Raw genomic sequence first — 162,640 nt, 5'->3', positions numbered from 1 at the left:
AACGATCAAAATGGACACACATCCATTTTTAAGATCCTACTTTTTAAAGTCTTGGTCAGCCTCTTTACAGAAGAAAGCCAATCGATTTCCACATCTTTATAGTTTTGGCCAACTCTCTTCTTTTACTACTGTTATGGATTTAACAAAGGAGATGGTATTGGGATATTCTGAATTCAAAAGTGTAGAGGATTACTTTTTAACTTATACTCTGGATTCAAAATTTTTTAGAAAAATCAAAACCCCAGTTACCATCTTAACGTCCTCTGATGATCCGGTGATCCCAGTCTCCGACTTTTATCAAGTACCAATCCTTCCATTTTTGGAAGTAATCGTAGAAAAAAAAGGAGGCCACTGTGGTTTCATTGAAACATGGGACAGAAAGAGCTATTTTATGCGCCTCATGAAACGAAAGTTATCATAGATATACACATTTTTGGTTGATCAATAGCAGAATTATCATTTTAGATGATAGGGATATGAAATCAAAGAAGTATCCATTTTCGTTTTGGGCAATCCATGTTTTGATTCTACTCTCCATTTGTTTGTATTGCTCCACAGAAAAAAGGGAAAAAGTAATAGGGACATCTGTAACAAGCCCAGATGCAAAGCCAGCATCCTTCAAAAAAATCGCTCCTTTGACAGCGAATGCTTTAGGTGCACGGAAAAACTTAAATGAAAATGGATGGTTCATTGTTCCTCCTGGTAGCAAAAGCGTAGATGTGGTATATGAAAGTGGAAGGCTCAGTGCAAAGGTAGCTCGAGCCATTGTGTTTTCAGATATGAAGGACAGAACTCTGAAATTGCCCGACAACATGAAAGAGACAGTCTCAGCCATACATACGATCTCGAAAACGTATCGCAATTTCGGGAAAGAATCCTCTGCAAAGATTTGGGAGGCCACTCTCCAATTGAGCAAACAAGAATACGACATCTCAAAAGATATTTTGAAAGAATCCGGTTCAAGGTTTGTGCTTGGATATTTGTATCTGGGTGAAAAAGAATCTGAGGACCGCAATCGTTTGCTTAAAGTTTGGTCAGAAACAAATGAGAGTAGAAAGGAATTCACAGGGAGTTTGAACCAACTGTTCGTGGATACTATCTGGAAAAATAAAAACCAGCTAACAAACGCTTGGACCAAGAGCTTCCAGACAGCCGTCAAAGAATTTTCTGAGGAATACGAAGAATCAGGGAATCGTGAGACGAGTGTGACGGCACTATTTGATATTTTCCAAGGTTACACAGTATTTTTAAAAGAGTTTTTAGTCACACCTATCTTCCAAACAGGTAAGTCCGTTGGCGAGACTATGCTTGTCAATGGTGTCTACGTACCAATTGCACAAACCGCTACTTTTTCAGGTGAGGCAGTGATGACAACTGGTCTTGTTGTGTATTATCCCTTTCAATTGGGGTATAGAGTTGTATCTCCGAGTTTAGAATCTGGTTTTTTAGCAAGTATAGGGCTTGCTACTTTGAGTAGTACAGCTCCCACTTTGGTTACGGGCACAAGCATTGCAGGGTTTAATCAAGTAACAACCGTTACTACAGGATATGCAGGAGAGGCCATTGGACAAACTGGTGCGATTGGATTCCAATCAACTGCCTATGTAACGGGTCTGGTGTATGATTTTTCTAAGGGAGTCGGCGAGTCTTCACTCTATGCATTAAAATCAGGTATCATTTTGAGTTACACTTCCCTGACAGTCATCCCTGCTCACTTACTTTTGACTGTTCCCGACGGTACCGTTTTTTTAACGTATGATGGTCCAAGATTGGTAATTGCAGCCGTGCGAGGGAACTATGCAGGTTACGATGATTTGCCCACGGGCACCATTGTAGACTTGGAAAGAGCAAAAAAAGAGGGGAAAGTACAAATACTCACAAGTGACCAAGCCATTGTTAAAAAAGTAATCGCGGCTGAAATCAAAGAACGTGAAGAAGAGTTGAAGCGAAAAACAAAGGATACAAACAAATGAAAAAAATAATCTCAAGCCTTACCATTCTCTCATTTTTCTTTTTGCAGGTTTGTTCTACCACAAAACAAGACAAAGATGACCCATTGCGCAATTCGAAAAAATTAATAGGGGAAGGCCATAAATCACTCTATTTCCAAGGGGCTGTTCCCATTGCTGGCACGAGTATAAAATTCATTCCTCCGATGGAAGAAGGAGAGATCTTTATTTTAGGAAGGCGAGTGGGATTTGCGAAAGCCGAGTTCTCAAAGGCGATTTTAAAAGCCAAAGAATCCGTCGTTGTGATCAAAGAAGGGACGAAGAAAAGTTGGTCTTTAGCAGATGATATTTCAGAAGGAGGAGATGATCTTACAAAATCAATTTATGAGCATACTACCAAGCCAGGATTGTACATTATGTACACTTCAAATGCGAAAGCTAAAAAGTTAATCGGAACATCTTTTAGCAGTGGGATCAAAACGCATGAGAAAGTTGTCAATGATTCCATCCAACTCAGAAAAGATTGGGAACTATGGGCAGAAAATGAATTCAAAGACCCAGTGGAACGAGATACATCACCCGATTTTAAAAAGAGAATGAGTGGATACTCTACAACCTTTCGAGATGGTTTCGATTCCTTTGTATATGGCTATGTAGACATCGACGAGATCTTTAAAACAGCCTGGGAAGGGTCTTATGAAGAACTAAAGGGCAACAAACTTGAGACACTCTTACAGGAATCAGAAAGTTTTCGGAGTGAACACTCTACATCCATTGCCTCCGCCTGGAAGGAGACCATTTTTAATTATACCTCTGATATTAAAGCAGAACTAAAAGAAGCAAGCCAAGACATTGAATCAATCGCAGAAGGTGCTGGTTTATCACTATCTCTACTCAAAGCATTTTCCAAAACCACCAAAGCTTTGTTTTTCGATGCTCTACTCAAACCAATCGGAAAGCTTTCTATCTTGTCGATCGGTTATATCGGTTTAAACTCAATTGTTTATCCTGCCGTTGTTGTTTCGTCCACAGCAACACTTGGAATTGTTTCAGGAGTCTATATATTAGTGGAAACATTGACAATTGCTGGCAAAGGAGTTGTCTATGTAATTGCTCCAACAGCTGAACTCGGACTCGGTGCGATTTTAGGTAGCACAGAGGTCTTGTTAGGTGAATCATACAATTCACTTAAACTAGGAGGAAAGTCTTCTGCCTACTTAGCTAGAAAAACAGCCAAGTATTCTACCAAAGGAGCTGCCATTTTGACAGAAACATCGGGACGTTACATTTTGGCGCCCATATCTCTTCTGGGCCAAACAAGCTCGCAAGCCTTGGTCGGTGGAGGTATTTCCATTACCGGCACTGCCACTGGGGCAAGCATCGCCACAACATCCCTTGGCCTCAGCTCTACCACCTATGTCGGAGGGAAAACCGCTGCCGTCGTAACAGGCACCACGGGAACCGTTGCAAGTTTTGGGACTGGTACTGGCTTTGGCATCTACTACCTAGGAAAATCAGCAGGTGTTCCCATAGGAGTTACCTTAGGATCTGGTGTCGTTTTAAGTTATGAGGTGATGGCCCAGCTATCAGCCCACTCCTTGCTTGCGGTTGCAGACTGTTCTTATTTAGTCCTATCTTTGGAAGGCGGGAAGTGGGTGCTCTATGGAGTCAAAGATACAAGCTCCAAAGCAAAAGGTCTGTTGGTTGGTGCAGTCGTAGACTTGAACCAGGTGAGGAAGGAAGGTGGAACTGTAGTAAAAGTTCCTATAGACGAAAAGGAAGCCGAATCAATTTTTTCTAGAAAAAAAAAGGAAAAGTGATCTTCTAAACCAGTGAAGGCCATGGCCCTAGCTCATATATTAATCATAGAAGACTCGGAAATCGAGGCCAGACTATTGGAGCGTTGGCTGCGTAAACATCGTTACGAAACCACCATAGCTTTGAATGTCAAAGAAGCACGAGACCAAATAGGAGAAAAGGAAATCGATGTGGTTTTGATGGATTGGTCTCTTCCCGATGGAGAAGGGATCGATCTCATAAAAGAACTCATGGATTCTTCTCCTTCTGGATGGCTTCCCATTATCATGATCACAAGCCACCAAGAATCAAGCAAAGTGAAGGAAGCATTCGAAGCTGGGGCAACAGATTTTATGCGTAAACCCGCCGATGAGATTGAACTCCTTGCCAGGATCTATGGTGCACTTCGCATCAAAGGCCTTCAAGAATTGTTATTAGAGACATCGATCCGTGATCCTTTGACAAATCTTTATAATAGACGTTATATGGATGACCGCGTCACCCAAGAATTTTTCCGCTGCAAAAGGCATGGGCATCCATTTTCTATTTGTTTATTAGACATCGATCATTTCAAACATGTGAACGATACGTACGGACATGATATGGGTGATTCTGTATTGAGATGTATTGCCACAATTCTTAAGAACCACCTTCGGCAAACAGATGTAGTCGCTCGGTATGGTGGGGAAGAATATTTAATCTTACTACCAGAAACCAACCTTCAAAACGCTCTTCTCGTAATGGAAAAAATAAGAAATTTAGTCGCAAGCCATAAGCAGGTAACAGAGGATAATCGAGAATTTTTTATTACCTTTAGCGGCGGAATCAGCGGTGGCCAAATCCAAACCAACGATTCAGTATTCCAGTATATGAGAGAAGCTGATCGATTGCTCTATGTTGCCAAAGAGTCTGGAAGAAATAAAGTTCTCGTACAAGATAAAAATTGAATCAATTCCATACTCTCTCCCCCGATCTTATTTTCTCCTCCTTAGAATCATTAGGATTTTCACCTACAGGACGACTCGTAGCCTTAAACAGTGTAGAAAATCGAGTCTACGATTTTGAAATAGAAGGCAAAGAACGATATGTTGTTAAATTCTATCGGCCCGGTAGATGGAAACGCGAAGCCATTTTAGAAGAACACCAATTTTTGTATGAATTGAGCGAGAATGATATACCAGTTCTCACTCCGATTCGCATAGAAAATCAATCTTTGTTTTCGAAACATGATTTAGTTTTTGCCATTTGGCCACTCCAAAAGGGGAGGATCGTAGAAGAAATCAAAGAAGATGATCTCTTTCGATTGGGAAGGCTTATGGGTCGTCTTCATACGGTGGGGAAAAGTACAAACTGTATCCATAGAAGTAAATTGAGGCTTGATACCTATGCTAAACCGGCATTAGATTTCATTGCCAATGGGTCCTTTATCCAAAATAAACAACTTAAAAAAAGATACATCCAAGCTGCGGAATCTGTTTTCCAAATGTATGAAAGTAAATTAGAAGAACTAAACGTACCTTTTCAGAGGATACATGGAGACTTCCATAAAGGAAATCTTTTACTTTCTGATTCTGGTTTTTCCGTTCTGGATTTTGATGATTTTATGGAGGGTCCTATCGTACAAGATTTTTGGATGCTTTTGCCTTTTGGAGGAAGGCGAGAAGAATATGAAAGAGAAGTTTTCTTTTCTGGTTACAAAGAATACTGCGAAATTAATCCACGTTGGTTAGAACTGATTGAACCTCTTCGTGGAATTCGTTATGTACACTATGCAGCTTGGATTGCTAAACGTTGGGAAGATCCCTCCTTCCCCAGTCTATTCCCTCATTTTGGTACGGAAGAGTATTGGATCCAAGAAACAATCGATTTAGAAACCTTAGAGAAAGGCATTCCCAACCAACTTACTGCAGAAACGCAAACAGAAAAGGCAGACACTGAACTGAGCAATAAAGATTTTTTCTGGGATTGGGAGAACTAAATATAAGATTGTTATTTGTTAGCACTTTATCAATCGCTAAAATACAAGAAAAAAGATAAAATAGGAGTGAAATTACACGAATTATGATTCATATTTTAGGATTTGTAACATAAAAGTATGATTTTTAGCATTTTTTTTAAAAAAACTTGCAATCCTCTTGGCTGGGACAGACTAAGACCTAAGGGAAAGATAGATGAAACTTTCGAAGCATCTAAAGTCGATGGTAATACTCCTAACTACAGTAGGAATAGTTTCCCTTAGCTTTCTTCAATCTCCAATATCACTATCAAAATCCGGTATTATTGAATCAAAAGTCCAATCACTGGTAGCTTACAACGATCTAGAAGAAAGAGAAGAAGAGCAAGTGTCTTCCTCTCTCTATTTTGTGAACTCAATCACAAAAGGGTCTTTGATAACTTCCGCTGAGAGGATTTCTGCATACGGAACATTTTCATTTACTCATTTTTCTTTAAATCCCCATTATACCAATCTTCCCCCCCCAATAGCTTAAGCAAATCTCTGTCAGCCTTTTTCTCTTTGGATAGGTTAACTTGTTTTATGTCCGTATAACGGGGGATATATGTCGAAAAAATACTTCAGATGGCTTACGATAACTTTACTCATGATTCTGAATGCATGTCTAAACAGTGCATTTGTTAATCTTGCACCAAAGTATGAGCCGCAAGAGTTTGTTGTGCCAGACAATTGGGAGGGGCAGGCGCCTTTTGTAAAAGCGAATCCAGGCGGAGCAGAAATTGTTAGCGAGTGGTGGAAACTCTTTGGGGATCCGACATTGGATCAATTGGAAGAGGAGGCACTAAGAGCAAATCCGGACTTACAAGCGAGCGCAGAGAGATTTCTCCAAGCACGGGATATTGTTATGAAAGCTCGGTCCAAACTATTGCCAAACTTTGGATTGGGACTTGGAGTTAGCAATAACCAGCAATCAGAAAATGCACTCTTTCGTGGACCACTGGACCCGACAAAAGATGGGAATGTGAATGTAGGGAGTACTGCTTCTTGGGAGCCAGACTTTTGGTCTAGCATTCGAAATGAAACTTGGGCAAAGCTGTACGAAGCAGAATCCATCGCCGCCCAATATGCGTCTGCTCGTTTAAGTTTACAATCAGAAATTGCAACCAACTATTTTACTCTTAGGGGACTTGATGCAAAGAAGGATACATTTGATTTATCCATCCAATACTATCAGAAGTTACTCGAGCTCGTAAACCAAAGGTTTAAAGGAGGACTCTCTCCAAAGCTCGATGTGTTTAGAGCAGAGTATTTACTAAGTACCGCAGAGGCGCGTAGGTTTGAAATTTTGAGCCAACGGCGAATCATCGAAACATCTATTGCAGTACTCATCAATCGAACTCCTACTCAATTTCATATCGCAGAAGATCCAAATTTACAATCCATACGATTTCAAATTCCAAACCATCTACCTTCACAGCTTCTTGAGAGAAGGCCAGATATAGCCGCAGCTGAGAGAAAGATGGCAAAGGCAAATAGAGAGATAGGAATCGCGAAAGCAGCCTTTTTTCCAAATATCTCATTCGGTGCGACAGGTGGCTGGGAGAGTGGTTCAAATATATTAAGCTCCTCAAATAGCTACTGGTCATATGGATCTCTAGGAAGTATCCCCATCTTTCAGGGTGGCTTTCGTCGGGCACAATTACAACAAGCCTGGTCAAGTTACAGAGAGACCGAACACATGTATCGATCAACAGTACTAAATGCATTTCGAGAAGTCGAAAATAGTTTAACCCAAACAAAATATCTCGCTTTGGAAACAGAAAAACTAGACCGAGCAGTAGAGATGGCATTTCAAACTCAAGAAATGACAACTCAGCTATACACCGCTGGTCTCAGCAATAGTATGGAAATTCTCTATGCACAATTATCAACTTTAGAATCAAAGTTAAGTGCTATCCAAGTAAAAGTAGATTATCTAAATACAAGTATCACTTTAATACGTGCATTAGGTGGTGGATGGAGCCGATCTCAGCTTCCTAAGGATGATGAAATCATTCCTTTCACAATCTACGATAGCCCTGATACAATCATAAAGACACAGGATGTCCCTATTCCAAATACGGAACGAACGCAAAGGATAGATCTCACAAAACCGATTCAAAATGGGAAGGAAAATACAAAATGAATGAGATAGTAAAAATTGCACTCAAACGACCATACACCTTCGTTGTAATGTCGATCTTAATCCTATTATTTGGAATCGAAACGATTCGAAAAGCACCTACGGATGTTTTTCCTGGAATTAAAATTCCGGTAATATCTGTTGTGTGGGTTTACCAAGGAATGTTACCGGAGGATGTTTCTGGAAGAATCACTTCTGTATTTGAAAGAGCTTTAACAACTACTGTGGAAGGGATAAAGAGCATCGATAGTCGATCCTTTTATGGAAGTAGTATCATCAATATAGAGTTACAACCTGAAACAAATCTGGCTGGAGCCGAAGCAGAAATTACCGCAATTTCGCAAACCGTTGTTAATTCACTTCCGCCTGATATCTCTCCTCCGATGATTATGAGATTGGAGGCATCCTCTGTACCTGTCGCAATGCTTCAGGTAACGTCCAATTCGATGACTCCTGCTGAACTATACAATTTGGCATTTATGAGAATTCGGTCTCTTCTGGTAACAATTCCTGGAGCCATCATTCCGCAACCCTATGGCGGAACTCCAATGCAACTTTTGGTTTCCTTAGACAAAGAGAAACTTATGGCTAGGAATCTTTCACCCTTAGATGTTTACCATGCCTTCAATGAACAAAGTTTGGTACTCCCTGCGGGTGACCAAAAAATTGGTAAAACCGATTGGATGGTCATGACGAATGCAATGCCTATGGCAGTTGATGACTTCAATCATATACCAATCAAATCAGATGGTTCGAGAACTATTTTTATGCGTGATGTAGGGAATGTTTCTCTATCAGGACCTCCACAGATGAATTCAGTTTTAGTAGATGGAAAACAATCGGTTGTGATCGTCGTGATGAAAAGTGGTGATGCCTCTACCCTAGAAGTAGTTGATGGAATCAAAGAAATGCTCCCACGAATCAAATCTATCTCACCTGCCGATGTAGAATTTAAAATTTTAAATGATGCATCAATATTCGTAGAAGATTCTATCGAAAATGTTGTCCATGAAATGGTACTTGCATCTGCATTGACAGGTATCGCAGTACTTTTGTTCCTTGGTTCATGGCGTTCCACAGCCATCATTGCTACTTCTATCCCATTATCATTACTCTGTTCCATCATATTACTCCATCTAACTGGTGAAACCATTAACATCATGACTTTAGGGGGGCTGGCTTTGGCAGTCGGGATATTAGTAGATGATGCTACTGTAATGATAGAAAATATTGATACACATCTGGAGATGCACAAACCTTTGGAAATTGCAATTGTTGATGCAGCAAATGAAATTGTCATCCCCACGTTCGTAGCCACGCTTGCCATTGTCATTGTCTGGCTTCCACTCTTTCAGCTAACGGGAGTATCTGGCTGGTTGTTTATGCCAATGGCAAAATCGGTAATGTTTGCCATGTTAGCCTCTTTTTTATTGTCGAGAACTTTGGTTCCAACAATGGCAAAATATATGCTACATGAACATGGGCATAGTGATAAAAAATTGCCAAAGGGAAATAAAAGTTACACAAAAACAGAAAGAATTAAAGGTGGAATTTTTTATCGAATTGGATTTATGTTATCAGAAATCATATCGATTTTTATTCGAATAACACGCGTATACGAAATTGTAGGCTTCTTGAAACGATTCCAGAAAAGCTTCGAAACTCAATTTAATCATATGAGAGAAGAGTATCACTTTCTTTTAAAAAGAGTAATAGATAATCGTAAACGATTTGTACAGATTTTCCTAATTATTGCAGTTTCTTCATTATCATTACTAATCTTTTTAGGAAGAGATTTTTTCCCAGAGATTAAATCCAATACGATTCAAATGCATATGCGGGCACCTTTGGGTACACGGCTTGAAGTCACAGGTAGAATCGCAACTCTTGTATCCGAAGATATCAAAAAAATACTAGCAGGAAAGGTGGAAAACATCCTCAGCAACTGCGGATTGCCTGTAGTAAGTCCTCACAATATGGCTTTCATCCCAACTCCTACCATTGGGTCTCAAGATTGTGATATCACCATCTCTCTCAAGGAGGAAGCGGCTCCCGTTTGGGACTATCGAAAAACACTTAGAAAAGAATTGGCGAAGTCGTATCCAGGAACTATCTTTACTTTTCAACCGGCAGACCTAACATCTGTGATACTCAATTTTGGCTCTCCGGCACCTATCGATGTACAGATCAATGGCTTAGATTTAGAGGCAAATTTTGAATTCGCAAGAAAACTTCAATCCAAACTTAAAGAAGTAACAGGTTCGGCTGATGTTGTAATTCACCAAACAATGAATACACCAACACTAATGGTAGAAGGAAATCGAAATTTAGGTCTTAATATAAGCCTTCCTTTAAAATCATTGGCAGAAAATATGTTACTCACAACTTCCGGGAGCCAACAGATAGACCAAAAGTACTGGCTCGATCGAAAAACTGGTATTTCTTACCAAGTAAATATATATGTACCTCAAATACAAATGAAGCAAACCCAAGATCTACTTACAGTTCCTGTAAATACGGGTGAGCTAAACCAAGACAAAGGCTCGATTCAACTTCTTGGAAATTTGGCCAAACTGACTGCGACAGGTACTCCTGGATTAATTACGCATCATAATCTACTTTCATTAGTTGATATCTATGTGTCTGCGGAAGGTAGAGATATAGGATCTGTTCTAAGTGATGTGGAAACAGTGGTTCATTCACTAAATTCTGAACTGCCGAAAGGAGCTGCATTAGAAATCCACGGGCAGGCAGAAACGATGAGAATAGCTTACGCGGAGTTAATGGCAGGTTTATCTTTAGCAATTCTTTTAGTATACCTTCTAATGGTTGTTAATTTTCAAAGCTGGACAGATCCATTTATCATCATTACAGCTCTTCCGGGCGCACTCGCGGGTATTGCTTGGATATTATTTCTTACTGATACAAATCTTTCGGTCCCGGCACTTACAGGTGCGATCATGTGCATGGGAACAGCAACAGCTAATTCCATATTAATTGTTTCATATGCGAGGGAAAGGTACGCGGAACATAAGAATGCACTAGAAGCTGCTGTTGAGTCTGGATACGCAAGGATACGACCTGTACTCATGACTGCATCTGCGATGATCATAGGAATGGTTCCTATGGCATTTAGCAACTCTCAGAATGCACCTCTAGGGATTGCGGTGATCGGTGGACTGAGTGTTGCGACTTTCGCCACACTATTTTTTGTTCCATGCATATATGCCATTATTTATCACAAGGATACGCAAATAGGAGTAAAGAAAAAATGAGTTCACTACAGAATTTGAATAAAATAAGAGTTACTTGTCTATTATTGATCATCATGTTTTTTTCATGTCATAAGACCGAAGATTTAAAACATGAAGACCATATCATTCTCATTCATCCGGAACCTTACATACCAGAAGAGTCTACAATTTTTGTTGGCCAGCTAAAACCGTGGTACGAAGCACCTCTTTATGCACAAGTTTCTGGTTATGTGAAACAGTGGTATAAAGATTATGGGGCTGTTGTCAAAAAAGGAGAGCTATTGGCAGAGATCCAAGCGCCTATACTAGATGCTGAGTTTGCGCAAGCAAAAGCAGAATGGGAAGCACAAAATGCAAGGTACCAATTAGCAGATATTACTGCAAATAGATACAATTCATTAAAATCATCGAATGCTGTTTCCGAACAATCAGTATCAGTTGCAAAGGCAACTCAGAATGCGGAAAAGTCTACACTTAAAGCTTCGAAAGAACAAGTCAATAAACAGCGAGTATATTTGAACTTTAAACAGATCCGAGCTCCCTTTGATGGGATCGTCACACAAAGGAACATCAATGTTGGGGAGTATGTTAACAAGGAAGGGAATTTGAGCGAAAGCCATGACCAGAAGAACCTTTTCACAATCGCAGATGTACGAAAATTAAGACTCTTTGTTCCAGTTCCAGAGAGATACGTAAACATGTTAAAGAAAGGCTTCCAAGTAGATGTAGAAATCTCCCAATTTCGCGATCGGGTCTGGAAGGCAGAATTTTATAACTTTTCAAGGGGATATGATCCTGACTCTCAAACCGTACTGGTACAGTTTTCGTTAATAAATGATGACCTGTTAGTCTGGCCGGGGTCAATTGCAAACGTTTTATGGCCTAAACCAACTCAAGGAAGTTCTTATTCTGTTCCGACAAGTGCTTTAGTCTTTGATGAAAGTGGGACTAGAGTAGCAACGATAACCAAGGATCATAAGATTCATTTTAAAAGTATTGTGGTTGGTAAACTAACAGATCGTTTTGTGGAAGTAAAATCTGGATTAGAATTGAATGATAAAGTGATCCAAAATCCAAAAGCTTCATTTTTAGAAAATGATATCATATATGATCGACTAGATGATCGAACCACAAAAAAAGATGAATCAAATCAAAAACAATTGGACCATTTATTGGGTGGTTCATTGAGGGCAATATGATTAAATATATTAGTAAAGATAATTTATTGGTTTATGCAAAGGTCGTCTTTGTAGTGTATTTTCTTTTTATCATCGGCTTTCGTATCCAAAGGTACGTTCAGTTGAAAAATGAGACATTAGAAAATTCGATTCCGACAGTATCGATTGTGAGTCCCAAATCCATGGACGAGATGGAGTATCTAAATCTTCCCGGGACTCTGAAAGCTTGGAATGAAGCACCATTGTATTCGCAAGTTTCTGGTTATGTGAAAGTTTGGCATAAAGATTATGGTGCTGAAGTAAAAAAGGGGACAGTCTTAGCCGAGATCCAAGTGCCTACTTTAGATGCAGAATACTCAAAAGCAAAAGCGGAGCTTGAGGCTCAAGAAGCAAAATATGAATTATCGCAGGTCACAGCCAAAAGATATCTCTCACTACAGAAAACAAACGCTGTCTCAGACCAAGCAATCTCGGAAGTATTAGCAGACCAACAAGCAGAAAAGGCAAAATGGTTAGCCATGCAGAAGAATTGGTTGAAATGGCAATCCATGATCAACTTTAAGAGAATCATTGCTCCCTTTGATGGAGTAATCACGCAAAGAAATGTGAATTTAGGTGACTACGTAAACCAGGAAGGAAATTTGAATGATAAAGGCAATACTTTTCCTCTTTATGTCGTTGCTGATATACGCAAATTAAGGTTATTTGTATCCGTACCAAGTAGTTTTAGTTTTATGCTTAAGAAAGGATTGAATTGCAGCGTTCATATCCCTGAATTCCCCGATGAAACGTTTCAAGCAAGGTTTTTAACGATTTCCAAAGGTTTTGAAAGTTCTACGCAAACTGTCCTTGCAGAGTTTGAACTTCAAAATCCAAATAAAAAAATCTTACCAGGTTCATATGCCTCTGTGAATCTTGGATCTAATGTATCCTCACCATACCTGGCCTTGCCAGCGAGCAGTGTATTTCTACAGGGTAAGACTCCTACTGTGGTAAAAGTTAATGCAAAGAATCAAATCTCATTTTCGGAGATAGAAATATCTCGTATTCTAGACCAAAATGTAGAAGTCAAGAAAGGAATCACATTAAACGATAAAATCATAAATTATCCTCGCACAACGTTTGTTAATGGAGATTTGGTAAAGATCGTTAAGGGAAGAGTAGGGTATTAAAAAAAGATTTACTAACTGGAGCATTGCTGTAATCTCAAGAAATGCCAAAGGTAAACTTCAAACAGAGTCTAGTTCTTTTCTTTCTTGTGCTAAGTGCCTCACTCTCCTCAGAACCTATTAACCAGTCTTTCTTTCGAAAAGTAGCGGTAGAAGGGACAGATGTAGTTGCTTATTTCACTGAAAAAAAGGCTATCCCTGGAAAAAGAGAATTTAGCTACGAATGGAAGGGTGCAAAGTGGTACTTCAGTTCTCAAAAACACTTGGACTTATTCAAAAAGAGTCCAGAAACATATACTCCAGCCTACGGCGGATTTTGTGCCTTTGCTATGTCCGAGGGAGAACGGTATGGAATCTCACCTGAGGCATGGCATATCGAAAATGGAAAATTATATCTCAATTACGACAAAGAAGTTCACGAAGAGTGGCTACAAAAACGTGCCGAGCTCATTAAAAAAGCAGACAAAGCATGGCAAGTAGAATCAAAGAAATAGTCAAAACTTTAACATTTTTTCTCACTTAGCAAAAATTTTGTAATGTTTCTTATGTTTGTAGTATAACTTCAATTAAAGATTTTTTTTCCCTCTGCAGAAAGATTAGGGCACTTTCCTAAATTCTGTCTTGAAAAAGTCCAAATTATTCCCATCTTTGGTAATTACGGGAAGGGCTTTCTTTGAATACAGCTGAGAGATATCTAGAGATTCCCAAAGTCATTGTCTTAGACAAGGCATACACTCGCGTTTATAACCAGGAAGATTCCTTTGTCTCTAATATGAGACGCGCTCTTCCTCGGGAAATCCCATTGGATGATTTCGAAATCAAATTAAAATCCTCTGTTAGTGATTTAGAATATAATTTCGTATTAAATTATTACGAAAAACGCTATAATCCGAAAGGAGATGCCTATTTTTTAAGAAGTGTTCCTCAAAGGATTCGCGTTGATATCGCTGAAAATTTTTTGTCTCAGGAGAATTTAAAACAAGAAGACAGAGATTATTTGTTAACTTACTACGACCTTGACACCGTCTCCAATCGATATATTTTAAAAAAAACAATCACTGAAGCAGATGAAATAAAAATGTTGAAGATGTTTCGACTGAAAAGTCTTCACATCAACAATGTCCAAAAGGCGATGATCTCCGAAATTTTAGAGAAAGTCCCCGAGATAGAAAAAAAATCTATCTTCTTCGCAAATCTTTATACTCATCCAAAACATGTATTTTTTTCTCCTCCAAACCTCAAACATATCTCTGGCATGCAAATTACCGAAGCAGCTCGACAATTCGCCATCGCGACTTGCCATAAGTATGGGAATGTTCCCTTTACAGGCGTTACATTTTTATTGCAACACCTTAAAAGTGAATTCTTCCAATATGCGAAAGTGAATATGCCGATCAAGATGCGAGCGATTACAAAAGAGCTAAAACTCGCAAAAGATAAAAGTTGGAATTATGTAGATATGGAAATAACTGTCTACCAAGAGAATATTGAAATTAGCCGAGTTTCAACTGTTGCTACGATTTTACCTCTTAAGTTATACAAACGTTTAAAGTCAGGACAAGAGGCTGTCTATGAAATAGACCCACGCTTTCGTCCGAGTGAAAAATTCAAAAATAATATCTCTATCCGTTACAGAGAAAATGGACAGATAAAAAAATGGGTCTGCCATATAGAAAATTTTTCCATGGGCGGTTTCCTTGTCAAATCGGGCGGAACATTGCCTCCCAAAGAGTGTATGGAAAACCAATCTCTAGAATTCTTTATGCACTTTGATATCGCAGGCTTTGTGCATGGTTTTTGTAAAAATACTTGGACTCGAGCGGAAGGTGAAGAGGAAGACACCTTCCTTGCAGGTTTTTCGATCACAGAAATGACAGAAGTAGATAGAGAAAATCTAAAAGAGGCAATCGGACGGTTTGGTCGTTTGATAGAGGAACGTGATATATATTGAAGTCCCAAGATGTACACTCAGTTCGGTATGCCTTCCTTCACTTTGACGGAGTCATATTAGAAAACATTCTGACCCCCATTACCCATGCAGTAGTCACTAAGCTAGGGGGAAAGTATACATCTGAAATTGAATACAACGTTTTTGCGCGCTCCCAAGTCCATGCCGCCAAATTTATAAAGGATACACTTAGACTAAAGGAGAGTGTGGATGAAATCATTGCTTATTACTACAAAGAAAGAGAAGAATTTGAAAAAAGTTACACTCCAAAAGTAAATCCAGGAGTTTTGGAGTTTCTTTCTTTGTTACAAAACAAGGGAATTCAGTGTATTTGCTATGGAGGTGCACCAAAAGAATACTTCTCAAAACACATTGGCTCCTTATCGTCTTTTCTTGGTGATTCAGATTACATCCAAACAAAAGAGTTTAGACCCGGTGTAAAGGAGCTAGCCTTTGATCGATTTGGCTTACAGCCAAAAGAGGCTTTATTTATTGATGAAGCCGCATTGGTTGGTGAAACCTGCAAACAGTATGGCATACCCTTTATTGGAATTTCTCTTCCTTACCACTACAGCCACCAAACAGCACAGATGAAACTTTTAGGAATCAAAATCATCATATCGTCATTGGTAGAAATCAATGAAGCTTTTTTTGACACAAAGCTAAAGTGCATAGACGAGGAAACTTTTTGGAATTATTGAGATAGGAGAGTCAAGTGGAAAGTTTTAAGGACAAAACAGTATTGGTTACAGGTGGTACGCAAGGTATGGGATTGGTTGTTGCACAGCATTTTTTACGTGCAGGGGCCATTGTTTTTATTACGGGTAGAGACAAAGAAAAAGGCAAACATGCTCTGGGCGAAATCATTGATCCAAAGCATAGACTACATTATCTTCCCTGTGATGTTACGAATGAAATCCAAGTAAAAGAAGTCGTGAACACAATCATTGAAACACATGGAAAGCTAGATATTGCTTTCAACAATGCTGGCATTACATCCAAATCTCATCTCCCTTTAGCAGAATTTACTGCCGAGGAATGGAAGCATATAATTGATGTTAACTTAACTGGTCTTTTTTATTCCATGAAATATGAAATTGAATCGATGCTTCTTAAAGGTAAGGGAGTGATCATAAACAATAGTTCCGTTGCTGGTCTAGTTTCACTTCCTAAACAAGGCGCCTATTGTGCAAGTAAATCTGCGGTCATTGCATTGACTGAATCTGCCTCGATAGATTATGCAGAATCAGGTATCAGAATCAACGCCATTGCCCCGGGTCCTATCCTAGGCGGAATGAATGACCTGGAAAAATTAAAGGCAAATCCGGAACGGACGGCCAAAAAATTAAGTCTGACAGCTATGAAACGTATGGGAACAGCCGAAGAGATTGCCGAGACCATCTTATGGATCGCTTCCGACAAAGCATCCTTTCTGACAGGAGCATGTATACCTGTTGATGGCGGATTTTCGGCAGGAAAGTGGTAAACAAATTTCAATTTTGTTTGCAGAAATGAAATTCAATCCAATGATTGAGATGAGATAGGGAGGGGCGATGCTTTCACTGGGCGGATGTGAACATTTAGAGTTGATCCATCGAAGTGATCGCCATACGATATATAGAGGGATCAAAAATTCTCTACCCGTAATCCTTAAAATTCTAAATAAGGAATACCCTTCCCAGAAAGAGCTCAACGATTTTGCTTCGGAATACCATATCCTCCAATCACTTGCTTCGCATCGTATCGTCAAAGCCATCTCTTTAGAAAAGATTGAAAACACTCTGGGCATCATATTTGCAGATATAGGAGGCAAGGCATTATATAAAACCTCCGTTTTACAATATTCCCTTAGCCAAAAGATCGAACTCTTTATCAAAGCAGTAGAAGGACTACAAACAATTCATGATGCAGAGTTGATGCACCGAGATATCAAAATCCACAATATCATTTTAAATGAGGAAACTGGCGATCTACAAATCATAGATTTTGGTAGTGCAAGCCGATTAACAAAACAAAATACATTCATCAGTTTACACCAGTCAGTTGAAGGAACACTTGCCTATATTTCTCCTGAACAAACAGGGAGGATGAATCGCACTGTAGACTATAGAACAGATTTTTATTCTCTCGGTATTACTTTTTATCAGATATTCACTGGCAAAGTTCCGTTTTTTTTCCCTGATCCTCTCGAATTGATCCATGCGCATATTGCAAAAACGCCAATTCCACCTGTAGATATATCTAATATTCCCAGTTCCATTTCCAATATCATATTGAAATTAATGGAAAAAGATCCAAATGATCGTTACCAAAGTGCCCAAGGAATCTTAAAGGATTTAATAAAGTGCAGAGTGTACTTCGAGAAATACGGATTAGATGGGCTCAATAAATTCCAACTAAAAGTTGCGGAAGAAGACTTTTCATCAAGATTTCAAATACCACAAAAATTGTATGGAAGGGAAAAAGAGATCCAATCAATCCAATCGATGTTTAAATCGATCACAAAAGGCGCATCAGGACTTTTATTTGTCTCGGGAGTGTCAGGGATAGGAAAAACTTCACTTGTAAGTGAAATCAGAAAGTCAGTTACGGAATCTCGAGGCTATTACCTCACGGGCAAATTTGACCTTTTGAAACGCTCCATACCATACCGTGCGATATCCCAGGCATTCCAAAGTTTAGTTCAACAAATTCTCACTGAAGGCGAAGCCTCCATTCAAAGGTGGAAGCTGTCTCTGCAAAATGCTCTGGGCCACAACGCAAAATTACTGGTAGATATGGTTCCAGATCTTGCCTCTCTGTTAGGTGAAATCCCAGAGATGGTATCCCTTTCTGCGGAAGAAGCAGAGAATCGATTTCACGAAGCCTTCCAAAATTTTTTGGATTGTCTTTGCAAAAATGAACATCCTCTCGTGATCTTTTTAGATGACCTACAGTGGGCAGATCTACCGAGTTTACAACTTATTGAGACAATTTTTTTACATTCTGATAGACAACATCTATTTTTGATCCTTGCTTATAGGAGTAGTGAAGTTGTCCAAGGAGATGCATTTTCACAAACTCTGGAAAGATTGAAACGGATCCAGAAAAACCATCAGGAGATCTTTCTCTTTCCGATAGAAAAACCAGATGTTTACAATCTTGTCAAAGAAACACTCAGTTGTGATCCAAACACGGCAGGTCAGTTGGCTGAGGATCTATTCCACAAAACAAAGGGAAATCCCTTTTTTATCAATGCTGTTTTCCAAGGCTATTATGATAAAGATCTCATAAAGTTTAGACAAAATGTTTGGCAACTAGACCTAAACAAAATCAAAGCAGAACAAATTGCAGAGAACGTAATCGACTTTATGGTGGATAAGGTAAAGGAGCTACCTGAAAACTTATCACAAGTTCTTAAGTTTGCTGCTTGTGTTGGCAACTGGTTTCGGACAGAAGTTTTTATTCACATTTATAACCAACCTCGTGATATTGTTACTGAGACTCTAATCCAACTTTCCAATGAAGGATTTCTCAACCAAACAGATTTTGAAGTTAACTTTATTCATGATAAAATACGAGAAGCAACCTATTCACTCATTCCAGAAAAGACAAGGTCTCTCTACCACTACCAAATCGCAAATGGCTATATCAGTCTTCTCCATCAATACAAGCTGGATGATTATATTTTCACAATTGTAAATCAGCTCAACCAAGGTATCGCCTACTTAAGGACAGAAGAAGAGTTCCAAAGGCACATCGACTACAATCTATTAGCTGGTAAAAAAGCTTTGAGTTCACTTGCGGCAGAGGCAGCGGCTGATTTTTTAAAGATGGCGATTCGAAGTCTCAGTCCCAATTCTTGGCAGTCCGATTATGAGCGTACCCTCAATATCTATTCTTATTTAGCACGAGCCGAGTATCTTTCCAAAAACTTTGAAGAAGCGGAAAGGATATTCAATCTCATCCTTGAAAATTCTAAGACCGCCGAAGACCAAAGTGTGGTATATGAGCTCAAATCAAGCATCTATGTGAGCCAAAATAAAATGGATGAGGCGCTTTCCATTTTGAAAAAAGCGGTTGGAAGATTAGGCATACGATTGCCTGCAAAACCAAGCGAAATTTCTCCCTTACCGGAAATCATCAAATTCAAAGTTAAATTTGGTAAACGGAAAATTGAAAGTTTGTATGATGCCCCTCTCTTGGAAGAAAAAAAATCAAACCTAATCTTACATCTATTAAATTCTGCGATAGCACCGTCCTTCATTGGGCAACCAGCTCTTTTCCCTGTGATCGTTTTAAAGATGGTAAATTTATCCATTCGAAAGGGAAATTCCCCATTGTCGGCTTTTGCTTACAGTTTGTTCGGAATCATACAAGGATCAGGCCTAGGTGATTTCAATGCAGGGTTTGCCTTTGGACAATTGGCACTACGGCTTCTCAATCGATTTAAAGAGGAGGCAAAGGCCGTTGAATGCAAGATTCGATTTATCTATGCCAATATGATATCTCCTTGGAAACGACATGCAAAAGAAGGGGAGAGTGAATTTCTAAAATCGATTTCAAGCGGACGAGAATCTGGAGATCTTCAGTATACTTCCTATGCCATCAACAACCTTCACTTCCAAAAGATTTTGATGCGCCAGAACCTTTTAGAAATAAAAGAGAGTTTTCAAAAGTACGATAAATTATTCCAGAATCTAAAGCAATACAATGCGTACCAACTGTACCAGCTCAACCAACAGTTCATTGAAAATCTTTCTGGCACTATCGAGGATAAAGTCAGTCTGATTGGAACGTATTTCGATGAGAGAGTAGTCCTTCCGGAATGGATAGAATCTAAAAATGCAAATGCTTTATTTGATTTCTATCTCACAAAATCAAGATTGGAATTTCTCTTTGGAGATGCCAGAAAGGCGTTAGAATATTCATGGTTAGCTGATCCCTATGAATCGGCCATGTTGGGTATGATGTTTGTACCTGAACATGTATTTTTCCAAACCTTAATCATAGCTGAATGCCATGAACAAAGTAGCATAAAGGATAAAAAAGCATTACTCAAACGAGTAGCCAAAAATATCAAACGACTGGCAAAATGGTCGGAGTCATGTAGCGAGAACTATGCACATAAATATTTCATTTCCTTAGCATTACAAAGTTGGCTTTTAGGGAAAAAAGAAGAAGCCATAGCTCGTTTCAAAAAAGCGATCTCACTTGCTAGACTCCACGGATATTTATTTGAAGAAGCCATTGCAAATGAATGGTTAGCAAAGTATTGGCTCTGGAAAGGTGAAGAACCATATGCAAAGTACCATTTGCAAGAGGCAAAGTATGCCTATGAAACTTGGGGAGCAGTGAACAAAGCAAGCCAGTTGGTTTCTGAGCATTCATTCTTAAAACAATCCTCTTATTTGCCCAAGGATCTTTCCCAGAAAATTGATCCCAAACATTCCATCTCACCCATTCATTCAACTAGTTCGCACCAATTTGATCTCATCAGTGTGATCAAAGCCTCACAAGCGATCTCAAGTGAAATCCAGTTAGATAAACTTTTAGAGACTATGATGCGTATACTATTGGAAAACGCAGGTGCGGAATCAGGACTTTTTATATTAAATCGAGCCGAAGGGTTCCGGATAGAAGCCATAGGAAATTTCAACCGAGATGAGATCCTTACCTCTCAGGGTATCCCTTTAACAGATGCGGACAAATATCCAATCCACCTTATCAATTATGTGATTCGATCTAAGTCCGTTCTTCTTTTAAACAATGCCCTTGCTGAGGGTGTTTTTGTGAATGACCCATATATCTTGTCTCACCAATCCAAGTCTATTCTATGTTATCCAATCATTAACCACGGCATCCTAACGGGTATCATCTATCTTGAAAACAACCTGTTAACCTCTGCCTTTACAGAAGACCAGATCGAAGTACTTAAAGTACTTTCTGCACAGATTGGAATGAGTGTGGAGAACTCACTTCTATTCTCAAACCTAGAGGAGAAAGTAGAAGAAAGAACCAAAAACTTAAATGATGCTCTGATCGCAGTGAGTTCACTCAAAGAGCAACAAGATATGGATTACTTCCTAAATACATTGCTCGTGGAGCCCTTAGGAGTCAATCATGCCCATAGCAAACTAGTAGAGGTAGAATTCTTTCTAAGGCAAAAAAAGACCTTCCAGTTTAGAGGGAAAGATTATGAATTGGGCGGAGATATCAATATTTCCGATAATTTAAAGTTAGCTGGCAAATCGTATACAGTGTTTCTAAATGGCGATGCAATGGGAAAATCGGTTCAGGGAGCAGGTGGAGTGCTCGTCATTGGAACCATATTCAAGTCAATCATCCAAAGGACAAACTCAACAGATTACGGTGCAGATTTGTATCCAGAAAGGTGGATTAAAAATGCATACTATGAGATGCAAAAAGCATTCGAAAGTTTTGATGGGACTATGTTGATGTCTACCATCTTCGGTCTATTAGACGAAGAAATGGGGACATTGTATTTCATGAATGTGAGCCACCCTGACCTAGTATTGTTTAGATCGGGAGCAGCCCATTATGTGCGAAGGTCAAATGAGCTCCCTAAATTAGGCCATGATGATCCAACTTTAAGTGTCTCTTTGAATGTGATATCATTGCAAAATGATGACATCATTCTAATTGGCTCAGATGGAAAGGATGATCTCATCATTGGAACCGATGATGCAGGATATGATATTTTCAATGACGATGAAACTCTTTTTTTGAACCACGTGGAAGCCTCAAAAGCTGATTTAGAGCAGATTTATGAGCTTGTTGGTAAGTCTGGAATGATCATTGATGATCTCTCACTCTTAAAGATCAAATGGCTCGGCAAAAAAGACACAATCCCGGAATCCATCCATTTAGAAACCTTGCAAGAGATCCAAGCTCTCAAAGTAAGAAAAGACTTTACGAGTGCACTTGAACTGGCCCGAGGTACGCACGAACTGTACCCAGATCGAAATGAGTATCTTTTAGAAATTTCCCAAATCTATGCAGAGGAAGGTGAGTACAAACTCGCCATCGACTTTGGAGAAAAACTAAGGTTACGTGAGCCAAAGGACACCACAAATATCCTGAACTTAGTTAAGTGTTATCTCCAGATTGGAAAGAAAAACAGAGCAAAAGAGATCCTCCACCTTGCCTTACAAGCATTAGGCCAAGATCCAAAACTCAAAGAAGCAAGCGAACTGCTTACCTAGTCAATCGCAAAACGAAGAGGATCGTGACTGCATTTCATTTTTTTAGTAATGCACCTTTTACAGATAACGACTATTATTCCTGCCATCCAAAATAATTACATTGAGATTCAATAAAAAACTCGTATAAGTTACAAGTGCTTATTTATTTTGTTAAAAAAGAATAGGGTGCTATTTATGAATTTTGAATTCGAGAATACCGATGACCAGGATGAAGAAATCCCTGAATTTTACGACGAGGATACTAGGCTTTATTGTGCCTTAACGTATATTTTATTTAACTTAGACGATTTAGAAATTGCGACTCAACTTGACGAGGCTTTTGAAAAATTAACTAAAAGTGACGGTGAATTCCGCAAAGAATATGATGATGTCATCGATTCTATTTTGGTTCATTTACGGAAGAGATTCGACTTCTTAGACGTTTTTAAACAAAAATTCCAAAATGATGATGTGAAAAGTATTCTCAGACGATTTGAAATACAATACTTCATCGACCAAATTGAACAAAACAGCGATTCGCCTTTTCCTAATTATGCCTTACAATTTTTAGAGTACGCATCGAAAGATTTTCATGAGGCCATCGATAAGGCAGATGCCTTGTTAATGGAAAAAGAAGACTATTTAATAGCCGCATTGAATAATTTAGAGAATGACAACGATTAGTTAAGGAGTTATTTCCATTGGAAATGCGATTTCCAATGCATGGAATGGGGTGAGAGATACCGTTGGTGGTTGGTTTGGTGGGGATCCAAACGAGCCATCGATTGGTGCACCGACTTACACAGAAAGGAAAACAATAAGAGAACTAAAAAGTGAGCTTGAGACTTTAAAAAAAGAATTAGCAGATTTAGAGAGGGAATCTGAAAATCAACCTCAAGGAAATTACGTTCATGATAGGGAAATGCTACCCGAAAATAAGGTGGTGGTGACTTAGCTGAAACCATAAATTCATTAAAAGAGAAAGTTCTAGATAAAATGAAGGAGTATAGAAGGGCAAAAATTGATGATTCTAAACAAAGAAATAATACAAAAAATTTGAATACGGATGCTTATTCCAGTATCGAATCACGTAACGATTATTATGGATGGGTTAACGCTCAACTCAAAGATAAAGGAATCCAATGGTTTGGAGCGGCGGATATTGTGACAGGAATGGACGGAGTAGGTGCCGCTGATGAAATGAACTTACTTTTTTTGAAAGATGCTACCGAAGACTACTTAAAAGCTGGAAATAAGTTCTTATTTGAACAAAATATAAAAAACGCTAAACAATTACTTGAGAATGGTAAACTGACTGGCTCGTTTGTAAATGCGGAAGGTAAAACGATAAAATTCGATGGACTTACTGGCGTTGATTTGGACTATGCGTTGGTCGAATTTGAACAATCTAAAATACAAAGTTTTATGGATGATTACCAAAAAAAGAATCCAGGAGTAGATATGAATAAAACATATGAGTACATTAATGCGTCGATGAACCTAGACTTAGCAAATAAAAACGTGAAAGCTGTTATGGAAGAATATTTTAATGTGTATAGAGGACAGAAATCATTCGATTTTAGAAATTACCAAGATCGAGTAAAGTTAGGTAAAAAAAAGATAGAAATTCTGCACGGAATAAATTCAAACTCGGCACCATAGCCGGCGCCAGGATAAAATTTATGAAATCTTTTTTAAAGCATATGTGGTTTGTTTTTTTACTTTTGATTGCTGAGGCAATCATGTATTATTTTATTTTGAATTGTAGAGATGTTTTTGAATACGGAAAGCTGTTTTACCACTCTCAAAAAATTTATTATGTGGATGTTACTGGAGTGGGAGGCTTGCGATTTATATATTATTATCTACCAAATGTAATTTTATTTTATTCACTAAATCGAATTTGGAAAACGAAAAGACAAACACTTAAAATAGTTACAATAAATTTTGGGATGTACCTTTTGTTATCGATTTTTTATACATTCTTGATGCCAAAATACATAACTATGTTTTTTAAACCTGGCTTTTATAGGATCATCTTGTCTACAATTCTTGGAGCAATTGCTTTGATGAGAATTCCTTATTGTAGAAAATTAATAGAGCCTTGAGTTACGATTTTGTTTACGACGATGGTCATGTAGAAACCGCAAAGATTAGGTTAGAGTGGTTTGTTTGAAATAATTTCTCAAAACGTTCCACGCAAAGCGATAATACCCTCACCACCTATCGACCGAGCGTTTCCGTAGAGAGACTTCGGGATCGCTTAATAAATAGGCTGTCCCTTAATATAATACCTGCGATGTGGCCAGGACCCCAGGCATCAGAGGCACAAGCTCATCCAAGCGTGGTAAATCGAGCCGATAGTGATAGCATGACGGCAGTTGGGGAGCAAGGCCACAAAATCATGTGTCTCATTACGCGAACAACGCATGGAATCAGATTACGGGATATTCCGATCCACAACGTCCGAGTAACAATGCAGGTGCTCCTAATACGCAACAAGCGGCTCAGAACAATACTTGGAAGGATTTGTTTGGTGGTTTGATCGGAAGGGCGACAGGGTTATGGAATGGTGATAGAAATGAAGAGTTGAATTTGAGCGGCAATTCTCTAGACAGTGAATCGAGCGGTTTGAATGCTAAAAACTTAAGTGAATCAGATAGAGAAATCCTTAAAACTATCATTGAAAAGCAAAGATCGGGAAATTTAAATGACCATGAAAAAATGTTTCTGCGATGGTATAAAGAATATCAAATCGAAAGCAAAGGAGGCTTTGTTGATAAGAACGGTGCACTTCACGTAATTGGAACTAGAAATAATCTAACATTGGGGGAAATGGTTATTGCTGCAAACTTAAAACCCGGACAAATCTATTTTGAACAGGCGACCTTTAGCTTTGTAGGTGCGGTGGGTATCTCAGCCTCGTATACGAAGTTTATCGACAGTGATGGTTTTATCTCACATAGAACTGATATACAACCAGCTTTCGGCTATGGAGTAGGAAGCACATTAACATTTGGCTTTGTGCAAGCAAATGGCTTAGGTGCTTCTGATGTAAACTTTGATGGAGGTCTCAGCTATGGTATTGGCCCGTTCGGTGGTACGAATAACTTTCAACAAGCTGCGAATCCTTCCTATGGACCAAACGTTGATTTGGTTGAAAAATTTATGCCGGCGTCTGCCTTTATTGGAATTACAGCCTCTGGTACTATCATTCCATGGAAAAAAGATGATCTTCCACGAAAAGATATAAAACCTTCAAAAAGAGATAGAATGTTTATAGAGCGTATGAGGACAGATAGAAAATGAAGACAATGAATAGAATCTTACTTTTTTGGCTTAGTTGCATTTTATTGAATTCTTGTAAGGTAGAGCGTTATGAAATTAACGAGACTGATATAAAGGCGATAGCATATATTGAAAGCAAATTTGTAAAGGGATTTTATAGATTTCAATCAGCATCTCGGATTGAGGGTGATGCTGACGATTTTGGAGAGATTACTTTTCTTGATAATAACTTTGGGCAAATTAATCTAAAAATTGAAAGTTGTTCTTTCTGGGAAAGATTTTCAACATCATTACGATATAATGAAATTGAACAAACAGATCAAATGTTAATCCTACTTTCAAAAAAGTTTTCATTTGCCTTGTTTAAAATTGGAGATCAATATGAGTTGAATAAGCTAAAGATAACTTTCCCCTCTTTAACACGTGCTGAAATTCATTTATCTGGATGTTATTATTATAGAGAAAATGAGATTGGATTTGGATATCTCGATAAAATTCGACTCGAGGGCAAAAAATTAAATTCGGAAATATTTTTCAAAAGATTTAGAAGATAAAATAAGGGAAGCCCGATTTCGAAAAATGGCTAACTTTATTTTGCATCAACCTGAGCGCGGAAACAAACCTTAGAACAGGTGCAAGCTCTGTGACGGGATCATTGCGGCTAAGAGCAGGAACTTCCCATATGGGCATTGGCTATACGCAAAACTCAAACGGATCAAATAGCTATAACTTAACATATGGTGGAGGAGGCACAACCTCAACCCTAACCTATGGTAGCCAATCAGGTTTCAACGCATCAAGCTCGTATAGTTTAGTAGAATTCAACCAAGCAACAGGTGCCGATAGACCCATCGCAACAGCTTCCGCCTGAACAAAGAGAAGCCAACGCGAACCACGCAAACAGTGTTTGGGATGGACTTGGCTATATCGTTGGGCGTAACTTCAAAAATGATTTATCAGAGTCCTGGGGGGAGATGGGAAGGGGGATTAGGGACGGAGTTAATTCCTTCGGGAATGCGATTTCCAATGCATGGAATGGGGTGAGAGATACCGTTGGTGGTTGGTTTGGTGGGGGAGAGGACGATTATCTATTTCTTCATTTTAAAGGCGGTACCAAAAAACCAATTGATCCTCCAAATGGTCCTGCCTCTCGGTCACCTATAGAGTCCGCGGAAGAATTACAAAGACTTGCGGATGCTAATGGCATACCGATTACAGAATTGAACAGACTTTTTGCAACCGATGTCCAAATAGGTCTTAAACTTGACGGAGAAAGGATCATTAGTGTTACTGGGGAAGGGACCCAACTTAACAAGACAAAAATGAATGGTTCTTATAATCATGAAATCCATGAATACGTTGGTCAAACTTCAGGAATCACGAATGTAAAAGATTTAAATGGCAAGGAAATCAAAGCGGTAAATGGACACTTCTATGTGTATGATGGTACATCCTGGCGAGATGTAACGGATTTGCAATTTGTGGCTCCTGATGGTAAGGAATTAACTGTTGGCGAGTATTTAGGGGGTGAAGGATCAAAACTTTTCGCACCAGAGACAACGGGTTGGAATATAAATGGAAGGAAATCAGAATCTACAGAAGAATGGAATGGAAATTACAAGCCTTGGAATCCTCTCGTGAATGAAAAGTATAAATTGTATCAGGAAACTATTCTTAACGAAATCAGGAGTGAAATATATGATCGTGCAACAGGATTGCCAAAAGCTAACCCTGATTTTATTTTTAATACATCACATGGGGGAGCGTTTAACTCGGAATATCCAGTAGTTATTACGTGGAATCGCACGAAAGAGAGGAGTTGGATTCGCATTGAGAGCTACTACCTAAGGGCTAACCCTCCAAAGCCTATCAATCAAGTCGAATTCGGAATTACGGGAGGTCGATGATGAAAGCATGTACGAGACCAATGCTGTGTATTGCTTTGTTTTTACAAATATTTATTTCTGGTCAAACGGAAGCTGTCTTTTACCCAGCGACGAGTAAGGATGAGGTAACTAGACTAATGCGTATTTTCGAAAGAGAATACAAGGAAAATCCAAGTAATTTCGCTAGGATAGATAATTTAAATGATTTAGAATATTATTATTATGTTCTTGGTTCTGATGAGCGATACGAGTTTTTACTCCGAAGAGCCTGCGGCTATTCTTTGGCAAAACTAGAAAAGATCGGAGACAAAGATTCCTTAATCCAGGTCTACTATGAATCAATTAGTGTTTGTTTTCAGTTGTTAAAGCAATATGACAAAGGATTAGAATACATTGAACTTGGTATCAAAGAAACCGAAAAGAAAATGGAGCGACACAGAAGAGAAAAAGTTAGCCCAGAGGAAGTATTCCCTCCAATGGTCGGACTTGAAAAAATGATTTTCGATCAGAAAATTCAAAAAGCAAAGTGTTTGTTTTTTCTTGGCTTTAAAGACGAAGCAAATGAAATAATAGAGAAACTTATTTCAAAGAGAATATTTGAAAAAAACAATGGTGCAGGGAGTGATAAAGAAGAAATTTTGTTCTATTATAGAATCACAGATCAAGATGAGAAATTTGTTGATTTATTAGAAAAAGTCAGCACAGAAAAAATGATCGCATGTCATTCGGTTTGGTGGACAATAAATGATTTTGAAGATTTTCTCAATAATATGCTTGTGAAAGACTTTATAAAAAGGCATGAAGATCGTATCCAGAAAATAAGAGAGAATCATGAAAATTGGGTAAAAGTTGATCCAGATTATGGTATGACGGCAGAGGATATGCGAAAGAAGAATAGGATACCACACCCTCAAGGAAATTGTAGATAAATCCCCGCCCGCACCACCGATAGTAGCGAAGAGCGGGTATCGTTTAAAAATTGAATTTGCCTCCTCTAACGGATGCGAGGTGCCTAAATCTGGTCTCTCAGTATGCCCTTTGCCCCTGAAGCTCACCGTCATAAAAGGTCATGACTTCGAATACATTTCCCTCGACATCTTTAAATTTGAAAAAGAATTTTCTAGGTTTGGCGTTTTTTGGAAAAGGATAATAGTAAACCTTTTTAAAATGCTCATTCGGTAGGATCTCCTTATGCATTTTTGCAAGATCAATTCCGAGGGCCTTACCTTGGAAAGTGACAGGATATTCCGCAATTTCAATACGCTGGCTAGTTTTGTTTGTAACCAAAGCTTTGATTCGGAAGTGATCATTGTTCGTTTTGTCTTCGGGGTAGAAATATCCCCTTCCAATGCGTATACCAGGGCTTCTAGAATATTCATAAATTTTAATATCAACAATCGCATTTGTTCCATGTGGAGGAATATCCTTCATCACCTCTTCTGTGGTCGCACAACTGATGAAAAGAAAAAGCAAGAGTAAGAAGATTAGCATAACCCGCATAACAGATTAGAATAAGATATTCAAGTATTTATTTCCGGAAATAATTTTCGGACCTGGAAGCAAAGATGGAATAATTCTTACGATTCAACTAGATTTCATTTGACAAACTATATGTGGTAAAGAGACTCGCATAACAAGTTTTACTTGTAAAAACAAACTTTAAGTATAAAAGTTGAAGGAAATTACTGTGAACAAGATTCTAAAATTTAGTATTGTAATCTCGCTAAGTTTGTTAGCGATGGTCTGCCAAAAAAAGAAAGAAACAAGCTGTGAAGATGATGTGGCATGTTCTTATTTACTTTTGGAACTGACGCGATCCGGAAGCGTTGCGGTATCGGCGAACACGGGTGCATTGAGCAACGCTGGAAGATACACTGTCAACGTGTTAAGATCAGCTGACTGTTCTGGGACCCCAGTGAAAACTGCTACATTTGTAGACAATACTGTTTCATCAAATGTAACTTCCACTACCTTTACCAACGTATCCTCTGGTACCTACACGGTACAGGCAACAAATGGAACAATTTCCCTTTGTTCGGGGACATTCACGATAGGCGCACTAAACTCATTGGGAATTTGCCGGATCGCAACATCTTCCATTACCTGTACTTAAAACTTAGAAAGCTAAGGAACTGACCTTTTTTTGGCAGCCCAGAGGATCACAGAAGCAAAAGCTCTCTGGCTCTGGGCTGTGTTACCGTTGTACGAGTACTCTCAAAAACGTAAAACTCCTAATATGACATAATATACATTATGGGAAGTAATAGACTGCATCGCTCAAATTACACTCTGCGGTAGACCTCTATCTTAGAAATCCGAAGTCCCAGCAACGAGAAGTTGACCAAGGAGTTTCTCCATGCGATCAATGTACTCTTTGCTTCCAGTGATCCGCCAATTCACCAAACAACCTTCATAGATATTGATGATATCCAAAGCAAGTGCTCTTGTATCCAATCCCGGGGCTAGTTTCCCCAAAGCCTTCCATCTTTCCAATTGGTCGATGATGGTCTTTTCCCATTTCGCTGCGATGGATCGAAATTCCTGAGAAAAAGGTTCTTTTCCAATGGGAAACTGACAGGAAAAAACAGCAATCGGGCAACCTTGGTAATACGAAATCTCAGACTGCGTCTGCATGTGGACAGCTCTACTAAAGGCCTTCACAAATCCCTCAGGGTCCCGAGACCTCCGCAGGATCTGCCGAAACCAAACCAAAATATCCCTTCCAAAAGAACGGACCACTTGGATGCCAAGGGCTTCCTTGGAAGGGAAATGGTCGTAGAAAGAGGCCTTTGCGGTATCTGCTTCTTTGATGAGTTGGTTGATGCCGGTATGGTGGAAACCCTCCTCATAAAACCGCTGTTTGGCTACTTGCAAAATCCTTTGCCTCGGACTTGTCTTCATGTGCCTACCCTAAGGTTTTCCCCGGGGACGTCAAGATTTAGCAGACAAACTTGTCTGTTTTTTGCTTTACAGACAGGTCGGTCTGTCTCTATTTGGACTCAGGAGGCAGAAATGATCACCCAAACCAAAGCCTTTCACAACACCGAAATTACCGTCTTATGGTCCCATATGGACGCCAATGGACATGTCAACAATGGAATCTACCAAAGTTATTTTGATGAGGCCAGGATGCAGGCATTGGAAAAGGCAGGCTTCTCCATTGCCCAAATGAGGAGTGAACAGATAGGTCCAGTCATCCTGGAGGCACATCTCACCTACCACAAACCTCTCTCCCACCCAGACTCGGTGCGCATAGAAACTAATTTCCGAGACGGTAGTAAGTTTAAGGGCAAAGTGGTACAGAGCATGTACCGCATCTCGGACGGAGAATTGGTTTGCAGAGCTGAGTTTTTAGCCCTTTTTTTTGATTTTAAGAAAAAACGACCGTATGCTTTGCCAGATGAGTTTCTCAATTTATTTCAAAACCTAGAATCTTAGTTTAAATCCTAACTCTTTGCTTTAAAACGAACGTACAAGCTGTACGATCCGCATACTTTGGATCAGAATTGAGTTTGGGTGAATCTAAACTCATTTTTTTCTCGATCTTGTAAGCTGTCATTTTGTTATACTCAAAACATCATATGCAAAAGAAGCTTAGACTCTACTTTCTGTTAAACTTCCTCGTCTTTGGAATCCTCTGTGCACTAGGTTCCCTTCTCACCATGCACTTCTTTCGTTCTGCGGAAGCGCAAATTCTTTCTCAGCTCCTATTTTTGCTTCTCTTCATTGTTCCCATGAGTCTGATCTTTGGATTGGTGCTCAGCGGATGGATTGCCCGTATTTTTTTGAAACTGGAAAAGGCATTCAGAGAAGTTGGGATGGGTAACTTTGAGGTCAAATTAGAATACAAAAAATCAGATCTACTCTCCGATTTTTTTAAGATCTTTGAAAGAATGATCCAAGCACAAAGCGAACTGATACAACACATCAAAACATCTACGAACACTCTGTCACAAGAATCCAAAGAGATGAAACAAATCACAATGGATTTCGCTTCCAATCTGCAATCACAATCTGCTGCAACAGAAGAAGTCTCGGCTTCGATAGAAGAAATCTCTGGCGTTGCTGTTTCGATCGCAAATATTGCAAATGAAAATACGGAAAGTATGTCTCACCTATCGGATGAAGTCAATTCACTTGCCAATGCCATTGACCAAACAGCTGTTTCGGTGCAAGGGACTCTCAAGTCTATCCAAAATATCATTGAACGAGCTGAGTCTGGTAAAAAATCTTTGCAATCTATGACTGATGCTATGGAGAATCTCTCTGTTAGTTCTGCTGAAATTTCAAAGACTGTTGAAATCATTGCAAAGATCAGTGAACAAGTCAACATGCTTGCCTTAAACGCATCCATTGAAGCTGCAAGGGCTGGAGATGCGGGAAGAGGATTTGCAGTCGTAGCTGATGAAGTTTCTAAACTTGCAGAACGTACGGCAAATGCGGTGAAAGGCATAGATGCCCTCATGAAAAAAAACCAAAGTGATGTGGATTTAGGGAAAACAAGGATCAATGCGACCACATCAGAAATACAGGAAATCATAGGATCCATCGAAGATATTTCAAAGAACATTGAGGGAGTCCACAATGCAGTCTCAACTCAAAAGGAATTAAAGGAAGTTTTATTAAAAGAAGCGGATTATGTTAAACAACGATCTGAAGAGATTAAAAATGCAATCGGAGAGCACAAGACCGCAACAAACGAAGTGATGGCGTCTGTATCTTCCATAAGCCAATTGTCGTACAACAGTTCGGAAAATAGTGAAACACTTTCTGAAAATCTCGCACATATTTTTGAAACCATTGATAAACTTATGGGAATGGTGAATCTTTTTAAGACAATCCATATTGAAGAGAAGAGCCAGTCCACAAACCGAGATCCCAAAACACACAGCCTAGTCTTTACTTCTAGCATTGGTGATATTTATTATGTACAGTCGAAAAGTATGATTGAGGTTGTATGGAAACCAGATTATTCTGATGACGCTTATCAGAACATACTCAACAAAGCTCTCGAGATTATCAAACAGCACAACGTATCCAAATGGCTGGCTGATACCAGAAAGATCGGTTTGGTATCCAAACAAGGCCAAGAATGGGTAAACCAAGAATGGTTCCCTATTGCAAGTAACTCGAGTCTTAGGAAAATGGCAGTCATCGTACCGGATTCAGCACTCTCTGCCATATCCATCGAAGACACAACACTTAGCACAGGAAATGTTACTCTAAAGTCTGTGCCCTCTATGGAAGCCGCCTTGCAATGGTTAGCCTAGATAGAGGATAAAGCTTATTTGCGGATTTCTTGGTCGGTGATTCTTTTTTGGATCACCTCGTTCAATACCTCTACCAACTCTTGGAACTCGTCTCCTTTACGGATACGAATCTTTTCTATCGGTTGACCCGATGCCATCCTCTGGAGTGATCGTTTGATACTGAAAACAGGGCCAGCCATTTTATGAGATTTGAATATGGAAAATACAGTAATGAGTGCCAAATAGAGCGCCGAGAGAGTAATGACTGCATTGAATTGTATCGTATACATATTCAGTTGGTGGTCATAATCTGGTAGGAAAAAATCCCTGGGCACATAACGGTATTTTTCCTCGCCAGGCTTTGCGTCTTCATTCTCGACTCGGTAATAGACAGTCATGGCGTCCTGTCTCAACCGAAAGACTGCTCCACCATCATATTTGCTTTGGTTCAACCAATATAGAAAACCGAGTGTTACGATAACACCTGAGAGAAACAATAGAGAAAAATGAAGTAGGAATTTGAATTGAAACTCTTTATCTATGATGTAACGGAAGCGATAATTTTTTTTGAAGTCCTTCTTCTCTGACATGAATGGGAAATCTCTCCTAGATGTTAGAAAACTCTAACAAAAAAAGAGGAAAAGTCAAAGAACTTCTTTGCTTATCTGATTTTTTCTGTTTCCAGGATTTTTTTGATCGGGATCTCCATAGTACCTTCCACAGTCTCCAGCAATAGATGGGTCTCAGTCTGTCCTTGGATAACACCTCTGTATTCCGTTCCATCCTCCAAGCGTACTAGTTCTAAGCGGGCGTATTGGTCAAAGAGTGCATTTTCTCTTTTTTGGAGGATTTGGCTTTCTAAGGCTTTTAGCTCCTTGTCGGAAGTAGCTGAAATAGACTGGATCTGGCCATTTTCAGCAGGCGTTTGGCGTATGAATTCCTTACCTGGCTCTAGATTGACATTGCCTTGTGGGCTCTGGATGGAAACGCTTCCCTCGCGGAGAGCCACTTTCTGCACAGACTTTCCATCATAACTCACGCTAAATGTTGTACCTCTAACTTGTGTTTCCAGATCCCCTGATGTTACACGGAACTCAGAATCTTTTTTCAGCTTACCAATGAGAAACAAAGCTTTGCCTTGGAGAATCCTGACTGTTTGTTTGGATGCTGAGTCTGATTTCCCCGACTCTTGGATCTCTACTTGGCTAGAGGAAAAAATGCGCAACCAAGTTTGGTTCTCGAACTCAATATCGATTTCAGAACCAGGACCTGAAACAATCAAATCTCCTGACTTCACTTGTTTTCCCTTGTTTGCTGGCAAGAGGCTCGTCTCTTCTCCTTTCAGACTCGCCTTGCCCTTCACTTGGACCAGGATACCAGACAAACTCTGGAGTGGAACATAAACTGGTGCCTTTGCCATGGCAAGGGATTGTTCTTCTGGATGAGATTGGTTTTTTGCATCACCTAACAAAAATACTATGGAGAGTGTGGCAGCTGCCAGCAAGGCGCCTGTGACAAAACTGGTCTTTTTCCAAGATCGGTCAAAGGAGACAACCGATCCCTGTTTTGGGTCAAAGTCTGGGTACTTGGCAACCCGCTTCTGAACCTCTTCCCAAGTGGGGAAAGATCTTGTTTGCGTGGCTTGGCTTGGTTTGCGAAGTGCCGCTTCTAGTCTTGCGATGAGTTTAGGATCTTGGTTCATTCGTCAGGTACCAATCCTTCTCGAATCGCAATGTTTTGTAATTTCTCTGTGGCACGGATCACCAAACGAGAGGCAGTCGAAATCGACACATCCAAAATCTCTGCAATTTGGGATAATTGAAACTCCTCTACATTTTTTAGGAGAATGGCACTTCTTTCATCCTCTTTCAGCTCACCCAAGAAACTATACAATCTCTCTTCTAAATCTCTGAGTTCAGCTGTTTTTTCGACTTTTGGGTTGTGGCTATGTAAATCGATATCTTCGGAATGAATCTCTCTTGTTGTGGAAAACTTTTTCGAGTAATTGATGGATAAGTTACGAGCAATGGTATAGAGAACCATCACGGATTTTTCTTCCGAGAGGCCAGCATTTCCATAGTGCTTGTGAAAGCTTAAAAAGCTATCTTGCATCAAATCCATTGCAGTATCCGCGTTTTGAGTATATTTATAGAGAAAGTCATAAATTCTCTTATGACTCCGTTCATAGATTTGAGCGATCGAAACAGCCTTCTCTGACACCTTAGCCAAGTATCTCCCAAGAAGGTTTGCTCTGACAAGTAAAATCTACTACGTCTCTCCCCGTCCATCCATCATAACAAATCAGACACATCATTTTTGCAATTTTGCCTTATTTTTCTTTCTGTAAAGCTTGGTTAGCTGCATTTTTATAGGCTCCGATCATCGTTGGGTAGTTGAAAATATGCTCGGTAAAGTACTCAATCGGTCCCTTGAGATTCACGATGCATTGTCCAAGGGCAATGAGCTCAGTCGCTTTGTCAGAAACGATATGAACTCCTAACACTCTGCGCGTAGGACGGTCATACAAAATTTTGACCAAACCATCGGTATCTCCACTGATCTCCGCTCTAGTTATCGTGTCAAACTTGGTCACTCCCACTCCGTAATCGACACCTCTCTCTCTTAGCATCTCTTCTGTAGGACCAATTGTTGCAACTTCTGGCAGAGTATAGATACCGATAGGAAACTCTTCTGCATCCACTGGGTGCGGCGCTCCACCAAAGATGTGTTTTGCGACATAAGCCCCTTGGTACATAGAGACGGATGCGAGAGAAGGAAAACCAATCACATCACCGCAGGCATAGATAGAGGGAACAGAGGTTTGGTAGTTTTCATTGACCACAATTTGCTTTCGGTCGTTGACTCCTATGCCCACCGTTTCTAGTCCAATGTTATCTACATTGCCAAGCCTACCTCGTGAAATTAAAACTTGGTCAACGGTTAAGGTTTCACCCTTATCGGTTGTTAGTTGGACAGCTTTTCCATCCGGTGTTTTCTGATACGAACGGATGGAGCGACTAGTGTGGATTTCTATACCCGCTTTTTTCATAGAATTGGTCATAGATTCTGAAATTTCTAGATCCAAAAATCCAAGGATACGTTCTTGCGAATCAAAGAGATGCACTTTGATCCCTATATGAGAAAAGATGGTTGCGTATTCGGATCCGATGATGCCCGCACCGATGACGGCCATCGAAGATGGCATATTTTTAATACTGAAAAGCCCATCACTATCATAAATGAGACCCTCTTCAAAAGGGATATTTTCATTGGCTGGCCTACGAGGTGAACTCCCAGTCGCAATGAGTATATAATCGGATTCGTAGACTTTTTTCCGACCAGCGGCATCTGTCACTTCCACTCGGTTTGGGTCAAGAATCCTCCCCCAGCCCGTAAACGTTGTCACACGGTTTTGGATCATTTGCTCTCGGGTCACATCTTCTTCTTTTTCGATGACTGTTGCCGCTCTATGCATCAACTCCTGTAAGGTGAGCATACTAGGTGTTGGAGTTTGTAAGCCATGGATGGAAGATAACTTCAAATTTCGGTAGAACCGGCTCGTCTCCTGAAGCGCTTTGGATGGGATGGTTCCATAGTGTACGCAGCCGCCGCCCAGATAGGGATCTTTTTCAATGAGCGCCGCCTTCTTTCCCATTTTGGTTGCCTGAATGGCACACTTTTGCGCTGCCGGACCTCCGCCAATGGCAATGATATCAAATCGGTTGATGGACATATAGTGATAAATACTCTTTCCCTGGTCTTTATCGGATTAGAAAGCATCTAAGACAAGCAGTTCTAGACTGACAAAGATTTAAAAAATAGATAGGAAAGACTTTACGCAAAAGCTGGATTCTATTCAAATCAAAAAAAATCTCCGATGACAATCTCCACTCTTCTGGAATCGATCAAAAAATGTGTCCGAATTTCCCAACAGATTTGGAATATTCTAAGCAGTGGAATCCGAGCAAAATTAGCTTGGTTTACTGGCTCATTGATTGCCCTAACCATTATTTTACTCTCCTTTTTAACTGTTCGCCAACAAACAGAAATCCTAACCGAAAGTTATGAAAAACAGGCAAGTATCTCCCGAAATTTTATCGCTGGTTTGGTATTGGAAATAGAAGGGATTTCCCAAAACTTGATTCGCATTGAAGAATTCAGAAATCGCATCAACAAACAAAGAGAAGAACTAAAAAAATACCGAACAAAAAGTGAGGTGATTGAAGAAAAGACTGTATCTTTGTTTGGATTTAAGACCAAATTGTTCGGTGTCTTAGGAAAAGAAAAGGTTACCAAACAAGAAGAAACATTTTTTTCTTCATATCTCACTGAAGGTGAGGTGCGTTATTTGGAACAAAAAACCAGAGAGCAAATCAACAAAGCAGGCAAACACCCCTTAGCTGAAAGCCAATGGTTAGAACTCCAGAATTTAGCAAAGCAGTATGTTTCATCCGAATCTGCCAGTATCCAAACACTGCAAAAAAAAGACCAAACCAAAGACAAACTCAATCCAACACAAATTTTGAAATTGGACGAAACTGCTCGACAATTCCAAAAACAAGCCAGGTTCGCCAAATCAAAATTAGATTTAAAAATCTCTCAAATTTTTGCCGCCAATAAAAAAAGAAAACTAGAAGAACTTGGTTTAGATACAAGACTATTTAGGATCCAAATCTTTCCCCTTTTGAAAGGTAGTTCGGATTCCGTTTGGGAGGTTTCCTTTGATACAAGGATCCTTGATCCAGAAGCACAACTTTCCCTCTGGAAACATGATCCAAAACTTGACAAACACCTAGAGACTTCTTCGCGAAAGATATTGAAATCACTCGGCGAGTGGGAAGAGGATGCGAGTATAGGATTCGAATGGAAGTCTAGAGAGATACAAGCCTTACATGCACCCTTGTTTCGAAATCCTGCTTCTACCAAAAGAGCAGAAAATCTGATCAAAAACAAATTCAAACTTTCAAAATTTGCAAGTCTTCGAAAGGAAGATGAAGAGATTACGGAAAAAATCAAAACTCTCATCCCGCAAATCCGAAATCGGATACAAAGCCTAAAAAAAGCAAAACCACCTATTCCTCCTTTTCAAGACAGAGCCTTTAATCAGCTCTACCAGAATTATGATGAATTGATTCAAAAGCGAAACCAGAATTTTGATCTAATTGCCTTGGAATCCAATATTTCTGAGGCCAATCTCGAAAACTTTGAATTTTTAAGAAGTTTACGAGATTCTACATTAGAGGATTGGGTAACGCTCAAATTTAAGGCAGAACAGACCGATTATGAATCCTACTATGCCAATGATGAAGAAAGAGATAAAATCCGATATCGATGGCAAGCCATTCGCAATTGGATCAAAGAAGCAAAGTCCGAAACACCCAAACCAGAATTAAAAAAATTATTTCCTGATAGTTCTATTGCTCATTCAAGAAGTGAAGCGGAAGAAATCATGTGGAAGATCGATAGTCTACATTTATACGGGAGCGACAGCAACTCTTTAGGACCTGTCATACTCAAAGAAAATATTTCTGGGATCATCAGAACTCTTGTAGACCGAACAGATGGTATTCATGCAATTAAGAGCAATAGAAACCAAGTCGTTCTCACAGCTGTTAGTATTTGTTTATTTGCCGTTCTCTTGGCAATTTTTATCTCTGGAGTTGTCGTACAAAAAATCAAACGTATCATCAAAAGTGCGGAAGATGTCGGGAAAGGAAACCTAAATGTTATCTTTACCCATGGTGGCAATGATGAATTTGGTAACCTAACAGTTGCTCTCAATGAGATGGTTTCAGGCCTGCGGGATCGCGAAAAAATGAGAGGTATCTTGGGAAGCATGATCGATCCTGTAGTTGTGGGGGAGGCAATGAAAGATCTATCTGCTTTAAAACGCGGAAGTGAAAAAAATATCACCGCCTTTTTTTCGGATATTGCGGGTTTCTCTTTTATCTCTGAAAAATTAAAAGCATATGAACTAGCAAATTTATTGAATGAATATTTATCTGCAATGACAGCCATTCTAAAGGAATATGATGGAGTTTTGGACAAATACATTGGAGATGCAATCGTTGGCATCTTCAATGCGCCTGTAGATGTAGAAGATCATTGCACAAAAGCCGTCCTCGCAAGTTTGGCAATGCAGAAGAAAATGGAAGAACTCAAAGCCCATTGGAAAGCAAAAAATCTATACATACCGGAAGTCTATCAGATGAGCTTTCGGATTGGCCTTAACACAGGATTGAGTAAAGTAGGTTTTATGGGAACGGATGCTATCTCCGCCTATACAATGATGGGGGATACTGTAAATCTTGCAGCTCGACTAGAGGCTGCAGCAAAAGATTATGGAGTCAAGATTCTCGCATCCGAAAGTGTTTACCAAATTGTAAACGATAGAATTTTTACAAGAAAGCTTGATTTGGTACGTGTAAAGGGTAAGGCAAATACAGTCGTGTTGTATGAAATCATTTGCCCATTGGGAGAAGAGAGCGAACAAGAGAGACAATTTGTACACCAATACGAGGAAGCACTTTTTTCTTACATCAACCAATACTTTGATGAAGCAATCAAAAGATTAGAAAAGGCAATGATAGATGCAAATAGAAAAGACATTGCTAGCATCCAACTCATCGGGCGTTGCAAAGAATACTTAGAAAATCCTCCAGGAAACAATTGGGATGGAGTATTTACAAGAACACATAAATAAAAAAGGTACGTAAGAGTATGAAGATAAGATTAGAAAGAAAAGAGAAACCATTTGTCCTCGAGGCAACAAATGAAACTGGAAATTCAATTCTATTGGATGCATCTCCAGAAATAGGTGGGAGAAATGCAGGGACAAGGCCGATGGAGCTTCTCATTATGGGACTTGCTGGTTGCACAAGCATTGATGTGTTGATGATTTTAGGAAAACAAAAAGTAGATCTCAAGGATTACCAAGTGGAAATCGATGCTTCTAGGGAAAAGGTAGGCCAGGCTTCTTTATTTAAAGAAATCCATATAAAGTTCAAAATGTTTGGTGAGGTTACAGAAGAACAAGCAAAGAATGCAATCAACTTAAGTCTTGAAAAGTATTGTTCGGTAGCTAAAACTTTAGAAAAAACTGCCACCATCACTTATGAGTTGACTATCCAAAACGACTGATTATTTTTTCTCGTTCAGTTTCCAGCTATATTCATTGAATTCGACCAAGGCATCAATTTTGATCTTTTCCTCAAAACCTTCTTGGATAAACTCAATGAGGGTTGATTGTTTTGTGAAATCTTCTTTAAACCAGTCGAAAATTTTGCTAAGGTAGAGAATATTTTTCTTACTGTCATAAGAATTTTTTTTTGGATCACGCAGAAAAGAAAGTTTTGCTGTTTTTAATTGTATTTCCATCTGTTTGCCAGTATATGCCTCCCCTTTTAAAAGGGGGCAACCTAGCGAGGCACAGACGATTGCAAAGTGAATTCTTGGCTCAGAAAAATCTTTTCTTAACTTTTGGTGTTCTATCCAATCCAAATTCCTAGTTTCACCCAACAAACTAAAAAAATTTTTTTTCCATGGTGCTCCTCTCGCTAAGTTAAGCAAAGGGAGAGGGCCACCGATATCCGAGATACTCTTTACAGGGTAGTGGTCTAAAATGAGTCTTATGGTAAAAGCATTGTATGCATTGATCAAAAAAGCCAATTTTTCAGATTTGGTGAACGATTTGTACTCTTCTTCACTTACCTGAGACAATGAACCCAGATATTGTTCCAAAAGTACATTGTCTTTCTGGAATTCTTTGTAAGCAACCAAACCTTCCGATGTAACATACTTTTTGAGAAGAGTATCCCAGATTTTGTGGCTCTGGTCAAAATCCTTTGCTTGAGCGGTTTGGATACAAAGTAGATAGACAAATACGAAGAATAGAACTCTCATTGAGATTCATATGACCACATACTCCGTGATTTTGCAAACAATCTTTTCTCCCCCAAATCTATTGACTCTGCTGAGGATTTTGTTCATTCCACTCACTTTGTATTTTTTTGAGGCACGGAGCTGGTCTTTTGCTTTTCCCCTACTCTTCTTTATTCTTTTGACAGACGCATTGGATGGTTGGATTGCACGTAAGTGGAATCTGATATCTACCTTTGGTTCTATTTTAGATCCCATTGCCGATAAACTTGTAGTTCTTGGATTTTTTCTATATTTGACTGGGAAAGGGCTTGTACCTTTCTACTATGTAATCCTCATCTGCCTACGGGATCTATCGCAACTTTCCGTCGTACCCGTCTTAGTTTTATGGAAGAAAATTAGCTTTCAGGTAAAACCGAAGTTCATCCCCAAATTAGGGACAGCACTTAACTTTGTCATATTAGCATACTACTTGTTATGCTACTCTTCTACCGAGATTGATTTTTTAGATCCTTACTTGGTAGGTTTCGGGTATGTGATTCTGCCCATCCTCATCCTAAGTAGTTGCATAGAAATGTACATCCTATTGACTTTTTGGCCTAGGTACCGTCTGATCTTTTTAGGAAAGCACGATACTTTCGAATGATCAAGAAAGACTATTGAGATACCGACTCATGGCTTGGATGACAACTTGCGGGATTTCGTGGCCACCAGGAAATCCTACGAACTCTCCTAGTAGTCCACTTTCTCTGAAGAGTCTCTCCAATTGTTTTGCGCTCGCATAACCAAGGACTTGGTCATACTCTCCATGAGATTGCAAAAACCTTAGATTTTGTTTTTTGGGTGCCAGTGTCTTCCAAAGGGATTCATTTACCAGGGCTCCTGAAAGCACCATCAGTCCTTTGGGACTAGTCTCAGAACGTAGACTGAGGTCCGTTGCTAACATGGCACCTTGAGAAAAGCCACCTAAAATAATTTGGTCAAACGGAACGCCTAATGTATGCAACATGAGTAGAGCAGCATCTCTTGCCACTGACATACCTTCTGGGTCTCTATCCGCAAAATTACGAAAATTTTTTGTGCGCATAGCTTCTTCTAAGGCAGCCATATCGATAGGAAACCAAGCTCTTCCATTATAACCCGGCATAATGGGTACTTTGAGATGCCCGTTTGCAAAAACCCAATTGAAATTCTGCTCTGTTGTTAAGACTTCATGGATCGGATACAGATCATAAGCACTGGCTCCATATCCGTGGAAGATAACGATAGTGGGGGCATCTGGGTCACCTTGCACACGGATGACCTCTAGAGGACCTAAGGTTTCTAATGGTTCTTCTTCTAACATAATGAATCCTTCATACAGAAAATAATTCTAACTGCCCATCCTCGTTTTTGGGCTTAGAGTTTAAATTGGAAATGGAAATCCCCAGTAATCTGATTTTTTGTAAATGTTCCGAGTCCTCATTCCAAAGATTTGTAAATAAAATAGAGGATTGTTCAAAGAGGTCATGTGCCAAGTACAAAAAGTTTGAGAAACTTTGGCTTTTGGAACGGACCATAAAATCAGAATATTTGACTTTGATAGTAATTGTTTTCCCTTGCCTTTGCTTTTTTTCCATGCGCAAAGCCAGCTCTTCCGAAAGTGCATTCAATTGAGATAAAAGAAATGGCAGATCAGAACTGTCTCGTAAAAAAGTAGTCTCAACACCGATTGATTTTGCCTCACGGTAAGGAACAACGGGTCTGTCATCAATCCCTCGCATCATTTGAAAAAAAGATTTTCCCATTTTTCCGAATAATTTAATGAGTTCTTCTTCCTTCACATTCAAAAGATCTCTTCCTCGCTCATAACCCAATTCTTTGAGTCGCAAAGCCGTCTTCTGCCCTATCCCATGAAATTGTGATAAACTCAGATCAGAGAGAAAGGATTCTGTTTCTTCTGGTAGAATCACACAGAGGCCGTTCGGTTTATTTTTTTCTGAGGCCATCTTTGCCAGAAATTTTGTAGAAGCCACTCCGGCTGAACAAGTGAGTGAAGTTTTTTCGAACACCTTCCTTCGGATTTCTTTTGCTATGGTACTAGCATGAGGAATGTGGCGTTTGTTGGTGGTGACATCTAGATAGGCTTCATCTAAAGATAGAGGCTCCACCAAATCTGTATATTCAAAGAATATTTCCCTAATCTCTTTTGAGATTTGTTTATAAACATCGAAACGTGGCGCGGTAAAAATTGCGGTTGGGCATAATTGGTAGGCTCGGTAACAAGGCATAGCCGATCGTATGCCAAAGGTCCTTGCTTCATAGCTCGCAGCACAAACAACTCCTCTGCTATGTGGAGATCCACCTACAACGACTGGTTTTCCTTTCCATTCAGGTCTATCCCTTTGTTCTACTGATGCGTAAAAAGCATCCATATCAATATGTATGATTTTACGGCTTGAAGTCATCTGTGGATTCTCTTTCCAATTTTAAGTTGCCAAAGCAATCCGCCAAGATAAGTTTTATGCGAGTGGGTACTATTTCTGCAAAAATCTTAGTGGTAGATGACAATGAAACCAATATTGAAATCATCACACACATTCTTCTATCTGCAGGATATGAAATTGCTGTCGCTTATGACGGCGAATATGCCCTTGAGCTTTTAGAGGCATTGGATTTTGATCTGATCCTCTTAGACATTCTTTTGCCAGGGATAAGTGGCCTAGAGGCAGCCAAACAAATCTTAAATCATAACCAAAAGAAGGATACACCGATCATCTTTCTTTCAGCCTTAAACGAAACATCGGATATAGTAAGAGGATTGAATGCAGGTGCAGTCGATTATATTTCCAAGCCATTCCAAGAAGAAGAAGTACTTGCACGAATCCGCAACCAACTGAGGATCCGAGACCTAGAAAAAGAAAAGAATAGGTTGATCCAAGCGATCAACAATGACCTAGACCTGGCAAAAGCAAACCAACAAAACTTGGTCAGTTACCACTTCCCACCTTCACCTGCCTATCAAATCTATTCCTCCTATACTCCTATGGATAAGATTGGAGGTGACCTGATCACATATGACTTGTTAGTAAACGGTGATCTGGATATTCTTTTTGGTGATGTCACGGGCCATGGAATTGCGGCGGCTATGGTATCGCTCATGGCCATCATAACTTTCAAGACGATGAATAAATCTTTCATGAGTCCGAGTGAATGTATGACTTGGATACACAATACACTTGGACCTATGATTTCCAGTCATTTCATTAGTGGAGTCTATTTGAGGTACAATCCAGAAAACAAATTGATATCTTACTCAATGGCGGGCCACCATCCGATTTTTTTAATCCGCAGAGACCAAATCCTTAAGCTTGGAACAAAAGGATTTTGTTTGATGATGTTCCCTCAATTGCAAATTGAAAATGAAGAAATGATCCTTGAAAGTGGGGATAAGCTATTTTTGTTCAGTGACGGCATGTTTGAAGTTCCGAACAAAGAAGACCATTATATGGGTGAATCCGCATTTGAAGGCATAGTAAAAAAATATTTGGAACTTGGAGGTGAATCCTTTCTAAAAAATGTACAATCCGAAGTTCTAGAATATGCAAATGGTATGATCGCAGATGATATGACTATGCTTCTTCTGGAGATCAACTAATGCCGATTACCTGGTCCATTATTTTTCTTTTGCTTTTGGTATCTTTTGTTTTTGGTGTGTCTATATCCATTTTATTCTTTTTCCTTCAGAAATCCTCTTCCGTCTTTTCCAAAAAAATCGACCAAGATATTTATGAAACTGCAAACTCTATTATCATCAGATGGAAGCCTGATTTTTCCGTTATCTCCATCAATCCATATGCTGAGGATTTTTTTTCTATACCGTCAAAGGATGCAATAGGTAAACATATCTTAAAATTCTTATTTTTGGTACCAGAAGAAAGAGCAGAAAGACTAAAACTCTTTTTGCTGAATATTCTCAATTTACCAGATCAATTCGTGCGACAAGAATACGAAGTGTACCTCAAAGATGGTACAAAAAAAACTATTACTTGGTCAAATCGAGTCTTTAGAGACAAAAATGGTAACCCGATAGAGATTTTATCCATTGGTAATGATATCACAAATAGAATTTTAGCCGAAGAAAAACTTAAGACTGCCGCAAAACAGGCAAAGAACGCAAACCAATCAAAATCTATTTTCTTTTCTAAGATTACCCATGAACTTCGAACACCTTTACATGCAGTGATTGGTTTCTCTCAAATTCTAGAAAAAGACCCAGGTCTTCCTAACCATTTGCGCGGATATGTGGAATCTATGTACAAAAATGGTCTACACCTTCTCAGTCTGATCAATGATCTTTTGGACCTCTCCAAAATTGAGGCAGGTAAAATGACAGAATCTTCAGATTTGTTCACTCTGGGAAAAATTTGGGAAAATCTCTTCTCGTTGTTTGCCTACCAGTTCGTTGAAAAGAAAATCCGTTTCTCTCTGGTCCAAAGAAAGATAGATTACGATAGAATATACATTGGTGATGAACAAAAAATCCTGCAAATATTGATCAATCTACTTGGCAATGCCTTAAAATTTACAAACCGAGGGGAGGTAACAGTTGATATTGATATTATCCCTTCCAAGGCAAAGGACCAATCGAGTTTTGAAGTCATTGTCTTTCGAGTCAAAGATACTGGCCAAGGCATCGCAAAAGACCAGTTAGAACGTATTTTTGAGGCCTTCCACCAAGGGGAAAATAGCTCCTCTTACCAAAAAGGAACTGGCTTAGGACTATCCATATCACATCAGTTAGTTGAATTTTTAGGAGGTACGATTTCTGTGCAAAGCGAAGTTTCTTTTGGTTCCCAGTTTGAATTCCAAATCCCACTAAAAATCTCCAACCAAGAAACAAATCCTATCATCAAAAGCCCTGTCATCCAGAGAATCAGTACAGATCATCTACGAACAGATGAAGAATCCCTTCAAGAAGAGATACTTCTCGTACAAACATTTCTGAAGGAAACCGAAGAGAACATTCAGAAGGAAATCTTAAAATCCATTCGTTTCCAAGATTTCACTCGATTAAAAGAACTGTTACGTAACCTTCCAGAAAGATCAGATGCGATTGAATTACTGAACCAAAAGATAGCGGAAAAAAAGTTTAAATTTTTCATTTCCTTGATCCAATCTATCTAAATGCTTAAGGGTTCTTTGTGAGTATCTGGACTTGGTTAACCCCTCTCTTTTTCAAAAACTCCGATACCTCTAGAAAAAGATAGAACGGGACTTTTTTTTCTAATTCGAGCACTACCATCATTTTATTATCTGCACTGATTTTAAGATTCAATTCTTTATAGAATAGATCTTTCTCTAGTTCAGTTTGATTCAAAAAAAAAGTTTCATTATTTTTGATACTAATTAAGATTCTGGATTTTTGGTCGCCTAAACTCTGTGATTCGACAGATGGCAAATCCAATTCTATAAACGAGTGCAAATCGGTAAAACGAACCGATAGCATCAGAAAAATTAGCAATATAAAAAGTATATCTAAAAGACTGCTTAGATCCAAATTGGACCTTCTCTTTCTACGAAGAGAGCTCATATCAGCTCTTTTTGCTCCTGATATGAGATTCCTTTAGTTTAAAGAAAAGGGATTCTAATATTTGTGAGTAGATCTGGAATGGGATCGCAACCAGTAAACCTACGATTGTCGTCAATAAGGCATCTTTGATACCACCAGCGAGTACATCCATAGTCGCCTTACCAGCTGCTTGCATCTCCGAAAATGAGGTATAAATTCCAAGTACCGTTCCCAAAAGCCCAAGTAGCATTGCAATCGAAGCAAAGGAAGGAAACCAATCGAGTGCCATCTCAATATTGGCAACTTCAAGATCAAAGTCTTCCTCTTCCCTTTGGCTGGAAACTCCTGTCGCTCTCTTGAGATTGGATTTTGCTTTTTGCATTTCTTTGATGAGGTAGAGAAAAGTTCCCAAACCCAAGATAGAAAATATTCCCAATACAACTAAAATGAAATTTGCACCCTGCGAAATTGTCCCATTCATGGAAGAAAAGCCTACTATGAGCCAGTATCAATTACCCAGCCCTGAAAAGAAACCTGAATATGTAAAATCCAATTTTGATGACATTGCAAAAGCCTATGACAGATTCAATGATTGGAATAGTTTTTTCTTACACCGAAATTGGAAAAATTGGCTCGTCGATCAAATCAAAACCAACACAGAAAAGCCGACAGTGGGTCTGGACTTATGCTGTGGGACTGGTGACATTACAAAAAGGCTCCGTGAGACATTCCCAAAGACAGTTCAAATAATAGGATTGGATTTTTCCGAAAATATGCTCTCGTACGCCAAGCATAAATTAAACGAAGATGATACCGTAAAACTCATCGTAGGTGATGCAATGAACTTGAAAGATTTTTCTGATGGTTCTGTCGACTTTGTCAGTATGGGTTTTGGTTTACGAAATGTCTCAGACCTACATAAGTGCTTAAAAGAAATACACCGCATTCTAAAGCCAGATGGCGTTTTCATAAATTTGGATGTAGGTAAGGTAAAGCCAAAATTCTTGAAGTTCTTTGCAGACTTTTATTTTTTCAAAATCGTTCCTATCTTTGGCTACTTAATCTTTGGTTCCCAACATGAAATGTTTGATTATCTACCTCATTCTTCCACGACCTACCCTGACCAAGATACCCTTCTCAAAATTCTTGTCGGTATGGGGTTTAAGGAAGTTCGCTACCGAAATTTTGTCTTTGGGAACGCCGTAGCACATATAGCGAAGAAATCTTGATAGATGATTGGGAATCTTTTCGTCTATGGAAGCTTAAAGGATGCTGTTCGGATCCGATCAGCTTTGCCAAAGGCTTTTGTCCTGCGAAAGAATGTGAGGATTTTTGGCTATGAAATGTATGAGTATGAGAGATATCCGATCCTTCTTCCCAAATGGGGGAGCTCGGTTTGGGGAGAGATCCACCTTCTGCCTGACTCAGACTGGGAAGTTTTGGATGCCTACGAAGAGACCCATCTCGGGGTATACGAAAGGATTTTCGACGAAACCTACTCTTTTTACCTATACATTGCAGGAGCCAATGCCAAAATCAAAACATCTGCCCTTCTCCCAGAAGGCCTTTGGCCCTCTGATGAGTTTGGGTAACTGTTCTCTTTTCGGGACATAGTTCCTAAATGAGAAAAAAAAATAGGCTTAGTACCGTACAAATGCTAGGATTTCCTATGAAAATCCCTCATTTTTTTGGAGAGAGGCTTGTCAAAATCCAATTTTTGTCGTAATATTTACTAGGTAGGAACCATTTATATGAAAAAGACGCTCATCATACTCGTGATTCCCTTTCTCTTTTTGGCTTGTTCCAACAAGAAAAAAGGATTACTTCTTCTCCCTCCAGGTTTGTTAGGCGGAGATAGCAATTCTTCTAGCACACAGGCGCCAACTTCGGCAGACTCGAACACCTTTTCGGTAGTAGGATTAGATGCCACTGCGACTACAGGCACTAGCTCTGGCAGCTCAAGTGGTAGTTCCACGGGAGGCACAGGCAGCACAACGGAGACCAGCCCTACTACCGTTACCTCTACCACAACCACTACCGTTGTGAACCAGACAACAGCCAATGGTGGCTTTAACTTTGAAACAAATGTTACCGTGCCCATCACAGTTAATTTGCAAAACGAAGCGGGCCCGATCGCAAACGCACCTGTCACGATCTCAGAAAATTCTACTGGAGAAACCAATGTTCTTGGCCAAGGAAATACCGATGCCAATGGTTCTGCTACGATCAATATTTCGGTTCCGCCGACTGTTGTAGAGGTTGCCATCAGTGTCGTTGGAGTGAACCCAAGCACAGGCCAAGTAGAGGAAATTACAGGTTCGGCTCCTATCCAATTGTCCAATAACAATGGAACCGTCATCGTTTCACCAACAGTCAATTTAGTTGCCGACCAGTTCCAACCAGTGAACGGCTGTGTTGCGGCAGTGGACACAGATTGTGATGGTGTTGCCAACCTTTACGATGAATTTCCGGAAGACCCAAATCTATCTTCTACCGCACGTTCGGGAAGATACACAATTGCCTTCGAAGATTTATTCCCAAATGCTGGGGATGCGGATCTTAACGACCACACCACTGTATTTAGCACTGAAATGGACAAAACTCCAGACAATAAAGTGAAAGAGATCCGAGGGATATTCACACACGTAGGAAAAGGAGCAGGTTATAACCACGAACTTCGATTGAAGTTGGATGTAAACTCTGCAGCTACTGTCCAAATCTCCTATGTAGATGGATCTGGTAACCCTTGGTCTGGATGTGCTGGCGCAACAAAATACGTGTCAGGCGCCTCGGGAGACTGTACGGGTGGGAACTTGAGTGCTCAAGCCCTCAAAACAGGTATTTTGATTTTACCTAGCTCAGACAAAACTTTGTTCGGAAAGCAAAACTCTCCAGCACCCAATGCAAGCTTCACAGCAAACGATTTTGTGAGAGGAGTGACGGCAAATATTACGATCACTTTCGACCAAGCTGTTGATTTAAATACTGCAAAGAATACTGTTGGGGGACACCTCAATTACTTCTTAGCCTTCAACCAAAAAACAAATGGCGTATACCGACAAATCTACCGCCCAGGCTTTGTGTTTGATGGCAGTGGTAAAGATGTTTATATAGACTCCAAAGGCTTCCCTTGGGCCATTATCGTTCCTGGTGTCTTCAACCACCCAACGGCTGGTTCTGATATCCGAAAAGCTTCTTCTACTGGCTATGCCTACTTCAATACTTGGGCGGAGTCTTTCGGTGTCCAACACAAAGATTGGTATACCCAAGTGACAAATCCAACCTACATAGTAAAGGTAAAGGATTTCTATACAGAGACTGGATTTTCAGCCTACCTAGTAAAGGCAGTGAAGTCCAATATCTTTGAAATCTCAGCAAGTTTGATTGTTCTCGGAGCTGCTATGGGCTTCCTTTTCAAAAAACGAGCTACGAAAAAATCCGCTTAGTTTCGGTTTTTCGCACGAAGCCATAGGAGAAACCCTTCCCAAGCACCTTGGGGGGGTTTTTCTTTGTACCATGCCTGAACTTATCTTTGCCAATACAGATTACTTCCTTTCGGGAGCATGGGAAACTGCATTGGCAATGGGAAAGACAAGCCCCATTCTCATAGATCCGAAATGGGAAGGAACCTCTCTCCATTCCCAACTCCAAACAAGTTTGCACAAACTTCCCTCAGCGGAAGACGGTCATTTCTGGATGGCGACTTCTGGTTCCACTGGCACCATCAAATTGGTGGAAAAATCCCTCGCGGAATTGAGAGCAGAAGTGGACTTTTGGATCGATGCCTCAGCCTTAGCATGGAAGCTATCGGAGATCGATAGATTCTTTGTTTCTGTGCCCCTCTGCCATTTGTACGGTCTTCTATGGGGCTATCTGATCCCCAAAACCTTAGGAAAGCCGATTTTTTTACATGCTTTTCGAGATCCAAAAGATGGCTTGCCATCTGAAAAATCCAAACATGATCTACTGGTCTCCATCCCCTATCTCATTGATCGGAACCTGCAAGAAAAGCAAAACCTACCCCAAAAAATTCTCAGTTCTGGAGCAAAGTTCCCCGTACCCTTGGCCAAACGAATACGAGAGATGGGTCACTATTCTGTGCAAGAAATCTATGGATCAACGGAAACAGGAGCTATGGGCGTTCGGGATCCATTGTTTGAAGCAAGATTTTATTTGTTAGCTAGTGTGGAACCAAAGAGCAAATGGATAGATGGCCAATCCATACTCCAAGTAAAGAGTCCATTTATCTCCAAAAGAGCTTTCAAAGATTCGGGAGACCATTGGATAGCAGAATCCCTCTTAGACGAAAATGGATTTTACGAGACAGGCGATGCAGGGGAACTGAATGAAGACCAATGGAATCTCCATGGACGAGTGGATCGTATCATCAAACGGAAAGGGAAAAGAGTATCTCTCGACCATATTGAAAATTTAATCCAAAGTCTAGACCATGAAATGAAGGAAATCTTCTGTGCATCAAAATCCGTTGGCGGCGAAGACAGAGTGTACTGTTTTTATGTGGGAGGTAAGATGAAAGGATCTTTTTTGGAGACCATGCAGGCTGAACTTCCAAAGAGTTTACTCCCAGACGAAATCATAGAAATGGAGAGCCTTCCAAAGTTACCCAATGGAAAAACAGACAACCGTGCCCTACTAAAAAGTTTACCTTAACAACTTACAGACGAATCTCACCAGACGGCAGGAAGTAATTGGGATGCAATGAAAAAAAATGACCACCCTTTCTAAGAATCTTAAGGTATTCACTGCCTCCGGGGATTTCTCCTTTCCATATGTAGACATTTTCCTTTTGCAATTCTGCCAATTGCTGTGACAAGAGTTCTTTCTTTTGGTTCAACCAAAACAATTCAAAGCTCTGTTGGTCCGATTCTCCAAGGATCTCTAAGGTCTTTTTTCCGCTTGCGAAGGATTTCGCCAATTTCCATTCCACACCTCTAGTATGGAATTGATGGAAGGGGAATGTATCGCTCGCATACACGGAAACAAAGGTCTGGTATGAACCTATTTCCTTCTTTCGAAAGTCCGAGCCCGTTCCCTTCCCGATCAAATCCTGGGTAAAAAATAAGAGATAGTGAAGTGGAAGACCGATTGAGAGTATGATCACCATATACCGAAACCAATTTGTATATCGCAATTGCCTAACTTTCTGGCTCACATCAGCTAGCGGGTAAAACAATAAACACAAGGCAACAAATGCGCCATCTGGATGTTGCACCATCATCCCAAATTGAAAGGGAACTACCAAAAATAGGAATGATAGATAGGCAGACCTTTCCCAGACAGTCAAGGCTACAAACAATAAGACCAAAATCGACCCGACCACTCCCAAGTCATGAAGAATCGCTAAACCAAAATTAGGTGGCACATCAACGAGGTCTGTCTTCAATTGTTTTCCTTTTCCTTCCCGTAAAAGAATGGGAAGAGAACCTAAGCCCTTCCCAAAAGTCGGAGATTCCTTAAAACTCGCCCATGAAACCTCAATCAAATCAAAACGAGTCTCATCTAAATCTTTTAGAGCCTCCCATCCTTTTTTCTGCATGAAGGCTGACTGAAAGTTTACATATCGAACACCAAATTCTTTTAGAACTGAATCTGTAGGTAGTTTTGAAAAACCATACAAAATAGCAACGAGAAGTAAAGGCAATACAATAATACATATAGCGCGCGTTATGTGTAAATATAAATTGACTTTGATTAGTTTTTTTGTCACAGAAAAAATCAAAAAAACAAACAAGCTAGGAAGCCAAATCGCCCAAAAAGTTTTTGCCTGTGATAGCCCAAGATCAGATACCAAGAGAACTAGAGGAAGGATCAAAAAGTAACCAAAGCGGTCTTTAGACTTTTTGTATTTCTCATATAAAAAGAAAAGGAAAAATAAAGCAAGAGTAGGAACAATCCAGGAAGAAGAACCTGAATCGATAAACATTCCAGGTGCCCGTTTTGCTCCAACGGATGTTCCAGATCCTTTGGTGAAAAAACCGAATGAATAGTGGGATTGCATGAAAATAACAAATAACTGAATTAAAAATCCTAATAGAATTCCGAATAACAAATGCTTTCTGATCGAATCCCTTTGGTGGCTGATATGAAATCTCTCTTCCGCAAAAAAGTAGAGTATAGGCAAAAATAATGCCAAGAAGATAGTTGTCGGCACGGACATAAAGGTTCTCGAAGAAATACCTGGCAGGTATTGGTATTCTGGTACCTGGAACTGTGTGATAGAGCTAAACCCATATCCTTGCAAATAAACACAAAACAAGAGAACAACTAACCACAATAATATGTAAGTGGGGGTATAGAAAAATAAACTAGGTTGTTGGATGCTCACAGGGTTTCGAATCTTCCATTGGGTTACAATTTGATCGGATTGTTTGGGCAGTTCAGACTCCCCTTGCCCGCTCATCACAAGTAAAATTTCCCTTAAAACGATGCCTAAAATGGACCCTAAAAAGAGTCCGACCAAATCATGTAAGTAAAAGCTAGCTGTGACCTCAAAAGCATCACCAACTCGCGTGAGAAGGATAGCTCCAATCGCAGTGAAAATACGTCCAAATTTTCTTCCATAGAGTTGAGGGAAAAAGGCAAAGGAAAATTGAAAGAGAAAACTAGGCACAAACCAATTGGTTTGGAGAGGGAAAACGAAACGATACAAGGAAAATGTGAAATAGGAAAGGAAACTGAAGAACAGTACGGCTTCCCAAGGAACTTTTTTAAAACGCTGAAGGTATACCACTATCCTTTGTGGATACAGGTTTTGGAGTAGAATGCAATTTAAATTTGAAGACTCCTTATTCTAAGGAGTCCATATCCATCGAGGTGCTTGGGTAAGAAGAGAGGGTATCCATTCTATGGTAGTTATTGCCAGACCTAGCTTTGCTTTTTGCAATCTGTTCAGCATATTCTACCGTGTATCGGGTCCACGGAATGGCCTTCAAACGGGCGACTGGGATCTTTTTGCCTGTGCCTTCGCAAATCCCATAAGAGCCATTTTCGATCTTTTCCAGAGCATATTCGATCTCTTTCAAAGTTTCGATTTCATTTTCTGTCAAAACAGAACTCAAGGCTTCAAAATTCAACTCAGACGCAATGTCAGCAATGTCGCCCATTTCCTTTAGGCCAGAAGGAGAGCTCGTGTCTTCCCATTGGTTCAATTTAATGAGGAGAGACTCCTTTTTCTCTTGGAGAAGCTCTTTCACTTCCTCAATGAACTTTTTGTCTACACCCTTCTCTACTGACTTTGCTGCTTGTTTTGCCATTTCTGATTAGACTTTGGATTCCTTATGGTCTGTATGCTTTTGGCAAAATTTACAGTATTTTTTCGTAACTAATTTTTCCGACTTTGTCTTCTTGTTTTTAGTTTGAAAATACGTGGATCGACCAGGAGTCTCGCAGGTAGTGCACGATAATTTTATGACTTCTCTCATAATGAATGCCATTACGGGAGAAGGTAGAAAATCGTCAAGAATCAATGCCTTCTTTTTCCGTCGAATTTCGCCATATGGCCGCAAGAAAGCTTCCAAGCAAGGAATGGGTCAAACTGGACAGAGCACTCGGGATCGCCGTTTGTGGATCCAAAAAATGTGCCTTTGCGAGAACCGCCCCCAAACCAGAGTTTTGCATTCCTACTTCGATAGAGACAGTCCTTAGGATGGATGCATCGCGATAGAAGAGTAAGGAGACGAGATACCCGAGTAAAAACCCTCCGGCATGCAGTATAAAAACAGCGAGAAAGATACTCATATCCGCATTTAGGATGTGGTTTTTCCCTTGGGAGATAATGGATGAGACGATCAGGGATACCAAGAGTACGGAAACCAAAGCAGATCCTTTGCTTAGGCTCTGTGAAAAAAGCGGGAAGTAACGCCTCAAAAGGATACCCAATAGTACGGGAACCAAGATTACCTGCAAAGTAGTCAAAAATAATGGATAAGGATCAACATCCAAACGACTTCCAATCAAAAGTGTTGCCAAAGTAGGTGTTATGACAATGGCAAGAAAGGTAGATATCGAAGTTAAAGTCACACTGAGTGGTAAATTTCCTTTTGCAAGAAAGGTGATCACATTCGATGCGGTTCCACCTGGACAAACCGAAACCAAAATTAAACCAATGGCAAATGGTTCTGGCAGAGAAAGGATTTGGCTCAAACAATAGCCTAACATAGGCATGATGGTAAATTGTAAAATAGTCCCGAGAAGAATTGGACCTGGCAAAGTTAATACTCGTTTAAAATCTTGGAATGTTAGACTGAGTCCCATCCCAAGCATGATGCCCCCTAAACTATATGTAATCCAAGCTCCTTGGAACCATTGAAAGGCTGTCGGGTATATAAACGCAAGCGCAGTAAAGGTCAAGAGCACAAAGGGAAATCCATTGACAATCTTTTCCAACATAGACCTTATCTAGCACCGTACTCGCGAAGTGCCCTTTCCAAGCGTTCAATGTGTTCCTCTGTTACTGGAATATGAGGTGCAATTCTCAATCTACCGAGACGAACAACAGTAAAAATCTTTTTTGTTTTTAGAAACAGTTGCAGTTCTTCTGGACGGAATTCTTCACCATTTTTTCTCCCTCGAATTGCGATGATACCAGTCGAGTGGTTTGGAAAAAAATCTGAATCCAAAAGATAACCCAATCCTCGCAACATGGTTTGGAGTTGATTGGAAATATCATAAATTCTTTCGTAAACCTTTGGGTAGGTAATTTGGTTTAGCATGTGTAAAGAAGCTAAAAAATATACCCAATCATTAAAATTGGCAGTACTATGTTCAAACTGATCTGCAGCAGCTTTTCTTTCTTTGCGATAAGGTAAATACTGCGAGTCATTTTTCACACTCCCTGCACCTTTAAAAATAAGTTCAAAATTTTCACTCAAGGAATCGGAAACATACACTATACCAAGACCCAAGGGACCCAATAACCATTTCCAGGCAGCAAACACGGCAAATTCTACATTCCACTCTGAAAGTTTGGAAACTTGGTGTCCTACACTTTGGGAGCCATCAATCACTAGACGAACATTGAATTTTTTACATAGCCTAGCAACGTCTTCCATCAAAATCGGCATACCAGTGCACCAGTGGACTGGGGAAATGGAAAGTAAGGAAACTCTACCCGATTTAAACTCAATTTCCAATAGATTTGAAAATTCTTCTGGCGTTGTCCCTAGCTGAACAAATGTTAAATCAACACCCTTGCTTTGCCAATGCTCCCAAGGATATACATTACTAGGATATTCATTTTCCAATACGAGAATGCGCGAGCCTTTCGGAAGGTTGATACTATGGGAGTAGAGATTCATCCCTTCAGAAGTATTGTGAACCAAGCCAATTTGGTGAGCCTCGCAACCCAAGATAGGTGCTAGTAGGGTTCTAATTTCTGCCTTTACCTTTGCCTCTGTGAAATTTGGAGCATAGATTCCGAATTTTGAATACTCTTCAAAAAAATCATCCATGACCTTTCTTGCATAAGAAGAAATGGGTGAAATCCCACAAAAATTAAACCAAATTGAATCTGACTGGATGGGATAGAGTGAGCGAACCTCTTCCCAACTGGGATTTTGCACAAATGGACGACGGAGGCTTTCTAAAAGGGACATTGATGTAGAGAAATATCTGAAGCGACAGATGGGAAAAGTAAAAAAAAATGGATGAGGTATGATATCGTCAGAGGTTCATCTTTCCCAAGAAGCCCTAAGCCATAACCTACGATTGTATCGGAAATTATTAGGACCAGAGACAAAGATCACAGCAGTGGTCAAATCAAACGCCTACGGGCATGGTCTTTTGCCCATAGCGGAAATGGCACTGGAGGCAGGTGCTGATTTATTGGGAGTGAATGCCCTAGAAGAAGCTATCCTACTACGAAACCATTTCCCGAATGCTATTGTCCTCATCATGGGGAGCATCCCGATGTTGACAGAACGATCTCATCTTTTAGCAGATGAACGGTATTGGGTGATGGTTTCAGAAATTGCAGAGATAGAAGCGCTCTGCCAGTTGAACCCTAGACCAAAAATTCATTTGAAGTTGAACACAGGCATGTCCCGTTTAGGACAGTCTGAACCCAATTGGGAATCCTTCGCCTCGGAACTGAAAAAGAGATCTCTCTTGTTAGATGGCATCGCGACCCATTTTGCAAGCACTGAAGATTTTACAGAACATTCTTTTTCCATGCGGCAGCTAACTAAATTCCAGAACGGAATCTCAATATTTGCAAAATACGGATATACAAATCTCCTGAGGCATTGTGCTTCTTCTGCCTCTGCTATGTTGTTTCCAGAGGCCAGGATGGACATGATCCGTTTGGGCATTTCTATGTATGGGCTATGGCCAAGCCTCGAAACAAAATTATCCCTGTCAATGATGGGGAAAGACATTGGAATGTTACAACCTGTACTGACTTGGAAAACTAGAATCCAACATATACAAGACTTAAAGGCAGGTGAGTTTGTAGGGTACGGCTCTACATTCAAAACCACCTATCCCACAAAACTTGCTGTTCTACCCGTTGGTTACTATGAAGGATTGGACCGAAAATTGTCGAACAATGGCTATGTACTCATCAAAGGTGAACGTGCTCGTATCCTAGGTAGAATCTGCATGAATATGACAATGGTCGAAATCACTCATATCCCAAATGTACATATTGGTGACGAAGTCATAGTCATAGGAAAATCACAGGATGAATCAGTCAGCGCAGATGACCATGCAACATGGTCGGGTACAATCAACTATGAAGTTGTTACGTCAATTTTAGACCAATTCCCTCGCATTAAAACCAAATGAGGTAACACAGGTGTCAGAGATTAGAAAAAGTTTCGAATGGAAAAACCACAGACTCACGTATTCGAGCTATCCAAGTTCAAATCCAAAATCAAAAGAAAAAATAGTTTTGATCGGTGGGTGGTGTTCTGCAGCAGGTTACTGGGGGCTCAACATCCCATTTTTCCAAAAATGGGGGGAGGTCATTGAACTAGACTTAGTTGGTCATTACCCAGCAGAAATCTTAGACCAATCGCAAAAATTAACTCTTATGGAATTTTTGGAAACCCAAGCCGAGGCAGTTTGGGCCGCCGCTGGAACGAGCCAGATTACTTTAGTAGGCCATTCTACAGGTGGGATGGCAGTTCTTGCGCTTTCTGCCTTGTATCCAACGAGGATCAAACAAAGCATTTCGATAGCACCTTACATACATGGACCTGTTCGTGGGCCTTTGAAATTAGGTGTTTTGGGTTTGAGAACAAACCTAGGAGGGATCTTTGATTTTGGCTTTAAAGTAGGTCGAAATTTTCCGAACGCCCTACAGATGGGATTCTCTTACGGAGTATATGACTCAAGTGAATTCCATGACCGTGAGGATATAAAGTCATTTCTGGAGATTTATCAAAAACAATTTGATAAAATAGAGCCGAGGAATATGCTTCTAGTCTTAGAAATGTTAGACCGAGCTGATATTCGTCCCTTGGTGTTCGGGAATGAAGTCCCCATTTTACTTCTTAGAGGAGATGAAGATCCAGTCGTGCCCGGGAAGGACATAGAGGAAGTTGAGCGTTCTACCCCCAATATCCAAGCGGTTCACTTTGCTGAATGCGGACACTTTGTCCACATGGAAAAAATCGAATTGGCTGAGAAGGTGATGTCTGATTTTTTAAGTGCCAAAAAACAGACAAAACGTACGAAAGGCTAAGACCTGTTCGTTTAGAATCGCCTGTGGTGTAAGGCTGGGAATTGTTTACGTTTCTCTCGGAGCATTTCCAAATTCAATTCTGCCAGAACTATTCCAGGTTCCTGGTTAGCCTTTGCCAAGAGATCTCCCCAAGGACCAATGATCAAAGAGTTGCCATAGGTTCGCCTTCTTCCCTGTGGATCGTGGACTCCAGTTTGGCCTGGTGCGATTACGTACATTAGATTTTCAATGGCACGTGCTCTGAGAAGTACCTCCCAATGAGCTTCGCCTGTAGGAACAGTGAAGGCAGCGGGTAAAAAACAAATCTCGCATCCCTCTTTGGACAGCTCGCGGAATAGTTCTGGGAACCGAATATCATAGCATATTCCCGATGAGATGTCTCCCAATTCTGTTTTTGCTATCTTTGGTATTTGTTTGCCACTTTCTGTGGAACGAGACTCTCCATAACGAATCCCATCTCCTACTTCGGCATCAAATAAGTGTGCTTTGTGGTAGGTAAAAAGAGGCTCACCATTTGGACCATAGAGGATGGCAGTGTTGAAAACCTTTCCATTGCCCGCATCGGTAGGAAATCCACCACCCAAGAGAAAGATGCCCAATTCTTTGGAAGTTTCCTCCAAAAACGATTTTGTTTGCTCCTCAATTTCTCCGATCATATTCTTCTTTTCGTCCTCATGGCCCATAAACGAAAAATTTTCAGGAAGACCAATGAGTTTGGCACCTTCCTTAACCGCTTTTTCGATCCAATTTCTACACGTAGTTAGGTTATTGGATATCCTTGCCGTACTCGTTACTTGTATTGCTGCAGCTTTAAATAGATTCGTCATAAAAAAAAAGTCCTATAATTCGAATGCTTGCCAACCATTGTCCCAAAAGAGGATTTCTATGGACCACAACTCTGAAAAAATTTCACATATCCTTGAGGCCTTGCCTTATTTAATCAAATACTCTGGAAAGACCATTGTCATCAAATATGGTGGTGCGGCAATGGTCCAAGAAGAGCTCCGTGGTTCTTTCGCTGAGGACATAGTTTTATTAAAATACTTAGGCATCAACCCTGTTGTTGTGCACGGTGGTGGTCCTGAAATCAACCAATTGATCCAATCCCTCAATCTTAACACCCAATTCATCCGAGGGCATAGGGTCACAGACGAACCAACCATGGAAGTCGTTGAAATGGTCCTTACTGGGAAAGTGAACAAACAGATTGTATCTTTGATCCAGGAGAAAGGCGGAAGGCCTGTTGGCCTATCTGGCAAGGACGGTGGTCTAGCCATAGCCGAGAAGTATCTAATGGAATTTGAGGATGATACAGGCCATAAACAAACTTTGGATTTAGGCCTCGTGGGCCAAGTCACAGAAGTGAACCCTCAAATCTTATATACCTTACAAGCGGAAGGATTCATACCCATCATATCGCCTGTAGCAGCTTCTAAAGATGGTAAAACCTTAAATATCAACGCAGACACAATGGCTGGTGCCATCGCTTCAGCCCTTAAGGCAGAGAAACTCATCTTACTTACTGACACTCCAGGCATACTCATCAAAGGCCAACTTGCCACAGGGCTCAACAAACAAATCATAGACGGCTATATCAAATCGGGCGATATCAGTGGCGGAATGATTCCCAAAGTGGAATGTTGCCTGGAAGCATTAAAAGGTGGAGTGAAAAGAACCCATATCATTGATGGCAGAGTAGCCCATTCTGTACTAATTGAGGTCTTGACAAACCAGGGAATTGGAAGTCTAATCGAATAATTCCCTATGCCCACAAAACAGCTCACTTTAAATCTAATATCGGACATCACCAGTCGGATCAATTCGACTGAAGATTTGGATACTCTGCTTAGCGAAATCATGGGTATCACACGAGATGTATTGGATACTGAGGGTTCTTCGCTTTTATTGTACGACAAAGAAAAGGACTTACTCGTTTTTAATACGACTAGCGGGCTTAAAGAAGACTCTCTTTCTCAACTTACTGTCCCAAGAGGCAAAGGCATAGCCGGTATGGTTCTCGACACATTGCAACCTGAAATTGTAAATGATGCGGAGAATGATTCACGCATTTACAAAGACATTGATAAAAAAGTTGGTTACCATACTCGAAATCTAATTTGTGTCCCGATGATCACGCAGAATGAAGTGCAAGGTGTTCTAGAAGCTGTAAACACAAACGACACGCGGAGTTTTAATCAGACTGACCTTAAAATTCTAAAGTATCTTTCCAATCTTGCTGCCATTGCCGTTCGAAATCGAATCCTTATCGACCAGCTAAACTTGAGAGCCAATGAATTGAATTGCCTCTACCAAATTTCGCAGGCACTCTCAAACATACAAAATTCGGAAGAATTTATGGATCTTGCCGTAAAAACTATTTCAGAAGTCTTACAAGTCGATCGCGTATCGTTGAACTTTGAAAGATTAGAACAGAAAGGTCTACCCAGATCAAAATCAAAAGGCTTCTCAGATGTCTTCTATGATGATGAGGTTCAGTCAATTCTCTATACGGATAAAGATGAGTGGATCTATAAAGGATATAAAATTGTCCATTCCAATTCAGCACATGGTCTTACACTCACTCATAAAGGGATATTCCAACATAGCCTAATCCTTTTGCCGATTTTAAAAAATAAACAATGGCTTGGTTCTCTTGTCGTTTCAGATAAAACTTCTCGTACAAAGTTTGATGAGATGGACATCAAAATTTTACGGACTTTATCAAATCAAGTCGGTGAGGCTTATAATGCACTCCAAGTTAAAATACAAAGTGAACGATTAAAAAACATAGACCGGGATATGCAAACGGCAGCAATGATCCAAAAACATTCTTTGCCTATTATCCCAAAACATTATTCTCTTCTTGAATTTGATACCTATTACCAGGCATCCAGAGAGATTGGTGGGGACTTTTATGATATGGTCATTCACGGAAAAGATGAGGTATCCGTCATCATTGCGGATGTATCAGGCAAAGGAACACCAGCTGCATTGTTTATGGAACTATCGAAAACTATCCTCTCCCAAGAGGTTGCGAAAACTACTTCTACAAGCGAAGCGCTACAAAAAACAAATGAAATCATCCAAGACAAATCTGGATTTTTAATGTTTGTTACAGCAATGCTTGCACGGATCAATATGTCCAAAAAAGAAATTACCTATTCGTCTGCCGGTCACAATATGCAGTTGATGTATAGAAAGAAACACCATAAAATCCAACACCTTTCGGGCAAAGGCCAACCGATGGGCATTAGCAATTGCGAATTTTCAGAACATATTGTTTCTTACCAACCAGGTGATCTTTTAGTGCTTTATACAGACGGGGTAACAGAAGCCATGAATACACGAGAAGAGTTATTTGGTGAAGAGCGTCTTGAATCCGCAGTGCTAGCCCACATCAATGACCCTCCCGAAGTGATCCGTAAGGCAATTTTACAAAAAGTTGGCGAGTTCATTGGTGATGCAGAACCGCACGATGATATCTCTCTTTTCATCGTACGTCTCAATTAATGTTCACGATTCAGCAATCATTCTGTTAGGTTGCCCTGTAGAAGCAAGCAATGCTCTCCAAAGTGTGCTTCTCTCTGGTTTTAAGACCTTACGCTCGGCAATGGCCAATTGGATTGGCATGACGGTGAATACATTGTTCCAAATTCCGACAACGCAGGAGGTCCTACCAGCAAACGCTGCATGAACAGCATTTTGCGCCAAAAAACCACAGAAAACAGAATCTTCTGCATTGGCAGGAACGGAACGGATGATATAACTTGGATCAATGTATTTGAGATTGATATTGAGATTCTCTTTTTTGAAATACTCGGAGATCCGATCTTTCATAAAGATTCCGATATCAGCCAAACGTTTGTTACCTGACTGATCTTTTTCTCCTTTGTCTTCGAAATACTTCTGACCTGCACCTTCCGCTACAATGATGACAGAATGGCCTCTTTTTTTGATTCTATCCTTTAAGACCTCCAAAAAAGCACCTTTCCCTTCTAGATCAAAATCAGACTCCGGAATCAAAACAAAGTTTACATTCTTTGAGGCAAGAGCGGCATTTACGGCAATAAATCCGGAGTGCCGGCCCATTAGTTTCACGAGACCTATTCCATTAGGAGCACCTTTTGCCTCTTCATGTGCACAATTGACCGCTTCTACCGCCTTACTAAACGCAGTCGAAAATCCAAAAGTTTTTTGTACATAGTTGATATCATTGTCTATCGTTTTCGGGATTCCAACGATTGCGATGTCTTCTTTTCTCCTTTTTACTTCTTCATGGATAGCCTGTGCGCCTCGAAGAGTCCCATCGCCTCCAATGCAAAAGAGCATCTTTACACCATACAAACAAAGTGTATCAACCATATCGTTAATGGCTTGGTTCCCTCGAGAGGAACCTAAAATCGATCCGCCAAAATTCATAATGTGTGCTACTTTATCAGGCGTTAACTCTATTGGACGGTGGCCGGATTTTTTTACAAGCCCCTCATATCCAAAAGGGAAACCCAATATACGGGGAACTTTATATCGATAGTGAAGTTCCATTACGAGTGCCCGAATTACGTCATTAATGCCTGGGCAAAGGCCCCCACAAGTCACAATCCCGGCTGTCACATCAGCGGGGTTAAAGTAAATGTTTTGGCGCGGGCCTGCCTGCTCAAAGAAGATAGGATTTTTCTGGATGGTGGCCAGAGCATCCTGAGAACCCGAAAAGATGGTTTGGAAGAGCACCACCGAGTTCTCTTCTGTCCAATTCTCATATCCTGCAGGGTTTTCAAACTGGCAGGTTCCAAAATTCTCTACAACTGTGTCTTGATGGTCCATTTCGGCGATTGAATCTAAAAAAATCCTTCCAGGAAAGCAAATTTCATTGCTTTTCTAGGAATTTTATAGAGATTCTCCGTAGGTATGTGGCTCAGGGTTCCCAGTTTTCTCTTACTTTTTCTATTTTCAACCCTAGCTATCTTTCCACAAGGTCTGCCCTACTTTTCTAGCTATTCTGTTGCAGATAGCAAAACAAGTCTCTATGAAGCAAGCCACCTTCAAACCAGTGGTTTAGGACCATCACTTTCCATTCCGTACACCTTCCCAAATCAATTCGACTTGAATCTGCCAAACAACTCAAGTGCCAAGTCGATCGCTCTTCCTTGGGACGCACAATCCCAGGTGCAAGTTTTTTCGCAAGTCGTGCCGTTCACTCAATCGTTTTTGCCTAGAAATCCAGAGGGTGAATTCGACCAAACCCGACCAGGACTCTTTCGAAATCTCTCAGTTCACAACACAAATGTAACATATGTTAACTATCGCAGAGGGGTCAGTTTTGACATGAGCCTAAGCGTGGGCCTCAGCTTGAACCATGGTGGTTTGACCTATATGGACGTAGCGGAGAGCAAGTTCCGTGTCAGCTATCGCTTAAATCGAAATATCTTCTCCTTTTTGAAAAATTCGAAATGGGAGATATTCTTACAATTATCTGAAATGCATCGTTTTGACAATGAAGCTATCTCACGGTCTTTGAACACTGCACTCAGGATGCAAGAACCTTCTAGGTCTAATTTCGTAGGCCGCCAAATCTATGTAAGTCCAGGAATCAGCATTTCAAATAGCAATTTGATCTTTGAAGGTATGGTAAAGGTACCGATCAATGCGCGGGAAGCAAATCGAACTCTAGATGATTTATGGTCTCCGGAAGTGCAAGGAAATCTTGGTTTAAAGTATCTTTTCCCAGTTCGCTCAAGCCGCTAAAGCTTAGCCTTGTTTCTGTTTGGCTTTCGCTAAGTAGACATCTTGTTTTAGGATTTTTTCCTTTCCTCTACCTACTTGTAAGCTTTCCTCACCATTACCAGTATCCCAGAGCAATTTCACTTCCTCGACAGGACAGTTATTCTCTCCACATTTGACCTCATATACCTTTATCAAAGTATTGCTAGGAAGTGAGAGGTATTCTTGGAGCCAGAGGGATAGTTTCGTATGGAAACTAAATCCCTCTTCGATTCGTTTGGCTTCTATGAATGCCCAATCATGCCCATGCATAGGCTATACGACGGCTGGCCTTCGGTTTGGATCGTAATTCAAATAGGGAGAGAGCCACTTTTCAACTTCTTCTTTTGCCATTTGTTTACGGCTTGAATAGGATATAACCTGATCCTCGTTGATCTTTCCTATCGCGAAGTATTTTGCCTCAGGATGGGAGAAATAATACCCGCTGACAGAACTCGCTGGCCACATCGCACAATTTTCTGTTAGTTGGATACCAGTTCGCTTCTCCACTTCCAATAGCTTCCATAAGATTCGTTTCTCAGTGTGGTCTGGACAAGCCGGGTAACCTGGTGCTGGTCGGATGCCTCTATACTTTTCTCTTATGAGATCCTCTGGAGTGAGATTTTCATCTTTCCCAAACCCCCACTCATCCCGAATCCATTTATGCATATATTCAGCAAAGGCCTCCGCTAAACGATCTGCCAATGCTTTGACCATAATTCCAGAATAATCGTCATTGTTTGCTTCATACTCTTTGGCTAAGGCTTCAATCCCATGTCCGGCTGTAACGGCAAAAAAGCCCATATAGTCGGTCTTTCTATATTCCTTGGGGGCTATGTAATCTGCTAAACTTACGTTTGGTTGCCCAGGGAGACGAGTGATCTGTTGTCGCAACATAGTAAATTGTGCTAATCGATTTTGTTTTGCTTCGTCTGCAAAGACTTCAATATCCTCACCAATAGAATGCGCAGGGAACATGCCCACGACTGCCCTTGGCTGTAAATCTGGACGATTCGCAAGCATATCCAATAGTCGGGTACCATCTTCGAAAAGTTTTTTTGCCTCTACCCCATACACTGGATCTTTAAAAATATTTGGATACCTGCCTTTCAATTCCCATGCCAGGAAAAATGGGGACCAATCGATAAATGGAATTAAATCCTTTATGGAAACATCGGTAATATCTTTGATCCCAGTGAAACTTGGTTTAGGTGGAGTGTATTCCTCCCAGTCGATCTTGGCTCTGTTATCAATTGCATCTTCTATATTGAGTAAATTTCTTTCGCGCTCTCTAGCATAAAACTCTTCTCGAATCCTTGCTTGGTCTTTTTTTATCTCCTCGATATAAGAAGTACTTTCTTGCGGATTTAAAACAGAATTCATTACGTTCACAACTCTAGATGCGTCCAAAACATGTATCACTGGTTGCGAATACTGCTCTGAAATTTTAACAGCTGTATGGGCAGGAGAGGTAGTAGCACCACCAATCAAGAGAGGGATTTGGAAGCCTTGTCTTTCCATCTCTTTGGCAACATGCACCATTTCGTCAAGAGAAGGTGTAATAAGACCAGAGAGACCGATTGCTTTGACATTCTCTCTTTTTGCTGTTTCTAGAATTTTCTCAGCTGGAACCATCACGCCCAAATCAATCACTTCATAATTGTTACAGGCAAGTACCACACCGACTATATTTTTACCAATGTCATGTACATCACCTTTTACGGTTGCGATGAGAAATTTATCTTGGCTGGACTGAACTTTGGATGCTTTTTTCTCTTCTTCCATAAAGGGAAGTAAATAGGCAACCGCCTTCTTCATCACTCTGGCACTCTTTACCACTTGCGGCAAAAACATCTTTCCGGCCCCGAACAATTCACCAACGACTTTCATTCCGTTCATAAGTGGACCCTCTATCACTTCTAAGGGTTTTGCATATTTGGTTCGCGCTTCCTCGGTATCCACATTTACAAATTCATCAATGCCTTTCACAAGTGCATGGGATAATCTCTCTTCGACAGGTAAAGATCTCCAAAGATCATCTTTCTTTTGTACTTTTGCCTCACCGTGAAAACTTGCAGCAGCATCAATCAATCTCTCCGTTGCATCTGGTCTACGGTTTAATAGAACATCCTCAATCAATTCTAAGAGGTCTTTTGGAATCTGTTCATAGACTTCCAACATCCCTGCATTGACGATCGCCATATCCATACCAGCTTTGATCGCATGGTACAAAAATGCAGAGTGCATTGCCTCCCTGACTGGATTATTTCCACGGAAAGAGAAAGAAATATTACTTAAACCACCTGAAACCTTTGCACCAGGACAAATCTTCTTGATTTCTGCAGTAGCTTCGATGAAATCCACAGCGTAATTGTTATGTTCTTCGATGCCCGTCGCGACAGTAAGTATGTTAGGATCAAAAATAATATCATGCGGATCAAAATCAAGTTTTGCAATCAGTAGATCATAGGCGCGTTTACAAATCCGCACTTTGTCCTCTTTGGTAGCTGCTTGCCCAGCTTCATCAAAGGCCATTACGATGACGGCCCCTCCAAATCTTTGAATGGTCCTTGCATGTTTTAGGAAAACCTCTTCACCTTCCTTCAAGGAAATCGAGTTTACAATGGGTTTTCCTTGTATGCACTTGAGTCCTGCTTCGAGAACAGACCATTTTGACGAGTCAATCATAAAAGGAACGCGAGCAATCTCGGGTTCACCGGCGATTAAATTTAGAAATTTTGTCATGGATCCTTCGCCATCTAACAAAGCTTCGTCAAAATTGATGTCTATTATATTCGCACCAGCCTGGACTTGTTGAAGTGCCACTTGTACCGCCTCTTCAAAATTTCCATCTAAGATCAACTTTTTGAACTTGGGAGATCCTGTTACATTGGTTCTCTCACCAACATTGATAAAACCTTGCGTAGGTGTTAGATGCAGTGGTTCTAGTCCCGCATAAGAGCTGAAGCGTGGTTTTTCAGTGAGTTTTCTCGGAGAAAGAGAACGAACGGCTTCGCTGGCCCTTTGGATATGATCTGGCGTTGTTCCACAACAACCGCCAACAATATTTAAAAAACCGGACTTTGCAAAGTCTTCAATCCAGTTCGCAAATTCAAGCGGTGTTTGGTCATAGCCTCCAAAGGCATTTGGCAAACCAGCATTTGGGTAACAGGAAACATAACAATCTGATACACGAGCAATTTCTGCAATGTAAGGGCGCATTTCTCCGGCACCCAAGGCACAGTTGATTCCTACTGCAAGTGGCTTTGCGTGTTTAATCGAGATATAGAATGCTTCTCCAGTTTGACCTGATAAAGTCCTTCCAGAAGAATCTGTGATCGTAACAGAGAGAATGACTGGAATGCGAATATTTCTCTCTTCAAACACTTGATCTATTGCATAGATACAAGCTTTCAAGTTGAGTGTATCGATGTTTGTTTCGGGGAGGAGAATATCAACTCCGCCATCAATGAGAGCAGAAACCTGCTCATAAAAACAAGCAACCAATTCGTCAAAAGTGACAGCTCGGAATGCTGGGTTGTTCACATCCGGCGAGAGAGAGGCAGTCTTTACAGTAGGACCGATGGAACCAGCTATAAAACAATCGGTTTTACCTGTTTTTTCTTTATACTTTTGAACTGCATTTTTTGCACAACGAACGGCCGCTAAATTGAGCTCCCGAACATAGGATTCCATTTTGTAATCGGCCTGAGAAATCGAATTAGAACTAAATGTATTGGTTTCAATGATATCCGCACCAGCTTCTAAATATTGCAGGTGCACAGATTCAATAATATCAGGCTGGGTTATCGCCAGCATGTCGTTATTTCCTTTCAAGGAAAGGGACCAATCCTTAAACTTTTCACCTCGAAAGTCATCTTCATCTAAAGAGTGGCGCTGGATCATAGTGCCCATCGCACCGTCCAGGATTAAGATTCTTTCTTCTATTAGCTTTAAGAGTTTCTTAGCGGAGGGATTGGTATATTCAAATTTCATAATTATCTTTTCAGTGAAAAGCCACAGCATTTATTCGCTGTGGCTGATTGTCTATTTACTTGAATCGGCGCACTTTGGTCCCTTTAGGGGTGCCTTCGTAGAGACGATTACTGGGTATTTGGTAGCTTCTTTTGCGTTGACTTCAATTGAAGCCTTGTGCTTTTCCGGGACATCATAGTCTGGGAAAATTGCATCAATTGGACATTCATATTGGCAAGCATTGCAATCGATACAAGTATCTGGATCAATGTACAAAGTGTCCTCTGCTTCATGGAATGCCTCAACTGGACAAACGGCTGCACAGCTTGTATATTTACAATCTACGCAAATTTCGGTAACTACATATGCCATTCAATTCTCCTTGCACAGGCCATACATGAGTATGGCCCATTTTTTAGTATCTGTAGTGTTCTGGTTTGAACGGGCCTTCAACTGGAACAGCAATGTAATCAGCTTGCTTTTGTGTGAGTTTAGTCAATCTGACACCCAACTGCTCCAAATGGAGAGCGGCTACCTTTTCATCTAGTTTTTTTGGTAAACGATAGACGCCGATTTCGTATTTGTTGTTAAACAATTCAATTTGCGCCAATACTTGGTTCGTAAAAGAGGCGGACATTACGAACGACGGGTGGCCAGTTGCACAACCTAAGTTTACCAAACGACCCTCTGCTAGAACAATAATGGACTTCCCGTTTGAGAAAGTATATTTATCCACTTGAGGTTTGATTTCTTTTTTAGTGATACCTTTTTCAGCATTCAATCGTGACATTTGAATTTCTGTATCAAAATGACCAATGTTACAAAGGATAGCACCATCTTTCATACTCTTCATATGCTCAAGAGTGATAATGTCATCATTTCCCGTCGCAGTTACAACAATATCAGCATTTTCGATGATATCTTCTACTCGAAGCACTTGGTAACCTTCCATCGCAGCTTGCAATGCACAAATCGGATCAATTTCAGTCACGATAACTCGTGCTCCGAAGTTTCTCAATGAGGCAGCTGAACCTTTTCCAACATCACCAAAACCGCAAACAAGTGCGACTTTACCTGCCAACATAACATCTGTTGCGCGTTTGATACCATCTGCAAGAGACTCACGACATCCATAAAGATTATCAAACTTTGATTTTGTGACTGAGTCGTTCACATTGATAGCTGGGATTTTAAGTTCACCATTTTTGAATTTCTTCAATAATCCGATCACGCCTGTAGTTGTTTCTTCCGATACTCCTCGAATGTCTTTCAACAAGTCTGGATATTTTTCATGTACGAAATGTGTCAGGTCATGACCATCGTCTAAAATCATATTTGGGCCTAAGCCGTTTTCAAAGAAAAGAGTTTGTTCAATACACCACCAGTACTCTTCCTCTGTTTCCCCTTTCCAAGCGAATACAGGGATACCTGCTTTTGCAATTGCCGCTGCTGCATGGTCTTGGGTTGAAAAGATATTGCAGGAAGACCAGCGGATTTCGGCTCCTAACTCAATCAAGGTTTCAATCAATACGGCAGTCTGGATTGTCATGTGGAGTGATCCGGCAATTCTTGCACCTTTCAAGGGCTTTGCCTTTCCAAATTCTGCACGAACCGCCATCAAACCTGGCATTTCTTTCTCAGCGAGGATGATTTCCTCTCTTCCCCATTCAGCAAGAGATATATCTTTTACTTTGTATGGAAGTCTTTCCGATTTTGTACTAGTTGCTTGGGACATTTTGTCCTCCCCTTTTCTTTGCTTTAATAGTTAAAATTTTAAAAATAGATTCTGTTTTGATACTCTCGGTAAATTCTACACTGAACCCGGAATTTGTGAGCCAAGATTCCAAAAGTTCTGGTTCAAAGCCGAGCCAAAGATCCGCAAAATTATCTCTCATCATTTCTTGGTTATGTTTTTCTAAATCGACAATACACAAAATTCCATCGGGTTTTAGGATACGGTGAACTTCATCTAAAACAGCTGGAGGATGTGAGATATGGTGTAAGACCATACTTGAGACCACAGCATCCACTGAGGCATCCGGCATAGGAATAGACTCCAATTGAGCTTGGACAAATTGCACATTTTGGTTATTTCCAATGAGAGATTGCGCTTCTTCTATCATATTGGCAGAAGAATCAACACCTAACAACTGCTTTGCTTTTGGTAAAAGATATGGTATGAGGCCACCTGGTCCACAACCCAAATCTACAATGGTAGACAGCTGATTGGGAAGTTGTTCCAAAATCCAAGATCTGTAGAGCTTAGGATGGAGAACCTCCCCCTGGAGGGATTCCCAATCCTTTGCGATGCGGTCAAAGAAACCCTTGGACTTACGCTCTCTTTGCTCTAAAATTTGGTGCACCATGCGCAAGTCCCTCTGCCAAAAAGGTAGGTCCTCGCGGTAAGAAAGGAGTAAGGAGGAAAGCTCTTGGTAGTACCGAAAGGATTCCTGCTCTAAGAGAGAGACGTCCGGGAGATAAGAATACACCAAGGATCCCTCTCGCCTGGAGCGGATCACTTTGGCCTCGGTGAGTATTTTGAGGTGGCGCGATACTCTAGATTGCCCCATTCCTAGGATTTCAACGACCTCATTCACGGAAAAGGCACCTAGACTCAAAATATGTAGGATCCGCAGGCGCGTTTCATCGGAGACGGCCTTTAATGCATCTAAAATCCCTTTGGAACGAGGGGAGACACTGATTTCGGAACCTACCACTGGATTCATCTAAATATCAAGATTTCTTGATATTTAGATCCCGCAAGCGATTTTTGGGTCAAATTTGAAAGAAATTGATCTTCTTGCGTAAATTTTCAGCCAAATACGCGATCCCAGTCGAGGAGGCAGTCATTTCTTCTAGACCAGCGGCATTGGATTGGGTGAGGTCATTGATATTAAAGATGGCCTGGGCCACCTCACCAATCGCCGATTTCTGCTCTTCTAAGGAAACTCGGATCATCCGCGAGATTTCATTCAATTCATCCACTTCCTGGACTACCTTTGTATTCCTTTCCAACTGTCTTTGAGAGCTCGCTTGTATGGATTCTGTGACTTGTTGAAAAGAAGACACTCCCTGGATAATATTCTGGATGAGTTGGATCGTTGACTCTATGATCTCTGTCCCTTTGTTGATCTCATCATTATTTGCATCGATGAGTTCACTAATGTCCTTGATCGATGCTGCCGTTTTGATCGCCAGTTTTCCAATCTCATCCGCAACTACGGCAAATCCTCTCCCGTATGTCCCAGCTCTTGCGGCTTCTATGGCGGCATTCAATGCAAGTAAATTGATCTGCTCGGATATGGTATTGATGATTTCGATCACACTGCCAATCTGCTCCGAACTCTCTCCTATCTTGGAGATGGAGTTCTGCATCCGATCCAATGATGTTTGTCCAGATTTTGCTTCCTCAGTGATTCGAGTGAATTCTACCGTGGCTTTGTCTACTTCCGTACCTGTCAGTTTGATTTCCGAAGAAAGGTCCTGCATTTGTGCCTTTAAGAAATCTGCTTTTTTGACTTGGGATTGGGCTTGTGAATCAACAGATTCAACGGCTGCGGATATCTCTTCTATGGAAGCCGATATCTCTTCCGCTGCCGCAGCCTGAGTTTGTGAATTCGCTGATAGACTATTTAGCGAAACTGACATCTGTTCTGCGGCGGCAGCCATATCGTCTGAAATTGATTGGTTGGAGGCAACCACTTCTTTCACTTGTCGCAGGGATTTATTCAATCCCATGGTCAGTTTTCCAAATTCATCGGAAGAGACCAACTTCGAATAATTTCTAAGGTCTCCATTCCCCATTTTCTGGAGCACAGTTTCCACTTCTTTGATGGAAGAAAATCGAATGTAAAACAATATAAAGACTACTAGTGCAACAAGCAGAGCGCCACCTAAACTGAGATACATGAGATCATCAAGGGAATCATAACTTGCCTCCTCTATCTCGGCTAAATTGATCGTTGTAAAGAAATGATACCCCGTTTTAGGATTGGTCTTTTTTCGGAGTAGAAAGGTTGAGCCTTCCCATTTATTTTCAAAGGCCTTGAGCTCACCTGCTTCTTCTAAAAGTTTTGCAAATTCAGTGCCTTCGAATTCTTTTAAGATGTAGGATTCATTCGGATGCCAGACCATTTGGAGTTTTTGGTCCAAGAGAAAGGAATAACCCGTTTTCCCGATTTTGATTTTTTTCAGGAGAGCAGATAAAGCATCCCCAATCCGAATGGGGAAACCAATGATACCAACGATCTTGCCATCTACTTTAAAAGGGCTAGTGACTAGGATGATGATCTTCCCGTTGGTAGGGTATTTTTCTGCAATACCAAAATAAGTCTCTCCTTTGAGAGCATGATCCAGATTCTCCTGAAAACTCGCATGGGTTTTCATTTTATAGCCCAATGCCTTACCGTCACCCTTTCCGGAAGCAACAATAGGATAACCTTCCTCCATAGAAGTTATAAAAGCATTTTCCAAAAAGAGGGAGCTATTATCGAATAACTTTTGCAAGATGGGCGTAAATTGACCGTATTGCTTCTTTGTAAAGGCTAGCTGTAAATCTTCTCGATCAGCAATTTCTTTCATAGCAGACTCTACACCTTCGAAAATCACTGACAAGGAGGCTTCATTGCTGATGCTGAAATTGTATAACTGATTTGAATAAGAATCTCGCAAAGAAGAAGAGTTGATGCGAAAGGATAACATCATAAAAACATCACACATCATTATGATAAGCATAATGATAGTGACAGGGATAGTGATACTCAACCTTCGATAAAAGGGTTTATGCGCTTCATCCAACTCAGATGGGAATGCATTTTCCTGAAGAAGTTTATGAATAACTCCTTCCATAAAAATATAGGAGAGTAGAGTATTTAGGAGAGCTAAAAAGATGAAGGTATTTTCTAGGTAAAAACTTTGTGTCCGCGAAGCATCCGGATGCATCCAAACAGGTATAATCACAATAAAAGATGCGATCAACCACTGTAAGGCGCCCATAACTGAGGTGAGGATAGGAAGTTTGGTTACATGGTTCCAAATCTTTGTGTAATCTTCTTTTGATATGGACTCTCCCTTTTCTTGGGCTAAGAGATAGTCTTTGATGGGTTTTGTGAGTCTCGGCATCACATAGAGGGGTAAAATTTGTACGAAGAGAGCACCGGAGCCAACTGCTAGAAAAAAAACTCTGAGTAAATCTCCAGTTGGTTTGATGAGAAAATAAATAAATACGATACCAATAGGAACCACAACCCCCATAGAAAACCCGATGGAGACTGACATCATCTGTCGAAAGAAACGATTGTAGAGATTCATTAATCTTGACCTACAGGTCAATTTAGACCAAGATCAAGAGAATAGCAAGATTAAAAGGAAGCTCTCACTCCTAGATTTGCTGAGTACAAATCTTTTCCACCATAGATTCCTTCAACGATGATTTTCAATAGATAGATATCAAATTCGAGACCTGCAATTCCATAGGCTAGATTCTTTTTGGACTGGCTAGAGCCTCCGAGTGTCAGGCCCAAAGTCCCAGAAGGACCTGATTGGAGGATAGCAGGATCTATCTGCGATTGGTATTCTCGAGGGATTTCGATTGCAGAGATAGCAGAAGTTTGGACAACAAGAGGACCTCTTCGGGATACACTTAGATCACTATCTCCAGTATTCCAACTGTACCCACCGCCAAGAATCACATTGATGACCCAAAAAACCCCTACACCAGTTCTGATGTCAACATTTGTGGTACGCACCTTAGTGTTGTAGTTAAAAACTGTATCACCACCCCACTTTGCCTTAACTCCATTTGATTCTATAGTAGCAGCTTTTCCTTCTAAATATTTGAAATCGAAATCCTGCTCCATCACATGGTGGCCAGCACCAATATTGAAACCATCCCAAGTGATCACATTCCCTAGAAAGCCATACTTTTCGATGACTTGGAAACGAATCATTCCACCATAATTTTTGATGGTAATCCTTCCCTCATAGTTTTTGTTATTTGAGGCACCTTGCAATTGTTTATTGGGAACTACTGCGTCCATACCATGTAAAAAAATGGCAAATCGTCGAGTCCAATGCCGGCTATCAAAGCCTAAGATCCAACCTGGGTTAAAATCGATATTGACATTCGGAACTACGGAACCTCCCACATTCGGAAGTTTAGGGAGCTTAAAACCAGGCTCTTCTATGATGATGTCATCCTTTTTGTAACCAGCGGCCGAAACACTTGCACCCACTTGGAGGCGACGAACGGTTCCCGTACCAATGTTATTTGAACCTAAATTTGCGAGAAAGCCAGCCTCTGTGTTGGTTTTGAGAACTTCATTCAAGTAGTCGGTTTGCAAACGAAGATAGGAAGAGTTCAAACTGCTCGTAATGTCTCTTGGCAAAAATCCACAAGCCGTGCCTTCGCAAGTGAATTGTGCGGAAAGGGCTCCCTGCATTGAGAGATACAAAACTGCTGAGAGAAGCCACTTGTACTGTTTGTTCATAGCCTTGCCTTAATGATCCTAATCATCCAACAAATGAATGGTATGATTCTCTCTTTTATCTATCGGCATTGCTAATTTTTTTTTGGCTGATTAAAAATACACCTGAAAGTACGAAAAGAGTGCCAATTATATGTAAAAAAGTAATACTTTCGCCCAAAAACCAATAGGCAAGGAACAAAGTTGACATAGGTCCGACTGACCCGATGATGGCCGCTGTTTTCGAACCCACTCGTTTGATTCCTAATGAGACAAAAACGGCCGGGACAACCGTATTGAGAGTACCAAGTAACAATGCGAGGGCATAGAATTCCTTTGGCTGGTAGAGCTCGGCATAGCTTCCGACTAGAGCAAAATGAAAAAACACCACGAGAGAAGAGATGGCCAAGGCATAGGCTGTGAATCGCTCTGCCCCAATCCTCGGTATGATCTTTCCACTACCCATTAGATAAATGGAATAGGTCAGTGCGGAAAGAAGGATAAAGAATGCTCCAAGGCTTACATCCTTTGCTTTGCCAAATTGTAGGTCCTGGCTATAAGCAATGCCTACTCCAGTATACGTGAGAAGAAGGGAAATCCATTCCTTCTTTTGGATTCTATGCCCGTAGACAAAAAAGGAGAGAACCACAACTAAGGTTGGGTAGATAAATAAAATGATCCTCTCTAAACCAGCGGAAATGTACTGCAATCCAATAAAATCAAATAGGCTTGCAAGATAGTAACCGACAATCCCCATCAAAATAATATGAATCCAGTCATTACCTTGGATTCTTTTGGCATCTGGTTTTTTTTCTTCTCTGTAAGCTATCCACACCAAAAACGGGAAGGCAAAGACCATTCGAAAAAAAAGGGATGTCAAGGCACCTAACGGATATTTATAGGTGAGTTTTACAACAACTGCCTTAGCGGAAAATAAAATCGCACCTGTTAGGACAAGGGCTACACCTTGCCAGTCTCTATCCTTGGAGGAACTATTTTCTTCCATAAGACCATATTGGAAAGGAAAGGGTTCTCCGATATTCTTTAATGTGAGATGGATTCTGGCATTTGTTTTTTTAATCGTATCACTCTATCCAACACTGGGAGCAGAAAAGGAGGAAGAGATATCGAAGCCTCTGCTACGAGTGTGGCCTGCCTTTCGTCCAGAAGAGTGTGAGGATTGGGCCATCCTTCCTTTTATCTGCAAACGATGTTTGTGGGAAGGCAAACAATACGCCCAAAAGATTTATTTTTTTGAATCTGGTCCCTATCGTGAACATGGATGTTACTCAGAACCTAAAGGCTATGAAAAGATGGGAGAGAGACAATGACCTTCCGCATTGGGAAGGCCTTTTCTTAAGTCTATTTTTTAACGCAAGCCATAATGCCTGTGATGCCAGGTGCATTCTTCAAGCAGTTTGGATCGAATTTTCCTTCCATACACTGGTCTACCATTTTTGCCTTACCTTGTTGAAGGCCTGCTAAAAGTGGAGCGGCTTGTGGATTCTTTTTTGCTTCCTCTTCAATAGCAACAAATGCAGAAGAAAGAGCCGCATCGCATTCTTCTTGAGAGTAGGCTTTTGATTTACAGTTTCCGATGGCCAAGCCCAAAAAGAGAGCTAGAACGAGTGTTTTTTTCATGAAAAACTCCGCGATTTATGATTTCTTGTAAGTATCTGTTTGGGAAAGTGTTTTGAAAAGAAAAAAATGATCCACCACATCGCGATTGGAACAGAGAGTTTGGACAGAATGGCGGAGTTTTACCAAAAGATTCCAGGTTGCGAAGAGAAAGTGGAGAAATATGAAGAAAAATCAGGAACCCTTCGTTCTGTTTGGTTCAGATTTGGTAGCACAATCTTGATGTTAGAATCTGGTCCTAAGCAGGCTACAAAAGCTCTCGTTTTCCTTCTGGCAAAAGAGAATGCAAGCCTTTGGAGAGAGTTTTTTATAAAAATACCAAAGGAACAGACAACAGAATTTAGCATTTACTTTTCAGACCCTGATGGGAATCGATTGGGTTGTAGTGCCTATCCAAATGCGTGGAAAGACCTAATCAATGAGGAATTAAACCAATAAACGGGCATTAGGAGAAGGAAGATCTTTCCAAGCGACTGCAATGCCCAATGGAGACCACCCGATTGGAACTTGGAAAGACTGCGACTGGTCGGTTATGCAACAAGCTTGGCGTTTATTGCCCAGCCACCTCGCGGGTCAAATTTCTTTTGTCGTAACAACTACTATCCAAATGGACCACCTCCTTTGCTTATACCTTAGCTACCCTTTTCTAGTACTCTACAGAATCAGTGTCAAGAAAACATTTGGCAAAATTGAAAAATAAGTAAGCTTTTACCATAATGAGCCTTCCCCATTCCGAGCTAAATGCGTCGATTTTGTACAGAGTCCAAATTTTAGACCCCATCCAACATTATTACCAAGTAGAGCTTGTCCAAAACTCCGAAAAAGAAACTTTAACCTTCGTTATGCCCTCATGGACTCCTGGCTCTTATATGATTAGAGATTATTCCACGCATTTACACAAATTTAGTGCTTTTGATGGAAGGAATGATACCGAACTCTTTTGGGAACAAATCGGTTTGCATACTTGGAAAGTTCCGAATCCATCGGGAGTCATAAAACTTAAATACATCATCTATGCATTTGAAGATTTTACAGTCAGGACAAACCACCTAGAAAGCCAATTTGGTTTCATCAATCCGTGTGCCTTTTTTTTATATGAAGAATCATCCTTACAGCTCCCTAGTATTGTGCAGTTTGAAACCAATTCTTTCTTTTCTAAAATCTATAGTTCCTTACCTAGAACCAATGAGGAAATGGTCTTCTTTTCTCGCCATTATGATGAACTGTTTGACTCTCCCTTCCACCTAACAAATGAAAATTCCCTGAATTTTCAGTTTGAAGGTAACCATTATGAGCTTTTGGTAGAGGGAGATGTTTCCTTCGAATTCAAAGAAAAGCTTCTGGAGGACATCAAACGGATCGTCTATACAGAGAATGATTGGATGAATGACCACCCCAATCCCTATTATCTTTTTATTGTCAATCTCTCCCAGTCCACTTATGGAGGACTGGAACATAGTGCCTGTAGTGTGAACTACTTTCCACCTGAACATATAGACGAAGAAGGCGAATACAAAAAGTTATTAGAATTACTTGCTCACGAATATTTCCATCTCTGGAATGTAAAACGAATTCGCCCCATTGCCCTCGGACCATTCGATTACCAAATACCAAACCTAACTCGTGAATTATGGATCGCAGAGGGAATTACTAGTTTTTGCGATATCTACTTTCTTTTGTTAACAGGACACATAACAAAGAATGAATACTTTGAGCGATTGGCGGAAGACATAGCCTCTTTGGAGGAAACATCCGCAGAAGATTGGATGAGTTTAGAAGAGTCATCCTTTACGGCCTGGACAAAGTACTACAAAAGAAATTCAAATAGCCAAAACATTACGGTTTCCTATTACCTAAAAGGTGCCCTACTTGCATTTTGTATGAATGCATTCTTACTTTACAATACTGAAGGACAGAAATCCATCCAAGATGTGATGCGGTCTATTTACCAGGAATATGCAATTAAAAAGAATCGAGGCATCACCAAACAAGATTTTTTCGATGCAGTCCAAACAGAAACAGGCCTTAACCTAAAAACAGAATTTGACCAACATCTCATTGCGAGAAGAAAACTGCCAGTTTCCGACTATCTATACTTAATGGGCTTAGAATTTCTGAAAGAGGATCCTATCTCAGACCTTGGATTTAAAACCAAAGAAAAGGCTGGAAATGTTTTTGTAAGTAAAATATACCAACGTTCGCTCCAACAAACAACTTCATTCCAAATTGAGGACGAAATCATAGCTGTGAACGGTAGGCGTGTAAACCGTAATCTTTTTGAAAAAATGGAAAAAAAATTCCGTCCAAATGAAAAGGTATTATTCACAATTGCAAGAAATGGGAAGCTTCTAGAGATTTTAACCGAAACCCAAAAAACATTTAAAACAAAAAAGATAGTTCCCTTACAGACCATGAGCGACTTACAGAGAAAAATACAAAATCAGTTCTTACTGGAGATTGGATAAATACATGCCTGGAATCTTCAACTATATACTCACTCCAAACTCAAAAGAGGAGATCTTGCCAGATATCCCACTGCCCCTTGCCAAGGCTGGAAAACATTGGATCCATGTCACAGCAGAAAATGAACAACAATTAAACACACTCTTGGAGAAACACAAAATCCACCCACTAACAATCGAAGATATTTTAAATCAAAACAGCCGGGTTAAACTTGAAAAATTTCCAAATTATATCTTCTTTATTTTCCGCGGGTATGTCTTAGATAAAAATAATCTTTTTGCCAAAAACTTTAATTTTATTTTAACCCAAAACCAAATCATTACTTTAACCTTGGATTACCGAGAGTCAATTGGAGAGATGATAGAGGATTGGAAGACAAATCATAAACTACTTGCCAGAGGATATGAATTTGTCGTACACAAAATTTTAGACATTGAAACTGATCATACTTTACTGATCGCACAAAAAATTGAAGAGAGAATTGAACATTTTGAAGAACAAATTTTTTCCTCCTCAAAATCTTTGGATATCAGCTATGTTTATAATCTAAGAGGTTATCTTCAAAACCTAAAAAAAGGGATAAACCAAAACAAAGAGGTTCTAGAGGACGTAGAAAAAATAAAAAGTAGTTTCTTTAGCGATGATGCTGATGCTTTCTTTCGAGATGTTCGAGACCACTCTATCCGCATCCTAGAACTTGTTGATAGCAATATCGAATCTATTTCTTCAGCATTAGAGGCTCACCTTGCCATTTCCACAAGGAAAACAAATGAGATCATGAAAATACTCACACTGATGACTGCGATTATGTTACCGATGTCTCTGATTGCAGGTATTTTTGGAATGAATTTCAGTAACATCCCTAGTTTAGATTGGGAATACGGTTATTTTTTAGCACTAGGGGAAATGGGTTTGATTGGGATTGTGATGTACTTCTATTTCAGAATCAAACGGTGGTTTTAATCAAAAATCTGACCTAATTTCCGATAAGCGAGATAACTGTTCTTTGGGCAATACGTCCTCTCCCCTACTCCAAGCCCCAAATAAACTCCTCGTTTTTTGTATTTTCGCTTCATGGTCAACAGTATTCGGATAGAGAAGGATGGAATGTTCGGTAAGCTCCCCTTTCGGTACGATTTGGAAGGCAAAATCTGAAATTAGTTTCTCGAGAGACTCTCGTCGAAAGATTGGGTATTGCGATAAAATCCATTCCACCGTAGGCAATGTTTTTTTTGCAAAGAGAGCTTCGTCGATTGCTTGCAAAAGAATTCTTTTGTTTTGGAACTTCCGTTCTTTTTCATTCCGTTCTTCTCTCTCACGCAGTTTTCTTTTAAAAAAAGACTCTCTTCTTTTTTTATGCTTAAATTGTCTATCCATTTGAGAATATGCAATGATAGATTTTGCTTTTGCATAACCGATATTCACTAAAGGAGTAATTCCCAGAAAATAGAATAGTTTATAAAACCAAGGTATATATTTGAAGTACACAGCCTGGAGATTTCTTCCGTATAACTTTACAAACTCCTCGTCTTTAAATATAGCTTTTATATCTGGTTCATTGTATTCTATAATAGCCTTAAAATACAATATGTACTCAGTAGTAAATCGATGGTTTTCGTATATGATTTTATTGATTTCTTTTAAGCTATTTACATTCTTCAGGGCAAAGATCATTATCTTTGCCTCCTCATCTTGCCATTCGGCGGACAATACATTTGGATATTTTTTTAATTGTTCGATAATAACTTGAATTCTCTCATCCTCTTTTTCCATATTCAAACGGAGGAGACGAGAATCAAAATCAAATGTGTTTTCTAACATTTTCAAGTGAACGTTTATAAGTTTGTCAAGCTCAGTCTTTTTCTCATTTTCTAGGACTTTTTCCGCAGTTTTTGCAAGTTTATCCATCACCTTAAAGTAGAGAGTGAAGCCATTCGAAAAAATTAACTCCTCAATACTTTGGAAAATATTTAGGTGTTTTCGAATATACGAAATTTCATAACCTTCTGCGCTCAGAGTTAGGTTTGCTGACTCCGCAGCATAAAACTCATCCAACCTTTCCTTTAAAGAAAAATCCAAGGATTTTAGTAATGGTTCAATTTTTGCAATGAGTAACTCGTATGCAATTTGGAGGAATTGATTTGATTGCGATTCAGCAAGGGAGAAAAAACCGATCTTTGGTAAAACAATTAGTTTTGGATCCAAATCCAACTCTTCTTTGATTTCCTCTTTCGCCATGGAGATCATCTGTTTAGAAGGAGGAATGATGAATTTTTTTAAGTCGATCCATCTCTCGAGTTCATCTCCATCTCCTGTTTGTTTTGTTAGATCAGGATCGGTAAGCTTTATTAGAAGAGTTCTCCAAATCTCCTCTGTAAGTATCTTTTTATCGAAAACATAACGTTTGATGCGAGAAGCAGACTTTACCATCATTTTTTTAAAATGGTCTTCTAATGTAAATACACCATCTGGGTTTGAGACGATAAAATTTCGCATCTCTATATCGCCATTCACTTCGTCATACTTAAGTTCAAAAATCTGAGTTGCAATGCCATAATCGATCAGCTCCCAGATTTGGTCTATGGCTACATCTGTTGAAATTTTGAGTTTTTCAAAATTGGAAGAGACAGGTTCATACAAATGCCCAAGTTCAAAATTTTCTTTCAAACTTTGGGTTTCGATTGCTTTGATTAACATCACCCCTTCCTTTTGCAGGATGATTCCAGATTGGCGGCTAATTGTCTCTTTGGTACTTAGATTAGGAAAAGCATCTTTCGGTGGGAGAAGGCGCATAGTTAAATGGCAGTAATGCCACCATCCACAGTCCAATTGGATCCTGTGATATAACCAGATTCTCTTTGGATTAAGAAACTCACAACTCTTGAAATCTCAACTGGATCAGCAATGCGCCTTACGGGAGTTTTTTGAAGGATAATTTGTTTATGGCCTGCAATCTCTTCTTCGTTTACGCCCATTCCTGAATCCACATATCCAGGGCTTATGCAATTTGCGGTGATACCGTATTCCCCCCATTCATCAGCAATGGATTTAATAAACCCAACTAAGGCGTGTTTGGAGGATGAATATGCAACGGACAATGACTGGCCAACAATAGACAGTGAGGAGGCAATAGCAATGATCCTTCCCTGTTTGTTTTTTTGGAATTTGGGAAGTACGAGTTTGGTGAGTAAATAAAGTGAATCAACATTTACGCGGAAGATACTTTCCCATTCATCAATGCCCACATCTGTGATCTTATGGTAAGGACCACCAATCCCTGCACAATGGACAATGCCATAGAGCTCACCTGATTGCGAAATTTCAGAGAAAAGTTTTGAGATGGTCCTCTCTAGGACAAAGATAGGTTCAGAAAAATCGACTTGGCGGTAGGTTTCCTGCATCACAGGGGATTCGGGACGCACTTTGTCCAAATTCCAAACAGAAAACCCAGATAACACGAGCGATCGAACGATCTCTCTGCCGATACCTCCACTTCCTCCAGTAACGATGACAATAGGATCAGATACGTCCATGTTTATAGAATTCCCTTGCGTGGAGTGATGTGCACTTCATCTACATATAGACTCTTTGGCAGAAAGGAAAAGTTAGAAAGAAAATCTGCAAGCTCCGTTACTGAAATCATATCGGAAGGAGAGAATTCAGTTCTTTCATTCCAAATTTCGGTATATACAGCACCCAAGTACACATTTACAACTTTAACTCCCAAATCCTTCCACTCTTCTCGGATTGATTTGGCAATACCCGCTACAGAGTGTTTACTTGCGACGTAGGAGGAGGAATTCGGGAAACCCATCTTCGAGGCAGTAGAGGATAAAAATACAAGTGTTAAATTGTTCATTTTTGAAATATATGGGTAGATTTGTTTCAATATAGAGAGAATAGAGAACACATTCAACTGAAAATGCGCAGATACATCCTCTTTTTGGACATTTTGTACGGGTTGGAAAAGACCATCACCTTGGGCAAAATAGAGACAAACATTTCCTTGCTCAAAGTCTATCATTTCAAAAAAGCGAGTAAGTTTTGATTCTAAGTCCTTTTCTGATAGGTCCAAATGATAATTTTTTCCGTGCTGGAAACTACTTGACTGAGCTTCTCCACGTCTTGAAAAACCAATTACTAAACTTTCTGTTCCAAAGGGACTGTTGCTTAGCTTTTCTAAAAGAGCCTTACCAATTCCTGATCCTGCTCCGAAGACAAGTATCCTTTTCTTCATTATCTTAATTCTTTCATTACATCCAAGAGAAAGGCAACAGCTTCTAAGTGTTTGTTGGTTTCTTCAATGGAATTTCCCCATACTGTCGGGCCATGTTCTTCAACCAATACCCAAGGTAATGGATACTGTGGATGCGAAATGAGAAACTGTTCGATACTTTCTGATATTTGGTTCACATTGGTAAAATTATAAAAAACTACTACTTGTAGGTTTGGTTTTTCCTCCCAAATATTAAATGCTTTGATGATTTCAATATTGGGCAAAGACACCATTTTATAGGTTTCCTCTTTAGAGACACCATATTGTAGGATGTTAGATGCTAATGTATGCACATGTAAGATGGAGTTTGCCTTTTCTACATGTTTGTAGAGCACCTGATGAATGCTTGTTTCCGCAGAGGGCCTTTGCCCTTCTTCGGCAAACAGGAGTTGTCTGGAAGAGACCTCAACGTTTACAAAATCTCTTTCATCTAATCTACTTTTATTTTTTCCAGAGGCAGTGATCCAAAAGGAAGACCTATCCTCCGAACGAAAGGAAAGATTGCCAGCAGTTGCAAACATCCACTGCCGGTCATAGTATACTTTGGCTAGGCGAGCAATCTCGCGCTTGGACTCTTGGTCTCCCAAGACTATTTATTTACCCTCTCCACGTAGGTAAGGTCTCGGAGATCGATTTTCACCATATCACCTTGTTTGATAAAAATCGGAACGTTCACCTCTCCGCCCGTTTCCACAGTGACTCGTTTGAGAGCAAGGCCTGTCGTATCGCCCTTAAGACCATCTTCCGCATAGGTAACTTCTAAAACGGCAAAGTTTGGAGGTGTCACTCCGATTGGTTTGTCTTCATAAAAGGACACTTCAACCTGTGTCTCCTCTTTCATAAAAGGGAGGATGTCCTCAACATAATCCATGGAAACTGGAATCTGTTCAAAGTCATTGACATCCATAAAAATGATGTCATCGCCATCTGCGTAGCAGTACTGCATTTTTCTTTTGTCCAATTCCACACTTTCAAGTTTTTCTGCCGCTTTGAAAGTTCTTTCAATGCTAGAATCGCGGACGATATTTTTAAGTTTTGTACGAATGAAAGCGGAGCCCTTGCCTGGGTTCACAAACTCAGATTTAACAACCGAATAGAGCTCATTCTCAATCTTGAGAATCATGCCTTTTTTTACTTCTGTAATGCCTAATGTCATATTTTCAATGCTCGGAAACAAAATCCGAGGGACTAGGAGAAGTGTCAATCCAACTATGGCATTAAGTTATGGCTTGGTTGGACTGGAAATGGCAAATGCAAAACCGGATTCAAACTCTGGACGAACTTTCTAGCAAAGTCACTTTGACCGAGTCGGAACGGTCTGCTTTTTCCGAAGCCAATCGTGTGTTCAGCTTTAGCTTGAGCCCTTATTACCTTTCACTCATTGATCCCGAGGACCCAGATTGCCCTATCAGAAAGCAGGCCATCCCAAGGCCAGAGGAACTGCTTCGAAAACCAAACGAAGTGGAAGATCCCTTGGCGGAAGAATCCCATATGCCCGTGAAAGGAGTAACCCATCGGTATCCTGACCGAGCACTTTGGTATCTCTCTCATGTGTGCGCAGTGTACTGCCGCTTTTGTACGAGAAAACGGAAAGTCTCGGATTCATTGGAAACCCCACACCGCTCCGATTGGGAATTGGCTTTGGAATACTTTCGCACCCAAAAAGAGATTCGGGAAGTTATCCTATCGGGCGGCGATCCTTTGACTCTCTCTGAGAACCAACTCGATTGGATTTTAAAGGAATTGAAAACTATCCCGCACATCAATCAAATACGCATTCATACTCGTTACCCGGTCACACTCCCGATGCGGATTACAGATGAACTCTGTGAGGTGCTATCAACTCACTTTCCTCTCTTTGTCGTTACACATTTCAATCATCCCAAAGAAATTACAGAATTAGCTGCGTCCTCGATTGAAAAGCTGATCAAAAAAGGACATGTCATGGTCTTAAACCAATCTGTTCTTTTAAAAGGCATCAATGATAATAGTAAGGTTTTGGAAGAGTTGAACTATCGTTTGGTGAAAGTAGGTATCAAGCCATATTATCTGCACCAATGTGACGAAGTCTACGGAAGCCATGGATTTGTGGTGCCAATGGAGCGTGGGATGCAGATCATGACAGAACTCCGCGGAAAACAATCAGGTATCTGCCAACCGCTCTATGTAAAGGATTTAACAGGTGGCGGTGGGAAGGTTCCCTTGACCCCACAATACTATATAGAAGAAAAAGACGGAAAATACAAATTCCAAAACTACCGAGGCATTCCTTTTGAAGTCTCCCATTGATTCAAATCAAATGAAAGCACTGCTTCTGATTCTCTGTATGTTTTTCTTTGAGTGTAAGTCCAAGGAAATCTCGGTAAAAAAGGAAACCCAGACAAATGAGTCATCCCTTGGGCTAAGGCTGAGCTATGATGCTTATTGGAAACCAAATTCCGCCTATCGCTTGCTAGCGGCTGACTCACTTCCTGAAAATGGAGTTCATTATCGCATACAATTTCTAGGTGATTGCTCTACTCTTTGTGAAATAGATGTGTATGGGATCAAAGATTTTAATCGTTATACCCAAGATTCAATATTTAACCGATTGGGTCCGAGAAAGCGGGTTATTTATGTAAGTTGGAAACAATACAGTATCCCTGTCAGTTTCTACGCAAATCCAAAAAAACCAGGTTATTTTGAGGTTTTATGGGAATGGGAATACAATGGCTCTACCCTAATCTTTCACACTTCCAATGATCTGCAGCCAACGGAATGGGACAGCCTAGCACGAGACCTACACAATTTAATCAAAGATACATTGACTCTGTTTTGAGTCTTTTAGATCAAATTCCGCAGCTAAATTTCAGTCGAATGGAGAGAAAAAAGATTCGTCAAATTCCTCGGTCTCACCTAGATTGAGTGTGACTGGAGGGAAACATGTGGCTTAAACTCGGCGAATCCGAAGTGATCAATCTAGACTACATTGCCTCTATCAAAAAGACCCCATCCCAACCTAACATTGAAATCATCTACCAAGATCTAAACAACGTCAAAACCTTACCATTCCCTGGTACGGAAGAAAGAGATCGCGCATTTAAAGCTATACTCGATAACTTGTCGAGAATGAAATTATTCTTCGAGTGATTATGGCAGAATACGAAGCATTAAATCCAATTCTATACGCAAAAGTTTTAGACGAACTCGAATTCATTTCTACTCACAAACCATTCCAAATCTTATTCTATGGCTCACGAGAGAGAGGAGACTTCCATAAAGATTCTGATCTGAATTTTTATCTTTTGGCCCATTCTACAGACCAAATGAAACCCTCCTTTATTGAACGGGTATCCCAAATTTTACAACAGTTAGAAGTTGTGGCGCCAGTAAATATGATTGCAGGAGACAGTGAGTCTCTTCGCCTTAGAATGAAAATCTTTGAACCTAGTTGTATCCAACTTCTTGAACAAGCCTCCGTTTTTTATGGAGAAGGGATTTGGGAAGATTTACAAAAAGAATGGCGGTCCGTCAAAACCAAAGAGATCCGAGCGCAAGATTTGATTTCCTATCTGGAAAGGCGCATTCGCTTTTTTAAACAACAGACTAGCCGAGGTGTGAAGGACGAGATTTCACAATTAGAAAGGATCTGCACACTCAGTTTACATGTCTGGGCTGTACAACACATAGCGGATCTTAGCCTAGTGGAGCTCATTAAAATGGATGTTCCGAGCCAAATGGGAAAACTATTCAAAACCTTGTACAAGAATGAAATGGACGAGAACACATTGGAAATGTTAGGCGTGCATGAGAGATTGGCAAAGTTAAAACAGGAGGCTAGATGGAAGCGCGAAATCAACCGCGATGAAATCTATGAACTTCGTTACAAATTGATAGCGCTTCGCAAAGATGAAGAGTTTTTACTCAACTATTAAGTTTGCTACTTAAGACCGAATTCAGATAAAAACTCTGGATAGCCAGTTTCCTTTAGTTTATCTTTTGGGATAAATTTGATTGAGGCAGAATTAATGCAATAACGTAACCCCGTTGGCCTAGGTCCGTCATCAAAAACATGGCCAAGGTGTGAGTTTGCGATCTTACTTCTGACTTCCACTCGTTTCATTCCATAGCTATAGTCTGATTTTTCTATAACCAACTCTTTTACCAAAGGTTGTGTGAAACTTGGCCAGCCTGTTCCAGAATCAAACTTATCTCGAGAGCTAAAGAGTGGTTCTCCGGAAACGATATCCACATAGATACCTTCTTCGTGGTGGTTCCAGTATTCATTTTGGAAGGCTGGTTCTGTCTCATCATTTTGTGTCACCTCGTACTGGAGTCTCGTCAATCGAGCTTCCAAATTCTTTGGTTTCGAAAATTTTTGCGATATATCGTTTACGGAATATTCAGATGATCTTGGCATAGAATTCTTCGCAGCTCCACAGTGAAATAATTGAAAAAGCAGAAACAAGAGTAAAATCTTCATCGTCCAACCTCTCCTATTAGACCGCAAGGGACCTCCTATTCTTATTTTTTCCCTTTCTTTCCTAGGCCATTTTTTTATCGTATCCTATTTCATATGATTCACGCAAGCACCGATACGGTGACCAAATTCCAAGACTTTGGATTTAAAGAAGATTTACTCAAAGGCATTGAAGAAGCCGGATTCCAAACACCAAGCCCCATCCAAGAAAAAGCCATTCCTCTCGTTTTAGAAGGTAAAGACATTATTGCACAAGCCCAAACCGGGACAGGAAAGACTGCAGCGTATGGACTTCCCTGTTTAAATAAAATTAAGCCTGAAGCAGGGATGCAAGTTCTTGTATTGACACCCACAAGAGAGCTCGCTTTACAAGTATCAGATGAGCTTTATAAACTAGGCAAACACCTTGGGATCAGAACCACTACCATTTATGGTGGTAGTTCCTACTCCAAACAAATCACCCAAGTCGCGAAAGGTTCCCAGGTTGCAGTTGCCACACCTGGAAGACTACTTGACTTACTAAAGTCCAAAGAGTTGAAAAACTTCCATCCGTCCATGGTCATCTTAGATGAAGCCGATGAAATGTTGGATATGGGATTTTTGGAAGATATTGAATCTATCTTTCAATTTTTACCAAAACAAAGACAAACTCTTCTTTTCTCTGCTACAATGCCAGAAGGGATCAAAAAATTAGCGAACCAGTACCTCCAGCACCCAGCGCATATTAAAATTGCTGTGACGGAAAAACAGGCAAAAAATATCGAACAAGTCTACTATATTATCGAAGAACAAGAAAGAGATCTAGCCGTTGTTAGAATTTTGGACTATGAAAATCCGTTTAAGGCTATCGTTTTTACAAAGACAAAAAAGGAAGCGGATGATTTAAAGACCACTCTTGCATTCAAAAATTATTCAGTAGAAGCTTTGCATGGTGATCTTTCTCAAAAACAGAGAGAGTCAGTTCTAAAAAGCCTACATGCAGGCCAAATCAAGATTCTGGTAGCAACGGACGTAGCTGCAAGAGGACTTGATGTCAAAGACCTTTCTTTGGTGATCAATTTTCATCTTCCTTTCGATAGCGAAAGTTATACCCATCGTATAGGTCGAACAGGAAGAGCTGGGAAATCAGGAAAGGCAATCACTCTTGTGACAACGAGAGAGTCAAGAGCCTTACTTCGATTGAAAAATTCTTCAGGAACAGGCCTAAGCATTGGCACACTCCCCACAAAAAAGGACGTGCAGGACAAAAGGCAAAAGGACTTTATCCTGAAGATTCTCGAAACTGAAATCAATGCGGATGCACAGTCTGTTTTGGATAAACTCTATGATCTCGAAGAAGCAGACGTCGTGAACCTTAAAGTATTGAGTCAAATTTTGGAAGCAAGCCGAGTGAGTGGACCCGAAAAAATAGGACGATCGGCCAACGAATGGTCAGAAACCCCACCTAGCAGAGATAAGAAAAAGGGGAGAGGTGAAAAAAGGCCAAGCCGAAGTGATTCTCCGCGACGAGAACCATCAGAGAGATCCGAACGCTCAGAAGCAAAATCTTCGAAACCTGGAGCGCGGGCAAAAAAATCAGCACCAGGCGCAAAACCTGGTGCCAAGGGTAAAACTCATCGCTTTCGGAATAGGTAGTGGCTCACAAACCACTCCTCACCTTGCTTGTAGCCCCAAAGTTCGGCACAAGCAAGGAAAAAGACCTTCCAATATACAAACCATTTTGTTTTTTCGGACTCGCCATAGGTCTTTGCAAGGATAGGCATAATTTTATCTTTGTTAGCTAATAGATTTTCATACCAAGCTTCGCTTGTTTTTGCATAATGGGTTCCATTTACCCTCCAATGGTCTTCAATTAAAAAATCCTTTTGGAAGTACAAAAACAAATCATCTGATGGCATCTGTCCACCAGTGAAAAAATATTTCGCCATCCAATCCGTTTCATCAATGACCTCGAAAGGATAGGCGAATGTTTTATGAGTGAAAATATGCACAAAAAACTTTCCATCAGCCACAAGAAACTTGGAAAGTTTGGCGAAAAGAGATTCATAATTTTTCATATGCTCAAGCATTTCAACGGAAATGATCCGATCGAACTTTTCCTTGGTTGTGAAGTCGTTCATATCTTGGGTGATGATGGTAACGTTTTTTAATTTACGTTCTTTGGCTCGGGCTTCGATAAATGCTTTTTGTGTTTTAGAATTGGATACACCGATCACTTTACATTTTGGAAATTTCTCAGCCACGTAAAGAGAGATAGATCCCCAACCACAACCCAAATCCAAGACCTTCATACCATCCTTCAGCTGAGCTCGTTCTACTGTCAGTTTGAGCATAGCCTCTTCCGATTCCGCAAAACTCGTGTCTGCCTTTGGCCAATACCCAGATGAGTACTTCATTCTAGGGCCCATTACATATTGAAAAAATTCACTGGGCACTTCATAATGTTGCTCATTCGCATCCTTTGTATGAGTGGCAATTGGGCTATTTTTTAAATTTTTCACATAATCAATCTTATGTGAAAGTTGCAATTCTGCATTGGGCTTTGTTTCTTGTTTGATGCGAAGCTCTAAAAGTTGACGAATACGAAACCGAATCAACCAATCAGGGAAAATATCTTTTTCAAGTAAGGAAGTAATACTCATCTTTGTTCAAATAACCTTTTTATTTTTTTGGAAACCAAGGGAAAAATGCGTTTGTTGTTTTTTGGTATGCTACAAAAAGATCTCCTTTTGATTTTAGAGAATATCTCTCTGCAAAGGGCACACCGGAAATAAAACGAAGCAAAATAAACATCACGAGAGGACTTACAAATGTCATCCACTGTGCAGGTCCTCGGAACGGTATCAGAGCTATCCCCAACCAAAGAAACCATTCAAAGAAATAATTTGGGTGTCGTGTGTATCGCCATAATCCGACATTACACACCTTCCCTTTGTTAGCGGGCACACTAATAAAGGAATGCAGCTGTTGGTCAGCCAAAGCCTCTCCGATAACACCAATCCAAAAGAAAGCCCAACCTAAATACACTCCGATGGTGAAGTCTTGTATCGATACAAGATACCAAGACTCCATAGCAATCGCAGGGCCAATTAAAAGCAGAGCAAGCCCGCCCTGTAAAAGAAAAACATTTGTAAAGAATTTTTGGTGCACTTTGTCACCGTAGTCTTTTCTAAAATCAGCGTATCGTTTGTCTTCAGGATGGTTTGTCCGGATGCGTGTCCAATATAAATACCCAGACAGTCGGATGGCCCAGATCCAAATGGGACTTAGGAAAATAAGTTTCGCTAAAGGTGAACTGTCACCCAAAACAGTGATGATAGATAGTATGCCTGCAATCACCAGGGCCCATCCTACATCGATCACACCATAATTATTTCTAGTTTTGCCCCAGAACCACATGAGGCTCATGAAACAGAAGGTAAATAAAACCGCAGAAAGGATTTGTACTGCCAAAATTTCCTCTTTGTCTTTTTAGACAGAGAAGGATCAATGAAAGTCATGATAAAGTTTTCGAAAGAGAGTTTTTTCTAAAAAGCTTGGTGATAGATTTCTCATCCACTTAACAAAGAATCCTGTTTTGTCAATGGTCACCAATCTAGAATTTTTTTTGCGTGCAATCTGGACGAGAGCCTCAGCTACTTCTTCAGGGCTCATCAATGGGCGGTTGGCTTGTGCCTCATCTAGAATCTTTCCATCGGGGCCAAGTCCAGATGTACGCAATGCTGTTTTTGTATATGGTACACAAACCAAAGCGACACCGATCTCTTCTTCTCGCAATTCTATACGCATCGCTTCCATGGCTGCATGTAGAGCAGCTTTGGATGCAGAATACGGTGCTCGCCCAGGAATTCCATACAGAGCAGAGACAGTAGATGTTGTCACCACCATCCCTTTTCCTCTCTTTAGTTCTGGCAAGAGACCTTGGATCAGTAAGATAGGTCCAAAGAAATTTGTCGCGAAGGTTTCATGGTAGACCTTGATTTGGATTTCATCAAAGCGACCATGTGCAGTGATCCCTGCGTTATTAAAAATGACGTCAATTTGCTTTACCTTTGTCTTGATTTCTTGGATGGCTGTTAGGATCGATGCCTCATCACGAAGGTCAACAGAGAGAGAGATCAATTGGGCCTTTGCACCTTCAGGTAAAGAGATTTGTTCGGCACGCCTTGCGATGGCAATGATGGTACTATTTGATTTTGCAAGTTGCCTGAGGAGAGCCTCACCGATCCCACTCGAAGCCCCCGTGATGAGCACCACCCTATTGTCCCATGGGTCTTTCATCTTGAATGACCTCCCAAATGAAGCTAGATTGGATGTTCCTTCTCTGCCTCATTTGTGGTCTAGGAAAACTTAAACTGTTTTTGGGATTCTTTTCATTTGGGAGGCATCATGCCCACACAGAGAGAGCTAAACTCCTTGGCTCTCCAAATCCCATCCGATTCTTTTTCAACGGTGACAGGTCTATAGCTCGAAGCCCCTTTAGTTGCAACGAAGAGTTTGATTTTTCCCGATGCCTCATCCCCAGAGTATGGGTTGGTAAAGGTTTCCACAGTGAGTGGCGTGGAGGCTGTGTAACCATTTCCAGGCTCTGCACCTTTAAAATAGCCTGTGGCCAACATCTTGTACTTATCTAATTGTCCGATCAAATAGCGATCCCCATTCCCTAAATCTTCTCCCTTATAGGCAGTTGGTTTGGAGGATTTTTGTCGGTTTTTTTTAAGGATGGCAGTGATGATGGCTTGGTTTCCCAATTGGCTGTCTTTGCCATAAAGGTGGATCGCAAGTACCATAAGAGCGACGGCCCCTTCCGGGCTCGTACCCAACTGCGTTTGTAAGGTCTCAAATTCGGTGATACTCCCTGGAACTTGGGGAAAGCTCACCTCGGGCCTTGGGCTCAAGTTTTGGGACCAAAGGGCGCCAGTGGAAAACAAAAGAAGGATAAGAAAGGTCTTCAGTTTCATAGGCAGAAAAGGTAGCAGAATGTTTCCTTTTGTCCAGTGCAAAAGAGAGAAAAAGAATGGGAGAAGATTTCGTTCCTAAGCTCCCAGCTCGGATTGGGCGTATGGGCTAAGCGTATGCAATGAACTTTCACCCAAGAGCAACATAAAGATGCGATCCAATCCAAATGAAATTCCGGAACAATCTGGGAAGTCGCCAGAGTCTAGTACCTGCAAAAAGTCTCCATCTAAGGGGAAGACTTCCTTACCTAATTGTTCTCTCAGTCTTTGTTCGGCGACAAAGCGTTTTCTCTGTTCCTTCGGGTCTCGTAGTTCCCAAAACGCATTTGCCAATTCAATGCGATTCCAATAGATTTCAAAACGTTTTGCTCTTCCCTCTATCACCCTAGAGAGTGCAGCACATTCTTCCGGGTAGTCATAAAGAAAGACAATCCCTAGATCTAAATTGGGTTCTATCTTATTTAAAAAAACGAGGAAAAATAGATCTTCATATGGCCATGAATCCAAGTCCACCAAAGGGCTATTGGTAAGAGAATGCTGTGTAATGGTTTGGACCAATTCTCGCTTTTGGAATCCTCTTCCTGTATGTTGCAAAAAGAGATCTTCGACTTTCCATTCTCGGTAATAAGGCTCTGTTTGTAGGTCAGCAAAAATAGGGAGAGAACGAGCCAGAGTTTCCATTTGGCTTGTTTGGAACATGTGTCCTAAGTGTTGGAAGTACTGTTTACAAAAGTGCCTAAGTTTAATATCATCCCAAGACCTTGCATACAACTCTAACATCAGAAATTCTGGGGAGTGGATTGGACTTCCTTCTTCTCCCGAGCGAAAGGTATGTGTGATTTCATAGATACGATCTAAGCCGGTGGACAAGGCTTGTTTGAGAGAGTATTCGGGAGACGTAATCAAATAGCCCTTCTCCTTTCTGCTAGGCGATGCAACTTGGAAAGGATCTAGATAGGGTTCCATACCCACCACAGGTTTGTAAATCGGGGTATCGATTTCCAAGAAACCATGGTCTTTTAAAAAGGATCTGGTGGTGTCCAAGAATTTGGATCTTAAAATTAAGGTTTCTTTTTTTAAAGATTTCATATTTACTTTCTCTATGGCCCCGCGCACAAAACACTTAAGCGTTCGCGAAATCAAGAACGCCTATGAAGTAAAAATCCTCAGTGAAGATTATAGCGCTGGTTTGGATGATGAAATCCATTCTGTGATCGGTATGCTATTTTTCCAAACTAGGTCACATATACAAATTGATCTCAACCAACTCCATTATCTACCACTCAGTTTACTCACTCAATTGCTTGCCTTAGGAAGAGACCTCCGTGCCAAAAAACGAGTCTTGGTCCTTTTGGGTGTGACAGAGAGTGCCTATGCATTTTTCCAGAGATTTCATATGTTAGGCCTATTCTTCCAAGTGCAAGGAGGACTGCTTAGGAAGAAGCAGATGACTGTTCTGAAAGCCATGGAAGGATCTCCAGCTGCAGGCCTAGCTCGCCTAACAGAAGCATAACTCTTTTCTCTAAAAGGATGCCCTTGCTTCCCATGCTTGCAAATTCGACAGAAGCATAGAGACATGCAGTATGTACCGAAGAAAGTTCTTTGAACTGGCTCCTGACAGGCCCGATTCGCTTTAAGAGTTGCCATATATGTTCATTCAGTCCCTCTTCTGGACTCAATGTTGAATTGATCTGCCAATGTGGTTCTAGAGACCGATCATCTATGTCTTTTATGTCAGAATCATGGAAATAGTCTGCCTGCATTCCCAATTTGGCTGTAATTTCGGCTGGTTTTACTTTCGGTCCGAAAATAGCTAACATTGCCCAGGATTTTGGTTCTCTCCGTGTTTCCATTCTAATTTTTTACTTTTTTTTTCTCCTAGAAGAAACAAATTGAGAAAGAACTCAAGGGAAAAACATGAAAAATATATTGGTAATTGAGGACGATCCGGATATCGGGAATCTGATCCGAAAGTCTTTGGACTCAGCACACTATACTACTTCCGTATTCGAAAATGGAGAGGATGGATTGAAGTTCTATAAATCCAACCACCCTGACCTCATCATCTTGGACCTTTCCCTGCCAGATATAGATGGCATGGAGATCTGTCGAAATATCCGCAAATCAGACGAAAACACCCCTGTTTTCATTCTTTCTGCACGGACGGAAGAAATAGACCGCATCATGGGTCTTGAGTTAGGTGCTGATGATTACATTACCAAACCATTTTCTGTCAGAGAGTTGAAAACACGAGTCGATGTTTTCTTTCGCCGATGGGATAAAAAAATAGGGATCAAACCAAATGTTGGGCAAACGGGTGAAATTTTGAGGGGAGCCTTAAAAATTGACTCCATTCGCAGACGCGTAACATTAAATGAGAATATTATCAATATCTCAAGAAAAGAATTTGATATTTTACAGTTATTAGCTGGCTCTCCAGGAAAAGTTTTTTCTAGAGAGATGATTTTGGAATCCGTTTGGGGTGTTGAATGGGATGGCTTTGAGAGAATGATCGATAGCCACATCAAACGCATACGTTCCAAACTGGAAAAAAACTCAGCTCAACCAGAATGGATTGAAACCATTTGGGGGATTGGCTATCGATTTACCGATAATTATGAAAACATAGTAGTACCAGATTGAGTATGGAAGAAGCTAAGCCAAACAAATCGCTCATAGAAGAAATCAAACTCTATGAAAAGAAAGCAAAAGAAATCGAAAGAATAGCCAAGGAGAAGTATATGGAACAAGTATCAGACCTCAAACAAAAGTTTGGGAAAGCAAGTGAAGAAGCAAGCCTACGAGCCAAAGAGGTGATCGATAGTGTGGGCAACTATGTGAAAGAAAATCCACAAAAAGCAGCTGTTGTGGGCTTTGGACTGGGACTGGGCCTAGGCTTAGCTCTTGGCTGGTTCTTTAAAAGAAAATAAGCATTGGCTGAATCAAAACGCAAACAAGATCCAAAACCAGGGGAAATCCCACCTAGACGAAAGGGTGGCCTAAAAGCTGCCTTTGAACAATTGGTAGAGAAAGCCGTTGCCTATTGGGAGGTTATGCTCGTGTATATCGAGAAAAACCTTCAACTGTATGTAAAACGGTTTATTGTTTCCTCGGTTTGGATCGTCTCTTCTCTCTTCCTTGTTCTCATTGCCTTTGTTTATCTTTCGTTTGGAATCTTTCTCAGTATCCAAAAGTATGTGGCAAATGGTGACCCCATTTTGGCAAGCTTCCTCACTGCCCTCTGTTTTTTCATTTTAACTTTCGCTTTAATGGAAATTGTCCTTAAGAAGAGAAAGTGATATGTTTAACCCATTTAAGGACCACGAGCGATATTTAGAAAAAGACCCCAAAGATATGAGTTTAGATGAACTCCGCATGCTTTTGAAAATTCGGAGACTCGACCTGAGCTTGGAGTGGAATGAATTTCAGTCCAAACTCCGTTTTTGGCAAAGGGTCGGGAGAAGTATCAAACAGTCAGGGTTATTAGAACAGATTTTATCGAAATTTTCTCCATCTCAAAAAGAAGACAGCTCATCTTCTAACTAGAACATCACAAAAATCATTGCAATTGCTTTCCGATCGGTTACGATTTGTTCCCGTGTTCGCTCTCTTTGTTGCAATGCTAAGCCTCTTGTTACAAGTATCTATCCAAGCTGAGTCAAAATCTGATCTTCTAAGATTAAAAAATAGCACCGGTTTTTGGAAGCCCATCCAGATCACATTAATAGAGACTTCAGGTTCCGTTTCACCAGAAAATAGATCAAGTTTGCTCATTCAAATTGAGTCCACCAAATATGGGTTATTTGCTTATCGTAAAGAAACCCGAGCTGATGAAGTAACTTTCCACAAGAAAAAGAGACTTACGGAAAAAAGATTCGAAGAAATTCTTTCCAAACTTTATGAGCTTGGTTTCAAATCCTTTCCTTACGAATCTCTACCCAAAACACAAATGTTGGGTGTCAGTTATAATTCCGTTGAACTCATCTTGGATGCGGAAAAGCATCATTTCTTTTATCTTCATCAAGACCTAGGAAAAAAAAATATGAAATCTAAAAAAGCAATCATTGAATATATAAGAGGTATAAAGATATGAAATGTTTAAGAGGAAAGATCACACTACTTTATTTTACTATCTTCTCAGTTGTAGTAGATGCCCAGACCTTTGATCCAAATTCTGTTCGCTCCAAGGATTGCAAACCGGGAGTTTACCAGTGTGGCTATCTACCTGCGCCAAAAGAAATACAAGATACCATTCCACTTAAACGTGACTTCAATAGCTTCGAAGAATTACCCTCATCAATCGATTTATCATCGCAGATGCCACCCGTTGGGAACCAAGGGCAACAAAATAGCTGTGTTGCTTGGGCATCTGGTTATGCGATCAGATCCTTCCTTGCAAAAAATGGAGGCAAAGTTTCCAATTATGACCCACCCTTTGTAGGAGGAGGTGGGAACAATGTGTTTTCTCCCGCATTTATATACAACCAACAAAATGGGGGGAAAGATGCAGGATTGTATTATTACAAAACTATGGATTTTCTCCAAAAGAATGGCGTAGTCCCATGGAGTAGTATGCCCTACTCAGATAAAGACTACAAAAGCCAACCAAGTGCTTCTGCAAAGCAAGAGGCACTTGCCTACAGAATCAAATCATATACTCGACTCAACATCAAAAAACCAGATGAGATAAAACGTGTATTAGCTGGTGGGAATGTTGTTCTTTTTGGGATTATCATAGATGACGCCTTTTATCAGCTGAAAGCAGGTGAAATTTATGATAAAACGGGCGGGCAAAGTTACGGCGGTCATGCAATGACCATCGTAGGTTATGATGACAAAAAAAAATCAAAGAGTGGCCATGTAGGTGCCTTCAAATTTCAAAACTCCTGGGGAGAAAATTGGGCAGACAAGGGTTTTGGATGGCTCTCATATAATATGTTAGCTGCTGTTGGACAAGAGGCTTATGCACTTGTTGACGATACAAAAACAAATACTTCACCCACTTCAAATGAAGTGTCTCTAAAACCTCTCTCCCCGCCTCAACAAATTAAAGTATCTCGAGGAGAGTCGGATTCTAACATTGGGCTTTCCTGGGAACAAGTACCGGGAGCGATTAGTTATCTTATCCAGCGGCGTGAGGAGGGAGACTCAAAACCCAAAGACATTGCCTATTCTACAACGACAAATTATTTAGATTCGAATCTCAGTCCAAATACCACCTACTTTTATACCCTGATCTCTATTTCAGCCGATACAAGCTCTTCTCCTTCCACGGAAGTAGAGGGATTTACCATTTCTAAAGTAAACCCAAATGCAAAACCGCAAGCAGTTTCTGGGATCAATGGCAAAACATACATTGTCAACGGAAAGCCGCAGGTCGCATTGGTTTGGTCAGCTTTAGAAGGAGTATCTACGTATACGGTTGCAAAATCGGTTTCTGGCGGCAAATGGAAAGTCTTAGGTACGACACCAAACACTGCTTATATTGACACTTTACCTTCAAAGGATTCCATCAATGGGTATAGAATCCGTGCCACTGGTAAGAACAAAAAAATTGGGCCTTGGAGTGATACCTTTGGTATTTCAATTGGTGATGCCAATGCAGAAACAGCTCCTACAGGACAAGTTTCCGACTTGCAGGCATCAGATGGAGATTACTCAGACAAAATTTTTGTTCAGTGGTCAGAAATGCCTGGCGCCACTGGATATTATGTATTCCGTTTCGATGAAAATGCAAAGCTTTCAAAAGAGTTTACAGTTAAAAGTAATTCTTTTGAAGATAAAGATGCACCTATTCTTACAGGAAAATACTTTTCCTATACAATCTACGGATACAATTCTGCAGGTTATTCTGAACAAAGTGAATTTGTCATCGGAAGGGCTGAACCTAGTTTGGCAAAAAGAGCCGCTGGGAAGACATTGGCTCCTCCCACTTCTGTCTCAGGATCTCTTGATGAAAAAAATAAACTAACGATTGTCAAATGGTCTTCTGTCAAGGATGCGAGCGAATACTACATTTATAGAAAATTATTGAAAAGTACGACATCCGCAGTCGGTAAACAGTTAGAATTTGTTCAGGCAGTACCTGGGAACAAAACAGAGTATTCGGAATCCTTTCCAGGGAAACCCGGAGACTTATTTGTCTATTCGGTTCGCTCAAAATCGGAATTTGGAGGGGAGTCCAAAGATTCCACTTTGGTCTCCATATTTTTGAATCCACAGCTACCATCCGTAAAAAAAAGAGCATTGAGTATTTCGGATTTGCCCCAAGAATTTGTGGGGACATGGACTGGCTTTCATTGGAATGCCAAATCTGGCCCACAAAAAATTACATTGGAACTCAAAAGTAATCATCAAGATTTTAATGCTAGTTTGTCGATCAATGATAAGGTGATGAAAACTTTTTCTGGATCTTGGACCCCTGGCAGTACGGGAGTACGTTCAGAAGGATTTTCATTTGATTTGCAAAAAGAGATTCCTGGGAACTCACTCGTACAATTCCCAGGCTTAGCAGGATGGGAAGAAGATTTGGAGCTAAGTCTCACCAAGTTAGATACAAAATAAGGAGTTTATATGTCGGATGATATTATCGTTTTCACAACATTTGGTGATAGGGATATGGCAGAGGAGCATATCTCTGTTATGTTAGAACAGGGCATCATCAAATCAGGAACAATTTTTCCGGAAGTCGAATTGGTTTATATGTGGGATGGAAAAATTACAGTAGATACGGAAAACAAAATTCTATTGAAGGCCGATGCTAGCCATTACCCAGAGATTGAAGAGTACATTATGAAAAAACATCCCTACATCGCACCTGAGATCATCAAACTTGATGTTAGCTTTGGTTCTGCTGGTTATAAAGCGTTTATTGCAGAAAAAATCAAAAAAAATTCTTAATCAAAGAATTTACAAAGACTGTCCTTCTGTAAAGACGGACGGTCTGACCTTTTCTTTCCATTCTTTCTGCCAGTGATACAAACCCATCAATGCAAATAACAAAAAAGCAATGTACTCAATAGCGATGAGAGGGATCTCTTTTGAAAAATAGATTCCGATGCATACAATATCCACTGATACCCAAAGAAACCAAGCGTCTAGTATACGTCGGGCAAGCAAAAAATTGGCAACGATACTGGCAACTGTTGTGAAGGCATCTAAGTAAGGAAAGGATGGCGGCAAACGAAAAAGTTCCGGAAACCATACTGGCAGACGTTTTGTGCACTCACCTAAAAGGAAACTTGAAAAAACGATTCCAGCACAAATAAAAATAAAGTACATTTTGTCCAAATTTTTAATAGGAATTTCGATCCCTCTTTTGTTTGTCCAAAAGATCCAACCATAGATACTCGAGCCAAAGAAATAAATCTGGAGAAGCATGTCAGAATAAAGTTGTACTTGGTAAAACAGAAATAGAAAGCATATTGAATTGAAGATGCCGATAGGCCAAGTAATGATCTTATTTATTGCCGCTGTATACACACAAAGGAGCCCAGATACAATTCCTAAAATTTCAATTAAACTCAGTTCGTATCCCCAAAAGTGAATCAAAACATACTGCATGGAAAGAATTGAATATGGATCTATCAAGGACAAGTGTACGCTAGGGCTAGATTGTATTTGCTGGAAAGATAACACTCCACTAATGTTCGATCGCTCACATTTAGATCCACATTGTAAATCAATAGATCCCCTATCAATCCATCAAAGTAATTCCCATCTGCAGGATAGCCACCTCCACTATGAAAGTATCTTCCTAAGTGGAATTGGCCACCTCCACAATTATAGGATCCTCCCGCGTTTGAAGATGCTGGCATACTTCCACCATTGCGATACAAAGAACCTATCGTTCCGTTATGTATGATAGAGAGTATATTGTTATCTAGAGCATTATGGTAATTGGAAGTGGATACCAGTCGAGTGGACCCACTTTGTAAATCAAACAAATTGGGGTTGTTGCCAACCGCACGTGTGATATAGAGAAGCTTTCCGCTTAAAGGCGCTCCATTTTGAAAGAGCCCATCATTTAAGCCAATGGCTAACTCAGAATAAGTCACAAAGATAGATTGGCTTGTGGTATTGAGTGTTTCTGTGCAAGATCCTATCATATATGCTGAGTTAGCTCCACGAGTAAACCGAACTGCATTTGAATTGTTCATACCGGTAGCCGAATAAAATGGTTGGCTCGCGCCAATCCCTTGAGCAAGATGAACTCCATTCCCACTCCGGTCAAACCAATCCGATACACAATTGGCCATACCTACACAAAGGCCTGGTGAATAAAGAGTTGCTTCTGGTTTTAAGTAAAGCTTCAAACTACTCCCAGCAATCACTGGACTCCACGAACTCACCTGAGTCGGATAATAACCAGACAAGGCCCTAATCTCTGTTTGGTTAAGAGCGCGATTGTAGATGATCAGATCATCTACATATCCAGTGAATCGTGCTCCACCACTCCAGTCTTGGCCGATAAAAAGATCTGTCCCTGCTCCTGTATTCCATGAGAGAGGAGTAGACCCATAGAATGCTCCATTTAGATAAATAGAAGCGTTTGTACCATCGTATACCGTACACAGGTGAGCCCATTCTCTTTGAAATCCTGCATGGCTACTAATCCAATCGACTCCTCCTCCACCGATCATCCCAATATTTGCTCCACTCACTCCAACTGCAGTCCCTGTGCCCGCTGCATTTAATCCATATGCAATGATGTATTGATTGGAGTTTGCTATGGTTTGAAACCAGGAACAAATCGTTCGAGAGGTACTCGCTATGGGGAGAGAATTAGGATTGGACCTCTGTAAATAGGCCACACCATTAAAGAAATAGGATCCGTTTGTTTGACCAAATCTGTCTGGCGAGGGAACAGCGCCTGAATTCGTGAGATGGTTTCCAGAATCACTAAAATCATCGAGATTACCGTTAAACGCATAGTAGGTGACAACCCCATTTGGGATCTGCAATGCCAATGCTTGCATCAAACCGTTATCTAAGGCACCTTGGAAAAACCGAACATTCGAAATTTTTCCGAGGAAATAGTCTCCCCCAAACCCGGCATAACCTACTTTAAAGGAAACTGTCGGTGTGTTTGGATCCGTAGAATAAATGATCGTGTCTGGCTGTCCATTAATATACATCTGCCAGTTCCCAGCCCTTCTCTGGAGAGCAACATGATGCCATCGATTCAAAGTAAGCCGCCTTGAAGAAGTACCACTGCTCCCTAAGGGGCCCAGATCTACGATCAGTCTACGAGTCCCTCCATCATATAACAAGCCGTAACCGTCACTAGTGCCAACTCCATTAAAAAAAATGTATTGGTTCCCTGTCATGGTAGCTGGGAAGACCCAAGCAGAGATTGTAAGATTTTTCTGGCCATCAGGATTGATAAAAGTATTAGAATTTAGATAAGTTGCTCCATCTAACACATAAGATCCACTTGCGGTCCCTTTTTCATCGGAGGAAAAGGTACTGGTTCCTATCACCGTTGCATTGTTTGTCCCAATGGAGTCGAGAGCATTCCCATCAAGAGTATAACGTAAGGTTTCTGCTTCCTCCAACCTTCTGATGGAATGGTTTTGGTCATCCGAAATGTAGACATGATTTCCATCGGTTGTCACAGATCCTGGAAAATTAAAGAGGCCATTTCGGCGAACATTGTCTTCATATCCGATGGTTCCATTCCCCGCCAGAGTTTTCACCTGGAAGTCAGAAAGCCTAACGGCACGAATTGATTGGCCTACCCATTCGGAAATAAAGAGAGTGGTTCCATCTGTCGTTATCCCATGGGGATCATAAAAACTGGCTTGGGTTCCTGTTCCGTCGACTGAAGCGGCTGTGCCAGAACCCGCAATTGTATCAACGGAGAAAGTTCCATTTACAAGATTGACGCGTCGGATCCTATGGCCTCCCACATCCGTGACATATAGATAATTGCCATAGGCAACCGCTGCCAAGGGAGAAGTAAAGGTAGCTAATGAGCCATTTGCATTGTCGCCGTGGGTACAGTTGCCTGCAATCCCCGCAATCGTTGTGACTTGAGTTGTCACCGTATTGACGGAACGAATTGTACAATTTCCTCGATCAATAACATACAGAGTTTGATTGCGAAGAGTTATGCCTGAAGGAGATGAGAAACGGGCATTGATTCCGATTGTGCTATCAAGTGCACCAGGGTTTCCATCTCCAACCAAAGTCGAAACCTCAGCAGTTGCAATGTTGATCTTTCGGATACGATTCCCTAAAACCTCAAGGACATAAAGATTGTTTCCATCAGTTGTTATGGCAGCTGGTCCATTGAATTGTGCATTGATGCCAACACCATCTTTACAATTAGCCACTGAAGTTCCCGGACATATGACACCAGCACCAGCATTGGTTCCAGCAAAGGTAATCGTTGCACCATTGGTTTTGTTGATTTGACGAATCGCATTGTTAGTATAATCTGCGACATACATATGCGTGATATCAGAAGCAATGCCTTTCGGATTTTGAAACCGTACGGCATCTGCCGAAGCATTATTGATAAAACCTGGTGACGATCCAACACCGCCCTGACGATTGGTTGGATAACCGCCTACTAAAGTACGCACAAACGCAAATCGATCGTAGAGATTTGTTGCTATATCGGAAAGGGCATTGACTTGCAGATTGCCTGCAACCAAATACCCTGTTCGACAAGTCATTTGCACCGTCAAACTAGTGCTAGGCATTGTACCTCTAGAGAGAGTCGGAGTATCAAAAGAGCAGAATGCTCCTGTTGCTTGCGTCGTGATACGAATGTCATACGCTGAGCCTGCGGCAAGCCGAACGGCAAATACTTGGAGGCCTAGTGAACTGATCGAACGACTATCGGAACCATTGTTTTGCACTGTGAAATTTGCGGCGATGCCATTTACATTCACTGCTATTTCATGAAAATTGGAACCCCATGAACAATTGATCGCCACGTTGCTAATGTTTGCTGCCTGGAATGTGCCCGCTCCATTGGTTAAGGTGCAGGTCATATTAGCAGAGGATGTAATGCTGACATTATATGTGGAACCTGTTCGAAATTTGGTGGGGAATGTAAAGTTGCCATCAGCTGTTACATTGATTTCTTCGCCCGCATTTTTGACTGTGACGCTTCCCCCTGGCACCATGCCTAGGACAGAGCCACCCAAAGTATACTCAGTAGAAGGTGTACTTGGATTTAAAATACGGAATAAAGATAAAAATTCAAAGGGGCTTTTGCTCAAACTTGGCAATGAACAAGTATTGAAACTAAGCAATAGGAAAAAAGAAAACAAAACTCTCATCGTCCGTGCCTTCTTCCTTTCCATGAATTGGTAGTTTGGGAGAAAGGAAAGATTTTTCGAGGCCTAGACCCGAAAAAAATCTTCTTTAAATCCCTTTTCCCCGAGCCACTTGCTCTGTAATACATTATAACCGACGACTTCGAAATCTTTTGCGATCCATTTCCTGTATTTTTGTTTAGAACGAGAAAAAGCAAACGGATCAACAAATCCTAGTTCCGACTTCATCTCTTTATAATCCTCGGTTGTCGGAACAGTGAAATAGAGATAATTACAATACTTGCCTAATTTTTCGACAACACTTGGGATGGCTTGGTCAGGTAAATATTGTAATACGGAATTACATATCCCGAGTTCGACGGGTTCCCGCTCCAATTTGGGAATCTTGAACTCCTCCAAACTTGTGTTTTGGATATCGAAGCGATCGGAATGTTTTACCCAGTCTTTTTTGAGTAAGTCCAGATAGGCCTCGCGAGAGGCATCCACCGCATACACCTTCACTGGACTGAATGCCTTTACGAATTCTTTCAAAAGATGTGCTTTGCCAAATCCAAAATCACAGATGCGATACACTGGGATCTCCATCAGGGAAAATAGAGATTTTAGATAAGCAGCATGTTGTTTGGCGTTATACGATCCATCTACATCCAAACCGCTACCATAAATATCTTTCCAATATGTTTCGCCAAAGGACTGGCCATTTTTTCCAAGACCGGGTTTGGGCTTAAAGAGGGATTTCATTTGAGAAAAGAGAAAGCCCTTACGTCCACCCAAAGGACCAACGTAAGAGCATGTTAAACGTTAGGATCGCATCAAATTCAACGCCGCACCCGCTTTGAACCATTGGATCTGTTGTGCGTTGTAGGTATGATTGACCGAAATCTCTGATTTGGAACCATCCTTGTGGTTTAGAACCAATGTGAGTGCCTTTCCCTCTGCAAAGTTTGTCAAACCAAGGATATCGAAGACATCATCCTCTTGGATTTTGTCATAGTCATCTTTATTTGCAAAGGTCAAGGCAAGCATACCTTGTTTTTTTAAGTTGGTCTCATGGATCCTAGCGAAGGATTTTACGAGGACTGCCCGCACTCCCAGATGTCTTGGCTCCATTGCTGCATGCTCCCGGGATGAACCTTCCCCATAGTTTTCATCACCAACCACAATAGAACCTATCCCTTGGGCCTTGTATGCCCTTTGTGTTTGGGGGACCGGTTCATAGGCACCTGTTAGTTGGTTTTTTACTTCATTCTGTTTGCCATTGAAGAAGTTGGTGGCTCCAATCAAAAGGTTGTTGGAGATATTGTCCAAATGACCTCTGAACTTAAGCCAAGGACCTGCCATAGAAATATGGTCTGTCGTACATTTCCCTTTTGCTTTGATAAGAAGTTTGAGTCCCTTTAGATCAGTGCCTTCCCATTTTGGGAATGGATCTAATAGCTGCAATCTTGATGATTTTGGATCTACAATGACTTGAACGCCAGATCCGTCAGCAGCAGGCGCTTCATAACCCGCATCCTCAACCGCAAAACCTTTGCTAGGTAGTTCTTCGCCTGTTGGAGGGTCGAGTTTTACCTTTTCCCCTTTTTCATTGACTAAACTATCTGTGAGTGGATTGAAACCAAGATCCCCAGCAATGGCCAGTGCCGTTGTCAACTCGGGAGAGGCAACAAAAGCATAGGTGTTTGGGTTTCCGTCTTGCCTTGCTTGGAAGTTACGATTGAAGGAATGAACAATGGTATTCTTTTCCTTTTTTTCTGCACCTACGCGTGACCACATCCCAATGCAAGGTCCACAGGCATTGGCAAACACTTTGGCTCCGATTTTATTGAAAACATCAATATAACCATCTCTTTGGATCGTATAACGAACTAATTCTGAACCGGGTGTGATGGTAAACTCTGCTTTTGTCTTTAATCCCTTTTCCGCTACTTGTTTTGCCAAAGAAGCAGCACGCGAAATGTCTTCGTAGGAGGAGTTAGTGCAGGAACCGATGAGTCCCACTTCTACTTTCAAGGGCCATCCATTCTTTTCAGCTTCCGATTTCAATTTAGAGATCGGTGTAGCCAAATCTGGTGTGAAAGGACCATTTACATGTGGTTCCAGGGTACTGAGGTCGATTTCAATCACTTGGTCAAAGTACTTTTCGGGAGCCGAATACACCTCGGGATCTGCCGTCAAATGTGCTTTGTGTTTGTTTGCAAGCTCAGCTACATCTGCTCGATTGGTAGAACGAAGGTATCGTTCCATGGAGGCGTCATAAGCAAATGTTGATGTGGTTGCACCAATCTCCGCACCCATGTTACAAATCGTACCTTTTCCAGTGCAAGATAGCGATTCTGCTCCTGGTCCAAAGTATTCCACAATGGCTCCCGTCCCACCTTTTACAGTTAAGATCCCTGCAACTTTTAAGATAACATCCTTTGCAGAAGTCCATCCATTCATTTTGCCCGTAAGTTTGACACCGATTGCTTTGGGCCATTTCAATTCCCAAGCAAGCCCTGCCATCACATCACAGGCGTCAGCTCCACCGACACCGATGGCAATCATTCCCAATCCGCCTGCGTTTACCGTATGTGAATCTGTTCCGATCATCATACCTCCTGGAAAAGCGTAATTTTCCAAAACGACTTGGTGGATGATACCTGCACCAGGTTTCCAGAATCCAATCCCATATTTATTGGAGACGGAAGATAAAAAATCATAAACTTCTTTGTTTTCGTCGAGTGCGACACCGAGATCTTTGCCCGACTCTACTTTAGCAGTAATTAAATGGTCACAGTGTACAGTGGAAGGAACTGCTACCTTTTTTCGGCCAGCTTGCATAAACTGCAACAAGGCCATCTGTGCGGTTGCATCTTGCATAGCCACTCGGTCAGGGGCAAAATCAACGTAGTCTTTTCCGCGCACAAACGCTTGTTTTGCGTTGCCGTCCCAAAGGTGGGAATAGAGAATTTTTTCTGTGAGAGTCAGTGGTCTTCCGACTACCTTCCTTGCTTCGGAGATTGCCGCATCCATTTTGGCGTAGCGGGCTTGAATCATTTCAATATCAAATGCCATCGTAACCTCTTCTTGCAGTTATGAAGCGAGAAAGAGAGGAATCAATCCAAAATTGGCGAAAAAATGGGGAATTTGTGGAAATTCTGTCTCAACCGTCAATGAGGACATAAACTTCCTCAGCTTTGGAGATGGTTCCTGACTTTATGTCAATCAAACGAGCATTGACAAAGACACCATTCTGGTATGGGCTGATGATGCCCGTGACAATCATATCAAGTTGTAAGGCCTCACCTATATTTCGCAAGGTGGTAATGTCTTGGGGAGACTCAAGACTAAGAGACTTTTCCTTTAAGATCCGCTCGTTTACGATTCTATCGAGCATGGTAAAGGTATTTTTTTTGACAAGTTCCGTCGTGAGTTTCTCAGAGACAATGCCACCATATGGATTTTTGCTACCGTCTGGGGAAGTAAATGTAAGGACGATGACCCGGCGTTTCACTCCAAAGTAGGTAACCGTCGAAAGGGACTCAGCCAATCGCTCCAAAGGTGGAACCACTGCTGGCCTTGGTGCTGGTTCCTTTTCTTCACTGATGTAACAGGAAAAAAGCAATGAGATTAGGAGCAGAAAATAATTAGAACGTAACATCAACACCTAGTGAAGTAGCATACTCATAGAAGGACCGTCCCTGTTGGGCTCCTCCTAATGGCATCACTCCAGGTACTCCGATGATCATACCGTCTTTATAAAATTGGTTTTGGAAATTCAAGAAGAAACTGGAACGGCTGGAGTTAGGATTTTTCCCACGAATGGAAGCACTAAACGTCGAGGGAGACCTTCCGTTGGCATCTCTCACTTGGTTCAGTGGATCATTAAAGATATTATAGAAATTATTGCCGAGATAAAAGGAATACCTTTGGGCTTGGTCCAAATAAACGATAACTCCCAAAGATGCCAAATCCTGGTTAGGATTAAACGATCCGGATTGGCTGAGACCGCTATTGGGTAGTCGACTCGAGAGGTAGTTGTATTTTACATTCATCTGCACCTGTCTTCCGCCAAAGAATAAAGATACCTTACCACCGTCTGGAGAGCTTAGGTTGTTCGTACTTTCTGTTCTTTGGTTAAAGACAGAGGTTTGTATTTTAAAATAATCAGATGGAGTAAAGTTTGCCTGCCACTCGTATAACTGGCGCACATCGCTTTCTTTTCGCAAGAACTCGGATGGGCGAACTTGGCTGAGAGGGTTATTATTGTATGCTGAATACATGGACGTGGTGGTCACATTGCTATCACCCGTAAGTACTTTTGCTTGGAAAAAATCTCCACCCTTAATCGAGATACCTGCCATGGCGATGTTTCTTTGGTAACGATTGCGATCATCTGTGAAGTCATATGACCCACTTTGTATCACCGCACCTAAAGTTTGTGTGATTGGATATTGAAACTCAAAAGATTCGAATCTACGTTGTGAAAGTCTATCCCAGGGAAGGTTTTCGCGCCGAAGGGATGATTGGTATAGACTTGACTGTTGTCCGAGAGCTCGGAGTACGATCCCATCTTGTTGGAAGTAGATCTTTTTTTCGCCGATTTGATTTTGGTAAAGATCCCAATCAGAACTTTGGCGTACGGACTGTACCTTAAGGTCTGATTCAAAAGAAAAGTTGGCACTATTCCAGTCTTGTCTTTCATTCCGTAAGCCCTCGGCCACACTTGTGTTCAAATCAAATTCATTGGGGTCCAATTCTCTGCCAGTTTCGGTGAGGGCATTGTCCCCATTTCCAAACGATGGGTGGTCTGCCTTTTTTTGCGGAGAAAACCGCAATGGTTCACTCTGGATCTCCTGCCATTTGCTTTCTGGATTTCGCACAGGGGCAATAGAAACCACTGCCAGCAAACCTAGGCCAGAAACCAACGATATAGTTACAGAAGATTGGGGAGAAAACATAGTCAGGAGCGATTAGTCCTTCGATCCTCTCAAAATTAAGGCATTTGTAAATTCATTTTTAATAGATGAACATTGCGTCCCCATATGAATAGAATCGGAATTGATTCGTGAGAGCATAACCATAAGCTTCTTTGATTAAGTTTTTTCCTGCAAATGTACTAACAAGTAAGATCAGGCTACTTTTCGGCAGATGGAAATTTGTGATGATTCCATCTATGGAAAGTATGTGGTCACCAGGTGACAAAAATATGTCAGTTTTCCCTTCTCCTGGGTGGAAAATCTGAGATTCTTTCTCATAAACGGTCTCTAAGACACGTAAACTGGTTGTCCCGATGGCAATGATTCTTTGTCCATTTCGTTTAGCATTTGTTAATCGACTAGCAACCAAAGGAGCCAGGGAATACTCTTCGCTATGAAGTGATTTGCTTTTCAATTGTTCTTCTGTCAGTCCTTGGAATGTCCCATAACCGATCTTTAATTGGACAGGCAGAAATTCTATCCCTGCGCTTTGGAGCAAGGCAACCAAGTCCTCCGTAAAATGAAGCCCAGCTGTGGGTGCTGCCACAGACCCGGGTTGTTTAGCGAACACGGTTTGGTAACGGATTTCATCCTCTTCGGTTGCAAGTCTCTTTAAATAAGGTGGGATGGGGATATTGCCGAAGACCTCAAAGTCTTCTTCTGTCAATGGACGATTTGCCTTTAAAATGGAAAGTTCACCCATTTTTCCTTCAAACCGGAAGTGCAATGAACTCTCAGAATTTAGGAAGAGAAGATCACCTAACTTAAGTTTTCGGCGAAATTTAAGTATGCATTCCCAAGTAGAAGCAAGTTCATCTAAAGGCTTTAGAAAAATGGCTTCATGGATACGCTCACTCTTGGAATGTAAAAACACACGGCGTTTGGAAACTTTTGTCTCATTGTAAACAAGGATGTCTCCTGGTTTGAAATAAGTAGCGATTTCACGGAAATGGCTGTGTTCTTGGATCTGAGCATGGCTACGGTCTAGGCAAAGAAGTCGAGATGCCGCCCGGTCCTCTGCCGGAAATTTCGCAATCTGCTCTTCTGGGAGCGCAAAATCATACTCTTCTAAATCCAGTAAATCCATACCTGTCAGGAAAATCTTGCTAGAATCTGGAAAAACCAAAATTTGGCAGAAACCATGTGGAAATCCCTGCAAAAATCTGAAGTGGGTGGGAGAATCCTCCTGATCCTCCTTCTCGGTTTTTTTCTGATCAATGGCTGGAACCGAAGGAACCAAAAATCTGACTTTCTAGACTACTACCATGCAAGCGAGCGTTGGAAGGCGGGGGAAAACCTCTATAAATTTGATGTAGCTTACGAATTGAAAGACAAGGTGAAATCTTGGGAGGAATTGTTTTTGCCAGAGAATGCAAAACTACTTTCCGATTTGCAAACCCAAACGGCGACCTATATTTACCCACCACTCTTTGCTTACCTTCTCTTACCTCTAACCTACTTTCCCGCTCCGGTCGCCTCGGGCATCCACCAGGTCATTGGCTTCTTATGTCTACTCGGTATCCTTTATTTGTTCTGGAAGGGAGAATTCTTCGGTCGGAATTTCAAAAATCGAGAATGGATACTATCACTCGTACTACTTTTGAACTTTCGATTTTTAGAAAGCCATGTCCAAAACAACCAAGTTGGGCTCTTGCTCGTTCTTTTGGTTTTACTAGCTTTGATAGCGAAAAACGATGGTTTTGCGGGGATTCTTTTGGCATTGGCTACTAGCATCAAGGTAACTCCCCTAGTCTTTTTAGCAATCTTTGTCTACCAAAAACGATGGAAAGCAATTCTCTGGTTTGTATTCGGTATCTTCGTATGGAATGCACTCCCAGCTAGCACCCATTTGGCCTATACCCAAGACATGACATGGCAATGGTGGAAAGAAGTTCTTGGGAATGCTCTCACTAATCCTCTCCTACGCTCTTGGAAAAATAACCAAAGCCTACCGTCTACTTTGGCAAAATACTTCATTTCAGGCGCTGACTTTGTGAACCAGCCACTCTACCGGATGCCTTTCTTAGATTTGGAAATGAAAACTGTGCAAAAAATCCAAGCTTTCATCCTCCTTCTTTCTGGGATTCCCATCCTCTTTTTGATGCGGCAAAAAAACCGAGAATGGGAACTCACCTCTCTTCTGTTCTTAGCTTCAGCAATTTTTAGTGGGATTAGCTGGGTACATAGTTTTGTAGTATGTCTTTTCCCAATCTACTTTCTACTCACAGAACAGGCCTTATGGGGGAAAGAAACAAAAGGAAAGAAAATTTTACTAGGAATCTGTCTCATACCTCTTCTTAGCCACCGAAGTGTAGTCGGAAGTACATTAGAGTCTGTCCTTTTAATGGTATCCATTCTGCTCTATTATAGTTTTGCTTTGTATACCTATATCATTTGGAAAAATATACGTGCAGATGAAACTAGGCATTGATGTAAGACCTTTTTCTTATGGTTACACGGGGAACTCTCGTTACTTAGAGGAAGTTCTCAAACGGATCATTCCAAAACACAAAGAAACTACTTTCTATCTTTATTCCAACAAAGCAATTCACCCGGTGTTTGTTTACTTTCAGGAATTTGAAAATGTAAAATTACGGATCGCAAATAAAACTGTCCCAGGTCCGATTTACCTAAACTTTCTACTACCTTTTATCTTAAAACGAGACGGTATCGAGAGGTTTTGGGGAACCTTGCAAATGTTACCTTGGAAAAAATTATCTATACCATGTTTTGTCAATTACCATGATCTCAATTTTATATCCGCACCCCAGACTATGAATCCTTGGAACTACTGGCAGCATAGAATCCTTTCTCCCAATACTATGCGGAATGCTGATAGGATTTTCTGCCTCTCCCAAAATACTCAAAATGAAATCGTCCAACACTTTCCAGAAAACCGTTCTAAATGTACTGTCATCTATCCAGGAGTTACAAAGCCAAAGGTAAGCAATCAATTTGTATTGCCTAAAGATTACTTTTTGACAATTGGGACTCTCGAGCCTAGAAAAAACATCAAACGATTGGTGGAGGCCTTCCAACAATTTAGAGGATTATTTCCCAATAGTCACTTTAAACTCTTGGTACTCGGAAGAAAAGGTTGGGGAACAGAAGGTGAGGATCTTTACCAATATTTACATTCCGATCAGGCAAAACAAGATTCGATTCATTTTTTTGAATCACCGGAGGAAGAATTCCTGAGAGAAGCAATCCAAAAGTGTAAGGTTTTCTTTTTTCCCTCACTACATGAAGGCTTTGGTTTACCCCTTCTCGAAGCCATGATTGAGAATAAAAAATGTGTAGCCTCTAACATCCCAGTCTTTCGGGAAATATTGGAAACAGGAAATGATCTTTATGTGGATGCAAATGATACAAATGCTTGGAGAGACGCATTTGTAACTGTAAGTAAATACAAATCCTTTACCAGAAATCCCAAGTTCAATCCAAAGATTTGGTCTTGGGATGCCACGGCAAAGTTATTAGAAAAGGAGATATTCCAAAATGAAATGGTTTAAACAAATCATCTCTCGATTTCGCGAAAGGCAAATTAGAAAACGCAACTCATACTTTGGGACTTCTTTGTATGAACCACTGGTAACAAACAATCTCCCCCAATGGACACTCTTTTTATTTTGCACGATCCTTTTGTATCTTCTGTTTCAAAATATCCATTATTTAAGTGATTTTTTATACTGGTTCGTATCGATTTTAGAGATTACAAAAGTACTAAAAATTCCATTCTTAAATAGTTTAAAGTATTACCAATACCTAGCTCTTTTCGTTTATTTTTATCTTGCCTTTTCATTGGTCTGGGATCTAAGCCAAAAATTAATGGAATGGGATAGAAAATTATTTCTGGTGAAGGAAGAAATTTGGGTCATTGAACGAAGGTTATTCGGAGTTAAACTTCATAAATTCAATCGTATGCAAGATTCACTGGAACTCGAATGGCTACATTCTGGGATCAGAAATTGGTTGGGTTTCAACCAATTGGTTTGGAAACGAGAAAATCAGATCATTGCCAAATCACCATTCTTTTTCCCCTATCGAAATAACCAAAGGATCATCAACCAACTCTTGCAAAGATAAATGAATGTAAAAAAAATCATCCTTTTCCTTCTTTTATTGGTCTTAGGGTTTTTCCATCTTAGATACCTCTCTAGGACTTTTGATTGGGATTCCTGTGTATATGCATTAAATATCCAAAAAAACCGTTGGGAGTCTGCTTTTTTCAATCCACACCATTTGGGATTTGAGTCCTCTGGACTATTATATTGGAAATGGATACAATCCGTCCTCAAAACAACAGATATCATGTTCTTTCTTCGTTTGCGAATCCTTGCGGTTTCTCTGTTATTTTTAGGATTTTTTATTTGGATATTATATAGATTATATGAGGACTTTTTTGCAGCCATTCTCTTGGGCCTCCTCGTTCAGTTCAGCCAGGCTTTTTGGTTCTATAGTTATCACAATGATACACCTCTGATTCATTCCTGCCTTATGGCTGTTTTATTCTTACTCACTCTACTTTTTTTACGAAAAGGCTTGGCTTTGAAGCATTTAGCCCTTCTTTGGTGTATACAACTTCTGAGTATTTACTTCCACCAATCCAATGTCATTCATTTTGGCATCGTTCCCATGGCCATCCTTCTCGAACAAAAAAGATATTTCGGAGTCAAACTTCGCTTAATCTCCATCTATCTCTCAACTCTAGCCATAGCTACTGTCCTTTCCTATTTGTTTGTGGGTTTTATCATCTTAAAACGTGGTCTCGGGCCCATAGACGAAAAACACTTTAGCTTTTGGATGTTTCTCTATGCAGCCATCAATCGCTGGGGAATGAGTCCCGAGGAAAAGAACTATGTTTTGTTCTTTTATAGGGGAATCGGGGATGCTTTTTTAGTCTTTCAGAACGTGGTCCCAAAATTCAGGGTAGACTTTTCTCAATTCTACTCCAAAACTAGTGTAGCGTTCAATTTAAATGCGGCTTATTGGTTAACAATAATTATGTTAGGGATGCTCAATTTCAAATCTCTCTTGAGGCAGTTCAAAAGTGAAATCATTCTACTCACTTTTTGGCTCATTCCTTCTATCGGATTTTATACTTGGTGGGAAGGTTACTTCTTTGAATTTTGGGTAGGGACAAGCATTGCACTTTGGCTCCTCAGCTTTTATGTATTAAAGTCATATGCAATAGCGATTTTGCCACAATTCTCCAAGTCCCTATTGCATTCTTTATTTTTGGTTATGGTTGTTTTGTACTTTCTAACCAATTTTACGTTTTCTACCCTACCTCGTTCTGTCGGGCCCAAATTTGGATATATAGAAGGAATCCAGGGGCCAGTCTTAAAACTTGCTGATGAATCCATCTACCAAAGGTAAATGAAATGTTATTTAACTCTTTAGAATTTTTAATCTTTTTTCCCTTCACATTAATCGTAGGGAATTTGTTGAAGGATCGCTGGCAAAAGCTCTTTTTTTTAATCGCGAGTTATTACTTTTATATGGCTTGGCAACCAAGCTCTATACAATGCGATGCTAGGCAAACAGAAGGTTTCGCATCCATCGTTGACACCCTGTTTTGTGATTTTAAGATAAACATCTATATACTCATCTTATTGTTTTCGACTGTTGTCGATTATATAGCTGCCATCAACCTCCAAAAATTAGCGGATGAAAGTGCAAAACGCAAGATCTTTTTGGTCATCTCACTTTTAGTCAATATTGGAACCTTAGGATTTTTTAAATATACCAACTTTCTTATTGGTCTCGTCAATGACCTAAATTATTTCTCTGAGTATAAGTTTGCGAGCCAAAACATTATCTTACCTGTGGGAATTTCATTCTACACATTCCAATCTATGAGTTATACTATAGATGTATACTTCCGAAAGATAGAGGCAAGAAAATCATTTTTAGACTTTTCTCTGTATGTCGCATTCTTTCCTCAACTGGTTGCCGGACCGATTGTTCGCGCGGAAACATTCTTTCGAGACCTCGATAACCGCCTTTTAGTTTTGAAGGAAAATATTGAATCTGCCTTTGCTTTAATCCTCATCGGATTTACAAGGAAGATAGTATTTGCAGACAATTTAGGGAGAGTGGTTGATTCGGTTTTTGCGAACTACCAAAATTTAAACAGCCTTGAAATCTGGACCGGTACTTTGGCTTTCGGTTGGCAGATTTACTTTGACTTTGCAGGTTATACCGACATTGCTATTGGGGTTGCTCGGTTATTTGGTTTCCAATTCAATCCTAACTTTAATTTTCCCATGTCCTGCCGGAATATTGCGGACCATTGGTCCAAATGGCACATTTCCTTTTCTACATGGATCCGTGATTATATTTATATCCCTTTGGGTGGTTCTAGAGTATCCCAAATCAAATATATCCGAAACATCATGATTACTTGGCTCTTTGCAGGACTTTGGCATGGAGCCGCTTATCACTATGTTAGTTGGGGTATTTGGCAAGGTGTCATGCTTTTGATCCATAAATACTATAGCGATACCGATCTTTCCAAATCCCTTAACGCGACCGGTGGATTTGTCTACGATCTTTCTGCCCGTATATTTACAATGTTTTGCCTTTCTTTCGGATTTATAATGTTTAGAGCCGAGGACATGGACAAAGCAATCTACATGATGAAAAGTCTTGTTTTTATGAATGAGTCTATGGCTCCTATGTATCGTTGGTCGAATTATAGATTTGGAATCCTACTTGCTATCTGCTTTGCAGCGAGTTATATTTTCTCTAAGAGACAGATACCTACTCTTTTTGAAGGAAAGAAAAATTGGAAGTTTGCCGCCTTCATCATTGTTAATATTTACCTCATTTTATTCTTTGGAGTCACAGAAAGTCAGAACTTCCTCTACTTTCAGTTTTAAACCATGAAGAGCAAAGATTTTCTCAAATTTTTAACCGACAAGCCAATCGTCATAGCATTCTCTACCATACTCATAATTGAAATCTTACTCCAAATTGGAGTTTACAAACCATTCTTAAAAAAGAATTCTTATGCTGCCAATATCAATCGAGTCACAAACCATATCATTGAACAAAGAAAGGTCTTAGACCCTACCATCTTAATTGTAGGAACTTCTGTTGCCTTTGAGGGAATTTCTGTTCGTATTCTAAATGAGGAGCTTAAATCTACTGGCGAAGAAGTTCAATCCTTTGCGATCAGAGGTTCCGAACTTGTTGTTCAGCACCACCTATTGTCCGAACACTTACGCAAGTTTCCAAAAGTGCACACCATCATCCATGTATTAGAACCTGGTATGGCTTGGGTGGATCGTTCCCATTTAGTGGAACCAACAATGGTCATGCTTTCAGAAGTTGGAAATGTTTCCAGTATCCCATTAGTTCAAAAATACGAGTACAAGATGGTTTGGACGGATTATCTCTTTTTACTTTTTAAATCCATTGCTTACCGAAAAGATTTAGGAGATATGTTCATCAATTTTAATGAACGTATCAAAGCTATTGCACGAAGGAACAAAAATCCCAATTTGATGCCCTGGGATTACGAGAATCCACACACTGAGTCTATGGGACCATATAACATTCGGTCTCTAGAGGAGTGCATGGAAAAAACAAATCCACAGACTACCTTCCCTTTACCTACGGAATCAGATATAGACCATCGAAGGATGATCCACGAAACCTGTGCCATCGCCATTACTGTTCCCAAAGATCCAATCAAAACTGAAAGTACAGATCGATACTTTCGACGATTGAACAAAATGTACTCTTTAATTTTGGATCAGAAAATCCATATCATCAACGTATTTGCCCCTTACTCCTCAGCCATCCGACCTCTCAATGGCCCGGAGAGAATGAAAATCTGGGAAGACGGATTGCATTTTGCTTTAGGGGATCGGCAGAGTTTAGACCAATATGATCTACAAGATTCTCTTGGTAAGGAAGAAAATGGGCAGTATTGCTTTGATTTAATCCATTTAAACCGCCAAGGTATGGAAACCTTCTCCCATATCCTAGGGAAAGAGTTAGCTAAGAGGTACAAAAAGTGACACTAGATGAGATGCAATCTAATGTAGATACTTGGATCAACACAATTGGAGTTCGCTATTTCTCCGAAATGACCAACCTTGCCATCTTAATGGAGGAAGTGGGAGAACTATCTCGTCTCATGGCAAGAACCTACGGCGACCAGTCATTTAAAAAAAATGAAATGGGCAAAGACATTCCAAGCGAAATCGGAGACATCCTATTTGTTCTGACTTGCCTTGCAAACCAAATGGGGATATCACTGAAAGATTGTATGCAAAAAACATTGGATAAAAATACAAAAAGAGATTCCCAAAGGCATAGAGAAAATCCCAAATTAAATCATTGAATATTAGCTTCTTCTAAAACCCTTTTCGCTAACCAATCTTCCAAAAGCTTTCTCTCATTTTCAGAAAATTCAGTTCTTAAGCAATCTGTGGAGCGCCCTCTGATGGGTGCAGAAAGGAAAAGATTGGATTGCAAAGTGGTTGCTGCCTTACCTATCCTACCCTTTGCAGAGCTTAGAAAAACTAACTCCTCGAAAGTCGCAAGCCTAGCCGAAACAGGAGATACGCAATTATCTATGACTTCAAATCTATTGTCACGTATGACATTGTCTTGCTCTTGGTATGTGCTCGTCCTTAGCGAAAAGATACCTGATTGTGCAAATGCATCGGAACAATTTGCATTTTGCTTTATGATATCATTTCCATCAGATAAAAGTTTGGATATTTCTCCCGAAGTAAAAAAGAGCAAATCATGATTGCAAAGCCCCGATGGCCATCGAGAACATACACTATTTTCTTTATCATTTGTTTTTGTTGTTTTTTTGCAATTCCCTAAACTTCGTGAATAGCTCAATAAAAGCATAACTTGGCTAGTCTCATTATTTCTTTTTTCTAACTCATCTTTTCCACCATTGCAGGCGGCGATAAAAACAATCAAAAATAGAAGGCTTGAAACTCTCAAAATCGAACCTCCATACCTAAATTGATCAATGGAAGATAAATAATAGATCCATTTGGTCTCTGTGACTGCACATAAGGAGAGTTAACCGTGTCATAGATGGGTGCGGGATTTGTGCCTCTTTGGTAAGGAGATAGATTATCAAAATTAAATCCTGATTGGTTGAGGCGACCGTAAAAATTTACCAATTCCAGATAAAAATTGATATAGCCCCAAGAAAATTGATCAATATGATCAATTCGGATATCAAATTGATGAAAGGGCAACAATCGATCGCTATTATAATTTTTTGAGTACTCAGGAAAATATAAGTTCACCCCAAAGGTTGCCGCTTGGTTAGCACGGTTTGCTGAAACGATAGGAGTATAGGGAGTACCTGAAAAGTATCGATACCTCCCGCCCACCTGCCAAACGGAATTGAATTTATATCCAAATACTACATTTAGAATATGTCGTCTATCTAAGTCATAAAGCTCTTCTCTATCATTGTTATAAATCAATTCAAATTGATTATCACTGTAGTAGTTTAGATAATTTGTTCCGAGTTTTGTCTGTGCTAATAGTTCTCTTGATCTATTGAGGATTGATGCATCCGTATTTTCATCTGAACTACGTCTTGCTTGGTTATTGATTCTTTTGGTTATGGAATTTGTATAGGAGATCCAACCAAATGCTCCCGATTCTTGTCTTGGGTCTTTGGACTTTTTGATAAAGATCTCTATCCCTTCTGAGTAACCGTATCCTGAATTTGAATAATTCAGATTTCTGGATTGGATTGGATCGCGGATGGCTCTTGTCGGGTCATTCACAATAAGCCGCGGATCATTATAAGGTGAATATGGATCCGCAACAAATGCATCTGGAACAATGATATTTTGAAAGATATTCCGAAAGGCTTCCACTTTAAAAATCCAAATAGCGTTCAACTCTTGTTGGATACCAACCGAATTGTGCTCAGACCTTTCCATAAGCAAGTTTGGATTTCCAGACTTCGAAGACAATTGTTCTATCAAAACCGGACTATTATAGTGAATGCCATGACCGGCAAGGAAGCTTGTTTTTGTACTTTCGAATTCATAGCCGCCATTCAGGCGAGGAGAGAGATTTTTCTCTCGGGAACCAGAGTAAGTATCATAGCGCATACCAGGCCTTATGGTAAATCCTTTCCATTTCCCTTGTAACTCTGCGTAGGCGGCTCCTTCTTGGTATCGTATCCGATCTCCATCAATAACAGATCGGAATTGAGCATTTGAATCCAATAGATTGTTAAACAATTCAAAAAAAGTTCGGTTTGAAGAGGTGATGTTCTCACCTTTTAAATTGGTCTCACGAGTTCTCACCTGCACTCCGGCATCTAACTTCAGATACTCTTCAAAAATATACCACTCTAACCTTTGTTCACCGTAGTTCAAAAAATCAGAAGTTCGATTCTGTAAACCGAAGATTGTTTCCGCAGTGAGAGGATTTGAAAATCTTAATTCAAAAAATTCTGTAAATGTAGTCCTAGAATAAGAGAGTGTATGCCTAAATACCTTTGATTTCCATATATGCCGAATGGCATCCGTGCGAAATTGTCTATCTAATCCAGTAGGAGGCCTTGGGTCTTCACCTCCTCTTTCCAAACTTGCCTGAGTCTTGGTATAGGCCTGTCGGTCTCTAGACCCAAAAGTTTGTATGCTCAGTTTATGCTCTTCAGATATATCCCAAATAAGTTTCCATTGAAAATCATGGTATTCTGCAAATTTAGCATCTTCCGGAATCCCTTCGGGATAGGCACGCAAAAGAACGAAATTTGGATAGTTCTTTCTACCAGAACTAACCATGGATAGAGAAGGGATCAATTTTGTTTGGTGGTATACATCTGTCAAAAAGAAGTTCAAATTCCAGATTGTCTTTGTTTCTTCTACTTTATCTGTTCCTTCTATCGCAATGATACCACCAGTTGCAAATCCATAGCGGGATGGGAATGCACCACTATAAATGTCAAAGGAACGTATTAGATTATTATTTAATACTGAAGATTGATTGCCTAAATGGAATGGATACGGAAGCGGAAATCCGTCAAAAAAGTATTGGTTCTGCCGCGTGCCACCCCCGCGTAAGGAAATATCACCTCGGTCACTATTGGAATACGGTACGCCAGAAACTAAGTTGCCAACGTTAGTGAAAACAGAAGGCAAAATTCCAACAGGGGCACCTATGGATACTCCTGGTACCGTTTGTATAGCCTTCAAGGAGTCCCCAGCTACGCCAGGCAATCGTTTGATCTCTTCTTGTTGGAAATTATAGCGAGATAGTTTTGTTTGGTCTCTTTCACCACTCACATTGATACCCGCGATTTCTGTTGCAGGTAAGTATAAAATTATCTGTTGGCCATTATAACGGATTTCTCTAGAGAAATTCAAAACTTTCGATTGTGAAACAACCCTTATTTCATAAAAACCTATATTAGGAAAGCTTAACGTAGCAGATCCTTGTTTATCAGTCGTAGCAGTACTTTTTGCAGACTTTACTATCAGATTGATATTTGGAATCGCGATGCCAGTTGATTCTCTGTAGACCAAGAATGTAACGAGATACTTACCCTCTGCCTGCAGGGATGAGATCTCCAAAAGAAGCACAATACTTAAACAAATTGACCTTAGTAGGACTTTATAAGTATAAGGGAACATTGGATTCCTTACAAATGGCTCGCCAATAGGATTCAAGGTGGGCGGGATGAGAATTCATATCTGAAATACAATACTCAAACTTCTCACGAAAGCTTAGATTGGATTCTAAAAATGGTGAGTACTGTTCATACACCTCATAAAGTCTTTGGAAAAATTTTACCTGCCCTTCATAATCATAGTCCAAACGAAAGAACATATACGCATGTGCTAGATCATGTAAAAGATGCTCAAAGGCATCCCTTTTCCCTTCCACCAATTGCCCTGAAAGTGCCGCTTCCCAATCAATAGTCAATAGACGAATGCCTTCACTTTGGGCTTCTAACATTTCTTTTCCACTCGGATGGTGGTAGATCAACTGCAACTTCCAATTGTCTTTTAGCCAATGGAATAGAGCTCCTCTCACCGTGTCTGGCATTCCAAAAAACCGAACCTCTTCTAAAAATGGAAGTAGTGGTTGCAAGGGAGGAAGTGGTTTGCCTGTTCGAAGGTAAGCCCTCCTTCCCAAACGTGATGTTAAAAAAATTCGTAAAAAGGAAAAACAAATCTCCGCTTGATGAATAGATTCCTTCTCTGATCTCTCTCTAAGTGCTGTAAGCTCCTCTCTTAGTACACCAGCTTCTCTTTCCAACTCAAATGTAGGAATGAGAAGCTTTTTAAAACTTCCGTACTTTTGGTTCTGCTGCCAGGGCATTAGGTAACTTTTGCTTGGCGGAGGATACGATTCAAAACTCGTGGGAAAAATCGTTTTAGGAAGTAAGCGAATCGTTCCTTAAATCCGCTGATAATCAGTTCATCTTTACCTCTCGCAATTCCAGCCAAAATAACTCGAGCAGTATAGTCAGCCTCTAAGCCATTTTCAATGCCTTCATCCATTTTTCCTTGATTCTTTCCATCTCCGACAAGTGCATTCAGAGAAATTTTGGTTTTGACAAAACCTGGACAAACTGTTGTTATTTGAATACCATCATGAAAGGCTTCACCTCGCCATCCATCAAAAAAACCTAAAACGGCATGTTTACTTGCACAATAGGAAGAACGAAGTGGAGTTCCTATCTTTCCTGCGAGACTTGCGATCACAACGAGTATTCCACTTTTATTCTTCTTCATAAGTGGATAGACCGCTTTGGAAAGAGCAACAACGCCAAAGAAATTTATATCCATAATTTTTTCTGTGACTTCTATGCTCGTATTCTCTGCGAGATCTCTTTGGCTAACCCCAGCGTTATTTATCAGTACATCAATCTGGGACCATTTTTTTTGGACAGTTTGTACTTTCTTCTGTAGGTTTTTATAATCACTGATATCCAAGGGAAGTAACAGGGAATGTCCCTCATCTAACGAGCACTCTAACTGTACTCTCTTTAGCTCTTTCTCGTTACGCGCAGACAGAACAACACGTGCCCCAAGTTTCGCTAACTCCTTTACCAAAGCCTCGCCAATCCCTGAAGAGGCACCTGTAACCCAAACCACTTTATCCTTCCAAACAAAACTTCCCATATCCGCAATGAGGGATTGGGAAGCAGAATCCGTCAAACGTCTCAGAAGAAAATCCCTTGACAAAATATAGTTCAATATTAAACTATTCAATATGAAGGTATTGATATGAAACAGATATTCCACGCAGCAAAAGACCGAGGCCATGTGAATTTTGGCTGGTTAGACAGCCACCATTCCTTCAGCTTTGGCGAATACTACGACCCTCGCAAGATGAACTTTGGGGCCCTTAGAGTTCTAAACGATGATATCGTTAGTCCCTCAATGGGATTTGGTACGCATCCGCATGCCAATATGGAAATTGTGTCCATCCCACTTTTCGGGGAATTGGCCCACAAAGATAGTACAGGAACCAATGGAGTGATTCGTACTGGTGATGTACAAATCATGTCCGCTGGAAGTGGGATCCGTCATTCCGAGTTTAACCATAGCGCAGAGAAAGATGTCAACTTTCTACAAATTTGGGTTTTGCCCAAGGCGCATAACATCGAACCAAGATATGACCAAAAATCATATTCGGATAGTACGTTTGAAAATAAATGGGGGATTGTCGTATCACCTAAACACAGTGAAGCGGTGTGGATCAACCAAGACGCCTATTTCTCAATGATCCACTCGGATCCAAACTCAAACCTGAAGTATACCCTTCATGAAAGTGGGAATGGAGTATATTTTTTCTTAATACAAGGCAAAGTGAGTATCAATGGAGATTCACTGGAAAGAAGAGATGCCATGGGAGTTTGGGAATCTGAGGAAGTGAGCATAGATGTCGGTGTGCGGAGCCAAATCTTAGCCATAGAAGTTCCGATGAAACTTTAAAAGGAATGGCCCATATCTAAATAGAATAAGGAGTCTTCTCGGGACCTTGCCCAATCTAGTGCTATAACTGTTGCTTGGTCCCAGACAATCCGTATCCCGAGGCCTCGAGAATGTTTGAACTCTTTCATTTGGATTTCTTTTGTGCGATCCCAAACATTGGCTACTTCATAAAAGGGCACCAAACTAAACTGAAATGTACTATCCCAAAAAGACACTGTCCCAAACCGCCAACGCAATTCCCAATTGTAAAAGCCCATAACAGGTCCGTAAAATCGTTCCAATCGATACCCGCGTAAGGAATTATACCCCCCCACTGCGCTCATCGGCCCATCAATAGAGTATAAATAGCGATACTCAAAAAAAGGAACTTCTCCTGTGATTTTCGTAAACAAAGCCCTTTGGGCAATGACCAGTTCTTCAAATAGTTTAGGGAAAGGCTGCCAAAAGTTTTGTATTTGGAAAAGATGACGAGTATAGGCAAAATCGGAGCCTATGAGAGGCACAGCTTTATTTATATTATATTCGATTAACCATCCACTATCAGGATCAGGTTCATAATCCCGTGTATCATAGGCAATACCGCCGCGTAGATAATTGAGGGTACCTCCATTTTCTCCTAGTATCTTTCCGGCATTTGCATCTTCTGTTAATTTGGTTCTGTCTTCCACGACTGGAATCTTTACATTCGTTAGTGGGTCTCTTGCTTCTGTCCAATGACCATCGAAACGTCTCACTACATTTTTTGAAAACTCTGTACCAGACCAGATTCGAAATGTTTGGAAGATTGTTTTATCAATAAAAAATTGTGCATATGTGGTTTCAAATTGGTAATTATGATAGTTTTGAGTTGAAACAAACTCCTTGCCGGGGCCACGATTTGCATAGTAGGAATTTGCAGTTTCGAATTCAGAAAATGTAGCATTCCTACGAATTAGAGAGTCTACTTGGTTTCTGTCTTGGTAGCTGAGTGGCTTTAAAGATTCTTTCCCAATGCCAAAGTACTGGTTGTATAAACTAGCATCATGCCCAAATAAAGTCTTTAAGCGAAAAGGGGTATCCAAAAAAAAGGGGGCATCCCATTCAACAAAGTATTGTTTGGTGCTTCGATTGGTTTCATAAACTCCGATCGTAATTAAATGTTCGTAGGGCACATATGAAAATGAAGGGGAATCTTTCGATCCGTTGTTGAATATATTTACAAGTGCTCCCGCGCCAGTACCTGTTACGGCATCACTTCCTACTTGGGGTAAGCCAGTAAAGTACCAACCTTCTTTTTTTTGTTCAAGCTCCTGCGCATCTAGCTTTTTGAACTCACCAATCCAAGAAGGTAAACTTTGTTTAGACTTATCCTCCGCCAATACTGTGCTAACCGCGAGAAGTAAACACACAGAGACTTTGGCAATCATCCATCTCTGCCTTACAAGCATACCTAAACTATTTAACTTCGCGTACTTGGATTGTTTCGACTCTATCCTCACCAGCGATGATATCGGAAAGTATCACCACCTTTTCTCCAGCTTGCAGATATCCATTGTTTTGTAGGGTTTGGATGGCCAGTTTGATGGTTTTTTCTGGATCGGAAGAAAAATCAACCCGATAGGGAATTACACCTCTCGTAAGCCAAAGTTTTCGCCTCACGGATGTCATGTTCGTAAATGCATGAACGATCGGGTATTTGGGATGAAAGGAAGCAACATTGTTAGCCGTAATCCCTCGTCTAGTGATCACAATGATAGCCGGTGCCTGCATATTGTCTGCCAAACTGGCGGCAGACCTTGCCATTTCTTCCTTTTTATCTTTTGGATTGCGGTTGGCAGCCATACCTAGGTTAATCGACCTTTCCATTCGTCTGGCTATCTTATCCATCATTTCCACACAACGGACAGGAAATTTACCCATAGCAGTCTCGCCTGACAACATAATAGCATCAGCTTCTTCATAAACTGCGTTCGCTACATCTGTAACTTCTGCCCGGGTCGGAGAGGGATTGTGAATCATAGACTCAAGAAGGTGGGTCGCAACAATCACTCGTTTGCCCTCCTCTTGGCACTTTTTGACGATCCTTCTTTGGACAATGGGAAGTTCTTCAATTTCTATCTCGACGCCTAAATCACCACGTGCGACCATAATCCCATCAGAATATTTTATGATTTCATCCAGATTCTTTAGACCTTCCTGGTCTTCAATCTTTGCAATTATCTGCGCATGGTGATTTCGTTCTTCAATGATACCTCTCAACTGAATCACATCTTCATGGGATCGGACAAAAGAAAGAGCAATGAAATCAATATCCTCTTCTAGTCCAAAAATAATATCTTTCATATCTTTTGGTGTGATTGAAGGAAGATTAACACGAATCCCTGGGAGATTGATATGTTTTCTGGAACCTAATTTTCCACCATCTAACACCGTACAAACGAGCTCGTTTTCTCGAATTTCCTGGACAGCCAAATTGATGAGCCCATTGTCAACCGTGACTTTATCTCCAACCTTCAAATCTTTTACGATATCTCGATAGTTAACAAAAACACTTTGGGCTTCCGCTTCCATGCCAGGGATAATATGAAATGTAAAAGTTTCCCCAACTTTCAAATGGAGGTCATTCGCAACATCACCTGTCCGAATTTCTGGCCCCTGTGTGTCCAAAAGAATGGAAATCGGTTGTTTATGTAATTCGTCTTTGTTTAAACTTTTGATTGTGCGTATGATCTTACGGTGAAACTCATGGTCACCGTGAGACATATTGATTCTTGCAATGTTCATACCCGCCAAAGCAAGTTGATGGATCATATCCTTGGATGCAGTTGCTGGGCCAAGTGTGCAAATAATCTTCGTTTTTCGGGCTCTTCTATCTTCGATTGCAGGCATTTATTTTATTCTCGGTAAAATTCTATTTAGGAAATCTAATTGTGATTCAAACAAATCAAACTTTTCCTGATTAGGGAATTTGTCATTTCTCTGTTTCTCACTTTCTTCTTTGGCTTTTTCAAGGAGTTTCTTTCCATTCTTCTTAAGATAATTAGTAGATACTAAAATAGGCCAAGGATACTTTTCTCGTTGATTTCTGACTGAGAAGGAATAAAGTTCTTTGCCGCCAAATTTTTTTAGAAAGAAAATCAAGTTTTCTTCAGCATACTTTCCATTCAATTTGGACATGATATACTCTCGGTTTGGATAAATACCAAACTCCCAAGCCTCATCTAACAACCGAACAATTTCGTCTATAGACTCTTTCCATTTTTTTTCTTCTTCTGGAGTACCTGATTTAACAGGTTCAGATTCCTCGCCAGAGTCTGCGTTAGATGGCTTGCTGGCAGCCATTTTTGCTTCTTTCTCTTCGCGTTCTTTGAGCCTTTCTTTTACAATCCTTTCTTTTTCTTTTGCTAATTTCACAGCTTTTTGAGTAGCTAAATCTTTATTGAGCTGTTGTTGCAATCGAGCTTTGATAGCCGGGACTTCATGTCTATGGACTGTTGGGTTGCCGATGATCATTCTCCATATCTTTGTGAGGAGTGGCAAAAACCCAAATAAACTTTGTGCTTCAATTTCTTCGAGAATCCGTTTAGGTCCCTCTTCCATCAAATGGACCGTCACATTCATGAGCGCGAGAACCCGAATTTCTAAATCAGCTTTTTTTGCAATATAACTTTTCTTTGCAGAATCAATTGCACCTTCAATACATGCCTTGTGCAAAATAAATTCATTGTAAATTTTTCGGTCTGCAAACTCGGCATAGAGAATTTCAGGTTGTGACAAAAGTTGGGATCTAAATTCATCCGTTAGAGGTTCACCAGCCACACGCAATTGATTCAATTCGACGATTCTATTTGCCTGAGAAAGAAAAGCCATAATGTCTTCTATCTGCTGCTTTCTTTTTTGTTTCTCTTCTCGTTCTCTATCTTTCTCTATGATTTCGTTTAGAATCAATGCTTCTTCAACTAAAGTTTTTTGGTCACCGTAAGATTCGTTTAGATATCCCAGGATTTCGGTAAGCTTTGTTTTTGCAGGTTGCCAATCATCCTCACTCGCCTCATTTACTACACCTAACTTTTGCAAAGAGGGGTATATTGTTGATTTAATATAATCCAGATAGGCTTCGTAACGATCAGCAATCTCCTCGGGTTTATTATATATAAATACAGATTTGTTTCCGGGACGACTTGCCTTGTCATTTCGGAAAAAGAAAAGGACCTTATCATCCACGAGTTGTTTCAAAATAGGCTTCAAATGAATGATAATCGTTGCGTCTTTCTGTGCCTTTGTTTTGTCAAAAGGGCATTGGAATAAGTTGCCGATCTCGCTGGAGGCATAAGTATCAAAAAGCCTGCCAGAGTCGACTGCGGATTTGATTACTTTTTTAAGTTTTTCTTGGCCCATGTATTTTCTTTTATCCTGGTACCAAGATTTGATCGCATTTGTGGACATTTCGTTCAAACCCAAGGCATATCGAAATGCGGTACCACCATCACTAGTGGTTGGTCTTGAAAAAACGGAGTTGTGTTTTAAAAAAGTGCGAGGGTTTTCCGGATCACCCGTTTCGTTGGGGTGAAACTCGATCACATTCAATTTTTTTAATATAGGTGGATTTTGTTTGAAACAGAGGTCTGTTACATAAACCTCAGTTCTATCTCTGTCTATGGAACTATCTCGTTCAATCTGTTCAACATTTGGCAAAACTTTATTTTGTGCAAATTTATCTGTCCATTCAAAGATAACCAAAAGTACTTTGTAGACACCCTTATATGAAAAATCACCACGTGAATCAAGTGCCTGTACCTTTTGCAAACAGGCAGAATAATCCATAACTCTTAATTCTGGTAGATTCGGATCCAACATATAAGGGCTCTTCTTACGAGATCAGTCCTTTTTTGTACATTAACTCTGCATTCAGAAGAGCAGCTCCTGCGGCCCCTCGGATCGTATTGTGAGACAAAACCACCCATTTCCAATCCAAAAGTGAATCTTCTCTGAGTCGGCCTACTACCGTCGTCATCCCCTTACCCGTGTCTAAATCCAAACGTGGTTGTGGGCGGTCAGCTTCCTCTCTATATAAGATCGTTTGCTCGGGCGCAAAAGGAAGCTGAAGCTTTTGTGGTTCGCCAGAGAACTCTTTCCATGCTTTGAGAATCTCTTCTCGGTTTGGCTTCTTTTTAAACTTTGCACTAACACATACTGTATGCCCATCAAATACGGGAACTCGATTGCAATGAGCAGATATTTTAAAATCGGCAGAAACAATTTTACCGTCTACAACTCGACCCAAACATTTCTGTGGTTCAATTTCTGCTTTCTCTTCCTCTCCACTGATATAGGGTACTACATTCCCTAATATATCCATAGATGGTACCCCAGGATAACCAGCTCCCGATATCGCTTGCATAGAAAATAACATTACTGATTCCAAACCAAATTGATCAAACAAGGGTTTCAGGGAAATTGTGACTCCCATTATTGTACAATTGGAGTTTGTGATGATCTTACCTTTTGTGTTTTGGGCACTCAAAACATCTAAGTGCTCTGCATTGACTTCTGCTGAGAGAATGGGAACATTTGCATCCATTCTATGGTTTTTTGAATTGGAAATGACGATGACACCCGCTTGGGCATATTCAGATTCCACCTCACCTGCGATAGACGAGTCTAAGCCACTAAACACGAGTTTAACGCCATCTGTTTCAGAAGGCTTTGGAAGAGTAATCACGATGTCTTTGGCATAGGCAGGAATATCAGATGAAATCTTCCAACGAGATTTCATCACTTGGCCATAGGTCTGGCCTGCACTTTTCTCCGAGGCGGCCAAGTGTGAAACCGTGAAGAAAGGATGGTTTTCCAATAATTGAATGAAACGTTGGCCTACAGAGCCTGTAGCGCCTAGAACTCCTACCTTAATTTTTTGCATAAAATCCTTACCTAATCGTAAGGTCTCAAATTTAGCTTATTTAGAAAAGAGATTTCCGATTTGTTCCGCATAAATCGGATTCATTTGTTCCATACCTGGGTAGGTAAAATGATGGAAATCGGAGAAAGCTTGCATGGGTAAGGCACCTTTTAAATCCACAAACCGTACGTGCTTTCCTTGCAATGTTTGGAGATAGGCCAGATGATCCCTATACCAGCTCGACCGCTCATACCAAGAAAGAGAAATGGGATTTTCTGGGTTGTTGATGATGAGCAAGGGGATGTTTTTGGCTTCAAAGGTCTCGGAAATTTTTTTCAGGTAGCGAAAGTGAAAGTATGGCCGAAATGACTCATCTGCAATGCGCTTTTTTGCTCTTTCCAATGCCACTAAGTAGCCAATTCCAGGGCGTTTTTCCAGGCCTTGTAAAAGACGGTAAGCAAAATAACTTTCATACTCTTTGTCCGGCATCCCAATAAAGCGGAAATCCTCTGTGCGTTTGGGCCGGATGTACTGTTGCCCTTGCAAGGGCTCCTCAAGACCAAAGGTTTGTGGGAGTCGAACTCCCATGGGATCACGGTGGTAATCTAGGTAGGCACCTGCTGCTTCATGGGCGTACCAAATTTTACTAAGCTCTGCACGGATGATGCCCTCTGTACTTTGGAATTTTTTTTGCAAAAATATTTGTTTCCAACCCGGGGAATGGAAGGTTTCCGTTTGGCTGTTGCGGCCATCTTTACTTTTGATTTCTAGATTTACTGGGCCCTCTCGCAAAAGAAATGGTGTAATTTCCAACCAGATCCCTTTACCCCCAACAAACATGGAATCAGTTGGCTGGAAGCTAAACACTTTGCCTGTCCAACCTAGCGAGCTGATCCCTTCCGGTATATCTACACCCATATAGGCATGGTAACTTGTATTTCGTCCAAATCGGTGGTTGTAGATATTTTGCCAATTCGTTAAGTAAAACTCACGGTAGCGGACAAACCGAAACAAAGCGGACATTAGGTATTCAGATCTTTCTTTCCAATCCATCAAACCGCCTACTTCTACAAGCGTTTCCCAAGGGAAGATCCATAAAGACTGTGGTGCCTCTGCAAAGGTCAAGGCATCGCGGACCATAGTAGTCTCAGTTACTGTCTCATTCGAGCCTTCCGGGAACAAAACATACGTTCTATGCAGACGATAATCAATAAAATTAATGGGATAGACTACCAAATCCGGTTGGAGTGGAAACAGCCATTCCAACAATAGATAAACATACAGCGGGCTATTGCCTGCATAAGCCAAAAAACAGACCTCTACATCCAAATCCCATTTTTGTAAGAGCTCTTTTTCTAAATCCTTTGCTTGGAATGAATAGTAAGCAATGGAACTGCCGACTAAGATAAGCCTAGGTTTGGTTTTCTTCTCAGATGCGATCCTTTTGTATTCGTAGAGAAAATTAAAAAAATGGTTTGTGTTCCAAGGTGATTCATTCGGCAGAGAAAAGTTCAGCCTCCCAAAGAAACAATCATCAAAAATAAATAAACACAAAACAAAACTAAGTATGAAGACTAAATTTTTTGACAAAGGTTTCATTTAAAAAACAAAATAGACAAAGGGTGTCCCCTCCGCAGATAATAAGACCAATACAATAAAACTCAATGAAAATAGGGCTCCGAACGCTATTTGCCGCATAACATTTGTGTTGTTCCCGGATTCTATGGAGAGACGTTTCCAAATCTGTAGACATCTACCTCCGCAAAAAAGCCCCAAAAACAAAACTACAACACAAAGTAGAGCCTGTTTTGAAACTAGGTAAGGGAGTTCTTTTTGGCCATTTTCCACAAAAAGCCCCTGTAGGTAACACAGGGATTTTGAAAAGGTTTGGCTACGGAAGAAAATCCATAAAAAACAAACCGATAGGAAGGTAATACACTGTAGGGACACCTTAGAAACTGAGCTTGGAACTTTTTTCTTCCAAAGTTCCACCCAATCTCTTTTAGATCCTAGATACCTTTCCATTACCAACAAAAAACCATGTCCAAAACCCCAAAACATAAAATTCCAATTGGCTCCATGCCAAAGCCCTCCAAGGAGCATAACAATCATTAAATTAACATAGGTCCTCAGATTCCCTTGGCGATTTCCACCGAGAGGTATGTACAAATAGAGTCTAAGCCAAGTCGACAATGAAATGTGCCACCTCCTCCAAAAATCAGAAAACCCAAGGGCTAAGTATGGAAAATTAAAATTCTCAGGTAACCGAACCCCAAACATAAGTGCCGAACCCTGGGCAATATCAGTATAGCCAGAAAAATCACAGTAGATCTGCGCAGCGTACGCAAACATCCCCAACCAAAGTGCAATCCTACTCATTTCTTCTGGAGATTCAAAAATGAGATCCACAAAAGGAGCAATATGGTCTGCTAAGACAGCTTTTTTAAATACTCCCAAACATATATAGGTAAAAGCCTCTCGCCAAGGAAGGCGGGGAAGTGGCAAAAACCGCCTCAATTGGGGCAACATTGACCTTGCGGAAACGATGGGGCCAGCCACAAGCTGGGGGAAAAAGGAGAGAAACAAGAGATAGCGAAGAAAATTGCGCTCTGGTTTCAACAGGCCTCGGTAGACATCAGACACATAGGCAATTGACTGGAAGGTATAAAAGGAAATCCCAACAGGGAGCAAAAGCGACCAAGTAGAACCTTGCCAAGGAAGGGATAGACCGAAAAGGCCCAGACCAGAACCCAAAGACTCATGAAAGAAAAAGAAATACTTAAAGAAAAATAAGATACCCAAGCTATTGGCCAGTGAAAGGTAGAGAAGAATCTTCTTGCGGGAAGCCCTGTCCTCGCGGTGGATACAATGGGCTAGGAAAAAATCAACAGAGGCGATCCAGATGATGAGCCCCAGGTATCTCCAATTCCACATTGAGTAAAAAAAGAGACTAGATATAAGCAAAATAATGACTAAGGAATGGGATTTGACATTTATATGCCTATTTTCAATCGTTTTATTGAATACAAAACTAAAATTTAATAGCAAGTATATTAGCAGAATAGTAAGTAAAAATAAACAGTAAACAGAAGAATTAAACAGCATATATTTGATTATTTACAGTCACTATATTAGTCATATTCTAAGCATTTATGTGACTAACGAGCATCGTTATCATGCCTATACAATGTACTTACATTTAACGCCACAGTTAGGGCAAGTACAGGTCACTTCCGCTTTTACGCGGCGGCCCTGGGCGCCTTCCACCTTCCCAACAGCGACAAATTCAAAAGGAATCCCTTCTGCCACGTAATGGCCAGAGCCATATTTAGCAGTCCCCTCGATGAGATTAGAACAAGCGTGGCATTTGACACGCAATCGGATCGTTTCAGCCATTCTGGTTCGAAATTGCGCCTCCAGGAGCGTTGGTAAAGCATTAAACAACCCTGCCATTTTTACATACAGAGGAATTCTTCATACACATGACATTTTGACAGGAAATAAGCGCATTTTCAATGTTTTCCTCCCCCTGTTAGCGCGGCAGGGAAGACCCCTCACCATTCTCCTGCCTAGACGCAAAAACTGACCTAAGTGGCATCTTTCCGGCATCTCGGGCATCGAATCTCTTGGGAAAGGTAGGATTTCTCTTTATCGAGATGCGGCACGAATAAGTCAGAGAATCAACTTGAAGCTCCAAGCCAAAGGCTCTGGCTTTCGAATCGCTCTCTCCTTCCGGTTGGAAGCTTTTGCTAGCGCGGCCACGGAAACTAGTTGACCGCACGTGGTCATTGTTAGGGCTCTCCCGGTATCAGGGATGGATTCTTTCCCTTCTCTATCTCCAGAAAAAGGAGGAGATCTCCTGTAGAACTCCTATGTGTCCATTTCCGAACAGGAAGGCGAAGGTGTTTTTGACCTGAAACAACCAAGGAGCAGAAGGAACGTTCCGCCCGCCAATGGGCTAGCCCAATTCAGGGCGCCCAGAAAAGGGCAGCCCGAGCAAATGCCAGTAAGAATTGCTCAATAATGGGCACCCAGGAGAGAGTGCAAAAGCTTCCCTCCTCATTGCCCAAAGTTGGGCAATGAGAACGTTTCCCTTCTGGACCGAAAGGAGATTTTACAATTTTAGCAGATAAATGCCTAAATTTAGGCTAAATATTCCTAGTCATGGATAAGGATAAAAATGAATAAAACCCCCAGTCAGCAGCACAGGGGGGCGTAAAAGAGGAGGAAAAGTGCCCCTATGAAGAGGGAGGATGCTTACGAATATCGCTTATTTTTTGCCAGGTTTGGCTTTTTTGGGGGCTAGACGGCTACTTTTCTTTTTGGCAAGACTAGTCTCTGCGGATTCGCCTCTAGTTGCTTTTTTTGCAGAGATGGCACTGTCCTTGCTGCCCAGATTTGTTTCTTCGAGGAGAGCAAGGCTAGACTTACCATTTCGCTTGAACATATAGATAAAGTGTCGGACATACTGAGTGTAAGGCTCTGGGATCGCTTTGGGGTCAAAACTTCGTGGGTCAGCCAAGAGTGCGTTGACTTGTGCAATCGGCAAATCGTCTTTGCTGGTCGCCATGAGGATCTCCAATCGTTTGCAGATCTCAGAGTCATTGACTTCAGTAGAGAGCTTTCGCATGGCATTGAGGAATTTCTGGAAGGCAATGCGTTTTGCTTGGGACATAGTGCAAGTAAAGCAAAAAGACGCGAATTGGCAACCGATTTTAGCTCATGCGCACCCAGAACCTCCCAACGGGAATCGGGCGTAGAAAGAATGCCAAATGCCTGAGGCTGCCGAATCTCCACATGGGAGGAAGGATTGTTTGCACTTCCTTCTTTCGATTGGATGGTACGAAAGCTCTCGGGCATGCGGAACACTGCCTCAGATACTGAAGAATTTGCACATACAGACTCGGTGCTTGTGGCGACAGTAGAAACCAAAGATTCAGTGCTTTGCCCTTGGGTTTTTAAAAGGACCACTCTATCGGCTACTGGATCGATTCCATCTGAAACAATGCTGATCTCACCATCCTTCATGTAGATCGGTGGGACAAGGGCCTCTTCATAAAAAACAGCGGCTGGGCCCTCTACTTCAGCAAATAAAGGTAAGGTGCCTAAAAAAAGAGAGATCAAAATTAGGCTGCGTGCACTTAGCAATAAGTGTGCCAAAAAATATAATTTTGTTCCCTTTTTCATGGTATTTGTTCTCATTTTGACCGAAAACAGAGAAAAAGATAGCTTTTTTTAGGCAGTTTCGGTCTTTTTTTGCCTACCATACATCAAATTTCTGGCTCTGAGCTTCCATTCCCAGAGGACGATCTCTTTCTCAATTTCTGTCGCTGACTCCTGCTCTTTGGCAAGGACGGCATAGATCATACTAGAGATTTCCTTCGAAAAGCCTCTATCTAGCTCCCTTTCAAATTCATCCACAGCAAAATCCAAGATTTGCACTGACAAACGAAAGGCTTCATTTAAGGCAATGAGTTGGCCTTTCATTGCCTCCAATTCCGGTTTGGCATTTTCGTTTTTGATCATGACATCTAAGAATGTTCGGATGAAGGATACGTCTTGGGCACCGAGTTTGAAATCTAATAGAATTTGCTTTACCTTATCCAATTCCATGTTCCGAAGGTGGATCCTTGCCAAAAAGACAGGGTTCTCGCTGTACATATTTAGATTCGAATTTTTCGCAACGTCCGTTGCCCGCACTTTGTTGTAGTCGACCACATCTCCCTTTGCGGAAGGACTCTGTCCCATTTGCTTGGAAACGGCTTGTGCCTCCGCTGAGGTATTGATCCTTTTTTTTATGACGAGAATGTTTAAACTTGGGTAGCGGATTTTGAAGGTTACCATATCCCCTCGTGGGATTTCTTCATCAACGACGAGGTACTGAACCTGCTCCCCTTTTTCCCAGGAATGCATCAATTCTTCCTTATTGCGAAAGTGGTGGATCACAACGGGGAGGACGTCGCTTTGGCTCCCTGTGCCTAAATAAATGGTTTTGATTTCATTGGAAAAGCCATGCTGGTAGGGAATGACCATTTTCCCAGTCTTGACGTTCACAAAAGAGAGTTCACCCAAGTGGAAATGGGAAAGGTCAAAGTCCTCGCCAAAAAATCCAACTTTTGGTACGAGGGAAACGATGGAATTATTTTTGGCACCTTTCGGTACTTCCGGCCCAGCTTCTGTAAAGACTACGTAGGTCATCTTTGAAAGCCTGACCTTTACCAAGAAGCCTCCTGGTGTTTTTCTTTCCTCGTAAACCGTATCTTCCATCTATAAAAGATCCAACTGCTTCATTTTGTTTTGCAATGCGCCCCTAGAAATCCCAAGTGCTTTGGCCATACGGATTTGGTTTCCGGAGAAAATCCGTTTTGCATTTAAGATCTTCTGCCTTTCTAAGGCTTGGATTGCCATCCGCAAGTCTAAATCTTCTGAATCCGGAACCCCGAGCTGGAGCTGGTTTTTCCCGGAAAAAACGTCCTGGAGAGAAACTTCCTTCGAAGTACAATTTAAGATTCCGAGAAGAAGGCTATTTTTGATGTCTTGCCAGTTTCCAGGCCATGAACGCTTTGCCATCTCCACAATTACCTTTGGGTCCAAAGACAAACCAGGACGGTTTTGCGCCTTTGCTAATTCCGCAAAGAAGAGCCCCACTATCTGGCTAACTTCCTGGGATCGGTAGGTAGAAACCGATGGGAGCAATGATAAATTTGATTCTAGAAATTGCCGGAAAGTGGCTAGGCCTTCAGGCTTTTCAAAGGGAGGGTGCTCCAAAAAAAACAGGCCTGGTTCTGGGTTCTCGTTCCGCCAATCCAAGAGGATTTTTTGTTGGCCGAGGCTCCAGTGGCTTGCATCTACAAAGGCGAGACTCCCCCCTCCTACCTCAGCCGCCCATTGGATAAGAGCCTTTTCAAACTTTCCGAAGTGTTCGGGAACGGAGGAGACAAGTAAGAAGGCACTGCCCGGAACGCGAGACTCATGGATCCACTTGGCGAGAGTTCGTTTGCCCGTACCTTTTTCTCCATAAAGAGTGATCATCTTTTGGGTTTGGAATGTATGGATGCACTGTTCTAAGTCAGGTAAATAAGGAACAAGTAAGGGCTCGGAGGAAGGGGCACGCTCTACAGATTTGGCGGCTATGGGAGAGTCAGGTTGCAGCATTTCATAGGAAATTTTTTCCGCAAATAACCTTAAGATGTACGGAGCAAAACTTTGGATTTCCTTAGCCTCAACCAGAAGAAATCCTATAAATCCCTTGTTCTCTTGGCCATAGATGCCAAGGGCTAATGCCTCTGCTTCGGGATGGAAAAGATCATACATAGAACCGGAAAAAGAGAGCGGGAATGGCTCACTTTTTAGTTTGGCAATTGCCTCCCCTGAGGATGCCATGAACGGATAATAAAACCCTTCTTCACCGTATCCAAAGGCCGCGACCTCAGAAAAGGACTGCTCCTCCTCAGAACGGAGCACGACGACTCCTGACAAAAATCCGCAGGCTGTACATAGCTCTTCCCAACTCGCTCCGAGAGAGTTTTGCAACCAATCTTGTCCCTTTTCTTCCGAAAAGAAGGCCTGCTTGAATGCGCTTGGCATAGAAGAAAAATGTTTAAATTTAATCACTTTGTCAAGTACGTACCGATTTGAATGTCGGATGTCCGACAGATTTCCCCCACAAACTTTTTTCTCATTTTTGACCTGTCGGATGTCCGACAATTCAAGCATGTGGAAAATTATCTTTTTTTGTCTTTTAGCGAAAATTCAATTGCTAATAGATTTTTCCCACAAAACCATACCTATTGAAAAGGAACTGCATCGTCTATGATCACCATTGCTGTTGCGAACCAAAAAGGCGGAGAAGGAAAAACAACTACCTCTCTAAACCTAGCCATGGGTCTTGCCCGCAGAAACTACAAGACCCTTCTCATCGACATGGATCCACAGGCGAATTCTACTGGAATTTTTGTGAATCCTGACACTCTTGACAAAGACCTTGCGCAACTGTTCCAAAGTGCTACCAAACTTTCGGACATCATTGTGCCGGCGTATAACGAGAATTTGTGGCTAGCTCCGTCTAGCATGCGTTTGGCGGAAATGGAAACCATTTCTGTGAATTCAGTGGAGGCACCCTATGTATTGAGGGATGCGCTCCAAGAAGTTTCACATTTTGACTTCGCCATCATTGATTGCCCCCCTTCTCTTTCGATTTTTACGGTAAACAGCTTGGTTGCCTCAAATTACGTGCTCATCCCGCTGCAGGCAGAAAAATTTTCGATGGATGGGATTATGGGTTTGCAACAAACCATCTCTTCTATTAAAAAAAGGATCAATCCGGAATTGGAGATCCTTGGGGCCCTCATCACACAATTAAAGCCACAAACACTTTTGACCAAAACCATTCTGCCAGTCTTAAGTAAGTACTTTAAAATATTTGAGCATACCATTTCAGATGGAGTCGCTATAGGTGAGAGCCATCTGGCAAAGAAATCCGTTTTTGATTACAACCGAACTTCCCGGCAATCACAAGAGTATGAAGGTTTTTTAGAGGAGGTCTTACGTGAGCTTAAAAAGTAAACGACTTGGGTCCTTGGCTGACATCTACCAATCCGAAAATTTGGATGGTACGATCCGCTCGATTCGCATCGATAAAATTGAACCCTCAGAACACCAACCGAGACAAGAAAGAAAAAAAGCAATCGAAGAGCTTGCCTCTTCCCTGAAGGTTGATGGTCTTTTGCAACCTATCGTCGTCTCCAAAGGAAAAACCGACGGCTATTACCGAATCATTGCAGGTGAACGTCGCTACCATGCTGCCAAATCCTTGGGCTGGGCAGAAATTGAATGTAAAATTTTAAATCGTCCAGAAAAGGAGGTCTACAAACTTGCAGTCATAGAAAACCTACAAAGAGAAAACCTGTCTGCCTATGAAGAAGTAGATGCCCTCCTCTTCTTAAAACAAACTTACCAATATTCTGATGCCGACCTGGGAGACCTATTCGGCAAAAGTAGAAATTATATGTCAGAAGTCCTTTCCATAGCAGCCATGTCAAAAGAAGACTTAAACCTGTGCAAAAAGGCCAATATCCAAAACAAAAACCTACTCGTCCAGGCAGCTCAAGCAGCGAAAAATGGCAGTTTGCCTCCCTTTTTGGAGATGGTAGAAAACGGTAGCTTGCGTACGGTTCGAGATGCAAAGGACTTCAACAAAAAGAGTAAAGAAAAGCCCTCGCTCGCAGAGCGAAGAATAGGCTCATCCTACAAACTCAAAAGACAAGGTAACCAAATTTCCATTTCGTCTGAGGATGAAATCTTACTTGGGGAAATTTTGAAATTCTTACGAAAGGAGCTTCCCAGAAAATTCGGGGATCTGCAGAACAACTAATCAAGTACTTGCTTGTCAAGTACTTAGCTAAATTTTTTTTATCGGACCAAGCAAATAAAGGTGTACAAACTTGACAAAGCACAAGGTTTTGCACACAATGTGACATAATTTAGTAAACGAAATTTAAGTACTCTGTCTTTGCAAAAAAAAATATAAAAAGACAGTGGAAGAACTTTGCCCAAGTAACGTCGGACAAAAAACTCCCCTGGGTGACCAGGGGCCGGGTTCTTCCCGAAGGAATGTTGTTGGATGTGACATAATTAACATTATGTCAAGAAATGTCAAGCCCTTCGATAATTTTGCTTAAAATTAGTTTCTTTTTTGCATGGATCCGGAGGGGAGATGAGCGACTACCATCCCTATATACGCTTTATGAGCGACATCATTGACTCAGGTGTCTGGGCAGAGCTTTCTTCTGCTGCCAAGACACTCTACCCGGTGCTACTCAAATTTAGCGATTCTAAATTCAAGCCCGTCTGGCCAGGGACAGAAACCCTACTTAGGCTTACCGGGTTTAAAACTAAAAAATCAATCGTCCAGGCGAAAAAGGAATTGGTCCATGCGGGCTTACTATTCCAGGTCCCAGGCAGCGGAAAAGTGGCAACCCGGTATCATTTTTCTTTCCACTACCCGGGTTCCAAAATTACCCCCCTCCGGGATACACAAATACACCAGAGAGAGGGACAGGCATCCTCCCCGGCGGGAGACAATCATGCCAAGGAGGGGGTTACAAATGGAAACCCAAACCATATTAATATAACTATATCTAATCATAACCAAAGCGCTACCGAGAGGCCGGAAGAGAAAAAAACACTTCCTGCAACACTCGAATCTTTACTTGAATTATTTGGAAACGAAATGGTTCTCGCGGCTTGCACAAGAGCGAATGCCTTGGGCCTCGGACAGGATTGGGAATACATCAAGAGCCTCTGCAAAGAACAAGTGCGAAACTCTCAAAAAATGCCCAACTCTAAGCAAGAAAATCCTGAGCATGAGACAGGTGTCCACCAGGCTTCCTGGCGCGGTTTTTTAGACTGGGCCTCCCAAAACCTGTCAGCCAAGACTTGGCGCGAACTAGATTCCTTGGACGTACAAATCGATGGTAAGGTCTTGCTCATTGCCAGCTCCTTAAATGCCTTCCATCGGCAAATCATAGAAAAATACTTCAATGAGAGAGCGAAGCCTCCCCTACTGGTGGTTTTCGGTGAGAGAGAGGAGCCTGCTCGCATTTCGGAAATTCGATAGACTCGAGAGAAAAAATGGAATTACTGGAAGGAGATTAAGAATTATGAAAGAAAATTTAATCAGGGTGAGCCACCCGTATTCGGTTCCCATCAGAACTGTCAAAACATCAGGGACAGTAGAAATCAAACAGGATGAATTTATCTCCTTTGTTGAAGAGAGAGAGCAATCAGGTTTATCCACCCTTATTTTTGAGTTTGAAGAGGCCGTGTTCTTTAATGCCATCGAGCTTCTTCCTGGGAAGGATGGCCTAGATTTTTTCCCTGATTCCTTTCGGTTTGAACTTTCCCATGATGGTAAGTACTGGGAACCGATTTTACAAGAATCTGCCTTCCGAAAGTCCTTTAAGACATCCGCTAAATGGTTATTCACCCTTACTAGTGCTCGCTATGTAAAATTCGTCTCCAAAATTTCGAGGAAAACGAATGGAGGGCAAAGTAAGTTAAGTTTCGGGAAACTTAGGATCATGATTTCTGGGATCCAAAAAATGCAGGCAAGTTCTGAACCAGACCGCCTTTGGGTTAAAGAAAATTTAATCGATACGCGACCTGACTACGGTTGGGCATCTCAGAAAAAAGAAGAACCGACCGAGGAATTCTTGTTATTTGATCTTGGTAGTGTGAGTCGTGTCGAAGAGATTCGGATGTTAACCAAAAATGATCAGGTTACCAATTTTCCAGAAAGATTTTTGACGTATTACAGTGAGGATGATCTCACCTGGCATCAGCTACACGAAGAGAATCATTTTTTATCCGAGCCTGGCACTTGGTACAAATGGCGTGTAGCACCTGTTAATATGCGGTTCTTAAAACTTGTCTTCATACAGGAAAAGACAAGTGGGAAGAAAGACTACCAAACAGAAATCATAGAAATAGAACTCTACTCCAGCCCCGATAAGAAAGAATCCCAAGGGCCTGTCAGAGAACCCCTACCCTATGCTTCCGTACTGAGGTCTGGCATCGTACGATTGGCGACGGATGGCGAGGTAAAAGAAGGGGTCGTAGTTCAATCTAACGATCGTAGGTTAAGAGATGCAAGCACCGAATACCGGGGCATTGTTGAGCTAGCAACAGACGGCGAAGAGAGACCGGGAGTGGTCGTACAAGGAAATGATAAACGCCTAAAAATCGCCACCGAGCTCACTCATGGGCTTGTGCGCTTGGGCCGGTCTGGTGAAGCGAGGCCTGGTCTTGTTGTGCAATCAGATGACGAACGTTTGCGGCTGGCAAGTACGGATCATCCGGGTATCGTTGAGCTGGCATTAGATGGAGAGACGCGCCCTGGAGTTGCCGTGCAAGGTAACGATGCAAGGTTAAAACTTGCGACTAGAAAGTCTTTTGGTTTGGTGCAACTAGCGGAGCCAAACGAAGTGAGCCCAGACCGAGTGGTGACTGGTGATGATCCTCGCCTCAAAGATGCAACGGTTACAGAGAAAGGGATCGTTCGTCTTGCACCGAATGGTGGCGAAGAAGCAAATACAGCGGTGCAGGGAAATGATAAACGTTTGCGTCATGCAGGTACGGAACAGTACGGAATCGTACAACTTGCACATTCTGGCGAAGCAAAATCAGGAGTAGTCGTCCAAGGTGATGACAAACGATTGCAACCTGCAGATTTTGAAAGAGCAGGTATTGTTTTGTTGTCAAGGCCAGGAGAAAGCACGCCTGGACGAGTTGTAACAGCGGAAGACCCTCGTTTGTCCGACAAGAGAGAACCCAAGCCACATACACATGAGTATGCCGAAAAGCAGCATAGTTTCGATTCCCACACTGGCCTTTTGAGAATTGAAGGAGAGACATCTTCACCTTCGCAAGGCTACGTACCACCTACACAAAATGATGCGATCGTCTACGCAAAAAACCAAAGCGAAGGGGCTGGCGTACTCGGAATAGGTAAGGCTAAGGGAGTTTTTGGATTTTCTGAAAGGATTGGAACATTAGGGCTTTCAAAGGCAAAAGACAACCAAGAAGGTTCAGGAGTCCTTGGCGTGGGAACGCACTCATCCGGCGGTCAATTTATTTCTCAAAATGAATATGCACTTTTCGCTAATGGAGCTGGTCTACCAGAGAAGGATTGGACAGGTTCTGGCAAAGCATTGCGCGCCTTAGGTGATAGTGTTTTTGAAGGAACACTTCGCATCAGTCGAGATGGCCAAGAGGAAGCAATCGGTAAATATTTCAAATTGGACCAAAGAGATGTTGTTAGCGCAGGGGATTTGTTGGTCTCTAGCTATGACGCAGAAGTGCTTTCACGGTCAAAACAATCCTATGCTACGAATGTAATTGGTGTTTGTATTGCCTCCTCGTCCATGATCTTGGGTAAGGAAAAAAAAGGCCAAGAATATTGTTTGGTAGCAATGATGGGTGTTGTTAAGATCCAGGCTGACGCATCGCAGGGTGCTATCTCTGTGGGTGATCTATTGGTTTCTGGGCTTACATCTGGTCATGTCATCAAAGCAGATACCAACAAATTGAAACCTGGTATGTTGGTTGCAAAAGCACTGGAGCCACTGAGAAAAGATAAAGGGCAAATCCTTTGTTTACTCTGCCTCTCCTAAGAAGAGAGGTAGATTCGAATTTTGAACACCCGCAAATCCAATCTGTAATGCTTTGTTGTATAAACTTTCTATCGCTTTATGGCCTTCTGTTCCTAGTTTTTTTGTATACTCATTTACATATAAATCAATGTGAGATTGGATCACTTGAGGGTCTTTGTTTTGTGAGTGCTCTTGGATATAAGATTTCATGAGATCCGGGTGTAGATAGGCCTGTTTAAGGCTCTCTTGTAGACCTCTTTGGAAATGAATTGCATCCGATCGGGGAATATCCCTGCGAATGGCGATGGCACCCAATGGAATCATCAAGCCGGTGTTATCTTCCCACCATTGGCCCAAGTCTACAACCTTTTCAAGTCCCCTACTCTCAAATGTAAATCGTTCCTCATGGATAATTACACCGAAGTCTTCTTCTCCTGAAAGTAAGGAAGGGATGATTTTGTCATAACGTGTTGGTATGGCTTCGAAGTTTGATTCTGTATACAAAGAGAGTAGAAGGTTAGCAGTTGTTAAGAGACCTGGTACTACGATTCTAGATTGTGCGGTCAAGTTGGCATGTGAGCCTTTTTTCCTAACTAGGATCGGGCCGCATCCTTTCCCTAAAGCAGAACCTGTTTCCAAAAGAACGTAACGATCAATAACAGTAAAATAGGCTGCAAATGAGATCTTTGTAACAGGGAACTTTCCCTCTCGAGCAAATTGATTGAGGTTTTCCACATCCCAGAGTTCTTCCGAGATGGATTCATATCCTTTAATTTTTTTGTGTACGAGATGGTAAAACAAAAAGGTATCATTGGGACAAGGGCTATAAGCAATGGAAATCATAAATATAGATAAAATTCCTTATTGGGAGTTATGAACAAAATACGGATCAATAAAAAAAGAAACAGGGAGGAAGAGCAAAACAAAAAGGCACTTAGCCATTTTGAACGTATGCGTTCCAAAAGAAGTATTACATTGGGCAAACACCATGTAAACATTCGGGATAAATTATCAAAAGATCTCCAATAGCCCTCTTCCGCTATGAAAATAACTCCAAGGCTAACAAGGATCGGCGCAAGGATGATGACCAGTTGGGCATCAATCTCAGTGATGATTCGCTTTAAATTTAAAATAAAAAATAAACTTAGTAAGAGTAACATGAGAAGAAAAATGAATTTGGGGCTTTCTTTTAATTGGAAGTGGAATGTACCTGAATCAAAGAAACTCTTTATGAATCCGAATAAAGGCAAATCAGTCATGTCTTTAAAATCTAGAGGATTGGTTCCTAAGTGTGTTGGAGGAAATAGACGGAGACAAATGAGTAAGCTGATAAATACAAGAATCGGAAAAAACATGGAAAATGCATGTGTTTTCTTTTCTTTATTGTATAAATAGAAAAAGTAGCAAGGTAGGAGAGTGATTCCCAGTTCTCGTGTAACGACAGTAAGTGTTAGGAAAAATAGTAGTATAAAAATGGGTCTGTCTTTCCTGAGGAGGTATAGAGAAATGATGGAAAGCGAAGTAAAAAAACCATCCGCAACAAGTAGTAGATTGGAATTTAAGGTGAACGGAGAGAACAAATAAAACAATGCTAAATACTTTCGGTCTGGTAAAAGTTGGTAAAGACAAAAGAAGGAATAGAGAAAGGCAATCCACAAAACACAGATTGCAATCTGTGGATAATAGGAAAAACCGAAGAGATAGCTAGGCAAACCAATGGCAAGCGAGAGCCCAAGTCGGTGCATTCGAAAGAAATAAGAATCTACTACCAAACCCCAATGATTTTCTTGGAATATGGACTTTGCAATGAGATAGAAAAACTGACCATCATATCCCCCATCTTTAAATACAACGAAGCCTTGGTTGATGAGTTCGGGATTTACTTCCGCAAAACCATCCCAAATGCCGATCAAAGACGAAAGTTGGTATTGGTAAGGTTCAATTTTGGCCTTGATGGCAAATCCTGAGATAAGGAGGAATAGAAGAAGAGAAGACCATAGCCATCGTTTGCCCACATCTCTATTTTAAAAAAATTCAAAAAAAGACAAGGAATTTCTCTGGAAATTTGCATCCTTTCATTAAACTTAAGTCACCAAAGCATAATATGAAAGAAGTTTTAGTAACCATTCAAAGTGTTTATCAATATTTGGAAAAATTAGGACCCAAAAAGTCGTTCCAAATTTTAAAAAATTTAGGGTACGAAAAACTACTTTCATTAACTGGCAAAGTCCCGAAAGAAAGGCTCATCGTATTAACTCAAAAGTTAAGCGAAGATACCGTTGTAGAGTTAGTAAACCAAATTCCAGAGCGGGTACTTGTGGAAATGATAAAAGAAAACTCAGATGATGATCTGGTGTATTTCATTCATTCATTGCCTATGTCTGATCTAGCTTTAGTGGCTCGGAGTATTCCTCCTTCTGACGTAAGTGCACTCGCAAAATCACAAGGCAAAGAAACAAGTGTTGAGATATTAAAAACTTTGGGGATTGAAAAATCCGTCGCCTTACTAAAAGAGATTAACATGAAAGATTTTTTATGGCTAATCAAAGAGACAAATGTTCCCTCGATCTTGAAGCTTGTTTCTACTCTGACTGTTGCAGATTGTAAAAAGTGGATCAAAACGAGAGGCATTGAAGAACTGCCTGTTTTTCTAAATTATTTTGGTGTTGATAATACCTTATCAATCTTTCATAAACTTGGTCTCCAGAAGGCTTTGGATTTATTGCACCTTTTGGGGACTAGGGAGATGTTGGAGCTATCTCTGCTTATCTCCAATATGCATTTAGATCCTAAAAAGTTACCAGACCTTCATTGGCTTCAAGATAAATTGGAAAAAACACCTAAAGGTGCCTCGAAAACAAAAAGTAGAAAGCAAGCAGCGAAGAAAAAAACCAAAAAAGTAGTTAAGAAGAAATAGATGCAAGAGGCAGACTTACCTTGAAGGTACTCCCCTCCCCTAATTTGCTTTCTACATAGATCTCTCCTCCCATCTTTTCCACGAGTGATTTGACGATGGAAAGACCAAGTCCCGTCCCTCCTATCTTTCGATTGTCTGTAGAGGGAATTCTAAAGAATCGGTCGAAGATTTGGTTTTTATAATTTGCATCGATTCCAATTCCTGTATCACTTACCGTGAGCTCCATTGAATTGGGGAGTGAAATCAGAGTTACAGAAATTTTTCCTTTGAAGGTATATTTTAGGGCATTTATATATAGGTTTGTTACGATCTGTGAAAATTCGAAACGAATCCCTTTGATAAGAAGGCCTTTTTTCAAAGAGATATCCCATTCTAAAGTTTTCCCTTTTGCGAGATGCGAATTCATGTGAATGACGTCTTCTATAATTGGCACAGGATCAAAAAATTCCACAACCTCATCCTCTCTCTCTTTTTCGCGTGAGGTTGTTAGCTTTAACATGTTTTCAATCAAAAAGTTCAATCGTTTCGCATTCTTATCGATGACCTCTAGCATGTTTAGATGTTCTGCATTGTAAGGTAATGTTTTGTCTGATTTGAAGAATTCTAGGTAACCACGGATATTTGTCATAGGGCTACGCAATTCATGGCTTACATTGGAAATAAATTCATGTTGGAGTCTTTCTTGTTCTTTTCGTTCAGAATTGGGTCGAAATTGAACTTGGTAACGTTTTCTTGGTGATAAAAGTATGGAGGCAAAGCTTAAATCAACTCCAATCGTGGAGCCATCCTTTAATAGAATATTGACATCTGGCAAAGATAGCATAGTGTCTTGGGTATTGTCTTGGTTGAAATTGATTTGCGAGGATATTTGCTCCCCTATGATGATGTCTTCGATTGTAAGTTTTGTTAGATCTGCTCTTGTATAGCCAGTGAGGTGCCTGAATTGATGATTGGCCTCAAGGATATTTCCAGTGTCTGCATCTACAAGCGCAATCGCCTCTCTTGAGAACTCAAATAAATATCTATACTTTTCCTCAGAATACTGAAGATCTACAGCTGAACGATCTAATTTGATTTCAAGGATTGAAATTAAATTTTCTAACTCTGCAATCTCTTCCTTTTGCATCGCGAAAGTAGAGTTAAATGAATCTATCATTGCATTGATAATCACTTTCACTCGATTGTCGAGCAAAAGGTTTTCCTCTGTATTGAGTCTGGATTGGAAGTTGCCTTGCAAAACATCCAAGGCTACAGAGTTTACATCCACGATTAAATGCCGAATTGCATTCAGTTTGCGATAATTAATAAGCGATGGAGCATGTTGTTCTTTTGCTCCACCACTCTGGAAACTAGATAGTTTTCGCACATCAAATAGTTTTTTGGGCGCTAAAGCTTCGAGGATCTCTTCAAAATTTAACAGCGGTCGGATGGTATCAGGAGTCATTATCCTACGTATGACTCTAAAATAGTTATCTTTAAGTAGTGGGGATAGGGTGTCTGTATTGACTTCATATGAAAACACTCCCTTTTGGACAAGTGGATTGGCAAAGATAATGTTTTTAACATCTGAGGTTCTGAGATGAGGATAGTATTGGTGTAGGTTAAGGTCATCCCATACTTTGGGGTTTGAGCTTAGGCTTGCCTCGTTTATAAAATCAATTGCTTTCTTTATTGCAAGCAAGACTCCTGAAACTTGGCGACCCATCTTAAGAATACAGTCACCACTAAATGCGAGTAAGGTGGATGGAATAAATCCGGATGAGTTGAGGAGTGGAGAGGCTTCCTCGTCACGAAAGTCATGGTAGTTTTTCAAGAAAGGGCTTAAAAGGGGATCGGAGGCTAAACCCAAGCACCCAGGCCTTAAAAATTCCTTTTCTTCTAAAAAACTCGGTGTGTCCATGAAACGTACTTTCACTGGATTTTTGGGTGCGTAGTCTTCTAAGAATTTTTCTGCTAACAACCTTTCCACTGAATGAAAGTGGGGCACAGGGATGAAATAACCCTTACTTCGGCTCAGATCACTTGCTTGGAAGCGAAAGCGAGAGTAATAAGACAGTGGAGATCTATAAAGTGGAATACCTTTATAAATCCTTTTGATTCTAGATTTTTTTAAAAAACACTCGTGTAAATAAGCAATAGATGGGATTTCCCCAGCTTCAATCCTACCTGCTTCCAGAAGTGCAAGAATTGCTTTATGATGGGTAATCGACTGAATCGAAACATTTGTTTCATATTCAGAAAAGTATCCTTTCAGATGTGCAATGACGATTGGGAGTGAAGAAATACGACTTGTAATGCAAAGGTTGATCACGATGTTTCCTTTGCCAAAGTCTCCCTTACGGGAAACTCGGCAAAGAAAAATCAGAAGAGAAGTTTAATTTTTGTTTAGAATTTCCTCCAAAAAGGAAACTGTACGTTTGGTATACTCTGACAAATCATGATCAGTCATTGCCTTTGCGGAAAGCAGAGCTAGGTCATAAATTTGTTCTGCCAATCGTTTTCCTTTTTCGGGATTTACACCTTCAAACTCTCGTAATGCGGCCTTAACTAGCCCAGAATTTAGATTCACAACGAGAGTATGATTTTTTAATATTTTGCTGGTTTCTTCTCTGTTCATCATAGAATTCATCTCTGTCATTCTACGCATAAATTCAGGGAGTAGAATGACGGCAGGAACAGATTGAGATTTTAAGGTTTCGGTTTTGATCTCAATCCCCTCTCTATGTACAGAAGTTTTGAAGAATGCAAGGATTCTATCGGATTCGGTTTTGTTGTTGGCATCTACGATACCTGGAGAAGCTTCTTTGTCTACTATCTGATCGGCAAGGTCAGCATCAACTCTTTGGAATTTCCAATCGGGATTTTTCATTTCCAAATGTTGGATTAAGTGTGTATCAATTTTTGAATCCACTAATATTGCTTCAAGGCCTTGGGTTTTTAAAAGATCCATATAAACAGAACTAATTTCTGTTTCATTGGCATAGTAGATTTTGTTTTGATTCTTTTCTTTGTTTTTTTCCCAGTATTCATTTAGAGTAGAGAACCCACCCTCTGAATTTTTAAATACCAAACTATCTTTCATCGAGTCGTAGAATTTTTCATCTGTGAGGACTCCGTATTTTACGAAAAGTGCAATGTCTGGCCAATTCTTTTGGTATTCTTCTCGGTTCTTTTTGAAGTCATCTGTTAAGCGATCGGCCACCTTTTTGATGATGTGATTGGATATCTTTTTTACCAATGGATCATTTTGTAGATAGGATCGGGAAACATTGAGTGGAAGATCGGGAATATCGATAGTTCCTTTTAGGATGGTTAGGAATTGAGGGATCAACTCATTTGCATTGTCACTGACAAAGACATGGTTACAAAAGAGTTTGATGCCGTTTTTCGATGCATCCAATTCATGTGTAAGTCTCGGAAAATACAAAATGCCTTGGAGCCTAAACGGATAGTCAACATTTAAGTGGATATGAAAGAGCGCATCACCCGAAAATGGAAATAGATAGTTGTAGAAATCCTTGTAGTCATCCGGCTTTAGTTTGGATGGTTCTTCGGACCAAAGTGGCTTTTCGCGATTGGCTTTTTCGCTGTCTACGAAGATTGGAACGGGTAAAAAGTCACAGTATCTTTTAATCAGATCCTTTAACTTCCATTTGTCGAGATACTCTCCAGACTCCGCATCTAAATAAAGCGTAATTTTGGTACCTCGTCCCTCCTTTTCTATTTTGGAAATGGAGAAATCGGTCCCAGATTCACTTTCCCAAAGTACAGGTGATTCACCTTTTCGATACGACTTGGTTTCTATTGTTACTTTTTGGGAGACCATAAAACAAGAATAAAATCCCAGACCAAAGTGTCCTATGATCTCAGCTTTGTTTTCCGAATTCTGGTAATGTTTTGCAAAGTCAGTTGCACCTGAAAAAGCAATTTGATTGATGTATTTTTTGACCTCATCGGCAGACATCCCAATGCCGTTGTCTTCGATGACGAGAGTCCTTTTATCTTTGTCAAAGCTCAGGTCAATGCGGTAATCTGTTCCTCCTTCAAATTCTTCTTGGAGAGAAACTTTTTTTAATTTACTGATCGCATCGCAGGCGTTAGATACAAGCTCTCTGATAAAGATATCCTTTTCGGAATAGAGCCATTTTTTAATGATCGGGAATATATTTTCTGTTTCAACGCTTATCTTACCTTTTTCTTCTGCTGTCATATCATACTCCTTTCATTTAAAATTTTAAAAATAGATTGGATTTTGTTTTGGTCTTTTCGACCCAATTCTTTCATTCTCTCAAACCATGATTTGGAAGGCGAAGAGGACTGCAACTGAAGCAAAAATTGGATTTCTGTTTCTGGAAGTCCTTTGCCTTTCAGATAATCGCTTAAGAAAATTCCTTTTTTTTGTCCAAGGATTTCTTCCATTTCCTTCCATACTACTTTCTGTTTTTGTTCGGCCTGTAGTTTTAACCAGCTCCCAAACATAACGGCACTAAATACGATTAGGCCAATAGACCAGAGAAAGTAGTTCGAGAGGGAAAAAGAAGGATCCTTCTTAGGTTTAGACAGAGTTCTATCTGGTTTTGGCTCTACCTGAATGGAAGGGAGTTTTAGCTCCCGAATTTCATATCGATTTTCTTTCGGAAGGAAGAAGACTATCTTAGCCTTTGGAAGTTGTCTCTCGCCAATGCCATTCGGCTCCCAACTGTATTGAAAGCTGACTTCGGAATAGAAGCCATACTCTCCAGAGGGGAGTCGTTGGAAGGATTTTTTCTTGGACTTTGAAATGAAATGTATGCTATCCTCGAATCCCTTTAGTTCTAAAGGAGGCTCGATGCCAGCTCCAGTGCCCTCCCCTTTCACCAATATCGTAAAATAATAGGGTTCCTTGTCGTAGGCCTTTCTGTTGGGAAAAGAATGCGAAATGGTATAGTCACCAATGGCTCCTTGGTAACCAATAGGGCTTGGTTTAGGTAAAGGCTTCACTTCAATCATCGCAGGTTTTACGGGGAGAGAGTCGTGGACCGCTCCAAATTGTAATCCGTCACCAACAACAAACTTGGTTTCACCTAATTGAAATCGACCGGGTTTGAGTGGAGTAAGGGAATAGATTTCTTTTCCGTAGACCAAGGTTCTACGTAGTAGACCATCTTTTAATACTTCTGGTTCAATTTGAACGGTTACACCTTGTAAGGTTTCCGAAAGAAAAAAAGGATAAGATATTGAGCGGTTTGGATCTCTTTCTAGGTAGGGGCGATTCATATTGGAATAGTATAGTACATAGTATCCGATTACAGGTTCCCCCAGATAACAGTTGTATTTATTTAACTGAAATCCAACCTCAGGTTTCTCATTCGGCCCAAAGTCGGGTTCCATACCTTGCAAAAGTTGATCGATCAAACTTTGAGGTCTCTGTGACCTTACTTTAGGTCGGGTGGGTAGGACCTCAAAAAAAAGGTCGGGACTTTCTATGGTTTCATTTCCTATGAGTACAATAATCTTGGGAACTTGGTGTTTTCCAACTTTATCACTCGATACTTGGTATTTTAATAATTTACTTTTTGAAACTTTAAAATTGATGATTTGTGTTTCGGACGAATGGCCTAAGAAATATACTTGCACGTGTTTACTTTCATATCGTTTCTGGACAGGTTGTAAATCCGCATCTCCTTGGTATTTTACATGCAGTATAGCAACTTCTCCTGCCTCAATTTGTGATGGTTCTAAATAAAACTGTACATTCTGTGCACTGAGAACTCCAAAAGAGAAGAGGAATAAAAAAAAGACAGACCTACCAAAATTTTTCATTGTCCGAACTCCCTCCGTAATTCGGTTTCTTTTTTAAAATTGAGTTTGGATCAAATTGTTCCATCATTTTGTCGGCTGTGTTTTGTTCATCACTCCTCTCCTGATTTTTTGGTTTTTGTTCCTGTTGGTTTCTTTCCTTGGGGCTCTGTTTCTGCTCTTCTTGTTTACTACTTTCGTCCTGTCTTTGTGAGTTTTGTTTTGCCTTGGATTTTTGTTTTAAAAATTCCAAATTTCGTTTGCTGGGTTCATGATTTGGGTTGATTCGAAGGGCTTGTTCGTAGCTTTTGAAAGCATTTTTGAGATCATTTTTTTTAAAGTAAGAATTCCCTTGGTTGTAAAGAGCTTTCGCCTTTGTGTCTGGGCTAGAGTGTTGGTCTTCGATTACTTCTTGGTTGAGTTTGATGGATTCATCATATTGGCCTAGCTCGTGTTCAACGTCGGCTTTATTGAATTTTAAGCGATGGTCCTCTTTGAAATAAGTCTCCGCATTTTGGTAGGCTTCCTTAGATTCTTTGAATTTTTTTTCTCCAAAGAATTCTTTTCCTTCTTTAATTCGATTTCCACCTGGATCTAGTTCCCAAGCGTGCACTGGACTTAAACTCATTGCATATAGGATCAAGATGGCGCCCAAGGAATGTTTCAAATAGGTGAAGTGGTACATTCTAAAAAATAAACCTAGCAGAAATAAAATGGCAGAGATTGCCAAAAAAGGACCTGCCCCCTCTTCTTTTTGGATTTGAGAAATCAATTGAGACTTATTTTTTTTCATCGAATCAATATGATTTAGAAAATGCCCGATACCAAGATTATCAAAACTTAGGTCATACACTTTACCATTGCTTCGTGCTGCAATCTCGTTCAGGTAATCGAAGTTTGCCTTACTAATGATCAGATCTGGATCGGAAGGATTCTGGCTTAATTTCCCTGACTGAGTTACATATCCAGAGGTATTAAGATCTGGATTTCCAAAACGAATCAGTCCCCCTTCCTCAGTACCTAATCCCCATACAATTAGATCAGCTTGCCACGGAATTGGTTTGGATGATTCTTGTTCTTCTCCATCGGAAATCAGGACAATGAGTCTATTTTTCCATATTTTATCGCTATCCAACATCCGAGAAGCGCGTTCGAAAGCCTGGGACATGTCTGTTCCTTTTTTGGCAACAAGGTCTACACCCAAAGCCTCCACATAATCGCTGAAAGCTGACACATCGGTTGTCATAGGACAGAAGGAAAACGAGCTGCCTGCGAAGGCTATGATTCCCAGCCGATTTCCGACTAGGTCGGGCGCAGTAGAGAGTAGAATGTCTTTGGCTCGGGAAAGCCTTGAGGGGGGAACATCTAATGCCTCCATCGAAAGGCTAACATCCACTAGGAACAAAATATCCACAGATTCCTTTCGTTGGTTCGACTCTACTTGGTTTGCTTTTGTATAGAAGAGAGACATGAAAGCAAATCCCAGAGAAAAGAGAATCAGTGTATTGGAAAGGGAAAGGATTTTTAAATTGGGCAGTCGAAAATGTTCCGAGAGAAAAGGCCTTTCTTTCAAATATCTCTTTGCATAGATAAGGAGGCTTAACTTACCAAAAAATAAAAATGCAAAGAGGCTTATGGCCAGTATTCCTAAGATCTTTACACTAACGAAAGTTTCCATACTAAAGACGTTCCTTCCAAGGAAATACCTTCATTATTGTACTCACAACCATCACGAGAAAAAACCAAAAGAGTACCTCGGGAAATTCTGTCTTTGCAACTTGGCTTGGTTTTTTGGGGAGTATATCCTTTTCCAAACTATCAATTTCATTTAAGACTTCTTGCAAATCTTCGGGAGATTCTGCTCTGTAAAATCTTCCACCAGTCTCGGTAGAGATTTTTTGTAAGGCATCATAGTTTACCTCAAATTGAGACTCCTCTTTGCCAATGCCTATCGAATAGACTTTAGTTTTATAAGCCTTGGTTGTAAAAGATGCTGTATCCGGATCCACTTTCCCTGTGTTGGATACTCCATCTGTTAGAAGAACAATCACTTTTGATTTTGCTTGTGAATTTTTAAGTCGGTAAGTTGAAAGCATCAATGCATCTCCAATTGCCGTGCCTTGTTCTTCAATACTAGTTTCATTTACTTCGTCAATCAATTGGAGCAATGTTTCTCGATCACTTGTCAGCGGCGATTGTAGATAAGCAGCACCTGCAAATACGACAAAACCAAGTCTATCTTCTTTTCGTTTTTGGATAAACTCTTTGAGTAATGATTTTGAAACAGTGAGTCGGTTGTAGGGCAAAAAATCATAACTTTGAACCATGGAACCTGAAATATCCAAGGCAAGGATGATATCTATGCCATTTGTCTCATCTGGGCTCAATGTATATTTTGTACCTGGTCCGGCAGAGGCAAAAATCAATAGCCCTCCTGCCAAAAATAAAAGCGAATCCAAGAAGATTCCAAAACGATTATAAAAAAAAGATATGGTTTCCGATATTTGATTTTTTTCAGCTCGATTCCATTCTCCTTTTAAGATTTGAGAAAAACTTTTTTTGTATAGGGAATAAAATAAAACTCCAAGAAGGGGAATAAACAGCAATAGAAGGTAAGGTCTTTGGAACTCGTTCATTTATAACTTAAGCTTCTCAATCCAGGATGCGACTAATCTCTGCGCATCCTTTTGGTTTAGGTCTATTTCAAATTCTGTATACTTATGTTCTCGAAAAAAATTTCTTAGCTCTCTGAGATTTGATTCTTCTGCACCATAATGATCATATAGATAAGATAGGAATTCAGAATCGGTTAGGTGGTGCAATTTTGCCTGCAGTTTATGGGAAAACTCCCATTTGATATAGCTAGTGAAAAGATAGGTAAGTTGTCTGGATGATAGCTGTGGAGAGTTCAGATAAGAGTCCAATTCATTCTTTAATTGGACATGCTTTTCTAAGTTTGCCACTGGTTGCCAGGTGGCATCGACAATCTTGATCCTACGTTTCCACATCAAATACAGTGAATAGATAAGATATAAAGAGAGAAATAAGATCAGTAAAACTAAAACTAGTCGGTACCAGTATGTACCAGAGAAAAGTAAGGGGGGTTCATTCGGATCAATATCCGACTCTCTCCCATCTAACCTAGATTTGATCATCAATTTTAGGTCAGATTTTTTTTGGTTTCCTGATTCCATCCATTCAACAGGCAGAGAAAACTGACCAGCTTCATAAAATCTTAATTCTAATGAGAGGTTTTTTGAGTCTTTTTTTGCCGAAATAACTGAAAAGAGAGGTAATTCTTCTCCTTCTAAAATAAAGTCACCTTCAGGATAGATCAGTTGCTCGGGAAGTGAGTCAGGAAATGTTAAGTTGTATTCAAAGGTATCTCCAACAAATATTTCTTTTGTTGAAATTGTTTCGGTAGCCTTTGCTTTTAACCCGGGAACTAAGAATAGAGTTAAAATGATCAAAAATACTTTCATCACTGTTTCCTTGACAGAAGAGAAAAAACTTGATTAGCCAATTTCTCTTCCGGTCTTATGAAAGCTATCTTGTGGTGAAAAGTTCTTTGAAACTGCAATCTATCTGTATGCAATCTCGAGGCATTTGTTCGGATATTCCCTGATTCAGAATCTATGACTTGGAAAATATTAAACCAAAATGGAAGTGGTTCTTCCGTTTCTTTGGAATCTATCCAAATCCCATAGTTTTCCCATCGTTGGAAAAAAGAATATCTTGAGGAAAACCCATCAAAGTAAGTGAAATCAGAGAGCCAGTAGGTCACACAAAATTTTGGGTGGATCTTTGCTAGGTAATCGAAAGCCGTTTTGTAGTTTGTGTTTTGATCATCATTCGAATGGATAATGCTTTGTAGCCATTGGAAGGCAAGATAGGCATCGTTTTCTCTTTTGATCGTCTTTGCGTAGTGATAAAGTTTCCCTGAAAAGCCTATGATTTGAATCCGATTTCCCAATTTAGAATGGAATAAAGTAAGAAAATACAAAATTTGTAATGAAGCCTTACGTTTAAGCGTCTTCATCGAGGCCGAAATATCGATCAAAATGAAAATCGGGACATCCTCCTCAGAATAAAATTCTTTTAGATGAAATTCTCCAGTGCGCGAAGTAACATTCCAATCGATATAACGCGTGTCATCTCCAGCCACATAAGGTCTAACCTCTTTAAAATCAAGTCCCCTACCATGACTTTTCGCAAAAAAGTTTCCAAAATGGCCAGAATTATATTTTGTCTTTGTTTCCCATTTTGCAACTTCAAGAAGTTTCTTTAAATCGGAATCTAACATATGTTTAAGGAACTTCAGTAATACTCAAAACTCTTTTTAGAATGGAATCTATTTGAACATCTTCCGTAATTGCATCTAGTGAAAGCTGCATTCTATGCCCAACAATGATTGGAAAAAAACGAATGATGTCTTCAGGGATTACAAAATCGCGACCTTCAAAGATTGCTGAAATGCGTGAAACTCTCAATAGAGATAAACTTGCTCTTGGACTTGCGCCAAACTTAATATACGATTTTAAGTCTGAGTCAGATGTGTCCTCGGGGCGGGTATTTCGAATCAATCGAACGATGTACTGGGAAAGCTTCTCGTCAATAAATACCTTGTTTGAGGTCTCGGATATTTCTGTTAACTCGTTTATGTGAATGACGGGTTTGGATGTTTCATTTAGAGAGCCAACTCTACCATGCAAATTTAAGATCCGTAGCTCCTCTTCTTCTTTGGGATAAGGTACTTGAATTTTGAACAAAAATCGATCTAGCTGAGCCTCTGGTAATGGGTAGGTACCGTCTTGTTCAATAGGATTTTGTGTGGCCATTACAAAAAACGGATCTTCCAGAGTAAATGTTTGGTCTCCAATGCTCACTTGCCGTTCTTCCATACACTGCAGTAAGGCTGATTGTACTTTGGCTGGAGCTCGATTGATTTCGTCCGCTAACAATACGTTGGTAAAGATTGGGCCTTTTCTGATCTCAAAATTTGTAGTTTTTGGGTTAAAAATATTTGTTCCAGTGAGATCGGCCGGCAATAAATCGGGTGTGAACTGGACTCTCTTGAACTTGGCATCTACACAACTAGCCAAGCGTTTTGCCAATAGAGTTTTAGCTAAACCAGGCATACCTTCCAAAAGCACATGGCCTCTCGCCACCAAACCAATCAAAAGTGGATCTATGACAGTAGACATGCCGGCGATACTTTGGGCCAGCTCGCCTTTGACTTTTTGAATAATAGATTGAGATTGTGAAATCTTATTTTGTTCTATTGACATTGTGTTGCAGTTAATTTAGGTTTAGGTGCATCCAACATATAGTATTCTTTTTTTCCTTCGATGATCCAACAGCCCATCTTCCTACCAGAGGGGTCAACAGGACCCTTTCCTAATTCTTTTCCATTTTCTGAAAACTCAGTGGCATCGTCCTTATCTCGAATTACCATTCTTTTTTTACCTGATGGATAAAAGTAAATGAAGGGTATGCTAGGTTTATAATTTAATTTCAAATCGCCTGAAGTTTCATCAATCTTTATTAGAGAGAAAAAAAGTTTTCCATCACCGAGTATCTTTCCCTCTCGATCAAAAATCTTTGCGGATTCAAACATACTTTCGTTGGCCATGATTCCATCATAAGCCACCTGTCCATTGTTATAGTAAAATTTCCAATTACCCGTACGAGTGTGTTTTCTCTGTCCTGTTCCAAACAAAGCACCATTTGCATAGTATTCTTTCCAGATTCCAGTGCGTTCATGTTTAATTTCAGCATCAGCACTGACACCTTCTTTAGCCGAATACGGCCCTTCCGCCAATAAATTCCCAAGTCCGCCATACAATTTCCATTGTCCAGAACGCGCGCCATTTTGGTAATTCCCTTGCGACTCGATCTTTCCGTCTTTGTAATAATTGGTTTCGCTACCTTGTTTTTGGCCTTTTTGGAAGCTAACAACTGTCTTTACACCATTTCCATCTATGCCTGTGAAGTAAAAGGTCCACTCCCCTTCTTCTTCATTATCTTTATAGGTTCCTTTTTCGAGCCATTCTCCCTTTGTAGTTTTTTTCCAGTATCTGCCGTTGCGTTTGTCATCACTAAACTCGGTCTCGCTGATCAAATTGCCAGATTTGTCGTAAGATTTTGCTACACCTTCTTTTTTGCCATCGACCCAAGGAACTTCCGCTAACGTTCTGTTTGGTGAATCTGGATCAGGTTTTTTCCATATACCTACTTTTTTCCCATCTAAAAATTCGCCATATGAGTCCAAAATAGATTTGAATTTTTTGTTCTCTGGAGTGGAGCCTTCTTGTTCAAATTGTAAGTATTCTTCCCATGCCCCGTGTTTCACGAGAGACTTAATTTTTGCAGGTGCAAATTTTTCTGCCTGTGCAGGCGTACATTTTGCCCCACCACACTCTGCCTTTACTTCACCCTTTGCCCTGATTCCTCCAGAGTTTTTAAACCTTTCCGTCCGAATGAATTTGCCATCCTTGAATTGTAACTCAAACTCTTCGACGTTTTCACTTGAATCTGTTTGAGACAAGGATGCACAAGCATGTAGAGAAATGATGGTGATTGTTAGTAGAATTTTTTGGATCATGAACCTATCCTTTCAAATAAATGAGCTCGATGTAATTTATTAATATTAAGTAAATCCAAAGCAACTGAGTTTTTTTCTCCAGTTAGTTTCTCTGAAAAAAAACGCGGTGGTAGGATGTGGAATGCCCCCTCCCCTTTTACATACAGGATTGACCCATCTAATGATTTGATCTCACATTCCAGAAAAACTTTCCGTTTCTCTTTTTTGATCGGCCAGGCCCTTATAAACAGCTCTCTCTCTACAGGCGTTGCTTTATGGAATTTAAATCCCATGGTATCTGTCATTACGATATAACCCAAATGAAAACAGAGCGCCCCCATTGATTCGTCTAATAGTGTTGAAAGAATACCACCATGCACAAAATTTGGTGCTCCATTGAACATTTGTTTAAAAAGATAGTTAAACTTTACCTCACCTGATTCTTCATCGAATGTAAAATCCGCATTCAAACCAATTTGGTTTTCCTTACCACACCCATAACAGGTTGAATGGTGAATTTCATAGCCATGAATGGATGGCTTCCTATTGTTCTCGGACATTTGAGCTTTCACTTAAAAATTTTTTCATTTCGTTTGCTATGGGTTCTGGGTCATCTAGGTGAAGATGGTGACCACCTTCTAATAAGACTTCTTTAAAGTTTCGTATTGCATTTTTTCTTTCTTCAAAAATTTGAGAGATTGGGTACATGGATTGCTTCCCCAGTAACAGGAGAGTTGGGCATTGGATGTTTTTGCAAAAAGAGATGACATGCTCTTCTGTCAATCGTATCAGGGAATTGTAATGCAGTCTTAAATCTCTCCTAGGTCGTAATCCCTTCGGCCCCTTCTCTAATCCTCTATCCATTAGAATTTCAACAGATTCTTTTTTCATATCTCCTGCCCTCATTCGGATTGCAATGGCGGAATCCCAATCAGGAAAATATGTTTCCTTCTTTCCTCTTGGATGTAAAATTTGAGAGATCGCTTCTTTCATAATTTCGGGAGCTTTTTTTGGCTCAGAAGTCATAGGACCTAATGCTTCAATTAGAACCAAATGACTTAATTCCAATACTTCCAGCCCGGCAACTAACGTACAAATGGCGGCCCCCATCGAGTGCCCCAATAAAATAAAATCTTTTAGGCCTAAAACTTGAGATACCGCGATAATTTCTAAAGCATATTCAACGAAATGGTAAATCGTTCCATCAGGTTTGTGGGAGGATTTACCATGTCCAGGGAAATCCAAAGAGATAAAGCGATAGTCTGGGAAGTGTTCCGCAAGGGGTAGAAAAGTATTCGCATTGTCTAGCCATCCATGGAATGCGAGAATGGTCTTTCCCTGCGGATTACCAGTCTCCCAACCTTCAATGTTGTGGAATTTTGTCTTGATGGAAATCGGTTCCATACGTTAAGACTTACTATTCCAAATCAAAAGTAAAACAAATAAATGATTGAATTTGCCGATCCTTTTGTATCCACTTCTTGTATGAGATGGATTTGGATCATTATATCATTAACGTTCACCCTTAATTTGTACTCGCAAGAGGATTCGATCAATAAAGCTTGTAAGACCTTTTCGGACTGTAGCGCAATGGCTGAAAAAACAGATATCCACAGAAAAAAGATTAGTTTTTATAATAAAGCGATTGCATTGTTTGAGGCAAAGGACGGTGTAAAAAATAAAGCAAGAGTTCATTTAAAGCGAGCAAATTCCCTTATTCGAGAGGCAAAGGGTGACACAGGATATAAAGGGGAGATCGCACTTAAAGTAACTCACAAGCCAGAATACAAAAAAGGCCAATTTGATAAGGCGAAAGCTGATCTTAATGTGGTAGAACCTACATTAGCCGAACTCGATTCACAAGATGTTGCTCTTTTTTCTGAGTTGAAAAAAATACTAGAAGAAGAATGAAAGTATCTTTCCTTCTCTTCATGCTATTGATGCATTGTAATCTCTCAAGAGAAGACCAGATCAAAGAAGAATGTAAAAAACAAAGAGCCTTCGCCTATCAATATATATTGCCCCTACTAGACCGATTTTCGACTGACTCAGATAGGGCAAGAGCAGGCACTATCTTTGCTATCAATATTGAATATACAAACCAACAATGCAATTCGGAAGCAGAGAAAAACCGATACAATCTAAGATCTAATTAGGTGTTTGAAATATCTTCTTGTATGAGTCTAGCACCTCTTCTAACAGTTACGTAACTCCAAATCCAACTGATTAAGGTGCTAACCTTATTTTTAAACCCAACTTGGTAAACAAGGTGTACAAACAACCAACCTATCCAACCAATAAATCCTTTCAGCTTTAACTTTCCTATTTCTGCAATCGCATCGTTTTTACCAATCGTAGCCATATTGCCCTTATCAAAGTATTGGAAAGGTTTCAGTAATGAAGGTCTTGATTGTTGTCGGAGATAGTGGCCGACATATCTACCCTGTTGCATAGCAACAGGTGAAACCCCTGGCAATGGGCGATTCAATTGATACGAAAAATTTGCAGTATCTCCTATTGCAAAGATATCTTTCTGGTTTTTTACACGGCAATATTCATCTACAATGATACGTCCAGTTTTATCCTTTTCAAAAGATAGACTTTGTGAAAACGAAGATGCCTCAACCCCGGCAGCCCAAATGATGGTTTGTGTATTTATCCTTCTATCCTTTAGATCTAGACCTTTTTCATCAATAGATTGGACAGGAGAATTTACTAGAACCTCTACTCCCCTATCCTCAAGGCTTTTCTTTGTAAAATCGCTCAAACTTGTAGCAAAATTTGAAAGTAATCTTGGTCCTGCTTCAATTAAAGTAACTTTTGTCATTGCAGGATCGATCAATCGGAAATCTCTCCGCATACTATATCTTGACAGCTCAGCAATCGATCCTGCAAGCTCCACTCCTGTTGGTCCTCCACCAATAATTACATAGTTTAATAAACGTTTTGCGACATCTATATTCCCTGATAGCTCAGCTTCTTCAAAAGACATCAGAATTCTTCGCCGAAGATTTAAAGCATCTTTCAAATTTTTTAGTCCGTAAGTGTATTTTTGCCAATCTGCATTTCCAAAGTAACTCGTTTGAGCGCCTGTTGCGATCACAAGGTAATCGAAAGTTTCCTCTCGCCCAGAGAAGGAAATGGTTTTTGAGTCGAAGTTTATATGCTCAACTTTTGCCATGAATATTTTAACATTCTTATAATCTGTGGTTATCGATCTAGTTGGTATTGCTATATCGGCAGGAGAAAGAACTGCCGTTGCTACTTGGTATAATAAGGGCTGGAAAAGATGGTGATTTGTTCGATCTATTCCAATTACTTCAAAGTTTGGATCATTGCCCAAAGTTTTGATAACTTGTAGGCCGCCGAAACCGACGCCGATTACGATAACCTTTTTCTTGGATGTCATATACTCTGCCTTAGATAGGGATATTTTTCTTTCAAGAACTCAAGAAAACAAAAAGAAGCTTTTTCCACGATCAATTGAACTTCATCAAAATCCTTTGTGGTTCCATAATAAGGATCAGGAACTTCCTGGTATTCATCAGATTTATCAAATGATCTGAATAAAAATATTTTATTTAATATTGTATCTGAACTAACAGATTTCAATAGATATGCATAATTTGATTTGTCCATCGCAAGGATATAGTCAAAGATTTCCAAATCTCTTTGGAGGAATTTTCGCGATCGATGTGTAATTTCTTTATTTCTTTTTTTGGCTGCCAGTCTAGTTCTTGGGTCTGCAAGTTCTCCGTCGTGATAGCCAGAAGTACCGCAAGAATCTATCTCAAAAAAATTGCTGAGACCGCAATCTTTCACTAAGTTTGTAAAACTTGCTTCGGCGGCAGGTGATCGGCAGATATTGCCTAAACAAACAAATAAAATTTTGATTTTATTCACAGTAGATAGCAAAGTGTTTTTGATCGATCTGCTTTAAGCCATTTTTCTGATTTCATAAAATTTTTATCTAGTGCAGACAATAAATGCCAGAACGCTGTCGAATGATTGAATACTTTTGTATGTGTTGCTTCGTGAACGATGACATACTTTATGACTTCCATCGGGCAGAAAATTAGCCCAAGATTTAAAGAGATTTGGTGATTAGAGCTACAGCTTCCCCAAAGGGTTCTCATTTTTCTAATCTTTAAATCGTAGTTTTTAGTACCAATTTGTTTGAGAGCATCGGTTAAAATGGGACTGGCTATTTGTAAAAGCTCATTCTTCAGAAATGACAAGGCTCTAGTTCTAAAACCTGATTCTGATTTGATTCCTTTAATATTCAGGTAGAGTATGGTATTGCTTAATTTTGTTTCTTGATTTTTTGTATGTATTACTTGCCTTAATTTCCCAAAAATAGGTATTAAATCTCCATCTTTAAATTCTGCTCTCTTAGGATTGTGTTTTTTGTTATCTTGGAATTTTGCTTGTACCCAAGACTTTCTCTCCTGTAAGAATTCAATCACCTGGTTTTTTGGCATTCTATTTGGAATTCTTAAAATAATAAAGTTGTTTGGGTATATCGTAAGACTTATACTTTTCCCTCTACTTTTTCGCAATTCATAAGGGTAACCAAGATCAGGATACATTAGTGTTTGGTAATTTGTCACTTTAATCTGTTTCTTTTGGCGCATTCCAGTTAACTTTGTTTAACACACCTAACTCCACATTGAAGTCTTTGATATTTATGTGAGATTTGAAACCGCCAGATACATTGGCGAGAATATCTTCTCTAGTCAAACCTCCTCTTGCCTTGAAACTTCCTTCACTAAAAAACCGTCTATGCTCCAATTTTAAGTATGTCAGCCAACTATCGTTCAAGAGATAACCTGCCTCGATTGTCGACTGCCAGCCAAAGCCTATGTTGTCGGAAAGGAAATTAATGGATCTCTGGTAATGAAAATCCCTTGCCTTAACTCTTCCAATCGAGGGCTGAAAGCTGAAATCAAAATAATAGCCATCTCCCGAATATCGATACCCGCCACCCATAAAAAATTCGTATAGGTCATTTGACATGGATAGGCCGATTCCTATGGGTCCATAGAAGACTGGACGAGAGTCAATGAACTGATTTACATCGTAAAAAATATATTTAAAATAGGAATATCGAAAACCACTGCTTAAAAAGAAACCACTACCTTGTTTCCAATAATCTGGGCTTGCGTCCTGAAAATAATTTCGACCGAACAATTCTATTGAATCATGCCTTAGGGTGGACTTGCCGATCCCGTCAGCGAAATTCCGTGTTCCAGAAAAAACATGGGCCGAATCATAGTATGCCCATTCTCGAGTAGCTATTTGTGTAGTCTGTTCCTGGGAGGTGGATCCCATTATGAAGTCTTCATCTCTGGCAGTTCCGGAGGTTTGATTCCATCCTGAAGTTAATGCCTTTGTCCTAACTTCCCAATTTTTTTCAAAATATCCGACGTTAAATCCGAACTGTGTATAATCTCGGGTGAAAGATATTCGAGATCCTCCGCGGATACCCGAGAGATTTGGGAATCGATTTCCCGTTTCAAATACATATTCTCCACCGCTTCTGCCAAGGCTTGGACCCCAGATTACCTCCGAATAGGATGATTGGGATAGAGACAAGAGCAAAACAATGAATATTATCTTATGTTTTTTCAGGACCATTATTACACCGATTAGACACTTTAAATAGGGTAGGCGACCACAATTTTAGGGGTGAAATGATTTCACCCTAGTGTCATTGAGATGAGACATAATTAAATTGACAAGGCATTGAGAATTTTTTTTTCTTAGGAGAACGAACATGGAAGCTCAAATAGAATATAGTGCTAGCGAGGCATCCAAAATCTTAAAACTCGAAGAAAGGGAGTTTTTGGAAAGAGCTAAGAGTCTTAAAATACCTGGGATAAAATCAGGTAGATTTAAAGGCTCAGTGCTCATGAAGTACTTTAATGTTCCCGAAGAGTCTGAGTTTGATTCAACTATAATT

150 protein-coding genes (1 of these 150 running past the window's edge) are annotated in these 162,640 nt (G+C 40.5%); 74 read left to right on the top strand and 76 right to left on the bottom strand.

The annotated features are described in order from the left end of the window. The 24 genes from DI060_RS19030 to DI060_RS18165 form a co-directional block, all read left to right on the top strand. A partial coding sequence (locus tag DI060_RS19030; protein WP_476737849.1) for an alpha/beta fold hydrolase family protein occupies positions 1-421 on the top strand: 421 nt, incomplete at its 5' end. Between the two features lie 55 nt (positions 422-476). Further along, entirely contained in the window at positions 477-1,973 is a 1,497-nt protein-coding gene (locus DI060_RS18270) for a hypothetical protein (RefSeq protein WP_108978427.1), read from the top strand. Further along, entirely contained in the window at positions 1,970-3,769 is a 1,800-nt protein-coding gene (locus tag DI060_RS18265; RefSeq protein ID WP_108978426.1) for a hypothetical protein, read from the top strand. The genes DI060_RS18270 and DI060_RS18265 overlap by 4 nt, the downstream gene beginning before the upstream one ends. Positions 3,770-3,790: 21 nt before the next feature. Further along, positions 3,791-4,693 carry a diguanylate cyclase gene (locus DI060_RS18260; protein ID WP_108978425.1) on the top strand — a complete coding sequence of 301 codons (903 nt, stop codon included), beginning with the start codon at positions 3,791-3,793 and terminating at the stop codon, positions 4,691-4,693. Next, a complete protein-coding gene (locus tag DI060_RS18255; protein WP_108978424.1) occupies positions 4,690-5,724 on the top strand; it encodes a serine/threonine protein kinase in 1,035 nt (344 codons plus the stop codon). The genes DI060_RS18260 and DI060_RS18255 overlap by 4 nt, the downstream gene beginning before the upstream one ends. Positions 5,725-5,917: 193 nt before the next feature. Continuing rightward, complete coding sequence (locus DI060_RS18250; protein WP_108978423.1) at positions 5,918-6,235, top strand: hypothetical protein; 318 nt, start codon at positions 5,918-5,920, stop codon at positions 6,233-6,235. A 69-nt stretch (positions 6,236-6,304) separates the two neighbouring features. After that, positions 6,305-7,885: an efflux transporter outer membrane subunit gene (locus tag DI060_RS18245; protein WP_108978422.1), complete on the top strand. Its 1,581-nt coding sequence runs from the start codon at positions 6,305-6,307 to the stop codon at positions 7,883-7,885. Then, positions 7,882-11,157, top strand: a complete 3,276-nt coding sequence (locus tag DI060_RS18240; RefSeq protein ID WP_108978421.1) for an efflux RND transporter permease subunit — start codon at positions 7,882-7,884, stop codon at positions 11,155-11,157. The genes DI060_RS18245 and DI060_RS18240 overlap by 4 nt, the downstream gene beginning before the upstream one ends. Beyond that, complete coding sequence (locus DI060_RS18235) at positions 11,154-12,335, top strand: efflux RND transporter periplasmic adaptor subunit (RefSeq protein WP_167837047.1); 1,182 nt, start codon at positions 11,154-11,156, stop codon at positions 12,333-12,335. Before DI060_RS18240 ends, DI060_RS18235 begins: the two co-directional genes overlap by 4 nt. Then, entirely contained in the window at positions 12,332-13,486 is a 1,155-nt protein-coding gene (locus tag DI060_RS18230; protein WP_108978419.1) for an efflux RND transporter periplasmic adaptor subunit, read from the top strand. Before DI060_RS18235 ends, DI060_RS18230 begins: the two co-directional genes overlap by 4 nt. 41 nt (positions 13,487-13,527) lie before the next feature. Beyond that, the gene (locus tag DI060_RS18225; RefSeq protein WP_108978418.1) at positions 13,528-13,977 is read left to right on the top strand and encodes a YHS domain-containing (seleno)protein; all 450 of its coding nucleotides are present in this window, start codon (positions 13,528-13,530) and stop codon (positions 13,975-13,977) included. Between the two features lie 179 nt (positions 13,978-14,156). Then, a complete protein-coding gene (locus DI060_RS18220; protein WP_108978417.1) occupies positions 14,157-15,434 on the top strand; it encodes an AfsA-related hotdog domain-containing protein in 1,278 nt (425 codons plus the stop codon). Further along, the gene (locus tag DI060_RS18215) at positions 15,431-16,132 is read left to right on the top strand and encodes an HAD family hydrolase (protein WP_108978416.1); all 702 of its coding nucleotides are present in this window, start codon (positions 15,431-15,433) and stop codon (positions 16,130-16,132) included. Before DI060_RS18220 ends, DI060_RS18215 begins: the two co-directional genes overlap by 4 nt. Before the next feature lie 14 nt (positions 16,133-16,146). Further along, on the top strand, positions 16,147-16,917 hold the full coding sequence (locus DI060_RS18210) for an SDR family NAD(P)-dependent oxidoreductase (protein WP_108978415.1): 771 nt from the start codon (positions 16,147-16,149) through the stop codon (positions 16,915-16,917). Between the two features lie 67 nt (positions 16,918-16,984). After that, a complete protein-coding gene (locus tag DI060_RS18205) occupies positions 16,985-22,636 on the top strand; it encodes an AAA family ATPase (RefSeq protein WP_108978414.1) in 5,652 nt (1,883 codons plus the stop codon). Between the two features lie 174 nt (positions 22,637-22,810). Beyond that, a complete protein-coding gene (locus tag DI060_RS18200) occupies positions 22,811-23,299 on the top strand; it encodes a hypothetical protein (RefSeq protein ID WP_108978413.1) in 489 nt (162 codons plus the stop codon). A gap of 49 nt (positions 23,300-23,348) precedes the next feature. After that, a complete protein-coding gene (locus DI060_RS18195) occupies positions 23,349-23,570 on the top strand; it encodes a hypothetical protein (protein WP_108978412.1) in 222 nt (73 codons plus the stop codon). A 41-nt stretch (positions 23,571-23,611) separates the two neighbouring features. Further along, positions 23,612-24,277, top strand: coding sequence for a hypothetical protein (locus DI060_RS18190; protein WP_108978411.1), 666 nt, complete (start codon positions 23,612-23,614; stop codon positions 24,275-24,277). 20 nt (positions 24,278-24,297) lie between these two features. After that, positions 24,298-24,723 carry a hypothetical protein gene (locus DI060_RS18185; RefSeq protein ID WP_135355103.1) on the top strand — a complete coding sequence of 142 codons (426 nt, stop codon included), beginning with the start codon at positions 24,298-24,300 and terminating at the stop codon, positions 24,721-24,723. Positions 24,724-25,144: 421 nt separating this feature from the next. Further along, positions 25,145-25,924, top strand: coding sequence for a hypothetical protein (locus DI060_RS18180; protein WP_135355102.1), 780 nt, complete (start codon positions 25,145-25,147; stop codon positions 25,922-25,924). A gap of 5 nt (positions 25,925-25,929) precedes the next feature. Continuing rightward, complete coding sequence (locus DI060_RS18175; protein ID WP_135355101.1) at positions 25,930-26,457, top strand: hypothetical protein; 528 nt, start codon at positions 25,930-25,932, stop codon at positions 26,455-26,457. A gap of 89 nt (positions 26,458-26,546) precedes the next feature. Then, entirely contained in the window at positions 26,547-26,774 is a 228-nt protein-coding gene (locus tag DI060_RS18860; protein WP_135355100.1) for a hypothetical protein, read from the top strand. Then, a complete protein-coding gene (locus DI060_RS18170; RefSeq protein ID WP_108978407.1) occupies positions 26,740-27,810 on the top strand; it encodes a hypothetical protein in 1,071 nt (356 codons plus the stop codon). Before DI060_RS18860 ends, DI060_RS18170 begins: the two co-directional genes overlap by 35 nt. A gap of 260 nt (positions 27,811-28,070) precedes the next feature. Next, positions 28,071-28,718, top strand: coding sequence for a hypothetical protein (locus DI060_RS18165; RefSeq protein WP_135355099.1), 648 nt, complete (start codon positions 28,071-28,073; stop codon positions 28,716-28,718). 97 nt (positions 28,719-28,815) lie between these two features. Here DI060_RS18165 and DI060_RS18160 read toward each other — a convergent pair whose 3' ends face one another. After that, entirely contained in the window at positions 28,816-29,220 is a 405-nt protein-coding gene (locus DI060_RS18160) for a hypothetical protein (protein ID WP_135355098.1), read from the bottom strand. 256 nt (positions 29,221-29,476) lie between these two features. On the opposite strand from DI060_RS18160, the gene DI060_RS18155 reads away from it, so the two are divergent. After that, complete coding sequence (locus DI060_RS18155; RefSeq protein WP_108978404.1) at positions 29,477-29,902, top strand: hypothetical protein; 426 nt, start codon at positions 29,477-29,479, stop codon at positions 29,900-29,902. A 194-nt stretch (positions 29,903-30,096) separates the two neighbouring features. Here DI060_RS18155 and DI060_RS18150 read toward each other — a convergent pair whose 3' ends face one another. Further along, entirely contained in the window at positions 30,097-30,690 is a 594-nt protein-coding gene (locus DI060_RS18150) for a TetR/AcrR family transcriptional regulator (RefSeq protein WP_108978403.1), read from the bottom strand. Positions 30,691-30,801: 111 nt separating this feature from the next. On the opposite strand from DI060_RS18150, the gene DI060_RS18145 reads away from it, so the two are divergent. Beyond that, positions 30,802-31,227, top strand: a complete 426-nt coding sequence (locus DI060_RS18145; protein WP_244594502.1) for an acyl-CoA thioesterase — start codon at positions 30,802-30,804, stop codon at positions 31,225-31,227. Positions 31,228-31,370: 143 nt separating this feature from the next. Next, on the top strand, positions 31,371-33,059 hold the full coding sequence (locus DI060_RS18140) for a methyl-accepting chemotaxis protein (protein ID WP_108978402.1): 1,689 nt from the start codon (positions 31,371-31,373) through the stop codon (positions 33,057-33,059). Between the two features lie 14 nt (positions 33,060-33,073). On the opposite strand, the gene DI060_RS18135 is transcribed toward DI060_RS18140, so the two are convergent. The 4 genes from DI060_RS18135 to sthA all read right to left on the bottom strand — a co-directional run bounded on the left by DI060_RS18135 (position 33,074) and on the right by sthA (position 36,771). Next, positions 33,074-33,628, bottom strand: coding sequence for a HAMP domain-containing protein (locus DI060_RS18135; RefSeq protein ID WP_108978401.1), 555 nt, complete (start codon positions 33,626-33,628; stop codon positions 33,074-33,076). 71 nt (positions 33,629-33,699) lie between these two features. Further along, positions 33,700-34,740: a FecR family protein gene (locus DI060_RS18130; RefSeq protein WP_108978400.1), complete on the bottom strand. Its 1,041-nt coding sequence runs from the start codon at positions 34,738-34,740 to the stop codon at positions 33,700-33,702. After that, the gene (locus tag DI060_RS18125; RefSeq protein ID WP_108978399.1) at positions 34,737-35,258 is read right to left on the bottom strand and encodes an RNA polymerase sigma factor; all 522 of its coding nucleotides are present in this window, start codon (positions 35,256-35,258) and stop codon (positions 34,737-34,739) included. Before DI060_RS18125 ends, DI060_RS18130 begins: the two co-directional genes overlap by 4 nt. Positions 35,259-35,367: 109 nt before the next feature. Then, positions 35,368-36,771 (bottom strand): Si-specific NAD(P)(+) transhydrogenase, encoded by a 1,404-nt coding sequence (sthA, locus tag DI060_RS18120; RefSeq protein WP_108978398.1) that lies wholly within the window; start codon positions 36,769-36,771, stop codon positions 35,368-35,370. Positions 36,772-36,915: 144 nt separating this feature from the next. On the opposite strand from sthA, the gene DI060_RS18115 reads away from it, so the two are divergent. Together DI060_RS18115 and DI060_RS18110 are read left to right on the top strand one after the other, a co-directional pair. Continuing rightward, complete coding sequence (locus DI060_RS18115; protein WP_108978397.1) at positions 36,916-39,741, top strand: adenylate/guanylate cyclase domain-containing protein; 2,826 nt, start codon at positions 36,916-36,918, stop codon at positions 39,739-39,741. Between the two features lie 17 nt (positions 39,742-39,758). Beyond that, positions 39,759-40,178, top strand: coding sequence for an OsmC family protein (locus DI060_RS18110; RefSeq protein WP_108978396.1), 420 nt, complete (start codon positions 39,759-39,761; stop codon positions 40,176-40,178). Here DI060_RS18110 and DI060_RS18105 read toward each other — a convergent pair whose 3' ends face one another. Continuing rightward, the gene (locus DI060_RS18105) at positions 40,179-40,940 is read right to left on the bottom strand and encodes a DUF547 domain-containing protein (protein ID WP_108978395.1); all 762 of its coding nucleotides are present in this window, start codon (positions 40,938-40,940) and stop codon (positions 40,179-40,181) included. Positions 40,941-40,950: 10 nt separating this feature from the next. Between DI060_RS18105 and DI060_RS18100 the strand changes: the two genes are divergently transcribed. Beyond that, on the top strand, positions 40,951-41,562 hold the full coding sequence (locus tag DI060_RS18100) for a CDP-alcohol phosphatidyltransferase family protein (RefSeq protein ID WP_108978394.1): 612 nt from the start codon (positions 40,951-40,953) through the stop codon (positions 41,560-41,562). On the opposite strand, the gene DI060_RS18095 is transcribed toward DI060_RS18100, so the two are convergent. Next, on the bottom strand, positions 41,563-42,261 hold the full coding sequence (locus tag DI060_RS18095; protein ID WP_108978393.1) for an alpha/beta hydrolase: 699 nt from the start codon (positions 42,259-42,261) through the stop codon (positions 41,563-41,565). Positions 42,262-42,271: 10 nt separating this feature from the next. Continuing rightward, positions 42,272-43,363, bottom strand: a complete 1,092-nt coding sequence (gene dinB, locus DI060_RS18090; RefSeq protein WP_108978392.1) for a DNA polymerase IV — start codon at positions 43,361-43,363, stop codon at positions 42,272-42,274. A gap of 2 nt (positions 43,364-43,365) precedes the next feature. On the opposite strand from dinB, the gene DI060_RS18085 reads away from it, so the two are divergent. Beyond that, the gene (locus DI060_RS18085) at positions 43,366-44,553 is read left to right on the top strand and encodes a PP2C family protein-serine/threonine phosphatase (RefSeq protein ID WP_244594501.1); all 1,188 of its coding nucleotides are present in this window, start codon (positions 43,366-43,368) and stop codon (positions 44,551-44,553) included. Further along, entirely contained in the window at positions 44,553-46,082 is a 1,530-nt protein-coding gene (locus tag DI060_RS18080; RefSeq protein WP_108978391.1) for a sensor histidine kinase, read from the top strand. Before DI060_RS18085 ends, DI060_RS18080 begins: the two co-directional genes overlap by 1 nt. Before the next feature lie 4 nt (positions 46,083-46,086). Here the strand turns inward: DI060_RS18080 and DI060_RS18075 are convergent, their stop codons facing one another. Both DI060_RS18075 and DI060_RS18070 read right to left on the bottom strand, forming a co-directional pair. Further along, a complete protein-coding gene (locus DI060_RS18075) occupies positions 46,087-46,488 on the bottom strand; it encodes an ExbD/TolR family protein (RefSeq protein WP_108978390.1) in 402 nt (133 codons plus the stop codon). A gap of 1 nt (position 46,489) precedes the next feature. Next, positions 46,490-46,948: a MotA/TolQ/ExbB proton channel family protein gene (locus tag DI060_RS18070; protein ID WP_108978389.1), complete on the bottom strand. Its 459-nt coding sequence runs from the start codon at positions 46,946-46,948 to the stop codon at positions 46,490-46,492. Positions 46,949-46,964: 16 nt separating this feature from the next. On the opposite strand from DI060_RS18070, the gene DI060_RS18065 reads away from it, so the two are divergent. The 4 genes from DI060_RS18065 to DI060_RS18050 all read left to right on the top strand — a co-directional run bounded on the left by DI060_RS18065 (position 46,965) and on the right by DI060_RS18050 (position 51,138). Beyond that, complete coding sequence (locus DI060_RS18065) at positions 46,965-47,696, top strand: ubiquinone/menaquinone biosynthesis methyltransferase (protein ID WP_108978452.1); 732 nt, start codon at positions 46,965-46,967, stop codon at positions 47,694-47,696. A 3-nt stretch (positions 47,697-47,699) separates the two neighbouring features. After that, the gene (locus tag DI060_RS18060; protein ID WP_108978388.1) at positions 47,700-48,059 is read left to right on the top strand and encodes a gamma-glutamylcyclotransferase family protein; all 360 of its coding nucleotides are present in this window, start codon (positions 47,700-47,702) and stop codon (positions 48,057-48,059) included. 159 nt (positions 48,060-48,218) lie between these two features. Next, on the top strand, positions 48,219-49,913 hold the full coding sequence (locus DI060_RS18055; protein ID WP_108978387.1) for an LruC domain-containing protein: 1,695 nt from the start codon (positions 48,219-48,221) through the stop codon (positions 49,911-49,913). Between the two features lie 70 nt (positions 49,914-49,983). Further along, the gene (locus DI060_RS18050) at positions 49,984-51,138 is read left to right on the top strand and encodes an AMP-binding protein (protein WP_108978386.1); all 1,155 of its coding nucleotides are present in this window, start codon (positions 49,984-49,986) and stop codon (positions 51,136-51,138) included. A gap of 4 nt (positions 51,139-51,142) precedes the next feature. On the opposite strand, the gene DI060_RS18045 is transcribed toward DI060_RS18050, so the two are convergent. The 5 genes from DI060_RS18045 to DI060_RS18025 are packed head-to-tail and all read right to left on the bottom strand — an operon-like array spanning position 51,143 to position 56,081. Further along, on the bottom strand, positions 51,143-53,218 hold the full coding sequence (locus DI060_RS18045; protein ID WP_108978385.1) for a hypothetical protein: 2,076 nt from the start codon (positions 53,216-53,218) through the stop codon (positions 51,143-51,145). Positions 53,219-53,273: 55 nt separating this feature from the next. Beyond that, the gene (locus tag DI060_RS18040; protein WP_108978384.1) at positions 53,274-53,741 is read right to left on the bottom strand and encodes a TraR/DksA family transcriptional regulator; all 468 of its coding nucleotides are present in this window, start codon (positions 53,739-53,741) and stop codon (positions 53,274-53,276) included. Positions 53,742-53,747: 6 nt separating this feature from the next. Next, the gene (gene rpmG, locus DI060_RS18035) at positions 53,748-53,909 is read right to left on the bottom strand and encodes a 50S ribosomal protein L33 (protein WP_108978451.1); all 162 of its coding nucleotides are present in this window, start codon (positions 53,907-53,909) and stop codon (positions 53,748-53,750) included. Between the two features lie 34 nt (positions 53,910-53,943). Next, complete coding sequence (locus tag DI060_RS18030) at positions 53,944-54,876, bottom strand: bile acid:sodium symporter family protein (RefSeq protein WP_108978383.1); 933 nt, start codon at positions 54,874-54,876, stop codon at positions 53,944-53,946. Between the two features lie 5 nt (positions 54,877-54,881). Beyond that, positions 54,882-56,081: an aminotransferase class V-fold PLP-dependent enzyme gene (locus tag DI060_RS18025; RefSeq protein ID WP_108978382.1), complete on the bottom strand. Its 1,200-nt coding sequence runs from the start codon at positions 56,079-56,081 to the stop codon at positions 54,882-54,884. 58 nt (positions 56,082-56,139) lie between these two features. Here DI060_RS18025 and alr point away from each other — a divergent pair, with 58 nt between their 5' ends. Then, complete coding sequence (alr, locus tag DI060_RS18020) at positions 56,140-57,270, top strand: alanine racemase (protein ID WP_108978381.1); 1,131 nt, start codon at positions 56,140-56,142, stop codon at positions 57,268-57,270. A 10-nt stretch (positions 57,271-57,280) separates the two neighbouring features. Continuing rightward, positions 57,281-58,171 carry an alpha/beta fold hydrolase gene (locus tag DI060_RS18015; RefSeq protein ID WP_108978380.1) on the top strand — a complete coding sequence of 297 codons (891 nt, stop codon included), beginning with the start codon at positions 57,281-57,283 and terminating at the stop codon, positions 58,169-58,171. An 11-nt stretch (positions 58,172-58,182) separates the two neighbouring features. Here DI060_RS18015 and DI060_RS18010 read toward each other — a convergent pair whose 3' ends face one another. Next, positions 58,183-58,998, bottom strand: a complete 816-nt coding sequence (locus DI060_RS18010) for a carbon-nitrogen hydrolase family protein (protein ID WP_108978379.1) — start codon at positions 58,996-58,998, stop codon at positions 58,183-58,185. Between the two features lie 58 nt (positions 58,999-59,056). Between DI060_RS18010 and argB the strand changes: the two genes are divergently transcribed. Beyond that, on the top strand, positions 59,057-59,929 hold the full coding sequence (argB, locus tag DI060_RS18005) for an acetylglutamate kinase (protein WP_108978378.1): 873 nt from the start codon (positions 59,057-59,059) through the stop codon (positions 59,927-59,929). Between the two features lie 6 nt (positions 59,930-59,935). Continuing rightward, a complete protein-coding gene (locus DI060_RS18000) occupies positions 59,936-61,681 on the top strand; it encodes a SpoIIE family protein phosphatase (RefSeq protein WP_108978377.1) in 1,746 nt (581 codons plus the stop codon). A gap of 3 nt (positions 61,682-61,684) precedes the next feature. Here DI060_RS18000 and DI060_RS17995 read toward each other — a convergent pair whose 3' ends face one another. Then, on the bottom strand, positions 61,685-62,992 hold the full coding sequence (locus tag DI060_RS17995; RefSeq protein WP_108978376.1) for an ATP-dependent 6-phosphofructokinase: 1,308 nt from the start codon (positions 62,990-62,992) through the stop codon (positions 61,685-61,687). Between the two features lie 84 nt (positions 62,993-63,076). Here DI060_RS17995 and DI060_RS17990 point away from each other — a divergent pair, with 84 nt between their 5' ends. Continuing rightward, on the top strand, positions 63,077-63,913 hold the full coding sequence (locus DI060_RS17990) for a hypothetical protein (RefSeq protein ID WP_108978375.1): 837 nt from the start codon (positions 63,077-63,079) through the stop codon (positions 63,911-63,913). Positions 63,914-63,916: 3 nt separating this feature from the next. Here the strand turns inward: DI060_RS17990 and DI060_RS17985 are convergent, their stop codons facing one another. The 8 genes from DI060_RS17985 to DI060_RS17950 are packed head-to-tail and all read right to left on the bottom strand — an operon-like array spanning position 63,917 to position 75,373. Continuing rightward, entirely contained in the window at positions 63,917-64,201 is a 285-nt protein-coding gene (locus DI060_RS17985) for a hypothetical protein (protein ID WP_108978374.1), read from the bottom strand. Positions 64,202-64,204: 3 nt separating this feature from the next. Continuing rightward, positions 64,205-67,924 carry a methionine synthase gene (gene metH, locus DI060_RS17980; protein ID WP_108978373.1) on the bottom strand — a complete coding sequence of 1,240 codons (3,720 nt, stop codon included), beginning with the start codon at positions 67,922-67,924 and terminating at the stop codon, positions 64,205-64,207. A 51-nt stretch (positions 67,925-67,975) separates the two neighbouring features. After that, a complete protein-coding gene (locus DI060_RS17975; protein ID WP_108978372.1) occupies positions 67,976-68,275 on the bottom strand; it encodes an indolepyruvate ferredoxin oxidoreductase subunit alpha in 300 nt (99 codons plus the stop codon). 43 nt (positions 68,276-68,318) lie between these two features. Then, positions 68,319-69,638 (bottom strand): adenosylhomocysteinase, encoded by a 1,320-nt coding sequence (gene ahcY / locus DI060_RS17970; protein WP_108978371.1) that lies wholly within the window; start codon positions 69,636-69,638, stop codon positions 68,319-68,321. Next, positions 69,622-70,629, bottom strand: a complete 1,008-nt coding sequence (locus DI060_RS17965; RefSeq protein ID WP_108978370.1) for an ArsR/SmtB family transcription factor — start codon at positions 70,627-70,629, stop codon at positions 69,622-69,624. The genes ahcY and DI060_RS17965 overlap by 17 nt, the downstream gene beginning before the upstream one ends. Before the next feature lie 49 nt (positions 70,630-70,678). Further along, positions 70,679-73,213, bottom strand: coding sequence for a methyl-accepting chemotaxis protein (locus tag DI060_RS17960; RefSeq protein WP_108978369.1), 2,535 nt, complete (start codon positions 73,211-73,213; stop codon positions 70,679-70,681). Between the two features lie 50 nt (positions 73,214-73,263). Continuing rightward, entirely contained in the window at positions 73,264-74,391 is a 1,128-nt protein-coding gene (locus tag DI060_RS17955; protein ID WP_108978368.1) for an Lsa36 family surface (lipo)protein, read from the bottom strand. Between the two features lie 55 nt (positions 74,392-74,446). Continuing rightward, positions 74,447-75,373 (bottom strand): DMT family transporter, encoded by a 927-nt coding sequence (locus DI060_RS17950; RefSeq protein WP_108978367.1) that lies wholly within the window; start codon positions 75,371-75,373, stop codon positions 74,447-74,449. A 52-nt stretch (positions 75,374-75,425) separates the two neighbouring features. Here DI060_RS17950 and DI060_RS17945 point away from each other — a divergent pair, with 52 nt between their 5' ends. Beyond that, positions 75,426-75,698 (top strand): hypothetical protein, encoded by a 273-nt coding sequence (locus DI060_RS17945; RefSeq protein WP_244594503.1) that lies wholly within the window; start codon positions 75,426-75,428, stop codon positions 75,696-75,698. Positions 75,699-75,729: 31 nt separating this feature from the next. Here the strand turns inward: DI060_RS17945 and DI060_RS17940 are convergent, their stop codons facing one another. After that, complete coding sequence (locus tag DI060_RS17940; protein ID WP_108978366.1) at positions 75,730-76,008, bottom strand: TIGR04454 family lipoprotein; 279 nt, start codon at positions 76,006-76,008, stop codon at positions 75,730-75,732. A gap of 66 nt (positions 76,009-76,074) precedes the next feature. On the opposite strand from DI060_RS17940, the gene DI060_RS17935 reads away from it, so the two are divergent. The 3 genes from DI060_RS17935 to corA all read left to right on the top strand — a co-directional run bounded on the left by DI060_RS17935 (position 76,075) and on the right by corA (position 79,431). Next, positions 76,075-76,443 (top strand): VOC family protein, encoded by a 369-nt coding sequence (locus DI060_RS17935; RefSeq protein ID WP_108978365.1) that lies wholly within the window; start codon positions 76,075-76,077, stop codon positions 76,441-76,443. A 278-nt stretch (positions 76,444-76,721) separates the two neighbouring features. Then, on the top strand, positions 76,722-78,470 hold the full coding sequence (locus DI060_RS17925) for a M61 family metallopeptidase (RefSeq protein ID WP_108978363.1): 1,749 nt from the start codon (positions 76,722-76,724) through the stop codon (positions 78,468-78,470). 4 nt (positions 78,471-78,474) lie between these two features. Next, positions 78,475-79,431 carry a magnesium/cobalt transporter CorA gene (corA, locus tag DI060_RS17920; protein WP_108978362.1) on the top strand — a complete coding sequence of 319 codons (957 nt, stop codon included), beginning with the start codon at positions 78,475-78,477 and terminating at the stop codon, positions 79,429-79,431. On the opposite strand, the gene DI060_RS17915 is transcribed toward corA, so the two are convergent. From DI060_RS17915 to efp, 5 genes are all read right to left on the bottom strand, one after another. Beyond that, positions 79,432-81,165 carry a hypothetical protein gene (locus DI060_RS17915; RefSeq protein ID WP_135355097.1) on the bottom strand — a complete coding sequence of 578 codons (1,734 nt, stop codon included), beginning with the start codon at positions 81,163-81,165 and terminating at the stop codon, positions 79,432-79,434. It lies immediately after the preceding gene. Between the two features lie 98 nt (positions 81,166-81,263). Further along, positions 81,264-82,001 carry an SDR family NAD(P)-dependent oxidoreductase gene (locus tag DI060_RS17910; RefSeq protein WP_108978360.1) on the bottom strand — a complete coding sequence of 246 codons (738 nt, stop codon included), beginning with the start codon at positions 81,999-82,001 and terminating at the stop codon, positions 81,264-81,266. 2 nt (positions 82,002-82,003) lie between these two features. Further along, positions 82,004-82,705: an SDR family NAD(P)-dependent oxidoreductase gene (locus DI060_RS17905; protein WP_108978359.1), complete on the bottom strand. Its 702-nt coding sequence runs from the start codon at positions 82,703-82,705 to the stop codon at positions 82,004-82,006. Then, positions 82,705-83,331: a methylthioribulose 1-phosphate dehydratase gene (gene mtnB / locus DI060_RS17900; protein ID WP_108978358.1), complete on the bottom strand. Its 627-nt coding sequence runs from the start codon at positions 83,329-83,331 to the stop codon at positions 82,705-82,707. Before mtnB ends, DI060_RS17905 begins: the two co-directional genes overlap by 1 nt. A 2-nt stretch (positions 83,332-83,333) precedes the next feature. Then, positions 83,334-83,957, bottom strand: coding sequence for an elongation factor P (gene efp / locus DI060_RS17895; protein WP_369689632.1), 624 nt, complete (start codon positions 83,955-83,957; stop codon positions 83,334-83,336). 11 nt (positions 83,958-83,968) lie between these two features. Here efp and DI060_RS17890 point away from each other — a divergent pair, with 11 nt between their 5' ends. The 4 genes from DI060_RS17890 to DI060_RS17875 all read left to right on the top strand — a co-directional run bounded on the left by DI060_RS17890 (position 83,969) and on the right by DI060_RS17875 (position 86,658). Continuing rightward, on the top strand, positions 83,969-85,033 hold the full coding sequence (locus DI060_RS17890; protein WP_108978356.1) for a KamA family radical SAM protein: 1,065 nt from the start codon (positions 83,969-83,971) through the stop codon (positions 85,031-85,033). Then, positions 85,017-85,562, top strand: coding sequence for a hypothetical protein (locus tag DI060_RS17885; protein WP_135355096.1), 546 nt, complete (start codon positions 85,017-85,019; stop codon positions 85,560-85,562). The genes DI060_RS17890 and DI060_RS17885 overlap by 17 nt, the downstream gene beginning before the upstream one ends. Positions 85,563-85,666: 104 nt before the next feature. After that, complete coding sequence (locus DI060_RS17880) at positions 85,667-85,873, top strand: hypothetical protein (RefSeq protein WP_108978354.1); 207 nt, start codon at positions 85,667-85,669, stop codon at positions 85,871-85,873. Positions 85,874-85,875: 2 nt separating this feature from the next. After that, on the top strand, positions 85,876-86,658 hold the full coding sequence (locus DI060_RS17875) for a hypothetical protein (protein ID WP_108978353.1): 783 nt from the start codon (positions 85,876-85,878) through the stop codon (positions 86,656-86,658). 5 nt (positions 86,659-86,663) lie between these two features. On the opposite strand, the gene msrB is transcribed toward DI060_RS17875, so the two are convergent. Continuing rightward, entirely contained in the window at positions 86,664-87,143 is a 480-nt protein-coding gene (gene msrB / locus DI060_RS17870; protein ID WP_108978449.1) for a peptide-methionine (R)-S-oxide reductase MsrB, read from the bottom strand. 156 nt (positions 87,144-87,299) lie between these two features. Here msrB and DI060_RS17865 point away from each other — a divergent pair, with 156 nt between their 5' ends. After that, entirely contained in the window at positions 87,300-88,838 is a 1,539-nt protein-coding gene (locus DI060_RS17865; RefSeq protein ID WP_108978352.1) for a DEAD/DEAH box helicase, read from the top strand. Here the strand turns inward: DI060_RS17865 and DI060_RS17860 are convergent. The 5 genes from DI060_RS17860 to DI060_RS17840 form a co-directional block, all read right to left on the bottom strand. Next, positions 88,817-89,845 carry an SAM-dependent methyltransferase gene (locus tag DI060_RS17860; RefSeq protein ID WP_108978351.1) on the bottom strand — a complete coding sequence of 343 codons (1,029 nt, stop codon included), beginning with the start codon at positions 89,843-89,845 and terminating at the stop codon, positions 88,817-88,819. The two genes, DI060_RS17865 and DI060_RS17860, sit on opposite strands and share 22 nt — an antisense overlap. A 19-nt stretch (positions 89,846-89,864) precedes the next feature. After that, the gene (locus DI060_RS17855) at positions 89,865-90,656 is read right to left on the bottom strand and encodes a DUF1295 domain-containing protein (protein ID WP_244594500.1); all 792 of its coding nucleotides are present in this window, start codon (positions 90,654-90,656) and stop codon (positions 89,865-89,867) included. 33 nt (positions 90,657-90,689) lie between these two features. Continuing rightward, positions 90,690-91,484, bottom strand: coding sequence for an SDR family NAD(P)-dependent oxidoreductase (locus DI060_RS17850; protein WP_108978350.1), 795 nt, complete (start codon positions 91,482-91,484; stop codon positions 90,690-90,692). Between the two features lie 92 nt (positions 91,485-91,576). Further along, positions 91,577-92,164, bottom strand: coding sequence for a DUF6935 domain-containing protein (locus DI060_RS17845; protein ID WP_108978349.1), 588 nt, complete (start codon positions 92,162-92,164; stop codon positions 91,577-91,579). A 75-nt stretch (positions 92,165-92,239) separates the two neighbouring features. Then, positions 92,240-93,250 (bottom strand): amino acid--tRNA ligase-related protein, encoded by a 1,011-nt coding sequence (locus tag DI060_RS17840; protein ID WP_108978348.1) that lies wholly within the window; start codon positions 93,248-93,250, stop codon positions 92,240-92,242. A gap of 13 nt (positions 93,251-93,263) precedes the next feature. Between DI060_RS17840 and DI060_RS17835 the strand changes: the two genes are divergently transcribed. Continuing rightward, positions 93,264-93,674, top strand: coding sequence for a hypothetical protein (locus tag DI060_RS17835; RefSeq protein WP_244594499.1), 411 nt, complete (start codon positions 93,264-93,266; stop codon positions 93,672-93,674). Here the strand turns inward: DI060_RS17835 and DI060_RS17830 are convergent. After that, positions 93,595-94,014 carry a DUF4279 domain-containing protein gene (locus DI060_RS17830; RefSeq protein ID WP_244594498.1) on the bottom strand — a complete coding sequence of 140 codons (420 nt, stop codon included), beginning with the start codon at positions 94,012-94,014 and terminating at the stop codon, positions 93,595-93,597. The two genes, DI060_RS17835 and DI060_RS17830, sit on opposite strands and share 80 nt — an antisense overlap. Positions 94,015-94,078: 64 nt before the next feature. On the opposite strand from DI060_RS17830, the gene DI060_RS17825 reads away from it, so the two are divergent. The 6 genes from DI060_RS17825 to cutA all read left to right on the top strand — a co-directional run bounded on the left by DI060_RS17825 (position 94,079) and on the right by cutA (position 99,061). Then, positions 94,079-94,804 carry a response regulator transcription factor gene (locus tag DI060_RS17825; protein WP_108978346.1) on the top strand — a complete coding sequence of 242 codons (726 nt, stop codon included), beginning with the start codon at positions 94,079-94,081 and terminating at the stop codon, positions 94,802-94,804. Between the two features lie 2 nt (positions 94,805-94,806). Continuing rightward, on the top strand, positions 94,807-95,091 hold the full coding sequence (locus tag DI060_RS17820; protein WP_108978345.1) for a hypothetical protein: 285 nt from the start codon (positions 94,807-94,809) through the stop codon (positions 95,089-95,091). Between the two features lie 3 nt (positions 95,092-95,094). After that, entirely contained in the window at positions 95,095-95,460 is a 366-nt protein-coding gene (locus tag DI060_RS17815) for an LBF_4227 family protein (protein ID WP_244594497.1), read from the top strand. 263 nt (positions 95,461-95,723) lie between these two features. After that, positions 95,724-96,254 (top strand): hypothetical protein, encoded by a 531-nt coding sequence (locus DI060_RS17805; RefSeq protein ID WP_108978343.1) that lies wholly within the window; start codon positions 95,724-95,726, stop codon positions 96,252-96,254. Then, the gene (locus DI060_RS17800) at positions 96,251-98,725 is read left to right on the top strand and encodes a C1 family peptidase (protein ID WP_108978342.1); all 2,475 of its coding nucleotides are present in this window, start codon (positions 96,251-96,253) and stop codon (positions 98,723-98,725) included. Before DI060_RS17805 ends, DI060_RS17800 begins: the two co-directional genes overlap by 4 nt. Before the next feature lie 9 nt (positions 98,726-98,734). Further along, positions 98,735-99,061 carry a divalent-cation tolerance protein CutA gene (cutA, locus tag DI060_RS17795; RefSeq protein ID WP_108978341.1) on the top strand — a complete coding sequence of 109 codons (327 nt, stop codon included), beginning with the start codon at positions 98,735-98,737 and terminating at the stop codon, positions 99,059-99,061. Positions 99,062-99,070: 9 nt separating this feature from the next. Here the strand turns inward: cutA and pnuC are convergent, their stop codons facing one another. The 7 genes from pnuC to queA form a co-directional block, all read right to left on the bottom strand. Beyond that, on the bottom strand, positions 99,071-99,712 hold the full coding sequence (pnuC, locus tag DI060_RS17790) for a nicotinamide riboside transporter PnuC (RefSeq protein ID WP_244594496.1): 642 nt from the start codon (positions 99,710-99,712) through the stop codon (positions 99,071-99,073). A gap of 35 nt (positions 99,713-99,747) precedes the next feature. Further along, positions 99,748-103,455, bottom strand: coding sequence for a LamG-like jellyroll fold domain-containing protein (locus DI060_RS17785; protein WP_167837046.1), 3,708 nt, complete (start codon positions 103,453-103,455; stop codon positions 99,748-99,750). A 63-nt stretch (positions 103,456-103,518) separates the two neighbouring features. Further along, positions 103,519-104,193, bottom strand: a complete 675-nt coding sequence (locus DI060_RS17780; protein WP_108978445.1) for a class I SAM-dependent methyltransferase — start codon at positions 104,191-104,193, stop codon at positions 103,519-103,521. Between the two features lie 60 nt (positions 104,194-104,253). After that, on the bottom strand, positions 104,254-106,509 hold the full coding sequence (locus DI060_RS17775) for an aconitate hydratase (RefSeq protein ID WP_108978339.1): 2,256 nt from the start codon (positions 106,507-106,509) through the stop codon (positions 104,254-104,256). 88 nt (positions 106,510-106,597) lie between these two features. Further along, positions 106,598-107,095: a FlgO family outer membrane protein gene (locus DI060_RS17770; RefSeq protein WP_108978338.1), complete on the bottom strand. Its 498-nt coding sequence runs from the start codon at positions 107,093-107,095 to the stop codon at positions 106,598-106,600. Further along, on the bottom strand, positions 107,082-108,395 hold the full coding sequence (locus DI060_RS17765) for a hypothetical protein (RefSeq protein ID WP_108978337.1): 1,314 nt from the start codon (positions 108,393-108,395) through the stop codon (positions 107,082-107,084). The genes DI060_RS17770 and DI060_RS17765 overlap by 14 nt, the downstream gene beginning before the upstream one ends. Positions 108,396-108,453: 58 nt before the next feature. Further along, positions 108,454-109,500, bottom strand: coding sequence for a tRNA preQ1(34) S-adenosylmethionine ribosyltransferase-isomerase QueA (queA, locus tag DI060_RS17760; RefSeq protein WP_108978444.1), 1,047 nt, complete (start codon positions 109,498-109,500; stop codon positions 108,454-108,456). Between the two features lie 54 nt (positions 109,501-109,554). On the opposite strand from queA, the gene DI060_RS17755 reads away from it, so the two are divergent. Genes DI060_RS17755 through DI060_RS17725 form a run of 7 tightly spaced genes read left to right on the top strand, consistent with a single transcriptional unit; the run spans position 109,555 to position 116,769 of the window. Further along, positions 109,555-110,844, top strand: coding sequence for a glycosyltransferase family 87 protein (locus DI060_RS17755; protein WP_108978336.1), 1,290 nt, complete (start codon positions 109,555-109,557; stop codon positions 110,842-110,844). Then, on the top strand, positions 110,828-111,925 hold the full coding sequence (locus tag DI060_RS17750) for a glycosyltransferase family 4 protein (RefSeq protein ID WP_108978335.1): 1,098 nt from the start codon (positions 110,828-110,830) through the stop codon (positions 111,923-111,925). The genes DI060_RS17755 and DI060_RS17750 overlap by 17 nt, the downstream gene beginning before the upstream one ends. After that, complete coding sequence (locus tag DI060_RS17745) at positions 111,912-112,499, top strand: LIMLP_18675 family protein (protein WP_108978334.1); 588 nt, start codon at positions 111,912-111,914, stop codon at positions 112,497-112,499. Before DI060_RS17750 ends, DI060_RS17745 begins: the two co-directional genes overlap by 14 nt. Further along, positions 112,500-113,792 carry a hypothetical protein gene (locus DI060_RS17740; RefSeq protein WP_108978333.1) on the top strand — a complete coding sequence of 431 codons (1,293 nt, stop codon included), beginning with the start codon at positions 112,500-112,502 and terminating at the stop codon, positions 113,790-113,792. Between the two features lie 5 nt (positions 113,793-113,797). After that, positions 113,798-115,297: an MBOAT family O-acyltransferase gene (locus DI060_RS17735; RefSeq protein ID WP_108978332.1), complete on the top strand. Its 1,500-nt coding sequence runs from the start codon at positions 113,798-113,800 to the stop codon at positions 115,295-115,297. Between the two features lie 3 nt (positions 115,298-115,300). Then, on the top strand, positions 115,301-116,443 hold the full coding sequence (locus DI060_RS17730; RefSeq protein ID WP_108978331.1) for a hypothetical protein: 1,143 nt from the start codon (positions 115,301-115,303) through the stop codon (positions 116,441-116,443). A gap of 11 nt (positions 116,444-116,454) precedes the next feature. After that, positions 116,455-116,769, top strand: a complete 315-nt coding sequence (locus DI060_RS17725; protein ID WP_108978443.1) for a nucleotide pyrophosphohydrolase — start codon at positions 116,455-116,457, stop codon at positions 116,767-116,769. Here the strand turns inward: DI060_RS17725 and DI060_RS17720 are convergent. Genes DI060_RS17720 through DI060_RS17705 form a run of 4 tightly spaced genes read right to left on the bottom strand, consistent with a single transcriptional unit; the run spans position 116,763 to position 121,591 of the window. Next, positions 116,763-117,389 (bottom strand): hypothetical protein, encoded by a 627-nt coding sequence (locus DI060_RS17720; RefSeq protein WP_108978330.1) that lies wholly within the window; start codon positions 117,387-117,389, stop codon positions 116,763-116,765. The genes DI060_RS17725 and DI060_RS17720 overlap by 7 nt on opposite strands. Continuing rightward, positions 117,386-120,058, bottom strand: a complete 2,673-nt coding sequence (locus DI060_RS17715) for a TonB-dependent receptor plug domain-containing protein (RefSeq protein ID WP_108978329.1) — start codon at positions 120,056-120,058, stop codon at positions 117,386-117,388. The genes DI060_RS17720 and DI060_RS17715 overlap by 4 nt, the downstream gene beginning before the upstream one ends. Beyond that, positions 120,039-120,749, bottom strand: a complete 711-nt coding sequence (locus DI060_RS17710) for a hypothetical protein (protein WP_108978328.1) — start codon at positions 120,747-120,749, stop codon at positions 120,039-120,041. Before DI060_RS17710 ends, DI060_RS17715 begins: the two co-directional genes overlap by 20 nt. Next, on the bottom strand, positions 120,749-121,591 hold the full coding sequence (locus tag DI060_RS17705; RefSeq protein WP_369689631.1) for an SDR family oxidoreductase: 843 nt from the start codon (positions 121,589-121,591) through the stop codon (positions 120,749-120,751). Before DI060_RS17705 ends, DI060_RS17710 begins: the two co-directional genes overlap by 1 nt. A gap of 69 nt (positions 121,592-121,660) precedes the next feature. Between DI060_RS17705 and DI060_RS17700 the strand changes: the two genes are divergently transcribed. Then, positions 121,661-122,371 carry a pirin family protein gene (locus DI060_RS17700; protein ID WP_108978327.1) on the top strand — a complete coding sequence of 237 codons (711 nt, stop codon included), beginning with the start codon at positions 121,661-121,663 and terminating at the stop codon, positions 122,369-122,371. Here DI060_RS17700 and omp85 read toward each other — a convergent pair. From omp85 to DI060_RS17660, 7 genes are all read right to left on the bottom strand, one after another. Beyond that, positions 122,368-123,777: an Omp85 family outer membrane protein gene (gene omp85, locus DI060_RS17695; protein ID WP_108978326.1), complete on the bottom strand. Its 1,410-nt coding sequence runs from the start codon at positions 123,775-123,777 to the stop codon at positions 122,368-122,370. The genes DI060_RS17700 and omp85 overlap by 4 nt on opposite strands. Before the next feature lie 28 nt (positions 123,778-123,805). After that, positions 123,806-125,239, bottom strand: coding sequence for a pyruvate kinase (pyk, locus tag DI060_RS17690; RefSeq protein ID WP_108978325.1), 1,434 nt, complete (start codon positions 125,237-125,239; stop codon positions 123,806-123,808). Next, complete coding sequence (locus tag DI060_RS17685; RefSeq protein WP_108978324.1) at positions 125,240-127,207, bottom strand: hypothetical protein; 1,968 nt, start codon at positions 127,205-127,207, stop codon at positions 125,240-125,242. A 13-nt stretch (positions 127,208-127,220) separates the two neighbouring features. Beyond that, positions 127,221-128,270: an aspartate-semialdehyde dehydrogenase gene (gene asd / locus DI060_RS17680; protein ID WP_108978323.1), complete on the bottom strand. Its 1,050-nt coding sequence runs from the start codon at positions 128,268-128,270 to the stop codon at positions 127,221-127,223. Positions 128,271-128,306: 36 nt separating this feature from the next. Further along, entirely contained in the window at positions 128,307-129,848 is a 1,542-nt protein-coding gene (locus DI060_RS17675) for a hypothetical protein (protein WP_244594495.1), read from the bottom strand. After that, entirely contained in the window at positions 129,849-131,183 is a 1,335-nt protein-coding gene (locus DI060_RS17670) for an MBOAT family O-acyltransferase (protein ID WP_244594494.1), read from the bottom strand. A 1,336-nt stretch (positions 131,184-132,519) separates the two neighbouring features. Next, positions 132,520-132,924, bottom strand: coding sequence for a phosphatidylinositol phospholipase (locus DI060_RS17660; RefSeq protein WP_108978321.1), 405 nt, complete (start codon positions 132,922-132,924; stop codon positions 132,520-132,522). Between the two features lie 135 nt (positions 132,925-133,059). Here DI060_RS17660 and DI060_RS17655 point away from each other — a divergent pair, with 135 nt between their 5' ends. Next, positions 133,060-133,281, top strand: a complete 222-nt coding sequence (locus DI060_RS17655) for a hypothetical protein (RefSeq protein WP_108978320.1) — start codon at positions 133,060-133,062, stop codon at positions 133,279-133,281. Positions 133,282-133,484: 203 nt separating this feature from the next. Here the strand turns inward: DI060_RS17655 and DI060_RS19095 are convergent, their stop codons facing one another. Both DI060_RS19095 and DI060_RS19090 read right to left on the bottom strand, forming a co-directional pair. After that, positions 133,485-134,516, bottom strand: coding sequence for a hypothetical protein (locus DI060_RS19095; protein WP_209452078.1), 1,032 nt, complete (start codon positions 134,514-134,516; stop codon positions 133,485-133,487). Further along, positions 134,517-135,965, bottom strand: coding sequence for a helix-turn-helix domain-containing protein (locus tag DI060_RS19090; RefSeq protein ID WP_209452077.1), 1,449 nt, complete (start codon positions 135,963-135,965; stop codon positions 134,517-134,519). A 96-nt stretch (positions 135,966-136,061) separates the two neighbouring features. Here DI060_RS19090 and DI060_RS17645 point away from each other — a divergent pair, with 96 nt between their 5' ends. The 4 genes from DI060_RS17645 (at position 136,062) to DI060_RS17630 (ending at position 141,421) form a co-directional block, all read left to right on the top strand. Then, positions 136,062-136,814, top strand: coding sequence for a ParA family protein (locus DI060_RS17645; RefSeq protein ID WP_108978319.1), 753 nt, complete (start codon positions 136,062-136,064; stop codon positions 136,812-136,814). Beyond that, positions 136,798-137,622: a ParB/RepB/Spo0J family partition protein gene (locus DI060_RS17640; protein ID WP_108978318.1), complete on the top strand. Its 825-nt coding sequence runs from the start codon at positions 136,798-136,800 to the stop codon at positions 137,620-137,622. Before DI060_RS17645 ends, DI060_RS17640 begins: the two co-directional genes overlap by 17 nt. Before the next feature lie 342 nt (positions 137,623-137,964). Continuing rightward, the gene (locus DI060_RS17635) at positions 137,965-138,867 is read left to right on the top strand and encodes a helix-turn-helix domain-containing protein (protein ID WP_108978317.1); all 903 of its coding nucleotides are present in this window, start codon (positions 137,965-137,967) and stop codon (positions 138,865-138,867) included. A gap of 43 nt (positions 138,868-138,910) precedes the next feature. Next, a complete protein-coding gene (locus DI060_RS17630) occupies positions 138,911-141,421 on the top strand; it encodes a discoidin domain-containing protein (RefSeq protein ID WP_108978316.1) in 2,511 nt (836 codons plus the stop codon). Here DI060_RS17630 and DI060_RS17625 read toward each other — a convergent pair. Next, positions 141,404-142,243, bottom strand: a complete 840-nt coding sequence (locus DI060_RS17625) for a 1,4-dihydroxy-6-naphtoate synthase (RefSeq protein ID WP_108978315.1) — start codon at positions 142,241-142,243, stop codon at positions 141,404-141,406. The two genes, DI060_RS17630 and DI060_RS17625, sit on opposite strands and share 18 nt — an antisense overlap. Then, on the bottom strand, positions 142,240-143,415 hold the full coding sequence (locus tag DI060_RS17620; RefSeq protein WP_244594493.1) for an AZOBR_p60025 family cell surface glycopolymer formation protein: 1,176 nt from the start codon (positions 143,413-143,415) through the stop codon (positions 142,240-142,242). Before DI060_RS17620 ends, DI060_RS17625 begins: the two co-directional genes overlap by 4 nt. An 89-nt stretch (positions 143,416-143,504) precedes the next feature. Between DI060_RS17620 and DI060_RS17615 the strand changes: the two genes are divergently transcribed. Beyond that, positions 143,505-144,317: a hypothetical protein gene (locus tag DI060_RS17615; RefSeq protein WP_108978314.1), complete on the top strand. Its 813-nt coding sequence runs from the start codon at positions 143,505-143,507 to the stop codon at positions 144,315-144,317. Here the strand turns inward: DI060_RS17615 and DI060_RS17610 are convergent. The 11 genes from DI060_RS17610 to DI060_RS17560 form a co-directional block, all read right to left on the bottom strand. Next, the gene (locus tag DI060_RS17610; protein WP_108978313.1) at positions 144,304-146,628 is read right to left on the bottom strand and encodes a sensor histidine kinase; all 2,325 of its coding nucleotides are present in this window, start codon (positions 146,626-146,628) and stop codon (positions 144,304-144,306) included. The genes DI060_RS17615 and DI060_RS17610 overlap by 14 nt on opposite strands. 63 nt (positions 146,629-146,691) lie before the next feature. Next, a complete protein-coding gene (gene htpG / locus DI060_RS17605; protein ID WP_108978312.1) occupies positions 146,692-148,527 on the bottom strand; it encodes a molecular chaperone HtpG in 1,836 nt (611 codons plus the stop codon). Beyond that, entirely contained in the window at positions 148,524-150,119 is a 1,596-nt protein-coding gene (locus DI060_RS17600) for a BatD family protein (protein ID WP_108978311.1), read from the bottom strand. Before DI060_RS17600 ends, htpG begins: the two co-directional genes overlap by 4 nt. Next, positions 150,103-151,773: a VWA domain-containing protein BatB gene (gene batB / locus DI060_RS17595; RefSeq protein ID WP_108978310.1), complete on the bottom strand. Its 1,671-nt coding sequence runs from the start codon at positions 151,771-151,773 to the stop codon at positions 150,103-150,105. Before batB ends, DI060_RS17600 begins: the two co-directional genes overlap by 17 nt. Before the next feature lies 1 nt (position 151,774). After that, a complete protein-coding gene (gene batA, locus DI060_RS17590) occupies positions 151,775-152,731 on the bottom strand; it encodes a VWA domain-containing protein BatA (RefSeq protein WP_108978309.1) in 957 nt (318 codons plus the stop codon). After that, a complete protein-coding gene (locus DI060_RS17585) occupies positions 152,732-153,577 on the bottom strand; it encodes an LB_053 family protein (RefSeq protein WP_108978308.1) in 846 nt (281 codons plus the stop codon). After that, positions 153,577-154,398, bottom strand: a complete 822-nt coding sequence (locus DI060_RS17580) for a DUF58 domain-containing protein (protein ID WP_108978307.1) — start codon at positions 154,396-154,398, stop codon at positions 153,577-153,579. Before DI060_RS17580 ends, DI060_RS17585 begins: the two co-directional genes overlap by 1 nt. A 4-nt stretch (positions 154,399-154,402) precedes the next feature. Next, the gene (locus DI060_RS17575; RefSeq protein ID WP_108978306.1) at positions 154,403-155,383 is read right to left on the bottom strand and encodes an AAA family ATPase; all 981 of its coding nucleotides are present in this window, start codon (positions 155,381-155,383) and stop codon (positions 154,403-154,405) included. Further along, positions 155,374-156,699: an LIC20035 family adhesin gene (locus tag DI060_RS17570; RefSeq protein ID WP_108978305.1), complete on the bottom strand. Its 1,326-nt coding sequence runs from the start codon at positions 156,697-156,699 to the stop codon at positions 155,374-155,376. Before DI060_RS17570 ends, DI060_RS17575 begins: the two co-directional genes overlap by 10 nt. After that, entirely contained in the window at positions 156,696-157,238 is a 543-nt protein-coding gene (locus DI060_RS17565) for a PaaI family thioesterase (RefSeq protein WP_108978304.1), read from the bottom strand. The genes DI060_RS17570 and DI060_RS17565 overlap by 4 nt, the downstream gene beginning before the upstream one ends. Then, a complete protein-coding gene (locus tag DI060_RS17560) occupies positions 157,222-158,082 on the bottom strand; it encodes an alpha/beta fold hydrolase (RefSeq protein ID WP_108978303.1) in 861 nt (286 codons plus the stop codon). Before DI060_RS17560 ends, DI060_RS17565 begins: the two co-directional genes overlap by 17 nt. A gap of 186 nt (positions 158,083-158,268) precedes the next feature. Here DI060_RS17560 and DI060_RS17555 point away from each other — a divergent pair, with 186 nt between their 5' ends. Together DI060_RS17555 and DI060_RS17550 are read left to right on the top strand one after the other, a co-directional pair. Continuing rightward, complete coding sequence (locus DI060_RS17555) at positions 158,269-158,589, top strand: hypothetical protein (protein ID WP_135355095.1); 321 nt, start codon at positions 158,269-158,271, stop codon at positions 158,587-158,589. Continuing rightward, positions 158,586-158,834, top strand: a complete 249-nt coding sequence (locus DI060_RS17550) for a hypothetical protein (protein ID WP_108978301.1) — start codon at positions 158,586-158,588, stop codon at positions 158,832-158,834. The genes DI060_RS17555 and DI060_RS17550 overlap by 4 nt, the downstream gene beginning before the upstream one ends. Here the strand turns inward: DI060_RS17550 and DI060_RS17545 are convergent. The 4 genes from DI060_RS17545 to DI060_RS17530 are packed head-to-tail and all read right to left on the bottom strand — an operon-like array spanning position 158,831 to position 162,315. Further along, the gene (locus DI060_RS17545; protein WP_108978300.1) at positions 158,831-160,087 is read right to left on the bottom strand and encodes an NAD(P)/FAD-dependent oxidoreductase; all 1,257 of its coding nucleotides are present in this window, start codon (positions 160,085-160,087) and stop codon (positions 158,831-158,833) included. The two genes, DI060_RS17550 and DI060_RS17545, sit on opposite strands and share 4 nt — an antisense overlap. Further along, entirely contained in the window at positions 160,084-160,581 is a 498-nt protein-coding gene (locus DI060_RS17540; RefSeq protein WP_244594492.1) for a low molecular weight protein-tyrosine-phosphatase, read from the bottom strand. Before DI060_RS17540 ends, DI060_RS17545 begins: the two co-directional genes overlap by 4 nt. After that, the gene (locus tag DI060_RS17535) at positions 160,578-161,267 is read right to left on the bottom strand and encodes a M48 family metallopeptidase (RefSeq protein ID WP_282097158.1); all 690 of its coding nucleotides are present in this window, start codon (positions 161,265-161,267) and stop codon (positions 160,578-160,580) included. The genes DI060_RS17540 and DI060_RS17535 overlap by 4 nt, the downstream gene beginning before the upstream one ends. 22 nt (positions 161,268-161,289) lie before the next feature. Then, positions 161,290-162,315 (bottom strand): putative porin, encoded by a 1,026-nt coding sequence (locus DI060_RS17530; protein ID WP_108978297.1) that lies wholly within the window; start codon positions 162,313-162,315, stop codon positions 161,290-161,292. 139 nt (positions 162,316-162,454) lie between these two features. On the opposite strand from DI060_RS17530, the gene DI060_RS17525 reads away from it, so the two are divergent. Next, on the top strand, positions 162,455-162,640 hold the 5' portion of the coding sequence (locus DI060_RS17525; protein ID WP_108978296.1) for a ParA family protein. The gene runs 738 nt beyond the window's last position; the window shows 186 of its 924 coding nt (coding positions 1-186); the start codon lies at positions 162,455-162,457; its stop codon lies off the right edge, out of view.

The sequence above is a fragment of the Leptospira ryugenii genome, from assembly GCF_003114855.1.
Classification (GTDB): Bacteria; Spirochaetota; Leptospiria; order Leptospirales; family Leptospiraceae; genus Leptospira_A; species Leptospira_A ryugenii.
This window is presented reverse-complemented; position numbering and strand designations above follow the sequence as displayed.

Bases quoted from the DNA above. Each gene is read 5' to 3' on its own strand.
- DI060_RS18025 (WP_108978382.1), bottom strand. From the start codon at position 56,081: ATGTCCCTTTTAGAAAGCCTCCGTCGTCCATTTGTGCAAAATCCCAGT.
- DI060_RS17530 (WP_108978297.1), bottom strand. From the start codon at position 162,315: ATGGTCCTGAAAAAACATAAGATAATATTCATTGTTTTGCTCTTGTCT.
- DI060_RS17995 (WP_108978376.1), bottom strand. From the start codon at position 62,992: ATGGACCATCAAGACACAGTTGTAGAGAATTTTGGAACCTGCCAGTTT.
- batA (WP_108978309.1), bottom strand. From the start codon at position 152,731: ATGAACGAGTTCCAAAGACCTTACCTTCTATTGCTGTTTATTCCCCTT.
- metH (WP_108978373.1), bottom strand. From the start codon at position 67,924: ATGAAATTTGAATATACCAATCCCTCCGCTAAGAAACTCTTAAAGCTA.
- argB (WP_108978378.1), top strand. From the start codon at position 59,057: ATGGACCACAACTCTGAAAAAATTTCACATATCCTTGAGGCCTTGCCT.
- DI060_RS18145 (WP_244594502.1), top strand. From the start codon at position 30,802: ATGATCACCCAAACCAAAGCCTTTCACAACACCGAAATTACCGTCTTA.
- DI060_RS17820 (WP_108978345.1), top strand. From the start codon at position 94,807: ATGGAAGAAGCTAAGCCAAACAAATCGCTCATAGAAGAAATCAAACTC.
- DI060_RS17585 (WP_108978308.1), bottom strand. From the start codon at position 153,577: ATGAAAGTATTTTTGATCATTTTAACTCTATTCTTAGTTCCCGGGTTA.
- DI060_RS18110 (WP_108978396.1), top strand. From the start codon at position 39,759: ATGAAGATAAGATTAGAAAGAAAAGAGAAACCATTTGTCCTCGAGGCA.
- alr (WP_108978381.1), top strand. From the start codon at position 56,140: ATGATATCGTCAGAGGTTCATCTTTCCCAAGAAGCCCTAAGCCATAAC.
- DI060_RS17710 (WP_108978328.1), bottom strand. From the start codon at position 120,749: ATGCCCTGGCAGCAGAACCAAAAGTACGGAAGTTTTAAAAAGCTTCTC.
- DI060_RS18140 (WP_108978402.1), top strand. From the start codon at position 31,371: ATGCAAAAGAAGCTTAGACTCTACTTTCTGTTAAACTTCCTCGTCTTT.
- DI060_RS17835 (WP_244594499.1), top strand. From the start codon at position 93,264: ATGGCCCCGCGCACAAAACACTTAAGCGTTCGCGAAATCAAGAACGCC.
- DI060_RS17570 (WP_108978305.1), bottom strand. From the start codon at position 156,699: ATGATCCAAAAAATTCTACTAACAATCACCATCATTTCTCTACATGCT.
- DI060_RS18130 (WP_108978400.1), bottom strand. From the start codon at position 34,740: ATGAACCAAGATCCTAAACTCATCGCAAGACTAGAAGCGGCACTTCGC.
- DI060_RS18245 (WP_108978422.1), top strand. From the start codon at position 6,305: ATGTCGAAAAAATACTTCAGATGGCTTACGATAACTTTACTCATGATT.
- DI060_RS18100 (WP_108978394.1), top strand. From the start codon at position 40,951: ATGACCACATACTCCGTGATTTTGCAAACAATCTTTTCTCCCCCAAAT.
- DI060_RS18060 (WP_108978388.1), top strand. From the start codon at position 47,700: ATGATTGGGAATCTTTTCGTCTATGGAAGCTTAAAGGATGCTGTTCGG.
- DI060_RS17840 (WP_108978348.1), bottom strand. From the start codon at position 93,250: ATGAAATCTTTAAAAAAAGAAACCTTAATTTTAAGATCCAAATTCTTG.
- DI060_RS17845 (WP_108978349.1), bottom strand. From the start codon at position 92,164: ATGAAACTGAAGACCTTTCTTATCCTTCTTTTGTTTTCCACTGGCGCC.
- DI060_RS17770 (WP_108978338.1), bottom strand. From the start codon at position 107,095: ATGTTACGTTCTAATTATTTTCTGCTCCTAATCTCATTGCTTTTTTCC.
- DI060_RS17975 (WP_108978372.1), bottom strand. From the start codon at position 68,275: ATGGCATATGTAGTTACCGAAATTTGCGTAGATTGTAAATATACAAGC.
- DI060_RS18135 (WP_108978401.1), bottom strand. From the start codon at position 33,628: ATGTCAGAGAAGAAGGACTTCAAAAAAAATTATCGCTTCCGTTACATC.
- DI060_RS18235 (WP_167837047.1), top strand. From the start codon at position 11,154: ATGAGTTCACTACAGAATTTGAATAAAATAAGAGTTACTTGTCTATTA.
- DI060_RS17600 (WP_108978311.1), bottom strand. From the start codon at position 150,119: ATGAAAAATTTTGGTAGGTCTGTCTTTTTTTTATTCCTCTTCTCTTTT.
- DI060_RS18160 (WP_135355098.1), bottom strand. From the start codon at position 29,220: ATGAAGGATATTCCTCCACATGGAACAAATGCGATTGTTGATATTAAA.
- DI060_RS19095 (WP_209452078.1), bottom strand. From the start codon at position 134,516: ATGGAAGATACGGTTTACGAGGAAAGAAAAACACCAGGAGGCTTCTTG.
- DI060_RS18055 (WP_108978387.1), top strand. From the start codon at position 48,219: ATGAAAAAGACGCTCATCATACTCGTGATTCCCTTTCTCTTTTTGGCT.
- DI060_RS17985 (WP_108978374.1), bottom strand. From the start codon at position 64,201: ATGCATGGGCATGATTGGGCATTCATAGAAGCCAAACGAATCGAAGAG.
- DI060_RS18115 (WP_108978397.1), top strand. From the start codon at position 36,916: ATGACAATCTCCACTCTTCTGGAATCGATCAAAAAATGTGTCCGAATT.
- DI060_RS17615 (WP_108978314.1), top strand. From the start codon at position 143,505: ATGAAAGAAGTTTTAGTAACCATTCAAAGTGTTTATCAATATTTGGAA.
- DI060_RS18205 (WP_108978414.1), top strand. From the start codon at position 16,985: ATGCTTTCACTGGGCGGATGTGAACATTTAGAGTTGATCCATCGAAGT.
- DI060_RS18190 (WP_108978411.1), top strand. From the start codon at position 23,612: ATGAAGGAGTATAGAAGGGCAAAAATTGATGATTCTAAACAAAGAAAT.
- DI060_RS18010 (WP_108978379.1), bottom strand. From the start codon at position 58,998: ATGACGAATCTATTTAAAGCTGCAGCAATACAAGTAACGAGTACGGCA.
- queA (WP_108978444.1), bottom strand. From the start codon at position 109,500: ATGGATTTACTGGATTTAGAAGAGTATGATTTTGCGCTCCCAGAAGAG.
- DI060_RS17715 (WP_108978329.1), bottom strand. From the start codon at position 120,058: ATGTTCCCTTATACTTATAAAGTCCTACTAAGGTCAATTTGTTTAAGT.
- DI060_RS17630 (WP_108978316.1), top strand. From the start codon at position 138,911: ATGAAAGAAAATTTAATCAGGGTGAGCCACCCGTATTCGGTTCCCATC.
- DI060_RS17780 (WP_108978445.1), bottom strand. From the start codon at position 104,193: ATGAAATCCCTCTTTAAGCCCAAACCCGGTCTTGGAAAAAATGGCCAG.
- ahcY (WP_108978371.1), bottom strand. From the start codon at position 69,638: ATGTCCCAAGCAACTAGTACAAAATCGGAAAGACTTCCATACAAAGTA.
- omp85 (WP_108978326.1), bottom strand. From the start codon at position 123,777: ATGATTGCCAAAGTCTCTGTGTGTTTACTTCTCGCGGTTAGCACAGTA.
- DI060_RS18030 (WP_108978383.1), bottom strand. From the start codon at position 54,876: ATGTTGGAAAAGATTGTCAATGGATTTCCCTTTGTGCTCTTGACCTTT.
- DI060_RS18150 (WP_108978403.1), bottom strand. From the start codon at position 30,690: ATGAAGACAAGTCCGAGGCAAAGGATTTTGCAAGTAGCCAAACAGCGG.
- DI060_RS17800 (WP_108978342.1), top strand. From the start codon at position 96,251: ATGAAATGTTTAAGAGGAAAGATCACACTACTTTATTTTACTATCTTC.
- DI060_RS17555 (WP_135355095.1), top strand. From the start codon at position 158,269: ATGGCTGAAAAAACAGATATCCACAGAAAAAAGATTAGTTTTTATAAT.
- rpmG (WP_108978451.1), bottom strand. From the start codon at position 53,909: ATGAGAGAAGTCATAAAATTATCGTGCACTACCTGCGAGACTCCTGGT.
- DI060_RS17965 (WP_108978370.1), bottom strand. From the start codon at position 70,629: ATGAATCCAGTGGTAGGTTCCGAAATCAGTGTCTCCCCTCGTTCCAAA.
- DI060_RS17550 (WP_108978301.1), top strand. From the start codon at position 158,586: ATGAAAGTATCTTTCCTTCTCTTCATGCTATTGATGCATTGTAATCTC.
- DI060_RS18105 (WP_108978395.1), bottom strand. From the start codon at position 40,940: ATGAGAGTTCTATTCTTCGTATTTGTCTATCTACTTTGTATCCAAACC.
- DI060_RS17575 (WP_108978306.1), bottom strand. From the start codon at position 155,383: ATGTCAATAGAACAAAATAAGATTTCACAATCTCAATCTATTATTCAA.
- DI060_RS18230 (WP_108978419.1), top strand. From the start codon at position 12,332: ATGATTAAATATATTAGTAAAGATAATTTATTGGTTTATGCAAAGGTC.
- DI060_RS17785 (WP_167837046.1), bottom strand. From the start codon at position 103,455: ATGAGAGTTTTGTTTTCTTTTTTCCTATTGCTTAGTTTCAATACTTGT.
- DI060_RS17625 (WP_108978315.1), bottom strand. From the start codon at position 142,243: ATGATTTCCATTGCTTATAGCCCTTGTCCCAATGATACCTTTTTGTTT.
- DI060_RS17955 (WP_108978368.1), bottom strand. From the start codon at position 74,391: ATGAACAAACAGTACAAGTGGCTTCTCTCAGCAGTTTTGTATCTCTCA.
- DI060_RS18175 (WP_135355101.1), top strand. From the start codon at position 25,930: ATGAATAGAATCTTACTTTTTTGGCTTAGTTGCATTTTATTGAATTCT.
- DI060_RS17675 (WP_244594495.1), bottom strand. From the start codon at position 129,848: ATGAAACCTTTGTCAAAAAATTTAGTCTTCATACTTAGTTTTGTTTTG.
- DI060_RS17960 (WP_108978369.1), bottom strand. From the start codon at position 73,213: ATGAATCTCTACAATCGTTTCTTTCGACAGATGATGTCAGTCTCCATC.
- DI060_RS17545 (WP_108978300.1), bottom strand. From the start codon at position 160,087: ATGACATCCAAGAAAAAGGTTATCGTAATCGGCGTCGGTTTCGGCGGC.
- pyk (WP_108978325.1), bottom strand. From the start codon at position 125,239: ATGCCTGCAATCGAAGATAGAAGAGCCCGAAAAACGAAGATTATTTGC.
- DI060_RS18240 (WP_108978421.1), top strand. From the start codon at position 7,882: ATGAATGAGATAGTAAAAATTGCACTCAAACGACCATACACCTTCGTT.
- DI060_RS17560 (WP_108978303.1), bottom strand. From the start codon at position 158,082: ATGGAACCGATTTCCATCAAGACAAAATTCCACAACATTGAAGGTTGG.
- DI060_RS18225 (WP_108978418.1), top strand. From the start codon at position 13,528: ATGCCAAAGGTAAACTTCAAACAGAGTCTAGTTCTTTTCTTTCTTGTG.
- DI060_RS17535 (WP_282097158.1), bottom strand. From the start codon at position 161,267: ATGTATCCTGATCTTGGTTACCCTTATGAATTGCGAAAAAGTAGAGGG.
- DI060_RS17935 (WP_108978365.1), top strand. From the start codon at position 76,075: ATGATCCACCACATCGCGATTGGAACAGAGAGTTTGGACAGAATGGCG.
- DI060_RS17660 (WP_108978321.1), bottom strand. From the start codon at position 132,924: ATGTCCCAAGCAAAACGCATTGCCTTCCAGAAATTCCTCAATGCCATG.
- DI060_RS17940 (WP_108978366.1), bottom strand. From the start codon at position 76,008: ATGAAAAAAACACTCGTTCTAGCTCTCTTTTTGGGCTTGGCCATCGGA.
- DI060_RS18065 (WP_108978452.1), top strand. From the start codon at position 46,965: ATGAGCCAGTATCAATTACCCAGCCCTGAAAAGAAACCTGAATATGTA.
- DI060_RS18260 (WP_108978425.1), top strand. From the start codon at position 3,791: ATGGCCCTAGCTCATATATTAATCATAGAAGACTCGGAAATCGAGGCC.
- DI060_RS17825 (WP_108978346.1), top strand. From the start codon at position 94,079: ATGAAAAATATATTGGTAATTGAGGACGATCCGGATATCGGGAATCTG.
- DI060_RS18080 (WP_108978391.1), top strand. From the start codon at position 44,553: ATGCCGATTACCTGGTCCATTATTTTTCTTTTGCTTTTGGTATCTTTT.
- DI060_RS18070 (WP_108978389.1), bottom strand. From the start codon at position 46,948: ATGAATGGGACAATTTCGCAGGGTGCAAATTTCATTTTAGTTGTATTG.
- dinB (WP_108978392.1), bottom strand. From the start codon at position 43,363: ATGACTTCAAGCCGTAAAATCATACATATTGATATGGATGCTTTTTAC.
- batB (WP_108978310.1), bottom strand. From the start codon at position 151,773: ATGGAAACTTTCGTTAGTGTAAAGATCTTAGGAATACTGGCCATAAGC.
- DI060_RS18075 (WP_108978390.1), bottom strand. From the start codon at position 46,488: ATGAGCTCTCTTCGTAGAAAGAGAAGGTCCAATTTGGATCTAAGCAGT.
- DI060_RS18270 (WP_108978427.1), top strand. From the start codon at position 477: ATGAAATCAAAGAAGTATCCATTTTCGTTTTGGGCAATCCATGTTTTG.
- DI060_RS18040 (WP_108978384.1), bottom strand. From the start codon at position 53,741: ATGGCAAAACAAGCAGCAAAGTCAGTAGAGAAGGGTGTAGACAAAAAG.
- DI060_RS17880 (WP_108978354.1), top strand. From the start codon at position 85,667: ATGTGGCTTAAACTCGGCGAATCCGAAGTGATCAATCTAGACTACATT.
- DI060_RS18250 (WP_108978423.1), top strand. From the start codon at position 5,918: ATGAAACTTTCGAAGCATCTAAAGTCGATGGTAATACTCCTAACTACA.
- DI060_RS17725 (WP_108978443.1), top strand. From the start codon at position 116,455: ATGCAATCTAATGTAGATACTTGGATCAACACAATTGGAGTTCGCTAT.
- DI060_RS17645 (WP_108978319.1), top strand. From the start codon at position 136,062: ATGATCACCATTGCTGTTGCGAACCAAAAAGGCGGAGAAGGAAAAACA.
- corA (WP_108978362.1), top strand. From the start codon at position 78,475: ATGCCTGGAATCTTCAACTATATACTCACTCCAAACTCAAAAGAGGAG.
- DI060_RS17890 (WP_108978356.1), top strand. From the start codon at position 83,969: ATGGCTTGGTTGGACTGGAAATGGCAAATGCAAAACCGGATTCAAACT.
- DI060_RS19090 (WP_209452077.1), bottom strand. From the start codon at position 135,965: ATGCTTGAATTGTCGGACATCCGACAGGTCAAAAATGAGAAAAAAGTT.
- htpG (WP_108978312.1), bottom strand. From the start codon at position 148,527: ATGACAGCAGAAGAAAAAGGTAAGATAAGCGTTGAAACAGAAAATATA.
- DI060_RS18050 (WP_108978386.1), top strand. From the start codon at position 49,984: ATGCCTGAACTTATCTTTGCCAATACAGATTACTTCCTTTCGGGAGCA.
- DI060_RS17700 (WP_108978327.1), top strand. From the start codon at position 121,661: ATGAAACAGATATTCCACGCAGCAAAAGACCGAGGCCATGTGAATTTT.
- DI060_RS17905 (WP_108978359.1), bottom strand. From the start codon at position 82,705: ATGAAGAAAAGGATACTTGTCTTCGGAGCAGGATCAGGAATTGGTAAG.
- sthA (WP_108978398.1), bottom strand. From the start codon at position 36,771: ATGTCCATCAACCGATTTGATATCATTGCCATTGGCGGAGGTCCGGCA.
- DI060_RS17925 (WP_108978363.1), top strand. From the start codon at position 76,722: ATGAGCCTTCCCCATTCCGAGCTAAATGCGTCGATTTTGTACAGAGTC.
- DI060_RS17830 (WP_244594498.1), bottom strand. From the start codon at position 94,014: ATGGAAACACGGAGAGAACCAAAATCCTGGGCAATGTTAGCTATTTTC.
- DI060_RS17685 (WP_108978324.1), bottom strand. From the start codon at position 127,207: ATGTTGGATCCGAATCTACCAGAATTAAGAGTTATGGATTATTCTGCC.
- DI060_RS18095 (WP_108978393.1), bottom strand. From the start codon at position 42,261: ATGTTAGAAGAAGAACCATTAGAAACCTTAGGTCCTCTAGAGGTCATC.
- DI060_RS17755 (WP_108978336.1), top strand. From the start codon at position 109,555: ATGTGGAAATCCCTGCAAAAATCTGAAGTGGGTGGGAGAATCCTCCTG.
- DI060_RS17750 (WP_108978335.1), top strand. From the start codon at position 110,828: ATGAAACTAGGCATTGATGTAAGACCTTTTTCTTATGGTTACACGGGG.
- DI060_RS18200 (WP_108978413.1), top strand. From the start codon at position 22,811: ATGAATTTTGAATTCGAGAATACCGATGACCAGGATGAAGAAATCCCT.
- DI060_RS17850 (WP_108978350.1), bottom strand. From the start codon at position 91,484: ATGAAAGACCCATGGGACAATAGGGTGGTGCTCATCACGGGGGCTTCG.
- DI060_RS17730 (WP_108978331.1), top strand. From the start codon at position 115,301: ATGAAGAGCAAAGATTTTCTCAAATTTTTAACCGACAAGCCAATCGTC.
- DI060_RS17990 (WP_108978375.1), top strand. From the start codon at position 63,077: ATGTGGCTCAGGGTTCCCAGTTTTCTCTTACTTTTTCTATTTTCAACC.
- DI060_RS17765 (WP_108978337.1), bottom strand. From the start codon at position 108,395: ATGTTTTCTCCCCAATCTTCTGTAACTATATCGTTGGTTTCTGGCCTA.
- DI060_RS17580 (WP_108978307.1), bottom strand. From the start codon at position 154,398: ATGTTAGATTCCGATTTAAAGAAACTTCTTGAAGTTGCAAAATGGGAA.
- DI060_RS17670 (WP_244594494.1), bottom strand. From the start codon at position 131,183: ATGTGGAATTGGAGATACCTGGGGCTCATCATCTGGATCGCCTCTGTT.
- DI060_RS17635 (WP_108978317.1), top strand. From the start codon at position 137,965: ATGAGCGACTACCATCCCTATATACGCTTTATGAGCGACATCATTGAC.
- DI060_RS18265 (WP_108978426.1), top strand. From the start codon at position 1,970: ATGAAAAAAATAATCTCAAGCCTTACCATTCTCTCATTTTTCTTTTTG.
- asd (WP_108978323.1), bottom strand. From the start codon at position 128,270: ATGCAAAAAATTAAGGTAGGAGTTCTAGGCGCTACAGGCTCTGTAGGC.
- DI060_RS17860 (WP_108978351.1), bottom strand. From the start codon at position 89,845: ATGAGTATTACTTCCTTACTTGAAAAAGATATTTTCCCTGATTGGTTG.
- DI060_RS17950 (WP_108978367.1), bottom strand. From the start codon at position 75,373: ATGGAAGAAAATAGTTCCTCCAAGGATAGAGACTGGCAAGGTGTAGCC.
- DI060_RS17775 (WP_108978339.1), bottom strand. From the start codon at position 106,509: ATGGCATTTGATATTGAAATGATTCAAGCCCGCTACGCCAAAATGGAT.
- DI060_RS17565 (WP_108978304.1), bottom strand. From the start codon at position 157,238: ATGTCCGAGAACAATAGGAAGCCATCCATTCATGGCTATGAAATTCAC.
- DI060_RS17745 (WP_108978334.1), top strand. From the start codon at position 111,912: ATGAAATGGTTTAAACAAATCATCTCTCGATTTCGCGAAAGGCAAATT.
- cutA (WP_108978341.1), top strand. From the start codon at position 98,735: ATGTCGGATGATATTATCGTTTTCACAACATTTGGTGATAGGGATATG.
- DI060_RS17910 (WP_108978360.1), bottom strand. From the start codon at position 82,001: ATGGACGTATCTGATCCTATTGTCATCGTTACTGGAGGAAGTGGAGGT.
- DI060_RS18000 (WP_108978377.1), top strand. From the start codon at position 59,936: ATGCCCACAAAACAGCTCACTTTAAATCTAATATCGGACATCACCAGT.
- DI060_RS17740 (WP_108978333.1), top strand. From the start codon at position 112,500: ATGAATGTAAAAAAAATCATCCTTTTCCTTCTTTTATTGGTCTTAGGG.
- msrB (WP_108978449.1), bottom strand. From the start codon at position 87,143: ATGCCAAGATCATCTGAATATTCCGTAAACGATATATCGCAAAAATTT.
- DI060_RS18185 (WP_135355103.1), top strand. From the start codon at position 24,298: ATGAAATCTTTTTTAAAGCATATGTGGTTTGTTTTTTTACTTTTGATT.
- DI060_RS17865 (WP_108978352.1), top strand. From the start codon at position 87,300: ATGATTCACGCAAGCACCGATACGGTGACCAAATTCCAAGACTTTGGA.
- DI060_RS17735 (WP_108978332.1), top strand. From the start codon at position 113,798: ATGTTATTTAACTCTTTAGAATTTTTAATCTTTTTTCCCTTCACATTA.
- DI060_RS17915 (WP_135355097.1), bottom strand. From the start codon at position 81,165: ATGTTAATCAAAGCAATCGAAACCCAAAGTTTGAAAGAAAATTTTGAA.
- DI060_RS17875 (WP_108978353.1), top strand. From the start codon at position 85,876: ATGGCAGAATACGAAGCATTAAATCCAATTCTATACGCAAAAGTTTTA.